192 protein-coding genes and 1 pseudogene (1 of these 193 cut by a window edge) are annotated in these 230,686 nt (G+C 73.8%); 85 read left to right on the top strand and 108 right to left on the bottom strand.

Annotation, left to right across the window (positions count from 1 at the left end; all coding sequences use genetic code 11):
* The 24 genes and pseudogenes from ACGFZ2_RS17790 to mraZ all read right to left on the bottom strand — a co-directional run.
* On the bottom strand, positions 1 to 1,100 hold the 5' portion of the coding sequence (locus ACGFZ2_RS17790) for an AAA family ATPase (RefSeq protein WP_393454757.1). 508 nt of this gene lie to the left of the window's left edge; only the first 1,100 of its 1,608 coding nucleotides appear in the window; it begins with the start codon at positions 1,098 to 1,100; its stop codon lies beyond the left edge, outside the window.
* A 77-nt stretch (positions 1,101 to 1,177) separates the two neighbouring features.
* Positions 1,178 to 2,191 (bottom strand): hypothetical protein, encoded by a 1,014-nt coding sequence (locus ACGFZ2_RS17785; RefSeq protein WP_393454755.1) that lies wholly within the window; start codon positions 2,189 to 2,191, stop codon positions 1,178 to 1,180.
* Between the two features lie 45 nt (positions 2,192 to 2,236).
* Entirely contained in the window at positions 2,237 to 3,181 is a 945-nt protein-coding gene (locus ACGFZ2_RS17780) for an RluA family pseudouridine synthase (RefSeq protein ID WP_393454753.1), read from the bottom strand.
* A complete protein-coding gene (lspA, locus tag ACGFZ2_RS17775; RefSeq protein ID WP_393454750.1) occupies positions 3,178 to 3,786 on the bottom strand; it encodes a signal peptidase II in 609 nt (202 codons plus the stop codon). The genes ACGFZ2_RS17780 and lspA overlap by 4 nt, the downstream gene beginning before the upstream one ends.
* A gap of 66 nt (positions 3,787 to 3,852) precedes the next feature.
* Positions 3,853 to 4,272 carry a TraR/DksA C4-type zinc finger protein gene (locus ACGFZ2_RS17770; RefSeq protein ID WP_088992775.1) on the bottom strand — a complete coding sequence of 140 codons (420 nt, stop codon included), beginning with the start codon at positions 4,270 to 4,272 and terminating at the stop codon, positions 3,853 to 3,855.
* 221 nt (positions 4,273 to 4,493) lie between these two features.
* The gene (locus ACGFZ2_RS17765) at positions 4,494 to 5,993 is read right to left on the bottom strand and encodes a potassium/proton antiporter (RefSeq protein ID WP_393454747.1); all 1,500 of its coding nucleotides are present in this window, start codon (positions 5,991 to 5,993) and stop codon (positions 4,494 to 4,496) included.
* 22 nt (positions 5,994 to 6,015) lie between these two features.
* A complete protein-coding gene (locus ACGFZ2_RS17760) occupies positions 6,016 to 6,315 on the bottom strand; it encodes a DUF167 domain-containing protein (protein WP_393454744.1) in 300 nt (99 codons plus the stop codon).
* Positions 6,316 to 6,329: 14 nt separating this feature from the next.
* A complete protein-coding gene (locus ACGFZ2_RS17755; protein ID WP_393454741.1) occupies positions 6,330 to 6,947 on the bottom strand; it encodes a hypothetical protein in 618 nt (205 codons plus the stop codon).
* A 75-nt stretch (positions 6,948 to 7,022) separates the two neighbouring features.
* Positions 7,023 to 7,823 (bottom strand): DivIVA domain-containing protein, encoded by an 801-nt coding sequence (locus ACGFZ2_RS17750; RefSeq protein WP_393262741.1) that lies wholly within the window; start codon positions 7,821 to 7,823, stop codon positions 7,023 to 7,025.
* 44 nt (positions 7,824 to 7,867) lie between these two features.
* Complete coding sequence (locus ACGFZ2_RS17745) at positions 7,868 to 8,173, bottom strand: YggT family protein (protein WP_393262742.1); 306 nt, start codon at positions 8,171 to 8,173, stop codon at positions 7,868 to 7,870.
* 30 nt (positions 8,174 to 8,203) lie between these two features.
* A complete protein-coding gene (locus tag ACGFZ2_RS17740; protein ID WP_393262744.1) occupies positions 8,204 to 8,899 on the bottom strand; it encodes a cell division protein SepF in 696 nt (231 codons plus the stop codon).
* Positions 8,900 to 9,095: 196 nt separating this feature from the next.
* A complete protein-coding gene (locus ACGFZ2_RS17735; RefSeq protein ID WP_393454738.1) occupies positions 9,096 to 9,842 on the bottom strand; it encodes a YggS family pyridoxal phosphate-dependent enzyme in 747 nt (248 codons plus the stop codon).
* A gap of 9 nt (positions 9,843 to 9,851) precedes the next feature.
* The gene (gene ftsZ, locus ACGFZ2_RS17730; protein WP_393454735.1) at positions 9,852 to 10,967 is read right to left on the bottom strand and encodes a cell division protein FtsZ; all 1,116 of its coding nucleotides are present in this window, start codon (positions 10,965 to 10,967) and stop codon (positions 9,852 to 9,854) included.
* A 252-nt stretch (positions 10,968 to 11,219) separates the two neighbouring features.
* A complete protein-coding gene (locus ACGFZ2_RS17725) occupies positions 11,220 to 12,035 on the bottom strand; it encodes an FtsQ-type POTRA domain-containing protein (RefSeq protein ID WP_357456600.1) in 816 nt (271 codons plus the stop codon).
* Complete coding sequence (murC, locus tag ACGFZ2_RS17720) at positions 12,032 to 13,576, bottom strand: UDP-N-acetylmuramate--L-alanine ligase (RefSeq protein WP_393262748.1); 1,545 nt, start codon at positions 13,574 to 13,576, stop codon at positions 12,032 to 12,034. The genes ACGFZ2_RS17725 and murC overlap by 4 nt, the downstream gene beginning before the upstream one ends.
* A gap of 55 nt (positions 13,577 to 13,631) precedes the next feature.
* Complete coding sequence (gene murG / locus ACGFZ2_RS17715) at positions 13,632 to 14,738, bottom strand: undecaprenyldiphospho-muramoylpentapeptide beta-N-acetylglucosaminyltransferase (protein ID WP_393262749.1); 1,107 nt, start codon at positions 14,736 to 14,738, stop codon at positions 13,632 to 13,634.
* Positions 14,738 to 16,150 (bottom strand): FtsW/RodA/SpoVE family cell cycle protein, encoded by a 1,413-nt coding sequence (locus tag ACGFZ2_RS17710; protein WP_393454978.1) that lies wholly within the window; start codon positions 16,148 to 16,150, stop codon positions 14,738 to 14,740. The genes murG and ACGFZ2_RS17710 overlap by 1 nt, the downstream gene beginning before the upstream one ends.
* Before the next feature lie 307 nt (positions 16,151 to 16,457).
* Positions 16,458 to 17,585 (bottom strand): phospho-N-acetylmuramoyl-pentapeptide-transferase, encoded by a 1,128-nt coding sequence (gene mraY / locus ACGFZ2_RS17705; RefSeq protein WP_393262752.1) that lies wholly within the window; start codon positions 17,583 to 17,585, stop codon positions 16,458 to 16,460.
* Complete coding sequence (murF, locus tag ACGFZ2_RS17700) at positions 17,582 to 18,997, bottom strand: UDP-N-acetylmuramoyl-tripeptide--D-alanyl-D-alanine ligase (RefSeq protein ID WP_393454732.1); 1,416 nt, start codon at positions 18,995 to 18,997, stop codon at positions 17,582 to 17,584. Before murF ends, mraY begins: the two co-directional genes overlap by 4 nt.
* Positions 18,994 to 20,556: a UDP-N-acetylmuramoyl-L-alanyl-D-glutamate--2,6-diaminopimelate ligase gene (locus tag ACGFZ2_RS17695; protein ID WP_393454729.1), complete on the bottom strand. Its 1,563-nt coding sequence runs from the start codon at positions 20,554 to 20,556 to the stop codon at positions 18,994 to 18,996. The genes murF and ACGFZ2_RS17695 overlap by 4 nt, the downstream gene beginning before the upstream one ends.
* A gap of 52 nt (positions 20,557 to 20,608) precedes the next feature.
* Positions 20,609 to 22,810, bottom strand: a complete 2,202-nt coding sequence (locus tag ACGFZ2_RS17690; protein WP_393454726.1) for a peptidoglycan D,D-transpeptidase FtsI family protein — start codon at positions 22,808 to 22,810, stop codon at positions 20,609 to 20,611.
* Positions 22,811 to 22,815: 5 nt separating this feature from the next.
* Complete coding sequence (locus ACGFZ2_RS17685) at positions 22,816 to 23,421, bottom strand: septum formation initiator family protein (RefSeq protein WP_350712098.1); 606 nt, start codon at positions 23,419 to 23,421, stop codon at positions 22,816 to 22,818.
* Positions 23,411 to 24,524, bottom strand: a pseudogene (gene rsmH, locus ACGFZ2_RS17680) (16S rRNA (cytosine(1402)-N(4))-methyltransferase RsmH). The gene ACGFZ2_RS17685 and the pseudogene rsmH overlap by 11 nt, the downstream one beginning before the upstream one ends.
* Before the next feature lie 202 nt (positions 24,525 to 24,726).
* Complete coding sequence (gene mraZ, locus ACGFZ2_RS17675; RefSeq protein WP_393262763.1) at positions 24,727 to 25,158, bottom strand: division/cell wall cluster transcriptional repressor MraZ; 432 nt, start codon at positions 25,156 to 25,158, stop codon at positions 24,727 to 24,729.
* Between the two features lie 356 nt (positions 25,159 to 25,514).
* Here mraZ and ACGFZ2_RS17670 point away from each other — a divergent pair, with 356 nt between their 5' ends.
* From ACGFZ2_RS17670 to ACGFZ2_RS17655, 4 genes are read left to right on the top strand one after another with little or no spacing between them, the layout of a single operon-like run.
* Positions 25,515 to 26,762 carry a MurT ligase domain-containing protein gene (locus tag ACGFZ2_RS17670; protein WP_350712137.1) on the top strand — a complete coding sequence of 416 codons (1,248 nt, stop codon included), beginning with the start codon at positions 25,515 to 25,517 and terminating at the stop codon, positions 26,760 to 26,762.
* Positions 26,752 to 27,474 (top strand): type 1 glutamine amidotransferase, encoded by a 723-nt coding sequence (locus tag ACGFZ2_RS17665; RefSeq protein WP_393262766.1) that lies wholly within the window; start codon positions 26,752 to 26,754, stop codon positions 27,472 to 27,474. The genes ACGFZ2_RS17670 and ACGFZ2_RS17665 overlap by 11 nt, the downstream gene beginning before the upstream one ends.
* A complete protein-coding gene (locus ACGFZ2_RS17660) occupies positions 27,471 to 28,154 on the top strand; it encodes a TVP38/TMEM64 family protein (RefSeq protein WP_393454723.1) in 684 nt (227 codons plus the stop codon). The genes ACGFZ2_RS17665 and ACGFZ2_RS17660 overlap by 4 nt, the downstream gene beginning before the upstream one ends.
* Positions 28,155 to 28,162: 8 nt before the next feature.
* On the top strand, positions 28,163 to 28,969 hold the full coding sequence (locus ACGFZ2_RS17655) for a phosphotransferase (RefSeq protein WP_393454720.1): 807 nt from the start codon (positions 28,163 to 28,165) through the stop codon (positions 28,967 to 28,969).
* Between the two features lie 141 nt (positions 28,970 to 29,110).
* Here ACGFZ2_RS17655 and leuS read toward each other — a convergent pair whose 3' ends face one another.
* A complete protein-coding gene (gene leuS, locus ACGFZ2_RS17650; RefSeq protein ID WP_393454717.1) occupies positions 29,111 to 31,948 on the bottom strand; it encodes a leucine--tRNA ligase in 2,838 nt (945 codons plus the stop codon).
* A 573-nt stretch (positions 31,949 to 32,521) separates the two neighbouring features.
* On the opposite strand from leuS, the gene ACGFZ2_RS17645 reads away from it, so the two are divergent.
* Genes ACGFZ2_RS17645 through ACGFZ2_RS17635 form a run of 3 tightly spaced genes read left to right on the top strand, consistent with a single transcriptional unit; the run spans position 32,522 to position 37,362 of the window.
* The gene (locus ACGFZ2_RS17645) at positions 32,522 to 33,577 is read left to right on the top strand and encodes a MoxR family ATPase (protein ID WP_350712104.1); all 1,056 of its coding nucleotides are present in this window, start codon (positions 32,522 to 32,524) and stop codon (positions 33,575 to 33,577) included.
* A gap of 1 nt (position 33,578) precedes the next feature.
* Positions 33,579 to 34,877 (top strand): DUF58 domain-containing protein, encoded by a 1,299-nt coding sequence (locus tag ACGFZ2_RS17640; protein ID WP_393454714.1) that lies wholly within the window; start codon positions 33,579 to 33,581, stop codon positions 34,875 to 34,877.
* Between the two features lie 16 nt (positions 34,878 to 34,893).
* Entirely contained in the window at positions 34,894 to 37,362 is a 2,469-nt protein-coding gene (locus ACGFZ2_RS17635) for a transglutaminaseTgpA domain-containing protein (RefSeq protein ID WP_393454711.1), read from the top strand.
* A 413-nt stretch (positions 37,363 to 37,775) separates the two neighbouring features.
* Here the strand turns inward: ACGFZ2_RS17635 and ACGFZ2_RS17630 are convergent, their stop codons facing one another.
* The 9 genes from ACGFZ2_RS17630 to ACGFZ2_RS17590 form a co-directional block, all read right to left on the bottom strand.
* Positions 37,776 to 38,171 (bottom strand): DUF3040 domain-containing protein, encoded by a 396-nt coding sequence (locus ACGFZ2_RS17630; RefSeq protein WP_350685819.1) that lies wholly within the window; start codon positions 38,169 to 38,171, stop codon positions 37,776 to 37,778.
* A 115-nt stretch (positions 38,172 to 38,286) separates the two neighbouring features.
* On the bottom strand, positions 38,287 to 39,546 hold the full coding sequence (locus ACGFZ2_RS17625; protein WP_393454708.1) for a DNA polymerase IV: 1,260 nt from the start codon (positions 39,544 to 39,546) through the stop codon (positions 38,287 to 38,289).
* Between the two features lie 166 nt (positions 39,547 to 39,712).
* Complete coding sequence (locus ACGFZ2_RS17620; protein ID WP_393263302.1) at positions 39,713 to 40,909, bottom strand: alkaline phosphatase family protein; 1,197 nt, start codon at positions 40,907 to 40,909, stop codon at positions 39,713 to 39,715.
* On the bottom strand, positions 40,861 to 41,625 hold the full coding sequence (locus tag ACGFZ2_RS17615; RefSeq protein WP_393262785.1) for a methyltransferase domain-containing protein: 765 nt from the start codon (positions 41,623 to 41,625) through the stop codon (positions 40,861 to 40,863). Before ACGFZ2_RS17615 ends, ACGFZ2_RS17620 begins: the two co-directional genes overlap by 49 nt.
* A 37-nt stretch (positions 41,626 to 41,662) precedes the next feature.
* Positions 41,663 to 41,839 (bottom strand): hypothetical protein, encoded by a 177-nt coding sequence (locus ACGFZ2_RS17610; protein ID WP_350712112.1) that lies wholly within the window; start codon positions 41,837 to 41,839, stop codon positions 41,663 to 41,665.
* A 97-nt stretch (positions 41,840 to 41,936) separates the two neighbouring features.
* A complete protein-coding gene (locus tag ACGFZ2_RS17605; protein WP_393454705.1) occupies positions 41,937 to 45,326 on the bottom strand; it encodes an error-prone DNA polymerase in 3,390 nt (1,129 codons plus the stop codon).
* Between the two features lie 69 nt (positions 45,327 to 45,395).
* Entirely contained in the window at positions 45,396 to 47,081 is a 1,686-nt protein-coding gene (locus ACGFZ2_RS17600) for a DNA polymerase Y family protein (RefSeq protein WP_393454702.1), read from the bottom strand.
* Positions 47,078 to 47,917: a hypothetical protein gene (locus tag ACGFZ2_RS17595; RefSeq protein WP_393454699.1), complete on the bottom strand. Its 840-nt coding sequence runs from the start codon at positions 47,915 to 47,917 to the stop codon at positions 47,078 to 47,080. The genes ACGFZ2_RS17600 and ACGFZ2_RS17595 overlap by 4 nt, the downstream gene beginning before the upstream one ends.
* 93 nt (positions 47,918 to 48,010) lie before the next feature.
* Positions 48,011 to 48,460 carry an SAV_6107 family HEPN domain-containing protein gene (locus tag ACGFZ2_RS17590; protein ID WP_393454696.1) on the bottom strand — a complete coding sequence of 150 codons (450 nt, stop codon included), beginning with the start codon at positions 48,458 to 48,460 and terminating at the stop codon, positions 48,011 to 48,013.
* A gap of 637 nt (positions 48,461 to 49,097) precedes the next feature.
* Here ACGFZ2_RS17590 and ACGFZ2_RS17585 point away from each other — a divergent pair.
* The 7 genes from ACGFZ2_RS17585 to ACGFZ2_RS17555 all read left to right on the top strand — a co-directional run bounded on the left by ACGFZ2_RS17585 (position 49,098) and on the right by ACGFZ2_RS17555 (position 55,595).
* The gene (locus ACGFZ2_RS17585; RefSeq protein ID WP_393454693.1) at positions 49,098 to 50,066 is read left to right on the top strand and encodes a DMT family transporter; all 969 of its coding nucleotides are present in this window, start codon (positions 49,098 to 49,100) and stop codon (positions 50,064 to 50,066) included.
* Positions 50,067 to 50,242: 176 nt separating this feature from the next.
* Positions 50,243 to 50,731 carry a YbaK/EbsC family protein gene (locus ACGFZ2_RS17580; protein WP_363705767.1) on the top strand — a complete coding sequence of 163 codons (489 nt, stop codon included), beginning with the start codon at positions 50,243 to 50,245 and terminating at the stop codon, positions 50,729 to 50,731.
* A gap of 20 nt (positions 50,732 to 50,751) precedes the next feature.
* Positions 50,752 to 51,516: a monooxygenase gene (locus ACGFZ2_RS17575; RefSeq protein ID WP_393454975.1), complete on the top strand. Its 765-nt coding sequence runs from the start codon at positions 50,752 to 50,754 to the stop codon at positions 51,514 to 51,516.
* Positions 51,513 to 52,097: a GNAT family N-acetyltransferase gene (locus tag ACGFZ2_RS17570; RefSeq protein WP_393262796.1), complete on the top strand. Its 585-nt coding sequence runs from the start codon at positions 51,513 to 51,515 to the stop codon at positions 52,095 to 52,097. Before ACGFZ2_RS17575 ends, ACGFZ2_RS17570 begins: the two co-directional genes overlap by 4 nt.
* Entirely contained in the window at positions 52,094 to 52,972 is an 879-nt protein-coding gene (locus ACGFZ2_RS17565) for a carotenoid biosynthesis protein (RefSeq protein ID WP_393454690.1), read from the top strand. The genes ACGFZ2_RS17570 and ACGFZ2_RS17565 overlap by 4 nt, the downstream gene beginning before the upstream one ends.
* A complete protein-coding gene (locus tag ACGFZ2_RS17560; RefSeq protein WP_393454687.1) occupies positions 52,969 to 54,096 on the top strand; it encodes a glycosyltransferase in 1,128 nt (375 codons plus the stop codon). Before ACGFZ2_RS17565 ends, ACGFZ2_RS17560 begins: the two co-directional genes overlap by 4 nt.
* Positions 54,097 to 54,107: 11 nt before the next feature.
* A complete protein-coding gene (locus ACGFZ2_RS17555; RefSeq protein ID WP_393454684.1) occupies positions 54,108 to 55,595 on the top strand; it encodes a phytoene desaturase family protein in 1,488 nt (495 codons plus the stop codon).
* An 80-nt stretch (positions 55,596 to 55,675) separates the two neighbouring features.
* Here the strand turns inward: ACGFZ2_RS17555 and ACGFZ2_RS17550 are convergent, their stop codons facing one another.
* Both ACGFZ2_RS17550 and metF read right to left on the bottom strand, forming a co-directional pair.
* Positions 55,676 to 56,365 (bottom strand): CDP-alcohol phosphatidyltransferase family protein, encoded by a 690-nt coding sequence (locus ACGFZ2_RS17550; protein ID WP_393454681.1) that lies wholly within the window; start codon positions 56,363 to 56,365, stop codon positions 55,676 to 55,678.
* A 44-nt stretch (positions 56,366 to 56,409) separates the two neighbouring features.
* On the bottom strand, positions 56,410 to 57,327 hold the full coding sequence (metF, locus tag ACGFZ2_RS17545) for a methylenetetrahydrofolate reductase [NAD(P)H] (RefSeq protein WP_393262809.1): 918 nt from the start codon (positions 57,325 to 57,327) through the stop codon (positions 56,410 to 56,412).
* 422 nt (positions 57,328 to 57,749) lie between these two features.
* Here metF and ACGFZ2_RS17540 point away from each other — a divergent pair, with 422 nt between their 5' ends.
* The gene (locus ACGFZ2_RS17540) at positions 57,750 to 59,252 is read left to right on the top strand and encodes a transcriptional regulator (RefSeq protein WP_393454678.1); all 1,503 of its coding nucleotides are present in this window, start codon (positions 57,750 to 57,752) and stop codon (positions 59,250 to 59,252) included.
* 9 nt (positions 59,253 to 59,261) lie between these two features.
* Positions 59,262 to 60,344: a polyprenyl synthetase family protein gene (locus tag ACGFZ2_RS17535; RefSeq protein WP_393454675.1), complete on the top strand. Its 1,083-nt coding sequence runs from the start codon at positions 59,262 to 59,264 to the stop codon at positions 60,342 to 60,344.
* A gap of 190 nt (positions 60,345 to 60,534) precedes the next feature.
* On the opposite strand, the gene ACGFZ2_RS17530 is transcribed toward ACGFZ2_RS17535, so the two are convergent.
* Positions 60,535 to 60,927, bottom strand: coding sequence for an Rv2175c family DNA-binding protein (locus ACGFZ2_RS17530; RefSeq protein ID WP_393262817.1), 393 nt, complete (start codon positions 60,925 to 60,927; stop codon positions 60,535 to 60,537).
* A gap of 164 nt (positions 60,928 to 61,091) precedes the next feature.
* Here ACGFZ2_RS17530 and pknB point away from each other — a divergent pair, with 164 nt between their 5' ends.
* Both pknB and ACGFZ2_RS17520 read left to right on the top strand, forming a co-directional pair.
* Complete coding sequence (gene pknB / locus ACGFZ2_RS17525; RefSeq protein ID WP_393262819.1) at positions 61,092 to 63,086, top strand: Stk1 family PASTA domain-containing Ser/Thr kinase; 1,995 nt, start codon at positions 61,092 to 61,094, stop codon at positions 63,084 to 63,086.
* 19 nt (positions 63,087 to 63,105) lie between these two features.
* Positions 63,106 to 63,984 (top strand): deoxyribonuclease IV, encoded by an 879-nt coding sequence (locus tag ACGFZ2_RS17520; RefSeq protein ID WP_393454672.1) that lies wholly within the window; start codon positions 63,106 to 63,108, stop codon positions 63,982 to 63,984.
* Between the two features lie 157 nt (positions 63,985 to 64,141).
* On the opposite strand, the gene ACGFZ2_RS17515 is transcribed toward ACGFZ2_RS17520, so the two are convergent.
* From ACGFZ2_RS17515 to ACGFZ2_RS17500, 4 genes are all read right to left on the bottom strand, one after another.
* Positions 64,142 to 65,173, bottom strand: coding sequence for a threonine aldolase family protein (locus ACGFZ2_RS17515; RefSeq protein WP_393454669.1), 1,032 nt, complete (start codon positions 65,171 to 65,173; stop codon positions 64,142 to 64,144).
* The gene (locus ACGFZ2_RS17510; RefSeq protein ID WP_393454666.1) at positions 65,166 to 66,572 is read right to left on the bottom strand and encodes a class II 3-deoxy-7-phosphoheptulonate synthase; all 1,407 of its coding nucleotides are present in this window, start codon (positions 66,570 to 66,572) and stop codon (positions 65,166 to 65,168) included. The genes ACGFZ2_RS17515 and ACGFZ2_RS17510 overlap by 8 nt, the downstream gene beginning before the upstream one ends.
* 87 nt (positions 66,573 to 66,659) lie before the next feature.
* Complete coding sequence (locus ACGFZ2_RS17505; RefSeq protein WP_393454663.1) at positions 66,660 to 67,142, bottom strand: hypothetical protein; 483 nt, start codon at positions 67,140 to 67,142, stop codon at positions 66,660 to 66,662.
* A gap of 235 nt (positions 67,143 to 67,377) precedes the next feature.
* On the bottom strand, positions 67,378 to 68,964 hold the full coding sequence (locus ACGFZ2_RS17500; protein ID WP_393454660.1) for a glycosyl hydrolase family 18 protein: 1,587 nt from the start codon (positions 68,962 to 68,964) through the stop codon (positions 67,378 to 67,380).
* A 165-nt stretch (positions 68,965 to 69,129) separates the two neighbouring features.
* Here ACGFZ2_RS17500 and ACGFZ2_RS17495 point away from each other — a divergent pair, with 165 nt between their 5' ends.
* On the top strand, positions 69,130 to 69,624 hold the full coding sequence (locus ACGFZ2_RS17495; RefSeq protein WP_393454657.1) for a glutathione peroxidase: 495 nt from the start codon (positions 69,130 to 69,132) through the stop codon (positions 69,622 to 69,624).
* A 203-nt stretch (positions 69,625 to 69,827) separates the two neighbouring features.
* On the top strand, positions 69,828 to 70,502 hold the full coding sequence (locus ACGFZ2_RS17490; protein ID WP_393262834.1) for an NADPH-dependent F420 reductase: 675 nt from the start codon (positions 69,828 to 69,830) through the stop codon (positions 70,500 to 70,502).
* Between the two features lie 92 nt (positions 70,503 to 70,594).
* On the opposite strand, the gene ACGFZ2_RS17485 is transcribed toward ACGFZ2_RS17490, so the two are convergent.
* Positions 70,595 to 71,185: a TetR/AcrR family transcriptional regulator gene (locus ACGFZ2_RS17485; protein WP_393454654.1), complete on the bottom strand. Its 591-nt coding sequence runs from the start codon at positions 71,183 to 71,185 to the stop codon at positions 70,595 to 70,597.
* Positions 71,186 to 71,267: 82 nt separating this feature from the next.
* On the opposite strand from ACGFZ2_RS17485, the gene ACGFZ2_RS17480 reads away from it, so the two are divergent.
* A complete protein-coding gene (locus tag ACGFZ2_RS17480) occupies positions 71,268 to 71,717 on the top strand; it encodes a nuclear transport factor 2 family protein (protein ID WP_393262839.1) in 450 nt (149 codons plus the stop codon).
* Positions 71,714 to 71,932: a heavy-metal-associated domain-containing protein gene (locus ACGFZ2_RS17475; RefSeq protein WP_357693223.1), complete on the top strand. Its 219-nt coding sequence runs from the start codon at positions 71,714 to 71,716 to the stop codon at positions 71,930 to 71,932. Before ACGFZ2_RS17480 ends, ACGFZ2_RS17475 begins: the two co-directional genes overlap by 4 nt.
* A gap of 98 nt (positions 71,933 to 72,030) precedes the next feature.
* Here the strand turns inward: ACGFZ2_RS17475 and ACGFZ2_RS17470 are convergent, their stop codons facing one another.
* On the bottom strand, positions 72,031 to 72,381 hold the full coding sequence (locus ACGFZ2_RS17470; protein ID WP_393262842.1) for a DUF2203 domain-containing protein: 351 nt from the start codon (positions 72,379 to 72,381) through the stop codon (positions 72,031 to 72,033).
* A gap of 157 nt (positions 72,382 to 72,538) precedes the next feature.
* Here ACGFZ2_RS17470 and ACGFZ2_RS17465 point away from each other — a divergent pair, with 157 nt between their 5' ends.
* Both ACGFZ2_RS17465 and ACGFZ2_RS17460 read left to right on the top strand, forming a co-directional pair.
* Entirely contained in the window at positions 72,539 to 73,831 is a 1,293-nt protein-coding gene (locus tag ACGFZ2_RS17465; RefSeq protein WP_393454651.1) for an exo-beta-N-acetylmuramidase NamZ domain-containing protein, read from the top strand.
* A gap of 243 nt (positions 73,832 to 74,074) precedes the next feature.
* Complete coding sequence (locus ACGFZ2_RS17460; RefSeq protein ID WP_393454648.1) at positions 74,075 to 74,671, top strand: flavoprotein; 597 nt, start codon at positions 74,075 to 74,077, stop codon at positions 74,669 to 74,671.
* A 67-nt stretch (positions 74,672 to 74,738) separates the two neighbouring features.
* On the opposite strand, the gene ACGFZ2_RS17455 is transcribed toward ACGFZ2_RS17460, so the two are convergent.
* Positions 74,739 to 75,695 carry a helix-turn-helix transcriptional regulator gene (locus ACGFZ2_RS17455; RefSeq protein ID WP_393454646.1) on the bottom strand — a complete coding sequence of 319 codons (957 nt, stop codon included), beginning with the start codon at positions 75,693 to 75,695 and terminating at the stop codon, positions 74,739 to 74,741.
* A gap of 61 nt (positions 75,696 to 75,756) precedes the next feature.
* Between ACGFZ2_RS17455 and ACGFZ2_RS17450 the strand changes: the two genes are divergently transcribed.
* The 3 genes from ACGFZ2_RS17450 (at position 75,757) to ACGFZ2_RS17440 (ending at position 79,348) form a co-directional block, all read left to right on the top strand.
* Positions 75,757 to 76,341: a DinB family protein gene (locus ACGFZ2_RS17450; RefSeq protein WP_393454643.1), complete on the top strand. Its 585-nt coding sequence runs from the start codon at positions 75,757 to 75,759 to the stop codon at positions 76,339 to 76,341.
* 1 nt (position 76,342) lies between these two features.
* Entirely contained in the window at positions 76,343 to 76,780 is a 438-nt protein-coding gene (locus tag ACGFZ2_RS17445; RefSeq protein WP_393454640.1) for a VOC family protein, read from the top strand.
* A 414-nt stretch (positions 76,781 to 77,194) separates the two neighbouring features.
* Positions 77,195 to 79,348, top strand: coding sequence for a UvrD-helicase domain-containing protein (locus ACGFZ2_RS17440; RefSeq protein ID WP_393454637.1), 2,154 nt, complete (start codon positions 77,195 to 77,197; stop codon positions 79,346 to 79,348).
* Here the strand turns inward: ACGFZ2_RS17440 and ACGFZ2_RS17435 are convergent.
* Genes ACGFZ2_RS17435 through ACGFZ2_RS17420 form a run of 4 tightly spaced genes read right to left on the bottom strand, consistent with a single transcriptional unit; the run spans position 79,287 to position 84,845 of the window.
* Positions 79,287 to 79,793, bottom strand: a complete 507-nt coding sequence (locus ACGFZ2_RS17435; RefSeq protein WP_393454634.1) for a hypothetical protein — start codon at positions 79,791 to 79,793, stop codon at positions 79,287 to 79,289. The two genes, ACGFZ2_RS17440 and ACGFZ2_RS17435, sit on opposite strands and share 62 nt — an antisense overlap.
* A gap of 9 nt (positions 79,794 to 79,802) precedes the next feature.
* On the bottom strand, positions 79,803 to 81,530 hold the full coding sequence (locus ACGFZ2_RS17430) for an AIPR family protein (protein WP_393454631.1): 1,728 nt from the start codon (positions 81,528 to 81,530) through the stop codon (positions 79,803 to 79,805).
* A 40-nt stretch (positions 81,531 to 81,570) separates the two neighbouring features.
* Positions 81,571 to 82,764: an McrC family protein gene (locus ACGFZ2_RS17425; protein ID WP_393454628.1), complete on the bottom strand. Its 1,194-nt coding sequence runs from the start codon at positions 82,762 to 82,764 to the stop codon at positions 81,571 to 81,573.
* The gene (locus ACGFZ2_RS17420) at positions 82,761 to 84,845 is read right to left on the bottom strand and encodes an McrB family protein (RefSeq protein ID WP_393454625.1); all 2,085 of its coding nucleotides are present in this window, start codon (positions 84,843 to 84,845) and stop codon (positions 82,761 to 82,763) included. Before ACGFZ2_RS17420 ends, ACGFZ2_RS17425 begins: the two co-directional genes overlap by 4 nt.
* A 57-nt stretch (positions 84,846 to 84,902) precedes the next feature.
* On the opposite strand from ACGFZ2_RS17420, the gene ACGFZ2_RS17415 reads away from it, so the two are divergent.
* Positions 84,903 to 85,586: a DUF429 domain-containing protein gene (locus tag ACGFZ2_RS17415; RefSeq protein WP_393454622.1), complete on the top strand. Its 684-nt coding sequence runs from the start codon at positions 84,903 to 84,905 to the stop codon at positions 85,584 to 85,586.
* A gap of 156 nt (positions 85,587 to 85,742) precedes the next feature.
* The gene (locus ACGFZ2_RS17410) at positions 85,743 to 89,543 is read left to right on the top strand and encodes an AAA family ATPase (RefSeq protein WP_393454619.1); all 3,801 of its coding nucleotides are present in this window, start codon (positions 85,743 to 85,745) and stop codon (positions 89,541 to 89,543) included.
* Between the two features lie 106 nt (positions 89,544 to 89,649).
* Here the strand turns inward: ACGFZ2_RS17410 and ACGFZ2_RS17405 are convergent, their stop codons facing one another.
* The 8 genes from ACGFZ2_RS17405 to ACGFZ2_RS17370 form a co-directional block, all read right to left on the bottom strand.
* Positions 89,650 to 93,648, bottom strand: a complete 3,999-nt coding sequence (locus ACGFZ2_RS17405; RefSeq protein WP_393454616.1) for an Eco57I restriction-modification methylase domain-containing protein — start codon at positions 93,646 to 93,648, stop codon at positions 89,650 to 89,652.
* 169 nt (positions 93,649 to 93,817) lie between these two features.
* Positions 93,818 to 94,303, bottom strand: coding sequence for an NUDIX domain-containing protein (locus tag ACGFZ2_RS17400; RefSeq protein WP_393454613.1), 486 nt, complete (start codon positions 94,301 to 94,303; stop codon positions 93,818 to 93,820).
* Positions 94,293 to 95,462 (bottom strand): hypothetical protein, encoded by a 1,170-nt coding sequence (locus ACGFZ2_RS17395; RefSeq protein WP_393454610.1) that lies wholly within the window; start codon positions 95,460 to 95,462, stop codon positions 94,293 to 94,295. The genes ACGFZ2_RS17400 and ACGFZ2_RS17395 overlap by 11 nt, the downstream gene beginning before the upstream one ends.
* Positions 95,459 to 96,196, bottom strand: a complete 738-nt coding sequence (locus ACGFZ2_RS17390; RefSeq protein WP_393454607.1) for a hypothetical protein — start codon at positions 96,194 to 96,196, stop codon at positions 95,459 to 95,461. The genes ACGFZ2_RS17395 and ACGFZ2_RS17390 overlap by 4 nt, the downstream gene beginning before the upstream one ends.
* 108 nt (positions 96,197 to 96,304) lie before the next feature.
* On the bottom strand, positions 96,305 to 96,559 hold the full coding sequence (locus ACGFZ2_RS17385) for a DivIVA domain-containing protein (protein WP_393454604.1): 255 nt from the start codon (positions 96,557 to 96,559) through the stop codon (positions 96,305 to 96,307).
* Positions 96,559 to 97,641, bottom strand: coding sequence for an FAD-binding oxidoreductase (locus ACGFZ2_RS17380; protein WP_393454601.1), 1,083 nt, complete (start codon positions 97,639 to 97,641; stop codon positions 96,559 to 96,561). The genes ACGFZ2_RS17385 and ACGFZ2_RS17380 overlap by 1 nt, the downstream gene beginning before the upstream one ends.
* Positions 97,638 to 97,994 carry a hypothetical protein gene (locus tag ACGFZ2_RS17375; protein ID WP_393454598.1) on the bottom strand — a complete coding sequence of 119 codons (357 nt, stop codon included), beginning with the start codon at positions 97,992 to 97,994 and terminating at the stop codon, positions 97,638 to 97,640. Before ACGFZ2_RS17375 ends, ACGFZ2_RS17380 begins: the two co-directional genes overlap by 4 nt.
* On the bottom strand, positions 97,991 to 98,260 hold the full coding sequence (locus ACGFZ2_RS17370; RefSeq protein WP_393454595.1) for a hypothetical protein: 270 nt from the start codon (positions 98,258 to 98,260) through the stop codon (positions 97,991 to 97,993). The genes ACGFZ2_RS17375 and ACGFZ2_RS17370 overlap by 4 nt, the downstream gene beginning before the upstream one ends.
* Positions 98,261 to 98,525: 265 nt before the next feature.
* On the opposite strand from ACGFZ2_RS17370, the gene ACGFZ2_RS17365 reads away from it, so the two are divergent.
* Positions 98,526 to 100,013, top strand: a complete 1,488-nt coding sequence (locus tag ACGFZ2_RS17365; protein ID WP_393454592.1) for a helix-turn-helix domain-containing protein — start codon at positions 98,526 to 98,528, stop codon at positions 100,011 to 100,013.
* Positions 99,988 to 100,530 carry an NUDIX domain-containing protein gene (locus tag ACGFZ2_RS17360; protein WP_393454589.1) on the top strand — a complete coding sequence of 181 codons (543 nt, stop codon included), beginning with the start codon at positions 99,988 to 99,990 and terminating at the stop codon, positions 100,528 to 100,530. The genes ACGFZ2_RS17365 and ACGFZ2_RS17360 overlap by 26 nt, the downstream gene beginning before the upstream one ends.
* Positions 100,531 to 100,640: 110 nt before the next feature.
* On the opposite strand, the gene ACGFZ2_RS17355 is transcribed toward ACGFZ2_RS17360, so the two are convergent.
* The 8 genes from ACGFZ2_RS17355 to ACGFZ2_RS17320 form a co-directional block, all read right to left on the bottom strand.
* Positions 100,641 to 101,147: a hypothetical protein gene (locus ACGFZ2_RS17355; RefSeq protein WP_393454586.1), complete on the bottom strand. Its 507-nt coding sequence runs from the start codon at positions 101,145 to 101,147 to the stop codon at positions 100,641 to 100,643.
* A gap of 300 nt (positions 101,148 to 101,447) precedes the next feature.
* Complete coding sequence (locus tag ACGFZ2_RS17350; protein ID WP_393454583.1) at positions 101,448 to 105,449, bottom strand: Eco57I restriction-modification methylase domain-containing protein; 4,002 nt, start codon at positions 105,447 to 105,449, stop codon at positions 101,448 to 101,450.
* Entirely contained in the window at positions 105,446 to 108,292 is a 2,847-nt protein-coding gene (locus tag ACGFZ2_RS17345) for a helicase-related protein (RefSeq protein ID WP_393454580.1), read from the bottom strand. The genes ACGFZ2_RS17350 and ACGFZ2_RS17345 overlap by 4 nt, the downstream gene beginning before the upstream one ends.
* Positions 108,292 to 113,466 (bottom strand): DEAD/DEAH box helicase, encoded by a 5,175-nt coding sequence (locus tag ACGFZ2_RS17340; RefSeq protein WP_393454577.1) that lies wholly within the window; start codon positions 113,464 to 113,466, stop codon positions 108,292 to 108,294. The genes ACGFZ2_RS17345 and ACGFZ2_RS17340 overlap by 1 nt, the downstream gene beginning before the upstream one ends.
* A 207-nt stretch (positions 113,467 to 113,673) precedes the next feature.
* A complete protein-coding gene (gene proC, locus ACGFZ2_RS17335; protein WP_393454574.1) occupies positions 113,674 to 114,492 on the bottom strand; it encodes a pyrroline-5-carboxylate reductase in 819 nt (272 codons plus the stop codon).
* A gap of 73 nt (positions 114,493 to 114,565) precedes the next feature.
* Positions 114,566 to 115,594 (bottom strand): 6-phosphofructokinase, encoded by a 1,029-nt coding sequence (locus ACGFZ2_RS17330; RefSeq protein ID WP_393263305.1) that lies wholly within the window; start codon positions 115,592 to 115,594, stop codon positions 114,566 to 114,568.
* A 177-nt stretch (positions 115,595 to 115,771) separates the two neighbouring features.
* Positions 115,772 to 116,275, bottom strand: coding sequence for a pyridoxamine 5'-phosphate oxidase family protein (locus ACGFZ2_RS17325; protein WP_393454571.1), 504 nt, complete (start codon positions 116,273 to 116,275; stop codon positions 115,772 to 115,774).
* A 64-nt stretch (positions 116,276 to 116,339) separates the two neighbouring features.
* On the bottom strand, positions 116,340 to 116,834 hold the full coding sequence (locus ACGFZ2_RS17320; protein ID WP_393301698.1) for a polyadenylate-specific 3'-exoribonuclease AS: 495 nt from the start codon (positions 116,832 to 116,834) through the stop codon (positions 116,340 to 116,342).
* 384 nt (positions 116,835 to 117,218) lie between these two features.
* Here ACGFZ2_RS17320 and ACGFZ2_RS17315 point away from each other — a divergent pair, with 384 nt between their 5' ends.
* A complete protein-coding gene (locus tag ACGFZ2_RS17315) occupies positions 117,219 to 117,911 on the top strand; it encodes a Crp/Fnr family transcriptional regulator (protein ID WP_350707996.1) in 693 nt (230 codons plus the stop codon).
* Positions 117,912 to 118,002: 91 nt separating this feature from the next.
* On the opposite strand, the gene ACGFZ2_RS17310 is transcribed toward ACGFZ2_RS17315, so the two are convergent.
* The gene (locus ACGFZ2_RS17310) at positions 118,003 to 118,218 is read right to left on the bottom strand and encodes a hypothetical protein (protein WP_357693205.1); all 216 of its coding nucleotides are present in this window, start codon (positions 118,216 to 118,218) and stop codon (positions 118,003 to 118,005) included.
* Positions 118,219 to 118,382: 164 nt separating this feature from the next.
* Between ACGFZ2_RS17310 and ACGFZ2_RS17305 the strand changes: the two genes are divergently transcribed.
* On the top strand, positions 118,383 to 121,934 hold the full coding sequence (locus tag ACGFZ2_RS17305) for an ATP-binding protein (RefSeq protein WP_393454568.1): 3,552 nt from the start codon (positions 118,383 to 118,385) through the stop codon (positions 121,932 to 121,934).
* Positions 121,935 to 121,959: 25 nt separating this feature from the next.
* On the opposite strand, the gene ACGFZ2_RS17300 is transcribed toward ACGFZ2_RS17305, so the two are convergent.
* Complete coding sequence (locus ACGFZ2_RS17300; RefSeq protein WP_393454565.1) at positions 121,960 to 122,667, bottom strand: lysophospholipid acyltransferase family protein; 708 nt, start codon at positions 122,665 to 122,667, stop codon at positions 121,960 to 121,962.
* A gap of 257 nt (positions 122,668 to 122,924) precedes the next feature.
* Here ACGFZ2_RS17300 and ACGFZ2_RS17295 point away from each other — a divergent pair, with 257 nt between their 5' ends.
* A complete protein-coding gene (locus ACGFZ2_RS17295) occupies positions 122,925 to 123,770 on the top strand; it encodes a DUF308 domain-containing protein (protein ID WP_393262861.1) in 846 nt (281 codons plus the stop codon).
* Positions 123,771 to 123,949: 179 nt separating this feature from the next.
* Entirely contained in the window at positions 123,950 to 125,368 is a 1,419-nt protein-coding gene (locus tag ACGFZ2_RS17290) for a trehalose-6-phosphate synthase (protein ID WP_393262862.1), read from the top strand.
* Positions 125,369 to 125,403: 35 nt separating this feature from the next.
* On the opposite strand, the gene ACGFZ2_RS17285 is transcribed toward ACGFZ2_RS17290, so the two are convergent.
* From ACGFZ2_RS17285 to ACGFZ2_RS17260, 6 genes are all read right to left on the bottom strand, one after another.
* Positions 125,404 to 126,228 carry an alpha/beta hydrolase gene (locus ACGFZ2_RS17285; RefSeq protein ID WP_393263307.1) on the bottom strand — a complete coding sequence of 275 codons (825 nt, stop codon included), beginning with the start codon at positions 126,226 to 126,228 and terminating at the stop codon, positions 125,404 to 125,406.
* An 8-nt stretch (positions 126,229 to 126,236) separates the two neighbouring features.
* Complete coding sequence (locus ACGFZ2_RS17280) at positions 126,237 to 127,646, bottom strand: flavin-containing monooxygenase (RefSeq protein ID WP_393454563.1); 1,410 nt, start codon at positions 127,644 to 127,646, stop codon at positions 126,237 to 126,239.
* Positions 127,647 to 127,738: 92 nt separating this feature from the next.
* Complete coding sequence (locus ACGFZ2_RS17275) at positions 127,739 to 128,446, bottom strand: endonuclease/exonuclease/phosphatase family protein (RefSeq protein ID WP_357693155.1); 708 nt, start codon at positions 128,444 to 128,446, stop codon at positions 127,739 to 127,741.
* Positions 128,447 to 128,454: 8 nt separating this feature from the next.
* Positions 128,455 to 129,402 carry an ROK family glucokinase gene (locus ACGFZ2_RS17270; protein WP_393262865.1) on the bottom strand — a complete coding sequence of 316 codons (948 nt, stop codon included), beginning with the start codon at positions 129,400 to 129,402 and terminating at the stop codon, positions 128,455 to 128,457.
* Positions 129,403 to 129,478: 76 nt separating this feature from the next.
* Positions 129,479 to 130,123 carry a hypothetical protein gene (locus tag ACGFZ2_RS17265; protein WP_393454560.1) on the bottom strand — a complete coding sequence of 215 codons (645 nt, stop codon included), beginning with the start codon at positions 130,121 to 130,123 and terminating at the stop codon, positions 129,479 to 129,481.
* A 31-nt stretch (positions 130,124 to 130,154) separates the two neighbouring features.
* The gene (locus tag ACGFZ2_RS17260) at positions 130,155 to 130,610 is read right to left on the bottom strand and encodes an SRPBCC family protein (RefSeq protein WP_393262871.1); all 456 of its coding nucleotides are present in this window, start codon (positions 130,608 to 130,610) and stop codon (positions 130,155 to 130,157) included.
* A 191-nt stretch (positions 130,611 to 130,801) separates the two neighbouring features.
* Here ACGFZ2_RS17260 and ACGFZ2_RS17255 point away from each other — a divergent pair, with 191 nt between their 5' ends.
* From ACGFZ2_RS17255 to ACGFZ2_RS17235, 5 genes are all read left to right on the top strand, one after another.
* Positions 130,802 to 132,613: an AMP-dependent synthetase/ligase gene (locus ACGFZ2_RS17255; protein WP_393454557.1), complete on the top strand. Its 1,812-nt coding sequence runs from the start codon at positions 130,802 to 130,804 to the stop codon at positions 132,611 to 132,613.
* Between the two features lie 14 nt (positions 132,614 to 132,627).
* Positions 132,628 to 134,322, top strand: a complete 1,695-nt coding sequence (locus ACGFZ2_RS17250; RefSeq protein ID WP_393454554.1) for a sensor histidine kinase — start codon at positions 132,628 to 132,630, stop codon at positions 134,320 to 134,322.
* A gap of 7 nt (positions 134,323 to 134,329) precedes the next feature.
* Entirely contained in the window at positions 134,330 to 134,998 is a 669-nt protein-coding gene (locus ACGFZ2_RS17245; RefSeq protein WP_007072219.1) for a response regulator transcription factor, read from the top strand.
* 186 nt (positions 134,999 to 135,184) lie between these two features.
* Positions 135,185 to 135,994 (top strand): SAM-dependent methyltransferase, encoded by an 810-nt coding sequence (locus ACGFZ2_RS17240; RefSeq protein ID WP_393262878.1) that lies wholly within the window; start codon positions 135,185 to 135,187, stop codon positions 135,992 to 135,994.
* Complete coding sequence (locus ACGFZ2_RS17235; protein WP_393262881.1) at positions 135,987 to 137,768, top strand: putative bifunctional diguanylate cyclase/phosphodiesterase; 1,782 nt, start codon at positions 135,987 to 135,989, stop codon at positions 137,766 to 137,768. Before ACGFZ2_RS17240 ends, ACGFZ2_RS17235 begins: the two co-directional genes overlap by 8 nt.
* Positions 137,769 to 138,209: 441 nt before the next feature.
* Here ACGFZ2_RS17235 and ACGFZ2_RS17230 read toward each other — a convergent pair whose 3' ends face one another.
* Both ACGFZ2_RS17230 and ACGFZ2_RS17225 read right to left on the bottom strand, forming a co-directional pair.
* Positions 138,210 to 139,334: a glycosyltransferase family 4 protein gene (locus tag ACGFZ2_RS17230; protein WP_393262883.1), complete on the bottom strand. Its 1,125-nt coding sequence runs from the start codon at positions 139,332 to 139,334 to the stop codon at positions 138,210 to 138,212.
* On the bottom strand, positions 139,331 to 140,590 hold the full coding sequence (locus ACGFZ2_RS17225) for a M48 family metallopeptidase (RefSeq protein WP_393454551.1): 1,260 nt from the start codon (positions 140,588 to 140,590) through the stop codon (positions 139,331 to 139,333). Before ACGFZ2_RS17225 ends, ACGFZ2_RS17230 begins: the two co-directional genes overlap by 4 nt.
* A 357-nt stretch (positions 140,591 to 140,947) precedes the next feature.
* Here ACGFZ2_RS17225 and ACGFZ2_RS17220 point away from each other — a divergent pair, with 357 nt between their 5' ends.
* The 4 genes from ACGFZ2_RS17220 (at position 140,948) to ACGFZ2_RS17205 (ending at position 144,221) form a co-directional block, all read left to right on the top strand.
* Entirely contained in the window at positions 140,948 to 141,466 is a 519-nt protein-coding gene (locus ACGFZ2_RS17220) for a hypothetical protein (RefSeq protein WP_357693139.1), read from the top strand.
* An 81-nt stretch (positions 141,467 to 141,547) separates the two neighbouring features.
* Positions 141,548 to 142,393, top strand: a complete 846-nt coding sequence (locus ACGFZ2_RS17215) for a DUF4097 domain-containing protein (protein WP_393454548.1) — start codon at positions 141,548 to 141,550, stop codon at positions 142,391 to 142,393.
* Between the two features lie 83 nt (positions 142,394 to 142,476).
* Entirely contained in the window at positions 142,477 to 143,433 is a 957-nt protein-coding gene (locus tag ACGFZ2_RS17210) for an ATP-binding cassette domain-containing protein (RefSeq protein ID WP_393454545.1), read from the top strand.
* Positions 143,430 to 144,221 carry an ABC transporter permease gene (locus ACGFZ2_RS17205; protein WP_393454542.1) on the top strand — a complete coding sequence of 264 codons (792 nt, stop codon included), beginning with the start codon at positions 143,430 to 143,432 and terminating at the stop codon, positions 144,219 to 144,221. The genes ACGFZ2_RS17210 and ACGFZ2_RS17205 overlap by 4 nt, the downstream gene beginning before the upstream one ends.
* Positions 144,222 to 144,354: 133 nt before the next feature.
* Here the strand turns inward: ACGFZ2_RS17205 and ACGFZ2_RS17200 are convergent, their stop codons facing one another.
* Positions 144,355 to 144,567, bottom strand: coding sequence for a hypothetical protein (locus ACGFZ2_RS17200; protein ID WP_393262893.1), 213 nt, complete (start codon positions 144,565 to 144,567; stop codon positions 144,355 to 144,357).
* A gap of 143 nt (positions 144,568 to 144,710) precedes the next feature.
* Positions 144,711 to 146,312 (bottom strand): NYN domain-containing protein, encoded by a 1,602-nt coding sequence (locus ACGFZ2_RS17195; protein ID WP_393454539.1) that lies wholly within the window; start codon positions 146,310 to 146,312, stop codon positions 144,711 to 144,713.
* Between the two features lie 127 nt (positions 146,313 to 146,439).
* Between ACGFZ2_RS17195 and ACGFZ2_RS17190 the strand changes: the two genes are divergently transcribed.
* The 5 genes from ACGFZ2_RS17190 (at position 146,440) to ACGFZ2_RS17170 (ending at position 152,057) form a co-directional block, all read left to right on the top strand.
* Positions 146,440 to 148,194, top strand: coding sequence for a DEDD exonuclease domain-containing protein (locus ACGFZ2_RS17190; RefSeq protein WP_393454536.1), 1,755 nt, complete (start codon positions 146,440 to 146,442; stop codon positions 148,192 to 148,194).
* Positions 148,195 to 148,323: 129 nt separating this feature from the next.
* Positions 148,324 to 150,111: a RelA/SpoT family protein gene (locus ACGFZ2_RS17185; RefSeq protein ID WP_393454972.1), complete on the top strand. Its 1,788-nt coding sequence runs from the start codon at positions 148,324 to 148,326 to the stop codon at positions 150,109 to 150,111.
* Between the two features lie 55 nt (positions 150,112 to 150,166).
* The gene (locus tag ACGFZ2_RS17180; RefSeq protein ID WP_393454533.1) at positions 150,167 to 150,709 is read left to right on the top strand and encodes an NUDIX domain-containing protein; all 543 of its coding nucleotides are present in this window, start codon (positions 150,167 to 150,169) and stop codon (positions 150,707 to 150,709) included.
* Positions 150,710 to 150,885: 176 nt separating this feature from the next.
* Positions 150,886 to 151,773 carry an NDP-sugar synthase gene (locus ACGFZ2_RS17175; RefSeq protein ID WP_393454969.1) on the top strand — a complete coding sequence of 296 codons (888 nt, stop codon included), beginning with the start codon at positions 150,886 to 150,888 and terminating at the stop codon, positions 151,771 to 151,773.
* Positions 151,770 to 152,057 (top strand): Lrp/AsnC ligand binding domain-containing protein, encoded by a 288-nt coding sequence (locus ACGFZ2_RS17170; RefSeq protein WP_350707952.1) that lies wholly within the window; start codon positions 151,770 to 151,772, stop codon positions 152,055 to 152,057. Before ACGFZ2_RS17175 ends, ACGFZ2_RS17170 begins: the two co-directional genes overlap by 4 nt.
* A gap of 81 nt (positions 152,058 to 152,138) precedes the next feature.
* Here ACGFZ2_RS17170 and ACGFZ2_RS17165 read toward each other — a convergent pair whose 3' ends face one another.
* From ACGFZ2_RS17165 to ACGFZ2_RS17145, 5 genes are all read right to left on the bottom strand, one after another.
* Positions 152,139 to 152,816: a DUF4142 domain-containing protein gene (locus ACGFZ2_RS17165; protein WP_393262904.1), complete on the bottom strand. Its 678-nt coding sequence runs from the start codon at positions 152,814 to 152,816 to the stop codon at positions 152,139 to 152,141.
* A 176-nt stretch (positions 152,817 to 152,992) separates the two neighbouring features.
* Positions 152,993 to 154,618 (bottom strand): cytochrome bc complex cytochrome b subunit, encoded by a 1,626-nt coding sequence (locus ACGFZ2_RS17160; RefSeq protein WP_393262906.1) that lies wholly within the window; start codon positions 154,616 to 154,618, stop codon positions 152,993 to 152,995.
* Complete coding sequence (locus ACGFZ2_RS17155; protein ID WP_393262908.1) at positions 154,615 to 155,703, bottom strand: ubiquinol-cytochrome c reductase iron-sulfur subunit; 1,089 nt, start codon at positions 155,701 to 155,703, stop codon at positions 154,615 to 154,617. The genes ACGFZ2_RS17160 and ACGFZ2_RS17155 overlap by 4 nt, the downstream gene beginning before the upstream one ends.
* Positions 155,704 to 155,770: 67 nt before the next feature.
* Entirely contained in the window at positions 155,771 to 156,604 is an 834-nt protein-coding gene (locus tag ACGFZ2_RS17150) for a cytochrome c (RefSeq protein ID WP_393262910.1), read from the bottom strand.
* Positions 156,605 to 156,676: 72 nt separating this feature from the next.
* Positions 156,677 to 157,276, bottom strand: a complete 600-nt coding sequence (locus tag ACGFZ2_RS17145; protein ID WP_393262911.1) for a heme-copper oxidase subunit III — start codon at positions 157,274 to 157,276, stop codon at positions 156,677 to 156,679.
* A gap of 108 nt (positions 157,277 to 157,384) precedes the next feature.
* Here ACGFZ2_RS17145 and ACGFZ2_RS17140 point away from each other — a divergent pair, with 108 nt between their 5' ends.
* The 4 genes from ACGFZ2_RS17140 to ACGFZ2_RS17125 all read left to right on the top strand — a co-directional run bounded on the left by ACGFZ2_RS17140 (position 157,385) and on the right by ACGFZ2_RS17125 (position 160,509).
* A complete protein-coding gene (locus ACGFZ2_RS17140) occupies positions 157,385 to 158,329 on the top strand; it encodes a cytochrome c oxidase assembly protein (RefSeq protein ID WP_393262913.1) in 945 nt (314 codons plus the stop codon).
* Between the two features lie 261 nt (positions 158,330 to 158,590).
* Entirely contained in the window at positions 158,591 to 158,986 is a 396-nt protein-coding gene (locus ACGFZ2_RS17135; RefSeq protein WP_350682093.1) for a hypothetical protein, read from the top strand.
* 84 nt (positions 158,987 to 159,070) lie between these two features.
* A complete protein-coding gene (trpD, locus tag ACGFZ2_RS17130) occupies positions 159,071 to 160,117 on the top strand; it encodes an anthranilate phosphoribosyltransferase (RefSeq protein ID WP_393454530.1) in 1,047 nt (348 codons plus the stop codon).
* A 185-nt stretch (positions 160,118 to 160,302) separates the two neighbouring features.
* A complete protein-coding gene (locus ACGFZ2_RS17125; RefSeq protein WP_393454527.1) occupies positions 160,303 to 160,509 on the top strand; it encodes a hypothetical protein in 207 nt (68 codons plus the stop codon).
* 304 nt (positions 160,510 to 160,813) lie between these two features.
* Here ACGFZ2_RS17125 and ACGFZ2_RS17120 read toward each other — a convergent pair whose 3' ends face one another.
* Both ACGFZ2_RS17120 and coxB read right to left on the bottom strand, forming a co-directional pair.
* Complete coding sequence (locus ACGFZ2_RS17120) at positions 160,814 to 161,242, bottom strand: cytochrome c oxidase subunit 4 (protein WP_357693104.1); 429 nt, start codon at positions 161,240 to 161,242, stop codon at positions 160,814 to 160,816.
* 10 nt (positions 161,243 to 161,252) lie between these two features.
* Complete coding sequence (coxB, locus tag ACGFZ2_RS17115) at positions 161,253 to 162,224, bottom strand: cytochrome c oxidase subunit II (protein ID WP_357693102.1); 972 nt, start codon at positions 162,222 to 162,224, stop codon at positions 161,253 to 161,255.
* Positions 162,225 to 162,423: 199 nt separating this feature from the next.
* Between coxB and ACGFZ2_RS17110 the strand changes: the two genes are divergently transcribed.
* Together ACGFZ2_RS17110 and ACGFZ2_RS17105 are read left to right on the top strand one after the other, a co-directional pair.
* Complete coding sequence (locus tag ACGFZ2_RS17110; protein ID WP_393454524.1) at positions 162,424 to 163,575, top strand: cysteine desulfurase family protein; 1,152 nt, start codon at positions 162,424 to 162,426, stop codon at positions 163,573 to 163,575.
* Positions 163,572 to 163,805: a sulfurtransferase TusA family protein gene (locus ACGFZ2_RS17105; RefSeq protein WP_350682105.1), complete on the top strand. Its 234-nt coding sequence runs from the start codon at positions 163,572 to 163,574 to the stop codon at positions 163,803 to 163,805. Before ACGFZ2_RS17110 ends, ACGFZ2_RS17105 begins: the two co-directional genes overlap by 4 nt.
* Before the next feature lie 60 nt (positions 163,806 to 163,865).
* Here ACGFZ2_RS17105 and ACGFZ2_RS17100 read toward each other — a convergent pair whose 3' ends face one another.
* The 3 genes from ACGFZ2_RS17100 to ACGFZ2_RS17090 form a co-directional block, all read right to left on the bottom strand.
* Positions 163,866 to 164,843 carry a carbohydrate kinase family protein gene (locus tag ACGFZ2_RS17100; RefSeq protein ID WP_393454521.1) on the bottom strand — a complete coding sequence of 326 codons (978 nt, stop codon included), beginning with the start codon at positions 164,841 to 164,843 and terminating at the stop codon, positions 163,866 to 163,868.
* Positions 164,844 to 165,013: 170 nt separating this feature from the next.
* Positions 165,014 to 165,382, bottom strand: a complete 369-nt coding sequence (erpA, locus tag ACGFZ2_RS17095; RefSeq protein WP_091104634.1) for an iron-sulfur cluster insertion protein ErpA — start codon at positions 165,380 to 165,382, stop codon at positions 165,014 to 165,016.
* A 236-nt stretch (positions 165,383 to 165,618) separates the two neighbouring features.
* Positions 165,619 to 166,761: a glycerate kinase gene (locus ACGFZ2_RS17090; RefSeq protein ID WP_393454966.1), complete on the bottom strand. Its 1,143-nt coding sequence runs from the start codon at positions 166,759 to 166,761 to the stop codon at positions 165,619 to 165,621.
* A gap of 68 nt (positions 166,762 to 166,829) precedes the next feature.
* Here ACGFZ2_RS17090 and nadA point away from each other — a divergent pair, with 68 nt between their 5' ends.
* The 3 genes from nadA to ACGFZ2_RS17075 all read left to right on the top strand — a co-directional run bounded on the left by nadA (position 166,830) and on the right by ACGFZ2_RS17075 (position 170,276).
* A complete protein-coding gene (nadA, locus tag ACGFZ2_RS17085; RefSeq protein WP_393263315.1) occupies positions 166,830 to 168,029 on the top strand; it encodes a quinolinate synthase NadA in 1,200 nt (399 codons plus the stop codon).
* A gap of 209 nt (positions 168,030 to 168,238) precedes the next feature.
* The gene (gene murA / locus ACGFZ2_RS17080) at positions 168,239 to 169,594 is read left to right on the top strand and encodes a UDP-N-acetylglucosamine 1-carboxyvinyltransferase (RefSeq protein WP_393262927.1); all 1,356 of its coding nucleotides are present in this window, start codon (positions 168,239 to 168,241) and stop codon (positions 169,592 to 169,594) included.
* 73 nt (positions 169,595 to 169,667) lie between these two features.
* Positions 169,668 to 170,276, top strand: coding sequence for a DUF3043 domain-containing protein (locus ACGFZ2_RS17075; RefSeq protein ID WP_393262929.1), 609 nt, complete (start codon positions 169,668 to 169,670; stop codon positions 170,274 to 170,276).
* A gap of 100 nt (positions 170,277 to 170,376) precedes the next feature.
* Here ACGFZ2_RS17075 and ACGFZ2_RS17070 read toward each other — a convergent pair whose 3' ends face one another.
* Together ACGFZ2_RS17070 and ACGFZ2_RS17065 are read right to left on the bottom strand one after the other, a co-directional pair.
* Positions 170,377 to 170,685 carry an AzlD domain-containing protein gene (locus tag ACGFZ2_RS17070; RefSeq protein ID WP_350707921.1) on the bottom strand — a complete coding sequence of 103 codons (309 nt, stop codon included), beginning with the start codon at positions 170,683 to 170,685 and terminating at the stop codon, positions 170,377 to 170,379.
* Positions 170,679 to 171,533: an AzlC family ABC transporter permease gene (locus tag ACGFZ2_RS17065; RefSeq protein ID WP_393454518.1), complete on the bottom strand. Its 855-nt coding sequence runs from the start codon at positions 171,531 to 171,533 to the stop codon at positions 170,679 to 170,681. The genes ACGFZ2_RS17070 and ACGFZ2_RS17065 overlap by 7 nt, the downstream gene beginning before the upstream one ends.
* A 66-nt stretch (positions 171,534 to 171,599) precedes the next feature.
* On the opposite strand from ACGFZ2_RS17065, the gene ACGFZ2_RS17060 reads away from it, so the two are divergent.
* Complete coding sequence (locus ACGFZ2_RS17060) at positions 171,600 to 172,160, top strand: helix-turn-helix domain-containing protein (protein ID WP_393454515.1); 561 nt, start codon at positions 171,600 to 171,602, stop codon at positions 172,158 to 172,160.
* A gap of 100 nt (positions 172,161 to 172,260) precedes the next feature.
* Here the strand turns inward: ACGFZ2_RS17060 and ACGFZ2_RS17055 are convergent, their stop codons facing one another.
* The 3 genes from ACGFZ2_RS17055 to ACGFZ2_RS17045 are packed head-to-tail and all read right to left on the bottom strand — an operon-like array spanning position 172,261 to position 174,906.
* On the bottom strand, positions 172,261 to 173,223 hold the full coding sequence (locus ACGFZ2_RS17055; protein WP_393454512.1) for an ATP-binding cassette domain-containing protein: 963 nt from the start codon (positions 173,221 to 173,223) through the stop codon (positions 172,261 to 172,263).
* Entirely contained in the window at positions 173,220 to 174,062 is an 843-nt protein-coding gene (locus tag ACGFZ2_RS17050; RefSeq protein ID WP_393262937.1) for an ABC transporter permease, read from the bottom strand. The genes ACGFZ2_RS17055 and ACGFZ2_RS17050 overlap by 4 nt, the downstream gene beginning before the upstream one ends.
* Positions 174,055 to 174,906, bottom strand: a complete 852-nt coding sequence (locus tag ACGFZ2_RS17045) for an ABC transporter permease (protein ID WP_393454509.1) — start codon at positions 174,904 to 174,906, stop codon at positions 174,055 to 174,057. The genes ACGFZ2_RS17050 and ACGFZ2_RS17045 overlap by 8 nt, the downstream gene beginning before the upstream one ends.
* 4,622 nt (positions 174,907 to 179,528) lie before the next feature.
* Between ACGFZ2_RS17045 and ACGFZ2_RS17040 the strand changes: the two genes are divergently transcribed.
* Both ACGFZ2_RS17040 and ACGFZ2_RS17035 read left to right on the top strand, forming a co-directional pair.
* Entirely contained in the window at positions 179,529 to 181,688 is a 2,160-nt protein-coding gene (locus ACGFZ2_RS17040; RefSeq protein ID WP_393454963.1) for a WG repeat-containing protein, read from the top strand.
* A 46-nt stretch (positions 181,689 to 181,734) separates the two neighbouring features.
* Positions 181,735 to 182,733: an aldo/keto reductase family protein gene (locus ACGFZ2_RS17035; protein ID WP_393262947.1), complete on the top strand. Its 999-nt coding sequence runs from the start codon at positions 181,735 to 181,737 to the stop codon at positions 182,731 to 182,733.
* A gap of 107 nt (positions 182,734 to 182,840) precedes the next feature.
* Here ACGFZ2_RS17035 and ACGFZ2_RS17030 read toward each other — a convergent pair whose 3' ends face one another.
* Together ACGFZ2_RS17030 and ACGFZ2_RS17025 are read right to left on the bottom strand one after the other, a co-directional pair.
* Complete coding sequence (locus ACGFZ2_RS17030; protein ID WP_350707907.1) at positions 182,841 to 183,638, bottom strand: site-2 protease family protein; 798 nt, start codon at positions 183,636 to 183,638, stop codon at positions 182,841 to 182,843.
* A complete protein-coding gene (locus ACGFZ2_RS17025; protein WP_393262949.1) occupies positions 183,638 to 183,838 on the bottom strand; it encodes a hypothetical protein in 201 nt (66 codons plus the stop codon). The genes ACGFZ2_RS17030 and ACGFZ2_RS17025 overlap by 1 nt, the downstream gene beginning before the upstream one ends.
* A 142-nt stretch (positions 183,839 to 183,980) precedes the next feature.
* On the opposite strand from ACGFZ2_RS17025, the gene ACGFZ2_RS17020 reads away from it, so the two are divergent.
* The 4 genes from ACGFZ2_RS17020 to ACGFZ2_RS17005 all read left to right on the top strand — a co-directional run bounded on the left by ACGFZ2_RS17020 (position 183,981) and on the right by ACGFZ2_RS17005 (position 190,171).
* Positions 183,981 to 185,924, top strand: coding sequence for a protein kinase (locus tag ACGFZ2_RS17020; RefSeq protein ID WP_393454506.1), 1,944 nt, complete (start codon positions 183,981 to 183,983; stop codon positions 185,922 to 185,924).
* A 193-nt stretch (positions 185,925 to 186,117) separates the two neighbouring features.
* Complete coding sequence (locus ACGFZ2_RS17015; RefSeq protein ID WP_393454503.1) at positions 186,118 to 188,046, top strand: bifunctional adenosylcobinamide kinase/adenosylcobinamide-phosphate guanylyltransferase; 1,929 nt, start codon at positions 186,118 to 186,120, stop codon at positions 188,044 to 188,046.
* The gene (cobS, locus tag ACGFZ2_RS17010; protein WP_393262955.1) at positions 188,036 to 188,809 is read left to right on the top strand and encodes an adenosylcobinamide-GDP ribazoletransferase; all 774 of its coding nucleotides are present in this window, start codon (positions 188,036 to 188,038) and stop codon (positions 188,807 to 188,809) included. Before ACGFZ2_RS17015 ends, cobS begins: the two co-directional genes overlap by 11 nt.
* 66 nt (positions 188,810 to 188,875) lie before the next feature.
* Entirely contained in the window at positions 188,876 to 190,171 is a 1,296-nt protein-coding gene (locus ACGFZ2_RS17005; RefSeq protein ID WP_393262956.1) for a DUF2314 domain-containing protein, read from the top strand.
* A 111-nt stretch (positions 190,172 to 190,282) separates the two neighbouring features.
* Here the strand turns inward: ACGFZ2_RS17005 and gcvT are convergent, their stop codons facing one another.
* Positions 190,283 to 191,425 carry a glycine cleavage system aminomethyltransferase GcvT gene (gcvT, locus tag ACGFZ2_RS17000; RefSeq protein ID WP_393454500.1) on the bottom strand — a complete coding sequence of 381 codons (1,143 nt, stop codon included), beginning with the start codon at positions 191,423 to 191,425 and terminating at the stop codon, positions 190,283 to 190,285.
* Positions 191,426 to 191,586: 161 nt separating this feature from the next.
* Here gcvT and ACGFZ2_RS16995 point away from each other — a divergent pair, with 161 nt between their 5' ends.
* Positions 191,587 to 193,158, top strand: coding sequence for a leucyl aminopeptidase (locus ACGFZ2_RS16995; protein WP_350707897.1), 1,572 nt, complete (start codon positions 191,587 to 191,589; stop codon positions 193,156 to 193,158).
* A 78-nt stretch (positions 193,159 to 193,236) separates the two neighbouring features.
* Here ACGFZ2_RS16995 and ACGFZ2_RS16990 read toward each other — a convergent pair whose 3' ends face one another.
* Complete coding sequence (locus tag ACGFZ2_RS16990) at positions 193,237 to 193,566, bottom strand: hypothetical protein (RefSeq protein WP_357702497.1); 330 nt, start codon at positions 193,564 to 193,566, stop codon at positions 193,237 to 193,239.
* A 140-nt stretch (positions 193,567 to 193,706) separates the two neighbouring features.
* On the opposite strand from ACGFZ2_RS16990, the gene lpdA reads away from it, so the two are divergent.
* The 7 genes from lpdA to ACGFZ2_RS16955 all read left to right on the top strand — a co-directional run bounded on the left by lpdA (position 193,707) and on the right by ACGFZ2_RS16955 (position 200,876).
* The gene (lpdA, locus tag ACGFZ2_RS16985; RefSeq protein ID WP_393262966.1) at positions 193,707 to 195,137 is read left to right on the top strand and encodes a dihydrolipoyl dehydrogenase; all 1,431 of its coding nucleotides are present in this window, start codon (positions 193,707 to 193,709) and stop codon (positions 195,135 to 195,137) included.
* A gap of 66 nt (positions 195,138 to 195,203) precedes the next feature.
* Complete coding sequence (gene sucB / locus ACGFZ2_RS16980; RefSeq protein WP_393454497.1) at positions 195,204 to 196,994, top strand: 2-oxoglutarate dehydrogenase, E2 component, dihydrolipoamide succinyltransferase; 1,791 nt, start codon at positions 195,204 to 195,206, stop codon at positions 196,992 to 196,994.
* 232 nt (positions 196,995 to 197,226) lie between these two features.
* The gene (locus tag ACGFZ2_RS16975; RefSeq protein ID WP_393262970.1) at positions 197,227 to 198,558 is read left to right on the top strand and encodes a low temperature requirement protein A; all 1,332 of its coding nucleotides are present in this window, start codon (positions 197,227 to 197,229) and stop codon (positions 198,556 to 198,558) included.
* A gap of 59 nt (positions 198,559 to 198,617) precedes the next feature.
* Positions 198,618 to 198,887, top strand: a complete 270-nt coding sequence (locus ACGFZ2_RS16970) for a type II toxin-antitoxin system prevent-host-death family antitoxin (RefSeq protein ID WP_357451152.1) — start codon at positions 198,618 to 198,620, stop codon at positions 198,885 to 198,887.
* Positions 198,877 to 199,293 carry a type II toxin-antitoxin system VapC family toxin gene (locus ACGFZ2_RS16965; RefSeq protein WP_393262973.1) on the top strand — a complete coding sequence of 139 codons (417 nt, stop codon included), beginning with the start codon at positions 198,877 to 198,879 and terminating at the stop codon, positions 199,291 to 199,293. The genes ACGFZ2_RS16970 and ACGFZ2_RS16965 overlap by 11 nt, the downstream gene beginning before the upstream one ends.
* A 109-nt stretch (positions 199,294 to 199,402) precedes the next feature.
* Complete coding sequence (locus tag ACGFZ2_RS16960; protein WP_393454494.1) at positions 199,403 to 199,897, top strand: hemerythrin domain-containing protein; 495 nt, start codon at positions 199,403 to 199,405, stop codon at positions 199,895 to 199,897.
* A gap of 55 nt (positions 199,898 to 199,952) precedes the next feature.
* Positions 199,953 to 200,876 (top strand): TIGR03621 family F420-dependent LLM class oxidoreductase, encoded by a 924-nt coding sequence (locus tag ACGFZ2_RS16955; RefSeq protein WP_393454491.1) that lies wholly within the window; start codon positions 199,953 to 199,955, stop codon positions 200,874 to 200,876.
* Positions 200,877 to 200,908: 32 nt separating this feature from the next.
* Here ACGFZ2_RS16955 and ACGFZ2_RS16950 read toward each other — a convergent pair whose 3' ends face one another.
* Positions 200,909 to 201,136 carry a GntR family transcriptional regulator gene (locus ACGFZ2_RS16950; protein ID WP_393262978.1) on the bottom strand — a complete coding sequence of 76 codons (228 nt, stop codon included), beginning with the start codon at positions 201,134 to 201,136 and terminating at the stop codon, positions 200,909 to 200,911.
* Positions 201,137 to 201,437: 301 nt separating this feature from the next.
* Here ACGFZ2_RS16950 and ACGFZ2_RS16945 point away from each other — a divergent pair, with 301 nt between their 5' ends.
* On the top strand, positions 201,438 to 202,337 hold the full coding sequence (locus tag ACGFZ2_RS16945) for a TIGR01777 family oxidoreductase (RefSeq protein WP_393454488.1): 900 nt from the start codon (positions 201,438 to 201,440) through the stop codon (positions 202,335 to 202,337).
* A gap of 109 nt (positions 202,338 to 202,446) precedes the next feature.
* On the opposite strand, the gene ACGFZ2_RS16940 is transcribed toward ACGFZ2_RS16945, so the two are convergent.
* The gene (locus ACGFZ2_RS16940; RefSeq protein WP_393454485.1) at positions 202,447 to 203,658 is read right to left on the bottom strand and encodes an alpha/beta hydrolase family esterase; all 1,212 of its coding nucleotides are present in this window, start codon (positions 203,656 to 203,658) and stop codon (positions 202,447 to 202,449) included.
* A gap of 162 nt (positions 203,659 to 203,820) precedes the next feature.
* Here ACGFZ2_RS16940 and ACGFZ2_RS16935 point away from each other — a divergent pair, with 162 nt between their 5' ends.
* From ACGFZ2_RS16935 to ACGFZ2_RS16925, 3 genes are all read left to right on the top strand, one after another.
* A complete protein-coding gene (locus ACGFZ2_RS16935) occupies positions 203,821 to 205,641 on the top strand; it encodes a DUF3488 domain-containing protein (RefSeq protein WP_393454482.1) in 1,821 nt (606 codons plus the stop codon).
* A gap of 67 nt (positions 205,642 to 205,708) precedes the next feature.
* Positions 205,709 to 206,350, top strand: coding sequence for a lipoyl(octanoyl) transferase LipB (gene lipB, locus ACGFZ2_RS16930; RefSeq protein WP_350707875.1), 642 nt, complete (start codon positions 205,709 to 205,711; stop codon positions 206,348 to 206,350).
* Between the two features lie 8 nt (positions 206,351 to 206,358).
* Entirely contained in the window at positions 206,359 to 206,751 is a 393-nt protein-coding gene (locus ACGFZ2_RS16925; RefSeq protein WP_393262987.1) for a VOC family protein, read from the top strand.
* An 86-nt stretch (positions 206,752 to 206,837) separates the two neighbouring features.
* On the opposite strand, the gene ACGFZ2_RS16920 is transcribed toward ACGFZ2_RS16925, so the two are convergent.
* Complete coding sequence (locus ACGFZ2_RS16920; RefSeq protein WP_393454479.1) at positions 206,838 to 207,893, bottom strand: FUSC family protein; 1,056 nt, start codon at positions 207,891 to 207,893, stop codon at positions 206,838 to 206,840.
* 20 nt (positions 207,894 to 207,913) lie between these two features.
* Positions 207,914 to 209,200, bottom strand: a complete 1,287-nt coding sequence (gene aspS, locus ACGFZ2_RS16915) for an aspartate--tRNA(Asn) ligase (protein WP_393262993.1) — start codon at positions 209,198 to 209,200, stop codon at positions 207,914 to 207,916.
* A 407-nt stretch (positions 209,201 to 209,607) separates the two neighbouring features.
* Between aspS and lipA the strand changes: the two genes are divergently transcribed.
* Positions 209,608 to 210,657, top strand: coding sequence for a lipoyl synthase (gene lipA, locus ACGFZ2_RS16910; RefSeq protein ID WP_393262996.1), 1,050 nt, complete (start codon positions 209,608 to 209,610; stop codon positions 210,655 to 210,657).
* Positions 210,658 to 210,732: 75 nt separating this feature from the next.
* Here lipA and ACGFZ2_RS16905 read toward each other — a convergent pair whose 3' ends face one another.
* Together ACGFZ2_RS16905 and ACGFZ2_RS16900 are read right to left on the bottom strand one after the other, a co-directional pair.
* On the bottom strand, positions 210,733 to 213,927 hold the full coding sequence (locus tag ACGFZ2_RS16905; protein ID WP_393454476.1) for an AAA family ATPase: 3,195 nt from the start codon (positions 213,925 to 213,927) through the stop codon (positions 210,733 to 210,735).
* Positions 213,924 to 214,094 carry a hypothetical protein gene (locus ACGFZ2_RS16900; protein WP_393263001.1) on the bottom strand — a complete coding sequence of 57 codons (171 nt, stop codon included), beginning with the start codon at positions 214,092 to 214,094 and terminating at the stop codon, positions 213,924 to 213,926. Before ACGFZ2_RS16900 ends, ACGFZ2_RS16905 begins: the two co-directional genes overlap by 4 nt.
* A 195-nt stretch (positions 214,095 to 214,289) precedes the next feature.
* Here ACGFZ2_RS16900 and ACGFZ2_RS16895 point away from each other — a divergent pair, with 195 nt between their 5' ends.
* Positions 214,290 to 214,979 carry a DUF4191 domain-containing protein gene (locus tag ACGFZ2_RS16895; RefSeq protein WP_350679779.1) on the top strand — a complete coding sequence of 230 codons (690 nt, stop codon included), beginning with the start codon at positions 214,290 to 214,292 and terminating at the stop codon, positions 214,977 to 214,979.
* Between the two features lie 192 nt (positions 214,980 to 215,171).
* On the opposite strand, the gene ACGFZ2_RS16890 is transcribed toward ACGFZ2_RS16895, so the two are convergent.
* A complete protein-coding gene (locus tag ACGFZ2_RS16890; protein WP_393454473.1) occupies positions 215,172 to 215,573 on the bottom strand; it encodes an RDD family protein in 402 nt (133 codons plus the stop codon).
* Between the two features lie 263 nt (positions 215,574 to 215,836).
* Between ACGFZ2_RS16890 and glnA the strand changes: the two genes are divergently transcribed.
* From glnA to ACGFZ2_RS16875, 3 genes are all read left to right on the top strand, one after another.
* The gene (gene glnA, locus ACGFZ2_RS16885) at positions 215,837 to 217,261 is read left to right on the top strand and encodes a type I glutamate--ammonia ligase (RefSeq protein ID WP_393454470.1); all 1,425 of its coding nucleotides are present in this window, start codon (positions 215,837 to 215,839) and stop codon (positions 217,259 to 217,261) included.
* Positions 217,262 to 217,488: 227 nt separating this feature from the next.
* A complete protein-coding gene (locus tag ACGFZ2_RS16880; protein WP_393454467.1) occupies positions 217,489 to 217,854 on the top strand; it encodes a PadR family transcriptional regulator in 366 nt (121 codons plus the stop codon).
* Entirely contained in the window at positions 217,851 to 218,861 is a 1,011-nt protein-coding gene (locus ACGFZ2_RS16875; protein WP_393454464.1) for a hypothetical protein, read from the top strand. Before ACGFZ2_RS16880 ends, ACGFZ2_RS16875 begins: the two co-directional genes overlap by 4 nt.
* Positions 218,862 to 219,023: 162 nt before the next feature.
* Here ACGFZ2_RS16875 and ACGFZ2_RS16870 read toward each other — a convergent pair whose 3' ends face one another.
* From ACGFZ2_RS16870 to mptB (ACGFZ2_RS16855), 4 genes are all read right to left on the bottom strand, one after another.
* Complete coding sequence (locus tag ACGFZ2_RS16870; RefSeq protein WP_393454461.1) at positions 219,024 to 219,404, bottom strand: hypothetical protein; 381 nt, start codon at positions 219,402 to 219,404, stop codon at positions 219,024 to 219,026.
* Positions 219,386 to 219,772, bottom strand: coding sequence for a hypothetical protein (locus tag ACGFZ2_RS16865; protein ID WP_393454458.1), 387 nt, complete (start codon positions 219,770 to 219,772; stop codon positions 219,386 to 219,388). The genes ACGFZ2_RS16870 and ACGFZ2_RS16865 overlap by 19 nt, the downstream gene beginning before the upstream one ends.
* A 121-nt stretch (positions 219,773 to 219,893) precedes the next feature.
* On the bottom strand, positions 219,894 to 221,339 hold the full coding sequence (gene mptB, locus ACGFZ2_RS16860) for a polyprenol phosphomannose-dependent alpha 1,6 mannosyltransferase MptB (protein ID WP_393454960.1): 1,446 nt from the start codon (positions 221,337 to 221,339) through the stop codon (positions 219,894 to 219,896).
* A gap of 103 nt (positions 221,340 to 221,442) precedes the next feature.
* Entirely contained in the window at positions 221,443 to 222,843 is a 1,401-nt protein-coding gene (gene mptB, locus ACGFZ2_RS16855) for a polyprenol phosphomannose-dependent alpha 1,6 mannosyltransferase MptB (RefSeq protein WP_393454455.1), read from the bottom strand.
* A 44-nt stretch (positions 222,844 to 222,887) separates the two neighbouring features.
* On the opposite strand from mptB (ACGFZ2_RS16855), the gene ACGFZ2_RS16850 reads away from it, so the two are divergent.
* Together ACGFZ2_RS16850 and ACGFZ2_RS16845 are read left to right on the top strand one after the other, a co-directional pair.
* Positions 222,888 to 224,609: a hypothetical protein gene (locus ACGFZ2_RS16850; protein ID WP_393454452.1), complete on the top strand. Its 1,722-nt coding sequence runs from the start codon at positions 222,888 to 222,890 to the stop codon at positions 224,607 to 224,609.
* Between the two features lie 200 nt (positions 224,610 to 224,809).
* Positions 224,810 to 225,460, top strand: coding sequence for an SAM-dependent methyltransferase (locus tag ACGFZ2_RS16845; protein ID WP_393454449.1), 651 nt, complete (start codon positions 224,810 to 224,812; stop codon positions 225,458 to 225,460).
* Positions 225,461 to 225,539: 79 nt separating this feature from the next.
* Here the strand turns inward: ACGFZ2_RS16845 and ACGFZ2_RS16840 are convergent, their stop codons facing one another.
* Together ACGFZ2_RS16840 and ACGFZ2_RS16835 are read right to left on the bottom strand one after the other, a co-directional pair.
* Positions 225,540 to 228,563, bottom strand: a complete 3,024-nt coding sequence (locus tag ACGFZ2_RS16840; protein ID WP_393454446.1) for a bifunctional [glutamine synthetase] adenylyltransferase/[glutamine synthetase]-adenylyl-L-tyrosine phosphorylase — start codon at positions 228,561 to 228,563, stop codon at positions 225,540 to 225,542.
* The gene (locus tag ACGFZ2_RS16835; RefSeq protein WP_393454443.1) at positions 228,563 to 229,330 is read right to left on the bottom strand and encodes a type 1 glutamine amidotransferase; all 768 of its coding nucleotides are present in this window, start codon (positions 229,328 to 229,330) and stop codon (positions 228,563 to 228,565) included. Before ACGFZ2_RS16835 ends, ACGFZ2_RS16840 begins: the two co-directional genes overlap by 1 nt.
* Positions 229,331 to 229,553: 223 nt before the next feature.
* Between ACGFZ2_RS16835 and ACGFZ2_RS16830 the strand changes: the two genes are divergently transcribed.
* The gene (locus ACGFZ2_RS16830; RefSeq protein WP_393263319.1) at positions 229,554 to 230,429 is read left to right on the top strand and encodes an LD-carboxypeptidase; all 876 of its coding nucleotides are present in this window, start codon (positions 229,554 to 229,556) and stop codon (positions 230,427 to 230,429) included.
* Positions 230,430 to 230,686 lie beyond the last annotated feature (257 nt).

Raw genomic sequence — 230,686 nt, 5'->3', positions numbered from 1 at the left:
AGGTAGTCGTCCAGGTGCGCCAGCAGCTCCGCGCCCTCCTTGATCTCGATGTGCGCGAGGTCGCCGACCAGGTGCCGGATGGTGCGGGCGTGCCGGGCGCTGCCGGCGCGCAGCCCGAGGGTGCCGCGCAGCTCGTTGTCGTCCCAGGCCAGCACGCCCCGGCCGCGTACGCTGCCGACGGTCGCCGCGGCCAGCACGGTGGCGGTGGTCTTGTGCACGCCGCCCTTGGGGTTGGCGAACGCGAGCACCCGCGGGGTGCCCAGGTCCCGGCGGAGCACCCCGGCGGCGCGCTCCAGCTCGCTCTCCGCCCCGCGCGGGCGCCACTCGACCCGGGCCGGGTAGCCCCGATCGGCGACCGGGGGCGGGGCGGGCGGCGCTGCCGGGGGCGGCGGCTGGTAGGTGGGCTCGGGGCGGTAGCCGCCGTCGAGCAGGGGGGCGTACCGGGACTCGGCCGGGGGCGGTTCGTGCCGGTAGCCGTTGTCCAGCAGCGCGTAGCGCGACTCGACCGGCTCGTGCCCGCGCCGCTGCGTCGGCACGACGTGGGAGGGCTCGGGCCGGTGGACCGGCGGCTCGCGGTGGTCCGGCTCGGCCGGATAGCCCGGGTCCACCCGGTAGGCCGGCTCGGCCGGGTCTACCCGGTAGGCCGGCTCGACCCGGTAGGTGGCCTCGGCCCGGTACCCCGCGTCGGCCGAGTGGCCGTACCCCGCGTCGGCGGGGCGGCCGTACCCCGCGTCGGCCGAGTGGCCGTACCCGGCGTCGGCCGGGTGGCCGTACCCCGCGTCGGCCGGGCGGCCGTATCCGGCGTCGGCCGGGCGGCCGTACTCCGTGCCGTACCCCGGCGGGCCGGGCTCCGCGCCGTGCGGCGGCTCGGGGGCCCGCCCGATGGCCGGCACCCGTGCGGCGTAGCCGTTCCCCGACGACCGGCGCGGCAGCGGCTCGGGCGGGGCCGGCGGCGCCTCGCGCCGGTCGGTCTCGGCCGGCTCGGCCGGTCGACCGCCGTGCCGGGCCCGGTCGAGCAGCGCCCGCCACCGCGGTGCTGGTTCGGCCGGCCGTGCCCAGCCGGTCTCGCTGCCCTCCACGGCTCGCCCTCCCAGCACCATCGACGTCCGCCTGACAGGCTACGAACGAAACCCTATTCGGACCACACCCGTCCGCGCACCTTCGGTCCTGCCCACCGTCACCCGGCCGGTGCCCCGGTGCCGCCGGCGGCGGCGTCTGCCGAGGTGGGCGGGGTCGGCGGTGGGATTCCGCCGGATGCCGGGCCGGTCCGGACCGGTGACGAATCCGTCACCTCGGGTGCGGGTTCCGACGTTTCGCCCACCGGCGGGGTCGGGGGCGTGCCCCGGTCGCCTTTCCCCGTGGCAGCTCGCGCGACGAGGCCGGCGTCGGCCGGCGGGTGCGCGACCTCCCGTTGCTCGGGCAGCGGCGGCGTGAAGACGGTCCGGTCGAGCCGGGTGACCTCGGGCGCCGGGTCGACCGCCCGCACCCCGGGCCGGGCGGCCAGGCGGCGCAGGGCCACCGGCTCGGCGCGGACCACCGCGGCGTAGAGGCAGGCGCAGCCGGAGCGGTACGCGGCCGCCTCCGCCGCCGACACCTCGGCGCCGCTGTCGTACACCTGCCGCAGCTCGCGCTCTGCCTGCCCGCCGTCGGTCAGCGCGCCGGACCGGGCGCGGTAGTCGGCGGCCTCCCGCTCCTTGCGGGCGGCGACGTCGGCCATCCCGGCGACCACGTCGTCGGGCACCCGCTGCGCGGGGATGCGGACGATCTCGGTCTGCCGGTCGGCGAGCGGCACCCGCCCGAGGACGGCGGCGACCGGCACGTCGCCGAGGACCGCCGCCGCCCCCTGCGGGGTCAGGTAGGACGAGAGGGAGACCAGGGCGTACGTCCCGTCGCCGGCCGCCGGGGCGGCGGGCGGCAGCGCGGCCAGGTCGGCGGCGGCGGCGCGGACGTAGCCGGGGATCGAGTCGCCGTGGGCCACCCCGACCCGGGTCACCTCGCCGCCGGTGCGGTCACCGGTCGGGCGGTCGTCGCCGGCCCACCCGGCGGCGAGCAGCACGGCGGCGCAGGAGAGCAGCGCGATCACGGTGAGCACCCGCGGCCGGGCCGGACCGTCGCCGGGCCGGGTCACGGCGCCGGCCAGCCGGGACAGCGGTGGCTGGTCCCATCGCCGCAGCGGGTCGCCGGCGCGCACGGGTGCGGATCCCCCTCGTCGGATCGTCTGGCGGTGGGGCGACGCTCAGTCGCGGAGGATCTCGAGCGCCCGGACCAGGTCGTCAGGGTAGTCGCTGACGAAGCGCACCTCGTCCCCCGTGCGGGGGTGCAGGAAGCTCAACGAGCGGGCGTGCAGCCACTGTCGGGCCAGACCCAACCGGGCGGAGAGGGTGGGGTCCGCCCCGTAGGTGAGGTCGCCCACGCACGGGTGCCGCAGGGTGGAGAAGTGCACCCGGATCTGGTGGGTGCGGCCGGTCTCCAGCCGGACGTCGACCAGGCTCGCCGCCGGGAACGCCTCCACCGTGTCGTAGTGGGTGATGCTCGGCTTGCCGCCGGAGACCACCGCCCAGCGGTAGTCGTGGGTGGGGTGCCGGTCGATCGGGGCGTCGATGGTGCCCCGCAGCGGGTCGAGGTGCCCCTGCACCACGGCGTGGTAGCGCTTCTCGACCTCGCGGTACTTGAACGCCCGCTTCAGCGCGGTGTACGCCTGCTCGCTCTTGGCCACCACCATGATCCCGGTGGTGCCCACGTCGAGCCGGTGCACCACGCCCTGCCGCTCGGCGGCGCCGCTGGTGGAGATGCGGTGCCCGATCGCGGCCAGCGCGCCGATCACCGTGGGGCCGGTCCAGCCGGGGCTCGGGTGCGCGGCGACGCCGACCGGCTTGTCCACCACCACGATGTCGTCGTCGGCGTGCACGACCCGCAGCCCGGGGACCGCCTGCGGCACCACGGTGGGCGGGGCGGCCGGGGCGGGCAGGGTCACCTCCAGCCAGGAGCCGGCCCTGACCTTGTACGAGTTGGCCCGGACCACCCCGTCGACCAGCGCGTCGCCGGCGTCGACCAGGGCCGCGGCGGCGGTGCGGGAGAGCCCGAAGAGCCGCGACACCGCCTGGTCGAGCCGGGTGCCGTCGAGACCGTCGGGCAGGGGCAGGGAGCGGTGGTCGCCGCCGGCGGCGAAGGCGGAGGTCATGCCCGCTCCCGCTGTCCCGCGTCGGCCGGCGTCGCCTCGGTGGCCCCGTCCTTGCCGACCCGGCTGCCGTCGCGCTGGCGGCCGGTCAGCTCCAGCACGACGGCGAGCACCACGCCGCAGACCAGGGCGCTGTCGGCCAGGTTGAACACCGGCCAGACCCGGCCGTACGGGTCGAAGAGGCTGACCATGTCCACCACGTGCCCGACGAACCAGCCCGGGGCGCGGAAGATCCGGTCGGTGAGGTTGCCCAGCGCCCCGCCGAGCACCAGGCCGAGCGAGATCGCCCAGGGCAGCGAACGCAGCCGCAGGGCCATCCAGAGGATCCAGCCGACCACGCCGAGGGTGATCAGCGGGAAGACCCAGGTGTGGTCCGAGCCGATGCTCCAGGCCGCGCCGCTGTTGCGGGTCAGGGTGAGGTAGACCGCGCCGCCGAGCAGCTTGACCGGCTCGCGGTCGGACAGCGTGAGCAGGGCGAGGTGCTTGGTGACCAGGTCGGCCACGAGGGCGGTCAGCGCGACGCCGAGCAGGATGGTGACGGCCCGGCGGCGGGGCGTGCCGCCTCCCGGCTCAGCGCTGCCGGACCCGGCGGGCGGTGCTTCGGACATCTGCTCCCCATCGACGCTCGCGGCGGCGCTCGCGCGCCGCCTCCCATGGCCGCCGGGGAGCGGGCCTCAGCGCCGCTCCTCCAGCTGCTTGCACGTCACGCAGAGGGTGGCCGACGGGAACGCGGCGAGCCGCTCCACCGGGATCGGGTTGCCGCACCGCTCGCACCAGCCGTAGCCACCCTCGTCGAGCCGCTCCAACGCCCGCTCGACCTGCGTGATCCGTTCCAGGATGCTGTTGGCGAGTGAGATCTCCTGCTCGCGTTCGAACGTCTTCGTCCCGGTGTCGGCCTGGTCGTCCCCGGCCGAGTCGGTCAGCCGGTCGCGCTGCAGCTCGGTGATCTCGCTCAGCGTCTGATCGTACTCGGCACGCAACTCGTCACGCCGCGCCGCCAGGGCCGCCCGGATCTTCTCGGTCTCCGCCGCGCTGCGGGTGGCCTTCGCCACCGGCTTGCGGCCGGCGGTCCTGGTCTCGGCTGGCTTCGCCATCGTCGCTCCCTCGGCCGCGGAACCGCGGCGGACCGCGGCGCCTGGACAGGGGCCGCCGACATCGGCGCCCCCAGTACAAAAGGGGCGCGCGGCGACGTGGCCGCGCACTCCGGAGATTCGCAAGAATACGGAACGTACAGGCGTCCGACAACGTGCCGCTCCGACGCACCGCCGCTCGACCCCGAGTCGCACCTTATCGGGGCAAAAGGAACGCTAGCAGATCAACCGTCGCGATCCTCGCCGTACTCGCCAAACCAGCGGGCCAGCCGGCCCCTCCGGCTGACCGCCCGCAGCCGGCGCTCCGCCTCGTCGCGCACCCCGGCGGTCGCCACGATCAGCAGGCTGTCGCCGGTCTTCAGCCGGAAGTCCGGGCCCGGCACGACACCCGCCCCGTCCCGCAGCACCAGCGTCACCGAGGCGCCCAGCGGCAGCCGCAGCTCGTCGACGTGCACCCCGGCCAGCCGGGAACCCGGCGGCACCTCCACCTGGAGCAGGTCGGCGCGCATCCGTTCCAGCGGGGCGGTCTCCACCCGGATCTCCGCCGCCTCGGCCGGGGCGGTCACCCGCAGCCGGCGGGCCACCGGGGCGAGGGTCCCGGTCTGCAGCAGCGTGAAGATCACCACCAGCACGAAGACCGAGTCGAAGAGCCGGTCGGCGCCGGGCACCCGCTCCGACAGCGGAATCGTGGCGAGCACGATCGGCACCGCGCCGCGCAGCCCCGCCCAGGACAGGAACGCCTGCTCGCGCAGGCCGAACCGGAACGGCAGCGCGGACGCCGCCACCGACAGCGGCCGGGCGAGCAGCACCAGCGCCAGCCCGGCGACCACCGCCGGCAGCACCGCCGAGCCCAGCCGGCTCGGCGTGACGAGCAACCCGAGCAGCACGAACAGCCCGATCTGCGCCAGCCAGGCCAACCCGTCGGCGAAACCGAGGATGGCCTGCCGGTGCGGCAGCCGGGCGTTGCCGAGGATCACCCCCGCCACGTAGACGGCGAGAAAGCCCGAGGCGTGCAGCACCGCGCCGGCGGCGTAGGCGAACACGGTCAGCCCGACCGCCGCGATCGGGTAGAGCCCCGCCGACGGCAGGGCGGCGTGCCGCAGCGCCCACCGCCCGCCGACGCCGGCCGCGAAACCGACAGCCGCGCCGACGCCCAGCTCGTAGCTCACCAGGGCGGTCTCGTACCACCACGGATGGGTGATCCCCTCCCGGGACAGCAGCACCACCAGCAGCACGACCGGGGCGTCGTTCATCCCCGACTCGGCCTCGAGGGTCGCCACCAGGCGGGGCGGCAGGCGCAGTCGGCGCAGCGTGGCGAAGACCGCGGCCGCGTCGGTGGAGGAGAGCACCGCCCCGTAGAGCAGCGCCAACCGCCAGTCCAGCCCGAGCAGCAGGTGCACGGCGAGGCCGACGACCAGGATGCTGACCAGTACGCCGACGGTGGAGAGCAGGGCGGCGAGCCCGAGCACCGGGCGCAGCGTGCTCCACCGCGCGGTCAGCCCGCCCTCGGCGATGATCACGATGAGCGCGCAGAAGCCGAGGGTCCGGGTCAGCTCGGCGTCGTCGAAGCGGATGCCCAGCCCGGCCTCGCCGATGGCGACACCGAGGGCCAGGTAGACCAGGAGGCTCGGCACCCCGAGCCGGGTGGACAGCCGCACCGCCCCGACCGCCACCAGCAGCACCGCCGCGCCGAGCAGCAGCGCGAGATCCAGCCCCGGCGTCACGGGTGCCCGACCCGGGCGTACGTCACCCGGCGGCCCCGTCGCGCAGCCGGCGCAGCGCCTCGGTCAGCTCCGGTGCGGGACCCTCGACCAGGAAGAGCTTGTCGCGGCTGGCCGCGCCCGCCCGCAGGGACACCGCAGCCGGTCGGACGCCCAGCGCCCCGGCCAGCGCCCGCCGGGCCGCCTCGGTGGCCCGGCCGTCCACGGCCGGCGCGTTGACGGCGACCACCAGCGCGGGCCCGTGCGGGCCGTCGAAGCGGCCGCCGACGCGGGCGCGGGCGGAGCCGGGCTTCACCCGGACCGCCACGCTCAGCGTGTCGTCCACCGGAGCCGGGCCGCTCAGAGCCGGCCGGCGTCGGCGAGCAGGGCGGTGTCCGGCGCGCAGTCGGCACACGGGGTGAAGCCGAGCTCGACGGCCTCGCCGACCGGCAGCGACTCGTGCTCGCGGCCCACGAGGTGGGCGCACCCGGTGAGGTGGTAGCGCGGACGCCCGTCGACCACCCGGACCTCGGCATCGAGGCGGGCCACCCGGGCGGCGTCGGCCGGTGTGACGTCCTGCGCCGCCGGCTCGTCGTCGTACGCCCCGACCCCGCCAGGCGCGGCGCCCCGGGAGCCGACGTCGGCCACCGGTGGCTCGGGCGGTTGCCGCCACCCGGTGCCGCCGGCGTCGACCGTCGGAGGGACGTGCTGGACGGGGATCTCCGGCTCCACGGGCGGCCCGTACGCGAAGGCCGCGTCGGCCCGCCGGGTCGCCGTGCGCGACCGCCGGTCAGTGCGCGACGGCCGCTCCGCCGCCAGCCGGTCGCCGGCCGCCTGGCGGGCGCCCACGACCAGCGCGACGGCGGCCAGCAGGCTGGCCGCGATGGAGACGACGAGAAGGACACTGGAGCCACCGGCCAGGCCGGCCACCAGCAGCACCACCGCGACGAGGATGAGCAGGAGACTCGCGACTATCACGGCTCACCCCCGCCGGGTCGTGCCGATGAGGCGAGGTCGGCGACCGTCGCGGTGACGACGGCCGCCGACCGGTGATCAGCGACCGGATTCGAGGGCGCCGGAACGACCGCCGCCGTAGGAGCCGGCGAGACCGGCTGCGGCGAGCCCGTTGCCGCCGGCGGCCCGGGTGCCCTCGCCACGGGTCATCTCGGCCTCCAGGCCCTGGCCGCGGCCGTCCAGGTCGCGCAGCTGGCTCTCCAGGTAGGCCTTCAGGCGGGTGCGGTACTCGCGCTCGAACTGCTTGAGCTCCTCGATGTGCTTCTGCAGCGCGGTGCGCTTGGCGTCCAGGCCGCCCATGGCCTCCTGGTGCCGCTGGCGGGCGTCGCGCTCGAGGGCGTCGGCCTTGGAACGGGCCTCGCGGGTGACCTCCTCGGCCTTGGAACGGGCCTCGGAGAGCAGCTGGTCGGCCTCGCGACGGGCGTCCGAGACGTGGTCGTCGGCCGTCCGCTGGGCCATCATCAGCACCCGCAGCGCCTGCTGCTCGCCGTCACCGGTCACCGCCGGCCCACCGGCCGTACGGACCTGCTCCAGCTCCGCCTGCATCGCCCGGGCGGCCTGCTCGGCCGCCGCCTTGTCGCGCTGCACCCGGTCGAGCTGGGCCTTGACGTCGTTGAGCTCCGCCGCGAGACGGGCGTCGCCGCCGGGGCCGGCGGGGGCGCCGCCACGGCCGCCGCGCTCCACCTGGGCACGCAGCTCGTTGTTCTCCTCGATGAGACGGGCAAGCTCGCGCTCGACCTCGTCCAGGAAAGCGTCGACCTCCTCCTCGTCATACCCCCGCTTGCCGATCGGCGGCTTTTTGAAGGCGACGTTGTGGACGTCGGCCGGGGTCAGCGGCATCGAAACTCCTCGGGTCAGTTGCGGCCGCGAAAGCGCGTCGGTCATCAGACAAGGCTCATGATCGACCGCCTCAACACGAACTCCATCAGCACGAACAGGATAACCAGGAGCACAAGTGAGGCCAGGTCGATGCTCACGGTACCAATTCGCAACGGAGGGATCACACGCCTCAACGCGTTGAGGGGGGGATCAGTGACGCTCCACACGATTTCCAGACCCACCGATGCCCCGCGGCCCGGCTGCCAGCGCCGACCGTACTGCAGGACGGCGCTCAGGACGAACCGGGCGAGCAGGGTGATGAGGAAGATGTAGAGCACCAGATACAGCACTTGCAGCACGATCGACAACACGACAGGCGACGTCCCTCGGGTCGGGCGGGGCTAGCTCAGGCTGAAGAAGCCGCCCTCGGCGATCTTGGCCTTGTCCTCCGCGGTGACCTGGACGTTGGCCGGTGAGAGCAGGAACACCCGATTGGTCACGCGCTCGATCGTACCGCGCAGGCCGAACGCGAGCCCGGCGGCGAAGTCGACAAGTCGACGCGCGTCCGCCTCGTCCATCTCGGTGAGGTTGATGATCACCGGGACGCCGTCGCGGAAGTGCTCGCCGATGGTCCGCGCCTCGCGGTAGGTGGTGGGGTGCAGCGTGGTGATCTGGTAGCGCTGCTCCTCCTCGGCGACGACCGCCCGCTCACGCGGCTGCGCCTGCGGCGCCAGGGCCAGGTTGTCGCGGGTGTGGTAGGTCAGCGCCCCGGAGGTCTCGCCGGCGGTCGACCGGGTGATGGAGCGGACGCTGGACCGCTCGGCCCGCTCCGGGCGGTCGCCGTCGGCCCGCTCGGCCTCGGCCGCCCGGGAGGCGACCCGCTCGGAGAGCCGGCCGCGGTCGCCGAGGCGGGACCGGGGCGCCGGCGGCTCCTCGGCGTCGTCCTCCTCGTCGTCGGCGAACTCCTCCGAGTACCGGCTCTGCCGGTAGCGCGAATCGCGGTAGCCACCCTTTTCGTAGCCACCGTCGTCATAGGCCCGCTCGTCGTCCTCTTCGACCAGACCGAGCCAGACCCCCGCCTTGCGCAGTGCACCCATCCCGCGCCCTTCCCGTCCGCCGTGCGGCACGCGCCCCCGTGCCGTGTCGCCTTGTCGCGAGTGGAACACTTTCTGCCCACCGGACCGGGCCGGCAATCCCCTGGCGCGCGATTCGCGTCGCACGCCACGACCCCCGACAACGGGACGCCGCCCCTTCAAAACAACACGCATGTAATTTGCTTCTCTCGCGGTCAGGCTACCGCAGCGTGGGACGCATTCCGAGCAACGCGCTGCCCACGCGGACATGTGTCGCGCCGTACCGGATCGCTGTCTCCAGGTCCCCGCTCATGCCGGCGGAGAGGGCGGCGGCTCCCGGATGGAGCGTCCGGAACCCGGCGGCCACCTCGGCCAGCCGGGCGAACGCCCGCTCCGGCTCCCAGCCCAGCGGCGCCACCGCCATCAGGCCGGTCAGCCGCAGACCGTCCGCACCGGCCACCGCCTCGGCCACCGGACCGAGCCCGGCGTCCGGGTCGGCCGAGTCGGGCAGCGCCCCGCCCCGGCCGGTGGCCCCGTCGATGCTGACCTGGACCAGCACGTCCAGCGGCCGGTCCCGGCCCGCCGCCGAGGCCGCGTCCAGCGCCCGCGCCAGCCGGACGCTGTCGACGGAGTGGACCACGTCGGCGTAGCGAACCACCGACCGGGCCTTGTTGCGCTGCAACTGCCCGATGAAGTGCCACCGGGGCGTCACCCCGGCCGCGGCCACCTCGGCCGCCTTGGCGGACGCCTCCTGGTCCCGGTTCTCCCCGACGTCGGTGACGCCGAGCCCGGCCAGGGCCACCACGTCCCCGGCCGGGTAGGTCTTGGTCACCGCGATCATCGTGACCTCGGAGGTGTCGCGTCCCGCGTCGGCGCACGCCTGCGCGATCCGGGATCGTACGTCGGCCAGGCCGGCCGCGAGTTCGGCGCGCCGGTCCGGGCGCACCGTGGCTGGGCTGTCAGTCATCGGCGGGGCTCAGGAACCGTTCTTGAGGAAGTCGGGCACGTCCACGTCGTCGAAGAGCACCCGGCGCGGCGACTGGGTCGGCGCCGGCATGGTCGGCGGGGGCGTGACCGGCGTGCTGGGCTGGGTGGCTTGGTTCTGGTTGGGCTTGCGGCCCGACTCGGCGGCCTTGTACGCCGGCGCGCCGCCGTCGAAGCCCGCCGCGATGACGGTGACCCGCACCTCGTCGCCGAGGGCGTCGTCGATGACCGCACCGAAGATGATGTTGGCGTCCGGGTGGGCCGCGTCGGTGACGAGCTGGGCCGCGTCGTTGATCTCGAACAGGCCCAGGTCCGACCCGCCGGCGATGGAGAGCAGCACGCCGCGGGCGCCGTCCATGCTCTGCTCCAGCAGCGGGCTGGAGATGGCCGCCTCGGCCGCCTCGACGGCGCGGTTCTCGCCGCGGGCGCTGCCGATGCCCATCAGCGCGCTGCCCGCGCCGCTCATCACGCTCTTGACGTCGGCGAAGTCCAGGTTGATCAGGCCCGGCGTGGTGATCAGGTCGGTGATGCCCTGGACACCGGAGAGGAGCACCTGGTCGGCGGTGCGGAACGCGTCCATCATGCTGATGTTGCGGTCGCCGAGCGCCAGCAGCCGGTCGTTGGGGATGACGATCAGCGTGTCGCACTGGTTGCGCAGCTCGTCTATCCCGGACTCGGCCTGCACCTGGCGGCGCTTGCCCTCGAAGGAGAACGGCCGGGTCACCACGCCGATGGTCAGCGCGCCGAGCTTGCGCGCGATGTTCGCCACCACGGGCGCCCCGCCGGTGCCGGTGCCGCCGCCCTCGCCGCAGGTCACGAAGACCATGTCGGCGCCCTTGAGCACCTCCTCGATCTCGTCGCGGTGGTCCTCGGCGGCGTTCTTGCCGACGTCGGGGTTGGCGCCCGCGCCGAGCCCACGGGTCAGCTCGCGGCCGACGTCGAGCTTGACGTCGGCGTCGCTCATCAGCAGCGCCTGCGCGTCGGTGTTGATCGCGATGAACTCGACGCCCTTGAGCCCAACCTCGATCATCCGGTTGACGGCGTTGACGCCGCCGCCACCGATGCCGACGACCTTGATGACCGCCAGGTAGTTGTGCGGAGGTGTCATCTCCGGTCCTTTCCCTTCGAGATTGGCATGGGCCGACCGGGTACGGCTTGGCCAGACCAGCGGTCGACGACAGCTGTCACCAGCGAGGATCAGGATTAAACCCTCACCCTCTACTAGAGGCTTACAGTTATGTCAACCACTGATCCTCTTCGGGGCAACGTAAGCGCACCCACGCCGTGAGCCAAGGACCCGCTCGGCGTGTCGCCGTGGGAGCGGGACGGGTCACGTCGCCCGGCGGGACCGAGCTGCCGGTCACCGCAGGGTCACCACGTCCGGGGCGCTCACGTCGATGGTGTCTGCCTCGCGGTCGAGCAGGGCGGTGGCGACCCGCGCCTTGTCCGCGCCCCGGGTCGCGTCACCCCAGACCACCACCCGGTCGTCGCGCAGCCGGAGCTTGATCCGGGCCAGCCCCTCGACGGTCACGTCCACCAGCCCGGCCCGCAGCTCCGGGGTGAGCACGGCGAGCACCTCCAGGGCGGCCCGGGTCGCCCCGTCGTCCGGCCCCGGCTCGGCGAGCCGGACCACCGGCAGGCCGTCCGGCTGCCGGGGCAGGGTCCGGAACACCACGCCCGCCCCGTCGATCACCACGAACTGTTCGCCGCGCGGCACCGCCGCCACGCCCGTGCGCTCGGTCACCCGGACCACCAGCGCGTCCGGCCAGTCCCGGGTGACGACCGCCCGCTCCACCGCCGGCAGTCCCCCGACCCGCCGCGCGATGGCGGCCAGGTCCGCCCCGGCCAGCGGGGCCCCGTCGGGCACCGCCGCCGCGTCGCGCACCTGCACCGCGCTGACCAGCTCCGCGCCCTCGACGCGGACCTCGCGCACCCCGAACAGGCCGGTGCCGAGCAGCGCCCAGGCGACCAGCCCGGCCAGGCCGAGCACGCCGGCCGCGATCGCCCACGGCAGCGCGGCCCGCATCCGGCGCTGCCGGGCGCGGGCCATGAACCGCCGGGTCGAGGCGGGGACCGCGTCGCTGCCCGCCCGGACCAGCTGCCACCGGCGCACCGGTCCGCGCCGGCCACCGCCGTCCGCGCCGGTGGTGCGCCCGCGCGCCGGACCGGGGCTCATCCGGCCGCGGGTGCCGCGCCGTCCGGGACCGCGCCGCCGACGCCGGGAACGGTGCCGCCGATGGTCGTCGCCCCGCCGGCCTCGCCGCCGGGCGTCGTGCCCGCCGGCGCCGCCGGATCGGCGGCACGCGCTGACAGCGCGTCCAGCAGCTGGTCCCCCATCAGCGAGATCGGCGGGGCGCCCATGGTCACCACGACGTCGCCGGGGCGGGCCCGCCGGGCCACCTCGGCCGGCGCCGCCTCCCACGAGTCCACGAAGACCTTCCGCTCCGCCGGCAGCGGCACGGCCTCGACCAGCGCCGCCGAGCCCTCCCCCGGCTGGCGCAGCTCGCCCGGGCCGAAGACCTCCAGCAGCACCAACTCGTCGGCGATGGCCAGCGCCTCGGCGATCTCCGTCTGGAGGTCGCGGGTGCGGTAGAGCCGGTAGGGCTGGAACACCACGATCAGTCGGCCGTCCCCGGCCACCTCGCGCAACGTCTGCAGCGCCAGCGTCATCGAGGTCGGGTGGTAGGCGTACTCGTCGTAGACCAGCACGTCGTCCGCGACGCCCTTACGCTCGAAGCGCCGCCGCACGCCGGGGAACGCCGCGAGCGCGGCCTCGGCCGACTCCAGCGGCAGCCCCAGCAGGTACGCGGCCAGCACCGCCGAGGCGCTGTTGAGCCCCATGTGCCGCCCCGGCACCGGCAGCCGGAACTCGCCCAGCGACCGGCCGTCGATCTGCGCCAGGTAGCGGACTCCCCGGGCCGACGAGGCGATCCCGGTCAGCCGCAGGTCGGCGTCGGCCGCCTCGCCGTACGTGTGCACCCGCCGGCCCTCCGCGCGCAGCGTCTCGGCCAGCCGCCGCCCGCCCGGGTCGTCGGCGCAGGTGATGATGAAGCCGTCCGGGTCGGTGAGCCGGGCGAACTCGGCGAAGGCCGCCTCCAGGTTGGCCAGGTCGCCGTAGGTGTTCAGGTGGTCGGCCTCGACGTTGGTGATGATCGACACGTACGGGCGGTAGATCAGGAAGGAGCGGTCGCTCTCGTCCGCCTCGACCACGAAGTACTCGCCCGTGCCGTGGTGGGCGCCCGAGCCGACCTCGGAGATCTCCCCGCCGATCACGAAGGACGGGTCCTGCCCGGCCTGCTGGAGCACCATCGTGACCATCGAGGTGGTGGTGGTCTTGCCGTGCGTGCCGGCGACCGCCACCGTCCGGCGGCCGGTCATCGCGGCGGCCAGGGCCTCGGAGCGGTGCAGCACGCGCAGGCCGCGCCGGCGCGCCTCCACCATCTCGAGGTGGTCCTGCGGGATCGCCGAGGAGTAGACGACCGTGTCGACGCCGTCGAGGTTGGACGCCTCGTGGCTCATGTGGATGGTCGCGCCGAGAGCGCGCATGCCGGCCAGGGAGGGCCACTCCCGCAGCTCGCTGCCGGAGACCCGGATGCCCCGGGTGAGGAAGAGCCGGGCCAGGCCGCTCATGCCGACCCCGCCCACCCCGATCAGGTGGATCGTGCCCAGGTCCTCCGCGGTGAGCGTGCCGGCCGGGGTGAACTGTGCGGTGTTCATGACGAGAACCTTCCGGTCGCGGCGGCGCGGGCCTCGGGGCGGACGGGCCGCGCCCTCATCGGGCCACCGCCTCGTAGACGAAGTTGAGCAGCGCCTCGTCGCCGTCGCGGCGCCCGTACGCGGCCGCGGCGGCGCCCATGGCGGCGAGCCGGTGCGGGTCGCGGATCAGCGGGATGACGGTCCGCTCGACCCAGTCGGGGGTCAGCTCGGCGTCGTCGACGAGCAGCCCGCCGCCGGCCTCCACCACGGGCAGCGCGTTGCGCTTCTGCTCCTGGTTGCTGTGCGGGTAGGGCACGTAGATGGTGGGCAGCCCGATCGCGGCCACCTCGGCGCAGGTCATCGCCCCGCCCCGGCCCAGCATCAGGTCGGCGGCGGCGTAGCCGGCCTCCATCTCGGACAGGTACGGCAGCGTCACGTACGGGACCGGCAGGTCGGTGGGGACCGGCACCGGCTCGTTGCGGGCGCCGATCACGTGCAGCACCTGCACCCCGTTGCGGGCGAGTTCCTTGGCCGCCCCGGCGACCGCGAGGTTGATCGAGCGGGCGCCCTGCGAGCCGCCGGCGACGAAGAGCACCGGCAGGTCGGGACGGAGCCCGAAGTGGGCCCGCGCCGCGTTGCGCATGGCGACCCGGTCCAGGCCGGCGATGCCCCGGCGCAGCGGCACGCCGACGACTCGGGCGTCGCGCAGCGCCTCGGCCTGGGCGGGCTGGTGCGGGAAGCCGACGGCGACGTGCTTGGTGAACCTCATGCCGAGCCGGTTGGCCACGCCCGGCGGCACGTTCACCTCGTGGATGACGATCGGCAGCTCGCGCCGCCAGGCCGCGAGGTAGGCCGGCACGGAGACGTACCCGCCGAAGCCCACCACCACGTCGGCGCGCACCTCGTCGATCACCTTGCCCGCGGCGCGGGCCGCGGTCCACATCCGGCCCGGGGTCTTGACCAGGTTCATGTTGACCGACCGGGGCAGCTGGTAGGCCGGGATCTGCCGCAGGTCGTAGCCCTGCGGCGGGATCAGCTCGTTCTCCAGGCCCTTCGGGGTGCCCAGGCAGGTGATCCGGACGCCGGGGTCGTGTCGGCGCAGGCAGTCGGCGAAGGCGAGCAGCGGGTAGATGTGCCCCCCGGTGCCACCTCCCGCGAGCACCACCGAACGCAGCGGACCCATCAACGTCTCCTCTCGTCCGCCGACCCGCGCCGGGTCCGGGCGAGCCGGACGCCGCGCGGTGCGGCCTGGTCGTCGGGCCGCCGCTCCCGCGACCGGGGCACGGACCCTCGGGCAGCCGGGGGCGACGCCGGGCGGCGTCGCCGCCCGGGAAGCGGCGGCAACGGGGCCCAGAGTAGTCGGACCCATCGGGCCGGCGGACGGGCATGCAGCGCTCTGGCGGCGTCGGGTTCGGCGCGGGCGAAGGAGGCGAGCATCCCGATCGCGGCGAGCGTCACGACCAGGGCGCTTCCGCCGTCGGAGATGAACGGCAGCGGCAGGCCGGTGATCGGCAGCAGCCCGACCACCCCGCCGATGTTGATCACTGCCTGGCTGACCAGCCAGGTGGTCGCCGCGGCGGCGGCGAGCCGGCGGAACGGGTCCTCGACGCGCCGGGCGATGCGCAGCCCGGTGTAGGCCAGCACGGCGAACAGGCTGAGTACCACGACGCAGCCGATCACGCCCAGTTCCTCGGCGATGATCGCGAAGATGAAGTCGTTGTGCGCCTCCGGCAGCCAGCCGAACTTGAGGCTGGACTTGCCAAGCCCCACGCCGAACCAGCCGCCGTGCTCAATGGCCAGCCGCCCCTGGTAGATCTGGTAGCAGCCCTCGAGCTTGCAGTCGTCCGGGGAGGGCGGGTTGAAGAACGACATCAGCCGGGCGAAGCGGTAGTTCTCCTCGCCCCGCTCGCCGGAGCCGGCGCCCAGGGAGGCGACGGCGATCAGCAGGCCGACGCCGAGCAGCCCGAGCACGGACAGTGTGCCGAAGACGCGCATCCGCACCCCGGCCGCCCAGAGCAGCCCCACCACCACGGCGAGCAGGCAGAGCATCGTGCCGAGGTCGTTGTAGCCGACCAGGACGAAGAGCAGGCCGACGACCGGGAAGAGCGGGGTGGCCAGCTCGCGCCACCAGCCCAGCGCGGCGCCCTTGCGGGCGATCACGTGGGCCCCCCAGAGCACCAGGGCGAACTTCGCCAGCTCCGAGGGCTGCACCTGGATGCCGCCGACGAAGAGCCACAGCAGCCGGGCCTCGACCGGGCCGATCCGGGCGGAGTCCTGGCCGGTCAGGCGCGCGTACGCGAGCAGCAGGTTGAGCACCAGCAGCAGGCCGACGGCGGTGAACAGCAGCGGCCGGCCGAGCACCCGGTAGGTCTTCGCCGGCAGCCGCTGGCAGGCCCAGAAGGCGACGATGCCGATCACCGCGAAGATCGCCTGCTTGGTGAGGGCGGCGAAGGCGTTGCCGCCCTGGGCGTACTCGCGGACGCTGGTCGCGGAGAAGACCATCGTCAGGCCGATCAGCAGCAGCAGCCCGGCGCTGGACAGCAGCAGGTAGTAGGAGGCCAGCGGACGGTCGAGCAGGCCGCGCAGCGCGGCCAGCCCGCCCGCGGCGTCCACCCCGCGCAGCGCCCGGCCGCCGGCCTCGTCCGGCCCGCGCGTCGCGGCGGGCGCGTCGCGCGTACGGGTGGCTCCGGGTGACCGCCGGGGCGTCGTCTCTGTCGTGCCCTCGATGCCTCTGCCCTCCCCCACGCAGACCATCATCGCGGTTTCCCGGGGTCGCCACCGGCGCAACCGGCCGGTCGGCGTGTCGGGCTTGCGCGCGGCGGCGTGCGCCTCCCCAGGCCGGGCGCGGCGCGGGGCCCGGGCGACGCGCGCCCGGGCCCCGCGGCGGGACCGACCGGTCGGCTCAGGTCATGTTGGCGAGGAACTCGCTGTAGAAGAGCCCGAGCGCGATGGCCACGCCGATGCCGGCGATGATCCAGAACCGGACCACGATGTTGACCTCGCTCCAGCCGGCGAGCTCGAAGTGGTGCTGCAGCGGCGACATCCGGAACACCCGCTTGCCGGTGGTACGGAACGAGATGATCTGGATCACCACGGACATCGTGATGATCACGAAGAGGCCGCCGATGATCGGCAGCAGCAGGATCGTCCGGGTGGACATCGCCATGCCGGCGATCAGGCCGCCGAGGCCCAGGGCCCCGGTGTCGCCCATGAAGATCCGTGCCGGCGAGGTGTTCCACCACAGGAAGCCGACGCAGGCCCCGGCCGCCGCGCCGGCGATCAGCGCGATCTCCAGCGGGTCCCGGACCGTGTAGCAGTAGTCCTGGGTGTAGTTCGGGTCGGCGCACCAGTGCCGGTACTGCCAGAACGCGATCAACGCGTACGCCGCGAGGACCATCACCGAGGCGCCGGTGGCCAGGCCGTCGAGGCCGTCCGTGAGGTTGACGCCGTTGGTCGCGGCCATCACCACGAAGATGAAGATGACCACCGCGCCGATCTTGGAGACGTCCAGCGCCGGGATGTCCCGGATGAAGCTCAGCGTCGTGCTGCCCACGGTCTCGGTGTTGGTCACCGCGCCCGAGGCGTCGGTCATGGTGCTCGGGAAGTAGAGCGCCACCACCCCGAAGACCGCCCCGACCAGGATCTGGCCGAGCAGCTTGCCGCGCTTGTTGAGGCCACCGCTGTGCCGCTTGCGCACCTTGAGGAAGTCGTCGATGAAGCCGACGGCGCCGGAGAAGACCATCAGCCCCAGCAGCACCAGGGCGGTGATCGTCGGCTCGACCTGGGCGATCTGCGCGTCCGGCAGGGTGGTCAGAGCCAGGTGGCCGGCCACGTACGCGATGACCGTGGCGAGGATGAACACCACGCCGCCCATCGTCGGCGTGCCCTTCTTGCCCTCGTTGCTGGCGAGACCGAGGTTTGATCGGATCGGCTGGCCGGCCTTCAGCCGGGCGAACACCTTGATCGCGATCGGGGTGCAGAAGAGCGAGATCAGGAAGGCCACCCCGACGGCGACGATGACCGCCCTCATGCGGCGCCGCCCCCCGTCGCCTTCCCGTCGCCCGCGGCGTCGGCGCGCAGCGCGTCGGCCACCTCCCACGTGCGGTACCGGGAGCCCTTCACCAGCACGACGTCGCCCTGCCGTAACTCGCTCCGCAGCACCTCGACGGCCGCCGCCTGATCGGTGAGCAGCACCGACTCTCCTCCCCAGTCACCTACCGATGTCGCGCCTTCGTGGATCGGCGCGGCCGGCTCGCCCACCACGAGCAGCCGGTCTACGCCCAGCTCGGCCGCGAGCCGGCCGACCTCGGCGTGCCCGTCGCGTTCGAACGGCCCGAGTTCGGCCATGTAGCCGAGCACCGCGACGGTGCGCCGCTCCCGCCCGATGCCGGCCAGCGCGCGCAGCGCGACCGCCATGGAGGCGGGGTTGGCGTTGTACGAGTCGTCGATCACGGTCACCCCGTCGGCGCGTTCGAAGACGTCCATCCGACGGGTCGAGACCAACCCCAGCGCGCCCAGCGCGATCGCCGTCTCGGCCAGCGGCATGCCCAACTCGCGGGCCACCGCCGCGGCGGCGAGGGTGTTGGAGACCTGGTGCCGGCCGGTCAGCCCGAGCCGCACCGGCGCGGTCCCCTCCGGGGTGATGAGGGTGTACGCGGCGCGGCCCCGGTCGTCCAGCGTCACGTCCTCGGCCCGCACGTCGGCGTGCGCCGCCTCGCCGTAACGGATCACCCGGGCGACCGTACGCGAGGCCATCGCGTCGACCAGCGGGTCGTCGGCGTTCAGCACGGCCAGGCCCTCGGCGGGCAGCGCCTCGACCAGCTCCCCCTTGGCCAGCGCGATCGTCTCCACCGAGCCGAACTCGCCGATGTGCGCCACCCCGACGTTGAGCACCACGGAGATCCGCGGCGGCACCACGTCGCACAGGTAGCGCACGTGCCCCACCCCGCGGGCGCCCTTCTCCATCACCAGGTAGCGGGTCTCCGGCCCGGCCTGCAACGCCGTGTACGGATGCCCCAGCTCGTTGTTGAACGAGCCGGGCGGGGCGACCGTCGGGCCGAGCCGCGCGGCGAGCTGGGCGATCAGGTCCTTGGTGGTGGTCTTGCCGGAGGATCCGGTCAGCCCGATCACGGTGAGCCCCGGCAGCCGGTCGACCACCGCGCGGGCCAGCCGGCCCATCGCCGCCAGCGCGTCGTCGACCAGCACCATCGGCACGCCGGGCACCTCGCGGGTGCCGAGCACCGCGACCGCGCCGGCGGCCACCGCGGCGGCGGCGTAGTCGTGCCCGTCCACCTTCTCGCCGGGGAAGGCCACGAAGAGCGCGCCCTGGCGCACCTTGCGGGAGTCGAACTCGACCGGGCCGGTGACCGTGGCGTCCGGGTCGGCGGCGACGAGCCGCCCGTCGACCGCCGAGGCGACCTCGGCCAGGCTGAGCGCGATCACCGCTGACCCGCCGGGTCGGCGAACCGGGCGCGCAGCGCGTCGGCCAGCTCGGTGCGGTCGTCGAACGGGTGCACCTCGCCGCCGATCTCCTGCCCGCGTTCGTGGCCCTTGCCGAGCACCGCGATGACGTCGCCCGGCTCGGCCAGCCGGACCGCCGCGTCGATGGCGGCCCGGCGGTCGGGCACCTCCTCGACCCGGGCGGCCGTGCCGGCCCGGCGGGCGCCGTCGAGCACCTCGGCCCGGATGGCCGCCGGGTGCTCCGTGCGCGGGTTGTCGTCGGTCACCAGCACCACGTCCGCTCCCTCCGCCGCGGCGGCGCCCATCACCGGCCGCTTGCCCCGGTCGCGGTCGCCGCCGGCGCCGATGACGCAGATCAGCCGGCCGGCGCCGAACTCCCGCAGCGCGGCCAGCGCGGCGACGATCGCGTCCGCCTTGTGCGCGTAGTCGACCACTCCGCGCACCGGCCCGGGGGCGGCCACCAGCTCCAGCCGGCCGGGCACCCCGCCGCAGGCGGCCACCCCGGCGGCGGCGGTCTTCGCGTCCACCCCGGCGGCGACCAGGACGGCGATGGCCAGCAGGGCGTTGGCCACGTTGTGCCGCCCCGGCAGCGCCACCCCGGCCGGCAGGGTCAACCCGTCCGGGCCGTGCGCCGTGAAGCGCTGCGCGTACCCCTCGCCGCCGACCTCGTCGGCCCACCAGGTGGCGGTCGGGTCGCCGGCCGCCGAGTAGGTCACCGTCGCCGGCTTGTACAGGGGCTTCAGCGCCGGGTCGTCCTGGTTGAGCACCTCCACCGCGCAGCGCCCGTCGAACAGCTGCGCCTTCGCGGCGAAGTAGTCCGCCGAGTCGGCGTGGAAGTCCAGGTGGTCGGAGCCGAAGTTGGTGTAGCCACCGACGGTGAACCGGACGCCCCCGACCCGCCCCATCGCCAGGGCGTGGCTGGAGACCTCCATGACCACGGCGGTGACGCCGCGCTCGCGGGCGGCGGCCAGCATCGCGTGCAGGTCGGTCGCCTCGGGCGTCGTGCGCACGCTGTCGACGACCAGGTCGCCGAGGCGGGTCTCCACGGTGCCGATCAGGCCGGTGGTGTGGCCGGCGGCGCGCAGGCCCGACTCGACCAGGTAGGCGGTGGACGTCTTGCCGGCCGTGCCGGTCACCCCGATCACCGTCAGCCCCTCGGTCGGGTCGCCGTAGACGGCCGAGGCGAGGACGCCCAGCACCGCGCGCGGATCGGCGACCACCAGCGCCGGCAGGCCCGCCTCGGCCGCGGCCGGGGCGCCCGCCGGGTCGGTCAGCACCGCCACCGCGCCGGCCGCCGCCGCGCCGGCGGCGAACTCCGCGCCGTGCCGGCGGGCACCGGGCAGGGCGGCGTACAGGTCGCCGGGGCGGACCTCCTGGCTGGCGTGGGTCACCCCGGTCACCACCAGCTCGGCGGCCCCCTCCGGGGGGTCGACGGCGAGCCGGGCGGCGAGGTCGCCGAGCCGGGTGCCGATCACGGTACGGGGACGAGGATTGCCGGACACGGCGTCAGACCCTACCCGGTCGTCCGGTTCCGGCCGCACAGCCGCCCCGGTGGTTCGTCCGCACTCACCGATGATGTCCCGGCGTGACCGCTCAGCGCGGATAGACCGTGAACTTCGGGGCCTTCTCCCCGCTCGGCGGCACGCCGTAGTGACGCAGCGTGAACTGCATCATCTCCCGGAACGCCGGCGCGGCGATGTCCCCGCCGCCGCCGGCGGGCGTGTGCGCGAAGACCGCGATCACGTAGCGGGGGTTCTCGGCCGGGGCCATGCCGATGAACGAGGCCACCTCGCCGGGCTGCTTGCGCCCGTCGACCAGCCGCCAGCCGGTGCCGGTCTTGCCGGCGACCCGCCACTCCGGGATCGCGGCGGCCCGGCCGGTGCCGTCCTCGACGGTGGTCACCGCCTCCAGGATGGTCCGCAGGGCGGCGGCGTTCTCCGGGCTGAGCACCGACCGGGTGACCGGGGGCTCGGTCGGGGTGGACTTCCCGTCCGGCCCGATGACCGCCTTGACCAGGCGCGGCTGGACGTACGTGCCGTTGTTGGCGATCGTCGCGTAGACGGCGGCCATCTGCAGCGGCGTGGCGTCGACGCTGTGCCCGATCGGCACGGACCCGGCCGACGACCCGCTCCACTCGTCGGCCGGCAGCAGTCGCCCGCTGGCCTCGCCGGGCATGCCGACCCCGGTCGGCTCGCCGAGACCGAACCGCTTCTGGTAGTCGATCAGGCGTTCCGGGCCGAGCTTGTCGGCGATCTGGATGGTGCCGACGTTCGAGGAGTACGCCATCATGCCGGGCAGGCTCATCCGACGGCCGCCGGCCGGGTGGGTGTCGGCGAACCAGGTGTCGCCCTTGCGGATCGCGTTGGGGATCGGCAGCGTCGTGTCGGGGGTGATCTCCCGCTCCTGCAGGGCGGCGCCGAAGGTGACCGCCTTGTGCACCGAGCCGGGGTCGACCACGAAGCTGGTGGCCGCGTCCTCCCGGTCGGTCGGCTCGCTCTCCTCGGGCTTCGCCGCGTTGTAGGTGGGGTGGCTGGCCTGGGCCAGCACCTCGCCGGAGGGGATCTCGAGCACCACGGCCGCGCCGGTGCTGCCCTTGCTCTTGGCCATGTGCCGGGCCAGTATCCGCTGTGTCATGAACTGGAGGTCGCGGTTGACGGTGAGCTGTAGGGAGCTGCCCGGCTTGGCCTTCGTCGTCTCGCTGTAGCCGCCGGGGATAGGGGCGGCCAGGTCACCGAGGCCGACCTCGTAGACCCGCTTGCCGTCCTCGCCGCGCAGCACGTCGTCGTAGCGGGCCTCCAGCCCCTCCAGCCCGACCATGTCCTGGCTGGTGAAGCCGAGCAGGTTGGCGGCGAGGTCGCCGCCGGGCACCTCGCGCCGCTCGTCGCGGTGGGTGCCGATGCCGGGCAGCTCCAGCGCGGTGATCTGCCGGGCCCGGTCGATGTCCACCCCCCGGGCCAGGTACTCGAACTCGGAGTCGGCGCCGTTGATCCGCTTGCGCGGCTTCATCTTCTCGGCCAGCTCGGAGGCCGGGATGCCGAGCAGCGGGGAGAGCGCCTTCGCGGTGCCCTGGATGTCCTTGACCCGGGTCGGGTCGGCGTAGACGTACCGCGCCTCGACGCTGTGCGCCAGCGGGGCGCCGTCCCGGTCGTAGATCGCCCCCCGCGCCGCCGGCAGGGTGACGGTGCGCAGCCGGTCGGCCACGCCGCCGCCCGCGTACGCCGGGGTGTCCACGGCCTGGAGGACAACCAACCGGATGCCGATGACGGCGAACAACGCCAGGGTCAGCACGGTGCCCAGCCGCAGCCGGCGGCGGGGATCGGCCAGCCGCGGCGGCTTCGGCGGCTTGCGCGACGGTCGCCGGGCGGCCGGTCGCTCCGGCCGGCGCGGCGCGCGGCGGCGGGGTGCCGGCGGCTCGTCGTCGTGGCGCGGGCCGCGCGGGGTGACGGTGCGGACGACGCCGGAGCGGCCCGCCGTCTCCCGGCGGCCGGTCCGGCCGGCGCCCGCGCGCCCGCCGTCGAGCACCTGGAGGGCGGGGCGGAACGGGTCGCCGGAGCGGGTGCTGCGCGGGGTCCGCCGCTGCTCGGCGCGGCCGGCGGCGTCGTCGCGCTCGCCCCGGGCGCCGGCGCGCTGCTCCCGGACGGTGCGGCCCCGCGGGGTGTACGCCCGCGCGTCGGAGATGCCACCGGCCCCCGGCTCGCCGGAACGCCGCTCGGCGCCCCGGCCACCGACGTCGCGGGACGAACCGCGCCGGGAGCCCGTGGCGTCCCGGCGCGGTTCCTCCGATCTCGGTGGCACGGTCGTCAGCCTCCCGCGCCCTGCTGGCTGGTGATCGACGGCTGGCCGTCGGCCGGCTGCGGCACCCCGATCACCTTGCCGTCGGGCAGCCGGATGTAGGCCGGCTCACCCGCCTCCACCAGGCCGAGCCGGCGGGCCTGGGCCTCCAGGTTGCCCGGGGCCTCCGCGTCGGCGATCTGCTTGTTGAGCTGCTGCTGCTCCAGGTCGAGCTTGGCCTGCTGCTCCTGGAGCTTCTCCAGCCGGAAGGCGTTCTCGTTGATCTTCGTGTTGACCAGCAGGATGCCGAGCACCCCGCCGACCACCAGCACCAGCACCAGCGCCGCGAACGGCGCCCGCGGCACCTTCACCGGCGGCGGCGGTGCCACCCGCAGCCGGGGCGGGCGCGCCGCGGTGGCGCCACCCCGCTCGGCCGGCCGCAGCGCGGCACTGCCCTGCGTCGGGAACTCGCGCGCCCCCCGGGCGCGAGTCTCCCCCAGCCGGCTCGTCCGGTCCGCCTTCGGCGTGCCGGTCCCGGTGCGCGTGGCCCGCTCCGCCGCGATCCGGCCCCCCGACCGCGGTGCGCGCTGCCCGCCGCCGGTCACGTCCCGGCGGTCGCGCTTGTCATTCGTCATGTCCCTCCCCCTCTTCGTCCGTCCCTGTCCCGTCCCCCGGGATCCCTCGGATCCGTCTCGGACCCGGTGGACCCCGCCCCCGGTTGGTGCATCGCCTTGACCCGCCGGCGGTACCGTTCGCGGTCGGTACGCCCCTGCTGCGCCGCGTCCGGGTCGAGCCGCTCCGCGGCCCGCAGGCGCACCGAGGCGGCCCGCGGGTTCGCGGCGACCTCCCGCTCCCCGGGCAGTTCGGCGCCCCGGCTCAGCAGCCGGAACGTCGGACCCGACCCGGGCAGTTCGACCGGGAGGTCGATCGGGCCCTTGCTGCGGACCCGGTCGGCGAGCGCCGCCTTGGTCAGCCGGTCCTCCAGCGAGTGGTAGGACAGGACCACCATGCGGCCGCCCACGTTGAGCTTGTCGAGCGCGGCCGGCAGCGCCGTCTCCAGCGCTGCCAGCTCCTTGTTTACCTCGATCCGTAAAGCCTGAAACGTTCTCTTTGCCGGGTGTCCCCCGGTTCGTCTGGCTGGTGCCGGAATCGACTCCCGCACCAGCTCCGCCAGCCGCGCCGACGAGGTGATCCGGGCCCGCTCGCGCTCCCGGATGATCGCCGAGGCGATCCGGCCGGCGAACTTCTCCTCGCCGTAGACCCGCAGCACGCGGGCCAGGTCCGGGTGGGAGTAGGTGTTGACCACCTCCTCGGCGGTCACCCCCCGGGTCTGGTCCATCCGCATGTCCAGCGGGGCGTCCTGCGCGTACGCGAACCCGCGGTCGGGCGCGTCGAGTTGCAGCGACGAGACCCCCAGGTCGAACAGGATCCCGTCGATCCCCGGGTAGCCGAGCCGGTCGAGCACCTCGGGCAGCTCGTCGTAGACGGCGTGCTCCAGGTGGACGCGGTCGGCGAAGCGGGCCAGCCGGACGCGCGCGTGGGCGAGCGCCTCCGTGTCCCGGTCCAGCCCGATGAGCACCGTCTCCGGATGCGCCTCCAGCACCGCCTCGGCGTGCCCGGCCAGGCCCAGCGTCGCGTCGACATGGACCGTCCGCCCGCCCCGGCCCAGCGCGGGGGCCAGCAACTCGAGACACCGCTCGAGCAGCACCGGCACGTGCGTGCCGCGTAGCTCCCCCATGTCGACCCCCACTGGTTGAACCTCGTCCTTCATGTGCCTGTCGTCGGACGACGCCGTGCCGTCGTACCGCCAGATCCCCATCCGCTCCCGCCCGCCGGAGGCCGCGGCCCTCCCATCGGATCGTGCGCCTGGCACCGGGGAAGGGGTGCCAGGAACTCGAAAGCGGGTGGAGATCTCGCAGTACGTCGGGCGCCGTCACGCCCTACAGACCGCCGGGCAGCACCCCCTCCTCGATGTCGGCGAAGTCGTCTTCGCTCTCCGCGAGGTAGTTCTCCCAGGCGGCCTTGTCCCAGATCTCCACCCGGGTGCTCGCGCCGATCACGACCAGATCCCGGTCGAGGGCGGCGTACGACCTCAGGTGGGCCGGGATCGTCACCCGGCCCTGCTTGTCGGGCACCTCGTCGTGCGCGCTGGCGAAGAAGACCCGGCTGTAGGCCCGGGCCGCCTTGTGCGTCATCGGCTGCGCGCGCAACTGCTCCGCGATCCGCTGGAACTCGGGCATCGGGAAGACGTAGAGGCAGCGATCCTGCCCTTTGGTGATCACGACACCCCCCGCCAGCTCGTCCCGGAACTTCGCCGGAAGGATCAACCGGCCTTTGTCGTCCAGGCGCGGGGTGTGGGTGCCGAGAAACATCGGCCCAACCCCCTCGCCCTTGAGCGGCGTTCGCGGCGCCGCTGACCCCCCGGGCCGGTGGGCCCTCCCGGCCTCACCATCGCGCCCCACTCTACTCCACTTCCCTCCACCCGCAACCAGAAACGCCCGCGTGGCGCGCCCTTCCGCCGCGCGAAACCGCACGTCAGATGGGGTGGAGCGGAGTGGAGGGCCGGACGGCCCGCCGGAGCCGGTCCGCTTTCCGACATAGATCGACTCCGTCCGGCTGAGCGTGGTCCGGCCACCCCGCCGGACCGCCCCGGCCGAACGGTTCGCCCTCGGCGGCGATCTGGTGGGCCCGCCGGTCCGGTAACCTCGCTCGGGTGACGGACGCGAAGATGCCCCTGCGGGCGAAGGTGGCCAGCTCGGTGTCGCGGACCGCCGCGGCGCTGTCGCGGGCCGCGGGCCGCGGCGACGGCTCGGTGATCGGCGGCTGGATCGGCCTGAAGATCGATCCCGACCTGCTGGCCCACCTGTCGGCCGGGCGCGCCATCGCCCTGGTCTCCGGCACCAACGGCAAGACGACCACCACCCGGCTCACCGCCGCGGCGGTCGGGGTGCTCGGCCGGGTCGCCACCAACTCCTTCGGCGCCAACATGCCGACCGGGCACACCTCCGCGCTGGCCAAGGCCGGCAGCACCCCCTACGCCGTGCTGGAGGTCGACGAGCACTACCTGGCCCAGGTGCTGGAGGCCACCGAGCCGCACGTGGTGGCGCTGCTCAACCTCTCCCGCGACCAGCTCGACCGGGCCAAGGAGGTCGCCATGATGGCGCAGCTCTGGCGCGCCGCACTGGTCCGGCACACCGACGTCCGCATCGTCGCCAACGCCGACGACCCGATGGTGGTGTGGGCCGCGACGCCGCCGCCCAACCACGACCACCGCATCGCCCCGCCGCAGGTCACCTGGTTCAGCGCCGGGCAGCGCTGGCACGACGACTCGTGGGTCTGCCCCGAGTGCGGCTCGACCATCCAGCGCTCGGGCGAGCAGTGGTGGTGCAGCGGCTGCCCGCTGCGCCGGCCCCAGCCGCAGTGGACGGTGGAGGACGACGGCGTGCTCGACCCGACCGGCGCCTGGCACAAGGTCAAGCTCCAGCTCCCCGGCAAGGTCAACCTCGGCAACGCCGCCACCGCGCTGGCCGTCGCCGCCGAGTTCGGCGTCCGGCCCGTGGACGCGGTGCTCCAGCTCGGCACCGTCACCTCCGTCGCCGGGCGCTACGCCCAGGTCGACCGGGACGGGCGCAACATCCGGCTGCTGCTGGCGAAGAACCCGGCCAGCTGGCTGGAGGCGTTCGACATGGCCGACGAGGCGCCGACCCTGCTCTCCATCAACGCCCGCGACCCCGACGGGCTTGACACCTCCTGGCTGTTCGACGTCGACTTCGCCCCGCTGCGCGGCCGGCAGGTGCTGATCACCGGCGACCGCGCGTACGACCTGGCGGTCCGGCTGGAGGTCAACGACGTCCCGTTCCAGCACGTGCGGACGTTCCACGACGCCGTCCGGGCGGTGCCTCCGGGCCGCCTGGAGGTCATCGCGAACTACACCGCGTTCCAGGACATCCGAGCGGAGTTGGACCGTGTCAACTGAGAGCCTGCGTATCGTCTGGATCTACCCCGACCTGCTCTCCACCTACGGCGACCGGGGCAACGCCCTGATCCTCGCCCGCCGGGCGCGGCAGCGCGGGTTCCCGGTCGAGGTGCTGGAGGTCCGCTCCGACCAGCGCCTCCCCGCCACCGCCGACATCTACCTCATCGGCGGCGGTGAGGACGGCCCGCAGGCGCTCGGCGCGCAGCGGCTGCTCGCCGACGGCGGCCTGCACCGGGCCGTCGCCCAGGGCTCGGTCGTGTTCGGGGTCTGCGCCGGCTACCAGCTTCTCGGCACGTCCTTCTTCGCCAAGGGCACCCGGTGCGCCGGGCTGGAGCTGCTCGATTTCTCCTCGGACCGCGGGCCGACCCGGGCCGTCGGGGAGCTGGCCGGCGACGTCGACCCGCGGCTGGGCGTGCCGGCGCTGACCGGGTTCGAGAACCACGGCGGTCGCACCCACCTCGGCCCCGGGGTCTCCCCGCTGGCCCGGGTGACCGCCGGGGTCGGCAACGACGGCGCCACCGAGGGAGCGTGGCGGGGCAAGCTGCTCGGCACGTATTCGCACGGCCCGGCCCTGGCCCGCAACCCCGCCCTGGCGGACCTGCTGCTGCGCTGGGCCACCGGCGCGCACCAACTCCCGCCGCTCGACGACACCTGGTCGGACCGGCTCCGCGCCGAGCGCCGCGCCGCGGTGGCCGCCGCCGCCCGGGCATGAACCCGGCCGTCCGGCGGCTGCTGCGGCAGCGGTCGGCCGTCCGGTTCGCGCTGCTGCTGATCCTGCTCGCCACTTTCGGGGCGGCGCTGCTCGTCGTTCCCCTGCCGGAGGTCGGGGAGCTGCCCCGGCTGGCCGACCGGCTGGGCGACCTCGCCCCCGTGGCGGCGGTCGTCGGCGGGGCGCTGCTGCTGGTGGCGCTCGTCCCCCGGACCTTCATCACGCTCGCCTCGGGGGCGATGTTCGGCGCGCTGGAGGGTGCCGCGTACGCGCTGGGCGCGGCGCTGCTGGCGGCGGCGCTGGGCTTCACGGTCGGCCGCCTGCTCGGGCGGGAGTTCGTCGCCGAACGGGTGCGGGGCCGGCTGGCCCGGATGGACGGCTGGTTCGCCCGGCAGAGCGTCCTCGGCGTGGTCACCGTACGGCTGCTGCCGATCGCGGGCTTCGGCCTGGTCAGCTACGGCTACGGCACCACCGGCGCCCGGGTGCTGCCGTTCCTGGCGGGCAGCGTGATCGCCTCCGTTCCCACCGCCTTCGGCTACGCGGCGGTGGGCGCGGCGGCCGCCTCCCCGGGCGACGTCAACTGGTTCGCCGCCGCGCCCGCCGCGCTCGGCCTGGTCGCCAGCGCGGTGCTGGTCCGTCGCTGGTGGCGCGCCGAGCGGCAGCGCCGGCTCGCTCCGGGCTGAGGCCCGCCGTGTCGAGCCGACCCTCCCCCGACCCGGGCCGCCCCGACCGGCGCGGGGACCAGGGCGAGGAGCGGCTGTCCGGGGGCTTCATCGCCGAGGTCGTCCGCGTCGGCGACACCGTCCGGCGTACGCCGCCGCAGAACGCCGACTTCGTCGCCGCGCTGCTGCGGCACCTGGAGCGGGTGGGCGCGGACGTCGCGCCCCGCCACCTCGGCACGGACGAGCGGGGCCGGCAGGTGCTCAGCCACGTCGACGGTCGGGTGCCGTGGCGGGACCGGGAGGACCCGGCGTACTTCGCCGACCCGGCGTTGACCAGGCTGGCGGCGCTGGTCCGGCGGCTGCACGACGCGTGCGCCGGCAGTTCGCTCGCCGGGGACGCCGAGACGGTCTGCCACCGCGACCTGTCCCCGAAGAACACGGTGTACCGCGACTCTTCCGCCGGCCCGCTGCCGGTGACGCTGCTCGACTGGGACCTGGCCGGTCCCGGCCGGCGGATCGAGGACGTGGCCTTCGCCGCCTGGCACTGGGCGGAGCTGGGGCCGGGCGGCGACCCGGCGGAGCTGGGCCGGCGCGCCCGGCTGCTCTGCGACGCCTACGAGGCGGCCGGCCCGCGGCCGCTCGTGCTGCCCCGCGCCGACCTCGTGGACGTGATGCTCGACCAGCTCGACGGGACCTGGCGCGGCATCGCGGCCGGCGCGGACCGGGGCGAGGAGGCCATGCGCCGGCTCCGCGCGGCGGGCGCCGCCGACGCCGTACGCGGCTGGCACGACTGGCTGGCCGACCACCGCGACGCCGTGACGGCCGCCCTGCGCTGACCCGCCCCCGAGCCCGCACGCCGCGCACCCCGGAGCACACCCGCCGTCCCGCCCGGGCAGGCCCCGTCCGGACGCCAGGGCGCAAGGAAGGGACCCTTCCTATGCAAAAAGCGATAGGAGGGGGCCCTTCCTTGCACCGAGTCAGACGACGACGGAGACCGCGCGGCCCTTGACCACGATGACCTTGCGGGGCTCCCGGCCGGCCAGGGACGACGCGACCGCCTCCAGGGCCGCCGCGCGGACGGTCTCCTCGGCCGCGTCGGCGGCGACCTCGACCCGGCCCCGCACCTTGCCGTTGACCTGCACCGGGTAGGTCACCGTCTCGGCCACCAGCAGCGCCGGGTCGGCGGTCGGGAAGTCCGCGTACGTCAGGGAGGTGTCGTGCCCCAGCCGACGCCACAGCTCCTCGGCGATGTGCGGGGCGAACGGCGCCACCATCAGCACCAGCGGTTCGGCCACCTCGCGCGGGGTCTCCGCCAGTCGGGTCAGCCCGTTGGTCAGCTCGATCAGCTTGGCGATGGCGGTGTTGAACCGGATCGCCTCCATGTCGCCGCGGACCCCGTCGACCACCTTGTGCAGCAGCCGCCGGGTCGCGTCGTCGGCGGGCGCGTCGGTGACCCGCAGCGCGCCGGTCTGCTCGTCGACGACCGCCCGCCAGACCCGCTGCAGGAAGCGGTACGAGCCGACCACCGCCCGGGTCTCCCACGGGCGGGACACCTCCAGCGGGCCCATCGACATCTCGTAGACCCGGAAGGTGTCCGCGCCGTACGCGGCGCACATCTCGTCCGGGGTGACCACGTTTTTCAGGGACTTGCCCATCTTGCCGTACTCGCGCTTGACGGCCGTGTCGCCCAGGTAGAAGCCGCCGTCGCGCTCGGTCACGTCCTCGGCCGGCACGTAGGCGCCCCGGGCGTCGGTGTACGCGTACGCCTGGATGTAGCCCTGGTTGAACAGCTTGCGGAACGGCTCGAACGACGAGACGTGCCCCAGGTCGTACAGCACCTTGTGCCAGAACCGGGCGTACAGCAGGTGCAGCACGGCGTGCTCGGCGCCGCCGACGTACAGGTCGGTGCCCCCGCAGTCGCCCTCGCCGCGCGGCCCCATCCAGTACCGCTCGTTCTCCGCGTCGACGAACCGCTCCGAGTTGGTCGGGTCCAGGTAGCGCAGCTCGTACCAGCAGGAGCCGGCCCACTGCGGCATCACGTTGGTCTCGCGGGTGTAGCGCTTCGGACCGTCGCCCAGGTCCAGCTCCACCTCGACCCAGTCGCGCCGGCGCGACAGCGGGGTCTCCGGGTCGCTGTCGGCGTCCTCCGGATCGAAGGTGCGCGGCGAGAAGTCGTCCACCTCGGGCAGCTCGACCGGCAGCATCTCCTCCGGCAGCGCGATGGCGGCACCGGTCTCGTCGTACACGATCGGGAACGGCTCGCCCCAGTAGCGCTGCCGGGAGAACAGCCAGTCGCGCAGCCGGTAGGTCACCGCGCCGGCGCCGCGCCCGTTGGCCTCCAGCCACTCGATGATCCGGGCCTTGGCGTCGGCGACCCCCAGGCCGTCCAGGTCCAGGCCGCGGTCGGGCGCGGCGCTGTTGACCGCCGGCCCGTCCCCGGTGTACGCCTTGCCGTCGAAGCCCTCCGACGGCTGCACGGTGCGCACGATCGGCAGATCGAAGACCTCGGCGAACGCCCAGTCCCGCTCGTCCTGGGCGGGCACCGCCATGATCGCCCCGGTGCCGTAGCCGGCCAGCACGTAGTCCGCGATGAAGATCGGGATCTGCGCGCCGTTCGCCGGGTTGGTGGCGTACGCCCCGACGAAGACGCCGGTCTTCTCCTTCGTGTCGGCCTGCCGCTCGACGTCGGTCTTGGCCGCCGCCGCCTTGCGGTACGCCTCCACGGCCGCCCGCGGGTTGGCGTGCCCGCCGGTCCAGGCGTCCTTCGTCCCCTCCGGCCAGGCGGCCGGAACCAGCGCGTCGACCAGCCCGTGCTCGGGCGCCAGCACCATGTAGGTCGCGCCGAAGATCGTGTCCGGCCGGGTGGTGAACACCCGGATCGGCTCCAGCGTGGTGGGGAAGTCGATGTGCGCGCCGGTGGAGCGGCCGATCCAGTTGCGCTGCATCAGCTTGATCGGCTCGGGCCAGTCCAGCGTGTCCAGGTCGTCCAGCAGCCGGTCGCCGTACGCGGTGATCCGCATCATCCACTGCTTCAGGTTGCGCTTGAAGACCGGGAAGTTGCCCCGCTCGGAGCGGCCGTCGGCGGTGACCTCCTCGTTGGCCAGCACGGTGCCCAGCCCGGGGCACCAGTTGACCGGCGCCTGCGACACGTACGCCAGCCGGTGGTCGTCGATGACGGCCCGCCGCTCGGCGACGGACAGTTCCGCCCACGGCCGGCCGTCGGGCGTGGGCCGGTTGCCGCCCTCGAACTCGGCGATCAGCTCGGCGATCGGGCGCGCCCGCTTCGCCTCCGTGTCGTACCAGGAGTTGAAGACCTGCAGGAAGATCCACTGGGTCCAGCGGTAGAAGTCCACGTCGATGGTGGCCACCGAGCGGCGCTCGTCGTGGGCCAGGCCCAGCCGCCGCAGCTGCGCCTTGTAGCGCTCGATGTTGGCCACGGTGGTGGTCCGGGGATGGGTGCCGGTCTGCACCGCGTACTGCTCGGCGGGCAGGCCGAACGCGTCGAAGCCCATCGCGTGCAGCACGTTGCGCCCCGCCATCCGCTGGTAGCGGGCGAAGCAGTCGGTGCCGATGTAGCCCAGCGGGTGCCCGACGTGCAGGCCCGCGCCCGACGGGTACGGGAACATGTCCAGCACGTACAGCTTCTCCGCCCCGGCCCGGGGGTGGCCGGGGTCGGCCAGCGGGCCGGTCGGGTTCGGGGCGTGGAAGGTGCCCTCCCGCGCCCAGACGTCCTGCCAGCGGTGCTCGATCTCCTCGGCCAGGGCCGCGGTGTACCGGAACGGGGGGATGTCGCCCGCCGCTGCTGCCTCACTCATGGCGTCTCCTCGCTTCGCTCGTCGCCGCCGGCCACGCCACGGCCGGGCTGGATGCTGACCTCGCTCGGCGCGGTCATGTCGGTATGGATCGGGTCTGCTCCCCCGGCGCGCCGTGCCGTCGGGGCCGGCGCCGGGGCCGACCGCCGGGGCGCCCGGCGGAGGGCACAAAAAAGCCCCTCGCGCAGGAGGGGCCGCCGTGCTGTCGCGCGTCAGCGCATCAGCACGGCCCGGTAAGGAGCAGGAAGAATCCGGCCATGACCGGGAGTGTACCCGCCGTCCGGTCCCGCGCGTCGCCCGCTACCACCGGTCGGGACGCGGGCCCCGTCCGAAACGCCCCCGGGCGCGCCCTTCGTGATCATGGACGGCACCCCGAGCGACGCGCGGATCCCCCGACCCGGCGAATATTCGGGGCGTAACCGACGGTCCACCTGCGGGGGTCGGCGACAGCGACAAACATGGTTAGCCTGAGAGACCAATGAGATTCCTGCGGCAGACGAGGCTCGGCGTCGCGAACCCAACGGCGGGTCCAGCTGCTCTATACAGAGCTGCCGTCCGGCGACGAGGAGGAGGCCCGTGACACAACAGACCTGGGACGAGGTGGGCGGCCTGTTGCCGCACGACGAGTTCCGCGCCGCCAGCGAAGCCATCGTCTCGAACATCGAGCAGGTCATCGAGGGCAAGACCGCCACCGTGCGGCTCGCCCTGGCGGTGCTGCTCGCCGAGGGGCACCTGCTCATCGAGGACGTGCCGGGCGTCGGCAAGACGAAGCTCGCCAAGGCCATGGCCCGCTCGATCGACTGCTCGGTGCGCCGCATCCAGTTCACCCCGGACCTGCTGCCCAGCGACGTCACCGGCGTCAGCGTCTACAACCAGGAGACGCACGACTTCGAGTTCCGTCCCGGCGCGGTCTTCGCCAACCTGGTCGTCGGCGACGAGATCAACCGCGCCTCGCCGAAGACCCAGTCCGCGCTCCTGGAATGCATGGAGGAGCGGCAGGTCACCGTCGACGGCGTCACCTACCAGCTCCAGACGCCGTTCATGGTCGTCGCCACCCAGAACCCGATCGAGATGGAGGGCACCTACCCCCTCCCCGAGGCGCAGCGCGACCGGTTCACCGCCCGCATCGCCATGGGCTACCCCGACCCCAACGCGGAGCTGGCCATGCTCGACGGGCACGGCGCCACCGACCCGCTGGACGAGCTGCGGCCGGTCTCCGACGCCAACACGGTGCGGCAGCTCATCGCGCACGTCCGGCAGGTGCACGTCGCCGACGCCGTCAAGCAGTACGCGATCGACCTGGTCACCGCGACCCGGGAGGCCCCCGACCTGCGCCTCGGCGCCTCCCCGCGGGCCACCCTCCAGCTGCTGCGCACCGCCCGCGCGGTCGCCGCCCTGGAGGGGCGGGACTACGTCCTCCCCGACGACCTGCAGGCGCTGGCCGTGCCGGTGCTCGCGCACCGGATCATCCCGACCGCCGACGCCCAGCTGGCCCGGCGCACCACCGACGCGATCGTCTCCGAGCTGGTGCACCGGCTGCCGTTGCCGCACGACCGCAAGCGCTCCCCGTACGACACCCGACCCACGGGCGAGGGCAACGGCCGAGCCCCCTACGAGCCGCGGAGGCGGTGACGTGCGAGACGGGCTGCGAGGGCTGACGACCCGCGGCCGATCGTTCCTGGCGGCCGCGGTCGCGGCCGCGATCTCGGCCGGCATCCTCGGCGAGAAGGACCTGCTCCGGGTGGCCGTCCTGCTGGCCGTCCTGCCGCTGCTCGCCGCCGCCTACGTGGGGCGCAGCCGCTACAAGCTGGCCTGCAACCGGTCGCTGGACCCGCACCGCACGCCCGTCGGGGCGAGTTCCCGGGTGGTGCTGCGGTTGCAGAACCTGTCCCGGCTGCCCACCGGCACCCTGCTGCTGGAGGACCGGCTGCCCTACGCGCTGGGCAGCCGGCCGCGGGTGGTGCTGGAGCGGCTCGGCGCCCACCAGGCCAGCTCGGTGGCGTACACGGTGCGGGCCGACGTGCGCGGCCGCTACGAGGTGGGCCCGCTGGTGGTCCGGATGACCGACCCGTTCGGGCTGTGCGAGCTCAGCCGCGCCTTCCCGAGCACGGACCACCTGACCGTCATCCCGCAGGTCACCCCGCTGCCCTCGGTACGCCTGCCCGGCGAGTACGCCGGCAGCGGCGACAGCCGGGCCCGCTCGGTCGCCGTGCACGGCGAGGACGACGCCGCCACCCGGGAGTACCGGATGGGCGACGACCTGCGCCGGGTGCACTGGAAGTCGACCGCGCGCACCGGCGAGCTGATGGTGCGCCGGGAGGAGCAGCCGTGGGAGAGCCGGGCGACCGTCGTGCTGGACACCCGCGCGTACGGCCACCGGGGCGACGGGCCGACGGCGTCCTTCGAGTGGGCGGTCTCCGCCGCCGCGAGCATCGCGGTGCACCTGCGGCAGGCCGGCTACAAGCTGCGCCTGGTCACCGGCTCGGGGGCCGACGTCGACGCCTCCGAAGCCGCCGGCGACGGGCTGCTCCTCGACCAGCTCGCCGAGGTCGGGCTCGACAAGAACGTCGAGCTCTCCACGCTGGTGCAGCGGGTCCGGCAGCGGGCGGACGGCGGCCTGATCATCGGCCTGTTCGGCTCGCTGGGCACGGCCGAGGCCGAGCTGCTGGCCGGGCTGCGGGGCAACGGCGCGACCTGCGTCGGTTTCCTGCTCGACAGCTCCACCTGGCTCAACCTGCCCGCCAAGGCGCGGGCCGAGGCCGACCACGCGCACAGCGCCGCCGCGCTCGCCCTGCTGCAGAGCGGCTGGCGGGTGATCGGGGTCGACCACGGCGCCCGGTTGCCGGCGTTGTGGCCGCAGGCGGCCCGCGGTTCGCAGGGCTTCGCCCTGCGGGCGGCGATGGCCGAGACGGTGGCCGGCGGCGTGCGATGAACGGAAGGGTCCCCTCATGATCGCCCACCGGAACCTGGGCTTCGTGGCCGCCGCGGCGACGCTGCTCGCCGCGGCGCCGCTGTCGGCCATCTTCGAACGCTGGACGTGGCTGATCCAGGCCACCATCGCGGTGGCCGTGGTCGCGGCCACGGCCGCGCTCGCCCGGCTGGCACGGGTGCCGCTCTGGGGGCAGGTGCTCGCCATGCTGGCCGGCCTCACGCTGGCCCTGACCTGGCTCTTCCCCGGCGGCACCGAGTTGCTCGCCTTCCTGCCCACGCCGGCGACCTTCGCGCACTTCGGCGACCTGTTCAGCGGGTCGCTGGAGGACATGCGCTCCTACGGCGTCGAGGTGCCCGACACCGACCCGCTGCTGTTCATCACCGTGCTGGGGATCGGCGGCGTGGCGGTGGTGGTCGACGTGCTCGCCGTCGGGCTGCGCCGGCCGGCGCTGGCCGGCCTGCCCATGCTGGCCATCTACTCCGTGCCCGTCGCGGTCTACGTCGACAGCGTCCCGCCGGTGCCGTTCGTCGTCGGCGCCGCCGGCTACCTCTGGCTGCTGGTGACCGACAACGTCGACCGGGTCCGCCGGTTCGGCCGGCGGTTCACCGGCGACGGCCGCGACGTCGACGTCTGGGAGTCCTCGCCGCTGGCCGCCGCCGGCCGGCGACTCGCGGTGGTCGGCGTGGCGCTGGCCGTGGCGCTGCCGCTGGCCGTGCCGGGGATGACCGGTGGGCTGCTCGACACCCTGACCTCCGGCTCCGGCGACGGCAACGGCAACGGGCGTCCCGGGCAGGGCGGGGCTCCGGGCCGGATCGACCTGTTCGCGGCGCTGAGCGGGCAGCTCAACCAGTCCGAGGTGGCCGACCTGGTCAAGGTCAGCACCAACGAGCCCAGCCCGTTCTACCTGCGCTTCGGCGTCGCCGACGAGCTCAAGTCGAGCGGCTTCGACGTGGGCAACCCCAGGGGCCGCTCCGTCGAGAACCTGCCGACACCGTCCGGCGAGGGCGTCGAGCAGCGGACGTACCGGGCCACGGTCGAGGTCACGAAGAACCTCACCATGCCGCTGCTGCCGGTCTACACCGAGCCGGTGCGCACCGAGGACCTGAACGGCAACTGGTTGTACGACCCGAACCTGCAGGTGGTCTTCTCCAACCGCGACAACTCCCGCGGCAAGCGCTACGCGTTCGACTACGTGCGCTCGACGTACACCCCCGAGGCGCTGCAGCGGGCGCGACCGCTGCCGTCGGACCACCCGGTGCGGCGCGCGCACCCGGCGCCGCCGCCGATTCCCGAGGTGGAGAAGCTGGTCCGCACCCTGGTAGCGAACAAGGACACCGAGTACGACAAGGTCCGCGGGATCTACGACTACTTCTCCGCCGACAACGGCTTCACGTACTCGCTGAGCACCAAGGGCGGCATCAGCGGCCAGGAGATCGTCGACTTCCTCAACAACAAGGTCGGCTTCTGCCAGCAGTACGCCGCCGCGATGGCGTGGCTGGTCCGGGCCGCCGGGATCCCGGCCCGGGTGGCGTTCGGGTTCACCAACGGCAGCAACTCCAGCGGCGGCACGTACACGCTGACCAACCGGAACCTGCACGCCTGGACGGAGGTCTACTTCAACGGCGTCGGCTGGGTGCCGTTCGACGCGACCCCCGCGTACGGCGTGCAGGGCTCGACCCGGTCGGCCTGGGCCCCCGACATCGACGCCCCCGAGGACGACGCGCCGGCCCCGGGCCCGTCGGCCCCCGTCGGCGAGACCGACCCGTCGGCGGGCCCGCGGGGCCCCGAGGGCCCCGAGGAGGACCCCGACTCCGGCCTGGCCGTCGGCGCGGCGGCCCCGGCCGAGCAAGCCCCCGTCTGGCCCTGGTACGCGGCCGGCGCGGTGCTCCTCCTGCTGGCCCTGCTCGCCCTGCCGGCGCTGCGCCGGCTGGCCCTGCGGAGGCGGCGCAGCGGCCCGGCGACGCCGGCCCCGACCGCCGTCCGGGCAAGGGAGGCCGGCGACGCGCCCGCCGACGGGCAGCGAATGGTGGTCCTGGTGGACGCCGAGCGGGCCCGGGCGGACGCGCACGCCGCCTGGGACGAGCTGCTCGACACGCTGGTGGACTACCGGGTGCGGGTGGACCGGACGGAGACGCCGCGCGCCACGGCCGACCGGCTGTCCCGGGAGGCGCTGGCCGCCGACGCCGAGGCCACCACGGCGGTACGGCTGCTCGGCCGCGCCGAGGAGCGCGCCCGCTACGCGCGCGACCCGCTCACCGGCGAGCACCTCCCGCCGGCCCTGCGCACCATCCGCGGCGCGCTCGCCGCGCGGGCCGACCGGCGTACCCGCCTGGTGGCGGCGGTGCTGCCGCCCTCGGTGCTGCTGCGCTGGCGACTGGCCACGGCCGACGCGTCGTCCCGGCTGCTGGCGGCGGGCGCGCGCGCCCGCTCCCGACTGCTGCGCTGGAGCCCGCGCCGCCTGCTGGCCGACCGCATGGCCCGCTGACGCGCACGCCCACCGAACGGGCCGGGAGCGGCGACGCCGCCGTTCCCGGCCCGTTCCCGTCGCGGCGCGGGCTGCCGCCACCGAGGCAGGCGGGCGGAGGGCAGGACGGGGAAGCGCGGGCACCAAGGCCACGGTGCCTTGACGGCGCGGAGCGTCAGGGGCCGGCCGGTCTCGCTGTGGCGACTGACCACGGCGAACGGCGAGCCGGCGGGGTGCGCGAAGCGTCAGAGGCCGCTGAGGCGGGCCGTGGGCGCCCGACACGTCGGAGGCCGCCGGGGCGAGCGCAGGCGCGGAACGTCGGAGGGTGCCCGGGGCGGGCCCAGGGGCGCACGGAGACGCCTCAGGTCGCCGGGCGTGCCGGCGACGCGGTTCGTCGTCGCGGTGGTGCGACCCGCCTCAGCGGCGGGCCGGGCTCAGCGGTGCCCCTCCGGGCGCTGCCGCCACCGGTCCTCCATCCGGTCGAGGATCGAGGGCCGCCGACCCGTACGACCGCGGGGGCGGCGACGACTCGTCGTGCCTCCCACGACGTGCAGGTCAGGTGACTGCGCCCGACGATGCGACTGCACCGCGAACGCGGCCGAGGCCAGCATGACGACAAAACCCGCCACTGCCAGCGGCGGAGTCTTGATCACCGCGCCATAGACCAACAGGGCCAGCCCAGCGATGATCACGCCGGCAGCGACGAGCAGGCGACGCCGCGCGTGGAAACGCGGATCGCTGGCGCGCACGGCCGAGGCGAATTTGGGGTCCTCGGCAAGCGACCGCTCGATCTGCTCGAACAGCCGCTGCTCGTGCTCCGAGAGCGGCACGGCACTCCTCCCCGGTCACGTGGGTCGGCCCGGTCGGGCCGACAGACCGTGGCAGCCAACCGGCTGCTTACCCGCAAGTCTACGAGGGCCCTCGCGCGTCGGAAAGCGGGACGACCTACGGCCGGGGTGGATTTTCATTTCGTCGCCCGTCCCGGGCCCGGAGCAGACTGGCCGGACCTATGACGGACCGCCCGAAACGGGCAGCCGCGGCGTCGGCGGCAGCTTCCGCCTCCCGCCAGCCGCGCTCGGGCGCGCCGAGGGCGAGCTGCCTCGGGGTCTCCCGCGCCGGGGCGAGGCCCTCGACGCGGACGCCGACCAGGCGGATGCGCTCGCCCGGGTCGAGCGCGGTGTAGAGCGCCCAGACCGTGTCGAAGATCTCCCGGGCGACGTCGGTCGGCACGCCCGACGTGCGCGACCGGTTGACGGTGCGGAAGTCGGCCAGCCGGACCTTCAGCGACACCGTCCGCCCGACCTGCCCGGCCCGGCGCAGCCGGGCGCCCACCTTCTCGGCGAGGGCGAGCAGCGCCCGGCGGATCTCCAGGGGATCGGCCACGTCGGCGTCGAAGGTCACCTCCGCGCCGATCGACTTCTCGACCTGCTCGGGGCTGACCCGGCGCGGGTCCCGCCCCCAGGCCAACTCGTGCAGGTGGGTCGCGGACGCCTCGCCGAGCGCCTTGCGCAGCATGCCGACCGGCGCCTCGGCGAGGTCGCCGATGGTGGCCAGGCCGAGCCGACGCAGCGTCTCGGTGGAGCGCTCCCCCACCCCCCACAGCGCCGACACCGGCAGCGGGTGCAGGAAGTCGAGCACCCGGGCGGCCGGGACGACGAGCAGCCCGTCGGGCTTGGCGCGGGTCGAGCCGAGCTTGGCCACGAACTTGCTCGGCGCGACCCCGACCGAACAGGTCAGCCCCTGTTCCCCGGCGACGCGCTCGCGGATCCGCCGGGCGATGGCGGCCGGGGAGCCGAAGAGCCGCCGGGCCCCGGCCACGTCGAGGAACGCCTCGTCGAGTGAGAGCGGCTCCACCAGCGGGGTGACGTCCCGGAAGATCTGCATGACCGCCCGGGAGGCCGCCGAGTATTGCGCGAAGTCCGGCGGGAGGTAGACCGCGTGCGGGCAGAGCGCGCGGGCCCGCGCGGTGGGCATGGCGCTGCGGACGCCGTAGCGCCGGGCCTCGTAGCTGGCGGAGCTGACCACCCCGCGCGGGCCGACCCCGCCGACCACGACGGCCCGGCCGCGCAGTTCCGGCCGGCGGCGGACCTCGACCGAGGCGAAGAACGCGTCCATGTCGACGTGCAGGATCGGGCAGCCGGAGTCGTCGGCGTCCGGCCCGAACCGGGGATCGCCGCCCCGGGGCAACGACTGGCTGCGACCCATCCCCGCAGGTTAGCGGGCGCCCCCGACATGCCGCCCGGACGACCGGCGGCGTGCGCCTCGTGCGGGCGGTCGAGGGGTTCGCCCGGCAGGGGCGGGCGACGGCGGCATCGCCCGCCCGCGCCCGACCGGGCCGGGCGGGCGGGCCACTCCGCGGGGCGGCCGGCCGTCAGCCGCGTACGACCAGCAGCGGGATGGTCATCTCGGCCGCGGTGTCCGCCCCGTGGTACGCGACCAGCCGCGACACCATCGGCGGCTCCGACCGGGAGGCCGTCACCGCGTACGTGGCGTTGCAGACGACCACCACGTCGCCGATGCGGAGCAGGTGCTCCTCCGGCACCGGCCCGAACCAGCCGGAGGCCACCACCTCCTCGCGGGTGCGGACCCGGGCCGCGGGGCCGAGCACCGCCGTCCAGGCGGCCACGACGTCGTCCCGGGCCCCCGGCGTGACGTGCAGGTAGCGGACCCGGGGCTCGCCGGCGACCACCGCCACCCCGGCGCGCAGCCGGGGATCGGTGTCCAGGTCGACGCGGTGCCCGGCCGGCACGTCGAGCTGGCCGTGGTCGGCGGTGACCAGCAGCGCGGCGTCGGGCGGCAACCCGTCGACGAGCCGGGTGACCAGCCGGTCCACCTCCGCCGCGGCGATCCGCCAGGGCGCCGAGTCGACGCCGGTGAGGTGGCCGTGCCGGTCCAGGTCCGGGTGGTAGCCGGAGACCAGGGTGGGCCCCGGCCCGGTGGCCAGGGCGGTGAGCATCCGCGCGGCGAGCGCGTCGACGCCGGCCGCGCCGCGGTAGTCGCCGCCCCGGTTGGCGGCCACCGTCAGCCCGCTGCCGCCGAACTCCGGCCGGCTCACCACCGTCACCGCGACGCCGGCCGCCCGGGCCCGTTCGAGCTGGGTGCGGACGGGCTGCCAGCGCCGCGGCTCCGGGTCGGCCGCCCACTCGATGTGGTTGAGCACCCGGTCGGTGCCCGGCACCCGCAGGGTGAAGCCGAGCACGCCGTGCGCGCCGGGCGCGGCGCCGGTGCCCAGCGTCACCAGGCTGGTCGGCGTGGTGGACGGGAAGCCGGAGGTCAGCGGCCGGCCCACGGCCGCGGCGAGCCCGGCCAGGGCCGGCGCGTACGGCGCGGCGGTCGGGATCTGGTGCCAGCCGAGGCCGTCCACCAGCAGCACCGCCACCCGGCGCACTCCGGCCAGCGCGGCGCCCAGCCCGAGCGGGTCGGTGGCGCCGGGCACGCCGAGTACGGCGAGCGCGCTGGGCAGGACGTCGGCGAGGCTGCCGCCGCCGTAGCGCGGCCCGACGATCTCCAGCGGGTCGGTCACGGGCGCCGGGCGAACAGGTGCAACTGTGCGGCGAGGTCCCGCCAGGGGGGCCGCCCGGCGAGCGCCCGCTCCAGCTCCACCAGCGCGGCCGGCTGACCGTCCGCGACGGCGGCCGGGAGGAGGTCGGCGAGCACGCGTACGCCGTGGATCTCCTCGACCACGAGCCCGGCGGCGCCGAGCAGCGCGGCCGCGGTCTCGGCGTCGTAGCGCCGGCGCAGCGTGTCCCGGGCGCCCGCGGTGCCGGCCGGATCGGCGGCCAGCGCGGCGGCGACGTCCAGGTGCCCGTTCATCGCCCGGCCGAGCACCGCGGCGGCCCGGCCGGCGACCAGCACACTCGCGGCGCCGCCCGGGCGCAGCGCGGCGGCCAGCGCGGCCACCACCGGCGCCGGGTCGTCGACCACCTCCAGCACGGCGTGGCAGAGCACCAGGTCGGCGCTGCCCGGCTCGACCAGCCCGGCGAGCGCGTCGCCGTCGCCCTGCACGGCGCGGACCCGCTCGGCGACGCCGGCCTCGGCGGCCCGGCGGGTCAGCGCGGCGAGCGCGTCGGGACTGGCGTCGACCACGGTCACCCGGTGCCCGGCCTGGGCGAGCGGGACGGCGAAGCCGCCGGTGCCGCCGCCGACGTCGAGCACGGTCAGCGCGGTGTCGCCACGGCGCTCCAGCTCGGCGCGCAGCACCGACCAGATCACGGCGGTACGGGGGGTCAGCGGCGGCCCGGCGAGCCGGCCTGGGGTCTGCTCCACCCGGTCGAGCCTAGTCACCCGGTCCAGCCCCGACGGGGACCGCCCGGGGAGGCGGTCAGGACTCGCCGGTGGCGCCGTCCTCCTCGGCCCGCGACCGCAGGGCGTTGGCCACCGGACCCTCGGTGATCTCGTACTCGCGCGGTTCGGTGTGGTGCGCCGGGGTCCAGCCGGCGTTGAGCCGGGTCCGCCGGGAGTTGGCCACTCCGCCGCTGTATCCGTGATTCCCCGTCATCGGTTCATTCCCCCTCGTGCCACGCGGGCCGCTCTGCCCGCGCGAGCAGGAGTCTCCCGCCATCGGCGGCGAAAAACCGTAATGTGGATCACTGTCGTCAACGGAAATCGCGCGATGCCGGGCTGACCGGCGGCTCGATGGCGTCCAGCCGGTCGGCGGTGAGGTTGGTGACTCCCTCGTGCCGCTGCAACCGGCCGCGCACCACCAGCGCCGCGCTGGTGCGGGCGACTCGACGGTAACGCTGCCAGAGCCCCGGGGAGCAAGTGACATTGAGCATCCCCGTCTCGTCCTCCAGGTTGAGGAAGGTGACCCCGCCGGCGGTCGCGGGGCGCTGCCGGTGGGTGACGATCCCGCCGACCCGGATCCGCCGACCCGGATCCACCCGGCCGAGCCGGGCGATCGGCACCGCGCCGAGGGCGTCGAGCTGCGGGCGGATGAAGCGGGCCGGGTGGCTCTCCGGCGACAGCCCGGTGGCCCACACGTCGGCGACCAGCCGGTCCACCGCCTCCATACCGGGCAGGGTGGGCGCGGCCGCGCCGGTCACCGTGCCGGGCAGGCGGCCCGGCCGGTCCTGGGCCGCCGCGCCGGCCGCCCAGAGGGCCTCCCGCCGGGACAGCCCGAAACAGGCGAAGGCGTCCGCGGTGGCCAGCGCCTCCAGCTGCGCGGCGGTGAGACCCACGCGCCGGGCCAGGTCCGCCATGTCGCGGTACGGCCCGCGCGCCGTCCGCTCCGTCTCGATCCGCTCGGCCACCTCGTCGCCGAGGGTACGCACGGCGGAGAGCCCGAGCCGGACGGCCGGGCCGCCCAGCCCCCAGGCGTGCGGCGGCTCCCCCGGCGCGCTGCCCCAGCGGGTCTGCGGGAGGGACTCCAGCACCGCCTTGGCGCCGCTGGCGTTGATGTCGGGCCGGCGGACCTCGACGCCGTGCCGGCGGGCGTCGTCGACCAGGGTCTGCGGGGAGTAGAAGCCCATCGGCTGGGCGTTGAGCAGCGCGGCCAGGAACGGGCCCGGGTGGTAGCGCTTGAGCCAGGAGCTGGCGTAGACCAGGTAGGCGAAGCTCATCGCGTGGCTCTCCGGGAAGCCGTAGCTGGCGAACGCGGAGAGCTTGCGGTAGACGTCGTCGGCCAGCTCGCCGGTGATGCCCCGCTCCGCCATGCCCGCGTAGAGGCGGTCGGCGATGCGGGCCATCCGCTCGGCGGAGCGTTTGGCGCCCATCGCCCGGCGCAACTGGTCGGCCTCCGCGGCGTCGAAGCCGGCCAGGTCGATGGCGAGCTGCATGAGCTGCTCCTGGAACAGCGGCACGCCGAGGGTCTTCTCCAGCGCGTTGCGCATCAGCGGGTGCGGGTAGGTCACCGGCTCCTCGCCGTTCTTGCGCCGGATGTACGGGTGCACCGAGCCGCCCTGGATCGGGCCGGGCCGGATCAGCGCCACCTCGACCACCAGGTCGTAGAACTCGCGGGGCTTCAGCCGGGGCAGGGTGGCCATCTGGGCGCGGCTCTCCACCTGGAACACCCCGACCGAGTCGGCCCGGCAGAGCATGTCGTAGACCTCCGGGTCGTCCAGCGCCATGCCGCCGAGGTCCAGGCTCATCCCGATCATGTCGTAGCCGTAGTGCAGCGCGGAGAGCATGCCGAGCCCGAGCAGGTCGAACTTGACCAGGCCGACGGCGGCGCAGTCGTCCTTGTCCCACTGGAGCACGCTGCGGCCCGGCATCCGCCCCCACTCCACCGGGCAGACCTCGATCACCGGCCGGTCGCAGATCACCATGCCGCCGGAGTGGATGCCCAGGTGCCGGGGGAACGTCTGCAGCTCGTTGGCGTACGCGACCACCTGCTCGGGGATGTCCTCGACGTCCACCGTCGCGACCGCGCCCCACCGGTCGATCTGCTTGCTCCAGGCGTCCTGCTGGCCGGGCGAGAAGCCGAACGCCTTGGCCACGTCCCGCACCGCCGAGCGGGGCCGGTAGGAGATGACGTTGGCGACCTGGGCGGTGTGCTCCCGGCCGTACCGGGCGTAGACGTGCTGGATGACCTCCTCCCGGCGGTCGGACTCGATGTCCACGTCGATGTCGGGCGGGCCGTCGCGCTCCGGGGCGAGGAACCGCTCGAAGAGCAGCCGGTGCCGGACCGCGTCCACGTTGGTGATCCGCAGCGCGTAGCAGACCGCCGAGTTGGCCGCCGAGCCCCGGCCCTGGCAGTAGATGTCCTGCTCGCGGCAGAACGCGACGATGTCGAAGACCACCAGGAAGTAGCCGGGGAAGCCCAGCTCCTCGATCATGTTCAGCTCGTGGTCGAGCTGCGCGTACGCCCTCGGGTGCGCCTCCCGGGGGCCGTAGCGCTCCCGCGCTCCCCGCTCGGTCAGGTGGCGCAGCCAGCTCATCTCCGTGTGCCCCGGCGGCACCGGGTACGCCGGCAGCCGCGGCGCGACGAGCTGGAGGTCGAAGGCGAGCTCGGCCCCGAACTCGGCGGCCCGGGCCACCGACCCCGGGTACGCGGCGAACCGGGCCGCCATCTCGGCGCCGCTGCGCAGGTGGGCGGTGCCGGCCGCGGGCAGCCACCCGTCGATCTCGTCCAGGCTGCGCCGGGCCCGTACGGCGGCGACGGTGGTGGCCAGCCGGCGCCGGCCCGGGGTGGCGTAGTGCACGTTGTTGGTGGCCACCGTGGGCAGGCCGGCCGCCGCCGCCAGCTCGGCGAGCGCGTCGTTGCGGTCGGCGTCGACCGGGTGCCCGTGGTCGGTCAGCTCCACCGCCACCGTCTCCGCGCCGAAGAGGGCGGTCAGCCGGTCCAGCTCGCGGGCCGCCGCGTCCACCCCCTCGGTGAGCAGCGCCGCCGGCACGTGCCCCTTGCGGCAGCCGGTGAGCACCAGCACGTGGTCGCGCAACTCCGCGGCGACCTCCTCCAGCTCGCCGTAGACCGGGCGGCCCTTCTCGCCGCCGCGCAGCTGGGCGCGGGCGATGGTCGAGGCGAGCCGGGCGTACCCCTCGTGGCCGTGGGCCAGGAGCAGCAGGTGCCGCCCGAGCGGGTCGGGCTCGCCGTTCTGCGGGCCGGGCAGGTCCAGGGAGAGCTCGGCGCCGAAGATCGTCGGCAGGTGCAGCGCGCGGGCCGCCTCGGCGAAGCGCACCACCCCGTAGAAGCCGTCGTGGTCGGTGACGGCGAGCGCGGTGAGCCCCAGCCGGGCGGCCTCCTCGGCCAGTTCCTCGGGGTGGCTGGCGCCGTCGAGGAAGCTGAAGTTGGTGTGGGCGTGCAGTTCGGCGTACGGCACCACGCCGTCGGGGCGGGTCAGCTCCGGTGGCTGGTAGTGCTCCCGCTTGCGGCTCCAGGCGGGAGAGTCGCCGCCGTCGGCGTCCACGGCCAGCGGGTCGACCACGTGCAGGTGCCGCTCGTCACGCGACCGGCCGCCCTGCCCGTCGGCCCGCCCGGCCCGGGGTTTCCGGCCGGAGAGCACGCGTTCCAGCTCCGACCAGGGCAGCTTCGGGTTGTGGAAGCTCATCGGGGCCCCGCCGGGTTGACGTCCTGCCGCTGCCGCTCGGCGGCGACGCCCGCAGTCGGCCGGGCGCCCTCAGTCATAGATCGCCTCCACCAGCCAGTGCCCGGCCTCCACCGCGAGCAGCAGGGCCGTGCCGTCGGCCAGGCAGACCTGGAACCGGGCCCGGCGGCGGGCCTCGGCCGGCGCCCACCAGCGCTCGTCGACCGGCCACGGGCCGGCCCAGCCGACGATCTCGGCCGGCCGCGCGGTGCCCACGGTCAGCCGGGCCGGCGCGGCGCTGACCTGGAGCCGCGCGCTGACCACGACCGGCTCGCCGGCGGCGTCGTGCACGGCCGCGGCGAGCGGGTCGGGCAGCACCACCGCCGGCGCGGGCGGCGGCAGCCGGCCCGGCCACGGCGGCTCGCCCGACCGCGCCGACGGCCGGCCCGGCAGCGGCGGCCGGTCCGACAGCGGCGACTGACCCGGCCGATCCGGCAGGGACGACTGACCCGGCCGGTCCGACGGCCTGTCCGGCAGGGGCGGTGGGCCGGGGCGGGCCGGCAGGCGTTCGTCCCCCCACGGCACCAGGCGCACCTGGTCGCCGGGCGAACGGCCGCCGCCGAGCACCGCGGTGACCACGGCCTCGGGGCCGAGGATGCCCTGCACCCTGCTCAACGCCCGGTGTGCCCGCTCCCGCTCCTCGCCGGTCTCCCCCCACAGGCCGGGTTGCAGGCCGGCCTGGGCGATCACCCCGTCGGGGACCAACCGCAGCCGGATGATGCCCGCCGTCGGCCGGGCCGGGCGGGCGCCGCCCCGGCCGACGCCACCGGACAGCCAGCCGTCGAGCTGCCAGCGCACCCGGTCCGCGATGGCGGCCGAGGTGAGCAGCCCGTCGTGCCGCCAGACCCGGTGCAGCTCCTGGCCGTGCGCGGTGACTGCCTCGATGCCGAGGCGGGTGCAGGCCAGCCCGTGCGCGGCGAGCCGGTCGTGCAGCCGCTCGGCCAGCGCCCGGGCGGCGAAGGCCGCCGTGTCGACCCGGTCGAGCGGCTCGTCGTGGTCGGCGGTGACCGCGAGGTCGGCCGGGGGCTGCCGGACGGCGAGCGGACGGTGGTCCCGCCCGGCGGCCAGCCGGTGGGCGAGCGCGCCGTCGAAGCCGAACCGGGCCAGCACGTCGCCGGCGGGCAGCGCGGCGAAGTCACCCAGGGTGCGCACGCCGAGCCGGCGCAGCAGGTCGGTCAGGGCCGGCCGGCCGAGCGCCTCGACCGGCAGGTCGGCGAGGAACCGCGGTGTCGCGCCGGGTGGGACGACCTGCCCGGCGCGGGCGGCCAGCCCGGCGGCGAAGACCCCGTCGGCGATGCCGACCTGGCTCTCCACCGCGCACGCCTGGGCGACGTGCTCGACGATCCGCTCGGCGGCCGCCTCCTCTCCCCCCAGGTAGCGGCTCGGCCCCCGGGCCGCCACCGCACACGCGCCGGGACGCACCACCTCGACGCCCGCGACCAGTTCCTCGACCGCGGCGACCACCGGCTCGAACGCCCGGGCGTCCCGCCCCGGGTCGTACTCGACGACGGTGAGCTGCGGGCAGCGCCCCTGCGCCTCCCGTTTGCGCAGCCCCCGGCGCACCCCCTCGGCGCGCGCCCGCTCCGAGCAGGCGACCACCCGGTTGGCGTGCAGCACGGCGACCGGGCCGGTGGCGGGCACCCCGTCGACGATCTCGGCGGCGAGCACCGGCCAGTCCGGGCACCAGAGCAGCAGGGTCCGCACCGGCGCACCGGTCATGCCGGACCGACCAGGGTGAGCGGGCCGCGCCGGGAGGTGTCGGCGGACGCGACGGCCGGCGGGGCGGACACGGTGGCCGACGGGGCGGACGCGGTGGACGCGGCGACCGGGCGGAGCCGGCCGGCGGCCGACCGGCCGGTGACGGACCCGGCGGCAGGGCCGGGGGCGGAGCGGGGAATGACCCGGGTGAGCCCGTCCCCGGGCAGCCACATCTTGATCTCCTTGGGACGGGCGGCGGCCCCGCGCCCACGCGCCGAGACGGTGACCTCGCGGCGGCGCAGCCGGCCCCGGCCCGTCCCGAGCCCCTCCCAGGCTCCCCGGACCACCTGGAGGGTCACGTCCGCGCCGTCCCACCGCCCGTACGGGACGAGGACGCTGCCCCGTTGCCGGGCCCGGGCGACCAGCCGGTTGGCGACCGAGGCGGAGACCGTCGCCGGCACGGCGGTGACCACGACGTCCACCCCGTCGATCAGCGCGGCGATGACGGTGGCCCACTCCGGGCCCGGGTGGGGCACCAGGGCGAGCCGGTCCAGGGCGATGCCGAGCTCGGCGGCCGCGCCCGCCCCGAACGTCGGCACCCCCACCACGGCGCACCACGAACCGGCCCGGGACGCCTCGGCGAGCAGCGCCAGGACCAGCGAGGTGCCGCCGCTGCGCCGGGGTTGACCGGTGGCGACCGCGATCGTGCTGCCGCGCCGCAGCCCCCGGTTGGGCAGCAGCCCGGTCAGCTCCGGGGCCACCGGCAGCACCCGGTGACCGCCCGCCGGATCCGGCGCGCTCGCCGGACGCACCAGAGCGGCCAGTGCGGCGGAACCGACCACCATCCGGCCCGCCATCGGACCTACCCCCCGTCGTGCTGTCGATCGGATGTGCGCGTGGTGCCCGGAGCCGCCCGGCTCCCCCCGCCGGGCGGCCCCGGGCGCCACAGATCAGGCGGCGAGGCCGTCGAGCGCCGGTTGGTGGGCCACGCCGAGCGCGGCCTCCACCACCGCGACGAACTGTTCGGCGGCGCGCAGCAGGTCGTCGGCCTCCCGGGCGGTCACGACCCGCGGGATGCCGGCCTCGGCGGCGGCGCGCTTGCCGGCGCCGAGGGCGAAGAACCGGGCCCACTCGTCGAGCTCGGGGGCGACACCGGAGAGCAGGACCCAGACGCTGGTGATCCGGTTGCGCCGGGCCGGGGCGGGACGCGCCCGGGCGGCGAGCAGGGCCGCCGCCGCGCGCAGCGCGGCCAGGTGGGCGGCCGCGTAGCGGAGGCCGTCGGGGCGGGTCTGGGCGGCTTCGGCCAGCCCGTGGCGGGCCACCGCGAGAAGCTGGGTGGGGGTGCGGTGCGGCAGCACGTGCGCTGGCACCGTCGGTGCCTGAGCCGGGTTGGTCGGCATGGGACTGTCTCCTCCACGTGGCCGAGCCGCCCCTGACGGCGGAGCTGGTCCGCCGACGGGACGCCGGGTCGAGTGGTGCGGAGGAAGACGCACCGGATGGGGGCCGGCCGGGTGTGGACGCTTCCCCACACCACACCCGGCCGGCACAACCGGCGGGTTCGTCGCCCGCCGCCCGGGGGTCGTGGGCGGCGGGCGACGCTCCTGCCTGACGGGCCGGGCTCGCGACTGCCCGGGACCCAGGTGCGGCCCGCGGAGCCGCACCGCCCGGGACCGGCGCCGCGAAACACCACCCCGGGCTGTTTGGAACGGGCGTTCGAGGCAATCGAACACTCGTTCTAACTGCTGCTGACAGTACACCCTCCCTCCGACGAAAACGCAACGTGTGGCGCGCGGGAGTCGGCCGGCGTCCCCACACGCCACACCCTGTCGGCGGCAACTCCCGGCACCCGCCGGCGCGGCCACGGCGGCGTACCACGCCAAGCCGGGCAGGGCGACCGAGGATCCGGGCACGCCAAGCCGGGCGGGGCGACCGAGGATCCGGGCACGCCAGCCCGAGCGGCGCACCGGCGGGCGATGCGACCGACGTAACGACTGGTTGCCCTTACGGCCCTGACGAGGGCGGCGGTAGCCTCCGCTCGTGACAACCCCCCGCCCCGCCCTCGGGGTCGCCATGGTGCTCGGCTCGGGAGCGCTGTTCGCCGTCAACGGCACGGTCTCCAAGCTGGTGCTCCGCGCCGGCCTGGACGCACCGCAGCTCACCCTGCTACGCGCCGTCGGCGCCGTCACGGGGCTGCTGGCCCTGAGCCTGCTGCTGCGCCCGGGGGCGCGCCGGCTCCGGATCACCCCCCGCCAACTGCCGCTGCTGATCGGGTACGGGCTGACCGGCTTCTTCGCCGTGCCGATGCTCTACTTCGTCGCCATCTCCCGGCTGCCGGTCGGGATCGGGCTGCTGTTCGAGTACACCGCCCCACTGCTGGTCGCCCTCTGGGCCCGGTTCGGCCAGCGCCACCGCGTACGCCCACGGCTCTGGGCCGGCCTGGCGCTGAGCCTGCTCGGCCTCGGCTGCGTGGCCGAGGTGTGGGGCGAGCTGAAGCTGGACGGCCTCGGCGTGCTCGCCGGTCTCGGCGCCGCGGTCTTCCTCGCCGGCTACTACGTGCTCGGCTCGCACGGCGTGGCGCGACGGGACACGCTGTCGCTGTGCACCTGGGCCTTCGGCGCCTCCGCCGTGGCGGGCCTGCTCACCCGCGCTGTCACCGTGGGTGCCGGCGGCTGGGAGCCGCTGACCGCCGACACCGACCGGGGCGTGCCGGTGGCGCTGCTCTGCGGGTACGTGGTGGTGCTCGGCTCGATCGTGCCGTACCTGCTGGTCGCCGGGGCGATGCGGCACCTCCCGGCGACCAGCGTCGGGATCGTCGGCATGGTCGAGCCGGTGATCGCCTCGGCGGTCGCCTGGGTCGTCCTCGGCGCCGGCGAGGCGCTCAACACCGCCCAGCTCGCCGGCGGGCTCCTGGTGCTGGTCGGCGTCGCGCTGGCCGAGACGGCCCGGGTCGCCGCGCCCCGGGTCACCGCGCCGCCCGCGCCGGACGCCGTCGCCGTCCCCCACTGAGCCGACCGGCGCGGCCGGCCCGCGACGCCGTGCCGGCCGCGCCCCCGGCCAACATCGACCGGAGCGGCCGGCCCACGACCCCGGCCGGTCCGCGACGCCGTGCCGGCCGCGCCCCCGCGAAGGGAGTCGGCGTGGCCGGGTGAGCCGGCGGCGGGCGTACCGGGAAGAATGGCGGCATGCAGCCACACCCGAACGTACGGGCGGTGCAGGACGTGCTCGACGCCGCAGGCGCGCGGGACGGGTCCGGCGCGCCGAGCGCCGTCCGCCTGCTGCCCGACGCGGTCCACACCGCCGCGGCCGCTGCCGAGTCGCTCGGCGTCGGGGTCGGCCAGATCGCCAACTCGCTCGTCTTCGAGGCGGACGGCGCGCCGCTGCTGGTGCTCACCTCCGGCGCGCACCGGGTGGACACCGCCGGCCTGGCCGCCTCCATCGGGATCACCCGGCTGCGCCGGGCCACCCCGGACTTCGTCCGCGCGCACACCGGGCAGGTGATCGGCGGGGTCGCCCCGGTCGGCCACCCGCGCCCACTGCGCACCCTGGTCGACACCGCCCTCGAGCGGTACGACGAGGTCTGGGCGGCCGGTGGCGTCCCGCAGGCGGTCTTCCCCACCACGTACCGGGAACTGCTGCGGGTCACCGGCGGTACGCCGGCCGAGGTGGCGTGAGCGAGCGGAGCGAGCGAACCATCGGGCTCAGCAGCGGTACCGACGGCGTGGACGGCGTCCCGGGGCTGGTCACCCTGCACGTGTGGCGCACCTCCCGCACCGCGCTGCCCCGGGCGCTGACCCGGATGGCGGTCGACCCCCGCCGGCTGCGCGCGCTGCCCGGCGTGCGGTTCGGCAAGCTGCTCGGCACCGGGACCGGCACCGGCTTCGGGCCAGGCGACGCCGACCTGACCCGGTGGGCGGCGCTGACCGTGTGGGACTCCCCCGCCGCGTCCGCCCGCTTCGACGACTCGCCGGTGGGGCGCGCCTGGGCGCGTCTCTCCCGCGCGGCCGTCCGGGTCGACCTGCGCCCGCTGAGCAGCCGGGGCGAGTGGTCGGGCCGACGGCCGTTCGGGGAGCCGTCCGGCGGCCGGGTCACCGGCCCCGTGCTGGCGCTGACCCGGGCCCGGCTGCGCCCCCGGCGGGCGGTCACCTTCTGGCGGGCGATCCCCCCGGTGGCCGCCGCGTTGCACGCCGCGCCCGGCCTGCTGGCCCGGTTCGGCGTCGGCGAGGCCCCGCTGGGCTGGCAGGGCACGGTGAGCGTGTGGCGTGACCCGGCGGACCTCGTGGCGTTCGCGTACCGTCACCCGGAGCACCGCGCCGCGATCATGCGGACCCCCACCGAGGGGTGGTACGCGGAGGAGCTCTTCGCACGGTTCGAGGTGCGCGACGTGGTCGGTGACCGGGCGGTGCTGGGATGGGTCGCGGACGGCGGCCCGGGAGCGGTGGAGGGTGCACGGTCATGAGGTTGGTGCGGTGGACACCGGACGATCTCGTCCGACGGCTGGACGACGTGGTGGCCGTCTACGGCGAGGCCATGGGGTACCGCACCGACCTGCTGGAGGCGCGGCGCGGCTACATCGCCACCCACGTACGCCGGCCCGGCTTCCGCGCCGTCGCCAGCCTGACCAGCGAGGGTCACCTGGCCGGCTTCGGCTACGGCTACCTCGGCGCCCCCGGGCAGTGGTGGCACGACCAGGTGTGGCGGGCGCTGCACGCCCCGGCCCGGCAGCGCTGGCTGACCGACTGCTTCGAGGTGGTGGAGCTGCACGTCCGGCCGCCCGCGCAGGGGCACGGCCTGGGCGCGGGGCAACTGCGGGCCCTGCTCACCCTGGCGGAGGGGACGACCACCCTGCTCTCCACGCCGGAGGCCGACGAGCAGCGGTCCCGGGCCTGGCGGCTGTACCGCCGGTTCGGCTTCGTCGACGTCCTGCGCCACTTCCACTTCCCCGGCGACGAGCGCCCGTTCGGCGTGCTCGGCCGGGACCTGCCGCTGGAGCCGCCGACGCCCGCCCCGACCGGCCGGGCCGGTCGGGCCGCGCCGTGACCCGGCGGCTGTCCTGGGCGCTGCTGGCCGTACTGGTGCTGGCGCAGATCTGCTACCCGCTGACCACCGGGGAGACCCGGGCCCGGCTGACCGTCGCCACCGTCGTGCTCGGCTACCTGCTCTCGGTCGGCCACGCGCTGCTCAGCCGGGGCCCGCGTACGGCGGCGGCACTGGTCGCGGTGGCCACCGTCGGCGGATTCGCCATCGAGGCGCTCGGCGTGGCCACCGGCTTCCCGTTCGGCAGCTACGACTACTCCGGCGAGCTGGGGCCGAAGCTGGCCGGAGTGCCGCTGATCATCCCGCTGGCCTGGACGTGGATGGCCTGGCCGGCCTGGCTGGCCGCCACCCGGCTGACCGGCGGCGACGCCGGAGACCTGCCCGAGCGCCGGGGTGACGCCGGGGGCCGACCGGGACGCCGGGACGGCCGGTTCCCCGTCCGGCGGATCGCGCTGGCCGCCGTCGGGCTGGCCGCCTGGGACCTCTTCCTCGACCCGCAGATGGTGACCGAGGGCTACTGGGTCTGGCGGGACGCCACCCCCGCGCTGCCCGGCCTGCCCGGCATCCCGGTGAGCAACTACCTGGGCTGGCTGCTCTTCGCCGTGCTGATGATGGGCGCGCTGCGTCCGCTGGCCGGGCCCGCCGTCGCCGGCACCGACGGGCGGGACCACCCGATGTTCGCGCTCTGGCTGTGGACGTACTTCTCCAGCGTGCTGGCCCACGCGGTCTTCCTCGACCTGCCCGCCTCGGCGCTGTGGGGCGCGGCCGGCATGTCGGTGGCCGCCGTGCCGCTGGCGGTGACGCTGGTCCGCGCCCGCCGCGACGACCGGATCCAACCCCGTCAGCCGCAGCGCCCCGGCGTCGACGCGACGGCATGACCGCCGTCCTCGCGCTGCTGCTCGGCGTCGCCGCGTTGACCGCGCACACCCTGGTCAACGCCGGCCACTGGCTGCGCCGCCCGACCGACCGGCCGGCGCCGGTCACCGAGCCCGTGGCGGTGCTGCTGCCGCTGCGCGACGAGGCCGGGCGGGTCGCCCCCTGCCTGCGCGCGCTGCTCGCCCAGCGGGGCGTGCCGGCGCTGCGCGTCGTGGTGCTCGACGACGGGTCGACCGACGGCACGGCGGAGGTGGTCCGCGCGGTGGCCGGCGACGATCCCCGGGTCACCCTGTTCGACGGGGTCGCACCGCCGCCGGGCTGGCTGGGCAAGCCGCACGCCTGCTGGCAGCTGGCCGCCCGCGCCGATCCCACGGCGACCGTCCTGGTCTTCGTCGACGCCGACGTGGTGCTCGCCCCGGACGCGGTCGCGGCGGCGGTCACCGAGCTGCGCGCCGCGCGGGTGACGCTGTTGTCCCCGTACCCCCGGATCCTGGTGGCGACGGCGGCCGACCGGCTGGTCCAGCCGCTACTGCAGTGGCTGTGGCTGACCTTCCTGCCGCTGCGGGCGATGGAGCGCTCGCCGCGGCCGTCGCTGGCCGCCGCGGGCGGGCAGTTCCTGGTGGTGGACCGGGCGGGCTACGACGCGGCCGGCGGGCACGCCGCAGTCGCGGACCGGATCCTGGAGGACATCGAACTGGCCCGCGCGGTCAAGCGGGCCGGCGGCCGGATCGCCCTCGCCGACGGCTCCCGGCTGGCCGCCTGCCGCATGTACGAGGACTGGCCGCAGCTGCGCGACGGCTACACGAAGTCGCTCTGGGCGACCTTCGGCCACCCGGGGGCCGCCGCCGCGGTGGTGGCCCTGCTGCTCCTGCTCTACACCGCTCCCCCGCTGCTGGCGGCGGGCGCCCTGGCCGTCGGCGCGCCGGCGGTGGCCGCCGCGGCGCTGGTCGCCTACCTGCTCGGGGTGGCCGGACGGGTGGTCAGCGCCCGGGCGACCGGCGGGCGGTGGTGGCCCGACGCGCTGGCACACCCCGTGTCGGTCGTGGTCCTCGGCTGGCTGACCCTGCGGTCGTACCATCTGCGGAAGCGGCGACGCCTGTCCTGGCGCGGCCGCCCCGTCACCTAGGGAGGCGCGGCATGGCGCGGATCGTGGTCGTCGGCGCCGGGGTGGGCGGGCTGGCCACCGCCGCCCGGCTGGCCGCCACCGGGCACGAGGTCACCGTGCTCGAACGCGCGGACACGGTGGGCGGCAAGCTCGGCCGGTACGTCCACGACACCCCGGCCGGCCCGTTCCACTTCGACACGGGGCCGAGCCTGCTCACCCTGCCCGACGTCTTCCACGACCTGTTCGAGGCGACCGGCGCGAAGCTCGACGAGTACCTGGACCTGGTGCCGGTGGACCCGATCGTGCGGCACGTCTTCCCCGGCGGCGGCCCGGCCCTCGACTCGTGCGCCGACCCGGCCGAGTTCGCCGCCCGGATCGGCGCGGCCTTCGGCGACCGGGCCGCGGCGGACTGGCAGCGGCTGTGGCGCCGGGCCGCGCGGGTCTGGCAGGCGTCGCACCAGGACGTCCTGCGCCGCCCGATCGGCTCCCCGCTGGACCTGGCCGCGCTGGCCTGGCGGCTGGGCGACCTGGCCGCCATCGGGCCCGGCCGGACGCTGCGCGGGCTGGGCCGGCGACACCTGTCCGACCCCCGGCTGCGGATGCTGCTCGACCGGTACGCCACCTACACCGGCGCCGACCCGCGCCGCGCGCCGGCCGCGCTGGTCGCCGTGCCGTACGCCGAGCTGGCCTTCGGCGGCTGGTACCTGCGCGGCGGGCTGGGCACGCTCGCCGACGCGCTGCTGACCCGCTGCCTGGACCTCGGCGTGGTCGTGCAGACCGGCGCCACGGTCACCCGGATCGACGCCGCGGGCGGCCGGGTGCACGGCGTACGCCTGCGCGGCGTCACCGCGCCGGTCCCCGCCGACGTGGTGGTGGCCAACGTCGACGCGCTTACCCTCTACCGGGACCTGCTGCCCAGCCCGCGCCGGCTGGCCGGGCTGACCGACCGCAGCCTGGCCGGCTTCGTGCTGCTGCTCGGCGTCGCCGGGGGCTCGGGGCTGGCCCACCACACCGTGTTCTTCCCCCGCGACCACGACGCCGAGTTCGACGCGGTCTTCGGCCGGCCGGGGCGTGGCGTACGCGCCCGACCGGCGGCGGACCCTACCGTCTTCGTCACCGTGGCCGACGACCCGGTGGTCCGTCCGGCCGGCCACGAGGCGTGGTTCGTGCTGGTCAACGCGCCCCGGCACGGCACCGCCGCCGGCGCGGTCGACTGGCGCCGGCCCGGCCTCGCCGAGGCGTACGCCGACCGGCTCCTCGACGTGCTGGCCGAGCGCGGCGTCGACGTGCGGGACCGGCTGGTGTTCCGGGAGGTCCGCACCCCGGCCGACCTGGCCGACGCGACGGGCGCCCCGGGCGGGGCGATCTACGGCACCGCCGGCGGCCTGCTCCGCCCGGCCAACCGGGGTCCGGCGCACGGGCTGTGGCTGGTCGGCGGCTCCAGCCACCCCGGGGGCGGCCTGCCGATGGTGACGCTCTCCGCCCAGATCGTCGCCGACGAGATCGGCCCCGCCTGGTAGGGCCGGCTGATGTAAGGAAGGGCACCTTCTTAACGCCTGAGGTAGAGGAAGGGCCCCTTCCTCACACCTCGGCAGCCCGGTCAGCCGGCGTCGATCAGGGCGCGGCGGACGGCGGAGAGGAGCTGGCCCAGCCCGAAGCCGGCCAGCAGCACCCAGACGGCGGTCGCCATGGTGATGGTGCCGGCCGCCAGGTCCGGCTCGATCAGCCCGGTCAGCCCGGCCAGCAGGAGCCCGACCAGGGCGACCGAGACCCGGGTGGGGCGCTCCCCCACGGTCACCGCGCCGATCTCCCGCATGCCGGCGGAGACCGCGCGGGCGCGCACGTACTCGTGCAGCCAGGAGAGCGCGCCGGCGGTCGCGACGAGCGCCCCGGGCGCCCCGATCAGCCAGAACGCGGCCAGCCAGGCGACCTCGCCGAGCCGATCGGCCAGCGAGTCGTAGACGTAGCCGAGCCGGGTGGTGCGGTTCGTGGCCACCGCCACCGCGCCGTCGACGCTGTCCGCCACCGCGGCGAGCAACACGAACAGCGCCCCGAGGAAGGGGCCGTTCTGCGGCCGTACGGCGAGCAGCGGCACGCAGGCGCAGAGCAGCACGCCGACCACGGTGACCGGCGTCGGGCCGACCCGCAGCCGGCCCAGCACGAACCCGACGTGGTAGGCGAACCGCAGCCAGGCGCGGACGACCGGGGCCGCCGCCCGCGGGTCGAAGCCCCCGTGCAGCCGGGCCCAGGCCGTGGCGTACTCGTCCCAGTTCAGCTGTGTGCCCACCACCGATCAACCGTCGCAGCGGCGCTCAGGTGTCGCGGCGTGTGCGGTCACACCCGCGCGCCGACCTGGAGGTTGTGCCAGACCTCGCGGGTCGCGGTGGAGCGGTTGAGGGTGATGAAGTGGATCCCCGGCACGCCCTCGTCGAGCAGCCGCCGGCACATCTCGCTGGCCTGCTCGACGCCGAGCCGGCGCACCGCCTCCGGGTCGTCGGCGATCGCCGCGAACCGCTCGGCCAGGGCCGGTGGGAAGGGCGCCCCGGAGAGCTGCACGGAACGCTCGATCGTGCCGATCTGGGTCACCGGCATCACTCCGGCCAGGATCGGGGTGTCGCAGCCGGCCGCGGCGACCCGGTCGCGCAGCCGCAGGTAGTCGTCGGCGTCGAAGAACATCTGGGTGATCGCGAACTCGGCGCCGGCCCGGCACTTGCGGACGAAGTGCTCCGTGTCGCTGGCCACGTCGGGCGAGCGCGGGTGCTTGTACGGGAACGCCGCCACCCCCACGCTGAAGTCGCCGGCGTCACGCACCAGGCGGACCAGGTCCTCGGCGTAGAGCACGCCCTCGGGGTGGCGGACCCACTCGCCGCCCGGGTTGCCCGGCGGGTCGCCCCGCACGGCGAGCACGTTGCGCACCCCGACCCCGGCGAGCCGGCCGATGACGTGACGCAGCTCGGCGACGGAGTGGTCGACCGCGGTCAGGTGGGCCATCGGCAGCAGGGTGGTCTCGGTGGCGATCCGCTCGGTGACCGCGACCGTGGTGTCGCGGGTCGACCCGCCCGCGCCGTAGGTGATCGAGACGAACGAGGGACGCAGCGACTCCAGCTCCCGGATCGCCTGCCACAGCAGCCGCTCGCCCTGCTCGGTCTTGGGCGGGAAGAACTCGAACGAGAAGGTCGGCTGGTGGTCACGGATCAGCTCCCCGATCGCCGGCTGCGGATTGGGGAGGACCGAGGGAAGACCGAGCGCCACCCCACGACTCTAGCGGGCGGGGCACGCCGCGCCCGAGACCTTCCCACAGCGGGGGACGCCGGCCGCGCGGGTCGACGCGCCCCCACCGCACCGGGACCGGGCGGCCGGCGCCGGTCGACGCCCCGCCCTGCGGCTCGGGGGCCGAACGGTCCGCGCGGGGGCGGTGCCCGAGCCGCAGGGCGCCGACCACTTCCCGGCCCCGCCTGCCGGGAGACGGGTCGCCGGCGCGGAGCGGCCCCGGGTCCGCCCGGCCGGGGCCGGAAAGCGTCGTACCCCCGGAGTAGTCATGGTGCAGCGCGGGGCGGGCCGGCCGGAGGTCGACCTGTCGGGGGCACGCGCGGGGGTCAGCCTTCCACCGGTGACGCACGGGTCCCGTCCGGGCCTGCGCCGCCGCCCGCGCCGACGCCCCGCCCGGAGGACCGATGACGCCGCCCCCACCCGCTCCGCAGCTGCTCGGGCCGCTGTTAGCCCAGCTCCGGCTGGCCCGGGGCTGGAGCCAGTTGCGGCTCGCGGTCGAGCTCTGCGCCGCCTCCGGGGTGCCGACGCTCAGCCGGCACGAGGTCTCCCGGTGGGAACGGCAGCTGCGCGTCCCCGGCGAGTTCTGGCTCGGCTGGCTCGCCATCGTCCTCGCGGTGCCGCTCGACCTGCTGGCCGACGCCGCGGCCCGCACCCGGCGTCTCGGTCCGCCGCCGTCCTTCGGCGGGTCCCGGTCCCGGGCGGCGCTGCTCGCCCTGGCCGAGCGCTGGCTGGTCGACCCGCGCGCCGCGCTGCTGCCCGGCACGCCCGCCCGACCGACCGACGACCCGGGCGACGCCGAGACCTGCCCGGCCGGGTCCGGGCAACCGGCCGACGACCGGGACCGCCCGGTCGGGTCCGGCGCACCGCCTCGGGTCCCGGCCCGGCCGGCGGCTCCGGTGGTGGCCGAGGGCCCCGGGCCCCACCCGGCCCGGCCTTGTGCCCGGCCGGTGCGGCTGGCGGAGCTGCGCCGGCTCGACGACCTCGCCGGCGGGGCCGACCTGGCCGGGCTCGGGGCGTACCGGCTGGGGCGGGCGGTGCGGGCGTTGGCGGGGTGCGGGCCGGCCGCGCGCCGCCGGCTGCTGCCCGAGCTGGCCGAGTCGGCCCAGCTCGCCGGCTGGCTCGCCGCCGATGCCGGGGACGCGGCCGGCGCGCTGGACGCCTACCGGTTGGCGTTGCGCGCCGCCGCGACCGCCGGTGACCCGGCGTTCGCCGGGCACGTGCTCGGCTCGGCCAGCCACCTGCTCGCCGGCGTGGGCGACCCGGAGGGCGCGCTGGTGCTGGCCCGCACGGCGTACGCCGGGGCGCGGCCGTGGGCCACCCCCGGCCTGCGCGCCCTGCTGCTGCACCGGGTGGCGCTGGCGGCGGCGACCGGGGGTCGGGCCGGGGCGGCGCGGCAGGCGCTCGAGGCGGCCCGCCGCGTGACCGACGCGCCGGAGCCGGGCCGGGAGCCGCCGTGGCTCTACTGGCTCGACAGCCTGGAGCTGGCGGCGATGGCCGGGCGCGCGCTGGTCGCGCTGGGCCGGCCGCGCCCGGCCGAGGCGCCGCTGCACGCCGTCCGGCAGCCCGGTCGCCCGCGCACCTCGGCGATCTACGGCGGCTGGCTGGCCCGCGGCTACCTCCAGCTCGGCGAGGTGGAGCGGGCCTGCGCCGTGGCCGGCGAGGCGCTGCTCGACGCGGTCCGCGCCGGGTCGCCCCGGGCGCTGGGCCACCTGGCCGAGGTGCGGCGGCGGCTGGCCGGGCACAGCGACGAGCCGGCCGTCCGGCGCTACCGGGCGCTGGTCGCGACGGCCGGCCCATACCTGCCCCGCCCTGGGTCGCCGCCCGGACCGGGCGGCCGACGGGGTCCGGCGACGCGTTCGGCGCGTCGGGCCCCCGGCGGTGCGGCGGGGTCGAGCCCGACCGGCTAGCGTCGTGGGGTGACCCACGCTGCTCCCGTTTCCCCGGTCGACCGTGCCGGGCTGCGTCAACGGATCGACAAGGCCCTGGCCGAGTTCCTGGCCGGCCAGCGCACCTGGATGACCGGCGTCGACGACGCCCTGATGCCGGTCGCCGAGGCGATCGAGGCGTTCGTGCTGGGCGGCGGCAAGCGGCTGCGGCCGGCGTTCGCCTACTGGGGCTACCGGGGCGCCGGCGGGGTGGACTCCGACCAGGTCGTCACCGCTCTCGCGGCGCTGGAGTTCGTGCAGGCCAGCGCGCTGATCCACGACGACCTGATGGACCGCTCCGACACCCGGCGCGGGGAGCCAGCGGTGCACCGCCGGTTCGCGGCCCGGCACCAGGCGGCCGGCTGGGGCGGCGACGCGCACGGCTTCGGCGACGCCGCGGCCATCCTGCTGGGCGATCTCTGCCTGGTCTGGTCGGACGAGCTGCTGCACTCCTCCGGGCTGGACCCGCGCACGGTCGCCCGCGCCCGGCCCGTCTTCGACGAGATGCGCACGGAGGTCACCGTCGGCCAGTACCTCGACGTGCTGACCCAGGCCACGGGCGACACCTCGCTGGAGCGGGCCGGCAAGGTCGCCCGCTACAAGTCGGCGAAGTACACGGTCGAGCGGCCGGTGCTGCTCGGCGCCGCGCTGGCCGACGCGCCGGCCGAGGTCGTGGCAGCGTACTCCGGGTACGGGCTGCCGTTGGGCGAGGCGTTCCAGCTCCGCGACGACGTGCTGGGGGTGTTCGGCGACCCGGCCCAGACCGGCAAGCCCGCCGGCGACGACCTGCGCGAGGGCAAGCGGACCTATCTGGTGGCGGCGGCCCTGGAGGCGACGGACGAGGCGGGGCGCGAGCTGCTGCTCGGCGGGCTCGGCGATCCCGGGCTGGACGAGACCGGGGTCGCCCGGCTGCGAGAGATGATCAGTGACAGCGGCGCGCTGGCGCGTACCGAGCAGCGGATCGCCGCGCTGACCGACACCGCGCTGTCCGCGCTGGCTACCGTCGACCTGGAGACCGAGGCCCGGCAGTCCCTGGTCGACCTGGCCATCGCCGCCACCCGCCGCACGGACTGACCGCGCCCCACCCACGCCGCCCCGTCCCCAGCCCACCCACGCCGCCCTGCGGTCGACTTGCCCAGACCCGGCCGGCCGGCCGGCGATCTTGCACGTTCGGCCCGCGTTTTGTCCCGTGTGCCCGGAAATGCCGGGACACAAAGTGCAAGATCGCGGGGGTGGAGGGCGGGGAGGGGGCGGGAGGGGCGGGCTAGAAGCCGAGGGCTTGGGCGCGGCGTTTGATCTCGCGGGCCTGGTCGCCGGCGAGCGCCTTCGCCGGGGTGGCGCCGGGGAGGGTCTCGTCCGGCTCGTAGAGCCAGCGCAGCGCGGCCTCGTCGTCGTAGCCGGCGTCGGCCAGCAGGTTGAGCACGCCGGGCAGGTGCTTGAGCACGGTCTTGTTGGCCACCAGGTCGGTCGGGATCCGGCGGACGCCGTCGCGGCGCACCGCGATCAGCTCGCGGTCCCGGATCATCTGGTGGACCTTACTGATCGACACGTCGAGGCGCTCGGCCACGTCCGGCAGGGTCAGCCAGTCGGCGGCGTCGGCGGGGCCGGCGGTCTCGGGGGCGGGCACGGCCCGGTCGGCGGGTACGGAGTCGGTCACCCGACCACCCTGCCATGCCCCGGCCGGCCGAAACCAACGGCACCCCGATGAGGTGGCTGAGCAGGTCGGACAGGCGGCGCGAGCGCGACGGGAAGGCTCCCGTCGTAGCCCGGCTGTACCATCCTGTTCAACCTTCACCCTCCGGGCACATAGACTCCCTGCCGATGGACACACAGGTCGCCGACACGTTGCTGGGCTCGCTGATCGACGGGCGCTACCGCATCCGCGGTCGCGTGGCTCGTGGCGGCATGGCGACCGTGTACACCGCCACCGACGAGCGCCTCGAGCGCACCGTGGCGGTCAAGATCATTCATCCGTCCCAGGCGCCCGAGACCCAGGCCCAGGCGGCGGGCTTCGTGGCGCGGTTCACCGACGAGGCGAAGACGATCGCCCGGCTGACCCACCCGAACGTGGTCGCGGTCTACGACCAGGGCACCCATGCCGGCCTGCCCTACCTGGTGATGGAGTACGTCCGCGGCCGCACCCTGCGCGACGTGCTCGCCGAGCGGCGCCGGCTCGACCCCGACGAGGCGCTGGCCATCGCCGAGCAGATGCTCGCCGCGATCGCCGCCGCGCACCGGGCCGGGCTGGTGCACCGCGACGTGAAGCCGGAGAACGTGCTGGTCGCCGAGGCACCCACCGGCGGCACGGGCAACCTCGTCGACAGCGTGGTCAAGGTCGCCGACTTCGGGCTGGCCCGGGCCGTCGAGGCGAGCGCCGACGACGAGAACGGCAACCAGCTGATGGCCACGGTCGCGTACGTCGCCCCGGAGCTGGTCACCGAGGGGCACGCCGACCCCCGCACCGACGTCTACTCCGCCGGCATCGTGCTGTTCGAGATGCTCACCGGCCGGGTGCCCTACGACGGGGACCGGCCGGTCGACGTCGCCTGGCAGCACGTCGACCGGGACGTCCCGGCGCCGTCGACGCTGGTGCCCGGCCTGCCGAAGGTGCTGGACGACCTGGTCGCCCGGGCCACCCGGCGTGATCCGGGCGCCCGGCCGACCGACGCGGGCGCGCTGCTGGCCGAGGTGCAGGTGGCCCGGGACGACCTGGGCAACGCGAACACGCGTACCGCCGTGTTGCGCCGGGTGGCCGACGAACCGGCGGTGTCCCAGCCGACGATGGTGGTGGCGGCGGTCCAGCCGGTCGAGCGGCCGGCCTGGGCCCGGCTGCCCGACGGCGGCGCTCCGCGGGCGGGCCGTCGCCGGGCCGCCGCGGCCGAGGAGGACGAGAGCCTGGGGTCGCGGCTGTCCGCGCTGCGCGGCCGGGTGATGGGCGACCCACGGGGCCGGATGGCGGTCATCGCCGCCCTGGTGGTGTTGGGCCTGGTGGCCGCCGGGGGCGGCTGGTGGTTCGGGGTCGGCCGCTACACGGTGGCGCCGCAGTTGGTGACCCTGAGCAAGGCCGACGCGGAAGCGCAGGCCGCCCGCGCCGGCTTCACCCTCGCCTACGCCGAGCCGCGCTACGACGAGAAGGTCCCGAAGGACGCCGTCCTGGCGCAGGATCCTGTCTCCGCCACCCGCATCGTCAAGGGCGGCACGATCACGCTGACCCTTTCGCTGGGGCCGGAGCGTTTCCCGGTGCCCGACGTGGTCGGCAAGGAGTTCGAGCTGGCCGAGGCGGATCTGCTCGACGCGAAGCTGGTGGTGGCGAAGGGCACCGCCCGCTACGACGACAACCTGCCCGCGGGCGTCGTGGTGGACACCAACCCGAAGGTGGGCACCGAGGCCAAGCCGGGCGACAAGGTCACCGTGATCCTGAGCAAGGGCAAGGCCCCGATCTCGGTGCCGAACCTGGTCGGCAAGAGCCTGGCCGAGGCCCGGACGATCCTCGCCCAGCTGGGCCTGGTGCTGGTCGAGCCGCCCACCTACAAGGACTCCGACAAGCCCAGGGACGAGGTCCTCGGGCAGAGCCCGGCGGACGGCACCGGGGTGGAGCGGGGCGCCAAGGTCAAGCTGGAGATCAGCAAGGGCCCGCCGCTGGTCCCCGTGCCCCGGGTCATCGACCTGCCGTGCCAGCAGGCCAAGCAGGTACTGGAGAGCCAGCAGTTCCCGGTGGTGATCCAGTTCAACCCGAACGGCATCACCCGCTTCCAGAACCCGCCGGAGAACACGCAGGTGCCGCCGGGCACCCAGGTCACCATCGGATGCCTGTGACGATGCCGGACACCACGAGATGACGGCGCAGGACGGAACGGCGCAGCACCGGCCGGTCGGCTCGCACACGCCCACCTCCGGCGGCCTGGCGAAGGCGGCCCTGCCGTACGCCGACGCGGCCGGCTCGCAGGTCGTGCAGGTCTACGTCTCCAACTCGCGGGGCTGGGCGCTGCCGGCCGGCGACCCGGCCCAGGACACGCTGTTCCGCGACGGCTGCGGCGAGCGGGGCCTGCCGGTCTTCATCCACGCGTCGCTGCTGGTCAACCTCGGCTCCCCCACGGCCAACACGGTCGAGCGCTCGGCGGAGACGCTGGCCCACGCGCTGCGCCGGGGCCGGGCGATCGGCGCCGAGGGCGTGGTCTTCCACGCCGGCAGCGCGGTCGACGAGAGTCACGCCGACGCGGCGATGCGGCAGCTCCGCGAGACGCTGCTGCCGCTGCTCGACGAGGCGGAGGCGGCGGGCGGCCCGCGGCTGCTGGTCGAGCCGAGCGCGGGCGGCGGCCGGTCGCTGGCGTCCCGGGTGGAACAGCTCGGGCCCTACCTCGACGCGGTGGACGGCCATCCCTGGCTCGGGGTCTGCTTCGACACCTGCCACGCCTGGGCCGCAGGGCACGACCTGGCCGCCGAGGGCGGCATGACCGCGACGCTGGACACGCTGGTGGCGACGGTCGGGGCCGGGCGGCTGCGGCTGGTGCACGCGAACGACTCGAAGGACCTGTGCGGCTCGACCCGGGACCGGCACGAGAACATCGGCAAGGGCACCATCGGCGAGCCGGCGTTCGCCGAGCTGATGGCGCACCCGGCCACCGCCGGCGTCCCGATCGTGGTGGAGACCCCGACGGAGAAGCACGTCGGCCACGCCGCCGACATCGCCACCCTCAAACGCCTGCACCCCTGAGACGTCGCCCGTCCGCCCCGGTCCGGACGCCGGAGCTGGGCGGAGTTCGCCCACGGCGGCCCGGGCCCACGCGCCGCGATCCCCCCCAGGCGCCCGGGCATCCCGGACGCGCCGTGGCCTCCGTAACGGCTCGGCCCCCGCGTGCCCGCGCCGGGCGTCAGCCCCTGAGGATGCGGGTGACGACCTCGACGGCCCGGTCGATGCCGGCGTCGTCGACGTCCATGTGGGTGACCAGGCGGGCGACACGAGGGCCGAGGACCGACACGAGGACACCCTCGGCGCGGGCGGCGGCGGCCAGGGCGTGCGCGTCCAGCGGCGCCTTCGTCAGGTCCAGCGGCACCAGGTTGGTCCGGACCGCGCCGGCCAGCACCCCGAACGGGGCGATCGCCTCGGCGAGCCGGGCCGCCTTCGCGTGGTCGGCGGCGAGCCGGTCGACGTGGTGGGCCAGCGCGTACCGGCCGGCCGCGGCGAGGATGCCGGCCTGCCGCATCCCACCGCCCATCCGCTTACGGATGAACCGGGCCCGCTCGATCTGCTCGGCGCTGCCGACGACCAGCGAGCCGACCGGCGCGCCGAGCCCCTTGGAGAGGCAGACCGACAGGGTGTCGAAGAGGGCGCCGTACTCGGCCAGCGGCACGCCGTCGGCGACGTGCGCGTGCCAGATCCGGGCGCCGTCGCAGTGCAGCGCCACCTGCGCGTCGTCGGCGACCCGGCGCAGCTCGCGCAGGGTCGCCAGCGGGATCACCCCGCCGCCACCCCGGTTGTGGGTCTGCTCCACCGCGATCGCGCGGGTGGGCACCGCCCAGTAGCCGTCCGGGCGGATCATGGCGGCGACCGCGTCCGGGTCGATGTCCGCGCCGACCGCCGGCCACGTCCGGGAGGAGATGCCGCCGTACGCGGCCGCGGCCCCGATCTCGTACGTCACCACGTGGGCGTCGGCGTCGCAGAGCAGTTCGTTGCCGGGCGGCACCAGCAGTTGCAGGGCGATCTGGTTGGCCATCGACCCGGTCGGGGCGAACAGCGCCGCCTCGTGCCCGAAGAGCGCGGCGACCTCGGCCTCCAGCGCGTTGACCGCCGGGTCCTCGCCGTAGACGTCGTCGCCGACCTCGGCGGTGGCCATCGCCTCCCGCATCCCCGGCGTGGGCCGGGTCACGGTGTCGGAACGGAGGTCGACGATCTCGTCAGCCACGCAGCATCTCCGCCACCAGGAAGGCCAGCTCCAGCGACTGCTGGGTGTTCAGTCGCGGGTCGCAGGCGGTCTCGTACCGGTCGGGCAGGTCGAGGTCCTCGATGCCCTGGGCGCCGCCGAGGCACTCGGTGACGTCCTCACCGGTCAGCTCGACGTGCAGGCCGCCGGGGTGGGTCTCCAGGCCCCGGTGCACCTCGAAGTAGCCGAGCACCTCGTCGACGATGCGGTCGAAGTGCCGCGTCTTGTAGCCGTTGGACGACTCGTGCGTGTTGCCGTGCATCGGGTCGCACTGCCAGACCACCTTGGCGCCGGCGGCGGTCACCTTGGCGACGATCGGCGGCAGGGCGTCGCGGACCTTGTGGTTGCCCATCCGGCTGATCAGGGTGAGCCGGCCGGGGATGTTGTCCGGGTTGAGCTTCTCGCAGAGCTCGATCGCCTCGTCCGGGGTGGTGGTGGGGCCGAGCTTGACCCCGATCGGGTTGGCGATGCGGGAGATGAAGTCGATGTGCGCGCCGTCGATCTGCCGGGTGCGCTCGCCGATCCACAGGAAGTGCCCCGACAGGCCGTACGCCCGGCGGTCGGAGACCCGCGTGAGCGCCCGGTCGTACTCCAGGGCGAGGGCCTCGTGGGAGCAGTAGAGGGTGACGGTGCGCAGGGCCTCGTCGTCGGTCATCCCGCAGGCACGGATGAACGCCAGCGCCCGGTCGATCTCCCGAGCGATCGCCTCGTAGCGCTCGCCGGCCGGCGAGTTCTTCACGAAGCCCTTGTTCCAGTCGTGCACGGCGTGCAGGTCGGCCAGCCCGCCGGCCAGGTAGGCGCGGAGCATGTTCATCGCGGCGGCCGAGTTCGCGTACGCCCGGATCATGCGCTGCGGGTCGGCGGCCCGCGCCTCCGGCGTGGCCTCCAGCGAGTTGATCATGTCGCCGCGGTAGGCCGGCAGCCCGCGCGCGTCGGTCGGCAGCGACCGGGGCTTGGTGTACTGCCCGGCGACCCGGGCGACCTTGACCACGGGCAGCGAGGCGCCGTAGGTGAGCACGATCGCCATCTGGAGCAGGGTGCGGGCGTTGGCCAGCAGGTGGCTCTCGGTGTTGTCGGCGAAGGTCTCCGCGCAGTCACCGCCCTGGAGCAGGAACGCCTTGCCCTCGCAGACCAGCGCGAGCCGCTGGCGGAGCTGGTCGACCTCGTAGGGCGCCACCACCGAGGGCACGGTGTCGAGCACCTTGCAGACCTCGGCGACCCCGGCCGGGGCCGGCCACGGCGGGGTCTGCGCGCGGGGCAGCTCCCGCCAGCGGTCCAGGCCGAGGGCCGCGTCCTCGGCGGAGTCGATGGTCGGGCGGCTGGTCTGCAGCCCCGGGCTGCCCACCGCGGGATGGTTCAGCTGATGCCACTCATGGCGCATGACAGAAAGCGTACGGCGACCGACCGGGCGACCGACCGGCGGAGGGCAGGGTTCCGGCAGGTGAGAGATGACTCACCGGAGCGCAGGTCAGGGCGTCGCGGCCGGAGCCGGGGAGTGGCCGCCCGGCGCCTCGGCGGCGATGCACCAGTCGGCGCCGTCGCGGGTGACCGTGAACAGCAGTGGCCGGGCGACCGTGCGGGAGCCGGCCTTGACCGAGACCGTGGTGCTGACCTCCTGGCCCTGGGGGCCCGGGCGGATGTCGGTGATCTCGGCCTGGGGGACGGTGAAGTGGTCGGCGAAGTCGCCGTTCGGGCCGGTCGCGGCGGCGTCGAAGCCCTCCTGGAGGACGGCGCAGAGCTGGCTGCGGCCGGCCGCGACGTCCTTGGCGGTCATCGCGTCGAGGTACGCCTGCACCCGCTCCCGCGACTTGGCGGCGGCCTCCTCGGCCGGGGCCCGCCCGGGCTTGGTCGCCGGGTCCTCCTCGTTGCCGATGCCGCAGCCGAGCAGGGCGAAGGGCAGGGTTCCCAGCAGTACGGCGCCCGCCGCCAGCCTCCCGTGCGTCGCGCGCATCGCCACCTCCGTCGCCGTGGACATCGAGCCCGTTGAGCGGCGAGTCTGTCACATCGACCGACGTGCCTGGCGGTCCGCCGCGCCCGAACCGGTCCGGGGCCGCCGCTCCCCGTCCGGCGGCGGCGCCGGTCGCCGGCGGCCGAGGGCGCGGGGCGGGTGTCAGGGGCACGGCCGGGCGGGGAGGGACCGGTGCGTCGTCCCTCCCCGCCGTGTGGGTGGTGCGTCGGCCTGCGGCCTAGCCGAGACCGCCCTTGATGGCGCCGATCAGCTCACCGTTGCCGGTGTCACCGGAGAGCTCCCAGAAGAACGCGCCACCGAGGCCCTGGTTCTTCGCGTACGTCATCTTGCCGTTGATGGTCGACGGGGTGTCGTAGCTCCACCAGTTGCTGCCGCACTTGGCGTACGCGGTGCCGCCGACGGTGCCCGTCGCGGGGCAGCTGTTCTTGAGCACCTTGTAGTCCTCGATGCCCTGCTCGTAGGTGCCCGGTGCGGGCCCGGTGGCACTGCCGCCCGGAGCCGCCTGGGTCACCCCGGTCCAGCCCCGACCGTAGAAGCCGAGGCCGAGCAGCAGCTTGCTGGACGGGATGCCCTTGCTCTTGAGCTTCTGGACGGCCGCGTCGGACCAGAAGCCCTGCTGGGGGATGCCGGGGTAGGAGTAGAGCGGGGAGTGCGGGGCGGTGGGGCCCTGCGCGTTGAAGGCGCCGAAGTAGTCGTACGTCATCGGCATGATCCAGTTCAGGTGCGGTGCGGCGCCGGCGTAGTCGGTGGCGTCGATCTTGCCGCCGTTGCTGCCGTCCGCCGTGATCGCGGCGGTGACCAGCGCCGACGAGCCGAACTTCGCGCGCACCGCGCCGACCAGGTTCTTGAAGGCGTTTGGGCCGCTGGCGTCGCAGGTGAGGCCGCAGGCGTTCGGGTACTCCCAGTCGATGTCGATGCCGTCGAAGACGTCCGCCCAGCGCGGGTCCTCGACCAGGTTGTAGCAGGACTCCGCGAAGGCGGCCGGGTTCTGCGCGGCCTGGGTGAAGCCGCCGGACCAGGTCCAGCCGCCGAAGGACCAGAGCACCTTGAGGTTCGGGTACATCTTCTTGAGCTTGCGCAGCTGGTTGAAGCTGCCGCGCAGCGGCTGGTCCCAGGTGTCGGCGACGCCGTCGACGCTGTCCGCCGCGGTGTACGCCTTCTCGTAGTCCGCGTAGCTGTCGCCGATCGTGCAGCGGCCGCCGGTGGTGTTGCCGAAGGCGTACAGGATGTGGGTCAGCTTGGCGGCCGAGCCGCTGGTGTGGATGTTCTTGACGTGGTAGTTGCGGGCGTAGACGCCCCACTGCGCGAAGTAGCCGACGACCTTCTTGCCGCCCGGGTCCGGCGGCGGAGTGGTGGGCGGCGGCGTGGTGGTCGGCGGCGCGGTGGTGGTCGGCGGGGTGCTGCCGCCACCGCACGCCACGCCGTTGATCGTGCAGTTCAACGGCGCCTTGTACCCGCCGGTGCCGTTGTAGCCCCAGCTGAAGGTGGCACCGGGCGCGAGCGGGCCGGCCCAGCTCTTCTTGACCGCGACGTAGTGGTCGCCGGTGCGCGTGACGTCCGCGTCCCAGGAGCTGCTGATGCTGGTGCCCGACGGCAGGTCGAACTCGATGCGCCAGGTGCTCACCGAGGAACTCGACCCGTTGGTGACGGTCACCCGGGTCTCGTGACCGGTCCCCCAGTCCTGCACCTTGGTGAAGGCGGCGGTCACGCTGCCGGCGCCGAACGCACTGGCCATCGGGACCGTGGCGGCCGTCACCGCCACGACGGCGCCGATCCAGAGGGCCCGGCGGAGCGATCTCTTCATGTGGCGTCACCCCAAACAGTTAGGAAACTTTCCAAAATGATGCTGCGACGCTACTCACTTCGTCATCACTTCGTCAAGATGTACATGTATCGATTCCCGCTGGGAGCGCGGTCGGCTTCCACCCGGCCCCGCGGCGCGCCCGGCGGCGGCGCGTAACCTCGGCCCATGACCGTCTTCGACACCCACATCGACGCCCTGACCGGCGGCCCGGCGAACCTCGCGCAGCACCTCGGACGCGCGCTGCTGGTGGTCAACGTCGCCTCCCGCTGCGGCCTCACCCCGCAGTACGCCGGCCTCCAGGCGCTGCACGACGAGTACGCCGACCGCGGCCTGGTGGTGCTCGGCGTGCCCTGCAACCAGTTCGCCGGCCAGGAGCCGGGCACGGCCGAGGAGATCAGCGACTTCTGCCAGGTCAACTACGGAGTGACCTTCCCGCTGACCGAGAAGGTCGACGTCAACGGCCCCGACCGCCACCCCCTCTACGCCGCGCTGGTGGGCACCGCCGACGCCGAGGGGCACACGGGCGACGTGCGGTGGAACTTCGAGAAGTTCCTGGTCGCGCCGGACGGCACGGTCGCGGCCCGGTTCGCGCCGACCGTCCAGCCCGACGCGGCCGAACTGCGCGCCGCGATCGAGAAGGTGCTGCCCCCGGCGGCCTGACCACCACCCGGCGCCGGCTCGGCTCCTCCGTGGACGGAACGGTGCCGCTACGTGTCCGCCGGGCCACGGTCGGCGGTACGTTGGGCGTACGGGCCACCCGTCGCCGCCGCCGGTCGCGCCCCCGCCGCCAGCGCGGCGACGGCGGGAATTGTCGACCGCACCGATAGGGAATACGGCCGCAACGAACGGAGTTGGGGACCGACATGACAACTGTGGGACTGATCGGCAGTGGACACATCGGCGGGACGGTGGCGCGGTTGGCGGTGGCCGCCGGCTACGACGTGGTGCTGAGCAACTCGCGCGGCCCGGAGACCCTCAAGGACCTCGTCGACGAGCTGGGGGCGCGCGCCCGGGCGGCCACCCCGGCGGAGGCGGCGGAGGCCGGCGACCTGGTGGTCGTCACCATCCCGCTCAAGGCGTACCGGGACGTGCCGGTCGAGCCGCTGGTCGGCAAGGTCGTGCTGGACACCAACAACTACTACCCGGAGCGGGACGGCACCTTCCCCGAGCTCGACGCCGGCTCGGTCACCAGCAGCGAGCTGCTGCAGCGGCACCTGCCGCGGTCGCGGGTGGTCAAGGTCTTCAACAACATCTTCTTCAAGCACCTGCACGCGCTGGCCCGGCCCGCCGGCGCCGCCGACCGCAGCGCGTTGCCGGTCGGCGGCGACGACGCGGGCGCGAAGGCCGACGCCACGGCCTTCCTCGACCGGATCGGCTACGACGCCGTCGACGCCGGGACGCTCGCCGAGAGTTGGCGCTACCAGCCGGACACGCCGGCGTACGGGACCATCTACTCGGCCGACCCGGCGAACTGGGAGCGCGAGGCGCCGGCCGACGCCGCCACGGTGCGCGCCGCCCTGGCCGCCGCCACCCGCTGAGCACGCCGCGGCGGTGAACGGACGCCGACCGGCACCGACCAGCGGGGCGGTGCCGGCCGTCGTCCCCGGATGGCCACCGCCGGAAGTGCCGCTCACCCGGGTGGGGTGGGCGCGCCGAGCACGCGGAGCAGGCTGGTGCGGAGCGCCGCCGTCGCGTCCGCCTCGGACATCCGGCCGGCGTCGGCCTCCTCGCTCGCGGCGTGGCCCAGCTTGACGACCACGGCGACGAACCAGTCGGCCGGGAGCCGGTCGTCGAACTCGCCGGCCTCCTGGCCGCGCCGGACCACCCGCCCGAGCCGGTCGGCGACCGGCGCGTGACGCTCCTGGTCGGCCTGCGGGCTCACCGGCAGGGCGCTGATCGCCTGGAGCAGGCCGCGGTACTTCCCGGCCTCGCGGGCGCTGACGTCGAGCATGCGCAGCAACGCGTCGGCGGCCGGCCCGGTGTCGGTGTCGGCGGCGTCCATCGCGGCGACGACCTCCTCGGTGACCCGGTCGAGGACCGCCGCCAGCAACTGCTGCCGGGACGAGAAGTGGGCGTAGACGGTCTGCCGGGTCACTCCCGCGGCCGAGGCGACGGCCTCGACGCTCGCGTCGGGGTGGGTGCTGAGGAGCCGCACGGCCGCGTCCAGGACGGCGGCCCTGCTCCGCAGGGCGTCGGCGCGGCGCTTCGGGGACGAGGTCATCTCTTACATCTTGCCAAAGTTGCCGGGCGTCCATATCTTACAAGCTGTAAGAGTTATCCCCGCGCCACGAGACGGGAGCGCCATGCGTCCACGCCTTGACACCGACCCCGAGCAGTTCATCGCCGACTTCTTCACCTCCTTCACCGCCGACCTGTTGGGCAGCGACGAGGACGCCGGGCTGATCGTCGACCGCTACCACACGCCCGACATCGTCCAGGTCGCCGACGGGCACCGGATGGACCGCGACAAGCTGGTGGCGCACACCCGCCCGGTGCGCAGGAAGAGGCCCGACAGCCGCATCGAGGTGCACGAGGCACTGGCGCACGGGGACCGCGTCGCCGCGCGGTACACGCTGCACGTGGACAACCCGAAGCGGCCCCTCGCCATGGAGGTGCACTTCTTCGGACAGTTCACCCCCGACGGTCGGATGCGCCGGTCGCACATGCTCACCCGCACCGTGCCCGCCGATCCCGAACCCGCTCCGGGCCAGCCGGCACCGCGGGCACGCGACCTGCCGACGGAGTCGGCATGACCACCGCCTCCTGGGCCGTGAGTGGCATGGCCTGCGGGCACTGCGCGGCCTTCGTCACCGAGGAGATCGAGCGCCTGCGGGGCGTCACCGCCGTGGCGGTCGACGTCGAGGCCGGCACGGTCACGGTGACCAGCGACAGGGTTCTCGCCGTCGCCGAGGTGCGCGCCGCCGTCGAGGAAGCGGGCTACGAGCTCACCGACCCACTTCCGGAGTAGCCCGCGATCCCCGCGGGGCAGGCGGCCGGCGCGCCGCGCCCCGCGCCGGCCCGGAAGGCCGCCGACCGGGTGGTGGACCTGGCCGTTGCGCCGCCGGGTCAGACCGGGCGGCGGCCGGCGAAGCCGCACTCGACGCGGTGGTACCAGCGCACGTCGGTGTCTCCCTCCAGCCAGCACCAGAGCACCGGCCGGCCGGCCCGCTCGCCCGGGAAGTCGAGCAGTACCGGCGCGATGCCCTTGACCTGGATGTCGTGGGAGTGCAGCTCCTCGACGAGGGCGTGCAGCCGGGCCTCCAGCCCCTTGGCCTCGGCCCGTCCGCCGAGCGGGCTGGCGCCCCGGTCGGCCAGGTCGGCGCGCAGTTCGGCCAGGTCGGCCCGCAGCCGGATCAGCTCGTCGACGCGCGGGCGCAGCGTGGCGATCAGGTGACGGGCCTGGGCGAGGGTGAACACCGGGCCAGTATGGAGCACCACGTCCGGGCGGCCGGCCGGACGCCGCCGCGCCCGTGGCTTCGCGCGCGGTCCGCACCGCCTCCCGCCATGTAGCTAACCTTCCTTGACGGGGCATCAATGCGTAGCTAAGTTTCGACGCAACCGACGGGAGGTCGACATGGAGCGCAGGAAGTTCCTGGCCGGTGCGGGTGCGGTGACCGCGGGCGCGGTCGCGGCGGCGGCCCCTGGCACGCCCGGCAACGCGGCCCCGGGCATCCGCCGCGTGGAGACCGGCCTCGACGTCCTCGTCGGGTCCGACTTCGCGGACCTCGCCGGCCAGCGGGTCGGCGTGATCTCCAACCCCACCGGGGTGGACGCGTCCTACCGCCACCTGGTCGACCTGATGCACGCCTCGGGCGCGGTACGGCTGGCCGCGGCGTTCGGCCCCGAGCACGGCTTCCGTGGCTCGGCGCAGGCCGGCGGCAGCGAGGGCACCGGCGTCGACGCCCGCACCGGGATCACCGTCTACGACGCGTACGGGGCCTCCCAGGCCAAGTGGGAGACCATGTTCACCGAGGCCGGCGTCGACACCGTCGTCTTCGACATCCAGGACGTCGGCGTCCGCTTCTACACGTACATCTGGACGATGTACACCTCGATGGTGGCCGCCGCCCGCGTCGGCAAGCGGTACGTCGTGCTGGACCGGCCGAACCCGGTCGGCGGCCGGGCCTACGGGCCGATGATGACGCCCGCCTACACCTCCGGCGTGGGTCTGAAGGAGATCGTCCAGCAGCACGGGATGACCGTGGGCGAGCTGGCCGGGTTCTTCAACGCGGAGTTCCTGCCCGCCGCGGCGGGGTGGCCCGTCGACCTGCACGCGGTCCGGTGCCGGCACTGGAAGCGCGACAGGCTGGCCGCCGACACCGACCTGCCCTGGGTGATGCCCAGCCCGAACATGCCCACCCCGGACACCGCGCTGGTCTATCCCGGCACCGGCCTGTTCGAGGGCGTCGCCTCGCTCACCGAGGGCCGGGGCACCTGCAGGCCGTTCGAGCTGATCGGCGGCCTGGCCGGCGACTTCGACTACCACTGGTCCGACCGGCTCAACGCGCGCGACCTGCCCGGCGTCGAGTTCCGCGAGGCGTACTTCACGCCGACGGCGGCGGGGCAGAAGCCGGCACTGCTCAACAAGCTCTGCGCCGGGGTGGAGGTGAAGGTCGTCGACCGGGCGACGTACGACCCGATCCGGACGGCGGTCGCGATGCTGGTGGAGGCGCGCAAGTACCCGGCGTTCGCGTGGCGGAGCGACTCGTGGGACGCCGTGCGACCGTACTGGGTGGACAAGCTGACCGGATCGCCGCGGCTACGCACGATGATCGACGCGGGCGCCGACGTGGCCGACGTGGTCGGCGCCTGGGCCGACGAGCTGGCCGAGTTCGACCGGCGGCGGGCGCCCCACCTGCTCTACTAGGGACATCCGGCTGACCCGGCGCTCAGCTGTTCGGCGGCCCGCCGCCGCCGGTCCGGCCGGTTCACCGGAAACGGGCTCACGTCGGTGACCGGCTCGATACCCTCGGCTCTCGGGATCCCCACGGACATCCGGAGCCACTCGATCGGCGAGATCGCCGGTGACGCAGGCGATCGACGTCCCGCCGCACGTCCGGCGGCATCTCGCCACGACTGGCGCGGGACACGTCACGCCGATAGGAGCGTCATGCCCGGGAAGTCACGATCGCCTGTCCTGCACCTCGTGGTCTGCGGCGCCGAGCCCGTCGCCGGACTCACCCCGTTCGTCGCGGCCTGCCAGGAGCTGAGCTGGGAGGTTCACGTCATCGCCGCCCCGGACGCGACGGCCGCGATCGACCGGGCCGCGATCGCCGGCCTCACCCGCCACCCGGTCCACGAGGAGGAGCAGCCGGAGACGCTGTACCCGCTGCCGCCGGCCGACGCCTACGCGGTCGCGCCGGCCAGCTTCGACCTGGTCAACAAGTGGGCGTACGGCCTCAACGACAACCTGGCCCTGCGGCTGCTCAACGAGGCGACCGCCGTCGGCCTGCCGGTCCTCGTCGTGCCCGCCCCGGAGCCGGCGCTCGCCCGGCACCCCGCCTTCCTGGAGAGCCTGGCGCGGCTGCGGCACTGGGGCGTGACGGTCATCGGGGCCGCCGAGGCGGCGGACGAGGTCAGCGCCCCCTTCCCGTGGCACGCCGCCGAGCAGGTGGTCTCCGCCTGGACGCGGTTCGCCCGGGTCCCCGCGCAGGCCGGCGCGGGCCGGGCGCACCGCGCCGACGACCTGGCGCTCCGGTCCGGCTGATCCACCACGGACCCGTGCGGTGGGCGCCGGCGCCCTCCGCCCACGGGAAAGGCCGTCATGCCCGGCGTCAGCCGGTCCCGGCCATCGCCGAGAGGCGCCGGGCGAGCAGGGCGACGGCCTCCCGCAGCTCAGGAGGCTCCAGCACCTCCGCCTCGAAGCCCAGCCGGGCCACGTGCACGGCGAGCCAGTCCAGGTTCTCCCCGGCGACGACGAGCACGCACCCGTCGCGATCGTCCTCGACTCGCCCCACCTGGGGCGGCACCAGCTCCCGCACCCGGTCGGGCCGGGCGTGCACCCGCACCCGGGCGACATACCGGTACGGCGCCTCGGTCACGGACCGCTGCACGTAGGCGACCGGGTCCGGATGCTCCCTCGCCCGGAAGCGCCAGGTCGTCGCCGTCACCTCGCGCATCCGGTCCAGCCGGAAGGTGCGCCAGTCGTCGCGGTCGACGTCCCGGGCCATCAGGTACCAGCGGCGGCCGGTGGCGACCATCCGCACCGGCTCGACCGTGCGCTCGCGCTCCCCGCCGTCGCGGCCGGCGTAACGGAACCGCACCCGCACCGCGTCGCGGCAGGCCCGCGCGAGCGTCACCAGCAGCTCCGGGTCGATCTCGACCCCGGGGCCGACCAGGGTCTCGGTGGCGCCGTGCACCGCCCGCACCTCGGCGCGCAGCCGGGGCGGCATCACCTGGTCGAGCTTCGCGAGCGCCCGCAGCGCCGCCTCGCCCGCCCCGGCGACCGTGCCCCCCGACGCCAGCCGCAGGGACACCGCCGTCGCGATCGCCTCCTCGTCGTCGAGGAGCAGCGGCGGCAGCCGGGTGCCGGCGCCGAGCTGGTAGCCGCCGCCGACGCCCGCCGTCGCGTGCACGGGGTAGCCGATCGCCCGCAGCCGCTCCACGTCGCGGCGCACCGAGCGGTCGGTGACCCCCAGCTCGGCGGCCAGCTCGGCGGCGGTCCAGGACGGCCGGTGCTGCAGCAACGCCAGCAACCGCAGCACCCGCTCGGTCGTCGCCTCGACGGTCACGTGTTCATCGTTCCACAGATCGCGGAACGACTCTGTCCGCTATCTACGGGAGGCTGGAACCATGACCGACCAGACCTGGAATCTCCTGCTCCGAGATCAGCTCGCCTGGCACTGGACCCGCCAGCTGCGCGATCGTCTCGACGGACTCACCGACGACGAGTACTTCTGGGAGCCGTCGCCCGGCTGCTGGAGCGTGCGCCCGCGCGGCACCGGCGCCGCACCGGTGCGGGCCGGGTCCGGCGCGATGACCATCGACTTCGCGATGCCGGTGCCCGACCCGCCACCGGTCACGACGATCGCCTGGCGACTCGGGCACGTGATCGTCGGCGTGCTCGCGATGCGCAACGCCGCGCACTTCGGTCACGCGCCCACCGACTACCAGTCGTTCGGGTACGCCGCGACCGCGACCGCGGCGCTGGCCCAACTCGACGCGGAGTACGCCACGTGGCTGGCCGGGGTCGAGTCCCTCGGCGAAACCGGCCTCGCCCGCCCGTGCGGAGCGGCCGAGGGGCCGTACGCCGAGCGTCCGCTGGCAGCGCTGGTGCTGCACGTCAACCGCGAGCTGATCCACCATCTGGCCGAGGTGTGCCTGCTCCGCGACCTCTACCTGCACAATGGCCAGCAGACCCGACTGGAGGCGAGCTGAGATGGCCCGCGACGTACAGATCACGTTCGACTGCGCCGACCCGGCCGGGTTGGCGGCGTTCTGGGCCCAGGCCCTCGGCTACCAGTTGCAGGCCCCGCCCGGGGGCTTCGAGTCGTGGGAACAGGCACTGGAGGCGATGGGCGTGCCGCCCGAGAACCGCAACGACGCCTCCGGGCTGGTCGACCCCGAGGGCTCCCGGCCGCGGCTGTTCTTCCAACGGGTGCCGGAGGGGAAGCAGGCCAAGAACCGCGTGCACCTCGACGTGCGCGCCGCCCCCGGGCTCGTCGGCGACGCGCGGATGGCGGCCCTGGAGGCGGAGGCCGAGCGGCTCGTCTCCCGCGGCGCCACCCGGCTCAGGCGCCACGAGCCCGATCCCCCGCTCGGCAGCGGTCACATCGTGATGGCCGACCCCGAGGGCAACGAGTTCTGCCTCGACTGACCAGCAGCGCGGCGGGGCCGGCGACATCGGCGCGGTCCGGACCGCGTCGACCCGGCCGTGCCGGCCCTGCCGGTACCGCCGACAGACCTGGCCGAGCAGGTGGTTCCGCCTGGACGCGGTTCGCCCGGGTCCCTGCGCAGGCCGGTGTGGGCCGGCCGCACCGTGCCGACGACCTGGCGCTCCAGTCCGGCTGATTTCTACGGATCGTTGAGGTGAGTACTGACGCACCCCGCCAACAGGCTGGGTAACGCCATCGGACGCGCGGCCATCACTGCCTCGGGTGTCGGTAACATCCAGCAGCATCCACGCCCCAAGATCGATAGGACAGCAACGGGGCGTGTCCCGGCCTACGATCGACTCGGCGTCACCCTCTGGCATCGCTGGGATGCAAAGGCGCGAAAGGTGGAGAGCCGGATGTATGACCACCGCTTCACTCCGATCTTCAACGACTGCGTCCAGCGCTACCACTCCCGGCCGGAGGTTCTCGCCGCCCTCTCCCAGACGTTGACCGAGCTTGCGGTCAAGCCGTTCGGCAATCCCCGACTGCAGACGCACGCCGTGCGTAAGGCGCAGCCGGATACGTTCACCTCCTACGTCACCAACCAGGGGCACCGGCTGATTTGGCGACGGGTCGGAAACGTGATCGTGCTGCTGCTTTTCGGCGAACATGACGCGGTCTACCGGCGTGCCGAGCGGCTACGGCTGGAAGTCGACGACACGCAGAACGTGCTGCGGGTCATCGACGAGGATCCGGAAACCGGCCGTAGCGTGCCGTACACCAAACGTCGGGCAGAGGAGGGTCGCCTCTTCATGCCCTGGAACGACGCCGAACTCGCCGCCTTCGGCTTCGCCCCGCACGAGATCAGGGTCCTGCGCCGACTCAACAACGATGCCGACCTGACCTCGCTCGACGCGCACATGCGGCCAACCGCTTGGCAGATGGCGATGAACCTCGCAATGTACGGTGACCCGAACGGCGAGCCGACCGCGCCCGTGATCGAGGACGAGCCCGTGCTCGCGACAGAGCCGACAAGCGAGGTGGATGAGCGAATCTCCGAGGCGCTGAGCATCCCGCAGGCCAGCCCCGAGTTCGTCCCGGTACCCGCGGACCGGCTGGCCGACTGGCTCGCCAAGCCGATCGAAGACTGGATGGTCTACCTCGACCCAGCCCAGCAGGATCTGGTCAATCGGACATACAGCGGGCCGGCCCGGATCCGCGGTGGTGCGGGGACGGGGAAGACGGTTGTCGCTCTGCACCGGGCCCGGGCCCTGGCCCGATTGGGTCAGAAAGTCCTGCTGACCACGTACGTGCGTAACCTACCCGAGGTCTATCAGCAGATCTTCGCCCGGTTCGCACCGGCCGAGCGGGAACTGGTGGAGTTCGCCAACGTGCACCGCTGGGCATTGCAGTACCTGCACCGGCAGGGCGTGTCGGTCAGGGTGGATCCGCGCGAGGCCAACAAGGCATGGCGCGCCGCACACGCCCGTGTGGTAACACCGGCCAGCCCACTGAGGAAGGCTGGGCTCAGCCCCGCCTATCTGTGGGAGGAGGTGGACTGGGTCATCCGTGGTCGGGCCCTGCCCGACCTGGACGCGTATCTCGCCTTGGAGCGCAACGGACGCGGCACACGGCTGTCGGGCGAACTCCGCGCCGAGGCGTGGCGACTGGCAACGGAGTACACAGCGGAGTTGGCGAAGCGGGGCGTCGGCGACTTCACCGACGTGCTCATCCGGGCTCACGAATTCGCCCGGAACCGACCGCCGGAGTACGACGCGGTCATCGTTGACGAGGCGCAGGACCTGACCGACGCCGCGCTGCGCCTCCTCTACGCGCTGGTCGGAGACCGCCCCAACGGCCTCCTGCTGGTGGGTGACGGTCAACAGTCGATCTACCCCGGCGGATTCAACCTCGCGTCACTGGGCATCCAGGTCCGGGGCCGGTCCCACGTCTTGACCCACAACTACCGCAACACTCGGCAGGTGTACGACGTCGCCCAAGCGCTCGTCAACGCACACCAGTTCGACGACGGGGGCGACCGGCCGGAGTCCGGGCTCCGCGCAGTCGAACTGTCACGCACGGGCCCTTCCCCCATCTTCGCGGCGAACGAGAGCGAGGAGGACCACGATCTGGCGCTCGCCGCAGCGATCGATTCCACCATCGGAGACGGCACGGGGATCGGTGATCTGGTCGTACTCGTCCCCACCCACGCGCTCGCCCAGCACTACGCAGACCTGATCGATTCGATGGGACTGCCGACCCAGCGTCTGGAGGATTACGACGGCACCCCCACCACGCTCGTCAAGGTCGGCACCTACCAGCGGGCGAAGGGGCTGGAGTTCAAGCAGGTCTTCCTGCCGCGGCTCGACCCCGACGGGCTACCGGAACGTCGCAGTCGTGGCGAGGACGCCGACACGCACTCGGAACGACTCGCACTGCTCCGGCGTCAACTGTTCGTGGCGATGACCCGGGCACGCGACGGGCTCTGGCTCGGTTGGGTCGGTGAGCCTAGCTCGTTGCTACCGCCGTCGTTGACGGGTAAGTCGGCAGCGCCTGCTCCCGCGAGGTGAGCAGCGGCCGCAACGCTCGTTGTAGCAGCGTGGCGTCGGCCTCAGGCAGGGACAGCAACGCCCGCCGCAGGTAGACGCTCCATGCGTCGGGCTTGGGGAACACCGACAGCTGCTCGACCAACGGTTGCAGCTCCAGCCCGTATGGGTAGGGCACGATGCGGTTGATCTCCAAGTCACAGCCGGACACGAAGCGGCGCCCACCGATTTCGACTGGCTCGTCCAGCCTTCGGGCCGCGCCACAGGCGGTCGCCACCCCGATGATCCGGCCCCGGTCCCGGGTTGGGTTACGCCAGGCGCCACGAGTGGCGTAGAGGTAGAGCGAATCGCCAGCGGCGAGGGCCGCGACCTCCGCGCGGGGCGTGGCGGGAAAGGCCATCCGTTGCTCGCGGAGCACCCACCCAATGGCGTCGCGGTCGCCGAGGATCAGCAGGTACGGGCGAGACACCGCAACAGCTTACGACGGCAGCTCGACTGCCCCGCGCCGCACACGCTCGGCGAATCGCTCGGTGCGGACGAGGTCGCTCAACAGCGCACCCGGCCGCTCCGCCTCCGCCTCCTTCTGCGCCCCCACCACGACCGATAGCAGCTCAAGGAAGTGGTACTCGGAGTCCAGGGGGTTCCACACCACGTCGAGGATCTTGTCGCAAGCATTCTTCCCGGCGGACCCATGAGGCCAGAGCCCGGTGCCGACCAGTCGGGCTTTTAGCGCGGCCAACAGGTGATGGCGGGCTGCCCGGTAGCCCCAGAATGCCCGCTTGTTGCGGAAGAGCCATTCGAGTCGGTAGAAGGCCGCCGCAGCGGTGTAATAGACGCGAGGGTCGTGGTTTGGCTTGAAGAGCATCTTCTCGTACTTGCTCTTCAGCCTTGCGTAACGACCCGTGCCAGCGGGATCGTCAAGGACCATCGCCGCGTACGCCTTGGTCAGCTGTGGCCGGGTGATAACCCGGGTCCGCTCGACGCTGGCTTCGCCGCTGTACTGACGAGACCGCCGCTCGTAGTACAGCCGGCGGGGCTCGGATTGAGCGGCGAAGTAGTCCTCGAGCTTCTTGTGGAACGATTCGCGCGCCGCAAGGTCGTCCTCGCTGACAGCCGTCTGCCGGTTGGTCGCCGCGATGATCCCGCCAATAATGTCTTCGTCGTTGGACTGGATGAGCCGGACGTTGACATACACACCGTCTGTCAGGTTTTCCCGTTGGTCGAACAACACGTGACAAGTCTGACAGCCGTTGACGATCTGGAAATCGCGGATGTGGACCTCCTCACCGGCGGTCCTCATCTCTCGCGCAACGATCGTGATCCCGTTGTTCAGGACGGCGAAGCTGTCACGACGATCCGGATCTAGAAGACTGCGACGAATCTCGCCGTTGACCGAGTTGTAGCCTTGGAAGTCACGGACGTTCTCATAGAAGAGAACCTTGCGAATCCCCCCGTTGGGGTCGGTCAGAATTTTCTCGACGAGCTTCCGCGCGGGGAGCACACCGACAAACGCCTGCTCAACGCCGGAAATCTTCGGTAGTGGAAGTTGCTTGGGCATTGTGAAGCTCGCACCGACCGCCTCCGTAGCTTTCCGGTACAGGTCTCTCAGTTCGTCGGTGCCGACGGCGAGAACCTCCACATCCTCGAAAATGTTGAGGTCACGTAGACGCGCTGCCGCAGCGATCCGCTTTTCGTCAAGCAGGCTGTCGCCGGGCCGGCCAGTCGTTACGTAGTGCACGGAGAGCCTTGGCAGGGTCTTCTTGAACTTGCTCACGTCCTCGTACACGGCACCGATGCAGGCACGCAGGTTCGCGACGTCCTCCGACCGCTTATACGTCATCGACTCGCGCCGGAACACCTGGACGAGATTGTCTGCAAGATCAGTGAAGACCTTGGCTTCAAACTTTTCGCTGCGTTTGGCCTGAATGACGACGAAACGGACGTCCAGTTGCTTGGCCTTCTGCACCGCTTCGCGGACCTCGTCGGCATCGCTTAGGAGGTCACCGTTGACGACCACACCCGCGACGTCGATGCCGAGATCACCGCCGCCGCCCATCCGGAACTGGTCGGGGTTGAAGTCGTCCTCGTGGTAGCCGCTCAGCACGCAGTAACCAGCGAACGCCTCAAACGCCTCGGCCTCGTCAAGTGCGCTGAGCTCCTGGTCCTTCTGAAACTTCTTGGTCAATCCCTCGATGATGAGGTTCACTGACTCTCCCGGCATCGCAGTGACTGGCTGCGAGCCAACCTTAGCGGAGAGCGACCGTCCATGCAGGAGCCGAATGGGTGATCTCGTCGGACAGCCTGCAGACCCGCGCGAGGAGCCCCGCTGGATCGGCGTCGAGGTCGAGCGCGTGGCAGACGATCTCGATCCCGGCATTGCGGACGACATGCCGGACCGGCGGATGCTCACCGGAGGCGTAGACCAAGTGCCCACGCGTCAACTGGTAGGCGACGCAGTACGCGAGCATCTGGTAGGCGTCTTCACGCGCCGCGTCGGCTTTGTACTTGGCATCCACCACCGCACCGATGTCGCCGGCACCTGTGCGCCAAAGGATGTCCGGTCGCAGGTCCAGGCGGCGCTGACCGTCGAGGTAGTGATGCGCCTGGAGCACGACCGTTCCACCGTGCGCCGATTCGACAGCTGTGCGGAGTGCGACCGAGAGGAAATCCTCAAAGACTCGCCACATATCGAGCAGGAAAGCGTTAGTGAGCACGCCGCCCCGGCCTGCCTCGACGGAGGCGCCGACGAGCACCAAATCGGCCAGCCGGAGGGCGATACGCAGCCGCTCGTTGAGCCGGGTCGGCCGCCATGCCGGCACCGGCTCCCCCGGCCTCAGCCGGGTGACCTCGGCGAACCGCGCGGCGAGGTGCCGAAGCATCCGCCGGGATTCGGCATCAACCCCGGGTACGCGCAGCATGCGATCGACGGCGGTGGCGAGGATCCGGTTCTCCGGAATGTCGACCGTGTAGTCGTCGTGGCGGATTTCCAGGGGCAATGCCAGTCCCGCTCGTCGACTCAGTTGTGCCGCCTCACGGAGACGGCCGCGGAGCACCGGTGAGGTGTCGTCGACCGTCCGATAGCCCTGAAGCAAGCCCTGGCGCAGCGCGCGATCGGTCTGCCGCCACAAGGCGGCAGCGAGCGCCGGCACCAGGCCGGCATGCTCGGTGAGCGGGACGCTCTCGTCGCGCCACCCCTTCGGGTTGCGGGCGTACCCGAGGAGGAAGAGCAGCCGCGCAACCGGCACCTTCGGCTCGATGTGCAGTTCCACACCGCCGACCCGGGCCGCGCCGATCTTTCTGCCTGCGCGTACGCTCCAGACTCCGGCGGCGGGTCCGGGGCGCACGTCGACGATCTCGGACGCGGCGAGCCGGCGCGCATCGTCGGCGCCGAGATGCACCTGTACTGGAGGGCCGGCCTCGCGTACCCGGATCAGGCTCATGGTTGATGCGGCAGCGATTGACGCAGTACGTCGAGCCCGTATCGCTGCTCGACGTCGATGTCGTCTGCGTAGTGATGCTCGACGAGCATCGGCAGGATGTCGTGCCGCCACACCCGGTGGAGCCCTTCGGGCTTGGCGTGGACCGATTCGCGCATGAAATACGACGGTCCGATCGCGTAGTCGGAATCGGCGAGCCGCGCGTTGAGCGCATCGAGCAGCGCGGGCGCGTCCGAGCTCAGTCCCTCTCTGTCCAGCCAGCGGCGCAACAGCCCGGAAACGGGCGGCTTCGTCGGATGCAGCTCGACGAACGCGAAACGCCGCCGCATCGCCACGTCGACCAGAGCGATGGACCTGTCGGCGGTGTTCATGGTGCCGATGAGATACAGGTTCGCCGGCAGGGTGAAGTCCTCCGGCGAGTACTGCAGCCGGATGCGCTGGTCGCGGTATTCGAGCAGGAAGTACAGCTCACCAAAAATCTTGGCCAGGTTGCCCCGGTTGATCTCGTCGATGATCAGGATGTAGGCGGTAGAAGGGTGCTCCCGGGCGTCGTCGGCCAGCTGACGCAGCGGTCCGGAAGTGAGCTTGAACCGCAAAGTGCCGTCGTCGCCGCTCTCCGGCCGGAAGCCCTCGAAGAAGTCCTCGTAGGTGTAGGAGGGGTGGAACTGGATCAGCTTCACCGCGTGGGGCTCGGTCAGGCGGGCTGCCAGCTTCTGCGCCAGGAACGTCTTCCCTGTACCGGGTGGGCCGTACAGGATGACCTGCCGTCGCTCCGCGAGCAGATCGCGTAGATCGATCAGCCAGTCGGTATCGGTAAGTAGGTCGGTGGCTGTCTCGGGGGTCACGTCGGCCAACCGCGCCTCGGGCACCGGTTCGGTTACGGGCTGCTCGGGTACCAGGTCGGCGTAGAGCCGGTCGAGAGCGTCGAGCGCGTCGGTGAGGTCGATCAGGTCGTCCTGGCTCTGCACCAGGGTCGGCAGCGGGCCCGTCAGGTCGGTGAGATCACATGGCGATCCGGCGTTGAGCCAGCGCGCCGGGCGGCGCAGGTTGGACCGGCGGCCCGGCGACTCCACGAAGTAGGCGGCTCCGTCCACCTGGCCCAGATACATTTCGCCCCGATGCATGGTCATCAGGTAGTCGCCTGGGCGCATCTTGCGCAGGAAAGCGCTGAAGTAGCCGAGCAGCTTCTCCCGCACCGAGTAGCTCTTGTGCCGGTACTCCTCCTCGACGATCTGCTGAAGGCGCTGCGGCTCGATCTCGTCATCCAAATCGGGCAGCTGGGACGCCGCGAGCGAGACCCAGCCCTGTGTGAGCCACTCCGGCACGAGGTCGAGGCCGTCCACGTTTGATCCGCGCACCAGCCAGGCCCGCCGCGCCACGTGCTCGGGCGAGACCGACTCAGCCTCAGCCAGCCGCTCCCGCAGGAAATCGGCGGTGATCCGCTGCTCAGGGTTGGCCTGCCGCCCCTCGAACTCGACGCCTTCTTCTACCAACTGCGCGCGGATGTCACCGCCCCGGTACTTGAAGTGCTGGTGCATCGCGGTCGGCACCCGGCCGTCTGCTTGGAGCACTCGATGCGAGTTCTCGATAAAGGTCTCGGCCAGCAGATGAGCGATCTCGTCAGCGGTGCCTTCGAGTAGATCGGCGAGGTCTTCGTAGGAGGTCCACGAGCCGCCGGGTACGAGTTCGAGGACGCTCGCGATCGTGTTCAGCCTCGTCTCGTACTTCTTACGAGCCTCCTTGCGGCGCCGGTAGACCTCGCGGCATCGTATTCCGATGTAGGTGTACAGCCTCTCCGGAGTGTCGCCGAAGACATCGAAAGCCTTACGACCTTCGGGCGTAATCCACCAGAAGTTGTCGCGCTTCACCATCAGTCCCGCGGTCGCGGCGTCGCCGGTTTTGAACCGAATGCTGACCACCCAAGCCGGCACGCCACTCTTGTTGAGCTGAAGCTCCGCCTCGGTCAGGTCGATGCGGTGTGCGACCTCGTCGAGCACCTTCCTGCCGTGCATCCGCCCGCCGGCGTCGCGCAGCACCTCCAAGCAGGTGCGCACCAACAGCCCGTACCGGACACCCTGGGACATCACGCTGGCCTTTCGGACGTAGCGATCGGCGATCAGGACAGCCTACGGTCGGTGGACATGACGGAGCTACGGGTACTCGGCGTGGACGCCTGCAAGACCGGCTGGGTGGCCATCGAGCTGCATGCTGGCAGCTTTGCAGGAGCACACATAGCTCCGAGCCTGACAGCACTGCTGGCGCAGCACGCGGATGTCGATGTGGTGGGTGTCGACATGCCGTTGGGGCTGGCCGAGGTGGGATGGCGCGAGGCCGACGTCGCAGCGGCTGCCGTCCTTGGCGAAGCTCGAAGCACGGTGTTCCGGGTGCCACCACGATCCGTCTGGCTCGAAGAGGAGTACGAGTCGGCGGTCAAGCGCTGCCGGGAGATCACCGGACAGGGCTTCAGCCGGCAGGCATGGGCACTGCGCACCAAGCTGCTGGAGGCAAACGCCTACCGGGACGGCGGTCGACACCGGGTCTACGAGGTTCACCCCGAGGTGTCGTTCCGCGGCATCACCCATGGTCGCTCCCTGGCGCCGAAGAAGACGTGGCAGGGCCAGATGCAGCGACGGGGCCAGCTCGTGGAGGTCGGCATCGCGGTACCTGCGGAGCTGGGCGCAGCCGGGCGAGCCGGTCCGGACGATGTGTTGGATGCTGCTGCCGCCGCCTGGAGTGCTCACCGCATCGCAGCGGGACATGCCATCAGCTACCCCAACCCGCCGGAGGAGTGTGCAGCTGGAGGCACCATCGCCATCTGGTGCTGAGGATTCTGGCGGGTCGGCAGCCTCTGTCGACAAAAGTCTCAATTACACGTTGCCCGTCCAGTTGGGACATCGTCCACCGTCACCGTGCGATATACAGGGTGTTCGCCCAGGCTCGACAGAACCGTCGTCGGGTCTTCTCGCGAAGGGTTGATTGCGATGAGCGGTGGACTGCACCTCTCGGTACGGGTGCCGTGGCACGACAACGGTTGGGCAGGCACGGTCTGCAAACGACCGATGGACAATACGTCGTGTGTGCTGCTCAAGAACATCGGCGAGCACCGAGAAGACGAGTACGAAGCCACCCACGCCGACAAGCCGCTCGAGATGGTCAACCCCAATCGGGTTCCGTGTGTCAGTGAACGCGGCTCCTTCATGAGCCCGCACAGCTATCAACTGACCAAGGAGCACCCGTACCGGTTCTCGCCGGCACTGAAGGGCCGCCTCCAACCGACGCCGGTGACCGTACCCGCCTACGGCGTACATGCCACGCCGTACTTCTGGCTGCACCGAGACAATGTCGCGGAGGTGCTCCGCACCACTGACGTCGAATACCGCGAGGATCTCGAAGATCTCGTAAACGAGACGCTCAAGTTCCAACCCCAGTGGGTCATCCACGGCGGCAACCAACGGTCCCTGATCACCCGCTTCTTCGCGGATGTCGAGCCGGACAACGGCCTCGTCTTCTTCTACCTCAAGCACTCACCCTTCACTGCCGCCGGCACGAGCGGCGGACGCAGCCTCCTGGTCGGCGCTGCCCGGATCACCGACATCGACCTGCCCGGTGCCTGGAAGACGACCGGACCGACGCCCTTCCCCAACCACATGTGGGAAACCAACGTCCGGCACTCGCTTCGCCCGGACGGCAAGGGCGGCGTGCTGCTGCCGATGGCGGAACTGGCGGCCCGCGACCTGGCTCCGGAGGAGCTCGGCGACGCGCTGGCCTGGGCCCCGGAGTACGGCAGCCGTGAGTTCATGTACGTCACTGAGCACGTCTCGGACGACACCGCCATCGCGGCGCTCGAACGGCTCTACCGGGCAGCGGAGCGCTGCCTGGAACTCGGCCTGGACGTGCCGCGGGTATCGATGGACTGGCTCTCGGAGCGCATCGCCGAACTGTGGACGATGCGCGGCCCGGCTCCAGGCCTCGGTGCCGTCCTGGAGGCCCTGTCCGTGCCGCACGGTCCGGTGGTTGCCCGCGTGATCGCCCGGCAGACTCCTGAGAGTGTCGACCCCTGGGACTTCCTCGGTCAATCAATGGAAGAGCCGGCAAAGCTGGGCCCGGAGCTGGCCAAGAAGCTCAGCGGCACGCCACGCAAAGTGTGGCGCAAACTGTCCGACGAGAAACTACGGTTCCTGAAGCTGCTGACCCGCTTCAACCTCACCGTCGCACAGGCCGAGGCTCTGTTGACCGGCGGGACCGAGATCGACCTGAGCCACGAGGAGCTGCTGGAAGATCCCTACCACGCGTACACCTGCCTGCTCGGCGGCCCTGCCGAGGTCGCCTTCGATGTGATCGACCGGGGCTGTTTCCCCGAAGCGTCGATTCGCGCGGCGTTCCCCCTCGAGGAGCCGTCGGCGATGGTCGACGCCGCGGACGAACGCCGGGTGCAGGCGCTGCTCACAGCCGTGGCGGAAGAGGCCGCAGCCTACGGCGACACCGTGGTGCCACTGGGCCGGATGCTCGACGCCATCAAGGAGCGGCCGCTGGTAGAGCCCTGTCCGCTCAATGAGGATGTGCTGAAGGCTCATGAACTCCACCCGTCGGATCTCAGCTACGACGAGGAGTCGCCGTACTGGCCGCCAGTGTGCGGGACGACGCTGGCCGACGGATCGCCGGCGTTCAAGCTGAGCCGGCTGGAGACGACTAGTCGGATGATCCGCGCCACCGTCGACCAGCAGCTGAACAAACCGCGCCACCAGGCGCCGGCCGACGTGCGCGCGGTTCTGGAGGGTTCGCTGCCCAAGTACGAGTCCAAGGACCCAGAGGACATTACGGCCGAGGAGCGGGCGCGCGTAGAGAAGGCGGCCGCGCTCACCGAGTTGTTCGCTGCCCCCCTGAGCGTGCTCAACGGTCGCGCCGGCACTGGCAAGACCACACTGATTCATGCCCTCGCCAACCATCCCCAGGTGCACGGCGCGGGCGTACTACTGCTCGCCCCGACCGGCAAGGCGCGGGTGCAGCTCACCAAGAAGGTGAAATTGCCGGCCCAGACCCTTGCCCAGTTCCTCGGTAAGTACGGGCGGTACGACCGGGACACAGGCACCTACCTGATCGACAGCAGCCGGCCGAAGGCACCACGGTTCGGAACGGTGATCGTGGATGAGTCGTCCATGCTGACGGAGGAGCAACTGGCGGCGCTGCTCGACGCGCTACGGCCTCCGGACCGCCTCATACTGGTGGGCGATCCGCGTCAGCTGCCGCCGATCGGCGCTGGCCGCCCCTTCGTCGACCTCATCGCTCGGCTCACCCGTGAATCGGTGGTGCCTGCGTTCCCGCGGGTGGCTTCTGGATACGCGGAGCTGACCGTGCTGCGGCGGCAGTCCGGCCACGTCCGCGACGACCTGATGCTGGCCGGATGGTTCGCCGGTGATGAGATCCCCGAGGGATTCGAGGAGGTCTGGCATCGGCTCCGCAACGGGGCTGAGATGGCCACGCTGGCAGCCCGCCCGTGGCAGGCGGCGCGCCCAGAGCAGGCCATCGACGCGGCCCTCGCGGAGGAGCTGGACGTCTCCGGGCCGAATGCCTCGGCAAAGTTCGAGTTGTCCTACGGCGGGCGGAAGAACGGGCCGTGGGTCAACTTCCCCACGGGCAAGGATGGCGCCGGCGAACGCTCCGAGGGATGGCAGATCCTGTCCCCCACCCGGACCAGCCCGTGGGGCACCATTGAGGTGAACCGACGCCTGAAGCGCAAATATCGCGGCAAGGCGTTGAAGGACGCGCTGCGCCCGCCGTACGAACGCACCGTGCCGGCGCCGATCGGTGCGGAGCAGATCGTGCTCGGCGACAAGGTCCTCAACAATCTCAACCAGTCCAAGAAGGCGTGGCCTGTCGTACCCGACGCGCTGAACTACGTGGCGAACGGCGAGATCGGCGTCGTGGTTGGTCAGATCAGCAAGAAGGGGTCGCCGCCCAGGTACACCCATGTCGAGTTCTCGTCCCAGATTGGGTCACGCTACAGCTACAGCTCCAGCAACGAGGACGATCCGGCGCTCGAACTCGCCTGGGCGATCACCGTGCACAAGGCCCAGGGTTCGGAGTTCGGCAAGGTCTTCGTACTGCTGCCCGGGTCTTCGAGGCGTCTGTCCCGGGAGCTGCTCTACACCGCGCTCACTCGGCAGAGGGACAAGGTCATCCTTCTGCACGAGCGGCCGATCGACGAGCTGTTCGAGCTGACACGGTCAACGGGATCCGAGACGGCCCGCCGGCTCACGGACCTGTTCGCGACGCCGGCACCCCGCGAGGTGCTGCTGCCTGACGGCACCGCCGCCGGCGTACTTGACACCAATCTCATCCACGTCACCCCGAACGGCATCTTGGTACGGAGCAAGAACGAGGTGATCATCGCGGGCATCCTCGAGGACCTGGTCCCAGGGGGCTGGGAGTATGAGAAGCCCTTTGTCGCCGGCGAGGTCACCCGCTTCCCCGACTTCACGATCACCGGATCCGACGGTCGGCCGGTCTACTGGGAGCACCTCGGCATGTTGAACAACCCGCAGTACGAGGCAGCATGGGAACGCAAGCGGGCGTGGTACCGGGAGCAGGGCGTACTGCCACATGCGGAGGGTGGCGGCCCTAAGGGCACACTCTTCTGGACCGATGATCGGGATGGAGTCGACGTACCGGCGTGGGCCGAGCTGGCCAGATCAGTGCTCGGAACGGGCCCGAGTGGGGTGCGGCTGCCGGCCCGACGGGCGGCCAAGAAGGCAACCCCGGCAGGGGCCCGCAACCGGAACTGACGACAGTTTTGGGCCCACAAGCACTCCTCACCGGGACGGAGTTTCCTGCGTTCGCACGCCGCTACGATCTGCTGTAGGCGGCGTCGCCTCCTGCCGCTCCTGCCCGTCACGCTGGATAACGTCGTCCCTGCCCTGGCTCCGGCTGGAGGACAGGGTTGAGGGTCTGGTTCAGGTGAGTGGCGCGGGTCATCGCGTCGTACCGCTCCAGGATCAGACGCTTCATGCGGTACTCGCCGTACGTCCGTTCCTCCCGCTGCCGGAACACCGTGAAGGTGTCGAGCACGTAGTCGACTTCCTCCCGATCGAGGCCGTAGAGGTGGAAGTAGGCGGCGTCCAGCTCCGCCCGGATCAGCTCCCGCCGTTGCGGATCCCAGACGAACGGCGGTCCGTCGTCGCCCAGATCACGGGCGTACGGCGCGAGATCATGGGCGGTGTAGGTCAGCTCCAGCACCCGGGCGGTGATCCATGCCGCCAGGTCCGACGCTCCCGGATCCCACGGCACCGGCCGCTTGTAGCTCTCCGGCGGCACCACCGGCAACTGCTTGAGTACGAAGTACGCGAGCGATGTACCCGAAAGCTTCTGGCGCACCACGTAGTCGGCGACGATCACGCTGAGATTCGCTTGGAGGCAGGCAGCAGGTGGGCCTGGGAACATCACCGGGAACTTGTGGCCGATACCTGCCCTCGGCACAACCGCGGGAATCAGGGTGCGCTCGTCCGTGCTGCGGCAGATGTCACGCCAGCCGAGAAGCCAGCCGCGCGACCAGCGCTTCCCGAGCCGGGCGTCCACCTCCTGCTCAGCCACCCAGTAGCGAGGCATGACGGTTTCCGCAGGGTTACGGTGGGCCTCGTCGTCGAGCCTGGGCAGTGTGCCGACGTTGAGCTGCGCCTCGGTCGCACCCTCATACGTGCCTAGGCGATGGTCGAAGTGGTGCACCATCTTCGCCTCGTAGAGGGGCAGCATCCGCTCCCGGTCCCGGTCCCGGACGAAGTTGTTGTGTTCAAGCTTCCAGCCATCCTGGACCAGGCGATCGAAGGTCCAGAAGAGCCCCGAGTCGGTAGCCATGTTGAACAGGCCTTGGCGCAGCCACAGCCGCCACGGATTGCCGTCCGGGTCGTCCTCCTGCCAGAGCACCGGCACCCGACGGTAGATCCCCAGCGTGATCTCGGCGTCCCGTCGAGACAAGAAAACCGGGCAGGTACCGGTGTTGGGGTTGAGTAAGCCAATCTCATCCGGTGTCAGCCGGTAGGCCCGGGACGCGATGTCCGACACCTGCCGAGCCCTGAAGGCGAGAGAAACCTCGGGTGCCCGGCGCTTGGCGCCAGCAAGCGTCAGCAGCGCGAAGCGAACACGATGGTCCACTCCCTCGAAGAGCTTCTCCTCGTTCTCAAAATCGTGGAGCGACACCAGGCTCTCGCTGGTCACCACGTCCCTGAAGAAGGCCTGCGTGGTCGCGTCGGTCGCGATTCCGGTGGGCAGGATGAGCCCGAGCAGGCTCCTTTGGGCTGCGATGCCCCGCGCGGCCTCGGCGAAGACGGCGTAGGTGTTGAGGCGTCCGGACCCGGTGAGTGGGTACCTCTCCGAGGCACGCACCAGATGGCTCACGCCGCTCACCTCACGTTGCGCGGTGAGCAGCTCGCCGTGAAGGTCCTGCCCGCTCCGCTGCCCGCTGGTACGCAGGGCTTTGATGAGCTGTCGTCGCGCGGCGGCGTGCTCGGCACCGGCGATCGCCTGGTCGCGACTGGCGAAGAACTCCTCCTGCTTCAGTTCGATCTTCTCCCATGGGGGATTGGTGAGGACGCAGGAGAAGCCCCCCTTCCAGCCGGTCGCCGGGTCGACGCCAGCACCGTCCGGTGGGGCCGGGAAGATGTGCGGGAACTCGATTTGCCAGTGGAAGAAGCGGTACTGCCGGCTCATGGTCTCGACGACCTGGCGGGCCGCCTCCACCGTGCTGCTGCGCTTACCCTCAGCCAGTCGTGCCAGCATCCCGTGGGTGATGGCGTACTCGCGGGTGCGCTCGGTCTTCGGGCCGACGAACGCCGTGCACCAGGCATCGGCGATCAGCCGGGCGCGTCTGCGGTCCTCGTCCAGCAACTCCGCCCGCTTGGCCTGGACGTGCACGTCCGCCAGCGACTCGCAGGGTGCCAGGTGCGCGATCGCCCGCGCCTCCTCGGCGAGGTCGAGGTTGACGCCCACGACATCGCCGAGGGACCGCTGACCGCCTCGCTCTGCCGTGTTCTGCTTGCGCAACGCGTTGACCACCGCCCGGTCGTCGCCGTCGAGTGCGACGAAGGCCGCGTCGGGGATGCCACCGCGCAGCATCGCGGGCGTCACCCCGAGCAAGGAGTTGCCAACTCGGATGTTGGCGTCGAGATAGCCGAGCGGCTTGCCCGGTTCGAATGCCTCCAGCCAGAGCGAAACCTTCGCCAGCTCCGCTGCCATCTCGTTCAGGTCGACGCCGTAACAGCACCGACTCACGACGGTGCGTAGCGCGATCCGGACGGCATCGACGCTCGGCTCCAGTTCGTCGGTCTGCTCGGCGGCAAGGCGCTTGGCGATACGCCGGGCCGCGGCGATGAGGAAGTGCCCGGATCCCACCGCGGGGTCGCAGACGGTGATGTCGAGCAGTGCCGCTTCACGCTCGGCGCGGGTCGGCTTGTCGCATGCCTCATCAAGCAGCGGCTCGAGCGTCGAATCGAGAAGGCTGTCCACCAGCGTGGCGGGGGTGTAGTAGCTGCCGCTCTTCTTTCGGTCGTTGCCGTTGAGGCGGGAGAAGTGGAACCGCCTGCGCGTCGCATCCCAGTGGGGGTGCAGCTCCAGGAGCGCCTCGTAAACGCTGCCCAACTCCTCTGCGCCGAGATGCCGGAAATCGACCAGTTGCCGTCCGCCGTGGCGTTTGGCGAGGACGCTGAGCGCCTCGACCGCTTGAAGCAGGGCGGCGTTGGTCAACTCCGCGTTGCAGAGCGGCTCGTCGAGGACGCTGTGCTCGAAGATCCCGCCGATGCCGGGCAGGCCGACGGTACGGGAGCCGGTTTCCGAGCCGAGGATGCGGAAGACGAGCTGGACGCCCTGCCACAGGTCCCCGTGGCGGGAGTAGCGGCGGACGACCGCGAGCTTCCGCAGTCGCTGCGACGACAGGTACGCCTCGTAGTGCCGGCGCGCGATCTGGTCGGCAGCAGGGTCGAGCAGCAGGTCGCGATCTTCGACGACCATCCAGAAGAGGAGTTTGTAGACCAGCCTGAGAAGCGAGCGCTTGTAGTCGGCCAGCGACAGGCTCCTGCCGATGACCTCCCGGAGGTGCTGGTTGGCCGGATGGTCGAGGAAGCCCGTACCAAGAATCTCCAGTGCGACCTCGACCCCGCCGCGCAACCGGGTAAGTGCCCGCTCACCCTGCTTGGCACCGTACGCCCGCCACTGCTCCAGCAGGCAGGACGACGGGCCGATCTCCTCATCGCGGACCTTGAGCCGGCTGGCGTGCGCCATCCGGAAGAGCAGCACGAAATCCGCGAACAGCTCCCCCTCGAAGATCGACTGAAGGTCGAACTCGACATACGACGAGCCGACGAGGCTGGTCGAGTCGCGCAGCAGCCGCAGGCGCTGGCCGTTGGACAGCACCGCCCAGAGATGTTGGTCGCTCTGATTGAGCAGTTGCTGGACCATGGCGTGCGGGGCGGCACCGGCGGGTCCGCCGGCACGGTTCACCCGCCGGTCGAGGTCGGCGTGCCACGGCAGCAGGTGCAGCGGAACCGTCCGCCGCCACCGGTGGCTGACCGGAAAGGTGCGCTGGTCCACGGGGATGCCGCCGGGCAGGGGCTCGTACTCGCCATAGTGCAGCTCGCGCAGCAACGGGCCGAGCCACTCGTCCCGGGTCAGGCGCGCGATGGACACCGCGCCGCGCGCCCGTCGCTTCGCGAAGTCCACATATGCGTCACGCAGGTAGAGGTACTTCGTGTTGGCCAGGCGGCGCACCGATTCGCTGGCAGCCAGATCGTAGGAGACAGGGTCGATGCCGGGGACATCGGGATCGCCCTCGCCGATCCGCTGCACCACGCCCCCGGGCAAGAGGCCCCCGACCACCTGCACGGCTGGATACGACAACGCCACGTCCGCCCTCCCCAGGCCGGTGGAACCTAGAGCTGGCACCGAGTGAGGCATCGATCACTATCGGTGTTGATCGGAGCCTATAGATCCGTCATCGCGCCGGCAAGACCGCGCGAACAGGCCATGTGTCGCATAGCCGTCCAGTCCGGGGCCATCGCGAAGGGCAGGGGCGTCAGTAGGTATCACCCCAGTAGGTATCGGTGCTTCTGTTCAAGAGTTCCCCCAGCTGACGCAGGCCGGTGGGGAAGATGTTCAGCTCCCGCAGGTCCGCGAGACTGCACCAGCGCATCCCTTGCTGGCCTTCGTCTGAGACGTCGTCCGCAGCCATGAAGTCGGCGCGGAGGTCCGACTTGAGCTCGGCGAGGAAGTAGAACTCGACCTTGTGCTGGTCGCGCCCCTTGCCGGCGAGGGCATGTCGGCCATGTATGTACTCCCGGACGAAGAGGAGCCGCCCTGGCACGACCTCCACCCCGATCTCCTCCTGGCATTCCCGCACCAGGGTTTCTTCGAGCGTCTCGCCGAACTCCTGCCGCCCGCCGGGCAGCGAATACCAGACGCCGAGCCCCATCCTCCGGTCCACATACCTGAGCACTAGCACGTTGTCGCCATCCCGAATGATGGCCTTGGCAGAGTTTTCGAGCCGACCGTCAGCGCTCACCATGTCGTCCTTCCATTCCCGCCGCCTCGGCCATGTCCAAGAAGGTGTGCGGAGGCGGGTCGTCCTGCCAACCGTTGATTTCGAGGCGGTCGAGCAGGGCTCGCTTGAGGTCGATGACTGCCGTGAGCGGCTCACCGAACCGCGGGTCCATGGCGGCCAGGTCGAGCGCGATCTCGCTCCACAGCGCGTCCGCCTCCTGGCGGCATTCCCGCATGATGCCACTCGATACGAGCGTTTCCAACACGGCGCGGTGCACCTCGATCAACTCGGGGTCACCGACGAGTGCCCGGTTGAGCTCGGCGGCGTCCCTGCCTCGGCCGTCGATAACGTGCCGTGCGCGCCTCCAGAGCTGGCCGACCAGCATACGCAGGTCGAGCGATACCGCCAGGTCGGCGAGTCCTCTGGCGACCGGGTAACTGACCAACCCGGTCGCGGTGTCCTCGAACAGATCCGCCAACTCGTCCACCCGCTGCCGTAAACGGCGCATCTTCCGGAGCACCTCGGCCAGCCCCTCTGGCACAGGCTGTGCGACGTAGGCCAGCAAACCGAGCAGCCCGGATGTATAGAAGCCGGAGCCCAGATGTCGGGAGCGGTCGTTCGTCCGGTACCAGTCAACCAGCGTGTCCGGGTGGTCAAGCGCCGCCAGGTCGAATCTGCCGGCGTAGTTGTCGTGCATGGACTGGACGATTTCGGCGGTGACCCCCGCCATCACCGGAAGCGCTCGCCTGCCGGCCGGCGTCAACGACGCCTCCCGGACCATCGTCAGCACACTCGTGACCGCGAAGCACATCGTCGAGTTGACGTCGGCGAGGAGCAGCGCGGGGTCTCTCAGGGAGTAGGACGCCGACAGGTCGAGGTGGCGGTCCATGTTGTTGAGGACGAGCGTCTGGCCCAGGGCATAGATCTTCACGTACTCGGCCAGGGCCGAGGGTTCAACACCAAGCCGGGTCCCCACCGCCACCGACGGCAGCGTCTGCCGAAACAACAACTCCGGGTCTATGGCGTCCTGGTGCAGCAGCGCCATGCGCGGGAAGAGGAAGTCCACTTCGCGGAGCTGGCGACACGCGAGAAAGATCGGCTCGCCGTACCGAGCGAGAAGGTCGACCGTCGTACGGAAGTCGTAGTCGATCGGGTCGGTGCCCGGCAAGAAGCGCTTCACCTGGCCGCTCGTTTCGACCGAGCCCGCTGAGCCCTGCGCAGGAAGTCCCACGTGAACTCCATCTGAAACAGGAAATAGATCAGCCATATCGCCACCGACAGCAGCACCGGCCACGAGATGTCGGACCCGTACGTGACCAGGCGGTCGACGCCGACGGCGACGTACCCGGCATTGAGCAAGCCGATCACCACCGAGGTGAGAGCCGCCGCCTTCAGCTTGCGGCGGCTCTCCAGGTAGGGGTTGGTCGAACCCCACACCGGCTTCCAGCCCTTGGGGAACTCGGTGTCGAGCGCATGCAGATAAAGGCTGCGCAGCCGGTTGACCTGGTGCTTCGCTTCGGTCTGCACCCGGTCGGTGACCACGTACGCCCGCAGGACGATCGTGTTCAGCACGCCGGCGACCAACGCTGCGGCATAGATGATGGGCAGCCGCAACACGGTGCCCACCTGACCGACCGAGGAGATCAACTTCGCCGACACCAGGGCTCCCGCCACCAGAACGGGGAACGCCAGGATGCGGAGGCTCAGTTTGTAGAGGTCACGCTCCGCATCCTTGTAGTCGTTGTGCAGGATGAACGCCTGCTCGAAGTCGATCAGGAGCATCTTGCGAGCAGTCTCCACATCGATGCCCGACTGTTCCTGATCTACAGCAGTGGTGAGGTCACCGGTGCGGCCTGGTGTCAGCGCCCGCCTGATCACCTGGCGCAGGCGATCGCGACGCTCGTGAATCGCCACCGGTGACCGCCACCTTCCCGAAGGCATGTGCTGCGCATTATCGCGTCAGTCATGCCGCCGGGAGAACGGTCGCGTAGAGACGACAAATGCCGACAGGTAAGGCGTTCCCTATCGGGTCGCGCGCCTTCCCAGACGGCTCTGCCAGGTGCGCAGGGCCTGCTTGAGGCGCTGGTTCTCCTGTTCGACGAGGTCGAGTCGGCGACGCCGCTCCCCCACCTCGTAGGCGAGCCGGTGCAGCAGGGCGTCGACGTCCTCGGGCCGATAGCCGCGCCGGCCGAGCCGGGTGCGCGGGAGCGCCAGCTCGCTGATCCGACCGGGGGTCAGCGGGCCACCGAGCGCGTGGCGGCTGCGGTAGGTGGTCATCAGTCGGCGTACCGGTCGGGCAGGTGGATCCGCTCGGCGGGCACGCCCGCGGCGAGCAGCCGCAGCCGCGCCCCGGCGATCATCGCGGGCGGCCCGCAGACGTAGACGTCCTGGTCGGGCCGGTGATGGTCCAGCGCCATGGTGATCGCGTCGGCCTGCTCGGCCGGGGCGGCGGCAACGTCGTGCGAGAACGCCGGCACGACGGTCAGCCAGTCGTGGGCGCACTGCAACTTGTCCAGGTTGACGGAGTCGTAGAGGTCGGCAAAGGTGCGGGCACCGACGACCAGGGTGAGCCGCCGCCCGGCCGGCGAGGCGGCGACCTGCTCGACCAGGGCGCGCAGCGGCGCCAGTCCGGTGCCCCCGGCCGCGAGCAGCAGGTCGGCCCGCGACTCCGGGTCGAGGGTCAGCCCGGCGCCGCACGGTGGGCCGAGCCAGAGTTGGTTGCCGGGGCGTACCGCGTCAACGAGGGCGCGGGAGACGGTGCCGGCGGCGACGGCGCGGACGTGGAACTCCAGCGTGCCGTCGGGGCGCGGGGCGTTGGCCGGTGAATACCAACGCCATCGGCCGGGCCACCTCTCGGTGCACAGGGGCACCGCCTGGCCGGGCCGGAAGAGCAGGCGCCGCCAGGGGCGTACGGTCAGGATGGCGATGCCGTCAGCGGCCCGGTCGTGCTCGATGACCTGGGCCGGCCACCAGGCCGGGCCGTCGCCGGCCTGCTCGGCGCAGCCGGCCGCCGCAACCAACGCACGCTCTCCTGCCCGCTGCCACGCCGCCGCCAGTTCCGAGGTGCACGGCGCCGCATGGCGGGCGACGGTGGTGGCCAGCGTGACAGCGATGGCGCGCTGGTGCGGCGACAGGCGGTAGCGGCGGTGCGCCCGGCCGAGCACGGTCAGCAACGCGGCCCGCCCGGCCGCGTCGTCGCCGCCGCTGGCCAGCCGCCCCAGCGCGGCGAGGAACACGCCCGCCTCCCGTTCCGGCAGCAGCCCCGGGCAGCGGTCCTCGACCGCACACCAGAAGTCGTCGGCCGCCTGGCGGGCATACGGCATGGTGGCCGACCACGACGCGGCCAGGGCGGCGGTCACGAGCCGGCCTCGTCGGCGAAGGTCCGGCGGGCCGCAGCCACCGCGCCGGGCGGCACGTCGAGCGCCCGGAGCACCCCGGCCAGGTAGTCGACCACCCGGCGGTGCTGCGCCTCTGTCAGGCCGAGGCCACGCCACGCCCCGGCGGCCGGGCGGGCGAGGTCTCCGGCCGGCCCGCCGAGCGCCACGGTGAGGGTCAGCGCCAGGTGCCCGGCGAGCCGGGCCCGATCGACCCCGACGAGGTACGGCGTCAGCTCGGTGTCCGCCGCCACCAGCCGCGGCCACCGGGCCACCGCGTCCCGTACGCCCGCCGGCCCGAGCCAGCCCTCCATCGGGTACGCCCCGAGCCCGCTCACGCCCACAGCCAGGCGCCCGAGTCGCCGGCGGCGACCAGCTCGTCGACCCGCGCATCGGTGACCCCGGCCGCCCGCAGCGTGCCCCGGCCCCAGCGGGCCAGCCGGCACGGATACGGCACACGCTCGCTGCGGCACAGTGGACCCGCCGGCCACTGCTCCGGCGCATGCGCCAGCACCGCCCGCACGGCCAGCGCCACGTCGTCGTCGCTGACCGGCGCGAGCACCGGGAAGTCGTCCAGCACCGCCGTCATCGAGAAGCCCTCCATCAAGATCAAGAGTTGGAACGGCACCGGAGCGGGCGGGGACGGCGGATGCGCTCGGGTACGCCCCACCGGAGCCCAGCACCCGCCCCGGGCCATGCCGACACGTTCGCGGCGGTTCACGGCCAGCGGCATGACCGTCAACAAATGATCGATATGCATGCAAGGCAAGCAAGTCACTTCGATATACACACGACGTATATCGGCCACTCACGCAACGAGTTGAATGGGTAGGCTCAGCACAGACCACGACGGACGGAGCCGCCCGCTCATGGCGAGGACGCCGGAACTCGACGCAACCTGCCCGCGCTGCGGCGGGAGGCTTGCCCGCGACAACACCAGTGGACGCTGCGGGCCGTGCCAGGCCGCCGAACGCGACCGGCTCACCTCTCCGCCCGCAGTGCCCGCCACCTTCTGGGACCACGGGCCGATCCAGCAAGCGCTGACCGCGCGCCACCTGGGCCTGGCTATCCGGGCCTACCGATGCCACCCGTACCACGGCCGGCACCCGCTGCCGCAAGAAACCGTGGCACGCTGGGCCGGCATCTCCCAGGCCCAGCTCAGCCGGCTCGAGAACGGCCCGGCCATCGTTCACCTCGACCGCCTCACCCACTGGGCACAGCTCCTACGGATTCCCGCCGAATTGCTGTGGTTCAAGCTGCCGATGGACCAGGACGACGGAGGCAACACCAATTACATCGGGGTAGCGCGACCGAACACCAGGCCGGCCAAGCGTCGGTCCGCAACAGACGTCTGCGCGGCTTCCCCTGCCACCAAAGACAATGGACTACGGCGGACATCGCGGGATGCCCATCTGCACTTCGTACGGTCGCTACGGATGGCTGACCGTCGCGTCGGCGGTGGTCACCTGTACGCCACCGTCACTGCCTACCTCGCCGATAGCGCCGGCCCTCCCTTGGCTGGCCGAGCGGCGGGCCGCGCATCGAAAACGACCTTTGCTGCCGCCGCCTCGCTAAACGAGATAGCGGGGTGGATGGCGCATGACGCTGGTGCCGATGCTCCGGCTCGCCGTCATCTCGGCTTGGCGCTCACCTTGGCCAACAGAAGCGGCGACCACCAGCTCGTCGCACAGGTGTCCGCCGGTTTGAGCCACCTGGCCTGCCACCAAGGCGACGCACGCAATGCTATATCCCACGCCCGGAACGGGCTGAATCATCTCCAACAGGCGCCATCCCACGGCCGGCTCCAAGCCCGGCTCCTGGCAATCCAGGCACGCGGTCTCGCCATCGCCGGCCGACCGGTCGAAGCCACAAGAGCACTGTCCGACGCGGAGGCCACTCTGCAGGTGCCGATCACTCCAGCCTCCGAGTGGCTGAGCCCTTTCGATGCCACATCACTCGCCATCGAGGCTGCTCGCTGCTTCCTGTGCATCGGCGACCTGTCCGAGGCTCAACGCCGACTTCAGAACGTGCTGGTTGGCCGCCCCGCCGACAGGGTCAGGAGTATGGCCTTCGCCCAACTCATGCTCGTCACGGTGCTAATCGGCAAGGGCCGGATAGACGAAGCTTGCGCAGTCACCCACCGGACCCTTGACGAGATCGCCGGTCTCGGATCGGGCGTCATCATCGACCAATTGCAGCACGCTTCGGTACTCTTCACCTCTCACGCCAAGGCATGCACCGAGGTTCCGCCGCTCCTTGACCGCCTTCACGACGCGATCCGCGAGCGATCATGGATCGGTACGGTGGGTGCCTTACGGGTAGGAGCAGTCGGTGCCGGACAACTCGATGGCGGATGACCGCCCGCTCTACGAGCGGGATCCCGATGCGTGGCAGGCATACCTCGCCGAAGGCAACGCGAAGCAGGCCCGCAAGCGGGTCGGCGCAGACGTCCTGATCAGGAACGAGCAGGGCGAGGTGCTGCTCGTCAACCCCCGATACAAGCCGGATTGGGACCTGCCGGGCGGGATGGCAGAGGCAAACGAGCCTCCGCACCAGGCCGCCGAGCGCGAGCTGCGAGAAGAGCTGGGCATCCACCTGCAGGTCGGACGGCTCTTGGTTGTGGACTGGGTAGCCCCGCACGGCCCGTGGGACGACAGCCTCATGTTCATCTTCGACGGCGGCACCCTTGTCGGCGACGAAATGACGGCGCTGCGGTTAGCGGACGATGAGCTACTGGCGTACACATTCAGCCCGCTCGACGCTACCGAGACACTGCTTCGCCCCTACGTCTGGCAACGGCTCACATACGCCTTCGACGGAGCCGCCACCGGCAGATGCCGCTACCTCCTGAACGGGGTGCAGGCGACGCCATGACTGGCAGAGTCTGCCCATGAGCTATTGTCCAGACGCTACATCGGGCCGGGCAGCTCATCAGCGCGGATCAGGCCAGCATGCGCGTGATCACCTCTGGCAGCCCCGCTGCACTACCCGCCACAGTCGGCCTGGAAAGACCGATGCTCCCCGTTGATGACAAGGCCAGCCGTTACCATCGACTCCAGCGCGTGAAGAGCAGCCGGTTCGGTCATCGCCGACGCCACTGCCGCCCGGTATGACGTGATCGCAATGATCAATTGATCAGCCTTCGGGTCGGTCAATGGCGCAACAGCGAGGGTGTATGCCTCAGCCTCGCGCTTCAGCTTCCGAAGTTCCTCAGGATCAGGCAGCGTCAGTCCGCTCGTTATCGGATCAAGACCCTGATGCCAGGTGTCATAGGCTTCCTTTTCGATGCGGCAAGAAGCGCTCGCGGAGGCACTGGCAGGGGCATCAGCCCATCCGACAATAGGCCAAGGTGACGAAGATGGGGTCGAGCGAGACTGCTCTTCGAGAATCGCCAGAGCACGCTCCCGTCGCTCCTCTTTGGCAGCCGGCGCTTCATTGTCCGAAGATCCGCACCAACTCAAGCAACTTCCCAGCAGTACGGCCAGCGACAAAGACATCACTATTCGACCGCCCGACCGCTTCCGGCTGACTGCCGGGCCGTAGGGTAGCAGCTCCCCTGGCTGCAGAGTACGCCGAGCACGAGGCGGCGGCGCTGAGGGATGCTTCACACTCGCAGCGACCCTTGGCTTCCGCCGCCTGGGCGGCGGGAGCGGCCGCCGGGGCGGTGGAGGCGGCGGCAAGTCGCGGCCGGTCGATAACCTTGAATGATCACCGCGCCAGTGGCCTTCCACCCAGGAGCCATTTCGGAAATGGCCCTGGACATAATGTCCGCGAACCCAATGCCGTCGCATTTAGGTCCCCGCCTGTCGGACCCCAGGAGGGGGATTCAGCGGACTCTCGTAAGCCTCCCCGGTACGAGCAGCCAAACTCATGGCGTCGTAGCGGTCGAGGATGAGGCGCTTGGTTCGGTATTCGCCGTGGGCGGCTTCGTCTTTCTGGCGAACGACCTTGAAGGTGTCCATGATGTAGTCCACGTCGTCGCGATCGATGCCGTAGAGGTGGAAGTACGCCGCATCCAGCTCGGCGCGAAGCAGTTCGCGTCGCGGCGGGTTCCAGCGGAACGGCGGGCCATCGTAGCCGAGGTCGACGGCGTAGGGCTCAAGGTCGTGGGCAGTATATGCCAGCTCCAGCACCCGAGACTTGATCCAGTCATTCAAGGTCCCGCCGCCACGATCCCACGGCACTGGCTCGTCGTAACGCCTTGGCGGCAATACCGGGAATTGCTTCATATAGGTGTATGTCAAGTGAGTACCGGAAGCCTTCTGCCGCACCACATAATCCAAAATAAAGCTACCCAGATTGGCCGTAAAGGCTGCGGCTTGCGAGGGCTTCGATGCTGTCAATGCGAACGGGGTGGTATGACCCACAGCGGCGCGAGGGATGACGGTGGAGATAAGAGTCCGTTCGTTGACGGAGACGGAGATATCGCGCCAACCAAGGAGCCAGCCATGTTGCCACGAGCGGCCCACAAGCTGCTTCTCAACCTCCGCCTCTGCAACCCAATAGCGCGGGAGTGGCAAACGCCTTGGATCGGCGTGGGAAACATCTTCGAATCGCGGAAGGGTCCCCTTGTTGAGCTGCTCCCGCGTCGCTCCCTCGTACGTGGAATAGCGGTGGTCGAAATGGTGGAGCATTTTTGCCTCGTAGAGTGGCAGCATCCGGTCGCCGCCACGGACGAAGACGTTACCGTTGAGCCGCCACCCTTGGTCAGACAGGTCCTCGATGGTGTGGAAGAGACTGGAATCGTTGGCCATGTGGAACATCACCATGAAGGACAGCCCCCAGGGGTTGCCGTCACGCGCGCCTTCACGCCACAGCACCGGCACTCGGCGGTAGATACCGAGGGTGATTTCCGCATCCCAGCGCGACAAGAACGTCGGGCAGGTGCCCGTGTTCGGGTTGAGCAGAGTAATCTCATCGGGGGTTAGCGAGTAGGCCCGCGCTGCGATCTGGTTCGCCTGGCGCACACGGAACGCAAGCGATACACGTTTGGACTTTCGTTGCCGGCCGCCGATGGCGAACAGCGCGAAACGGAACTTGTTCGTTACTGTCGGGAAGACCTTATCTTCGTTCTCGAAGTCGTACAGCGACACAAGGCTCCTGGTGACCACCAGGTCCTTGAAGAAGTCCTGAGTGGTGGCGTCGGTAGCGATGCCGGTCGGGACGATGATGCCTAGCTGGCCTCGCGGGTGCAGCACCACTCGGGCCGTCTCGGTGAACACCGAGTACGTGTTGATGTCGCCCCTGCCCGTCAGCGGATAGCGCCCCGACGACCGCAGCAGGTGGCTGAAGCCGTCCGCTTCGTGCAGGGCGCCGGTCCACTCGGCGTACAGCATCTGCTTGGCCGGCTCGTCGCTGTCCGCGAGCATGGCGATGGCCTTCTTGCGGGCGGCGGCGTTCTTCGCTCCCGCGATCTCCGGGTCTCTGGCGGCGAAGAACTCCTGCTCCTGGAGCTTGACCCGCTCCCACGGCGGATTGCCCAGGACGCAGGAGAAGCCGCCCTGCCAGCCGGTCGCATCGTCGACCGGGTCGTACTCGGGGACACGGAAGATGTGCGGGAACTCGATGTGCCAGTGGAAGAAGCGGTACTGCCGCGTCAACTCCTCCACCATGGACTCGAGCCGGTGCATCTCCAGAGTTGCTTCACCCTTGGCCAGGCTCTCCAGGACGCCCTGAGTGACTGCGATCAGTCGGGTCGCCGGAGTCTTTGGCTGCACGAAAGCAGCGCACCAGGCGTCAGCTATCAGCTTGACGCGCTTGCGGTCCTGCTCCAACAACCGGGCACGCTGCCCCTGCACATGCACGTCTGCCAGCGAGCGGGGCTCGGCGTAGACGATCTTTTTGGCCTGCTCTGCGAGCCCGGTGTTGCCGACGTCAAAACCTGAAACGCGAAAGAGGGTGTCCTGCCCACCCAACTCCTTCGCGTTCTGCTTCTTCAATTCGGTGGCGACCTTCTTGTCGTCGCCGGTAAGGGCGGTGAAGGCGACGTCCGGGATGCCGTCCTTCAGCAGCTTGGGCGTAACGCCGAGCAGAGAGTTGCCGACCCGGATGTTGGCGTCGAGGTAGCCGAGCGGCCGGCCCGGCTCCATGGCCTCCAGCCACAGCGACACCTTCGCCAGTTCGGCGGCCATCTCATTGACGTCCACGCCGTAAATGCAGCGGGCGACTACCCGGCGCATCGCCGAGCGGACCGCGGCCGGCGCGGGCTCCAGCTCGTCGGTCTCCTCGGCCGCCACCCGCTTGGCGATCCGGCGGGCCGCCGCGATGAGGAAGTGTCCCGACCCACAGGCCGGGTCGCAGACCGTCAGCTCCAGCAGCGCCTTGACCCGCTCCTCTGGGGTGGGCAGCGCGGTCGCCTCGTTCAGCAGCGGGTCCAGCGCCGAGTCGAGCAGGCACTCCACCAGGGACGACGGGGTGTAGTAGGAGCCGGTGGTCTTGCGTTCGTTGCCGGCCAGGCGCTCGGCGTGGAAGCGGCGGGCGGGCGCGTCCCAACGGGGGCGCAACTCCAGCAGCGACTCGTAGACGCTACCCAACTCCTCCGCCCCCAGGTGCTGGAAGTCGACCCGCTGCCGGCCGGCGCCCTTGCGCGCCGGCAGCACCGCCAGGGCCTCGACCGCGCGCAGCAGCGCGGTGTTGCTCAGGCTGGCCTCGGCGATGGGGGTGTCCAGCGCCCCGGGCTCGTAGAGGCCGCCGATGCCGGGCAGGCCCAGCGCCGGATGGCCCGACTCCTTGCCGAGGATGTCGAAGACCAGCCGCACCGACTCCCACAGGTCGCCGTGACCGGAGTGCCGGCGGCGCAACGCCAGCTCCCGCAGCCGCCGGGCGGAGAAGTAGGTGTCGTAGCGCCGCCGCGCCACCAGGGCCGCCGCCGGGTCGAGCAGCGCGTCCCGGTCCTCGGCCACGAACCAGAACAGCAGCCGGTAGACCAGACGCAGCAGGGAGCGCTTGTAGTCCTCCAGCGACAGGCTGACCTCGATGCGCTCCCGCAGGGCCGCGTTGTCCGGGTGGTCGAGGAAGCCGGTGCCGAGCAGCTCCAGCGCCGCCTCCACCCCGTCGCGAAGCTGCTCCAGGGCCCGCTCGCCCTGCTTGGCTCCCTCCGTACGCCAGGCTTCCAGCAGGCACGACGACGGCCCGGCGGCCTCGTCGCGGACGGTGAGCCGGCTGGCGTGCGCCACCCGGTAGAGCAGCACGAAGTCGGGGAAGAGGTCGCCCTCGAAGATCGCCTCCAGGTCGAATTCGAGGTACGCGCTGCCGACCAGGCTGGTCGAGTCGCGCAGCAGCCGCAGCCGCTGCCCGTTGGAGACGATCCCCCACAGGTGTTTGTCGGCGCGGTTGAGCAACTGCTGCATCAGCGAGTGCGGGGCGGCGGCAGCAGCGCCTCGCATGCCCGCCGTCCGCCGGTCCAGGTCCGTGCCCCAGCCGAGCAGATGCACCGGTACAACACCGAAGCGGTGACTGATCGGGAATGGCTTCTCGTCCACGGTAACGCCGCCGGTCAGCGACTCGATGCCGTCGTAGCCCAGCTCACGCAGCAGGATCAACAGCCAGCGCTCCCGGGTCACCCGGGCACTGTCACCGGACCTCTCCCGGTGCCGCGCGAAGTCCCGCCACTGCTCCTGGAGGTAGGCGTAGGAGCGGTTGGCGTAGCGGCGCACCGACTCGCCGGACTGCAGGCCGTAGCTGGCGGCGTCGGCACCGGGCAGGTCGGCCGCGCCGTCGCCGATCCGCTGCACCAGCCCGGCGGGCAGCAGCCCGCCCTCGACCCGGGCGGCGGGATAGGTCACGGCCGTCATGAGGTGGCCTCCGGGAGGTAGACGTAGACGCCGAGCACGTCGGCAGGCTTCTGGGCGGTCACGGTGATCTGCCGGCGGACCCGCTGGCCGGCGGCCTCCCGCACCCGGATGTGCGAGGTACGCAGCGCCTCGGCGAGGCCGTCGGCGGTGGCGTCCAGGTGGGCGGTGAGCGCGCCGAGGTTGCCGATCACGCGCTCCAGCAGCGGGGCGGCGGCCTCGGGCAGCACGTTGCCGGTCGGCATGGCCTCCAGGAGCTTCGCCACCTCCTCGTCGGGCAGCCACTCGGCGGCGGTCGGGGCGCCCCGGAAGGCCAGCAGCCGGGCCTCCTCGGCGACCATCCGGCGCGGCTCGGTGTCCGCCGTCCGGGTGGGCAGGGTCAGGTGCAACCGGAACCGCACCAGCAGCAGCGTCGTCCGCTTGGTCACCGCCGAGGTGCGCATCACCCCGGCCCGGCGCGCGGGGCGCTGGTCGGCGGGCACCGTTCGGTCCAGCGCGCTCTCCAGGACGTAGCGGGCCAGCGCGGAGACGTACGGGTCGGTGCGGTCCAGGTGGGCGGCGCGGGCAGGGGTGGGCAGCTCACGGCGCAGGGCGAGAGTGGCCGGGTAGCCAGCCGGAAAGGCGTCCCGCAGCGGCAGCGGCAGGCCGCCCGTGGTGGCGTCGAAGCCGTCGCCGTTGGGCACCACGTCGGCGCCGAGCGCGGCAAAGCCGGCATGGGCGAAGCCCGCGACCTCGTCCGGAGCGCCGAGGCTGGCCCGGATCTCGGCCAACTCGGCGGCCACCTCGGCCGGCTGGATGCCCCGCTGGGCGTACTTGGTGCGCGACTCCTTCTCCTTCTTCGCCGCGCTGTCCCACTCCTCGTGCAGTTCCGCGCGCAGCTCGGTGCCGAAACCCTCGATGGTGAGCTGCTCCGGGGCGTCCGGGGCGATCAGCAACTCCTGCGCGATGGTCTGCAACACGTCGTCGCTGCGGTCCGGCACCGGGACGGACACGCCGAGCGCCTTGCGGATCTGCTCGTGCTTGCGCAGCAGCACCTTTAGCACGATCTCGTCGATCCGATTGTCGGTGCCGTAGATCATCACGGCGCGGACCTTCGGCGCCCGCTGGCCAAACCGGTCGACGCGCCCTTCGCGCTGCTCGTGCCGGGTCGGGTTCCAGGCCAGGTCGTAGTGCACCACCGCCTGGAAGTGCTCCTGGAGGTTGACCCCCTCGGAGAGGCAGTCGGTCGCCACCAGCACCGGCCGACGCTTCGGGTCGGCGGTCAGCTCCTTGATCCGCTCGCTGCGCTCCTCGGGAGGCAGCGCGCCGGTCACGCAGCCGACCGCGAAGGCCTTGCCGAGCGCGGCGGTCAGCCGGTCCGCAACATACTCGGCGGTGTCGATGTAACGGCAGAAGACGACCGGGTTGAAGCCGTCACCAAGGAGGGTCTTGACCTCCTTGACCAGCAGGTCGAGCTTGTTGTCGCCCTTCGCGGCCAAGGCCTCGGCGCGGCGGGCGAAGGCCATCAGCCTGCGCCGTTCCGGGCTGCCCGAATCCGCCTCGGTCTCCGCGCCTGGCACCAGGTCCACCGACTCCTGGGTCTCGTCGTCGGGCAGGTCCAGCACGGCGGCCCGGCCCAGCGCGTCGGCCTCGTCGGCGTCGGCGGCGTCGGCGTTCGCCGCCCGGGTGCGCAGCGTGGCGGCGGCGGCCTGCGGCGACGAGGCCAACGCCCGCAGCAGCGCCAGCGCCGACCAGTAGCGCACCCGCTGGCGCACCTGCCCGCCGATCGGGTCCCGCACGGTCTGCCGGGCGTAGGCGACCACGTCGTCGAAGAGGCTGCGGTAGTCGCCGGTCAGCCGGTAGGCGCGCTCGGTCGACTCGCGGTCCTCGGGGAACGGGGTGTCCTCCAGGAACCGGCGGATGTCGACCCTCCGGCGCTGCACGAAGTGCCGGGCCAGCAGTTCCCGGCCCTCGACCCGGTCCAGGTCGACCGTCTCCAGCCGCTCGTCGAGCAGGCCGACCAGGTTGCGGAAGCCCGCGTCCTTGCCGCTGTGCGGGGTGGCGGTGACCAGGATCAGATGCCGGTCGTCGCGGGCGGCGAGCTTGCCGACCAGCTCGTGGCGGAGCATCCGGGACCGGCCGCCACGGTTGCTGTCGTCCAGCACGCAGGAGTGCGCCTCGTCGACGATGACCAGGTTGGGGGCGCCGCGCAGGAACTGGTCGCGCAGTTCCGGCCGCTTGATGTAGTCGGTTGAGACCACCACGTGCCGGTACCGGTCGAAGATTGATTGCGCGCCGACCAGGTCGCGCTCCAGCCGGCGTACGGTGCCGGGCAGCACCAGCTCGGCGGCGATGCCGAACTTCTCGGCCAGCTCCCGCTGCCACTGCTCCGCCAGGGCCGGGCTGCACAGCACCGCCAGCCCGTCCGCGTCGCCCTGCGCCAGCAGCTCGGCGGCGATCAGGCCGCTCTCGACGGTCTTGCCGATACCGACGTCGTCGGCGATCAACAGCCGGACGGTGTCCTGCCGCAGCGCCATCAGCAGCGGCACCAACTGGTAGGGCCGGGGCTCGACGGCGAGCCCACCAAGCGAGCGGAACGGCCCGCCGGTGGACCGGAAGCCGATCCGCAGCGCCGTACGCAGCAGGCCGGCCCGGCTGGCGTTGCCGGCGTCGGCGGGATCGGGGTAGGCGAAGGTCGCCGAGGTGACCTCTTCCAGATCGGGCAGGACGGCCGCGCGCTCCTCGTCCGAGCCGCCGAGCGGGCGCAACACCAGCAGTTCCGGCTCCGACTCGGGCAGCACCACCCACTCCCGGCCCCGCGCCCTGACCAGCGTGCCCGGCTCGAACCGCTCCGCGGTCACCGTCATCAGTTGCTCCCCGTCCTATGCTGCCCGAACACGCTCGGATACCGGTCCACGGCCTGCTGCCACTCGCCCGCTGTTACGCGAATTGGCGTCCATCCGTCGTCGTAGAGACTGTCTTCGGCGTCGCCGTCCCGGCCCTCGCCGTAGGGCTCGCCAGGGACGTCGACGAACACTGCAGCCTTGTGCTCCCGGTAGACGAGGTCGGCGAGCGCACCCGCCACCCGCTCCGCCGCCGCGTCCGGCGCGCGGTAGCCGGTCTGCGCCAGCCATGCCACGAACTCCGCCGCAGGCCCGGTCGCGGCCAGCGCACCGATGGCTCGCCTGGCACCGCCGGCCTTGGCGGTCGTCGCGTGGGCCAGCTCCAGCAGCAGGTCCACGATCAGGTGCCGATCGATCAGCTTGTGGTAAGGCTGGTTCGAATACGACAGCAGGCAGTCGTAACAGCCCTGCACGCAGCGGTCCTCGTCCTCGGCGACCGGCTGGTCGGCCTCGTCGCCGGTTTCCGGGTCGAAGTGCGCGATCTCCAACGCCTTCACGGCCACCCTGCTGAGCGCTCCGGGCTCCTCGATAAGCCGGCGCAGCACGCCAGCGCCGCCCTCGGCGCTCTCGATGAACAGCATCCGGCCCTGGTCGTCGGCGTCCGGCAGCAGTTCGCCGGTCAGCTCCGAGTCCTCCAGCTGGAAGGTCGCCTCGATGCCCCGCTCCACCGCGTAGAGCAGCGACACCGCCTCCTCCCGCTTGGCCTTGCGCGTCAACCGCAGCACCAGGATGTTGCGCCGGTCCTCGACGTACGGGATCACCCGCTGCTTGCGCTTGGTGTCATCGGCGCTGCCGAGATCCTCCTCGTCCGAGGTCTTCTCGGCGGCCTTCGACTCCGACAGCCACTCCCCGCTGGTGGTGTCCAGCCAGAAGCCGCGGATGTTCTCGTCCTTGCGCCGACTCAGGCCCAGGTTCGCCCGGCGTACCGTGGCCGCGTCCCCGTAGACGAGAGTGGCGACGGCCGGCCCGCCGCCGGTCGGGGCGACGGTGGCCGTGAGCTTGCCGGGCCGCCCGCCGTGGTGGTGGAAGCGGTACGACGTCTCGATCTGGAAGCCCGAGCGGCGTCGCTCCTCCTCGTCCGAGGAGATCCGCTCCCGCCGCTGCGTGCGGACGGTGTAGAGGCGCAGCAGGTTGCTGTCCGCAGCGCCGAGCTGCTCGCCGCAGCTTTCGCAGAGGTCCGTCCCGACGGTGTCTTCGTGCAGGTGCCCGCAAGCTCGGCACCGCCGCGCCGAGGTGGTCAGCACACCCTCCTGTCCGGGCGTCGCCGCCTGCTGCAACTGGACGCTGCGCACCATGTACCGGGCGCCTTCGTGGTAGATCAGCGCCCCCGGTCCGAACTCGCTGATGCCGATGAACCGCGGCCGGTGGATGTAGTCGCCCTGCCGCTGCCCGTTGAGCCCCGGAATGTACGCGGCCAGCGGCAGCCGCGGGAACGAGTAGCCGGGCAGGAAGCCCTCCGAGGCCAGGTAGCGGTACGTGTAGAAGTCGGTCTGTGGCTCGTCCGAATCCTCGTTGCGCAACAGGTTGAGCTGTACCCGGGCGTCGTCCGCGCGGCGACGCGCCTCGTCGCGGGCCTTGTGCGAGACGTTCGTGTCGACCGCCCGCCGGCCCTGCACCTCGTATTCGGTCAGGGCCGCCCGGTAGAGCTTGCGCCAACGTCCGAGGGCGCCTTCGAAGCTCTGCGGCGCCCGCTCGACGACCTCGGTCACCCACGGGTCGCGCCACCAGGGCGCGTCCCGCAACTCGCCGGCCACGTCGCCGGCGAGCATCGCCTGCGCCCGCGCCAGCGCCCGACGGCGAGGCTCCGGGTCGCTGATCGACTTCTTCAGTTTCGGCAACAGATCCAGCGACGGGCGCTCCCCGCCGGTCTCCATCACCGCCGCCAATGAGCTGGGCAGTTCCTCACCCGTCTCCGCCAGCCAGATCGCCTGCAGGTGGGAGCGGACGAGGTCCTCGTTGGCGAGGTCGAGCCGGGGCGGTTGCACGGAACCACCGACCATCAGGGTCGGGTGTTTGAAGTAGTACTGGTCGTGGGCGCTGCCCGTGGAGCAGTAGGTGACCACCAGCGCCGGCTGCCCGGACCGGCCGGCCCGGCCGGCACGCTGGGCGTAGTTCGCCGGTGTCGGTGGCACGTTGCGCAGGGCCACGGCGTTCAGCGCGTTGATGTCGACGCCCAACTCCATCGTCGGCGAGCAGAACAGCAGCGGCAGGTCGCCCTCCCGGAACTCCGTCTCCCGCTGCTGCCGCTCGGCCGGCGTGACCTGCGCCGTGTGCTCCTTCGCCTGCAGTCCGGCCAGCAGGTGGGACGTGTCCCGGTAGAGATCGCGGAAGAACGTGTTGACCCTCGCCCCCGCCTCGCCCGAGAGTTGCTTGCGAACCCGGTCCTCCGCGCCCACCTCACCGTCGCCGGGCTGCCAGAGCAGGGCGTCGGAGCGGAGCCGGTAGCCGCCGATCAGGTCGTCCCCGTCGCTCGGCATCGCCTCGATGACCAGGCCGGCCTCGGCCAGCACGGACAGCAGGTCACGGATGATGTCCTGCGCGTCGGCGACGCCGCACGGCTGGCCGGGCTGGTCGTACTGCCGCTTCAGGTACTTCCCGAGGGCGCCACGCCCGGACAGGTGCAGGTAGGAGCGGGGGCGGCCCTTGCTACTCGGCTTGGGAAAGGCGACGGCCGCGACCGTGGCACGCTCCCGCACGCCCAAGGCCCACGGCTCCGCCAAGTGCTGCGCGGACAGCCGACGGATCTCGTCGAAGCCCTCCTCGGTCAGGCACCGCACGTCGATGGCCAGGTTGCGGCGCAACTCGTCGAGCAGGGTGGCCGCGATCTCGTAGCGGTGCTCCGGGTTGTCGTCGCGCAGCAGGTGGTGACTGCGGTCCCAGATCTCCTGGTCGGCGGCGACCTCGTGCAGGTAGCGGTAGCCGATGCGCAGTAGGCCCGTCTGCTCAAGGTTGGGCATGGTCACCCGCCAGCCCCGCTCCAGGTCGAGGTAGAGGCGGTAGTTGACCACCTCGCGCAGCGCTCGCCAGATCTCATCCTTGCCGTAGCGCACCTCGGGCCGACGGGCGAACTCGGTCAGTTCGAGGCCGAGCGCCTCGGTGACCCGCTGGGCGACCCGCTCGTGGGTCAGGCCCTCCGCTTCCTTCTCCGCCGCGCGATAGAGCGCGCCGCGCAACTGAACCACCTGGACGAAGTCGTTGAAGTGGCCGGCCTGGAGCGAGGCGTCCTGCCGGTTGTCGACGAAGGAGAGCAGCTTGCGCGCCGGCTTGTCGAGACTCGGGGCGGCCCGCAGGGCACGTACGACACTGGCGCCGATGACCGACAGCGCCGAGCTGCGCCCCTCGGCAGAGAGCTTCGCCAGCTGCGCGAAGTCCTTGCCTCTGCTGCGCTCGTAGGACACCCGGCAGCGCAGGCAGAACCGGAACGGCGTGGTGACCCAGGCGGCGGAGACTCCCTTGCCCGCCGGGACCTCGGCGCCGCCGGCATCCACGTGCACGACCTCGGGCAGGTACTTGAGTTTGTCCTGCGCCGGCACAGTCGTGCCGTCATCGGCCAGCACCGTCCAGGAGTACGGCAGTCTTCCGTCCTGCACGGCGATGTCCAGGCTCTCCGGCCACGGCTGGTCGTCGCTGAGGTAGAGGTAGCCGCCGTCCTCGCCGGTGTCCGAGTCCTGCCGGGCCTCGAAGCCGTTCACCGACCGCCGCACGCTCAGGTATTCCTGGCCGCACTCGCGGCAGAACGCCAACGGCACGAGGATCTTCCGCTCGGTGTCGTCGCTCACCGGGGAGACGGTCTGGTAGCGGCTGGTGATGTGCCGGTCGGCGGGCGACTCGATGGTGACGTAGACGTTGTCACCCTTGGAGAGGAACTGGTGGAGCCGGAAGGCGAAGACCGGCCGGTCCGTCTCCGGGTCGACGACCTGGGCACCCGCCTGGAGCACCGCCTGGATGGCAGCCTGACACACGTCGGCCGGTTCCCCGGTGAGCTGCGCCAGGTCGTCGGCCGCCCTTGGCACGGTCAGCGGAACCCGCTTGCGCACCAACCGCCCGCTGCCTTCTTCAGGCTCGACGCCGAACGCGCTCTCCACCCAGTGCGCCAGCGGATCCCGGCGGAACTCGTCGAGACCGGGCGTCTGGCCGCTCTGGTGCCAGTGGCGTACCTGCTTGGCAAGCATGTCCCCGGCTGCGCCGCTGCCGGTGGTGGCCCGGCGCAGGGACTCCCCGATGACGTGCTCGGCCGCAACCGGCTGGCCGAACAGCCGGCTCGCCACCTCTGCGACCGCCGCCCGTTGCCGGCCGGCGTCATCCTCGGTCGTCATCGTTGCCGAGGTGCCGATGCACTGGAGTTGGGGTGCGTCGCAGGCGTCCTTGGTCCGGCGGACGAGGAACGCCACATCGGCGCCCTGCCGCCCCCGGTAGGTGTGCAACTCGTCGAGCACGAGGAACCACAGCCCGCGGGCCGCTCGGATCAGCCGGTCCCGCTCCCGACGCCGGGTCAGCACGAGTTCGAGCATCACGTAGTTGGTGAGCAGGATGTCCGGCGGGTCGGCCAGAATCCGGCGACGGGCCTCGGCGTTCTCCTGGCCGGTGTACCGGTCGAAGGTGACCAGCGGCTTGTTGCCCGGGAGGCCCCAGCAGAGGAACTTCTCCAACTCGTGCAACTGGCTGTTCGCCAGCGCGTTCATGGGATAGACGATGATCGCCTTGACGCCGGGGCGGTACGTCCCGTCTGCCCTTGCCCGCAACACGCGGTCGACGATCGGCACGATGTAGGAGAGGCTCTTGCCGGAACCGGTGCCGGTGGTCAGTACGTAGCTGTGGCCGCCGCGAGCAGTCTCGATGGCATCCCGCTGGTGCTGGTGCAACCGCAGCGGCTGGTCGCCGGCATCCGTCTTGTCCCGCTTGATACGGAAGAGTCGCGTGTTGTCCGGGTGTAGCAGGCCAGCATCGACCAGACTGTCAACGGTGCCGCCCGAAGCGAAGTTCGGGTTGAGCGACAGATAGGGTGCCGGCCACTGGTAGCCAGAGGTCGCGAGCCGCTCGACGTAACTCCTGATTTTCGGATCACGAGGGTCGACGAAGCTTGACGTGAACTCCCGGTAGTCCCCGATGAGTCGGTTTCGCACATCGAAGACATCCATTTGTTCTCCCCGAGCCCCGCTGTACCAAGCCCCGATTCAACCACCTGGTGAACGAAGTGGGACCCCCTGGTGCCGCACTTGCCGCACCTCGACCGCTCCAGCCGAGTCGCATCGATCCGTCCGTGCGCTGTCCACCAACTACCGGTCAGACAAACTGTCGGGTTACCGACATACATCGACAAAGTGCGAAGGTCGGACCACGACGGGTCAGTCGGCCTGGGCGGCCAGCTCCCGGGCCCGGTCCCGGGCGGCCTCCAGCGCGGCGAGCAGCGCCGCGCGTACGCCGTGCTTCTCCAGCTCGCGTACGGCGGAGATGGTGGTGCCGGCCGGCGAGGTGACCGCCTCGCGCAGCTTCACCGGGTGCTCGCCGGAGTCACGCAGCATCACCGCGGAGCCGATCGCGGTCTGCACGATCAACTCGTGCGCGACCTGCCGGGGCAGGCCGAGCAGGATGCCCGCGTCGATCATCGCCTCGACCAGGAGGTAGAAGTACGCCGGCCCGGAGCCGGACAGCGCGGTCACCGCGTCCTGCTGCGACTCGGGCACCCGGATGGTCGAGCCGAGCGGCTTGAACATCTCCTCGGCCAGCGCGAGGTGCGCCCCGGTGGCGTGCGCGCCGGCGGAGATGGCGGTCATCGCTTGGTCGACCAGGGCGGGGGTGTTGGTCATCACCCGCACCACGGGGGTGCCGTCGGGCAGCCGCCGGTTGAAGAAGCTGGTGGGCAGGCCGGCGCAGAGCGAGATCACGAGCTTGTCGGCGGGCACCTTCGGCCCGATCTCCTCCAGCAGCGCCGCCGCGTCCTGCGGTTTGACCGAGACGGCGAGCACCTCGGCCTCGTCCACCGCGGCCAGGTTGTCGACCACCCGTACGCCGTAGCGGGCGGTCAGCTCCTCGGCGCGGGTGGGCCGGCGGGCGGTGGCCAGCAGCCGGTCCACCGGCCATCCGGAGCGCAGCAGCCCGGAGAGCATCAGCTCACCGATCTTGCCCGCCCCGATCACCGCGACCGTGTGCACCCCGGACGACATCGCGGGCGTACCCCCTCCTGTCGTGGTCGACGGCGCGGCGGCCCTGCGGCCCGCCGCGCCGTCGACACCTCGATCAGCTGCCGAAGAAGACCTCGGCCTCGGCGTACCGCTCCAGCGGCACGGTCTTCAGCTCGCGGGTGGCCTCGGCGAGCGGAACGCGGACGATGTCCGTGCTCTGCATGGCGACCATCTTGCCCCAGTCGCCCTCGTGCGCGGCGTCGATCGCGTGCAGGCCGAGCCGGGTGGCGAGCACCCGGTCGAAGGCGGTCGGGGTGCCGCCGCGCTGGATGTGCCCGAGCACGACCGTGCGGGCCTCCTTGCCGGTCTTGGCCTCCAGCTGCTCGGCGAGCCACTGGCCGATGCCGCCGAGGCGGACGTGACCGAACGCGTCGAGCTCCTGGTTGTGCAGCACCATCTGGCCGTCGAGCGGCTGGGCGCCCTCGGCGACCACGACGATCGGGGCGTACTGGTGCTGGAAGCGCTTCTCGACGTAGCCGGCGACCTGCTCGACGTCGAACTGCCGCTCCGGCAGCAGGATCACGTTGGCGCCGCCGGCCAGGCCGGCGTGCAGGGCGATCCAGCCGGCGTGCCGGCCCATCACCTCGACGACGAGGGTGCGGTGGTGGCTCTCGGCGGTGGTGTGCAGCCGGTCGATGGCCTCCATCGCGATGTTGACCGCGGTGTCGAAGCCGAAGGTGTAGTCGGTGGCGCCGAGGTCGTTGTCGATCGTCTTCGGCACGCCGATCACGTGGACGCCGAGGTCGTGCAGCTTGGTGGCCACGCCGAGGGTGTCCTCGCCGCCGATCGCGATGAGCGCGTCGACGCCCTGAGCGGCGAGGTTGTCCTTGATCCGCTCGACGCCGTTCTCGATCTTGAAGGGGTTGGTCCGAGAGGAACCGAGGATGGTGCCGCCGCGCGGCAGGATGCCGCGGACCTCCGCGATGCCCAGCGGGCGGGACAGGCCCTCCAGGGGGCCCTTCCAGCCGTCCCGGAAACCCACGAACTCGTGGCCGTAGCTGGCGACGCCCTTGCGGACCACCGCCCGGATGACCGCGTTGAGACCTGGGCAGTCGCCGCCGCCGGTGAGCACGCCGATACGCATGATCTGCTCATCCTCCTGGAGCATCAGGTGAAGCCCGATTTGCCCCAGGATATGTGTCGGATCAGACCATCGGCGCCGTTGCCGGCCCGGGGCGGGCCGTCAGTGCGCACTGTAGTCGGCGCGGGTGCACGCCGGCACCGCGCCCCGGGCCGTCCCACCGGCCGGTCGACCTACCGGTCAGTAGCTGACCTCGCGGTTCTCCCCCGCCCTCGGCGGCTTCCCGGTCACCGCCGCCCTGGCGTGGCCGAACAGGTTGACCACCGTGCCGGACGGCGAGTCCCAGTACTCCGCGGAGCCGGCGTGCACCGTGATCAGCGTGAGCCCGGGGGTGTCCAGCCCGTCCGGGAACCAGGCCCTGAGCACCGGGTTCCACAACTGCTCCGCCCTGGCCCGGTCGTAGCCCTCCCGCGCGGTGCCGGAGATCGAGACCCAGGCGTCGCGCTTCGAGTCGGAAAACGCGACGTTGACCTCCGGGTTGACCCGGATCTGCCGCACCTTGGCGGAGTCGGCGTACGCGAAGAACCACAGGTCCCCGTCGAACTCCGCCTCCTGCAGGCCCATCGGCCGGCTCACCATGCGGCCGTCCACGGCGATCGTCGTCAGCATGCAGATCCGGGCCTCCCGGGCCAGCTCGGTGACCCGTCGCCGGGCGTCGGCGGCGCTGCTCGGTTCGTTGCTCACGGGACCACTCCCTCGCATCGGCTCGACGTCGCACCGGTGCCCGGGACAGAACCGACCAAACCTACTAACCGGTCATCGCACGCCAGCGCGCCAGGTTGTGCCGGGCGTCGACCAGCGCGTCGTGCCGGGCCGACGCGGCGTCCGGCAGCGGCGGCCTGCCCCGGTCGTCCCAGAGCTGGCGCAGCTCCTTGGTGAACCGGGGGATCTCCCGGGGCAGCGCCGGCATCGCCCCCCACAGCTGCGCGAGGACCACGTGGTCGTACGCCGCGTACCAGGCCCAGAGCTCCAGCTGCTCGCCCGGCCGGTCCCTGACCGGCTCGACGAGGAAGTCGTAGAGCTCGTCGCGGATGCGCTCCCGGGAGCGCCAGGCGCGGTCCGCCGGGGACGGCAGCTTGTCGAGCACGTTGCGGCGCACCCAGGGCACGGCCCGCGAGTCGTCGAACTCGGTCGACACGGCGTAGAACTCGCGGCCGTACTCGTCGACGACGCCGATCGACACCAGGTCGACGATGCGGCCGTCCTCGATGAACTCGCAGTCGTAGAAGTAGCGGTAGACCATCACCGCCATCCTCACCCACGCCGGCCGCGTGCCGGCGACCGGGGTTGCCGCGCCCGGCCGCCGGCGGCACCGGGGCCCGCCGGCCGGCGGGCGCGAGGGTGGTCCCGCCCCCCGCGTCCGCCGACCGTGGTCACCGGTGCGACCGGATCCGCCCCCGCCCCCCGGCGGTCCGCCCGGGAACCGGATCCGGCTCCCACGATGCCGGTCGTCGCAGCTCGGGAGTGTCACGGAAGTGATTTGAGGGGTGTACAGCAAGCGACAGGACAGTCATGATCTGATGTGTACCGCTACCGGACGCCGAACCGGTGTCAGTTCACCTCGTCGAGGGCCTTCAGGTTCACCCGGTGAGCGAGTTGTGGTCCTGGACCGGGGAGGGGTTGGGCCGTGGAGATGCGCCTGCCGGAGCCGGGTGACGCGCTCACGGGTGTGGAGATGTTCGCCGGGCTCGAGCCGGAGGTCCGGCAACGGGTCATCGCGGCGGCGGTCCCCCGGACGTACCGCAAGGGTCAGCTGCTGTTCGTGGAGAACGACCCCGGCGAGTCGCTGATCGTGCTGCGCCGGGGCGCGGTGGCGGTCTTCCGCACCGCGCCGACCGGCGAGCGCGCGGTGCTGTCGGTCATCCGCCCGCCCGACGTGCTGGGCGAGGTCTCCCTGCTCGACGCGTCCACCCGCTCGGCCTCGGCCGAGGCGATCGAGGACTGCGCGGCGCTCGCGCTGTCCCGGGGCGCGTTCATGGAGCTGGTGCACTCCAACCCGCGCATCCTCGACGCGGTGATGCGCTCGCTGGGCGGGCTGATCCGCCGGCTCACCGAGCAGAACGCCGACCACGTCTTCCTGGACCTGCCCGGCCGGGTGGCCAAGACCCTGGTTCGGCTGGCCGGCGAGAGCCAGGCCCCGATGATCACGATCGAGCTCAACCAGAGCCAGCTCGCCGAGATGGCCGGCGGCTCGCGGCAGAGCGTCAACCAGGCGATCGGGTCGTTCGCCAACCGCGGCTGGCTGCGCACCGAGGGCCGCCGGATCGTGGTCACCGACGTCGCGGCACTGCGCCGCCGCGCCGGCATGAACGACCGCTGAGGCGTACGCGCCCAGCTCGCCTCACCGCCCCGCCAACCGCACGGAAAGGGGCCGGAGCGGTTACTCCGGCCCCTTTCGTTGGTGCGGGATGTCAGGGCGTGGCGCTGCCCGGCCCGGCCCAGTTGGTGGTGCTGCCCGGACCGGCCCACTCGGTGCCGTCCTTGCTGCCGCCGCCGGACTGCTCGCTGACGATCCCCTGCGCCTGGAGCGTCGCCAGCGTGGCGGCGTCCACGTCGACGGAGTCGCCCGCGAAGTGGCTCACCCCGTTGCTGTCGGTCCAGTCGCTCTGCAGCATCACGTACACCATCGGGCGTCCCCCTGTGGTCGTTGTTCGACAAATCAGCCGCCTGACTGTAGCCGCAGGACCGGCCGGTGGACTGTCCACAAGCCAACAGCCCGGTACCCGACAGCTGAGGCGGCGGCGATACTGGCACCGGGACGGCGCCGACCCCGGCGCCGGCGGGACCGCCAGTGGAGGGTGTCATCGCCACGCAGTGTGACCGCTGTGGACGCACGGCCGCCGCCGGCGACCGCTTCTGCGGCGGCTGCGGCAACGAGCTCGGCGCGGTGTGTCCGCACTGCCTGCGCCCGCTCGCCCGGGACGTGGCGTTCTGCACCTCCTGCGGCGCGCCCCGGCCGGGCGCCGACCGGCGGGCGGCGCCCCCGCAGGAGGACCGCCGCCGGGTCAGCGTGCTCTTCGTCGACCTGATCGACTTCACCCCGTACGTCGAACGGGCCGACCCGGAGCTGGTCCGCGGCATGCAGACGGGGTTCTTCTCGGCCGCCCGCCGGGTCGTCGGGCAGTACGGCGGCGTGGTGGAGAAGTACATCGGGGACGCGGTGATGGCCCTGTTCGGGGCGCCGGTGGCGACCGAGACCGACGCGCTGCGCTGCGTCCGGGCCGGCCTGGAGCTGCAACGGGTGCTGACCCGGTTCACCCCCACCGGCGCGGACGCGCTGCGCTTCCGGGTCGGCGTGGCCACCGGCGAGGCGCTGGTGGACGTGGCCGCCGCCCGCGACGGCGGCCAGGCGATCGTCGCCGGCGACGTGGTCAACACGGCCTCCCGGATGCAGTCCGTCGCGCCGCCCGGCGGGGTGCTGGTCTGCGGCACCACCTACGCGCTCACCCGGGACACCATCCGCTACTCCGAGCAGCCGCCGGTCATGCTGCGCGGGCGGTCCACGACGACCGAGGTGTGGCTGGCCCTCTCCCCCGTGCGCCGGCAGCCGACCGACCGGCAGCCGGACACGACGCCGCTCATCGACCGGGAACACGAGCTGGGGATGCTGGTCAACGCCCTGCACCGGTCGCTGCGCGACCGGCGCCCCCAGGTGGTGACCGTCTTCGGCCGGGCCGGGCTCGGCAAGAGCCGGCTGGTGCGCGAGCTGTACCGGCACGTGGACCGGCTGGTCGACGAGCCGCTGACCTGGCGTACCGGGCGGTGCCCGCCGTTCGGCGAGAACGTGACGTTCGCGGCGCTGGCCGACATCGTCAAGGCCGAGGCCGGCATCCTGGACACCGACCCCGCGTCGACGGCCGCCCAGCGGCTCGCCTCGGCCGTCGGCGAGCTGGTCGGCCCGGGTGAGCGGGAACGCCTCGTGGACGCGCTGCGACCGCTGGTCGGCCTGCCGGGCACCCCGCTGCCGGCCGAGGAGACCGAGTCGGCGTGGCGGCGCTTCCTGCTGGCGCTGGCCGCGCGCCGGCCGACCGTGCTGGTCTTCGAGGACCTGCACTGGGCCGACGACGCGATGCTGCGCTTCGTGGAGCTGCTCGGCGCCGCCGCCCGGGACGTGCCGCTGCTGCTGCTCTGCACCGCCCGGCCGGAGCTGGTCGACCGGGACCCGAGCTGGGCAGGGACGATCACGGGCTCGGTGACCATCACCCTGCCACCGCTGCGGGACACCGGCATCGCCTCGCTGTACGCCCACATGTTCGGCCAGGCGGCGTTCTCCGCCGACATGCTGACGCCGCTGGTGGAGGTGGCCGGCGGCAACCCCCTCTACGCCCACGAGTACGTGCGGATGCTCATCGAGCAGGGCGCGCTGCGCCAGTCCGGGCGGGGCTGGTCGCTGGAGAAGCACCTCGACCTGCCCATGCCGGAGAGCGTGCACGCCGTCATCGCCAACCGGATCGACCTGCTCGACACCAAGGAGCGCACGGTGCTGCTGGCCGCCGCCGTGGTGGGCGTGCAGTTCTGGCCGGGCGCGGTGGCCGCCGCCCTCGGGCAGCCCGTCGAGTCGGTGGAACGCGCGCTGCGCCGGCTGGAGCAGCGCGACTTCGTGCACGAACAGGCCGCCTCGACCATGGCGGGGCAGCCGGAGTACCGGTTCCGGCACGTGCTGGTGCGCGACGTGTGCTATCAGCGGCTGCCCCGCACCGAACGGGTGGCGCGGCACGAGCGCACAGCGGAGTGGCTGGACACGCTGTCGCAGAGCCGGGACACCGACCTGGCGGAGGTGCTCGCCCACCACCGCTGGGCGGCGCACGAGATCGCCCGGACGCTGGGCATGGACACCGCCCGCTACGCCGGCACCGCCCGCGCGGCGCTGCACCGGGCGGCCCGGCGGGCGTACGCGCTGCACAGCCTCGACGTGGCGGCGAGCCACGCGGGCCGAGCGCTCGGGCTGGCCGACGAGTCCGACCCGGTCGGCCGCCTCCAGTTGGAGCTGCTCAGCACGGAGATCTCCTTCTACCGGGACGGCAACGCCTTCCTCTCCGGCGGCGGCTCGGAGCAGATGCAGGCGCTCGCCGACCGGCTGCTGTCGCACGGCGACGACGCCTGCGCGGCGCGCGCCTGGACGCTGCTCGGCCAGGCCGCGTGGCTGCGCGCCGACCGGGCCGCCGCGCTGGCCTGCCTGGACCGGGCCGTGCAGCTCTTCGCCCCGCTGCCCGACAGCCCGCAGAAGGCGGACGCCTACGCCGAGCTGGGCCGACTGCACATGCTCAACTACGAGCGGGACCCGGCCGTCGCCGCGGCGGACCGGGCGGCGGAGATCGGCGAGCGGCTGGGGCTGACGGAGACCCGCACCAACGCCCGGATCACCTCCGCCACCGCCCGCTACCAGGCGGGCGACCGGTCGGGCCTGGACGAGCTGCACTCCATCGTCGAGGTCAGCCGCGCCGGTCAGCTGATCGCCCTGCCCCGCGCCATCCAGAACCTGGCGTACGCAGTCCGGGAGGAGGGCGACTGGCTCCGCTCGGACGCGCTGCTCTCGTCGTCGCCGGCGCGTACGGCCAGCGGGCAGACGCTGACCACCAGCTACTCGGCGGAGGCGATGCGGGCCTGGTTCGACGGCGACTTCGGCCGGCTGCTCACCGCGGCCGAGGCGTTCGTGGACACCCCCACGGGAAGCTGGGACATGCAGGTCCGGGGCCTGCGCTCCTGCCTGCTGGTCCTGCGGGGCGAGCCGGTGCCGCCGGCCCGGTCCCCGGCCGACCCCGCCGCCGACGACGTCGCTGCCGCGCTCGACGCCGCCCGGCGCAGCGGCTTCCACCGGCTGCACTGGACGATGCTGGCGATGGGCGCGCTCTGCCGGGCGTTGCAGGGGCGCCGCGACGAGGCGGCGGCGCTGATCGACGAGCTGGCCACCTCCTGGTCGGCGGTGCCCGCCCTGGCCAGCGGCGAGTGGATCGCGGCGGCCGCCTACGCGGCCAGCCTCGCCGGGCGGGACACGGCCGCCCGGGTGCGCGCGATGCTGGACCGGGTGGGCCACCGTACGCCCTGGTCGGAGGCGGCGCTGCGGACGGTGACCGGGGCGCTGGCCGCCGCGGACGGAGACCACCGGCGGGCCGCCGAGCTGCACCTGGCGGGCGCCGAGATCTACGCCGGCATCCCGGACGTGACCGACCGGATGCTGGCCCTCACCTTCGCGGCCGTGGAGCTGGAGCGGGCCGGCGAGCCGACGGCGAGCCGCCCGGAGCTGGCCGAGCTGCGCGCCTTCGCGCTGCGCAACGGCGCGCCCGGGCTGCTGGACCTGACCCGCCCACCGGCTGCCCCCGCCGATCCCGCCCTGGCCTGCTGACCCGCCGCCGCGCGGCGCGTGCGCGTCAGGCGGCGACCGGTTCCCGGGGGGTGGGGTCGGCCGGCTGGGTCTTCAGCTTCTGGGCGTACATGTCGACGTACTCGCGGCCGGAGAGCTCCATCAGCTCGTACATGATCTCGTCGGTGACCGCGCGCTCGACGAACCGGTCACCGGTCATGCCCGCGTAGCGCGAGAAGTCGAGCGGCGCGCCGAACCGGATCCGCACCCGGGCGATCTTGGGGATCAGCTTGCCGGGCGGCTGGATCTCGTCGGCGTTGAGCATCGCCATCGGGATCACCGGGGCGCCGCTCTCCAGGGCCAACCGGGCCACCCCGGTCTTGCCGCGGTAGAGCCGCCCGTCGGGCGAGCGGGTGCCCTCGGGGTAGATGCCGGCGATGCCGCCGGCGCGCAGCACCTGCAGCTGGGTGTCCAGCGCCGCCCTGGCCGCCCGGCCGCCGGAGCGGTCGACGGGGATGGTGCCGGAGCCGACGAAGAACATCTTCGTCAGCCAGCCCTTGATGCCCTTGCCGGTGAAGTATTCGGCTTTGGCGATGAATGTCACTTTTCGCTTGACGATCAACGGCGTGAAGATCGAGTCGGAGAACGACAGGTGGTTGCTGGCGAGGATCACCGGACCCGTGTCGGGCACGTGGTGCAGCCCCTCGACCTGTGGGCGGAAGATCAGCCTCAGCCACGGGCCGAGGATGATGTACTTCATCAGCCAGTACAGCACCGGTGTCCTTCTTCCGGAGGGGTCGCGACACCCGCGCCGCCGGGGCGGACCGGGTCGCCGGGCGGGCCCGACGACCCACGCGGGCGCTCCCGGCGGGCAGGCGACGTCAGGGATGAGCCTACGAACCGGGAGCGGCACGCCACAACGCACTCCCGGAACCGGGTCCCGACGTGTCACGATTCAAGGCACGGCGCCCGGGGCGGCGCCGAGGGGGCTCAGGCGACCGCGCCGCGGGCGCGTGATGAGGAGGATGTCCGGTGTCAGCGGGTGGGGCCCGCCGGGGACGGCGGGACAACGGGCTCGACGCGAGCGAGTACGCCGTCGCCGGCGACGTGGATCCGCGCGTCGGCGAGCACCTGCTCGACGTCCTCGCCGCCGGCGGGATCGCGGCCTACCTCCAACCCTCGGCCGACCTGAACCCGGTCACCCGCACCACCACCGTCCCCGCCCGCCCCGTCGACCGGCTCTACGTCGACCGGTCGCACCTGACCACCGCGCGGGACTACCTGACCCAGCTCGCCGACGAGACGGCCACCGACCGGTCCCGCGACGCGGAGCCGGACATCGACGCCGAGTGGGCCCGGATCGTCGCCGGTTTCCACACCACCCCCGCACCGGGCGACAACCCGTGGCCCGCCGCGGAGGACGTGGACGACCCGCCGGGGCCCGCCACGGGCCCGGTGACCCTCGCCGCGCCGGACGAGCCCGCGGGGCCGACCGCCACCGACGTGCGCCGGCTGCCGTACGCCGCGGACGTCTCGGGGATCTCCGTCGGCCGGGGCCGCCAGGACGAGCCCTCGCTGCTGGACGGGCTGGACACCTTCGGCGCGGACCTGCCCGACGACGAGGCGGACGACGAGCGCTACACCCCGCCGCCGCCCCCGCCCCTGCCGCGCTTCTCCAAGTACACGGTGGTCGGCGTCCTGGCGATCGTGGTCGGCTTCGTGCTGTTCCTGTTCCCGTCGATCTTCCCGGTGGCCGACCCCTCGGTCGTCAACCTGTTCGGCTTCACCGGCATCCTCGCCGGCTTCGTCGCGTTGATCTGGCGGCTGCGCCCCGGCGGCGACGAGGACCACGACCCGGACGACGGCGCGGTCGTCTGACCGCCCCGGCCGGGCGGGACTCGCGCCCGCATGCCGGGACGACCGCCGCCCACGCCACGGTCGTGACAGTGGTGTAACTTACTGTCAGCAGGAATACCGCTGTCCGTCACTTCCCTCACTGACTGCCCGGTTGTTCCTCCCTTGCGGCGGTCACTCCTCTGCGGATCGGAATGCCCGATATGCGACAGAGTTCCCTCGTGGTGGTCGCCAACCGCCTACCCATCGACGACGGCGCGGCCCCGGACGGCGCGTGCGAGTGGCGCCGCAGCCCCGGCGGCCTGGTCAGCGCCCTGCACCCCCTGCTGCGGCACACCCCGGCGACCTGGGTGGGCTGGGCCGGCGGCACGGGGCCGGCACCCGCCGTGCCCGACGTGGACGGCGTGCGGATGCACGCCGTGCCACTCAGCGGCGACGAGCTACGCGACCACTACGAGGGCTTCGCCAACGCCACCCTGTGGCCGCTCTACCACGACTCCGTGGAGCAACCGGAGCACCACCGGCGCTGGTGGGAGGCGTACCAGCGGGTCAACCAGCGGTTCGCCGAGTCGACCGCCCAGGTGGCCGAGCCCGGCGCGATGGTCTGGGTGCAGGACTACCACCTCCAGCTGGTGCCCGGCCTGCTCCGGGCGCTCCGGCCGGACCTGCGGATCGGCTTCTTCCTGCACGTGCCGTTCCCGCCGCCCGAGCTGTTCATGCAGCTCCCCCGCCGCGCCGAGCTGCTGCGCGGCATGCTCGGCGCCGACCTGGTCGGCTTCCAGCGGGCCCAGGCCGCGCACAACTTCGCCCAACTGGTGGCCAAGGTGCTCCAGGTCCCCGCCACCGACCGGCGGATCGCCGTCGACGACCGGGTGGTCCGGATCGGCGCGTTCCCCGTCTCCATCGACACCGTCGAGATGGCCGCGCTCGCCGCCCGGCCCGACGTGGCCGACCGGGCCCGCCGGCTGCGCCACGATCTCGGCAGCCCCGAGCAGGTGATCCTCAGCGTCGACCGGATGGACTACACCAAGGGCATCGAGCAGCGGCTCAAGGCGTACAGCGAGCTGCTCGCCGCCGGGCACGTCAAGGTGCGCGACACCGTGCTGGTGCAGGTGGCGGTGCCGAGCCGGGAACGGGTCGGGCAGTACCAGATCCTCCGCGAGCGGGTGGAACGCGAGGTCGGGCGGATCAACGGCGAGTTCGGCCGGGTCGGCGAGCCGGCGATCCACTACCTGACCCAGCCGTTCGACCGCGCCGAGCTGGCCGCCCTCTACCGGGTCGCCGACGTGATGGCGGTGACCCCGCTGCGGGACGGGATGAACCTCGTCGCCAAGGAGTACGTGGCCGCCCGGGTCGACGACGCGGGCGCCCTGCTGCTCAGCGAGTTCGCCGGCGCCGCCGCCGAGCTGCCGCAGGCGTACCTGGTCAACCCGCACGACCTGGAGGGGCTCAAGCAGGGGCTGCTCTCGGCGCTGCGGGCGAGCCCCGACGACGTCGGCGCGCGGATGCGGGCCATGCGGGCGCACCTGCACCGGCACGACATCCGGGCCTGGGCCCGCTCCTACCTCTCGGCGCTGGACGAGAGCGGCTCGCTGCTCACCCGGCTGGGCGCCGCCGACTGACGCCGGAAGCCGGGGCCGGGAGTCAGGGCCCGGAGTCAGGGCCGGCTGTCCGGGGCCGGGTCCTTCGCCAGCCAGTCCAGGATCGCGTCGACCGGCTCCCGCCACCGGGCGTCGAGCATCATGTCGTGCCCCATGCCGGGGAAGAGCAGCGGCGCCGAGCCGTACCGCCGGGCCGCCCGGGTCAGCGCCGCCGCCGGAACCACCCGGTCGTCCGGGCTGCCGAGCACCAGCACCGGCGGGTCGCCCACCGCGGGCTCCGCGTTCCGCCCGGTCAGCAGCTGCCACTGGGCCCGTCGGCTCGCCCGCCCCAGCCGGGCCGCGTACCGCCGGGCCTCGGCCTCGGGCAGTTCCCGGCTGAACAGCTGGCGGCGGTGCAGGCGCAGCGGCCCGCCGAACACCGCCGGCAGCGTGCCGAGCGGATTGCGGCGCAGCGCGGCGCCGAACGTCGCCCAGCCGCCAAGCACCGGCGCGACCAGCACGCCCGCCCGGGCCGGGTAGCGGGCCAGCGCGTGCGCGACCACCAGGGCCCCGGCGCCGTGCCCCACCAGCACCGCCTGGCGCGGCAGGCCCGCCGCCGCCTGCGCCACGTCGTGGGCGTACGCCCGCAGCGTCGCCTCCGGCGCCGGGCCGCTGCCGCCGTGCCCACGCAGGCTCAGCGCGTACGCCGGGAAGCCCCGGGACGCGGCGTGGCCCAGCCAGTGCTCGGCGAACGCCCACGCGCCGTGCCCGAAGCCCGGCACGAACAGCAGCGGCGGTCGCCCCTCCTCCAGCTCGGGCGCCACGCCGAGCACCTCACGCCGGACCGGGCGGACCGGGCGCGCCCACTCCCGCCCCCGCATGACCCGCACCTGCTGACTCACTGCTGCACTCATCGGGCACCCTCCAGGTCGCGCAGGGCGCGCTGGACGGCGCGCAGGTAGTCGGCGTGACCGACCTCGAACCAGTGCCGGCTGCTGTCCTTGACGGGGCCCGCGTAGCGCTCCCCCGCCTTCGCCGTCACCCGGGCGGCGAAGGCCGCCGCCCGGTCGGGACGGGTCAGGCGCATCCGCAGCAGCCGGGCGAAGAGCACCGTCTGCCAGTGCGACAGCGGGAAGACACCCGAGTCCGGCTGCACCAGCCCGGCGACGGCGAGCGTCGGATGGCCGGGGGCGAAGGCGTTGAGCCAGAGCCTGGGCCGGCCCGTCCCCGCGTCGTCGCCGAGCACCTTGGGGTCGAGGAACTCGAAGCGCGGCAGGTAGCCGGTGGCGAAGACGACCAGCTCCGGGTCGATCTCCCGGCCGTCGGACAGCTCCACGGCGTACGGGTGGAAGCGGGCGACGTCCGGCACCGGGGAGATCCCGCCGTGGCCCACGTAGTAGACGAGCTGGCTGTTGGCGATCGGGTGCGTCTCGTACACCCGGTGGTCGGGCTTCGGCAGGCCGAACCGGGTCAGGTCGCCCACGGTCAGCCGCAGCGTCCAGTGGTAGAGCCACTGCCGCACCCGCAGCGGCACCCGCAGCGCCAGCAGCGCGTCGTTGACCTGGTCCGCCGGGCGGCCGAGGACGTACTTCGGGGCGTACCAGTAGCCTCGGCGGGTGGAGTGCCAGCAGCGCGACGCCTGCTGGGCGGCCTCGACGGCGATGTCGCAGCCGGTGTTGCCGGCGCCGACCACGAGCACCCGCTTGCCCCGTAGCTGCGCCGGGTCCTTGTAGGACGAGGCGTGCACGACCTCGCCCCGGAACTCCTCCAACCCCTCGTAGCGGGGCAGCTTCGGCGACCAGTTGTGCCCGTTGGCGACCACCACCGCCGCGTAGCGGGAGGTGCGCTCCGGGCCGTAGCCGCCCGTGCTGCGGGTGGTCACGTCCCAGCGGTCGCCCTCGGCCGGCTCCACCCGGACGACCTCCGTGCCGAACCAGACGTGCGCCCGCAGGTCGAAGTGGTCGGCGTACCGCTCCAGATACGACAGGAGCTGGCTGTGGTGCGGGTAGTCGGGCCAGTCGTCGGGCATCGGGAAGTCGGGGAACTGGGTGAACGGCCGGGACGAGATCAGGTGTGTGCTCGCGTACACCGGGCTGCGGTCGTGCCGCCAGTTCCAGGCCCCGCCGACGCCGGTCTCCCGCTCGTAGCAGTCGACGCCGAACCCGTGTTCCTTCAGGTTCTTGACGGCGACGAGCCCGCTGGCCCCCGCGCCGATGACGCAGACGGTGTCGCCCCGGTCGGAGACCGGCCGGCCGTCGCGGGTCAGGGCGAGCGTGCTCGCCTCCGGGTCGGGCCGGCCGTGATCGGTGGAGGTGGACACCGGGATCTCCTTTTGTGCGGCACGAGGGCCGGGGTCGCGCAGCATCCTCTCCACAACGGAGCGGGATGTCCAGCCCCGGGGCGCGGACGCGGTCAGCCGGCCCCGGGCAGCAGCAGGTCGACGAGGACCGGGAAGTGGTCGCTGGCCCGGCGGGTCTGCGGGGTGTCGACCACGTCGTAGTCGACCACCGTGACGCGCGGGTCGACGAAGAGGGCGTCGATCCGCCGCCGGGGGCTCGCGCACGAGTAGGTGAGCCGGTCGGCCCGGTCCATCGCCACGGCGGCGTCGGTCAGCCCGCCCGCCACGGTGGCCCACGCCGGGCCGTCCGGCCCCTCGTTCAGGTCGGCCGCGGCGATCACCGGCGTGGTGGCGGCGTCGAGGTCGCGTTTGAACAGCGCGGCCTGCCCGGGCCGCTCGGCCGGGTCGGTGGACAGGTGCGAGCCGGCCACGGTGAACCGGGCGCCACCGGCGACCACGCACTCGGCGTACGCGGCGCCGCGCAGGTGCCGGCCGGGGGTGAGCGGGAAGCGTCGGCACCGGGTGTCCAGCACCCGCACCCGCAGGCTGGTCAGCAGCAGGTTGCCCAGCGCGGGCAGCCCGCCGGCGGCCACCACCAGGCCGAACGACTCGGCCAGCGCGGCCGACTTCTGCCGCCACCGGAACCGGCGCGGCCCCTCCTGCACGACCACCACGTCCGGCCGGGCGGCGCGGACCACCGCCGCCAGCGCGGCCGTGTCGTCCCGCTGACCGTGGATGTTGTACGACACGACGCGCAGCGGCACGCCCGGGCTCTGCGTCACGGCCCGCCTCAGATCCGGCGGGCCAGGTCGGCCGCGCCGATGACGCCGGCGGTGTTGCCCAGCTCGGCCGGGCGGATCTCGGCCACCGGAAGCCGGCTGCGCTGGGCGAGCGCGTCGGTGAACGACCGGCGGGTCGGGCCGAGCAGCAGGTCACCGGCGTCGATCACGCCGCCGCCGACGACGAGGACCTGCGGGTCGAGGATCTGCGCCATGTCGGCGAGGCTGGTGCCGAGCCAGCGCCCGACCTGCGCGAACGACTCGGTGGCGACCGGGTCGCCGCCCTGCGCCGCGGCGGTCACCATGCGCCCGGTGATCGCCTCGGCGTCGCCGCCGGACAGCTCCAGCAGGGCCACGGCGCGGTGCGGCTCCTGCCGGGCGGCCGCGCGGGCGAACCGCACCAGGGCGCTGCCGCTCGCGTACTGCTCGATGCAGCCGAGCCGGCCGCAGCCGCACTGGTGGCCGTCGGGCACGGTGAGCATGTGGCCCAGCTCGGCGGCGATGCCGTTGGCGCCGCGCAGCAGTTCCCCGCCGAGCACGATGCCGCCGCCGACGCCGGTGCCGATGGTGAACATGACCATCGAGTCGTCGGCGTCCCGGGCCGCGCCGTGGCGGAACTCCGCCCAGGCCGCGACGTTGGCGTCGTTCTCCACGATCACCGGCAGGCCGGTCGCGGCGCTGACGTAGTCCCGCAGCGGCTCGTCTCGCCAGGCGAGGTTCGGGGCGAACAGTACGGTGGAACGGCCGGCGTCGATCCAGCCTGCCGCGCCGATGCCGACCGCCTCGATCGACCGCCCGACGGCCAACTCGGTGACCAGTTCGATGATGACGTCCCGGGTCTTGGCGACGTCGTCGGCGGGGGTGTCCCGTCGGGCCTGCACGAGGACCGTGCCGGCGGCGTCCACGACACCACCGGCCACCTTCGTGCCACCGACGTCGACTCCGATGGTCAGCGTCACCGCTGCCACTCCCCTCTGCTGTGCTGCCCGCGCCCGCGCCGCCGGACGACCGGCGCGTGATCGGGATGTGCGATGGTCAGGCCGCGTCGCCTGGTGGGTGCTCGCCTGCGTCGCCGGGTGCCCGCGTCGCGGGCACCACGGGACGGTCGGCGGACGTCCGCACGGTCGCCGCGACGGCCGGCCCGGCGGCGTCGACGGGCGGTGCGGCGGCCGGGACGGCCACGTCCTCCGCCCGGGTGGCGGCGGACCAGACGTCCCGCTCCGCTGCCGGCTGAGAATCATGCCCGCTACGGGTGGCCTCGCGCCAGACGTGGTCGTCCGCGCCATCCGGTTCGGCGGTCGACGCCGCTGCGGCGGTCGGGTCGGCGGGGGGTTCCGGCGGGGCGAACGCGCGCAGCAGGCTGGCCACACCGGCGGCCAGGTCGCCGGCGCCCGTGGCGAGGCGCTCGGCGAACTCCGGACTCGGATCGCGCAACGCGGCGATGCCCCGACAGACCGGGCAGACGCAGCATTCCGGCCCGCCGGTGGCGAAGCCGCCCCCGGGGCCCCCGGTCGACCCATCCGGGGCGGCGCTGTGACCGAGGACACCCGACACGATCCCACCGAGCGGACCCCACGGGCCCGTCCCGGAGCCGGACGTCGCGAGGCGCGCGCCGGCCAGCAGCGTGGCGACCAGCCGTTCCGCCTCTTCCCGGGCCGAACCCGGATCCGTTGCACCCATGGTCGGCTCCTCTACCCTGCCGCCGGACGCGTCACTGCGCCGCACCGCGTGCTTCTACCCGGCGCTTGAGCTGCTTCAACGCGGTATCCATGATCATTTTCTCCGCCTTGCGGCGGAACATGCCGAGCATCCCGACCGATAGCTCGACCTCAAGGGTGTAGGTCACCGTCGTCGTGCCGTCCTGGTTCCCCACCAGGTCGTACGAGCCGCGCTGGGACTTCTGCATCTTCGAGGGCGCCACCAGGTGCCACTCGATCCGGGAGAGGTCCTCGGCGTACTCGTAGGCCAGCACGTACTCGTCGGCCATCACCCCGGCGTCGATGACGAACCGGACCTGGCTGGCGTAGCCGTCCTCGTACTCCTCGATCACCTCCGCCCGCCGCACCGCTTCGGTCCACTCGGGGTAGCTCGGGAAGTCGCAGACGACCGCCGCCACCCGTTCCGGTGGCGCGCCGACGACGATCGACTGGGTGGAGGAGTCCGCCATGGGGGGAGGCTACCCGGCGCCGGGCGCGCGTACGCCGCGCCGCCCCCCGCCCGCACCGGGGGCGTGTCCCGCGCGGACGCGGGGAGCACCGGGGCTACCTGCCTATTCTGCCCGCCCGCCGAGGCGGGTAGGTTTCGACAGAGCCGCCCTGTGGTGGTGGCCGGCACGGCCAGTGAGCACGAGGAGTGCAGGTGCGCGAGTTCTCCGTCCCGCCGATCGTCACCGTCGGCGACGCGGCCAACCTCACCGATCCGGTCTGGGACAACGCCGAGGTCGCCCCGGACGCGGTCCAGTTCGTCCGCCCGAGCGGGGCGGCGGACGGCGGGACGGCCTGGGCCGACGTCACCTGCCGGCAGTTCCGCGACGAGGTCGTCGCGGCGGCCCGGGGCCTGGTCGCCGCCGGCGTCCGGCCCGGCGACCGGGTCGGCCTGATGAGCCGCACCCGCTACGAGTGGACCCTGCTGGACTACGCGATCTGGGCGGCCGGCGCGGTCACCGTGCCGATCTACGAGACCTCCAGCGCCGAGCAGGCCGCGTGGATCCTCGCCGACTCCGGCGCGGTGGCCTGCGTGGTGGAGAGCAACGCCCACGCCACCCTGGTCGCGGGCCTGCGGGACCGGCTGCCCGAGCTGCGGCACGTCTGGCAGATCGACCTCGGCGCGGTGGACGACCTGGTCCGTTCCGGCGCGTCGGTCGACCCGGCCGAGATCGACCGGCGGCGCGCCGCCGTGCGCGCCGACGACCTCGCCACCGTCATCTACACCAGCGGCACCACCGGCCGCCCCAAGGGCTGCGTCCTCACCCACCGGAACATGTACGCCGACATCGCCAACGCGGTGCCGGTGCTGCCGAACCTCTTCCGGCCCGGCGCGTCGACCCTGCTCTTCCTCCCGCTGGCGCACGCCTTCGCCCGGCTGATCCAGATCGGCGTGGTCCAGGCGCGGGCCACCATGCGGCACTGCGCGGACACCAGGAACCTGGTCGCCGAGCTGCAGGACTTCCGCCCCACCTTCGTGCTCTCGGTGCCCCGGGTGTTCGAGAAGGTCTACAACGGGGCCAAGCAGAAGGCCGAGGCGGACGGCAAGGGCAGGATCTTCGCCCGTGCCGAGCAGGTCGCCATCGCGTACAGCGAGGCCCTGGAGACCGCCGGCGGCCCCGGCCTGGCGCTGCGCGTGCAGCACGCGCTCTTCGACCGGCTGGTCTACCGCAAGCTGCGGGCGGCGCTCGGCGGCCGGTGCCGCGACGCCATCTCCGGCGGCGCCCCGCTCGGCGCCCGGCTGGGCCACTTCTTCCGCGGCATCGGCGTCAGCGTCTGCGAGGGGTACGGCCTGACCGAGACCTCCCCCGCCGCCGCCGCGAACCTGCCCGACGCCACCCGGATCGGCTCGGTCGGCCGGCCGCTGCCGGGCGTGACGATCCGGATCGACGGCGACGGGGAGATCCTGATCTCCGGCGACCTGGTCTTCCGCGGCTACTGGGGCAACGAGGAGGCGACCGCCGAGGTGCTCAGCCCGGACGGCTGGTTCCGCACCGGCGACCTGGGCCACCTCGACGCCGACGGCTTCCTGAGCATCACCGGCCGGAAGAAGGAGATCATCGTGACGGCCGGCGGCAAGAACGTCGCCCCGGCCGTGCTGGAGGACCAGGTGCGGGCGCACCCGCTGGTCAGCCAGTGCCTGGTCGTCGGCGACCGGCAGCCGTTCATCGCCGCGCTGGTCACCCTCGACGAGGAGGCGCTGCCGCGGTGGCTGTCCGCCGCGGGGCTGCCGGCGGACACCCCGGTCGAGAAGCTACGCGAGCACGAGGGGCTGCGGGCGGAGATCCAGAGCGCGATCGACACCGCCAACCAGGCGGTCTCCAAGGCCGAGGCGATCAAGGTGTTCCGGATCCTGCCCCGCGACTTCACCGAGGCGACCGGCGAGCTGACGCCGTCGCTGAAGGTCAAGCGCCAGGTCGTGCACAAGTCGTACGCGGCGGAGATCGCCGACATCTACCGGCGCTGACTACCATCCGTCACGTGCCCGCCTCGACGCCCACCCGGCCCCAGCCGCATCCCCTCGCCGCCGCGGCGCGCGTGGTCATGCTGGCGCTCGTCGCCGTCCTGACCCTGTTCGCCACGCGCGACGTCACCCAGCTCTGGTGGGTGGCGCTGCTCGCCGCCGCCGGGCTGCCCGCGCTGCTGGCGCCCGAGCACCGGCTGGTCGGCCCGCTCAGCCGGGTGGCCGAGGTGGTGGTGCTGGGGCTGGCCGCGAGCCAGGTCGCCGCCGTCGCGACCATCGGGGGGGACGTCGGCGGGCTGGGCGCCTCCGCGGTGCTGCCCTACCTGGCGGTCCCGGTGACCGTCACCGCGCTGCGCCGCCGGTTCGCCGAGGGCGCCGCCCTGCTGGCGGTCACCGCGGCGACCCTGCTGGTGGCCGGCGCGCTCACCGGGGTCGACGGCGGCCGGCAGATCGGCCAGCTCGGCTACCTCGCGGTCTGCGCCCAGTGGCTGATCCTGGCCGGGCTCGGCCTCTACGCGGCCGGCACCCTGCACCGGCTGATGCAGGTCCGCAACGATGGCAAACCCCAGCCGTACGCCGAGGCGACCCGGCTGCTCACCCAGCTGCGCACGGTGGCGCGGCAGCTGCCCGGGGCCACCCTCGACCCGGGCGGCATCTCCGAGCACCTGCTCGAGGAGCTGCGCGCGGTGGCGCGGGCGGACCGGGCGGCGGTGCTGTCGGCCAGCGGCGGCGGCCGGCTCGTGGTGCTTGCCCAGGTGGGCGTGGACCGGGTGGACTGGGAGACGACGCTGGACGCGGATTCGGCGATCGCCGACGCGTGGGCCAGCCAGCAGCCGCACACCGCCGCCCGCTCGCAGGCCCGGTCGCACCGGGGCGGCGAGGTCTCCGCGCTGATCGTGCCGCTGGTGGCCGGGGTGCGCACGGTCGGCCTGGTGGTGCTGGAGGCGGACACGGCGCAGGCGTACCCGGCCGGGGTGGTGTCCCGGGTGACCGGGCTGACCCGCCCGGCCGCGCTCCGGCTGGAGGCGGCGCTGCTCTTCGACGAGGTCCGCTCGCTGGCCACCAACGAGGAGCGGCAGCGGCTGGCCCGGGAGATCCACGACGGGGTGGCACAGGAACTGGTGATGGTCGGCTACGGCATCGACAACGCCCTCGCCACCGTGCACGACGACACCGAGGAGACCGCCGAGAGCCTGCGCGCGCTGCGCCACGAGGTGACCCGGGTGATCACCGAGCTGCGGCTGAGCCTGTTCGAGCTGCGCAGCGAGGTCGACCGGCACGGCGGGCTGGCCGCCGCGATCGCCGAGTACGCCCGCACCGTCGGCGCCTCCGGCGGACTGCGGGTCCACCTGTCCCTGGACGAGTCCACCGCCCGGCTGCCGGCCGCCACCGAGGCCGAGTTGCTGCGCATCGCCCAGGAGGCGGTCACCAACGCGCGCAAGCACGCCGGAGCCGCGAATCTGTGGGTCACCTGCGAGGTCGACCCCCCGTACGCCCAGATCGAAGTGTCGGATGACGGTCAGGGGATTGCTGACCAGCGCTCGGACGGGCACTACGGTCTTGCGATCATGGCCGAGAGGGCGGAACGTATCCGGGGCCGGTTGGAGATCAGGCCGCGGCAACCGAGCGGCACGACCGTCGCGGTGGTGCTCGGCTCGTCGCCCCGGCGCGATAACGTGCGCGGTAGCGTAGCGGCAGCAGAAGGGGAGTAACCCGAGGATGACCACAAGTCCGACACCGGCGACCCGTACCAAGGTCCTCCTTGTCGACGATCACGACCTGATCCGCAAGGGCCTGCGGCACGCGTTCGAGCGTGACCGGCAGTTCGAGGTCGTCGGCGAGGCCGCCACGGCGGCGGAGGGCGTACGCCAGGCCGGTGCGCTGCAGCCGGATGTGGTGATCATGGACCTGCGGCTGCCCGACGGCAGCGGCCTGGAGGCCACCCGGGCGCTGCGCAAGTCGAGCGCCTCGATGGGCATCGTCGTGCTCACCATGTACGCCGGCGACGACCAGCTCTTCGGTGCCCTGGAGGCCGGGGCGAGCGCCTTCGTGCCCAAGACCGCGCCGGCCGACGAGGTCGTCGCCGCCGCCCGGCACGCCGCCTCCTCCCCCAGCGCCTTCACCGCCGCCGACCTGGCCGAGGCGATGAAGCGCCGGCTGGCCCCGTCCGGGCCGCAGTTGTCCCCCCGCGAGGGCCAGGTGCTGCGGCTGCTCGCCGACGGGATGAGCGTGGCGGGCATCGCCAAGCAGCTCTTCGTCAGCGAGTCCACCGCCAAGACCCACATCTCGAAGCTCTACGAGAAGCTGGGCGCGGCCAACCGGGCGCAGGCGCTGATGACCGCGCTGCGGCTGGGCCTGCTCGAGGCTCCGGACGCCCCGAAGTTCTGAACGGTTCCCTCCGGGGAGCCCGGTGACGCACCACCGACAGGCCCGCGCCCGCCGGCGCGGGCCTGTCGGCGCATCGACCGACGTCGTCACCTTGCGGGGCGGCGCGCTATGGTCTCCCCGCCGGGCAACCGGCAGAATACCGGCGCGGGCAACGGCGTCCGCACCGCCGACACGAGGGGTGAGCGCATGCAGCGGCCGGACTGGGCACCCGACGAGATCGACATCGAGCGCCCCAGCGTGGCCCGCATGTACGACTACTACCTCGGCGGCTCGCACAACTTCGCGGTGGACCGGGCGGCGGCCCAGGCGATGGTGGCCGCCGTGCCGGAGGCGCCGCTGATGGCACAGGCCAACCGGGCCTTTCTGCGCCGGGCGGTGCAGTTCCTCCTCGACGCCGGCGTCCGGCAGTTCCTGGACATCGGCTCGGGCATCCCCACCGTCGGCAACGTGCACGAGATCGCCCAGCGCGAGGCCCCCGACGCCCGGGTCGTCTACGTCGACGTGGACCCGGTGGCGGTGGCCCACAGCCGGGAGATCCTCGACGGCAACGACCGCGCCGCGGTGGTGCAGGAGGACCTGCGTCATGCCGAGCGCATCGTCGCCCACCCCGAGGTCCGCCGGCTGCTCGACTTCGACCGGCCGATCGCGGTGATGATCGTGGCGGTGCTGCACTTCGTCTCCGACGACGACCGGCCGGCCGAGCTGCTGCGGACGCTGCGCCAGGCGCTGGCGCCGGGCAGCTACCTGGTGCTCTCGCAGGCCAGCGCCGACGGCCGCGGCGACGAGGAGCGGGCCGACGCCGAGCGCGTCTACCGGCGCACCGACAATCCTCTGTGGATCCGCGGCCGGGGCGAGCTGACCGCGTTCTTCGACGGCTTCGAGCTGGTCGAGCCCGGCGTGGTCTGGGTGCCGCAGTGGCGCCCGGAGTCCGCCGACAGCGCCGAGGACGCCGAGCGGGCGGCCTTCATCGGCGGCGTCGGGCGGCTCGATGGGTGAGCCGCCGGGGGCCGCGGCCCTCGCCGTGCCGCCCGGGACGACCGTGCGGCACCCGTCGCGCCCGGGAGCGTTCGCCCGGGCGTGGGCCAAGGCCGTCTCCGGCACCAGTTACCTGCCGATGACCCAGGCACAGCTGGAGGCGCTGCTGCAACGCCTCACCGACCAGCTCGCGGCGGCACTGCTGTCCGACCCGTTCGACCTGCGGGTCGGGCACCGCGTCGGCACGGAACTGGTGGCCGCGCACATCGCGTCGCCCGAGGCGCTGGGGCGTACGGTCGAGGTCGTCCAGCTCCGGCTGGCCCGCGACCTCGGGCTGGTCGGCGAGGAGGTCGGGGACCGGCTGGCCCGGCTGCTGGCCGCGGTGTCCATCGGGTACTCCCGGGCGTTGCGGGACCGGACGCTGGACGAGCAGGAGTCGATCCGGCGGGCCGCGATGACCGCCCGGGCGCAGGCGGAGCGGGCGCTGCGCGCCAGCGAAGCCCGCTTCCGCCACCAGGCGACCCATGATCCGCTGACCGACCTGCCCAACCGCGCGCTGTTCACCGAGCGCCTGAGCGCCGCGATCGACTCCCCCGGCCAGGGCGGGGAGCGCGTCGGGGTCTGCTTCCTGGACCTGGACCGGTTCAAGGTGGTCAACGACTCGCACGGGCACCAGGTCGGCGACGGGCTGCTGGCCACCGTTGCCGACCGGCTCCGCCGGGCCGTCGACGGGCACCTGGTGGCCCGGCTCGGCGGCGACGAGTTCGTCGTCCTGGTCGAGCGCACCACCGGCACCGGCGACGTCGTCGCCGTGGCGGAGGCGGCGCTGGCCGCGGTGCGGGAGCCGGTGCTGGTGGACGGGCACGAGCTGTGCGTGTCGGCGAGCATCGGCATCGTGGAGCGGCAGGTCGCCGGCACCTCCCCCGGTGACCTCATGCGGGCGGCCGACAGCACCCTGCACTGGGCGAAGGCCGCCGGCGGCGCCCGCTGGGCGCTCTACGACGCCGACCGCGACCGCCGGGAGCTGGCCCGGTACGCGCTCTCCGCGGCCATCCCGGCCGCCCTGGAGCGGGGCGAGTTCTACCTCGACTACCAGCCGCTGACCTCGCTGCGCGACGGCCGGGTGGTCGGCGTGGAGGCGCTGGTGCGCTGGCGTCACCCGGAGCTGGGCGTCCTGCGACCGGACAGCTTCATCGGCCTGGCCGAGGAGACGGGGCTCATCGTCCCGCTCGGCGGGTGGGTGCTGGCCGAGGCCTGCCGGCAGGCGGGTAGCTGGTCCGCCGGAGTCGCGACGGCGCCGTTCGTCAGCGTCAACCTCGCGGTACGGCAGGTCCGCCGCCCCGGCCTGGTCCAGGAGGTCCGCGGACTGCTGCGGCGCACCGGCCTGCCGCCGGAGCGGCTTCAGCTGGAGATCACCGAGAGCACCATGATGAGCACCGCCGAGGAGCCCGTCCGGGCGCTGCGGGTGCTGGCCGACCTCGGCGTCCGGATCGCCATCGACGACTTCGGCACCGGCTACTGCAACCTGGCGTACCTGCGGGACCTGCCGGTAACCGAGCTGAAGGTGGCCGGCCAGTTCGTGGCCGGGCTGCGCGCGCCGGAGAGCCGGGCCGACGAGCGGATCCTCGCCTCGCTCGTGTCCCTGGCACACGCGCTGGACCTGACCGTCACCGCCGAGGGCGTGGAGACCGCCGGGCAGGCGGAGCGGCTGCGGGCGATCGGCTGCGACGCCGCGCAGGGCTGGCACTTCGGCCGCCCGGACTCGGCCGAGCGCCTCCTCGAACGCCTCCGCTGACCGCCGGCCACCCCACCGGCGACGCCCCTTCCGGCCGCTGTCGACCTGCCCCACCGGGCGGGACACCCGGGCAGCGCACCGCACCCACCCCGACCACTGTCGCCCTGCTCGACCGCGTGCGGCAGGGGGCACCGTCCTGGCCGCTGTCGACCTGCCCCACCGGGCGGGGCACCCGGCAGGGTTCCGTTCCATCACTGTCGACCTGCCCCACGGGGTGGGGCAGCAGAGGGGGGCAGGGCGCCCGTAGGCGTGCGACGGTGGCACCGACCGGTCCTGGGACGGGACGGCAAAACCCTTGGTCTCACAGACGGGGCAGCTCGACAGCGTGCAGCCGGGCACACCCGGCGCCCCGCCAGGCGGGCACCATACCGGCCAGCAGACGGCACCAGCCGGCCAGTAGACGGCACCAGCCGGGCTGACGCACGCCCGGTCGAGAGGGCGTCAGCCGGCCAGCAGGGCGGCCATCCGCCGCGCCTGGGTCTCCCAGCGCCACTCCCGCTCCACCCATGCGCGACCGGCCGCGCCGAACTGGCGGGCCAGGTCCCGGTCGGCGAGCAGCGTGGCCACCCGGTCGGCGAGCTGGGCGACGTCCCGGCCGCGCACCACAAACCCGGTCTCGCCCTCGCGTACGGCGTCCGGCGCGCCGCCGGAGTCGCCGGCCACCACCGGCAGGCCGGTCGCGGAGGCCTCCAGGTAGACGATCCCGAGCCCCTCGACGTCCAGCCCCCGGTTGCGGGTGCGGCACGGCATCGCGTAGACGTCGCCGGCGGCGTAGTGGGCGGGCAGTTCGGCGGACGGCACCGAGCCGGTGAATACCACGTCCCGCTCGACCCCCGCCTGGCGTGCCAGCTTCTCCAGCGTGGCCCGGTAGGGCCCGCCGCCGACCACCAGCAGCGCGGCGTCCGGCACCCGCCGGCGGATCTCGGGCATCGCCCGGATCAGCACGTCCTGGCCCTTGCGCGGCACCAGCCGGGAGACGCAGACCACCACCGGGCGGTCGGCCAGGCCGAGCCGACGCCGCACCGGTTCGCCGTCGATGGAAGGGTGGTAGGTGTCCACGTCCACCCCGGGCGCGAGCCGGTGCAGCTCGGTCACCCCGTGCAACGCCCGCTCCAGCCGCACCCTGGTGTACTCGCCCAGGTAGGTGGTCACATCCACGCCGCGACCGATCCGGCGCAGCGCGGCCCGGGCACCCGGCAGCGCGGCCCAGCCGACCTCGTGGCCGTGGGTCTGCGCCACCGCCCGGCGGATGCCCGCCCGGCGCCGCAGGCCGGCGGCGAGCAGCCCGAGGGGGGCCGCCGCGCCGAACCACACGGTGTCGCAGTCGTACGCCCGGGCCAGCCGGGCGGCCCGGCGGGCCACCAGCGGGGTGGGCAGCAGCACGCCGGTGCGCTCCCGGACCACCTCGAAGGGCTGGTCGGCGTCGAACTTCTCCGCGCCGCGCCAGGTCGAGGCGTAGACGACCACCGAGCCGGCGGGCTGGCGCACCGCGAGGTTGTGCACGAAGGACTGGATGCCGCCCGGGCGGGGCGGGAAGTCGTTGGTGATCAGCAGCGTACGGCTCATCGGCCGGCCTCCCTGGCGTGGGCGCGGGCGGCGGCCATCCGCTCGACGGTGGACGGGTGCGTGGCGGAGTAGAGGTATTCCCAGCGCGGCGGATCGGGGTCGGCCAGGTTGATCCCGGCGAGCCGGCGCTGCATCGCCTCGAAGGCGGCCGGGTCGCCGGTCAGGGCCAGCGCGTGCGCGTCGGCGCGTGCCTCCACCCGCCGCGACATCAGCGCCTGCACCGGGGTGGCGACCAGCCCGGCGACCGTCACCAGGGCGATCAGCAGGGGGAACGCGCGCGGTTGGGCGACCGAGTCGACGCCGGCCAGCCGCAGCAGCGGGCCGGAGGACCCGACCAGGTAGAGCGCGACCACCGCGGCGGCGGCGCCCAGCGCCCCGGTCAGCGTGCCGACCGCCACGTCGCGGTCCTTGGCGTGCCCCAGCTCGTGCGCCACGACGGCGGTCACCTCGGCCGGGGTCGCCTCGCGCAGCAGCGTGTCGTAGACGACCACCCGCCGGGTCGGCCCGAGGCCCGAGACGTACGCGTTCACCGCCCGGGTGCGCCGTGAGGCGTCGGCGACCAGCACGTCGCGCACGGGGACGCCGTCGCGGGCCGCCATCGTCATCAGCTCGGTGCGCAGCGGGCCCTGCTCCATCGGGGTGAACCTGTTGAACACCGGTTCCACCAGCACCGGCAGCACGAAGGAGAGCAGCGCCACCAGGGTCGCCGCGCCGGCCGCGCCGAACGCCCACCACCAGCGCGGCGACAGCCGGATGACGGTGTAGAAGCCGAGCAGCGCCACCGCGCCGATGACGGCGCTGACCGCGTACGACTTGAGCAGGTCGACGGTCCAGCCGCTCCAGCCGTTGGTGGCGAGCCCGTAGCGGGTGAGCACGCTCTGGCGCCAGGCGGCGAACGGGAGGGTGACCAGGTCGGCGACGAGCACCACGGCGAGCCCGCCGAGCACGGCCTGGGCGATCCAGTGGCCGCCGAAGGGACGGCCGGCCAACTCGACCAGCCGGCTGCCCAGCGGGGTGAGGCCGAACGCCAGGGCGACCAGCAGGCCGACGGCCAACGCGGCCCAGCCGGCGGGGCGCAGCGCGGAGCGGAACTCCCGGCTGCGGGCGACCTGGTCGGCGGGGAGGTCACTCAGCGCGGCCAACTGGTCGGCCCGCGGCGCGGGCGGGCGCTGCCACGGGATCAGCACCGCGGCGGTCACCACCAGGGCCACGGTCAGGCCGACCAGGGTCAGCACCGCCCAGCCGCGCGGGCTCACCGGGGCCCACCCGGCACCGCGCGGCGGCCCGCCGGCGGCACTGCCCGCGACCGTCGAAAGCCCGCGGCGCCGCCGATCGCGGCGGGGCTGCCGCCACCGCGCCGTACCCGCGTCATGCGCCGCTCCCTCCCGCCGTGAGCGCCCATCCTATTGCCCGCGTCGGCGGCGTTTGCCCCGACCGGACTCGCACCCCGCCGCCGGCTGCCCTCTCTGGCGGCTCGCCGAGGTCGGCGTGGCCGTCGCAGCCCCGGCGTCGGCCGCCGTCGTGCGCCGCCGACGCCATCGCACACCACCATGACGCCACATGACGCCAAAACCTGTCTTGTGATGACGCCACGATGATGTCATAGTGGCGTCATGGACCTGACGTCGTATGTCGACAACCTCCGGCAGGAGCTGGCCGGCGTCGCCGAACTCGGCGGCGAGGAGGCCCGGGCGCTGGCCGAGCGACTGGCCGGGCCGCTCGAGTCGGCGCTCCGGCTGGCGCTGCTGGACGCGCTGACCGCCGCGGCGGCGGAGATCACCCGCGACCTGGCACCCGGTTCGGTCGAGCTGCGCCTGCGCGGGCGCGAGCCGAGCTTCGTCGTGACGCCACCGCCGACCGGCCCGGAGTTCCAGGGCGAGCCCGAGGCTCCCGAGCCGGCCACCCCGCCACCGGCGGACACCGAGGAGGGCGCCACCTCGCGGATCAGCTTCCGCCTCTCGGAGCACCTCAAGAACCGCATCGAGGAGGCGGCCGCCCGCGACGGCCTCTCCGTCAACGCCTGGCTCGTCCGGGCGGCGACGGCCGCCGTGGCGCCGACCGGAGCGGCGGGCCGGCACGCGCCGCGACGCGCCCCCCGGGGCGGGGAGCGCTACACCGGCTGGGCTCGCTGAGCGCCCGCCACCGGTTCGCGTCACCTCCTCCGACCATCCGTCCCGTTCCCGGGACATCCACTCCGTCCAGAAGGGACCGTCATGCCCACATTCGACACCCCGGCGCCGATCTCGGCCACCGTCGACCTGGTCGTCGGTGACGCTCGGATCACCGCGACCGACCGCACGGACACGGTCGTCGACGTCCGGCCGAGCAACGCCGCCGCCGACGCCGACGTCCGGGCCGCCGAACAGACCCGAGTGGAGTACGCCGACGGCCGGCTCCTGGTCAGGGCGCCCCGGCAGCGCGGATTCGGCCTGGTCGGCAAGCCCGGCTCGATCGACGTGACGATCACGCTGCCCGCCGGCTCACACCTGCACGGCAATGCCTCGGCGGGGGCGTTCCACGGCACCGGTCGGCTCGGCAACTGCCGGATCCGGATCGCGGCCGGCGACATCGAGCTGGACCGCACGGCCGACGCCGATCTCGACACCTCCGCCGGCGGCGTCCGGGTGGAGCACGTCGCGGGCCAGGCCCGGATCAGCACCGGGTCCGGCCGGATCCGGGTGCAGGAGGTCGAGGGTGACGCGGTGGTCAAGAACTCCAACGGCGAGAGCTGGCTGGGCACCGTCACCGGCGAGGCGCGCGTGAAGGCGGCCAACGGCGACATCGCCGTCGACCGCGCGCACGCCTCGGTCACCGCCACCACCGCCAATGGCGACGTCCGGATCGGCGAGGTCTCGGCGGGCACGGTGTCGGTCAGGGCCGCGAGCGGCGGGCTCGACATCGGCGTGCGCTCCGGCACCGCCGCCCTGCTCGACCTGCACACCCAGTTCGGCCGGGTGGACAACCACCTCGAGGCGTACGAACCGCCTGGCGAGCCCGAGAGCGCCGTGCGCGTGACCGCCCGGACCTCCTTCGGCGACATCGTGATCCACCGCCGCTGATCCCCCACGCCACCACTTCCCAGCCGGCTCGGCGGCCGGCCCAGCCCCCGACCGGCCCGACGGCCGGCGTGGAAGGAGAAGACGTGCCACCCCACTCGACCCCGGCGGCCATCACGGTCGCCGGCCTCCGGAAGTCCTTCGGCGACCACGTGGTGCTCGACGGGATCGACCTCACCGTCGCCGCAGGGACGATCTTCGCGCTGCTCGGCCCCAACGGCGCCGGCAAGACCACCACCGTGCAGATCCTGTCCACCCTGATCGGCGCCGACTCCGGCGAGGCGCGGGTCGCCGGTCACGACGTCGCCCGGGAGCCCGACGCGGTACGCGCCGCGATCGGCGTGACCGGCCAGTTCTCCGCCGTCGACGGCCTGCTCACCGGCGAGGAGAACCTGCGGCTCATGGCCGACCTGCACCACCTGTCCCGAGCCGAGGGGCGGCAGCGCGCGCGGAGCCTGCTCAGGATGTTCGACCTGGTCGAGGCGGCCGGCAAGCCCGCCGCCAGCTACTCCGGCGGAATGCGCCGGCGGCTCGACCTGGCGATGGGGCTGGTGGGCCGCCCCCGCGTGGTGTTCCTCGACGAGCCGACCACCGGGCTCGACCCGCGCAGCCGGCAGGCCATGTGGCAGATCGTACGGGACCTGGTGGCGGACGGCGTCACCATCTTCCTCACCACCCAGTACCTGGAGGAGGCGGACCAGCTCGCCGACCGGATCGCCGTGCTCGACCACGGCCGGCTGGTGGCGGAGGGCAGCGCGGCGGAACTCAAGCGGCTCGTCCCCGGCGGGCACATCAGCCTGCGCTTCGCCGACCGGGCCGGGTTCGACTCGGCCGTGGTCGCTCTCGGCGACTCGTCCCGCGACGCCGCCGAACTCACCCTGCACGTGCCCAGCGACGGCGGTGTCCGGTCGCTGCGGAACCTGCTCGACCTGCTGGACCGCCAGTCGATCGCCGTGGAGTCGCTGTCGGTGCACACGCCCGATCTCGACGACGTCTTCCTGGCCCTCACCGGCCAGCCCGAGAAGGTGGGAACCCCCCGATGAGCACCCTGACCTACGCCGTACGCGACTCCGGCACGATGCTGCGCCGCAACCTGCGACGCGGGCTGCGCTACCCGTCGATGACGGTGCTGCTCGCCGGCATGCCCATCCTGCTCCTGCTGCTGTTCGTCTACGTCTTCGGCGCGACCCTCGGCGCCGGGCTGGGCGGCGGTTCGGGCGACCGGGGCGACTACGTCGACTACGTCACCCCGGGGATCCTGCTGATAACCACCGGCCTGGCGGCCACCGGGACGGCGGTGTCGGTCGCCATGGACATGACCGAGGGCATCATCGCCCGGTTCCGGACCATGGCGATCGCCCGGGTGTCGGTGCTGACCGGCCACGTCCTGGCCAGCATGGTGCAGACCATGCTCAGCCTGGCGGTGGTCACCGGCGTCGCGCTGCTCATCGGGTTCCGGCCCAGCACGGGTGTCACGGCCTGGATCGCGGCGGTCGGGGTGCTGGCCATGACCACCTTCGCGTTCACCTGGCTCTCGGTCGCGATGGGTCTGGTCTCCAAGAGCGTCGAGACGGCGAGCAACCTCCCCATGCCGCTGACCTACCTGCCCTTCATCGGCAGCGGATTCGTGCCCACCGACTCGATGCCGGACGGGCTGCGGCAGTTCGCCGAGCACCAACCCTTCACCCCCATCATCGAGACCCTGCGCGGGCTGTTGACCGGCGGGCCGGTGGGGACGAACGCCGCTCTCGCGGCGGCCTGGTGCGCCGCCATCGCGCTGGTCGGCTATCTCTGGGCGAAGAAGCTGTTCAACCGGGACCCGTCCCGCTGACCCGCACCGGCCACGGGTGCCCGGCCGACCGGACGGGGCACCCGTGGTCGCGGTCGCGGATCGGAGTCCCGGCGCGGAACTCCGACCGTGGAGGCCAGCAACGCCGGCCGTGCGGCGCCCGCGGCCGGCCCGGTCACGCGACCTGGTGCCGTCCGGCGGGCCGGCGGGCCGCCCGGGGTGCGGACAGCACCTCCACCTCGAACCCGGCCCGGGCGAACACCTCGACCGCCCGGGCCTCGGCGCCGCCCAGCCCGGCGGCCGGGGACGAATCGTCGAACAGGGCGGTGACCAGGCAGTCGGAGCAGCCGCTCCCCCGGATCCCGCACCCCGCACAGTCGATGAGCATCACGCCTCCTGGTGCGCTGCGGCGACCGGGCGCGGCGTCACCGTCGCCACCCGAACACCGTCGGTCACCACGACGCTAGGCGCGGGGTACGACAGAAAGGGACAACGGGGTCGCGGACGCCGGAATGCGATCAAGCACCCCGATCAGGACCGGGCGAGCCGGCGCAGCAGCGAGTCGGCCCCGAGCGGGTACGCGCCGTGCCGGCGTACGCCGTCGGCGACCTCGCGGTCGGAGGAGACCACCACCACCGGCCGGCCCGGCGGCTCGGCGCGGACCAGGCGCCGGATCAGCTCGTCGGCGGTCTCGCCCTTGTGGGAGAAGAGCACCCGGACCCCGCGCGGCGACGGGGGCAGCCCGTGCATCCGTTCCGCGCCGTCGAAGACCACGGTGACCTCGTCGCCGGTCTGCGCGGCGATCCCGCCCAGGCCGGTGATCAGCCGCTTGCGCTGCTGCTCCAGCGACATCTCGCCGAAGCCGCGCTTGGTGACGTTGTAGCCGTCGACGACGAGGTGCGCCCGGGGCAGCGCCAGCAACTGGTCGAGGCGGGCCGGGTCGTCGGTGTCGCGGGCGCGGGTGGCGGCGCCGGCCGCCGGGGCGGCGGTCTGGTCGGCGAAGGCGTCGGCGACGAAGTCGGCGGGCAGCTTGTCGACCGGGTCCAGCGCCAGCTCGCGACGCAGCCCGACGGCCGCCTGCCCGATGGTCTCCAGCAGCAGCCACAGTCGGGCGTCGTCCACCGACCGGGCCTCCTTGGCGCTGGCCCGGGCGATCCCGGCCGCCGCCTCCGCCTCGGCCAGCCGGGCCCGGACCCGGCGCAGCTCGGCGTCGGCGTCCGCCGCCGCCCGGGCGGCCCGGCCCCGCTCGGTGGCCAGCAACTCGTTGGCCTTGCGCTCGCGGGCCTGCGTCTCGCGCAGCGACCGGCCCAGCTGCCGGCTCTCCTCGCGCAGCTGCCCGAGTTCCTCGCGCACCCGGGCCAGCTCGTCGCGGAGCTTCTCCGCCTCCACCCGGGCCACCGCCCGGTCGTGCTCGGCGCGGGTGGCCCGCTGCTCGGCCTCGCGGACCAACTCGGCGACGACCGCGCTGTCGGCCTCCGCGCGCACCGCCGCGCCGCTGGCCTCGATCAGCTCCCGCCACCCCCGGGGCCGGGCCAGGTAGGCCAGCGCGGCCACCTCGACCGGGTCGGCGGCGGCGGGCGCGGTGCCCTCGAGTACCGCCGCACCCAGGTCGCCGGTGTCGGCGAGCACCCGGGCCGTAATCCGCTGCCGGAACAGCGGATCCCCGGTGAGCTGGGCGGCGATCGCCGGGGCGCCGAGCCGGGCCCGGCGGTTGGGGGCGAACTTGGCGACCCGGCGCAGCGGCACCGGCACCTCGTCGGCGGGCAGCCCGGGCAGCACGGCGGCGGTGAGCGCCACGATCCGCTGGCGGACCGGCTCGGGCAGCACGGGTTCCGGCTCGGGCGTGGACCCGTCGTCCGCCGATCCCTCGGGCGCGGATCCCTCGGGCGCGAGGCCGTCGCCCGCCGGCCCCTCGGGCGCGGATCCCTCAAGCGTGGACCCGTCGCCCGCCGGGACGTCGGCGACGCCCCCCTCGGCCGCCGCGTGGCCGGGCTCGACACCGGCCGCCTCAGGCCCCGGCTCGATCGCCGCGGGCAGACCGCTCCCGTCGGAGCCGAGCCCACCGGCGTCGCGCACGGCGTCGACCGGCTCCTCCTGCGGGAGGCGGTCGTCGTGCGGCTCGGTGAGGGGCATGTGGCAAGTCTCCCACCGCGACCGGGCCCACCGCCCGGTGAGTGAGCCGATCTCTCATCCTAGACCGGTGGTGGCGGCTGGTGCCGGTGGGACGGGAGTGTCGGATCGGGACGCTAGCGTGCCGCCGATGGCAGAGACGGAGTACGTCCAGGAGCCGCTGGCCGGCTTCGACCCGGGCGCGGGCGGGATCGATCCCGCGCTGCCGCTGTACGCGACGACGTTCGTGGTGGTCGACCTGGAGACCACCGGCGGCGCGCCGGACGGCGGCGGGATCACCGAGATCGGCGCGGTGAAGGTGCGCGGCGGCGAGGAGCTGGGCGTGCTGGCCACCCTGGTCAACCCGGGCGTGCCCATCCCACCGTTCATCACGGTGCTCACCGGGATCACGCAGGCCATGCTGGTCCCGGCCCCGCCGATCGAGCAGGTGCTGCCGAGCTTCCTCGAGTTCGTCTCCGACGCCGTGCTGGTCGCCCACAACGCCCCCTACGACGTCGGCTTCCTGAAGGCCGCGTGTGCGAAGCACGGCTACCGCTGGCCCAATCCCCGGGTGCTCGACACCGCCGCGCTGGCCCGCCGGGTGCTCACCCGCGACGAGGTGCCCAACCGCAAGCTCGGCACGCTCGCGGCCTACTTCCGCACCACCACCCAGCCGACCCACCGGGCGCTCGACGACGCCAAGGCCACCGTCGACGTGCTGCACGGGTTGATCGCCCGGCTCGGCGGGCACCGGGTCGACACGATCGGCGACGCCATCGAGTTCGCCCGGGCGGTCACCCCGACCCAGCGGCGCAAACGGCACCTGGCGGAGGGGCTGCCCAAGGCACCCGGGGTCTACATCTTCCGGGCCGCCGACGACCGGCCGCTCTACGTCGGCACCTCCGGCGACATCGCCACCCGGGTGCGCAGCTACTTCACCGCCGCCGAGAAGCGGGCCCGGATCTCCGAGATGCTCGCCGCGGCCGAGCGGGTGGAGGCGGTCGAGTGCGCCCACTCGCTGGAGGCGGAGGTCCGCGAGCTGCGGCTGATCGGGGCGCACGCGCCGCCGTACAACCGGCGGTCGAAGTTTCCGGAGCGGGCGGTCTGGCTGAAGCTGACCGACGGTCCCTACCCCCGGCTCTCGGTGGTCCGGGGCATCGCCCCCGGCGACACCGGCTACCTCGGCCCGTTCAGCTCCCGCCGGGCGGCGGAGCTGGCCGCCGCCGGCTTCCACGACGCCGTGCCGCTGCGGCAGTGCACCCACCGACTCTCGCTGCGCACGGTCACGCCGGCCTGCGCGCTGGCCGAGCTGGGCCGCTGCCCGGCGCCCTGCGAGCACCGGATCACCCCGGAGGAGTACGACGTCCGCGCCGTCGCGCCGTTCCGCACCGCGGCCGCCAGCGACCCGCAGCCGGTGGTCGACGCGCTGTTGACCCGGATCGAGGTGCTCTCCCGCGACCAGCGCTACGAGGAGGCGGCGGTGGTGCGTTCGCGGCTGGCCGCGGTGCTGCGGGCGACGGTGCGGATGCAGCGGCTGGCCGCGCTGACCGGGATCGCCGAGCTGGCCGCGGCCCGCCCGGCGGCCCGGGGCGGCTGGGAGCTGGCCCTCGTGCGGCACGGCCGGCTGGCCGGGGCGGGGGTGTCGCCGCCCGGCGTCCACCCTCGACCGACGATCGCCGCGATCCGGGCGACCGCCGAGACGGTGCCGCCCGGCCACGGCCCGGTCCCGCACGCCTCGGCGGAGGAGACCGAACGCATCCTGTCCTGGTTGGAACGACCCGAGACCCGGCTGGTCGAGATGTCCTCCGGATGGGCTTCTCCGGTGGCTGGCGCGGCGCGCTTCCGCGACCTGTTGAGCAAGGCCGAGAGCGCCGCGTCCCACCAACTCTCGACCGAACGCTCATGACCAAGTGTCCGATCGGACGACGTCGACTCGCTTAGGCTGTTAGAGAAGTGCAGTCCTGCCCGTTTCGTGGGCCTGCTCCCGGTTGCCGGGTCCCGGCGGCCGTGGGGCCGGGGTGAGGAGGTGTCCCACGTGGACGTCGACGCCGGACGCGGCGCCGCCCTGGGGGGCGCCCTTCCGACCCAACCGGGCGAGCTGCCGCTGGCCCGCCGGCTCCGGTCGCTGCTGAGCTGGCCCACCGCCGACGCCGACCCGGTCAACCACCTCGTCCGGACCCATCGGACGATCCACCCGGGCACCGAGCCCTCCGTGCTGCGTCGGGCCTACACCATCGCGGAGAACATGCACCGCGGGCAGTTCCGCAAGAGCGGCGAGCCCTACATCACCCACCCGCTGGCGGTGGCCCAGATCTGCGCCGAGATCGGCATGGACGCCACCACCCTCGTCGCCGCGCTGCTGCACGACACCGTGGAGGACACGCGCTACACGCTCCAGGCTCTCGCGGAGGACTTCGGGCGGGAGGTGGCGCACCTGGTCGACGGGGTCACCAAGTTCGACAAGGCGTTCTACGGCAAGGCCGCCGAGGCCGAGACGATCCGCAAGATGATCATCGCGGCCGGCAAGGACGTCCGGGTCCTGATCATCAAGCTGGCCGACCGGCTGCACAACATGCGCACCCTGGGCGTCCGGTCCGCCGCGTCCCGGGAGCGGATCGCCCGCAAGACGCAGGAGGTGCTGGTCCCGCTCTGCGACCGGCTGGGCATCCAGTTGCTCAAGCGGGAGCTCGACGACGTGGTGCTGCTGCACCTGGAGCCGGAGGAGCACGCCCGCATCGCCCGGCACGTGCACGACCGGCCGGGCTGGGACGCGTACCTCGACGAGGTGGTCGCCCGGGCGAAGTCGGCGCTGCGCCGCAACCGGGTCGACGCCGAGGTGACCCCCCGCCCCCGGCACCTCTACTCGATCTGGAAGGACACGGTGGCCGGCGGTCACGCCGCCCCCTACGACCTGCCCCGCATCGCGATCGTGGTGGACGGCCCGGCCACCGACTGCTACGCGGCGCTGGGCGCGGTCCACGGCCTGTGGCGACCGGTCCCCGGCCGGTTCAAGGACTTCATCGCCTCCCCGAAGAACAATCTCTACCGCTCCCTGCACACCAGCGTCTGCGGGCCGAAGGACCGCACCGTGGAGGTGCTGATCCGCACCCAGGAGATGCACCGCTCGGCCGAGTACGGCGTCGCCGCCGACTTCCGCTTCCCCCGGCCGGGCGGCACCGCCGCCTGCGCGGAGCAGCTCGACTGGCTGCGCCGGGTGCTCGACTGGGAGCAGGACGCGGCCGACCCGGCACAGTTCCTCGAGTCGCTGCGCTGCGACCTCGCCGAGACCCAGATCCAGGTCTTCGCCGACGGGCGGCAGGTCGTGCTGCCGGCCGGGGCGACCCCGGTCGACCTCGCGTACGAGCTGGACACCGAGCGTGGCGACCACTGCCTGGCGGCGCGGATCAATGGCCGGCTGGCACCGCTCTCCTCCGCGCTGGAGGAGGGCGACGTGGTGGAGATCTTCACCGAGACCGACGCGGCGAACGGCTTCGACGCCGACGCCGCCCCCCGCGGCCCGCGCCGGGAGTGGCTCGGCTTCGTCAAGTCGCCGCACGCGCAGATGCAGATCAGCCGGTGGTTCGCCGAGCACACCGAGCCCGGCATCTCCATCCCCGACAAGGTCCGCCTCGGCCGGGCCACCATCGGGCTGGCGCTGCGCAAGCACGACCGCGGGCTGGCCAGCGACCTGCCGCTGCTGCGGCTGTCGGAGGAGCTGGGCTACCCCGACCTGGAGACGCTGCTGGTCGCGGTCTTCGACCGGGTCATCGAGCCGGACACGGTCGTACGCCAACTCATCGACCTGGTGGACCACAGGCAGTGACCGCCCGTCGGGCCCGGGTCGTCCGAACGTTCCTCGGGGCCACTAGCCTGGAGTCATGATCCCCCGCTCGCGCGCCACCGGCCGGGCCGTCGCCTACCAGGTCTTCTATCGGCTGCCGCTGCCGGTGCGCCGCCGCCTGGTCCGGCTGGCCGTGCCGAAGTACATCGTCGGCGCGGTCACCCTCGTCCGCGACGCCGAGGCCGAGGGGGCGGGGCGGCTGCTGCTGCTGCGCCAGCCGCCCGGCCGGGGCTGGGGGCTGCCCGCCGGCCTGTTGGAGAAGGGCGAGGCGCCGGTGGTGGGAGCCGCCCGGGAGTTGTACGAGGAGTCCGGCATCCGGCTCTCCCCCCGCCAGCTGAGCCCCGCCGTCCCCAACGCGATCGTGCACGCCAAGGGCTGGGTGGACGTGGTGTTCACCGCCGAGGTGCCGGCATCGACCACCGAGCTGAAGGTCGACGGCGCCGAGGTCTTCGAGGCCGCCTGGCACCCGCTGGACGACCTGCCCGAGCTGACCTGGCCGACCGCCCGGCTGCTCGCGTACTACGACATCGGGCCGTTGGCCGGACAGTTCCCGCCCCCGGTGCCCGACACGCGGCCGTGAACGCCGACCGGGACGACCGAGCGGCCGCCACCACCGCTCCGGCCGACCGCGGCGCGGCCACCACCGCCGGCCGGGCCGACCGAGCGGGCGCCACCACCGCTCCGGCCAACCGCGGCGCGGCCACCACCGCCGGCCGGGCCTACGCCCCCGCCACCGTCCCGGTCGACGTCTGCGCGGTGGTGCTCGCCGCCGGCGAGGGCACCCGGCTGCGGCCGCTGACCGAGCGGCTGCCGAAGGCGCTCTGCCCGGTGGGCAACGTGCCGCTGCTGGACCGGGCGCTGGACCGGCTGGCCGGGCTCGGCCTGGTCGGGCCGGCCCGGGTCGCGGTCAACGCCTGCTATCTCGGCGCGCAGGTCGTCGCGCACGTCGGGGACCGCGCCCACCTGTCGGTCGAGCCGGGCGCGCCGCTGGGCACCGCCGGCGGGGTGGCCAACCTGCGGGACTGGATCGCCGGGCGCGGGGTGCTGGTCGGCAACGCCGACGCCTACCTCGCCGACCCCGAGCGACCCCCGGGGCCGGACATCGCCGCGCTGCTGCGCGACTGGGACGGCGACTCCGTACGCCTGCTCGGCCAGCCCGCCGCCGATCCGCGGGCCCCGGGCACCTTCGACGGCCACGTGTTCACCGGCTTCTCGCTGCTGCCGTGGCGGCTGGTGCGGGAGCTGCCGGTCGGGTTCGGCGACCTCGTCCGGGCGGTCTGGCGCCCGGCGGAGGCGGCCGGCGCGCTGACCGTCGTGCCCTATTCCGGCACGTTCTACGACACCGGCACCCCGGCCGACTACCTGGCGGCCAACCTGCACGCGGCCGGCGGCGGCAGCCTGGTGGCGCCCACGGCCACGGTGACCGGCCGCTGCCGGGCGGCGGTGGTCGGCGCCGACGCGGTCGTCCAGGGCGACGTGGAGCGTGCCGTCGTCTGGCCGGGCGCCACCGTCGGCCCCGGCGAGCGCCTGCGCGACGCGATCCGCGCGGGCGCCACCCTCACCGTCCCCGCCACACCCCCGTCCCGGGGCCCGGGAACATCTAGCATGGGCGACGACGCCGACGAACGGAGAAATGTCCCGTGATCACCGCGATCGTGCTGATCGACTGCGCCACCGACTCCATCCCCGAGGTGGCCGAGGCCCTGGCCGCCCTCCCCGGCGTCAGCGAGGTCTACTCGGTGGCCGGCCACGTCGACCTGATCGCCGTGGTCCGGGTCCGGGAGTTCGACCAGATCGCCAAGGTGATCGCCGGCAGCATCTCCAAGGTGCCGGGGGTGCTGAACACCGAGTCGCACATCGCGTTCCGGGCGTACTCCCAGCACGACCTGGAGGAGGCGTTCGCGATCGGGCTCGCGAACGCCGACTGACCACGGACGCCGGCCGGGCAGGCGCGGGCGCGTGACGGCCGGTCCACCCACTGGTGGACCGGCCGTCACGGTACGGCGACGTCAGCTCTGCGTGGGAGCCGGCGTCTCGGTGGTGGTGCCGCCCGGAGCCGGCGACTCGGTGGTGCCGCCCGGAGCCGGGGTGCCGGTGGTGCCGCCCGGAGCCGGGGTCGTGCCGCCCGGGCTCGGCGTGGCGGTGCCGCTGGCCTGCGGAACCGGGATGCCCAGCTGCTCGGCGAGCTGGACCAGCGCGTCGTAGTGCGCCTGCAGGGTCGGCAGTGCGGTCTGGGCCAGCTGGACCACCGTCTGGTCGGAGCCCTGCGAGATCTCCGTCTGGGTGGCCTGGATGGCCTGGACGTGGCCGGCCAGCTCGCTGGTCACCCAGAGCCGGTCGAACTCCTCGCCGCTGGCGTTGTTGAGCTGGTCGAGGACGGACTGCTGGTCCGCGGTGGGCTCGGCCGGCAACTGCACCCCGAGCTGGGACGCGGTCTGCTGCACCGTCTGGTCGAGCTGCGTGTGGTCCGTCTTGAACCGGGCACCCAGGTCCTTGACCCCCTGGTTCTGGCCCTTCTGCTGGGCCAGGTCACCCGCGGTGATCTCGAACAGGTTCACCTGGTGCATGGCCTGCAGGTACTGGGTGTCCTGCTGCGACGGCTGCACCGCGGCCTGCGCCGCCGCTGCCGGCGCGATTCCCACCAGCACCAGCGCGGCCAGCAGGCCGAGGCGTTTGATACCCAACATGCTTCCTCCCCCTCGAGACGTTGGATCGCACGGATACCCGGCTGACCGGCGTTATTCCTGCGATCCCCGCCCAGGGGGCGACGGACGACACGCCACGCGCGGACCGTGGGAGGGGCGGAAACGGACGTGGCGCCCACCGGAGGACTCCGGTGGGCGCCGCGTCGGGTGTCGCGAGGTCAGCGACGGCTCTCGCCGCTGCCGATCTGCTCCCGGTCGGGCCGCGGCTCGACCGGCGGGTGGCCCGGCGAGACCGGCGCCTCGGCCGGCTTCTCGATCGGGTAGAAGAAGCCCCGGATGGCCGGGCCGAGGGCCCCGAGCCGGTTCATCTTCTTCGGCACGACCCAGCCGGCGTACTCGAGCCCGCCGTGGCCGTCGTGGTCCCCCGCGCTGAGCGGCTGGTGCACCTCTTCGAACCGGCCGTCGGGCAGTCGCCGGATGATGCCGGTCTCGACACCGTGGGCGAGCACCTCACGGTCGTGCTGCTGGAGACCGAGGCAGATCCGGTAGGTGAAGTAGTACGCCAGCGGCGGGAGCACCAGCAGGCCGATCCGGCCGGCCCAGGTCATCGCGTTCAGGCTGATCATGAACTTGTCGGCGATGACGTCGTTGGCGCCGGACAGGGTCAGCACGATGAAGAACGAGACGGCCATGGCGCCCGCCGCGGTGCGCGCCGGCACGTCCCGGGGCCGCTGGAGCAGGTTGTGGCTGCGGGTGTCCTTGAGGCGCCGGGCCTCCAGGAACGGGTAGAGCGTGGAGAGCCCCACCAGGATGCCCGGCAGCACCACCGTCGGCCAGAACAGCGGCGGGATCACGTACCCGTCGCCGATCGGGATGTTGATCTCCCAGGCCGGCATCAGGCGGGTCGAGCCGTCGAGGAACATGACGTACCAGTCGGGCTGGCTGGCGGCCGAGACCACCCACGCCTCGTACGGGCCGAACAGCCAGATCGGGTTGATCTGGAACAGACCGCCCATCAGCGCGATCACGCCGAAGACGACCATGAAGAAGCCGCCCTGCTTGATCGCGTAGCGGGGGAACATCCGCTCGCCGACCACGTTGCCGTTGGTCCGGCCGGGGCCGGGCCACTGGGTGTGCTTCTGCTTGAAGACCAGGCCCAGGTGGACGCTGATCAGCGCGACCAGCAGACCCGGGATGAGCAGCACGTGGGCGATGTAGAACCGGCTGATGATGATGGTGCCGGGGAACTCCCCGCCGAAGATCGACGAGGTGACCCAGGAGCCGATCACCGGGATGGAGAGCATGATCGCCGAGGCGATCCGCAGGCCGGTGCCGGAGAGGCCGTCGTCCGGCAGCGAGTAGCCGGTGAAGCCGGCCAGGAAGCCGACCCAGAACAGCAGCGAGCCGATGATCCAGTTCGTCTCGCGCGGCTTGCGGAACGCGCCGGTGAAGAAGACCCGGAGCATGTGCACCACGATCGCGGCCATGAACAGCAGCGCCGACCAGTGGTGCATCTGCCGCATGATCAGGCCGCCGCGGACGTCGAACGAGATGTCCAGGCTGGAGGCGTACGCGGCCGACATCGGCGTGCCCCGCAGCGGGGCGTAGCTGCCGTTGTAGACCACCTCGGTCATCGCCGGCTCGAAGAAGAAGGTCAGGAAGACACCGGTCAACAGCAGGACGATGAACGAGAAGAGCGCGATCTCGCCGAGCAGGAAGGACCAGTGGTCCGGGAAGACCTTGTTCAGCAGCCGGCGCAGCGGGGTGGCCACCTGGAAGCGGTCGTCCACTCCCCGGGCGGCGTTGCCCGGCACAGCTGCCATGTCAAACTTGCGCCGCTTCACGGCCGCTCCCAGAAGTCGGGCCCGACGGTCTCGGTGTAGTCGGACTTGGCCACGAAGTAGCCCTCGGAGTCCACCTCGATCGGCAACTGCGGCAGTCGCCGGCTGGCCGGACCGAAGATGGGCCGGGCGTTGTCGGTGATCAGGAACTGCGACTGGTGGCACGGGCAGAGCAGACGGTTGGTCTGCTGCTCGTACAGGCTCGCCGGGCAGCCGGCGTGCGTGCAGATCTTCGAGTAGGCGGCGTAGTTGCCCCACATGTAGTCGCCGTGCCCGACCCGCTCGTTGGCCCGGCGCGACTCCCGCGCGTCGCTGTCCCGCAGGTGGATCAGCAGGGTCGGCGAGTCGGCGTGCAGGTTGCTCACGCCGTGGTCGATGCCGGGGAAGACCGTGATCTGGCCGCCGGTGCTGACGTCCGCCGGGCGGACCGGACGGCCGTCCTCGCGGACCAGCCGGACCTTGCCGCCGCCCTCGGTCGGGGCGAACCCGGTGGTGAACATCTGGTTGTTCTTGTGCGGCTGGGAGATCAGGCCACCGACCAGGGGTGCGGCGACCACCGCGCCGACCGGCGCGAGACCGGCCAGCAGCGAGATGCCGAGCAGCGGCCGGCGCTTCACGCCCAGCTCGTCGGCCATGTAGAGCATGGTCTGGCCGGTGATGATCCGGTCGTCCTCGCTGACGGCGCCCTCGTGCCGGTCCTGGATCGAGACCTCCTTGGGCAGCAGCTTCTTGCCCCAGGTCAGGATGCCGAAGCCGATGCCGAGCAGGGCCACGCCGAGGGTGACGCCGAGCAGCGGGGTGTACCACGTGTCGCCGCCGCGGCCGGGAGCGTACTCCCACGGCCACCAGATGTAGACCACCAGGAAGGCGGTCGCCGCCAGCCCGGTCAGCAGGAAGAACGACGCGACGGTGCGGGTCAGCCGGCGCTCGGCCTTGCTGCCCGGGGCGACCTGCGGCTCGTAGTGGACGATCTCGATGTCGTCCCGGCGCGCGCCCTCGCGGACGATGTCGAACTGGCTGAGCCCGGGGGTCGTCACGTCGAGCGGTTCCCGGCCCTGCTGGGCCTGGTGCTCGGTGTGCGTGGTCATGCCGTCACCTCGCTACGGGCGGTGCCGGACCCCGGCACCACAGCACTGAATCGGATGATCCGCCCGGTCACGACTTGCCCGCGATCCACAGGCTCGCGAAGACGAGCGCGACGATGCCGACCAGGAAGATCGCCAAGCCCTCGGTGGACGGCCCGTACCGACCGAGGTTGAAGCCACCCGGGTCCTGGTCGTGCTTCAGGGTCTCCTGGATGTAGGCGATGATGTCCGCCTTCTGCTCCGGGGTGATCTGGTTGTCGCCGAAGACCGGCATGTTCTGCGGGCCGCTCAGCATCGCGGCGTAGATCTGCCGGTCGCTGGCCGGACGCAGGCTCGGGGCGTACTTGCCGGAGGAGAGGGCGCCGCCGCCACCGCCGAAGGCGTGGCACTGCGAGCAGTTGATCCGGAACAGCTCGCCGCCGGCGGCGATGTTGCCGTCGGAGTGGAGGTCCTCGCCGTCGGGCAGGACGGGACCGCCGCCGAGCTCCTGGATGAACTGCGCGAGCTGGCGGGTCTCCTCGTCGGTGAACAGCTCCGGCTTGCGCTCCGCCTGGGCCTCCTGGCGGGCCATCGGCATCCGGCCGGAGCTGACCTGGAACTCGACCGAGGCCGCGCCGACGCCGATCAGGCTCGGCCCACGGCCCTCGACGCCCTGGGCGTTGCGACCGTGACAGGTCACACAGCTCACGTCGAACAGCGCCTTGCCTTCCGCGGCGGCGCCGGTGAGCGGGGCGTCCTGCGCCTGCACGCCGGGGGCGAAGACGGTGTAGGCGCCGCCGGCCAGCATCAGCGCGGCGAACAGCCGGACCGCGGCACCCAGCCGGCGGCGGCCCCTGCTGCGCGCCGCGGGCCGCTCGCGCAGCCGCGCGAGCAGACCGCGTCGGCGGTCGTTGTCAGAAGTCATGACCTGTGTCCTTAACCGGTTGGACCTTGTCTCAGGGGACGGAGCAGCGGCGCGGTTCGTGACGCGCCAAGATCACTGAAGCCAGTAGATCATGGCGTAGAGCCCGATCCACACGACGTCGACGAAGTGCCAGTAGTAGGACACGACGATCGCCGACGTGGCCTGCGCCGGCGTGAACCGGCCCATGGTCGTGCGGATCATGAAGATGATGAAGGCGATCAGACCGCCGGTCACGTGCAGACCGTGGAACCCGGTGGTCAGGTAGAACATCGACCCGTACCCGTCCGAGTTGATCTTGATGCCCTCGTGCACCAGCTCGCGGTACTCGTTGACCTGACCGAGCACGAAGATCAGGCCCATCACGAAGGTGATCGTGAACCAGCGCCGCAGGGCGTGGACGTCACCCTTCTCGGCGGCGAAGACACCGAGCTGGCAGGTCACCGACGACATCACCAGGATCACCGTGAAGGTGGTCGCGTACGGGATGTTGAGTACCTCGGTGTGCTTCGCCCACTGCTCCGGCGCCGCCGCGCGGATGGAGAAGTACATCGCGAACAGCGCCGCGAAGAACATGAGTTCACTGGAGAGCCACACGATCGTCCCGACGCTGACCATGTTGGGTCGGGTCAGGGAGTGGATCCGGCTCTTGTCAATGGCTGGGGCCGCAGTCACGCGGTCATTATTGCCCTTGACCGGGGCCGGCGATCAGCGGGGTGGCAAACCGGTGGCGTCGGCAGCCCGATCGGGGTCGTCCGGTTCGCCTGACCTAGGCTGAAAAGCGTGCTGCACGTCGATCCGATCTTCACCGCAACCTCGGCCGCCGCGCCCACGGTGACCGCGGCCACCCCGCCGCCGTTCACCGTCACCTCCGTGTTCACCGAGACCCGGCTGGACAGTTGGCTGGCCGTCGGCCTGGTGCTGGCCGCCGGCATCTACCTCTACGGGGTGCACCGGCTCCGGCTCCGGGGCGACCGGTGGCCGGTGGCCCGGACGGTGTTCTTCCTCGGCCCCGGCCTCGGCGGGATCGCGGCGGTCACCGTCAGCGGCCTGCACGCGTACGACACGGCGCTGCTGTCGGTGCACATGGTCCAGCACATGGTGCTCTCCATGATCTCGCCGATCTTCCTCGCGCTGGGCGCGCCGGTGACGCTGGCCCTGCGTACCCTGCCGCTGCGGCCGCGCAAGCGGCTGTTGGCGATCGTGCACAGCCGGGTCGCGCGGATCTACAGCTACCCGCTGGTGGCGTTCGCCATCTTCGTGGTCAACCCGTTCGCGCTCTACTTCACCGACCTGTACCGCTACACGCTCGAGCACGCGTGGGCGCACGAGGTCGTGCACGCGCACTTCATCATGACCGGCTGCGTGTTCTTCTGGCCGCTGCTCGGCCTCGACCCGCTGCCGGGGCGCTGGCCGTACCCGGGCCGGGCGCTGCTGATGCTGCTCTCCGTGCCGTTCCACACGGTGCTCGGGCTCACCATCATGCAGAGCACCACGCTCTTCGGCGGCGACTGGTACCCGTCGCTCGGGCTGACCTGGTCCGACCCCTGGGAGGACCAGGTGGTCGCCGGCGGCATCCTCTGGGCCGGCGGCGAGTTCGTCAGCGTCACGATGCTGGCCGTGCTGGTCGTGCAGTGGATGCGCCACGCCGAGCGGGAGGCCCGCCGGATCGACCGCGACCTGGACCGCCAGGAGGCCCGTCAGCGCGCCGCGGAGTCCGCCGCCTGACCTGCGCCGACGGTATGCCCCGGCGCCGCCGACGGGCGGACGTCACGCACCTCACACCGACGGGTAGGATCAGCCGGCAGCTACGAGGTGGGAGCCTGTCCAGCCAATGAGTGAGCGCAGCGAGCGAATCACCAAGCGCAGTGCGACGGTGCCTCATGACGGCACCGCTCACAGCCCGATCCCCGGCCGAGGCCGTGGTGACGCTGTGGGATCCACCGGCGCGGCGTGGACTCGGACCGTTCGGCGAAGCGGAGTGTCGGCATGAGTGATCGTCTTTGCACCGTCCTGCTCTACAGCGACGACCCGCAGGTCCGTGACCGGATGCGGCTCGCCGTCGGCACGCGCCCCGCGCCCGGTCTGCGGATCGAGTTCGTCGACGCGTCCACCTACGCGGAGTGCGTCCGGCTCGTCGACGACTACGAGATCGACCTGCTGCTGCTCGACGGCGAGGCGACCCCGGGCGGCGGCATCGGCATCGCCCGGCAGATCAAGGACGACCGGGACGACGCTCCCCCGACCTGCGTGGTGATCGCCCGCGCCGCCGACCGATGGCTCGCGGCCTACGCCGAGGTCGACGCCACCCTGGTGCACCCGCTCGACCCGGTGACCACCGGCACCACGGTGGCCGAGCTGCTGCGGACGCACGCCCCCGCCTGACGTCCCCCGCTCCGGCCCGTCTCGGCGCCGGACCACCCGGCGCCGGTTCCATCCCACCCGCTTCGCACGCTCGGGAGGCCCGCCATGGGCGATCGGACCTGGCCGCACCTGCTCGCCGCGCTGCTGCGCGGGGAGGAGCTCTCCACCGCCGACACCGCTTGGGCGATGGGCGAGATCATGTCCGGCGCGGCCGCCCCGGCGCAGATCGCGGGCTTCGCCGTCGCGCTGCGCGCCAAGGGCGAGACCTCGGCCGAGCTGGCCGGCCTGGTGGAGGCGATGCTCGGCCGGGCGGTCGCGGTCGAGCTGCCCGAGGCGCTGCGGGACACCGCCCTCGACGTGGTCGGCACCGGCGGTGATCTCGCGCACACGGTCAACATCTCCACCATGGCCTCCCTGGTGGTGGCCGGCGCCGGGGTCCGGGTGGTCAAGCACGGCAACCGGGCGGCGTCCTCCTCCTGCGGCACGGCGGACGTGCTGGAGTTCCTCGGCGTGCCGCTGGACCTGGGGCCGGAGGGGGTGGCCCGGTGCGTCGCGGAGGCCGGCATCGGCTTCTGCTTCGCGGCCCGGTACCACCCCGGCATGCGCCACGCCGGCCCGGTACGCCGGGAGATGGGCGTGCCCACCTTCTTCAACTTCCTCGGCCCGCTGACCAACCCGGCCCGGCCGCGGGCCGCCGCGGTCGGCTGCTTCGACCTCCGGATGGCCCCGGTGATGGCGGGCGTCTTCGCCGCCCGGGGCGACTCGGCTCTGGTGATGCGCGGCGAGGACGGGCTGGACGAGTTCACCACCGCCGCGCCGACCCGCGTCTGGGCCATCCAGGCAGGCAGCGTCAGGGAGGCGCTGCTGGACGCCACCGACCTCGGGGTGCCCAGGGCCACCCTGGCCGACCTGCGGGGCGGAGACGCCGCCTACAACGCCGACGTGGTGCGCCGGCTGCTGGCCGGCGAGACCGGCCCGGTGCGCGACGCCGTCCTGGTCAACGCGGCGGCGGCGCTGGCCACCCAGGGGCCCCTCGACGGCGACCTCACCGAGGCGTTGCGCGTCGGGATGGACCGGGCCGCCGAGTCCGTCGACTCCGGTGCCGCCGCCCGCGTCCTGGACCGCTGGATCGAGGCCGCCCGCGCCGACTGACCGCCGGCGGCCACCCCAGCGGGCCGGGTGGCGTGCGGAAGTTGTCGGACCCCCGTGGGAAACTACAAATGAGTAGTTTTCCACTTCCATCATGCGCTGTTCACCACAGCACATCCGTCGTGCGCCGTGCGGCGCGGCAGTTCCGCCGTGCGCCCCCGACGGGACCCGAGCGAGAGGAGACGCCCGTGTCGGAGCGCGAGCTCTACTGCGCCACCTGCGAGGGCGTTCAGCCGTTCGAGGCGCCGCCGTGCGTCGACGGCCACGGCGTCGACTGCCCCGAGCTGGCCTGCACGGGCTGCGGCGAGGCGGTGCTCGTCGCCACGTTCACCTTCCGGGCCCCGCGCCTGGCGCGGCGGCACCGCCGGCCGTCGCCCCACCGCCGCGCCGCCTGACCCCTCCGCGTCGTCTGCACGATCGCCACCCGACCCGGTCCGCGCCGCCTGGACCATCGCCACCGCGCCGCCTGAGCCCCGCCGCGCCGCCTGAGCCCGGCCGCGCCGCCTGACGCGGCCCGCGCCGGCCCCACCGCCCCGCCCGGCGGCGCGGCGCACCCCCCGGCCCGGCACACGCCCGGCGCGGCACGCCCCCGGCCGGTCCTCGGCTGCCCCGCACGTCGGCGATCACGTGACGAAGGCCCGCCTCCCCGAGGGGAGGCGGGCCTTCGTCACGTGCAGGGGGCCGTCGTCGGCCGCCGGCTCAGTGCTCGGCGGTGCGCCGGGTGCCGCTGTAGTACTCGAACAGCAGGCCGCAGGCCGCGAAGATGACCGCCACCGCACCGACGCCCAGCAGCCAGAACTGCCAGAAGACGAGGCCGAAGCCGGTCAGCGCGGCGGCCAGCGCCAGGCCGAACGGCCAGTAGCTGCCCGGGCTGAAGAAGCCGACCTCGCCCGCGCCGTCGGCGATCTCACCGTCCGGCCGGTCCTCCGGCCGCAGGTCGATCCGGCGCGAGACGAACCAGAAGAAGCCGCCGCACATCGCGCAGAGCAGGAAGCTCAGCAGCAGTGCGATCGTGCCGACCCACTCGACGTGGCCACCGGAGTCGGCGGCGGTCCAGCCCCCGTAGAGGGCGGTGGCGAAGAGCAGGAACCCGGCGATGACCAGGAAGATACGCCACTCGGTCTTCATGCCAGCCCCCTCAGCTTCCCGTACCGGCCGGCGCGCTGTCCGGGTTGAAGTTGGCCTCGGTGCGACGGGTCTCGAACGGCCGCGTCTTCTGCGCGTACGGCTCCTCGCCGATGGCCGTCAGGGCCTCCTGCGTGGACTTGCCGTCCCGCTTGGCCGCCAGGAACTGGTCGTACTTCTCCGGCGAGACGACCCGCAGCTCGAAGTTCATGAAGGCGTGGTAGCTGCCGCACAGCTCGGCGCAGCGGCCGACGAAGGCGCCCTCGGTGTCGAGCTTGGAGACCTCGAACACGTTGCGGATCTTGCCCGGCATGACGTCCCGCTTAAACAGCAGCTCCGGCACCCAGAAGGAGTGGATGACGTCGCGGCTGGTCTCCTCGAACCGGATGGACCGGTCGGTCGGGAGCACCAGGATCGGGATGACCTCGCTGGTGCCGAGCACCGAGGCGACGGTGTTGGCGTCCTTGCCCTGGCCGTCGCGGTAGTTGAACTGCCAGTTCCACTTGAACGCGACCACCTCGACCGTGACGTCGGGGTTCTTGGTCGTCCGCACCACGTCGGTCTGCACGACCGCCGTGTAGTAGAAGAGCACGGAGACGATCAGGATCGGCGCGATGGTGTAGAGGAACTCCATCGGCATGTTGTAACGGGTCTGCACCGGCAGCTCGTTGCCCCGCTTGCGGTAGCGCACGATGCACCAGAAGATCAGGCCCCACACGAACACGCCGACCGCGAGCGCCGCGACGCACGAGGCGATCCACAGGTCGTACATCCGGTGGGACTCGGGCGAGATGCCGCCCTGCGGCCAGCCGAAGCCGCCGAACGCGGCGCCGACGTCGCAGCCCGTGAGCAGGACCAGCAGCGCCGCCCCGCCGAGACCGAGCCCGGCGATCCGACCAGCACCACGCCCCCGGCGCCCACCGGCTCCTGGGGAAGCGCTGTGCCGTACGGCCGACGGCCGTACCTCCGAACTCCTTGCGACCACCTGGTCCTGCCTCCCTAGCGCGCCGCGGTGTCTGTTCTGTTCTGCCGGTCTCCGCCGGGGGCGGAGCGACAACACCGGCGGCAAAGGCGTCACCGACGGTCGCAGATTACTCGACCATGACGGGCTCGACCGTCTTGGGGTCACTCTCCGCCCCCATCGGGGGGATCTTGGGCGTGCCGGCGCGATAGCGTTGGCTTCCGTGAGCGCTTCCCCGGTCTACCTGGACGCGGCCACCGCCGCGCCGCTGCACCCGGTCGCCCGACAGGCGCTGCTGGCCGCCCTCGACGACGGATGGGCCGACCCCGGCAGGCTCTACACCCAGGCCCGCCGCGCCCGCCAACTGCTCGACGCCGCCCGCGAGGCCACCGCGCAGACGCTCGGCGTGCGCGCCGACGAGATCTCCTTCACCCCCAGCGGTACGACGGCCGCGCACGCCGCCGTGCTCGGCGGCCTGGCCGGCCGGCGGCGGGTCGGCCCGGCCCTGGTGCACTCCGCGATCGAGCACTCGGCGGTGCTGCACGCCGCCGAGCGGCACGTCGCCGCGGGCGGCACGGCGACGTCGGTGCCGGTGGACCGGCGGGGCCGGCTGGACCTGGACGGCTGGTCGGCGGCGGTGCGGGCACCGGGCGTGGCGCTGGCCGCGCTGATCGCCGCCAGCCACGAGGTCGGCACGCGCCAACCGGTCGCCGAGGCCGCGCGGGAGTGCGCCGAGGCCGGGGTGCCGCTGTTCGTGGACGCCGCCCAGGTGGTCGGCCGGGCGCCCGTGCCGGCGGGCTGGTCGGTGCTGACCGCCAGCGCGCACAAGTGGGGCGGCCCGCCCGGGGTGGGGCTGCTGGTGGTGCGCAAGGGCACCCGGTGGGAGTCGCCCTGGCCGGCCGACGAGCGGGAGTCCGGGCGTACGCCGGGAACGCTCAACCTGCCGGCGGTGGTCGCGGCGGCGGCGAGCCTGCGCGCGGCGGCGGCCGACGCGGCGGCCGAGGCGGCCCGACTGGCGCCGCTGGTGGACCGGATCCGGGCCCGGGTGGCGGCGGAGGTGCCCGACGTGGAGGTGGTGGGTGATCCCGACGACCGCCTCCCGCACCTGGTGACGTTCTCCTGCCTGTACGTCGACGGGGAGGCCCTGCTGCACGCGCTGGACCGGCGCGGGTTCGCGGTCTCCTCCGGCTCCTCCTGCACCTCCTCCACGCTGCGCCCGTCGCACGTGCTGGAGGCGATGGGGGTGCTCTCGCACGGCAACGTGCGGGTCTCGCTGCACCGGGAGACGACGGAGGCGGACGTGGAACGGTTCCTCGCCGAGTTGCCCGAGGTCGTGGCGCGGCTGCGCGCCGAGGCGGGGGTGGTGGGGCTGTGACGGCGCCGGCGGAGATCCTCGACTGTCGTGGTCAGCGCTGCCCGCTGCCCGTGATCGCGGTGGCCCGGCGGCTGCCCGAGCTGCCCGTCGGCACGGTGGTGCGGGTGCTGGCCGACGACCCGGCGGCGGCGGTGGACATCCCGGCCTGGTGCCGGATGCGCGGCCACGAGTTCCTCGGCACGGTCACCGGCCCCGACGGCCCGGCCTTCGACGTCCGCCGCCTCCACTGAGAGGTGTCGGGAAGGGCACCCGGTCGACACGGAGGGCCCTTCCCGACACCGAGGTCGGGGTTACGGCAACAGGTGCGGCCGGACGTCCTCGGCGGCCACGTCGCCGTACGACTCGGCCATCCGCTTGACGAACAGGTCACGGCGGACCTCGTACTCCTGCGTGCCCACGGTCTCCAGCACCAGCGTGGCGAGCAGGGAGCCCACCTGGGCGGCCCGCTCCAGCCCGAGGCCCCAGGACAGCGCGGTGAAGAAGCCGGCCCGGAAGCCGTCGCCGACCCCGGTGGGGTCGACCGCCCGGATCTCCCGCGCGATCGGCACGTGGATCGGGTCGATGTCGCGCCCGGCGATCTCCACGCCGTGCTTGCCCAGCGTGGTGACCCGGACCTTGACCCGGTCGAGCAGCTGCGCGTCGCTCAGCCCGGCCTTGCTCTGCAGCAGCGACTTCTCGTAGTCGTTGGTCATCAGGTAGTCGGCGCCCTCGATCAGCGCGACGACGTCCTCGCCGTCCATCCGGGCGAGCTGCTGGGACGGGTCGGCGGCGAAGGGGTATCCCCGCTCCCGGCACTCGGCGGAGTGCCGCAGCATCGCCGCCGGGTCGTTCGCGCCGACCAGGACCAGGTCCAGCCCGTCGAGGCGGCGGGCCACCGGCTCCAGCTCGATGTTGCGGGCCTCGCTCATCGCGCCGGCGTAGAACGAGGCGATCTGGCACATGTCGGTGTCCGTGGTGCAGACGAACCGGGCGGTGTGCGCCACCTCGCTGACGTGCACCGAGCCGCAGTCGACCCCGTGCCGCTCCAGCCAGGAGCGGTAGTCGGCGAAGTCCGCGCCGACCGCGCCGACCAGCACCGGGCGCAGGCCGAGCTGCCCCATGCCGAAGGCGATGTTCGCCGCCACGCCGCCGCGACGCAGCACCAGGTCGTCCACCAGGAAGGAGAGCGACACCTTGTGCAGCTGGTCGGCGATGAACTGGTCGGCGAAGCGGCCGGGGAAGCTCATCAGGTGGTCGGTGGCGATCGAGCCGGTCACGGCGATCTTCATGTCAACCCTCGGGGTCGGGAGCAGGGCGCCGGTCAGCCTACCGGTCCGGCCCCCTCAGGATGACCCGTCGGTCCGGCCTCGGTCATCTTCTCGGCTGCGCTACCGGGCCCGAACGCGGCAGCGGGGCCGCCCCGAGGGGACGGCCCCGCTGGTCGCGAGCGGAGGTGGGCTCAGCTGAACGAGTCGCCGCAGGCGCAGGAGTTGCCCGCGTTGGGGTTGTCGATCGTGAAGCCCTGGGCGTCGATGCGGTCGGCGAAGTCGATGGTGGCGCCGGCCAGGTAGGGGGCGCTCATCCGGTCGACGACGACCTCGACGCCGTCGAAGTCGGTGACGACGTCACCGTCGAGCGAGCGCTCGTCGAAGAAGAGCTGGTACCGCAGGCCGGAGCAGCCACCCGGCTGCACGGCGACCCGGAGCCGCAGGTCGTCGCGGCCCTCCTGCTCGATCAGGGCCTTGACCTTCTGCGCCGCGACGTCGGTGAGGACGACGGACGTGGGGGCCTTGGCCTCGGTCGACTCGGTCTGCGCTGGCGTGGTCACGTGAAATCTCCCTGCGCGGTTGGGTCCGGACGGACTGGCCAACATCTCACGTCGCCCAGCCATTCCCGGTGTGGTCCAGATCCGATGGTACGCCGCTGCGACCGGCCTCACCCGGCCGCCGTGACGCGGGCCGCCGCAGCCGGGCGCCGGCGGACCCGACCGGGCGGCGGGCGAGCGGCTCCCGGCCGCGCGGCGCCGTCGGCGAGCGCGCCGGCCAGGTCACGCCCGCGGGCCGGTCAGCGGCTCCACTGCCGGGCCAGCCGGGCGCCGAACGCCCGCAGCCCCTCGGCCGGGCGCTCCAGCGCGGCGGCCAGCCCGCCGCGCTCCTCGCCCCCGAAGTGCTCCACCAGGCTGTACGCGTCGGTCACCCCGGCCGCGCCCGCCTCCCGCCGGCCGGCGCTCACCTGGCCGGCCAGCACCACGCAGGGCAGGCCCCGGTCCCGGGCGGCGCCGGCCACCCCGGCCACCACCTTGCCGCGCAGCGACTGGTGGTCGAACGAGCCCTCCCCGGTGACCACCAGGTCGACGGCGTCCAGGGCGGCGTCCAGCCCGATCGCCCGGGTGACCAGGCCGATGCCCGACTCGCAGTGCCCGCCCAGCGCCAGGACGGCCGCGCCGAGGCCCCCGGCCGCGCCGCCGCCGGGCAGGGCGCCCAGCCGGTCGGGGCAGCCGGGCAGGTCCCGCTCCAGCACGGCGGCGAAGCGCTCCAGCGCGGCGTCGAGCAGCAGCACGTCCGCCCGGTCGGCGCCCTTCTGCGGGCCGAACACGTTGCTCGCCCCGTGCAGGCCGAGCAGCGGATTGTCCACGTCGGTGGCGGCCACCAGCCGGGCGTCGCGCAGCCGGGGCGCCCCGTCGAGCGCGACCGCGGCGGCCAGCGCCGCGCCGCCGTACGGCAGCGCCCGGCCCCCGTCGTCCAGCGGGGTCACGCCGAGCGCGGTGAGCATCCCCGCGCCGCCGTCGTTGGTGCCGGAGCCACCCAGGCCGATCACCACCGTGCGGGCGCCGGCCTCCACGGCGGCGGCGACCAGCACCCCCAGGCCGTACGAGGTGGTGGTCTTCGGGTCGCGCTCGCCCGCGTCGAGCAGGTGCAGCCCGCACGCCTGGGCGCTCTCCAGCCAGGCGGTCGTCCCGCCGTCGGTGGTGAGCAGGATCTCACCGGCGACTGGGCGGCCCAGCGGGTCGACGGTCGGCACCGGGATTCGGCGCCCGCCGAGCGCGTCGCCGAGCACGTCGAGGAAGCCCGGCCCGCCGTCGGACAGCGGCCGGACGAGCAGGTCGTCGCCGGGAGCCACCTCGCGCCAGCCGGCGACCACGGCGTCGGCGACCTCCGGGGCCGACAGGGTGCCGGCGAACTTGTCCGGGCAGAGCAGCACGCGCATGCCGAGCAGTGTGGCAGCCCACACCGGTGGAGGCTGCGCTCAGGCCACCCTGTGGGACCATGGGATACGTGACTTCGACCTGGGTGGAACCCTCCAACACCGCAACGGCACTGCTGCTGCTCGGCCGGGGCAGCGACCCCGCCACCGAGCGTGGCGTCGAGTGTCCGGGTGACCTTCCGGCGCCCAGCGACCCGGACCTGGTGGCCCGGGCGGCGGCGGCGAAAGCGAAGCTGGGCAGCAAGGTCTTCGTGCTGGGGCACCACTACCAGCGCGACGAGGTGATCCAGTTCGCCGACGTCACCGGCGACTCGTTCAAGCTGGCCCGCGAGGCGGCGGCCCGCCCCGACGCGGAACACATCGTCTTCTGCGGCGTGCACTTCATGGCCGAGAGCGCCGACATCCTCACCTCGGACGCGCAGAAGGTCGTCCTGCCGGACCTGGCCGCCGGCTGCTCGATGGCGGACATGGCGGTGCTGTCGCAGGTCGAGACGGCCTGGGACGTGCTGACCGACCTGGGCATCGCGGAGCAGACCGTCCCGGTCACGTACATGAACTCCTCGGCGGACATCAAGGGCTTCGTCGGCCGTAACGGCGGCGTGGTCTGCACCTCGTCGAACGCGAAGCGGGCGCTGGACTGGGCGTACCAGCAGGGGTCGAAGGTGCTCTTCCTGCCCGACCAGCACCTGGGCCGCAACACGGCCGTGCTGGAGATGGGCCTCTCGCTGGACGACTGCGTGCTCTACGACCCGCACAAGCCGAACGGCGGGCTCACCCCGGAGCAGCTGCGCGACGCGAAGATGATCCTCTGGCGGGGGCACTGCTCGGTGCACGGCCGGTTCACCCTCGACAGCGTGAACGACGTGCGGGAGCGGGTGCCGGGGGTGAACGTGCTGGTCCACCCGGAGTGCCGGCACGAGGTGGTCACCGCCGCCGACTTCGTCGGCTCGACGGAATACATCATCAAGGCCATCGAGGCGGCCCCGGCCGGCTCGGCGTGGGCGGTCGGCACCGAGCTGAACCTGGTCCGCCGGCTCGCGCTGGCCCACCCCGACAAGCAGATCATGTTCCTGGACAAGGCGGTCTGCTACTGCTCGACCATGAACCGGATCGACCTGCCCCACCTGGTCTGGGCGCTGGAGGAGCTGGTGGCCGGCCGGGTGGTCAACCAGATCACGGTCGACCCGGACACCGCGCACCACGCCCGGGTGGCGCTGGACCAGATGCTCGCCCTGCCCGGGGCCGACACCCCGCCGCCCGCGGCAAGCTGATCACGCTCGGTAGCACCACTGGTACGTAAATGGGCCCGATCACCGATTAGTGCCCTGAGGGGCGATCTGACCGGGTCCATTTACGTCACGGAGGGCTATGCTGCCGGGGCGACGAATCACGCGGCCGTTTCGACATGACCGCATTCCGGGTAGCGAAGACATCGCGGGCCCACCATCAACACGGCAGCACCGACGCGCTGGAGGTTGCGTTGACCGACGACGTCCTGGTCGTACACGGAGGTACTCCGCTGGAAGGGCGGATCCGCGTGCGCGGCGCGAAGAACCTGGTCTCGAAGGCGATGGTCGCCGCTCTGCTGGGCGACAGCCCGAGCCGGCTGTTCGACGTGCCGAAGATCCGTGACGTCGAGGTGGTCCGGGGCCTGCTCGGCCTGCACGGCGTGAAGGTCACCGACGGCGAGGAGGACGGCGAGCTCGTCTTCGACCCCGCGAACGTGGAGAGCGCGAGCACGGACCAGATCAACGTGCACGCGGGCTCCAGCCGGATCCCGATCCTGTTCTGCGGGCCGCTGCTGCACCGCCTCGGCCACGCCTTCATCCCGGACCTGGGCGGCTGCCACATCGGGCCGCGCCCGATCGACTTCCACCTCCAGGCGCTGCGCGAGTTCGGGGCGACGGTCGAGAAGACCCCGGAGGGCCTGCACCTGTCGGCACCGAACGGGCTGCACGGCACCAAGTTCTCGCTGCCGTACCCGAGCGTCGGGGCGACCGAGCAGGTGCTGTTGACGGCGGTGATGGCCGAGGGGGTCACCGAGCTGCGCAACGCGGCGGTGGAGCCGGAGATCATCGACCTGATCTGCGTCCTGCAGAAGATGGGCGCGATCATCAAGGTGCACACCGACCGGGTGATCGAGATCCAGGGCGTGCCGAGGCTGCACGGCTACACGCACCGGCCGATCCCGGACCGGATCGAGGCGGCGAGCTGGGCCGCGGCGGCGCTGGCGACCCGCGGCCACGTCGAGGTCCTCGGCGCACAGCAGGCCGACATGATGACGTTCCTGAACATCTTCCGCTCGGTCGGCGGCGAGTACGAGGTCACCGACGCCCGGCCGCCGAAACTGGGCGACCCCGGCCAGGAGGGCGGCATCCGGTTCTGGCACCCGGGCGGCGAGCTGAGGTCGGTGGCCCTGGAGACCGACGTGCACCCGGGCTTCATGACCGACTGGCAGCAGCCCCTGGTGGTGGCGCTCACCCAGGCCCGGGGCCTGTCCATCGTCCACGAGACGGTCTACGAGCAGCGGCTGGGCTACACCGAGGCGCTGAACTCGATGGGCGCGAACATCCAGGTCTACCGGGACTGCCTGGGCGGCACCCCGTGCCGCTTCGGCCGGCGCAACTTCAAGCACTCCGCGGTGATCGCGGGGCCGAGCAAGCTGCACGCCGCCGACCTGGTTATCCCCGACCTGCGGGCCGGTTTCAGCCACCTGATCGCCGCGCTGGCGGCCGAGGGCACCTCCCGGGTCTACGGCGTCGACCTGATCAACCGGGGCTACGAGGACTTCGAGGCGAAGCTCGCCGACCTCGGCGCGCACGCCGAGCGTCCGTAACGTCGACCACTCCCGACCGCGCCCGGTGCACCGCGATGTGCACCGGGCGCCGTCGTTTGGCTACCCTTTCCGCGTGCCGTCGCTGTTTCGCCGCAAGTCCACCGACCTCGTCGACGAGGCCGTCACCCCGGTGACGCCCGACGAGGAGTCCTCGTCCGCCCAGCCCCGGGGCTACACCCCGAGCAAGAAGGAGCTGGGCAAGGTCACGCCGAAGCGGCCCAGCGCCGGCCGCCGGCCGGCCGCGGCCACCAAGCCGCTGACCAAGGAGGAGGCGCGGGAGCGCCGGCGCCAACTGCGCGCGGAGTCGGCGGCGGAGTTCCGCCGCGAGGGTGGGCCCCGTGACCGCGGCCCCGAGCGGCTGCTGGCCCGCAACGTGGTCGACTCCCGGCGTACGGTCGGCACCTGGTTCTTCGGCGGCGCGCTGATCGTGCTGATCGGTTCCAACGCGGCGATGCCCCCGATCGTCCGCCTGGTCTCCAATCTCCTCTGGGGCGCGCTCGCGCTGGGTGTGGTGGTCGACTCGTTCCTGATCTCCCGCAAGATCCGCAAGCTGGTCCGGGAGCGTTTCCCGAACACCGGGCAGCGGATGGGCTCGCTCTACCTCTACGCCATCATGCGGTCGATCACCTTCCGCCGGATGCGCGCGCCCGAGCCCCGGGTCAACATCGGCGACCCGGTCTGACCCCGCCGCACCGGCGGCGGAGGCGACCGTGTTCGGGGCCTGACGGCCCCTCCCGCACCGCGGCGAGGGGCCGTTCGTCGTCGGTGGACCGGGGTGGGGCCTACGGCACGCCGAGCAGGCGGAGCAGCGCGGTGGTGCCGGCGGCGGCGAGCACCACCAGCACGAACGGCGCCCGCCGCCAGGCCAGCAACACGCCGACCAGCACGCCCAGCGGCCGGGCCCAGCCGGCGAACCGGCCCGCCTCGGTCAGCGCGGCGGTGGCGCCCAGCGCGGCCAGCAGGGCGGCGGCGCCGACCGGCAGCAGCCGCCGGGACCACTCCGGCAGGTCGAGCCGGTCGCGCAGCAGCACCCCGGCGACCCGGAAGCCGTACGTCCCGGCGGCCAGCGCCACGATCACGGCGATCAGCACGACCCCTCCCCAGTTTGGCCGACCGGCACGGACCCGCCCCGCGGCGGCGTCCTCTCCCCCGCACGCACCGGCTCCCCCACCCCGCCCGGCGGTTCGGCGGCGGTTCCCGCGACCGTTCCGCCACCCGCGACCGGCGCGTTCGGCGTCCGGCTGCCGCCTTTCGCGGCCCGCCGACCACGGCGTACGGCGGCGACGGCCAGCACGGCCGGGCCAGCGAGCGCCAGCAGCACCGGCAGCCCGGCCGGCAGCAGCGGGGTGGCCAGCACCGCCAGCACCGCGCCGGCCAGCGCCACCCGCCGGGTGTCGCGGTCGCGCAGCGCCGGCAGCAACAGCGCGATCAGGCCGGCCGGGAACGCGGCGTCCAAGCCGAACGCGGCGGGGTCGCCGACCACGCCGCCGGCGAGCACCCCGAGCACGGTCCCCACGTTCCAGGCCAGGAAGAGCAGGGTGCCGGCGAGCCAGAACGCCCGCCGGCGCGCGCCCCCGGCGGGGCGGGCCAGCGCGAAGGCGGTCGCCTCGTCGGTCATCAGGTGGCTACCGAGCAGCCGACGCCACAGCGGGCGGCCGATGCTGTCGGCGAGCGCCAGCCCGAACGGCAGGTGCCGGGCGTTGAGCAGCAGGCCGGCGAGGACCGCCGCGAGCGGACTCCCGGTGGCCACCAGCCCGACCGCCATGAACTGCGCGCCGCCGGCGTAGACCAGCACGGACATGACGACGGCCGCCCAGCCCGGCAGGCCGGCGGCCACCGCCACCGCGCCGAACGAGGCACCGACCGCGACCATCGCCGCCCCGATGGCGGCGACGTCGCGGACTGCCGTGCCCTCGACCGTTCGCTGTACCGTACGCATGGTCCATCATGATGAACGCGCCACACCTGTTCGTCAAACCGAACAAACGGAACATTGGAGCGAACGATGTCCGCCGAACCGACTCCACCGCTGGCCACCATCGCCGTCGCGCTCCGCCGCGAGCGCGAACGCGTCGGCATCTCGCTCACCGAGCTGGCCCGCCGGGCCGGCATCGCCAAGTCCACCCTGTCCCAGTTGGAGTCCGGGGTCGGCAACCCCAGCGTGGAGACCCTCTGGGCGCTCGGGGTGGCGCTCGGCGTGCCGTTCAGCCGGCTGGTCGAGCCGCCGGCGGCCACCGTCCGGGTCGTACGCGCCGGCGACGGCCCCCGGATCCGCTCCGAGCACGCCGACCTCACCGCGACGCTGCTCGCCGCCGGCGCCGCCCACATCCGCCGGGACGTCTACCTGCTCGAGCTGGAGCCCGGGACGGTACGCACCGCCGAGTCGCACACCCCCCGCAGCGTCGAACACATCGTGGTGGGCGCCGGGCGGCTGCGCGTCGGGCCGGAGGGCGACCTGGTGGAGCTCGGCCCGGGCGACTACGCGACCTTCCCCGGCGACGCGCCGCACCGCTACGAAGCGCTGGCCCCCGGCACCTTCGCCGTCCTGGTGATGGAACACCCCTGACCGTCCGTTCCGGCCTCGCCTCCCGCGGCAGGAGCGGGCGCGGGCTCCCCGGAGTCGGGCCCAGCTCGCCCGGCGGCAGGCTCCACTCGCGCGGAGGGGCTCAGCCACCCCGGTAGAGCCGGGCCACCACGTCCTCGATGTCCGGCTCGACGATCGAGACGTCCCGCAGTGAGCCCAGGGCGGCCAGGGCGGCCACCACCTCGGCCACGCCCGCCGACTCCAGCGCGAAGGCCAGCCGGTGCCCGTCGGCCTCCACCCGGTGCAGCGGCGCGCCGGGCAGCGCCGGCGGCTCGGGCAGCGGGGCCTCCAGGTCGGCGACGAGCAGCCGACGGGAGCCGTACCGCTCGTGCAACGCGGCGATCGACCCGTCGTGCACCACCCGACCGTGGTCGACCACCACCAGGCGACGGCAGAGCCGCTCGATGTCGGCCAGGTCGTGGGTGGTGAGCACCAACGTGGTGTCCCCGGCCCGGCCCAGCTCGCCGAGGAAGCCACGGACCGCCTGCTTGCTCACCACGTCCAGGCCGATCGTCGGCTCGTCGAGGAAGAGCACCTCGGGGCCGTGCAGCAGGGCGGCCGTCAGCTCGCCGCGCATCCGCTGCCCCAGGGACAGTTGCCGGACCGGGGTGTCCAGGAAGGCGTCCAGGTCGAGCAGGCTCCGACAGCGGCGCAGCCGGGCGGCGTGCGCGGCGGCCGGCACCCGGTAGACGTGCCGCAACAGTGCGAACGACTCCCGCAGCGGCAGGTCCCACCAGAGCTGCGAGCGCTGGCCGAAGACGACGCCGATGCGCAGCGCGAGCCGGGTGCGCTGGGCGACCGGGCGCAGGCCGCAGACGCGCACCTCGCCGGCGGAGGGCGTCAGCACCCCGGTGAGCATCTTGAGCGTGGTGGACTTGCCCGCGCCGTTGGGCCCGATGTAGCCGAGCGTCTCGCCCCGGGGGACCCGCAGGTCGACCCCGTCCACGGCGGTGACCCGGCGCTTCTCCCGGCGCAGCCGGCCGGCCCGCACCCGGACCGTGAACTCCTTGCGCAGCCCGTCGGCCACGATGACGTCGTCGCTCACGACCCCGTACTCCGGTAGTGGCGCACGCCGGTACGCCAGGCCGCCGCGGCCCCGGCGGCGGCGACCAGCGCGACGGCCGGCGCGGCCCAGCCGACCCAGCCCGGCAGGCCGAGCGGGTCGGCGCGGCCGAGCAGCGCCAGCGCCGGGTGGTAGCTGACGAAGGCGAAGCCCAGGCCGTACGCGAACACGGCGCGGAACCAGCCGCCGAACACGGTGACCGGGTACGAGGTGAAGTCCCGGCCGCCGTAGGTGACCGAGTTGGCCAGCTCGCCCGAGTCGACCCACCAGAAGGAGACGGTGGCGGTGGCGACGAAGACCGCCCCGAAGAAGACCACGCCGGCCAGCGGGGCGACGACCACCAGCAGCGCCCGCGCCGGGGTCCACTGGACGCCGGCCGAGCCGACCGCGACGACCAGTACGGCGAGCCCGAAGACCGCCCGGGACACCTTGCGCAGCGGCAGGTCCATGAGCAGCAGCTGCGGCAGCGCGCCGAGCGGGCGGACCAGCACGGCGTCGAACAGCCCTGTGCGCACGTAGCGGGGCAGCCGCTCGATGTTGCCCACCAGCAGATCGGCGGTGGCGAACGCGCAGGTCGAGAGGCCGACGATCACCAGCGTCTCGCGGAGCGTGAAGCCGCCCAGCTCCCGCGTGACGCCGAAGATCACCAGCACGGTCAGCACGTCGAAGACGGTGGACCCGACGTTGCCGAGCACGTCGACCACGAACGACGTCCGGTACGCCGTCTGCGACCGCGCCTGCGCCCCCAGCAGCGCCCGGTACGCGGCCAGCGCCCCGCCGCCGCGGCGCCGGGCGGCCGACGCCACCGCCCCGTCAGCCACCCTGCACCACCAGGCGGCGTTCCGCGCGGCGCTGCACGAGCCGGCAGGCGGCCAGGACCAGCACCGCCCAGGCGAGCTGGAGGCCGACCAGCCCGACCTGGGTGCCGGTCGGGTCCCGCTCGACGAGCACGTCGAGCGGGGTCTGGAGCAGGCTCGGGAAGGGGGTGCCCAGCCAGAGGACGTGCTGGAGCCACTCCGGCAGGAAGCGCAGCGGGAAGTAGAGCCCGGCGAGCACCCCCGAGGCGAGGGTCCAGAGGATCATCGGCCCCCGGACGTCCTGCAACCAGTACGCGGTCGCGTTGACCAGGAACCGGCAGCCGAAGCAGAGCACCACGGCGGCGACGGCGGAGAGCACGAAGAGTGGCAGGGTGGACAGGCGTCGGGGCACGTACACCTCGAAGAAGAGCGGCCCGACCAGCACCGGCGGGAGCAGCCGGACCAGGGCGGCGTGGCCGGCGCGGCCCAGGTCGGTGGCAAGGTGGCTGGTCACCGGGTGCACCGGCCGGAGCAGGTCGCTGGCGACGTCGCCGGTGCGGATCCGGTCCGCCAGGTCCGTCCACCCCCAGAGCAGGACCACGGCGAGCAGGCCCTGACCCACCCAGACGAAACTGGCGAGCTGGGTGCGGTCGTACCCGGCCACCGTGCCGGCGGCACCGGCCGCGGCGAGGAGGACGTAGCAGCGCAGGAAGCCGAAGACCGTGTTGGTGACGACGCCCGCCACGGTCGCCTGCCGATACGTGGCGTAACGCCGGAAGCCTGATCCGGTTATAGCACCAAATGTCCGGAACCATAGGATAACGTTTGGGGCGGTTGGCGGTGCCACAGTGGCGGTGAGCGAGCCCACGCCGCTACCCTCCTTCCGCAGCCACGCCATGCCGGGACGGGCGACTCTACCGGCACGTGGGGCGCCCAGCGCGACAATTTGCAACGAGGTGACATCGCCGTGAGCGAGCGGACGCGAGCCGGCCACCGGGGCGCCGCCGTGAGCGAGCGGACGCGAGCCGGCCACCCCGACGCGCCCGTTCACCGACGGCGCGCTACGGCCGTTCCGCTCACCCGCCGTGGCGACAGGTCCCCCGGATGAGCCGCTACGCCGACCGGTGGCACGACACCGGCGAACCGTCCTGGATGGTCGAGCCGACCACCGAGTGGCACCCGCAGTTCCCGGGCCAGCGCTACCCCGGCGACATCGGCATCCAGCACGCCCCGCCCACGCCCCGGGGCCGGGCGACCGCCGTCGGCCGCGCCGAGGTGCCCCCGCTCGCACCGACCCGGCCCGACGGGACCTACCTCGGCCGGTCCTGGGACGACGACCCCGACGGCTGGACCGGTCGACAGGAAGGGTGGAACGGCCGGCAGGAAGGCTGGAGCGGCCCGCTTGGCGGCCCCGACGGGCGGCGGCGCGACGACGAGCCGTACCGCCGGCCGCACGCGGAGCCGACCTGGCCGGACGACCGGCAGCCGCCGCACCGGCAGGAGCCGCCGCACCGCAACGCCCGGGACGGCTTCGACGGCCCCGGCCGCTCCGGCGCGGGCCGGCCGGTCGACTCCCCCCGGCCGCGCGACCACGCCGGCCACGACCGCTACGACGCCCGCCCGCCACGGCACGAGCCGGCCGGACGGGACCGCCCCGTCTCGCCCGCCGGCCGCCCGGAGCCGGGCTGGCTGCCCGAGCCGGGCGAGGACCCGCGCCGGTCGCCGGCGTACCAGCGGCCGGACCCGGGCTACGACCGCCGGCCGGAGCCAGGTCACGACCGCCGGCCGGGCCCGGGCCACGACCGCCGGCCGGAACCCGGCCACGACGACCGGAGCGAGCGCGGCCACGACGACCGGACACAGCGCGACCACGACGGCCGCTCCGAGCGCGGTCACGATCCGCGGGTCGGAGCAGGGCACGACCGCCGGCCGGAGACCGACGACGACCGCCGCACGGGCGAGGGGGCCCGCCGGCCCCGGTACGAGTGGGGTGCCCCCACCGAGCACCGCCCCTCGGACGCGTCGCGGGACCGTTCCTCGGACGGGAGGCGGGACGGTTCCTCGGACGAGCGGCGGGGGCGCGTCGGGGACGGGCCGTGGGAGCACGCCGCGTCGGGGCAGTGGGAACGGCGCTCCGACGGGCGGGAGGAACGCGCCCCGGGCGGACGGGGCCGCGAGCCGGGCGTACCCGCCGACGGGTGGCAGCGCCCCGACCGGGCCGCGAGCGGGCAGCCGTACCGTGCCGGGGAACGGCGCCAGCCGGAGCCGGACGAACGGTGGCAGGCACGCGAGGCGGCGGCGCGCGCTGAGGCGTACCCGGATCGGCGTCCGCGCGAGGCCGCCCGGCCCGAGGCGTACCGGGAGCACGACGCGTACCGGGAGCCGCGTAGGCACCCGCAGCAGGACGGCTTGCCCTGGCCGTCGTCCGGCCCGGCGCAGCCCGGTTTCGACCGGGACACGCGCCACACCGCACCGCACCCGGAACACCGGCGGTCGGCCGAGCCGGCCGACCGTCCCCACCACCACGGGGGCCCGCACGAGGTTGCCGCACCACCGGCCCAGCCCCGGTACGACGAACCACGCCCGTACCCGCCGTCGCGGGGTCCCGCTGGCGGCGACCGCCCGGTGTCCGGCGCGCCGGTCTCCGGCGTGTCGGTCTCGGTACCGCCGATCTCCGGCCCGCCGATCTCGGTGCCGCCTGCCGCCGGCCCGCCCGCCCCGGTACCGCCCGGCTCCGGCCCTCGGGGCTTCCTGACCCCGCGTAACGAGGTTGCGGTCCCTGGCCGGCCGGTCTCCCCCGCGCCGTCCCGCGACGTGCCGCCCACGGACCGAACCGGCCCGGTCGCACCGTCCCGCGACCTGCCCGTGTCGCCCGCTGGTCCCGCCCCGCGCCCGACCCCCGCTGCGGGTCCCCCCGCCGGCCCGCCGTCACCGGCCGGGCCGGCCGCCGCCCGGGCGACGGCGGCAGCCCCGGTGTCGCCGGCAGCCCCGGTCAGGGGTGACGCGGTACCGCCAGCAGGCCCGGCCGCCGGCCGCCCGGTGTCGCCCGCAGCCCCCGTGCCGTCGGCAGGCCCGGTGTCGCCAGCAGGCCCGGTGTCGCCAGCAGGCCCGGTCAACAGCCGACCGGTGTCGCCAGCCGGTTCGGTCCGGGGTGACGCGGTTGCGCCGGCAAGTCCGGGCGCCGGCCGCCCGGTGTCACCCGCATCTCCGGTCCCGAGCCGGCCGGTGTCGCCGGGAGGTCCGACCACCAGCCGACCGATCTCCCCGGCAGGCCCGACCGCCGGCCGACCGGTGTCGCCGGGGGGTCCGACCAGCGAGCCACCGGCTGCTGGTTCTCAGCCCCCGCTGCCCTCCGCCGAGGAGCAGTTCCAGGCGGCCGGCCACGTGCCGCGACCTGCTCCCGCGGACGACGTCACGCCGGTCCCGGCGCCGCCCGCCGCCCGACTGCGGCTGGAGTTCCTGCCGGCACCGAGGGTCACGTCCAGCACCGGATCCTCCGGCCCGGCCCCGGCACACCCCGAGCCGGTCCCGCCGACCCACCCGTACGGGCCCACACCGCAGCAGGGCCTCGGTGCCGAACCTCGCGGCGCCGAGCCCGTGATCGGACCACCGGCCACCACGCCGCCGACCGACCGTCCGGCGAGCGTCCAGCCGGCCGGTCCGCGCCCCGCTCCCGAGGACAGGGGTGCGGCGACCACCCCAGCGGTACCGTCGGAGACGCCAGCGGCCACGATGCCGCTCACAGCGGGCATGCCCAGGGTGTACGTTCCGCCGGCACCGGCGGCCCCGGCCCGGCCCCAGCCGGCCGCGCCGAGCGGCGCGGACGCCTGGTTCCGGCCCTCCAAGCCCATGACGCCTTCCGCAGAGACGGACGACGCTCGTCCCGCGGAGGCGGACAGCCCCCGCCCCGCTGCCCCGGCCGACGCGTCCCCGAGCGCTGTGTCGACACCCCCGGCGGCGACCCCGAAACCCGTCCAGGACGACCTCCTATCGCCCGAGCCCACCCACGACCGCCTCGACAGGGCGGCTGGGACCGATCCGGTGACACCCGCACCGGCCTCGCCGGGGACCTCGTCGACGGCCGCCTCGTCGGTTACCTCGCCCGTGTCTTCGCCGCCTGCCTCCGGTCCCCCTGCCGGACCGGTATCCGGGCCGCCCAGGGCACCCGCCCCGACGACCCCTGCGGCGGGCGACCCGGTTCCCCCGAGTCACTCGGCCGCCACACGATCGGAGCCGACGGAGCTCCACCTCGCCTCCGCACCGGCACGCCCTGTCTCCGGACCACCTGTCCCCCGCCCTGTCTCCATGCCCCCTGCCCCGCACGTGTCGGCATCACCCGCCGGGCCAGAGTCGGCACCCCCGGTCCCGTCGGAGTCGGCACCGCCCGCCCGGTCAGAGGCGACACCGCCCGCCCGGTCAGAGGCGACACCGCCCGCCCGGTCAGAGGCGCTGCCCGCAGTGCCGCCGGAATCGGCACCACCAACCCGGACGGAGGCCGTGCCCCCGGCCCCGCCGGAGTCGACACCGCCAGCCCAGACGGAGTCAGCACCCCCGGCCCCGCCGGAGTCGACACCGCCAGCCCAGACGGAGTCAGTACCCCCGGCCCCGCCGCAATCGACACCGCCAGCCGCGTCGGATCCGGTGCCAAGGGAGCACGCCGCTCCTGCCTTAGTCACGCTTGACGGTCCTCAGACCGGCCAGTCCAGGCCCGAGGACCTGGCACAGACCGTAACGGCGCCTGCCCCGGGCGCTTCTGCCCCGCCGCCCGCAACGGCCGCTGCGCCCCTGCGCACCCCTGGCACCGACGCCGCGACCACGGCTGGACCCACCGGTGGAACACCATGGCTGTCACCGAGGGGTTTTGACACCCATGGCGTTCCACTCGACGCGACCGATCCGCGCTCAGCGTCCGCGCACGCAGACCCGGCAGTGCGGGCAACCGCACCGCTGAGCGGCGCAACCGGAACGGTTCCCCCCGCGCGACCGGTCGACGCATCCCCGAGCGACTTCGTCCCTGGACCGGCGACTGTGAGCAGCGCACCCGACGCCGTTCCATCGGCGGCGGCGCCGGCCCCGGCCACGCCGGTTTCCGGACCGCCTGCCCAGCCCGTGTCCGCACCCCCGGCGGGCCCCGCTGCCTCACCCACGGCGCGGCCCGTGTCCGCGCCGCCCGTTGCGACCCCGGCACAGGCCGCACCCGTACCGCCCGTTGCGACCCCGGCACAGGCCGCACCCGTACCGCCCGTTGCGACCCCGGCACAGGCCGCACCCGTACCGCCCGTCACGGGTGCGGCGGCCGGGGGTGTCTTGCCGGCTCCGGCGCCCTTCCCCGCCCTGTCGGTGGACGGGCCCTTGCCCGCCCCACCCGAAGGGCACACCCCGGTGCCCGAAGACCGTCCGGAGGACGGTCCCGCGCCCGGTGCCGCGCCGGCCCGCGCACCAGTCACCGCGCCGCTGGCACAGGCCCTGCCCACTCCGCCCGTCGCGCCCGTGTCGGCCCCGCCGACCCGGCCCTCCGCCGCAACCACCGACAGCACGCCGTCGATGCCGGCTCAGCCGGTCACCACGCCACCCTCCGAAAAGCCGGCAGTGCCACCCGGCGTCCCCGACGTCGCGCCGGGACAGGGGGTGCCCACGCCGCCAGCACCGCCTGTCGACGCGCGGCCGGCGTCGCCCCTCACCATGTCACCGGCGCAACCACCATTCGCGCTGCCCGTCTCCGAGGCAGCCGCGCCGCCTGTCTCCGCGCCGCCGGCGCAACCAGTGCCAACAGCGCCCACACCGCCGGCGCGACCGGTGCCAGCGTCACCCGCGCCGCCCGTTGCCGAGCCGCTGACTCCTTCCGCCACCGGGCCGGTACCGCCCGTTCCGGCAGCGCCGGCACAAGCGGGACCGCTGGCACCGGCCGTCACCGCGCCGGCACCGCCCGTCCCAGCACCGCCCGTCTCGGCACCGCCCGTCTCGGCACCGCCCGTCCCAGCACCGCCCGTCTCGACACCGCCCGTCCCAGCACCGCCCGTCCCAGCACCGCCCGTCTCGACACCGCCCGCCCCAGCACCGCCCGCCCCGGCACCGCCCATCTCGGCGCCGCCAGGGCGGCCGGCGCCAGCGCCGCCCGTCTCGGCGCAGCCGGCGTCCGCAGCGTCCGCGCCGGCCGTGTCGACGCCGGTCGGGCAGGGCCCGTCGTCTACCGGCGAACGGCGCGAGCCGCACGCCCCGGAGCAGCGCGGCCAGGAGCAGCACACCCCGGAGCAGCGCGGCCCCGAGCAGCACACCCCCGAGCAGCACGGCCCAGGGCAGCACGGCCCAGGGCAGCGCGGCCCGGAATCGCGGGACGTCGACCGGACGAGTGCCGCGCAGGGCGACCCGGAGCAGGTGCTGGCGGCCTACCGCTGGCGGCTCGACCCGGAGACCCTGCGCGAGGTGGTGGAGGTGCCGGAGGAGTTCCGGACGATCCGCCGACGTCTCACCGAGAAGCTGGGCGCCGCCGTGGACAACCGGTCGCGCGCCCGGCTGCTGAGCCTGCGGGCGGTGGTCTCGCGGCTGCTCGGCGAACTGGACGACGCGCTCGCCGACGGTCGGCTCGCACTCACGTACGCGGAGGCGACCGGGGAGTTGCGGCGCACGGCGGTCGCGCAGGCACGACTGGCGCACGTGCTGCGCTGGCGCGGCGAGTTCGTGGAGGCCGACCGGCTCTTCGCCGAGGCCAACTCGACGGAGCTGCCCGACCGGCTGCGCGCGGCGCTGCACGAGCACGCGGGGCGGTCGTGCTACGACCAGGGCCGGTTGATGGAGGCGTGCCACCACTTCGAGCGGGCCCTCGACCTGCGCGGCGACGGGGACGCCGAACTCCAGGCACGGATCCGGCTCAGCCTGGACTCGGTGGCGCAGCGGGTGGCGGAGACGGGCTTCGGGCCGTACCCCCGGAGTCGGGACGAGGTGCTGGAGCGTGACCGGCCCCCGGTGCCGGCGCGCGACGGCGACCTGTGGGGTTTCGCCGACCCGGACGGCGACATGGCCGTCGCGGCCGAGTACGCCGAGGCGCAGGCGTTCCGCGAGGGGCTAGCCTGGGTGCGGCGGCCGGAGACGGAGCGGTGGTCGCTGGTCGACCTCGCCGGCGCCACCGTGCTCGGGCCGTCCTACCCGGTGGTCCGTCCGTTCAGCGACGGGCTGGCCTGGGTGTCGGACGGCGCCTCCGGGTGGGTGGCGATCGACGCCGGCGGCGAGGTGGTCGTGGCGCACGGCTTCGCGGACGTACGCCCGTTCCACCGCGGCGTGGCGGTGGTCCGCCGGGAGGGCTGGGGGGCGGTCGACCGCAACGGCCGCATCGTGGTGCCCACCCGGTACCACGGGTTCGCCACGGTGCTGGCCGACGGCCGGTACGTCGACGGTTTCACCGACGAGGGGCTGGCCGTGGTGGACGTGGCCGGCCAGCGGGGCGTGGTGGACCGCACTGGGAAGGTGCTGGTCCCGCCCGCCCATCCGGCGCTGGTCATCCACCCCGTCGCGTTCCTGGTCGACGACGGCACCGGGCACTGGGGTGCGCTCGACCGGCGGGGCGAGCCGCTGATCGAGCCGGTGCACCGCGACCGCGACGAGGTCGTCGCCGAGATCGAGCGGCTGCTCGTCGACACCCACCCGGTGCTCTGAGCCGCGTCCCCGGCCGGTCATGATCGGCAGGAGTAGGGTCGTGAGCATGGAATTCCGTCACCTGGGCCGTTCCGGCCTGATGGTCAGCGAAATCTCGTACGGCAACTGGATCACCCACGGCTCGCAGGTCGAGGAGGACGCGGCGTTCGCCTGCGTCCGGGCCGCCCTGGACGCCGGCATCACCACTTTCGACACGGCCGACGTGTACGCGGCCACCCGCGCCGAGGACGTGCTGGGCCGCGCGCTGGAGAACGAGCGGCGCGAGGGCCTGGAGATCTTCACGAAGGTGTTCTGGCCCACGGGGCCGGGCCGCAACGACCGGGGCCTGTCCCGCAAGCACATCATGGAGTCGATCGACGGCTCGCTGCGCCGGCTCCGCACCGACTACGTGGACCTCTACCAGGCCCACCGGTACGACTACAGCACCCCGCTGGAGGAGACGATGGAGGCCTTCGCCGACGTCGTGCACTCCGGCAAGGCGCTCTACATCGGCGTCTCGGAGTGGAAGGCGTCGCAGATCCGCGAGGCCCACCAGCTCGCCCGGGAGCTGCGCATCCCGCTGGTCTCCAACCAGCCGCAGTACTCGATGCTCTGGCGGGTCATCGAGTCCGAGGTCGTCCCCACCAGCGAGGAGCTGGGCGTCGGGCAGATCGTCTGGTCGCCGATGGCGCAGGGCGTGCTCTCCGGCAAGTACCTGCCGGGTCAGCCGCCGCCGGCCGGCTCCCGCGCGACCGACGAGAAGTCGGGCGCGGGCTTCATCGCCAGGTTCCTGGCCGACGACGTGCTGACGCGGGTGCAGCGGCTCAAGCCGCTGGCCGAGCAGGCGGGCCTGAGCATGGCGCAGCTCGCCATCGCCTGGGTGCTGCAGAACCCGAACGTCTCCTCGGCGATCGTGGGCGCGTCCCGCCCCGAGCAGGTGCACGACAACGTCAAGGCCGCCGGCGTGCAGCTCGACGCCGGCCTGCTCAAGGCGATCGACGAGATCATCGACCCGATCGTCGAGCGCGACCCGGCCCGGACCGAGTCCCCCGCCGAGCGTCCGTGACACCCCCGGCCCGGCCGGCCCCCACGAAGGGGACCGGCCGGGCCGGGCAGCGCCGGGCCGACGAACGGGCCGGGCCGGGCGACGACGGGCCGGGTGCGACCCGCCGGTCAGCTCTGCCAGAAGCGGATCAGGTCCAGGCCGAGCGCGTAGAGCCACGGCGGCAGGCCGAGGACGTCCCCCACGGCGAAGACCGCCCCGAAGAACCAGCCGCTGATCCGCGGGTTCCACAGCAGCGCGAACAGCAGGATGAAGCCGAACGGGGCGAACAGGTCGTACATCTTGCGCCACTGCGCGTTCAGCCACGGCTGGATCATGTTGCCGCCGTCGAGGCCGGGCACCGGGAGCAGGTTGAGCACGCTCGCGGTGAGCTGGAGGAACGCCAGCAGCGCCACGCCCGCCCAGAACTCGACCGGGCCGCCGCCGGCCGCGCCGAGGCGTACGGCGGCCACCAGGACCAGCGTGAACAGCACGTTGGTGGCCGGGCCCGCGAGGCTGACCAGCGTGTGCCGAAGCCGTCCCGGGATGGCGTGCCGGTCCACCCAGACCGCCCCGCCGGGCAGGCCGATGCCGCCGAGCAGCACCACCAGCACCGGCAGCCCGATCGACAGCAGCGGGTGGCTGTACTTCAGCGGGTTCAGCGTCAGGTAGCCCCGGTGGGCCACGCTGCGGTCGCCGGCCCGGAACGCGACGATCGCGTGGGCGTACTCGTGCAGGCAGAGCGACACCAACCAGCCGGACACGACGAAGAGGAACACGTCGAGCCGCACGTTGCCGAACCCGTGCCAGGTCAGCACGCCGCTCGTGGCGAAGAGCGCGACCAGGGCGAGGAAGACCGGGCTGGGCCGGAACGCCGCCCGGGGCACGCCGAGCACCAGCGGCTCGCCCCCCGGGCGGTCGCCGGCCATCACTCCGTCGGGGGCAGCAGGCTCATCCGGTATTCCACCCGGTCGTCCTCGACGAGCGCGACCGAGGTGACGCCGGACGCCGCGAGCTCGCGCCAGGTCTGGCCGATCCAGGACTCGGCGTCCGCCTGACTGCCGAACGACTCCGCCGGCCCCTCGACCGACTCGCCGTTCGTGCCCTCGTACCGCCAGCTCCACGCCATGCCGCGTCTCCCCTCGCCGCTGATGTCCCGTGGGACGAACCCCCGCCAGCGTAGTCGGCCGCGCCCCTACGGGCGCGACGCTCGGCGGCCGGGGCTCCGACGGGCTGATCAACCGGGGGCGACGGGCCGGTACCGTGGCCCGGTGCTGACTCAAGGAGTGGTGCTCAGCGAGCGGTACCGGCTGGGCGAACGGGTGGCGACCGGTGGCATGGGCGCGGTCTGGCGGTGCACCGACATCATGCTGGAGCGCGAGGTCGCGGTGAAGGTGCTGCTGCCGGCGCTGACCGCCGATCCCGAGTTCACCGCCCGGTTCCGGGCCGAGGCCCGGATGCTGGCGGCGCTGCGTCACCCGGGCGTGGTCGCCGTGCACGACGTCGGCCGGTCCACCCTCGCCGACGGCAGCCAGGCCGACTACCTGGTGATGGAGTACGTCGACGGCCAGCCGCTGAGTTCCTGGCTGCGGCGGGCGGGGCGGCTCGACCCGGCGTCCACGATGTCGGTGGTGGCGCAGGCCGCCGACGCGCTGCACACGGCCCATCTCGCCGGCATCGTGCACCGGGACGTGAAGCCCGGCAACCTGCTGGTGAAGTCCGACGGCCGGGTGGTGCTGGTGGACTTCGGCATCGCCCGTTCGGGCACCACGGCGGGCATCACCGCCGCCAACGTGATGCTCGGCACCGCCTCGTACATGTCCCCCGAGCAGGCCGCGAACCAGCCGGTCTCCCCGGCGACGGACATCTACGCGCTCGGCGCGGTGGCGTACGTCTGCCTGGCGGGGCAGCCGCCGTTCGACGGCGACAACCCGCTCCAGGTGGCGCTGCGCCACGTCCAGGAGGAGCCGCCGCCGCTGCCGCCCGGCACCCCGCCGCCGGTGGTCGCGCTGGTGGAGCGGGCGATGGCCAAGCGCCCCGCCGACCGGTACCCGGACGCGGCGGCGCTCGCCGACGCGGCGGCCGAGGCGCGGGACGCGACGCTGGCCGTTGTCCCGGCCTCCGCCCGCCCGCCGTGGGCCGTCGCCGGGCCGGCCCCCGCCCCGCTCGCGTCCCTGGCCAGCGGGGGCACCGACCCGGGCGGCAGCTCTCTGCCCGGCGCGGGAACCGGTCCAGGCGGCAGGTCCCTCGCTGGCGCGGGAACCGGCCCGGGCGTCAGCTTCCAGCCCGGCGCCGGGCCGGGTGGCCTCGCCGCGCCCGCGCCGTCCGCCGCCGGGGCAGACGCGGGCCGCATGCTTCCCATCGACCCGTTCGGCGCGCTGCCGCCCGCTCCAGCCGGGCACCGGCCGGTCGCGCCGGCTGCGGAGGCGGCCCCGTTCGGGCGCCCGGGTCATCCGGCGGCCGGAAGCGACACGTGGGGCGGGCTGCCGCCGACCCGGGAGGACCCGGTCGAGGCGCGGCCGTCGCGACGGCGCCGGGGGGCGCTGGTCGGCGCGGCGGCCACCGTGTTCGTGGTGCTGGCCGGGGTGGTGGGGGCGACGACCCTCTTCTCGGGTGGAGACCCGGCCGGCGGGGACACGCCTACGGCGCTGACCGGCAGGTCCGTGGCGGCGGGGACTTCGGAGCCGGAGGGCGGCGACGGCACGGGGCAGCTCCAGGTCGACCCGTCGTCGGGCGTGACCCGGTCGGCGGCCCCGTCGTCCGGGGCGCCCTCGTCGACGCCCGGCCGCTCCTCGGCCCCCACGACCGGTGGCGAGCCGACCGTCACCTCGTCGGGGCGGCCCAGCTCCGCCCCGACGACCAGCCAGCCGGCGAAGCCGAACCCGTACACGCCGGTCGAGGCGTGCGGCAGCGGGTACAAGGTGATCGACTCGGCCGCGCTGACCGCCTCGGGCGTCCGCAAGGGCCGGGTCTACCTGCTCTACCACGCGGGCACCGGCACCAACTGTGTGGTGACGATGAAGGAGTCGGCGGTGGGCACGGCCACGTCCGCCTCGGCGTGGCTGGAGGTGCAGGGGCGGGCACGCAGCACCGACAGCGGGTCGTTCTCCTACTACGCCGGGCCGGTGCGGGCGAAGGCCGCCGGGGTCTGCGTGAGGTGGGGCGGGTCGACCGGCGGGGCCAGCTACGGCAGCGGCTTCGAGCACTGCGACTGAGCGGAGCCCGCGGCGCCTCACCCGCCGTGGGCGGGCCTGCGGCGGCTGACCGCACCCGCCCGCCCACCGCCGGCCGGACCCGCCAGCCGCCGCCGGACCCGCCGGCTGGGCCGCTGGCCGCCCGCCCGCTGGGACCGCCGGCTCCTCGTACCTCCGGGGGCCACGCCCCGGGGGCTGGCTCTAAAGTACGGGCATGTCGGTTGACGGGTGGAACACGGTCCTGGTGCTCGGCGGCATCCGGTCCGGGAAGTCGGAGTTCGCCGAGTCCCTGGTCGCCGAGGCGCCGACGGTCCGCTACGTGGCCACCGCCGCCGACGCGCCCGCCGACGACGCGGAGTGGGCGGCCCGGCTGGCGGCGCACCGCGCCCGTCGACCGGAGAGCTGGACCACCGAGGAGACCGCGGACGACCCGCGCCGCCTGGCGGACGTGATCGCCTCCGCCGGCCCGAACGAGACGCTGCTCGTCGACGACCTCGGCGGCTGGGTGACGGTGCTGCTCGATCCGGCCCACCAACCGGCCGACGACACCGCCACCGTCGCCGAACTGGCGGCGGCGGTGCGCGGCTGCGCGGCCCGGCTGGTGCTGGTCAGCCCCGAGGTCGGGCTCTCGCTGGTGCCGACCACCCCGCTCGGCCGGGCGTTCACCGACGCGCTCGGCGCGGCCAACCGGGCGGTCGCCGACGCCTGCGACGCGGTCGTGCTGGTGGTCGCGGGGCAGGCGGCCTGGCTGAAGCCCGGCGCCCCGCAGCCGGGCGTCGTGCCGGCCCAGGCCGGCCCGGCCCCGCTCACCGCGACGGGTGTGCCGGCCGCCACCGGCGCGACGACTGAGCCGGCCGCCGCCACGACCGCCACCGGCGCGGCCGGCGGGCCGGTGGGCGCCGCGGAACGCGCCGCGGGCGGGCCCGCCCCCGCGTCGGCCGAGCCCGACGGCGCCGCCTGGGCCGCACCGACCATGGCGTTGCCGGTGGTCGCCACCGGCCTGGTCATCCAGCCCGGGATGGAACTGCCCATGCCCGACGAGTACGCCGGCCCGCAGGCGATCGAGCGGCTCGCCACGCTGGACGTGCCCGGGGCGGGGCTGGGCGCCCTGGAGCGGGTGGTCGGGTTCGCCGCCGCCACCCAGGGCACCGCCACGCCGGCCCCGTGGGGCTCGGTACGGGTGCTGCTGCTGCACGGCGACCACCTCGGCGGCGCCGCCGCCGGCAGCGTGGACGGCGAGTCGGCGCGCCGGGCCCGGCAGGCCCGCGCCGGCAGGGGGGTGCTGGCCCGGTTGGCCGCCGAGAGCGGTGCCGACGTCCAGGTCGTGGAGACCCCTGTCTCGGCACCGATGGAGGACGAGCCGGCGCTGACCGGCGAGCAGGTCGAGGCGGCCCTGCGGGACGGCTGGCGGCTCGCCGAGGAGGCCGCCGACGCGGGCGTACACCTGCTGGTGCTGGGGGCGTGCGGTGCCGGCACCGAGGCCGCCGCGGCGGCGGTGCTGGCCGCGACGGCCGGCGCCGAGACGCCCGCGGTGCTCGGCCGCGTGGTCATCGCCTCCGGCGAGATCGACGACGCGGCCTGGATGCGGCGGTGCGCCGCCGTGCGGGACGCGCTGCACCGGACCCGGCGCTCGCCGCGCGGCGCCAAGGACGTGCTGGCCGAACTGGGCGGCGGGGACGTCGCCGTGGCCACCGGCGTCCTGCTCGGCGCGACCGCCCGCCGGCTGCCGGTCATGCTCGACGGGCCGGTCGGCGTGGCCGCCGCCATGGTCAGCCGTGACCTGGCCGGGCAGGCCCGGCACTGGTGCCTGCTGGCCGACCACCGCGGGGATCCCGCCGTCCGGCTCGCCGCCGACGTGCTGGGCCTGACCCCGCTGCTCGACGTGCACCTCGACCTCGGCGAGGGCGCCAACGCGCTGGCCGCGCTGCCGCTGCTGCGATCGGTGCTGGCGCTGGCCGCGGCGCTGCCGGCCCGCCCGTCGCCCGGCGGCGGCGGGGAGGACGGCGACGACGACGGCGAGCGGGAGCCCGGTGTCGACACCGACGAGCCCGACTTCCGCGAGCCGGAGCCGGCTGGCCCCGGGCCGACCAGCACGGAACCGGAGACGGAGCCGGTGGACCCGTCCGGCCGGCGTGCCGGCTGAGTCGCGGCTCGCCGACGGGGCGCGGCTGGCGCTGACCACCTTCACCACCCTGCCGGTGCGCGCCGGGCGCATCGACCGGCCGGCGGCGGGGACGGCGATGGCGCTCGCCCCGGCGGTCGGCGCGCTGCTCGGCGCCGTCCTGGCCGCGATCCTGCTGCTCCCGGGCGCGCTCGCGCCCCCGCTGGTCGCGGCGGCCGTGACCGTCGGTGCCGGCGCGCTGCTCACCCGCGGACTGCACCTGGACGGGCTGGCCGACACCGTGGACGCCCTGGGGTCGTACCGGCGGGGGGCGGCCGCGCTGGAGATCATGAAGAAGCCGGACGTGGGCCCGTTCGGGGTGGTCGCGCTGGTGGTCGTACTCCTGGTGCAGACGGCGGCCCTCGCGGAGCTGGCCGGCCGGTCGTGGCCGGCGGCGCTCGCGGCGGTGGTGGCGGCGACCGCCGCGGGCCGGCTCGGGGTGGCGGTGGCCTGCCGGCGCGGGGTGCCGGCGGCCCGCCCGGAGGGGCTCGGCGCGCTGGTCGCCGGCACCGTCGGGCCCGTCGCGCTGGTAGGCGGGACGGTCGCCGTCGCGCTGCCGGCCCTCGCGGCCGTGCCGGGCCGCCCGTGGCAGGGGCCGCTCGCCGTCGCCGCCGCCCTCGCCGTCGCGGTGGGGCTGCTGCGGCACGTGGTACGCCGACTCGGCGGCGTCACGGGCGACGTGCTCGGCGCGACCGTGGAGGTGGTCACCACGCTGGTCTACCTGGGACTGGTGCTGTCCGGCTGAACGGGGCACGCCGCGGCGGGTAGCGTTCTCCCACGACAGCACCGGCGCGGCCATCCGGGGGACGACATGCTCATCACGGACGACTTCCTGCCCGTACCGGTCCCGGAGTCGCTGAGCGCGACCTATCTGGTGCCCATGACGGGGCTGCCGAAGGTGAGCACGAAGACGGCCGTGCAGCGGCTCAGCGGCCGGCTGGCCGAGCCGGTGCACGGGCTGGCCCGGCAGATGCTGGACAGCCCGCTGATGACCGTGGACACCCGCCCGATCGGCGAGTTCCCCGCGCTGCCGCCGGACCTGCTCACCGCGTTCGGCGCCACGGAGGCGCAGCTGGCCCGGCTGGCCGCCGCGAGCCACCTGGTGGTGGTGCAGGCCGAGTACCGGCCCGGCTGGCCGCCGGCCCACGAGTGGGCGGCGCGGGCGGTGGCCGCGGCCGTCGCCGAGACCGTTGACGGCGACGTGGTGGACGTCTTCGGCCTGCAGTTCCTCGACCCGGCGACGGCGTTGCGCTCGCTCCCCGACGAGCAGGGGCGCATCCGGCTGGTCGACTGGGTGCTGGTGCCCTACTCCTCGGACGCCGAGGGCCTCTGGTTCACCACGAAGGGGCTGCGTCGCTTCGGGCTGCTGGAGTTGCAGACCCAGGGCGTGCCGGACCACCTGACCCGGGCGTGGGGCGCGGTGATGACCGGCGCGGCACGGCGGCTGCTGCGGGACTGGACCGACGGGCTCTCCGGCGAGGAGGTGCCCGCGTTCGTGCAGCTGCCGGTGCTGGCCACCGTGACGGGGCACGACATCGCGGTGGCGTACGGCAATCCGGAGCAGCACGGGGCGACGGCGCCGGTGCTGCTGCGGCTGGAGCTGGACCCGGCCACCGATCCGGACGCCGACTCGTTCCTCAGCCTGCGTCCGCCGGCCGGGCACCCGGGGCCGGACGGCCGCTACTTCGCCGCCGCCTGCGCGACCCTCTTCGCCGGCATCCAGCCGGACGTGCGCTACGCCCGCCCGGGCGACGCGATGAGCAGGGCGATCGCCACCGCGCGCGCCGGGCTGGGCGACATCCGGGCCCGGTTCCTCGCCGGCCGGCTCCCGCCGGAGACGCAGCTCGTGGTGAAGTACGGGCTGCCGGGCGACGACGGCCCGGAGTACGTCTGGGCCGGGGTTACGTCGTGGGAAGCGCCGGAACGGATCGTCGGCGCGAGCGCCAGCGACGCCAACACCGACCCCACCGTGCGCATCGGCTCCCCTGTCGTGGTGGAGGCGGCGGACGTGGTCGACTGGGCGGTGCTCGACGGCACCGGCGTCATCGAGGGCGGCTGGACCCAGGCCGTCCTGGACGCCGGCGAACGCCCCCCGCCCCCGGTCTGACCACGCCAGCCACCCAGCCACCCCCGTTCCCAGCCAACCCCGTTGATCATGAAGTTATTGCCGGGACACGCCGATCCGGACGGCTACAACTTCATGATCAACGGGTCGTGGTCACTTCACCGAAGGGGTGACGAACGGGGGGCGGGTGACGCGCATCTGGGCGCGGCGGCCGCGGATGTCGACCTCGACCAGGTCGCCGTCGGCGAGGTTCGCGGCGGTGTCCAGCAGCGCCAGGGCGATGCCCTGCTTCTTTGTCGGGGAGAACGTGCCGCTGGTGACCGCGCCGACCTGCCCGTCGCCGACGAACACCGCCATGCCGGGGCGCGGGATCGCCCGGTCGACGGCCGCCAGGCCGCGCAGCGTACGCCTCGGGCCGGCGGCCTTCTCGGCGAGCAGCGCGTCGCGACCCCAGAAGGCCGCCTTGTCCCAGCCGACCGCCCAGCCGGAGCGGGCCTGCACCGGGGTGATCTCCAGCGACAGGTCCTGCCCGTGCAGCGGGTACCCCATCTCGGTGCGCAGGGTGTCCCGGGCGGCCAGCCCGCAGGCGCGCAGCTCGAAGGGCTCCCCGGCGGCGAAGAGCGCGTCCCAGACCGCGACGGCGTGCTCCGCCGGCACCACCAGCTCGAAGCCCAGCTCGCCGGTGTAGCCGGTGCGGCACACGGTCAGCTCGACCGGCCCGGACGCCACGTCCAGGGTCGCGGTGGAGAAGCTCATGTAGCCGTGGTCGGTCGGCAGACCCAGCGCGCCGAGCAGCTCCGCCGAGCGCGGCCCCTGCACGGCGAGGACGGCGTACGCCTCGTGCTCGTCGGTGACCGTGACCGACGCGGGCACGGCGGCGCGGAGCCGGCGCACCACCTCGGCGGTGTTCGCCGCGTTCGGGATGAGGAAGACGTGGTCGTCGGCGTGCAGGTAGGCGATGATGTCGTCCACCACGCCGCCGGTGGCGTCGTCGCAGCACAGCGTGTACTGCGCCTGGCCCGGCCCGATGCGGCGGAGGTCGTTGCTCAGGCAGGCGTTGACGAACTCCGCCGCGCCCGGCCCGGTCACCCGCGCCTTGCCGAGGTGGGAGACGTCGAAGACGCCGACTCCGGTCCGCACCGCGGTGTGCTCCTTGAGCACGCCGCCTCCGGCGTACTCCAGCGGCATCTCCCAGCCGCCGAACGGGGCGAACTTCGCGCCCGCAGCGGTGTGCCGCTCGTGCAGGGGGGAACGGCGCAGCCGGGTCGCGGCGGCGTCGGAGGTCACGTCGGTCATGGGTGGGAACTTACCGGGGCCTGAACGGCTGGTTAGCATCGGCGGGACCCGCCGGAGCCGTCGGCGGGACAGCCCCGACCTCCGACGGGTACGTTCCGCCGGAGACCTTCATCGCCGGTACGCCACGACGCGACCGGCCCGGCCCGCCCGGAGTAGCTTCAGTGACATCGCCCAGCACCACCCTGAGCCTGGTCGACACCGACCCCGCCGAGCTCGCCGTCGACGCGATCGTGATCGGCGTGCACAGCCAGACCGGAGAGCAGGACGCCACCAGCGGCCCCGCCGGGACCCTGCTGCTGGCCAGCGGCGCGGAGAGCATCGCCGCCGCCTTCGACGGCAAGCTGACCGAGACGCTGGCCCTGTTGGGCGCGACCGGCGGCCCCGGCGAGGTGATCAAGCTGGCCACGCTGGGCACCGTGACGGCCCCGGTGGTCGCGGCCGTCGGGCTCGGCCCGGAGCCCACCGGCGCCGCCCCGGCCCCGGAGACCCTGCGCCGGGCGGCCGGCGCGGCCGTCCGGGCGCTCGCCGGCGCGCCGCGGGTGGCGCTGGCCCTGCCGCTGCCGGACGACGCCGACGCGCCGGCCGCGCTGCGCGCCGTGGCGGAGGGGGCGCTGCTCGGCGGGTACCGGTTCGCCGGCTACAAGACCCGGCCGCAGCCGGCCCGGCGGGAGCCGGTGGCCGAGGTGCTGGTGGCCGTCCCGGACGCCGGTGACGCCGGCGCCCAGGCCGAGATCGCCCGGGCCCAGGCGGTCGGCGGCGCGGTCCGGCGCAGCCGGGACTGGGTCAACACCGCCCCCAACGAGCTCCGCCCGCCGTCCTTCGCCGACTCGGTGGCGGACGCCGCCCGCGAGGCCGGCCTCGAGGTCGAGGTCCTCGACGAGGCCGCGCTGGCGGCCGGCGGCTACGGCGGCATCATCGCCGTCGGGCAGGGCTCGGAGGCCCCGCCGCGCCTGGTGAAGCTGAGCTACACCCCGGCCGGCGGCGGCAACGGCAAGCGGGTCGCGCTGGTCGGCAAGGGCATCACCTTCGACACCGGCGGCATCTCGATCAAGCCGGCGCAGGGCATGTGGGAGATGAAGTCCGACATGGCGGGCGCCGCCGCGGTGGGCGCCACCATGCTGGCGATCGCCGCGCTCAAGCCGTCGGTGGCGGTGACCGCGTACCTGCCGATGGCGGAGAACATGCCGTCCGGGCGGTCGTACCGGCCGGGTGACGTGATCAGCATGTACAACGGCAAGAAGGTCGAGGTGCTCAACACCGACGCCGAGGGCCGGATGATCCTGGCCGACGCCATGGCGCGGGCCTGCGAGGACGGCTGCGACTACCTCTTCGAGACCTCCACCCTGACCGGCGGGCAGGTCATCGCGCTGGGCAAGAAGATCGCCGGCGTGATGGGCAGCCCGGAGCTGTGCGAGCGGGTCAGGGTCGCCGGCGACGCCGTCGGCGAGCCGGCCTGGCCGATGCCGCTGCCGGACGACGTGCGCAAGGGCATGGACTCCGACGTGGCCGACATCTCGCAGGTCAACGCCGGCATGGACCGGGCCGGTCACATGCTCCAGGGCGGGGTGTTCCTGCGCGAGTTCGTCACCGAGGACGTGGCCTGGGCGCACATCGACATCGCCGGGCCGGGCTACCACTCGGGCGAGCCGACCGGCTACTGGACCAAGGGCGGCACCGGCGTCCCGGTCCGTACGCTCGTCCAGCTCGTCGAGGACGTCGCCGCCAACGGCTGACGTGTAAGGAAGGGCCCCTTGTTAACGCATTGCGTTAACAAGGGGCCCTTCCTTACACGTGGTGGCGGGGCCGCCGGGTCAGAACAGCTCGGGGCGGCGCTTGCGGCGCTCGTTGTAGTCCCGCATCCGCTGCGGGTAGCCCATCAGCCGGACGTCGTAGACGGGGATGCCCATCCGGTACGCGAAGCGGCGGGCGCCGTCCGGGCCGTCGATGCGGCGGCGGGTCCACTCGCCGTCGTCGGCGATCAGCATGACGGTGGTCTCGGTCACGGTCGTGCGGGGCTCGATGTACGCCTCGACCCCGCGCCGGCTCCGGACGAAGTTCTCCAGATGGTCCAGATCGGCGCGGTCGGCGGCGCGGTCCAGGCTCACGGCGCGGGCCTTCTTGCGTCGTCGGAACAGTCCCACCGGCCGTCTCCCCCAAGCTCCGTCATCGAAGGCAGTGCCCAGCGTACGTGTCTCGGACGTGTCGTTGGGCACCTCACTACGCGGCCTGTGCCCGGTGGTGACAAGATGACCGAGGTGGGGTGTGTCCGTGGCCCCCCGCCGTGACCCCCCGAAGCAGTGACGCGACCTGGGAGTTGGACGTGAGCGAGCCGAATGACGCAACCTTCGACATCGTCATCCTCGGAGGTGGCAGCGGCGGCTACGCGACCGCCCTGCGCGCCGTCCAGCTGGGCCTGACGGTCGCGCTGGTCGAGAAGGGCAAGCTCGGCGGGACCTGCCTGCACAACGGCTGCATCCCGACCAAGGCGCTGCTGCACGCCGCCGAGATCGCCGACCAGACCCGCGAGTCGGAGCAGTTCGGCGTGAAGGCCGAGCTGGTCGGGATCGACATGGCCGCGGTCAACTCGTACAAGGACGGCGTGGTCTCCCGCCTGTACAAGGGCCTGCAGGGCATGCTCAAGGGCAACAAGGCGATCACCATCGTCGAGGGTCACGGCAAGCTGGTCGGCAGCAACGTCGTCGAGGTCGACGGCAAGCGCTACACCGGCCGCAACGTCGTGCTGGCCTCCGGCTCGTACGCGAAGAGCCTGCCGGGCCTGGAGGTCGACGGCGAGCGGGTCATCACGAGCGACCACGCGCTGGTCCTGGACCGGGTGCCGTCCTCCGCGATCGTGCTCGGCGGCGGCGTGATCGGCGTCGAGTTCGCCAGCGTCTGGAAGTCCTTCGGGGTCGACGTCACGATCATCGAGGCGCTCCCCCGGCTGGTCGCCGCCGAGGACGAGGAGTCGTCGAAGGCGCTGGAGCGGGCCTTCCGCAAGCGGAAGATCAACTTCAAGGTCGGCAAGCCGTTCGAGAAGGTCGAGAAGACCGACAGCGGCGTCAGGGTGACCATCGCCGGCGGCGAGACCGTCGAGGCGGAGCTGCTGCTGGTCGCCGTCGGCCGTGGCCCGAACACGGCCGGCCTCGGCTACGAGGAGCAGGGCGTCAAGATGGACCGCGGCTACGTGCTGACCGACGAGCGGCTGCGCACGAGCGTGCCGAACGTCTACGCGGTCGGCGACATCGTGCCCGGCCTCCAGCTCGCCCACCGCGGCTTCCAGCAGGGCATCTTCGTCGCCGAGGAGATCGCCGGCCAGAACCCGGCCGTGATCGACGAGGCCGGCATCCCGCGGGTCACCTACTCCGACCCGGAGCTGGCGTCGGTCGGCCTGACCGAGGCGAAGGCCAAGGAGCAGTACGGCGCCGACAAGGTGAAGAGCTACAACTACAACCTGGGCGGCAACGGCAAGAGCCAGATCCTCAAGACGGCCGGCTTCGTCAAGCTCGTCCGGGTGGAGGACGGCCCCGTCGTCGGCGTGCACATGGTCGGCGCCCGGGTCGGTGAGATGGTCGGCGAGGCGCAGCTCATCTACAACTGGGAGGCGTACCCGGCCGAGGTGGCGCAGCTCGTGCACGCCCACCCGACGCAGAACGAGGCCCTGGGCGAGGCGCACCTGGCGCTCGCCGGCAAGCCGCTGCACGCACACGCCTGACCACGACAACCGCGGCGTCCGGCGACGGGCGATGATCCCACCAGGGGAATGAAGGAGTCTTAGAAGATGCCGGTATCGGTCACCATGCCCCGGCTCGGCGAGAGCGTCACCGAGGGCACCGTCACGCGCTGGCTCAAGCAGGAGGGCGACACCGTCGAGGTCGACGAGCCCCTGCTCGAGGTGTCGACCGACAAGGTCGACACCGAGATCCCGTCCCCGGCGGCGGGCGTGCTGAGCCGGATCGTGGTCGGCGAGGACGAGACCGCCGAGGTCGGCAGCGAGCTGGCCGTGATCGCCGGTGAGGGCGAGGCCGCCCCGCAGCAGGAGGAGCCGGCCGAGGAGGCCGCCGAGGCCGCCGCGGAGCCGCAGGCCGAGGCGGAGCAGCCGGCCGTCGAGGAGCCGCGGGCGCAGGCCGCCCCGGCACCGTCGGGCGAGGGCACCCCGGTCAAGATGCCGGCCCTCGGCGAGAGCGTCACCGAGGGTACGGTCACCCGCTGGCTCAAGCAGGTCGGCGAGACCGTCGAGGTGGACGAGCCGCTGCTGGAGGTCTCCACCGACAAGGTCGACACCGAGATCCCGTCGCCGGTCGCCGGCACCGTCCTGGAGATCAAGGTCGCCGAGGACGAGACCGCCGCGGTCGGCGCGGACCTGGCCGTGATCGGTGCCGCCGGCGCGGCCCCGGCCCCGGCCAAGCCCGAGCCGAAGCCGGCGCCCAAGGCCGAGCCGAAGCCCGAGCCGAAGGCCGAGGCCAAGCCGGAGCCCAAGGTCGAGGAGCCGACCCCGGGCCTGTCGTACAACGAGCCGGCGGCGGAGGCCGAGATCTCGGCGCGGCCGGCGCAGGCCGAGCAGAAGGCGATGCCGGCGGCCCCGGCCCCGCAGCGCCCGGCGGCGCCCGTCCAGGGCGGCGAGGAGGCGGCCGGCTACGTGACCCCGCTGGTGCGCAAGCTCGCCAGCGAGCACGGCGTCGACCTGGCCTCGGTCAACGGCACCGGCGTCGGCGGTCGCATCCGCAAGCAGGACGTGCTGGACGCGGCGGAGAAGGCCAAGGCGGCCAAGGCCGCGCCGGCCCCGGCGCAGCAGCCCGCCGCCGCGGCGGCCCCGGCCAAGCCGGCCGCCAGGCCGCAGCCGAGCGCGAAGCGCGGCACCACCGAGAAGCTGCCCCGGATCCGCGCCACCATTGCCAAGCGGATGCAGCAGTCGCTGCACGAGATGGCGCAGCTCACCACCGTGGTCGAGGTGGACGTCACCAGGATCGCCAAGCTGCGGGCCCGCGCCAAGGACGCGTTCCAGCAGCGGCACGGCGTGAAGCTGTCGTTCCTGCCGTTCTTCGCCCTGGCGGCCGTGGAGGCGTTGCAGACCTACCCGATCGTCAACGCCAGCATGGACCTGGAGGCGGGCACGATCACCTACCCCGACGCCGAGCACCTCGGCATCGCGGTGGACACGGAGCGCGGCCTGATGGTCCCGGTCATCCACGGCGCCGGCGACCTGAACCTGGGTGGCATCGCCAAGCGGATCGCCGACCTGGCCGAGCGCACCCGCACCAACAAGATCAGCCCGGACGAGATCGCGGGCGCGACCTTCACGCTGACCAACACCGGCAGCCGGGGCGCGCTGTTCGACACCCCGATCGTGCCGTCGCCGCAGTCGGCGATGCTCGGCACGGGTGCCGTGGTCAAGCGCCCGGTCGTGGTCAACGACCCGGAGCTGGGCGAGGTGGTCGCCGTCCGGTCGATGGTCTACCTGGCCCTGTCGTACGACCACCGACTGATCGACGGCGCGGACGCCGCCCGCTTCCTGGTCGCGGTCAAGGAGCGGCTGGAGGCCGGCAACTTCGAGGCCGAGCTGGGTCTGTAGTCCCGCACGACGCACAGCGGGCGCCCCGGTCACGGACCGGGGCGCCCTCGTCGTTCCCGACGTGGCTCGGACCTGCACGCCGCCGCCCCGCCAGCCCCGCCCACGCCCGACGCGCCCCGGCCCTGCCGGTACGGGAGCCGCCCTGCCGATGCGTCGCCCGCCCTGCCGACGCCGGGGCCGGCCGTGGCCCGAATCCGGCGCGGCGCGGCCGGGGCGCTGCGAGAGTGGGTTGGTGGGTGGCTTCCGGTGGCACGAGCGGTTGGGGCCTGCCGTCTCGATCGCCCCCGGCGCCCGGGTCGACCGGTTCGAGGTCTTCTTCGACCTGGTCTTCGTCTACTCGTTCTTCATCATCACCCGGGCGACCGCCGCCAACATCTCCGGCCGTCAGCTGCTGCACGCCCTGCTGGTGCTCGCCGTGCTCTGGTGGTGCTGGGTGGTGCACTGCGTGGTGGCCACCCGGGTCCGGCTGGGCGAGGGCTTCGTGCCGGTGCTGATGGTCGTCGGCATGGCCGCGCTGTTCTGCTTCGCGCTGTCCCTGCCGCAGGCGTTCGGCGACACGGAGGACGTGGCCGCCGGGCCGATGGTGGTCGCGTTGAGCTACGTGGTGATCCGCGGCGTACACCTGTTGCTGTACTGGCACATCGCGCGGGAGAAGCCCGGCGAGCGCCGGCTGCTGGCGAAGTACTCCCCCGAGCTGACGGTCAGCACCCTGCTGCTCACGGCCGCCGCGCTGATCCCGCCGCAGATCGACGACCCGGGCCGGGCCGTACTGGTGCGGGACGGGCTCTGGATCAGCGTCGTCCTGCTCCAGTACGGCATGGGCCTGGTGGCCGGCGCCTGGGGCTGGACGGTGACCTCCGCCGAGCACTGGACCGAACGGTACGACCTCATCCTGATCATCGCGCTGGGCGAGTCGGTCATCTCGGTCGGCGTCGGCAGCAACCTGCTCGGTCAGCCCCCGACCTGGCCCGCGGTGGCGGCGGCGGTGCTCGGCATATTCTTCACCGCCGCGCTGTGGTGGGCGCACTACGACGTGGTCGGCCCGGCCGCCCGGATCGCCCTGCACACGGCCGAGGGCCGGACCCGGGTGGCGATGGCCCGGGACGCGTACGCCTATCTCCACCTGCCGATGATCGCCGGGATCATCCTGTTCGCCCTCGGCGCGGAGGAGGTCGTGCGCGACATCGCCGACCCCGAGGTGCCGTACGCCGAGCCGACGCACGGGCCGGGCGTCCCGCTGCTGTTCGGCGGGGTGATCTGCTACCTCTCCTCGAACATGCTGTTCCAGGCGCGCACCCTGCACACCGTCTACTGGACCAGGGTCGGCGCGGTGCTGCTGCTCGCCGCCGCCATCCCGGTGGGCCTGGTGCTGCCGGGGCTGGCCACCCTCGCCCTGCTCACCGCCATCTGCGTCGGGCTGGTGGGGGTGGAGGTGGTGGTCAAGGCGAAGGAACGCCGCGCGCTGCGCGAGCGGGTCTTCGAGGAGAAGACCAGCCACGAGGCGTACGAGGCCGCCTGGCGGGCCCGCTGGCGCGAGCCCACCCCCGAGGAGCCGTCGACCTGACACCGCAAGGAATCCCGTCGGTCGTAGCACTTCGTAGCACGCCGACCTAGAATTGCTCCGTGGCAGAGCACGCTCATCGGGAGATCACGCAACGGGAGCTGCGCAACGAATCGGGCGCGATCATGCGTAACGTCGAGCGTGGCGAATCCTTCGTCATCACACGGAACGGCACGCCGATCGGAAAGCTCATCCCGCTGCGCCGGCGCACCTTCGTGCCGCGGGCCGAGGTGCTCGCCGCCTTCGCCACGGCCCCTGTGCTCGACGCCGAGGCATTCCGCGCAGACATCGACTCGTCGGTGGAGCAGGACCCGTTCAGCCGTGAGTGGTGAGCCGCCGGTTCGTGGCCTGATCGACACGAACATCGTGATCCACCTCAGCGCCCTGGGTCCCGAGGAACTGCCGGACGAGATGGTCATCAGTGCGGTGACACTTGCGGAACTGTCCGCAGGCCCGCACCACACCGACGACCGCGCCGAGCGGGCCCGACGGACCAGCGTTCTGCAACACGCCGAGGCCATGTTCGAGCCGCTACCCTTCGACGCCGAGGCGGCGCGGGCCTTCGGCATGATCACCAGTGCGGTGCTGGCCACCGGGCGCACCACCCGCCGTCGGCTGGCGGACCTGATGATCGCTTCCATCGCGTACGCGAACGGCCTGTCGCTCTACACCACCAACCCGAGCGACTTCCTGGGGCTGGAGGAGCTGGTCAGGATCATGCCCGTCCGGCGTCCCTGAACGGTTTCGTCGCACCCGCCCTCGCTGTATAGGCTGGCCGGCAGCGTCGCGGTGCACCCGGCAAGGAGACCGCCGAGGGCATGGAGGCGCGGGACAGCATGGGACACACGTGCATCCATCCACGCCGGACGTGCGCCTGCGGGCCTTCGGCAACCAACTGATCGAGATCCACCTCTGGCTCCGCGAGGAGCTCACCCTCATCCGCGACGGGCTGGGCGAGCCCGGCGTACGCCCCCGGGACCTGCGGACCCACTGCCTGGCCTTCTGCGCGGCGCTGACCCGGCACCACACCGGCGAGGACGCCGGGGCGTTCCGGGTGCTGGCCGACCGCGTCCCCGAGCTGGCCCCGGTGCTGCGCGAGCTGGAAGCCGACCACCACGTGGTGGCCGGAATCCTGCGCCGGGTCGAGGAGCTGGCCGACGCCGCCGCGCCGCCGGCCGAGGTGCGGGCCGAGCTGGACACGCTCGCCGCGCTGCTCGAATCGCACTTCGTCTACGAGGAGAAGAAGCTGGTCGACGCGCTCAACGCGCTGACCGACGGCACCACCGAAGGGCTCCTCGGGGTCCCCGTCCCGCCGCTCGACCCCGAGCAGGTCTGCCGGTAGCAGAATTGCCGGCGTCGGGTTGGCCGGGCGGCCCCGGGCCCGGCAGGGTGGGCGTATGGCGATCTTCTCCCTCCAGGCAACCCCGTCCGACGGCCCGGGCTGGCTGGACCTGGCCCGGCGGGCCGAGGCGGCCGGTTTCGACACCCTGTCCACCGCCGACCACCCCGGCAGGACGACGTCGCCGTTCGTCGCCCTGGCCGCCGCGGCGGCGGTGACGTCGACGATCAAGCTGGGCTCGTACGTCTCCAACGCCGGGATCCGGGAGCCCATGCTGCTCGCGTCGGACGTGGCCACCCTCGACCTGCTCTCCGGCGGCCGGGCCCGGCTCGGCCTCGGCGCCGGCCACACCCCGGCCGAGTGGCACGCGGTCGGGCGGGAGCGCCCCGACGTCGCCGGTCGGGTGCGCCGCTGCCTGGCCGTCGCCGAGGCCGTCCGCGCGCTGCTCGACGGCGAGGAGGTCACCGTCGACTCCCCCGACCTGGTCGTGCGGGCCGCGCGGCTGGAGACGCCGCGACCGGTGCAGCGGCGTGTCCCGCTCACCCTCGGCACGGCGAACTCGGCGATGCTGCGCTGGGCCGGCGCGCACGCCGACATCGTCGGGCTGGCCGGCCTGGGGCGCACCCTGCCCGACGGCTACATGCACGAGGTGCGCTGGCGCGAGGCGGACATCGAGGCACAGCTGGCCTGCGTCGCGGCCGGGGCGGCCGGTCGGGCCGAGCCGCCGGCGCTGGAGGCGCTCGTGCAGCTGGTCGCCGTCACCGACGACGCCGAGGCCGCCACCGCCCAGTTCGCCCGGGACACCGGCCTGACCGCCGCCGAGCTGCTGGCCACGCCGTTCGTGCTGGCCGGCACCGAGGACGAGATCGTCGCGGCGGTCGCCGCGCACCGGCGCCGCTGGGGCGTCACCCGGTTCGTCGTCCGCGTCGACGCCCTCGACCCGCTCACCCCCGTAATGGCCCGCCTGGCCGCCGCCGGCTGAGCCACCGACTTTCGGATACGGGTGCGGCGAGGTCAGGCCGTCGGCTGCTCGGCAACGAACACGCCGACGCCGTGCACGCCCTCCACGAGCCCCTGCGTCTGGAGCACCAGGATCGCCTGACGCACGACCGTCTGCGACACACCGTGCTCTTCCTTGAGCTGCGCGGTGGACGGCAGCTTGTCTCCCGGCGCCCACTCTCCTGACTCGATCCGGGCACGGATGTGGTCGGCGAGCTGCGCCCATTTCGGCTTGGCGGGCATTCACACTCCCAGGTCTGCACCGCCATTCGACCATGAACAACTTGGCACGACAAGTAAGGACAAGTTGAGCCTTTCTTTGTACAACATGTCGTGCAAAGCTCTCGTTGACTGGTTCCCAGGTCTGCAAACCGGAGCTGGTCGTCCCGTGAAACGCGCCCGGCCGGCCCGATCCCCCGAGGTCGGCCGGGTGCCACGCAGCCGGTGCGAGGGGTGGCGACCCCCGTGACCTCTTGGCCCGCAGCCCCCGGACGGTGACCGGCTCTACACGTCCGGCTCGGCGTCCGTACCCGAAGATATGAGCATGCGGATCCTCATGGCCGGTGCGTCCGGCTTCCTCGGCACCCGGCTGGTCGACCGGCTCACGGCGGACGGGCACCAGGTCACCCGACTGGTCCGCCGGCCACCGCGCGCCCCCGACGAGCGGCAGTGGGACCCGGCCGCCGCGCAGCTCGACCCGGCGACGGTGGCGGAGGCGGACGCGGTGGTCAACCTGGCCGGCGCGGGCGTCGGCGACCGTCGGTGGAACGACGGGTACCGGCAGGTGATCCGGTCGAGCCGGGTCGACACGACCACCGCCCTGGCGATCACCATCGCCGGGCTGCCCGACGGCGACCGGCCGAGGGTGTTGCTCAACTCCTCGGCGGTCGGCTGGTACGGCAACACCGGCGACCGGACGGTCGAGGAGGACGCCCCGGCCGGCGAGGGCTTCCTGGCCGACGTCTGCCGGGTCTGGGAGGCCGCGACGCGCCCGGCCGAGGACGCGGGCGTACGCGTGGTGCGGCTGCGCACCGGGCTGCCGCTGCACCGCGACGGCGGGCTGCTGAAGCCGCAGTTGCTGCCGTTCCGGCTGGGGATCGCCGGCCGGCTCGGCAGCGGCCGGCAGTGGCTGCCGTGGATCTCGCTGGTCGACTGGCTGGACGCCGTGGTGTTCCTGCTGGCCCGTGACGACGTCGCCGGGCCGGTCAACGTGGTCGGGCCGGCCCCGGTGACCAACGCCGACTTCACCCGCGAGCTGGCCCGGCAGTTGCGTCGGCCGGCGATCATCCCGATCCCGGCGCTGGCGTTGAAGGTGGCGCTCGGCGGCTTCGCCCACGAGGCGCTGACCAGCACCCGGGTCCTCCCCGGCGTGCTCACCGAGGCCGGCTTCACGTTCCGCCACCCCGACCTGGCCGCCGCCCTGCACGCCGCACTACACAACTGACAATCCCCACTCCCCGACCCTCCCCCAACCCGGTTGATCATGAAGTTGTTGCCACGACACGTCGGGCGGGGTGGCAACAACTTCATGATCAACGCGCGGTGAGGGAGGATCAGCAGCCGACGACCCAGTGGTTGGGGCCGGTCTGACTGAGGGTGCTGGTGTAGAAGGTGTTGTAGAGGCCCATCCGCTGGTTCGAGCCGTTGGCGTAGGCGTAGCCGCCGGACTGGTAGGCGCGGCCGGCGCCGACGTGCGCGTAGTTGCTGGCGGTCACGCAGGTCGGCGCGGTGGTCGGGCTCGCCGTCGGGGAGGCCGTGGGGCTCGCCGTCGCCGTCGGGCTGGGCTGGGTCCCGCCGTCCAGGCCGAAGAAGACCGCGTCGTGGTACGCGGAGCAGATGGTGTCCAGGATGTACGGGGCGGTGGTGCCGCACTGGTCGGGGGCCGAGCCGGGGTCGACCGGGGTGCCGTGGCCCATGCCGGAGATCCGGTAGACCCGCACGTCGTTGTTGCCGTACACCTCGAGGCTGGTGTTGGCCGGCAGCGACGCGGTGCTGGTCGGGGTCTGCGAGACGCCCCGGACGTTGGTCCACTGGTCGCGCAGCTCGGTGGCGTTGGCCGGCACGACGGTGAAGTCCGAGGTGCCGTGCCAGATGGCGACCCGGGGGCGCGGGCCGGTGTGCCCGGGGTGGGCGGCCCGGACCAGGTTGCCCCACTCCTGCGGGGTCTTGTTCACCCCCTGGAACTGGCAGGCGTTGGTGGTGGCGGGCGGCGAGCAGCGGTACGGCAGGCCGGCGATGACGGAGCCGGCGGAGAAGACGTCCGGGTAGGTGGCGAGCATGACCGCGCTCATCCCCCCGCCGGCGGAGAGCCCGCTGACGAAGACCCGGCCCGGGTCGGTGCCGTAGTTGTTCCTGGCGTAGTCGACCATCTGCTTGATCGACAGCGCCTCGCCGGAGCCCCGCGTGATGTCCTGCTCCACGAACCAGTTAAAGCAGCTCAGCTGCTGGTTGGCGCTGGACTGCTGCGGCACGATCAGGGCGAACCTCCACTGGTCGGCGTACTTGCGCCAGCCGGAGTTGGCGAAGTAGCCGGAGGCGTCCTGGGTGCAGCCGTGCAGCAGCACGACCGCCGGCGCTCCGGCCGGGAGGTTGTCCGGCCGGTATGCGTACATGGCGAGGTTGCCGGGGTTGGAGCCGAAGCCGGTGACCTGGGTGAGGGTGGCGGCCTGGGCGGGGGCGGCGAGGGTCACGACCGCGGTGGCGGCGAGGACCAGCCCGGCGACCGCACCGGTCAGCCGGGTGAGCAGGGACGAGGAGCGGCGCACGGGGGCCTCCTGGGGACGGGTTGTGAACTGGGTCACCCGCGAATTGCCGCGACGTTACGTCGATGTGTCGATGGTGTGACATGGGCCACGGTCACACATTCGCTGTCGGGAGGATGTGCGTCCTGACCGGCGTGTCCAGGTCCGGTTGGTAACGTCCGCTGCGTGCCGACCTCCCCGTCCCTGGCGCCCTCGCCGGCCTCGCCGCCCCGTGTCGTCCGCGACCGCCGGGCCGACCTGATCGTGGCGCTGGTCGCGCTGGCGCTCGCCGTCTGGGTGACCAGCGGGCTGTGGCGGGACCCGAACGTCCGCGCCATCACGGTCAACTCCAGCGACCAGGCGCTCTTCGAGTGGCTGCTGGCCTTCGGCGGCCACACGGTGACCCACGGCGACGACCCGCTCTTCACCCACCTGGTCAACGTCCCGGACGGGGTGAACCTCGCGGTCAACACCTCGATCACCGTGTACGCGGTGGTCTTCGCCCCCCTGACGTACCTGATCGGGCCGCCGGCCACGTTCCTGGTGATCCTCACCCTCAACCTGGCCGCCACCGCGCTCGCCTGGTACTGGCTGTTCTCCCGGCACCTGGCCCGCAGCCCGCTCGCCGCCGCGGTCGGCGGGTTGTTCATCGGCTTCTCCCCCGGCATGGTGTCGCACGCCAACGCCCACCTGAACTGGACCGCCGGCTGGTTGGTGCCGCTGCTGGTCTGGCGGACGTTCGCCCTGCGCCGCTCCCGGCGCCCGCTGCGCGACGGCGCGATCCTCGGCGCGCTCGTCGCCGTCGCCTTCTCCATCGCCGCCGAGGGGCTCTTCTTCACCGCGCTGGCGCTCGGCGTCTTCGTGGCCGTCTGGGCGCTGCACCCGGCCCACCGCGCCGAGGCCCGGGCGGTGCTGCCGACCTTCCTGCGCGGGCTCGGGGTGACCGCCGTGGTCGCCGGGGTGCTGCTGGCGTACCCGCTCTGGCTGCACTTCGCCGGCCCGCAGCGCTTCCACGGCACCGGCTTCGACGCGGTCATCCACTCCGAGGACGTCGTCGCGTTCGGGGCGTACCCGCGCCGCTCGCTGGCCGGGGAGGTGGGGCTGGGCACCCGGCTGGCGCCGAACCCGACGGAGGAGAACTCGTTCTTCGGGATCCCGCTGCTGCTGCTCGCCGTCGCCTGCCTCGTGGCGCTGTGGCGCCGGGCCGACGCGGGCCGGCGGGCGACGCTGTGGGCGCTGGGCGTGACCGCCGTGGTCTTCACCGTGCTCTCCTTCGGCCCCGAGGCCAAGGTCGACGGGCACCGCGCCGACCTGCCGATGCCGTTCGACCTGCTCGGGCACCTGCCGGTGATGAACGCCGCCCTGCCCGCCCGGCTGGCGCTGGTGGTGGCGCCGGTGATCGGGGTGCTGCTCGCGTACACCGTCGACCGGCTGCGGGCCGAGCCGCCCCGGCGCCGCCCGGCGCGGCTGGCCTGGTGGGCCGGGTTCGCGGTGGCGCTGGTGCCGCTGCTGCCGACCCCGCTGCTGACCATCGAACGCGAGCCGATCCCGCGCTTCATCACCGCCGGCACCTGGCGCGAGTACGTCTCCCCGGGCGGGGTGCTGACCCCCGTGCCGCTGACCCTCGACGTCTATCCCGACGGGCAGCGCTGGCAGGCGTACGCGCTGGCGCACCGGCAGGGCGAGTTCGCCATCCCCTCCGGCTTCTTCCTCGGCCCGGGCGGCCCGGACGGCCGGGGCCGGATCGGTCCGCCGCCGCGCCCGTTCAGCGCGATGGTCGACGAGGCCGGTCGGAGCGGGCTGGTGCCGATCATCACCGAGGGCAGCATCCAGGAGGCCCGCGCCGACCTGCGGCACTGGCGGATCGAGACGGTGGTGCTGGCCGACGAGGTGCACGGGGCGAAGTGGCCGGTCGACGAGGAGGCGGTCCGCCGCACCGTGACCGCGTTGCTCGGCCCGCCCGAGCGGGTGGACGACGTCTGGCTGTGGCGGGTCCCGCAGGGATGAGCGCCGTGGTGCCGTGGTGAGCCGCGTCACCGCAGGTGACCGGCCGGTACGGGGCTAGGCTTGGCGCGTGAGCACGACGACTTCCGGCCTCACGGCCGTCCGCGCCGGTCTCCTCGACTACCAGGCCGCCTGGGACGAGCAGCGCCGGCTGCACGAATCGGTGGTGGCCGGCGAGCGGGGCGACACGGTGCTGCTGCTGGAGCACCCGAGCGTCTACACCGCCGGCAAGCGCACCGAGCCGTGGGACCGGCCCATGGACGGCACGCCGGTCGTCGACGTCGACCGGGGCGGCAAGATCACCTGGCACGGCCCGGGGCAGCTCGTGGGCTACCCGATCGTGCGGCTGCCCGACCCGGTGGACGTGGTCGCCTACGTGCGCCGCACCGAGCAACTGCTGATCGACGTCTGCGCCGAGTTCGGGCTGGCCGCCGGCCGGGTCGACGGGCGCAGCGGGGTCTGGGTGCCGGAGGACGACCGGGGCCCGGCCCGCAAGGTCGCCGCCATCGGCATCCGGGTCGCCCGCGGGGTCACCCTGCACGGCTTCTCGATCAACTGCGACTGCGACCTGGGCCACTTCGACCGGATCGTGCCCTGCGGCATCCGCGACGCCGGCGTCACCTCGCTTACCGCCGAGCTGGGCCGCCCGGTCACCGTGGCCGACGTGCTGCCGGTGGTCGAGCGCCACCTGCCGGCCCTCGTCGCGGCCTGACGCCGCCCGTGCGGATCGATCTCGTCACCGTCGTCGTCGCCGAGTACGACCCGGCCATCGACTTCTTCACCGAGGTGCTCGGCTTCGACCTGGTCGAGGACTCGCCGTCGCTGACCAACGACGGCCGCCCGAAGCGCTGGGTCGTCGTCCGACCGCCCGGCGCGCAGACCGGGCTGCTGCTGGCCCGCGCCGACGGCGAGCGGCAGGCGCAGGCCGTCGGCGAACAGGTCGCCGGCCGGGTCGGCTTCTTCCTCCAGGTCGACGACTTCGACGCCACCCACCGCCGGATGGTCGAGGCGCGCGTCGAGTTCGTGCGGCCGCCGCGCACCGAGCCGTACGGCCGGGTGGCGGTCTTCCGCGACATCGCCGGCAACCTCTGGGACCTCCTCGGCCCGGCCTGACCGGCAGCGGGACGCGCCGCCACTCACGCTGCCCCGGCCCGGCCTGACCGCCGACGGGCACCGGGCACCCGCCCACGCCCCGGCGGTCAGACCTGATCGGCCGGTTCGGGCGGGTGCTCCGGCGCACCGCCGCGGCGCCGGAGCCAGGGCTGGCACAGGACGACGGCCCCGCCGATGGCGGCGCCGATCACCGTCTCGACGCCCCGGTCGACGAGTAGCGACCCCACCGGGCGGGCCGCCGCGAGCTGACCCATCAGCAGGGCCATCGGCGTGATGAACAGCAGCGCCAGCCCGTAGTTGCGCCCCACCAGCAGCTCGGTGACGATCTGGAGCGCCGCCACCACCAGGACGGTGGCGACCGGCGAGAACCCCGGCGCGAGCAGGGCCGCGCTGGTCAGCAGCCCGAGCAGGGTGCCGACGATCCGGTGCCCGGCGCGCACCAGCTGGGCGGTGACGCCCCGGGCGCTGAGCGGCACCACCGCCGCCACCATCGCCCAGTACGGGTGCCCGATCCCGATGGCCGTCGCCGCGCCGCCGGCCAGCACCACGGCGACGGCGTAGCGGACCGGCTCCCAGGTCCACACGTGGCGTAGCCGCGCGGGCCGGCTCCGCTGCCGCCGCAGGACGCTGCCGACGGCACCGATGAGCAGCGCGAACAGGCTGCTGAGCCCGGCCACGGCCGCCGCGGTCGGCACGTCGGAGACCGCGTGCGGCACCGACGCCGCGGCGCCGAACCCGAAGACGAGGAAGAGCGGTCCCGGCGGGTGCCAGTCCTGCGCGGCGGCGAGCACGGCACCCGCCGCCGCGACGGCCGCCGCGGTCGGCACCGCGACCCACGCGCGCGCCTCCAGGGAGCCGACCAGCACCCCGAGCACCACCGACGCGGTGAGGGCCGCCCCGGCGCTCGCCTGCATCGCCGCCCGGGACAGGTGCACGTGGTTGCGCCCGTAGAGCGAGGTGAACGCGCCGAACGCGGCGTACAGGGACCAGTCCGGGTGGCCGGCCGCCAGCACCGCGAGCAGCGGCACGAGGACGCTGACGCCGGCCCGCAACGCGACCCGGTGGGCACCGTGTGCCTCGCGGAGGTGCAGCAGGTCGCGCAGCGTCGCCCGGAACCGCTCGCCCATCACCTTCCACCGCACCCCCACTCCTTCATATACGGCTACGGGGTGAGCCGGTGCAGGTCGCGTGGGAAGGCGGTCACCTCCCGGACGTTGGCCGCGCCGGTCAGCCGCGCCACGAAGCGCTCCAGCCCGATGGCGAAACCGCCGTGCGGCGGCATCCCGTGCCGGAACGCGTCGACGTAGCCGGCGTACGGCTCGACGGGCTCGCCGCGCGCCGCGAGCGCCGCCAGGTAGTCGGCGTGCCGGTGCAGCCGCTGCCCGCCCGTCACCAGCTCCAACCCCCGGAACAGCAGGTCGAACCCGTTGGAGTACGCGGGCCGCGCCGGGTCGGGATGGGTGTAGAAGGGCCGCTTCGCCATCGGGTAGCCGGTGACGAAGAGGAACTCGGAGCCGTGCTCCCGCCGCGCCCACTCCCCCAGCGCCCGCTCGTGCGCCGGGGCGAGGTCCGGCTCGTCGGCCGGCGCGCCGGCGATCTCCAGGGCCTCGGTGAAGTGCACGGCGGGGATCTCCGCCGGCACCTCGGGGGCCTCGACGCCGAGCGTGGCGAGCGCGGAGCCGGCCCGCCCGCGTACCGCGTCGAGCATGCCGGCCACCGTATGCCGCAGCACGGCCATCACGTCCCGGTGGTCGGTGACGAAGCCGAGTTCGGCGTCGAGCGAGGTGTACTGCGCCAGGTGCCGCACCGTGTCGTGCGGCTCCGCCCGGAACACCGGCCCGACCTCGTAGACCCGCTCGAAGACGCCAACCATGAGCTGCTTGTAGAACTGCGGCGACTGGGCCAGGTACGCGGGCCGTCCGAACCAGTCCAGCGCGAACACGTTCGCCCCGCTCTCGGTGGACGAGCCGACCACCTTCGGCGTGTGGATCTCCACGAAGTCGCGGGCGTCGAGCGCGGCGCGGAAGCCGGCCACCGCCGCCGCCGAGACGCGCAGCGCCGCCGAACGGGTCGGGTGGCGCAGCGCCACGGGCGCGTGGTCGAGCTGGGTGGGCAGGCTCGCGGTCAGGGCCGGCCGGTAGAGGTCGAACGGCGGCGGCACGGCGGGCGGGCCGAGTGGTCGTACGGTCGGCTCGGCGACCTCGACCCCGGCGGGGGCGGTCGGGTTCGCGACCACCGTGCCGGTGACCTCGACGACCGTCTCCTCGGTCAGTTTCTCCAGGTCGGCGCGGACGGCCGGGTCGGCGACCACCACCTGGGCGAGGCCGGCGGCGTCCCGGACGATCAGGAACGCCACCGACTTGAGCAGCCGGCGGCGGTGCACCCAGCCGGCGATCCGGACGGTTGCGCCGACATGGGCGGAGAGCTGGTGGGAAAGGATGCGTTGCACGGCGGTTACCTCCTCGATCAATCGCAACGCGATCCCCGGGAGGTGTGGGCGAGCGGGAGCCTCGCGGTGCCACCACACCTTCGCCCCCGCTGACGGGGGCCTCGTTTCGTCGCCTTTTCACCGGGGCCAGCCGGGCGGGCTCTACTTGGCGTGGTTAGGAAGGGCCCCCTCCTCTACCGGAGGCGTTAGAAAGGTGCCCTTCCTTACACGCCGTTCTTCCCGCAGCTCGGGAGGGTCTTCGCGGTCCGGCGCCAGACCGCCTCACAGCAACCGGCGGCTCTCTCGGCTGGCGGATCGGGCCGCTACTCGGCTCCGTCACAGCTCTGCCGGGAACCGTAGCACCCCGCCGGCGCGTACTGTGACGCGATTTTCCCGCCTCCGGTGTCCGGCGTCACAAGGCTTCCGGCGTGACGCCGGTCGCCCGCGGTACATCGACGGCGGCCGTCGGGCGTAGGCTCGGTTTTGTGACGATCGAGCACTCCGCGCCGACGACCGGCCAGGTAGCGCGCACCGCGACGCCCGCCCCCGAGGGGCGGCGTCTGCTCCGCATCGAGGCGCGCAACGCCGAGACGCCGATCGAGCGCAAACCACCGTGGATCAAGGTCAAGGCCAAGATGGGGCCGGAGTACACCCAGCTGCGCGGGCTCGTCTCGCGCGAGGGGCTGCACACCGTCTGCCAGGAGGCCGGCTGCCCCAACATCTACGAGTGCTGGGAGGACCGGGAGGCCACCTTCCTCATCGGTGGCGACCAGTGCACCCGGCGCTGCGACTTCTGCCAGATCGACACCGGCAAGCCGGCCGAGTTCGACGCCGACGAGCCGCGCCGGGTGGCCGAGTCGGTGGTCTCGATGGGCCTGCGCTACGCGACCATCACGGGCGTGGCCCGGGACGACCTGCCCGACGGCGGCGCCTGGCTCTACGCCGAGACCGTCCGGCAGATCCACGCCCTCCAGCCCGGCTGCGGCGTGGAGCTGCTGATCCCCGACTTCAACGCGGTGCCCGAGCAGCTCGCCGAGGTCTTCGGCGCCCGGCCGGAGGTGCTCGCGCACAACGTGGAGACCGTGCCGCGCATCTTCAAGCGGATCCGGCCGGCGTTCCGCTACGAGCGCTCGCTGGACGTGATCCGGCAGGCCCGCGCCGACGGGCTGGTCACCAAGTCCAACCTGATCCTGGGCATGGGCGAGGAACGCGCCGAGGTCTCCCAGGCGCTGCGTGACCTGCACGACGCCGGCTGCGAGCTGATCACCATCACGCAGTACCTGCGCCCCTCCCCGCGGCACCACCCGGTCACCCGCTGGGTGAAGCCGGAGGAGTTCGTCGAGCTGCGCGAGGAGGCCGAGGAGATCGGCTTCGCGGGCGTGATGAGCGGGCCGCTGGTGCGCTCGTCGTACCGGGCCGGCCGGCTCTACCGGCAGGCGCTGGAGGCCCGCGAGGGCACCCAGGTCACCGCGGGCTGACCCACCCCGGCCGGCGCGCCGGCACCGCCGCACGTCGCGACGAGCCTCCGCCCCCGGGCGACCCTCGATCGAGGGTCAGCGGGGGGCGGTGGGCTCGCCGAGCAGGCCGAGGCGGTGGGCCAGCGCGGCGGCCTCCACGCGGTTGCTCACGTCGAGCTTGGCGATGATCCGGGAGACGTGCACGCTGGCCGTCTTCGGCGAGATGAAGAGCTGCTCGGCGATCCGGCTGTTGCTGTGCCCCTCCGCGACCAGGCGCAGCACCTCCCGCTCGCGCAGGGTGAGCAGGTCCGCGCCGGGGCGGCCCCGGGTGGCCCCGCGCAGGCCGACCCGGCGGGCCAGCGTGGCGGCCTGCTCCGCGAGCGGCGCCGCGCCGAGCCGATCGGCGATCGCGGCGGCCTCGCCCACCGCCGCCGCCACCTCGTCCCGCTCCCCCGCCGCGGCCGCCGCCTCGGCGAGCGCCAGCAGCGCGCGTCCGAGCGGGTACGGCTGCCCGTCCGCCCGCCACGCCGCGACCGCCGCCCGCCACGCCGCAAGCGCCTGATCACCAGCCGTCAGGAGGGCGCCCACCTGGGCGGCGTGCGCCCGCTCGGCCGGGCAGCGGGCCGGCAGGCCGGCGGCGAGCGCGGACACCGCGGCGGCCAGCTCGGGGTCGCCGGCCCGGGCGGCCGTGCGGGCGACGGCGCTGAGCACCGGCCAGCCCTCGCGGGGTAGCTGCGGCAGGCGCTCGTCGGCCAGCGCCGCGTGGGCCGCGCGTACGGCCTCGGCGGGGTCGTCGGCCGCCAGCGCCGCCTCGATCCGCAGCTCCCGCAGCGGCAGCCGGTGGTTCGGCCACAGGTAGGGCCGGGCCAGGAAGCCGAGGGCGCGGCCCACCAGTTCGTCCGCGGCGGGGTGGCCCCGGGCCAGCCGCAGGCCGGCGCGGAGCTGGAGCCAGTGCAGCCCCGACACGCCCGGCAGGTCGATCCGGGCGGCGTCCGCGCAGGCGGCGTCGGCCTCGTCCCAGCGGCCCAGGGCGATCAGCGCCTCGGCCTGGTTCGACAGCAGGTAGGCGCCGGTGGAGCGGCTGATGCCGACCCGCCGCGCCTCGGTCACCCCGGCGGCGGCCGCGTCGGCCGACTCGGCGTACCGGCCCAGCTCGAAGAGCACGTCGGAGAGGTGGACCAGGGCGCTCACCAGCGCCGGCGCGTTCCCGGCCGCGCGGGCCCGTTCCGCCACCCGGCGCAGCTCGGCCAGGCCGAGGTCGACCGAGGCCGCGGTGCGGCAAAGCAGCACGATCCGGGCCGGCAGCAGCTCCAGGTCCTCGCCGAGCGCCTCGGCCGCCGCCGTCGCCTCGGCCGCGAGCGCGCCGGCCTGCTCGGGGTCGATCCTGATCAGGTGCGCCGCGATGTCGGCGAGGAGCCGGACCCGCTCCGGCCCGTCCGGCACCCCCGAGGCCAGCCGGTACGCCTCCCGCAGCTCCGTCGTGCCGTCGCTCTTGCCGAGCATGGCCAGCATCCGGCCGCGCCGGTCCAGCAGCCGCGCGGCGCGCAGCGGCTCGGCGTCGGTGTCCACCTCGGCCAGGGCGGCCCGGGTGAGGGTGAGCGCGCGCTGGTAGTCGCCGGCGGTGGTGGCCGCCGCGATGGTCTCCTCCAGCACCGCGAGGTGGTCCATGTCGAGCCGGTCGGCCGCGTCGGGCACCAACTCCCACAGCTCCAGCACCCGCTCCAACAGCCGGCTCTGCTCCGCGTACGCGTACCGGTCGGCGGCGGCGCGGGCGGCGGTGCGGGCGGTCACCAGGGCGCGGGGGTGGTCGTGGGCGGCGTACCAGTGGTGGGCGATCTCGGCCGGGGCGCGGCCGGCGACGACCAGGTGCGGCTGCGCCTCGATGGCCGCCGCGAAGCGGGCGTGCAGCCGGGCGTGCTCACCGGGCAGCAGCTCGTCGTGCACCGCCTCGCGGACCAGGGCGTGCCGGAACTCGTAGTCGCCCTCCGGGTCGGCCACGACGAGCTGGGCGGCGACGGTGGCGCGCAGCGCGTCCTCCAGCTCGGGCTCGGGCAGCCCGGCCACCTCGGCGATGAGCTGGTGGGCGAAGCGGGTGCCGCCGGCGGCCGCGATGCGCAGCACCCGCTGGGCCGGGTCGGGCAGCCGGTCCACCCGGGCCAGCAGCAGGTCGCGCAGCGTCTCGGGCAGCGCGGCGCAGCCGACCGGGCCGCCGGCCGCGGCCAGTTCCTCGATGAAGAACGGGTTGCCCTGGGTGCGGTCGTGGATGTGGTCGACCGCCCGGGCGAGCGGCTCGGTGCCGAGCAGGTCGGCCAGGATCGCGCCGGTGCCGTCCCGGTCGAGGCGGCCCAGCTCGATCCGTTCGACGCCGCGGGCCCGGTCCAGCTCGGCGAGGAAGGGCCGCAGCGGGTGCCCGCGGTGCAGCTCGTCGGTGCGGTAGGTGCAGACCAGCAGCAGCCGGGCGGTGCGGGCGGCCCGCACCAGGAAGGCGATGAGGTCGCGGGTGGACCGGTCGGCCCAGTGCAGGTCCTCGATCACCAGCACCAGGGGCTGCCCGGCGGCGAGCCGCTCGAACAGCTCGGCGACCAGGTCGAACAGGTAGCCGCGCGGGGCGTCCGAGACCGGCGCCGGGGCGGGCGCGGCGACACCGACCGGCCCCCGGGCCAGCTCCGGCAGGAGGCGGGCGAACTCCGCCTCGTACCCGTCGAAGACGCCGGGGCCGTCGCGGCGCAGCACCGCGCGCAGCGCCGCCGCGAACGGCGCGAAGGGCAGGCCGGCCTCGCCGAGTTCGAGGCACTGGCCGACCAGCAGGCGGGCCCCGGCGTCGGTGGCCGACCGGCCGAACTCCTCCGTCAGCCGGGTCTTGCCCACCCCGGCCTCGCCGCCGACCAGCACGGTGGTCGGCTCGCCGGCGCGGGCCCGGGCGAGGGCGTCGCGCAGGGCCGCGAGTTCCGGCTGTCGGCCCACGAGGACGGTGCTGGCGGCGCGTGCGGTCACGGCACCGAGCATGCCACGCCCCTCGCCGCCCTCGATTCCGCTGACCGGCCGGCCGGCGACCGACGGCCCGGCCGTCGCCTGGGCAGGCTGCCCGCCGGACGGCGGAGCGGGCCCGCTGGACGGCGCGGGCCGCGGCGGGGCGCCGGCCCCCGCCGGGACGGTGACGGTCCCCTGCGGGAGGGTGACGGCCCTCGACGGGTCGGTGGCGGCCCCCGGCGGGTCGGTGGCGACCCTCGACAGCACGGCGACGGCCCCCGCCGGCACGATGGCGGCCGCCGGGGGCGCGGGGGCGCTCACCGGCGGACGGCGCCGGCGCGGCCCGGGTGCTGCCACCGGCTGAGCCAGCCGCGCGTGGAGCGGCGTGGCAGGGCACGGGCGAGCCGGTCGGCCGCGGCATCGGCGCGCAGCTCGGCGGCGTGCGTACGGTGGATGGAGAGGATGAAGTCCGCGTCGGTGCCGAACATCTCGGGCTCCCTGAGGTCGTCGTCGCTGTCGACTCTGACTCTCCGCGCGAAGGTGCCCACGGGGCATGGGTAAGCCGCCTGATCTTCGCCCGCTCCCCCGCCTTACTCCCCACCGCTGGGGGTGGTACGGCGGCGTAAGGTACTCAGCCCGGCCGCGGGTGATCGCGGCGTGCGGCGACCACTAGACTCAGCGGCATGGCAAAGCCCCAGGAGAAGGTCTCGTTCGGCCAACGGCTGAAGCAGATCGGGATGGTGTTCAAGTTCACCGCCAAGCAGGACAGGTGGTTCGCCCCGCTGGCCGCCGGCGCGGTGCTGATCCCGCTCGCGCTCACCGTGGTCGCGGTCCTGCTCTGGGGCTGGATCTGGCTGCCGCTGGGCATCCTGCTCGCCCTGCTCTGCCTGCTGATCGTGCTCAACCTGCGGTCCAACCGGGCGATGATGAACGCGGCCGAGGGGCAGCCGGGCGCGGCGGCCCAGATCATGGAGAGCATGCGCGGCGACTGGCGGGTCACCCCGGCCGTCAGCTCCACCACCCAGATGGACATGGTCCACCTGGTCATCGGCCGGCCCGGCGTGATCCTGCTGGCGGAGGGCAACCCGCAGCGGGTGCGCGGCCTGCTCGGCCAGGAGAAGCGACGGCTTGCCAAGGTCATCGGCAACGCACCGCTGCACGACTACGTGATCGGGCAGGAGGAGGGCCAGCTGCCGGTCCGCAAGTTGCGGATGACCCTGATGCGGCTGCCGCGCACGCTCAGCGGCAAGGACGTCAACTCCCTCGACAAGCGGCTCAAGGCGCTCACCGCCCGCCCGCAGATGCCCAAGGGCGCGATCCCGAAGAACATGCGGCCCCCGCGCGGCGCGTTCCGCCAGTCGCGCGGCCGCTGACCCACGGGACGTACGCAACGAGAGCCGGGCCCTGTCGGGCCCGGCTCTCGCGTCTCTCCCTCCCCACCCCCGCGCGTCTCGGTCCTCGGCGATCCGGCAGTTTCGGCCCTATCTCTGCCGCTCATGCCCCGTTCGTCCGGGCAGGAAGTACAAGATCGCGGGAGGAGGGACGGACGGGGAGGGGCTGGGGGGTCAGGGGCGGGAGGCGTCGGTGACGACCGATCCCGCGAGGCGGTCGTGCAGGCCGCGGCGGTGGTTGTCCATCAGCAGGGCCGGCACGACGAGGGCGAGCAGCACGCCGCGCAGCAGCGCCCGGACGAGGCCGATGCGCCCGCCGTCGGCCCAGGCGACGCAGCGGATCTTCGTGATGAACATGCCCGGCGTCTGGGCGAACAGCCCGAGGAAGAAGCCGTACTCCAGGATCAGCACCAGCACGGGCGCCCACCCGTCGCGGACCGGGTCTGCGAAGCCCCGGGCGGCGAGGAGGCAGAGCACCCAGTCGATCACCAGCGCGCCGAACCGGCGGCCCAGGCTGGGCGGAGTGAAGGCGGGATCGGACGCGGGCGGCACGGGGCGGTCAGGCGGGTTGCTCACAACGGTCAAGGGTATCCAGGGCGTACGGGCGGCTCGGGGACGGCCGCGAGCACCCCGAGCGCAAAAAGGGACCAAAGCGAGCAAGTGTCAATACACTGGCACAGCCGGTGGTGTTCCGTCACCCGCTCGCCCCCGCCGGAGCAGCGCGGATGACGCTCCGCGAGGGACGTAACACGGCAGAAACACTCAAGACACGGCCGGGCAACCGCGCGGCCATAGCGTCGCCAAGAGCCCAGCCACCCGTGGACGTGCCAGGAGGACGTGTGTTCGCCAATCCCGAGGAACTCCTGCGATACCTCAAGAACGAGGACGTGAAGTTCGTCGACGTACGTTTCTGTGACCTGCCCGGCGTGATGCAGCACTTCAACCTGCCGGTCGAGTCCGTCGACGACGAATTCTTCACCGAGGGCCTGGCCTTCGACGGTTCGTCGATCCGCGGTTTCCAGGCGATCCACGAGTCGGACATGCTCCTGCTCCCGGACGTCGCCACCGCCTTCATCGACCCCTTCCGGGCGCAGAAGACCCTCGCGCTCAACTTCTTCATCCACGACCCGTTCACCCGCGAGGCCTACAGCCGGGACCCGCGCAACGTGGCGAAGAAGGCCGAGGCGTACCTGGCGGCCAGCGGCATCGCCGACACCGCCTACTTCGGCGCGGAGGCGGAGTTCTACATCTTCGACTCCATCCGCCACGAGACCTCGGCGCACCAGTCGTTCTACTACATCGACTCGGTCGAGGGCGCCTGGAACACCGGCCGCGAGGAGCCGGGCGGCAACCGCGGCTACAAGACCCCGTACAAGGGCGGCTACTTCCCGGTGCCGCCGGTGGACCACTACGCCGACCTGCGCGACAGCATCGTGCGCCGGCTGGTCGACACCGGGTTCACCGTGGAGCGCTCGCACCACGAGGTGGGCACCGCCGGCCAGTCCGAGATCAACTACCGGTTCTCGACCCTGCTGCACGCGGCCGACCAGCTCCAGCTCTTCAAGTACATCGTGAAGAACGAGGCGTGGGCCAACGGCAAGACCGCCACCTTCATGCCGAAGCCGCTCTTCGGCGACAACGGCTCCGGCATGCACACCCACCAGAGCCTGTGGCTGAACGGCGAGCCGCTGTTCTACGACGAGACCGGCTACGCCGGCCTGTCGGACATGGCCCGCTGGTACATCGGTGGCCTGCTGCACCACGCCCCGTCGCTGCTGGCCTTCACCAACCCGACGGTCAACTCGTACCGCCGGCTGGTGCCGGGCTTCGAGGCGCCGGTCAACCTGGTCTACTCGCAGCGCAACCGCTCCGCCTGCACCCGCATCCCGGTGACCGGCAGCAACCGGAAGGCCAAGCGCGTCGAGTTCCGCGTGCCGGACCCGTCGGCCAACGTCTACCTGGCCTTCTCGGCGATGATGATGGCCGGCCTGGACGGCATCAAGAGCAAGATCGAGCCGCCGGCGCCGATCGACAAGGACCTGTACGACCTGCCGCCGGAGGAGTGGGGCGACGTCAAGCAGGTGCCGGGCTCGCTGCCCGAGGTGCTCGACGCGCTGGAGGCCGACCACGACTACCTGCTCGACGGCGGCGTCTTCACGCCCGACCTGATCTCCACCTGGGTCGAGTGGAAGCGGACCAACGAGGTCGACCCGGTGCGCCTGCGCCCGACCCCGCACGAGTTCGCCATGTACTTCGACTGCTGACCCACGCGCTCCATCAGCACCGGCCGGGGGGGGGCCCCCCCCCCCCCCGCGCCCGCGCCGCCCGGGCCCCCCCGGCCCCCCCCCCCCCGGGCGGGGGGGGGGGGGGGGGGGGGCCCCCCCCCCCCCCCCCCCCCCCCCCGGGGGGGGCCCCCCCCCCCCGCGGGGGGGCCCCCCCCCGGCCGGGTAACAGCCACCGGCATACCTTCGCGTCCGTTATATTGCGGGGCGTGGACACTCCGCTGCGCGAACCCACCTTCCTGATCCTCACCGCGCTGGCCGGCGAGCCGATGCACGGCTACGGCCTGATCGGCGAGGTCGCCGCCCTCTCCGACGGGCGCGTGGCGCTGCGGCCGGGCACCCTCTACGGCGCGCTCGACCGGCTGGTCGACGCCGGCCTGGTGGAGGTCGACCGGGAGGAGGTGGTGGACGGGCGGCTGCGCCGCTACTACCGCCTCTCCCCCACCGGCGACGCCACCCTCACCGCCGAGACCGAGCGCCTGCGCCGCAACGTCGAGGCGGCCACCGCCCGGCTGCGCACCCGCGCGGCGAAGGCCCGGCCGACGGCGCCGCGCGTCGCGGGAGGGCTGGCATGACGGACCTGGAACGCCGCTACCTGCGCCTGCTGCTCGCCTATCCCGCCGACTACCGGCGGGCGCGCGGCGCCGAGATCGTCGGCACGTACCTCGACCTGGCCGGGCCGGAGCGGCGCTGGCCCTCCCCGGCGGACGCCGCGGACCTGCTGCGCGGCGGCCTCCGCCAGCGGCTGCGGGCCGCCGGGGCCGCCGACCTGATCCCGGGCGTACGCCTCGCCGCCGTCCTCGCCTTCCTCACCGCGACCGCGCTGGCGGCGGCCTGGTCGGTGCTGGAACTGCACCCGCCACCGGCGCGGTGGGGCGTGCCGAGCGCCGGGCCGTTCGTCTCGCTCGGGATCGGCGTGTGGGCCGCCTGGCTGCTCGCCGCGGCGGTGCACGCGGTGGCACCGGGCCGCTGGACCCGCCGCGCCGTGGCCCTCGCCCTGCTACTCACGGCGGCGGTCGTGCCGGTCGCGGCCCTCGCCGGCCTGCCCCGCCCGCCGCTGTACGTGCTGCTGCCGCAGGTCGGGCTGGGGCTGCTGGCGCTCGGCCTACCCGAGCGGCTTCCGGTGGCGGTTCGGGCAATGCCCCTGCTCGCCGTCGTCGCCGCCGGTGTCGCGCAGGTCAACCTGCTGCCCCGCAACGACTTGTTCGTCAACACATACGGTTGGACGGCGAGTCGGATCCTGCCCGGCGCCGCCGTGGTGCTGCTCGTGGTGGTGCTTCTGCTCGGCACGGGTCTGGCGCTACGCGCCGACCCCCGTGGCGGCTGGGCGCTGCTGACGCTGCTCACCCCGCTGGGCCTGCTCTCGCTGCACACCCTGGCCGGCATAGTGGACGGCCTGCTGAATGGCGCGCCCGAACCGGACTGGTCCGCGCTCGCCGCGACGGCCGTCGTGGTCGGCCTGGCCGGCCCCGTGCTGCTACCGCTGGCGATCGCCCTGCGCCAGCGCGTGCGCCGGCCCGGCCCGGTCGGATCCGGCGACCGCTGCCCGACCTGCGGGCACACCGCCGAGCGGATGCCGTAGGCCAGCGGCACAGCACCCGCGCGGTCGGTGGAACGCCATGGCTGTCACAGGAGGGTTTTGACAGCCATGGCGTTCCACTCGACGCGGCCGATCCGCGGCGGCGAGTGGCGGCGCGGATGGGCACTCGCCGCGGGGTCGGCTCGCGCGGTGACGGGAGAGCGGTCAGCGCAGGGCGTTCTCCCATGCCTCGGTGTGGGCGTCGAGGTGTTCGGCGGTGGCCAGCCAGTACGGGCCGTCCTCGGTCCAGATCCGGGCCCACGGCTCACGCTGCTGTTCCGCGCCCTCGCGCAGCAGGTCGTACATGGCCCGGGCGCGGCGACCCAGCATGGCGGCCAGGGCCGGGCGGGACGCCTCGTCCAGGCGATAGCCGTCGGCGAAGGCGCGCAGCCGGGCCGCCGACTCGGCCACCGGCCGGTCCGGGCGCAGGCCGGCCGTGCTCTGCGCGGCGTACGCGAGGTCCCACAGCCGCGAACCCGGCGCGGCAGCGTCCCAGTCGATCAGCACCCAGCCCCGGTCCGCCCTGATCAGGTTCCACGGGGCCACGTCGTTGTGGCAGGCGAGTTCCTCCCGGTCCGGAGGGATGAGCCGCTGCCACGCCGCGCGGCCGGCGGGGTGAACCCGGCCAGCGCCTCGTGCAGCTCGGCCAGCATCCGGCCGATCGCGAACAGGTCCACCACCGGGTACGTGCCCGACGCCGCGCCGACCTCGCCGGGGACGTACTCCAACACCTGCCGGCCCTGCGCGTCCCGACCCAAAGGTCGGGGCGCGCCGGAGAATCCCACCTCGTGCAGGTGTTCCAGCAGGGCGTCCACCGCGTCGCTCCAGGGGCCGGCCGGACGGCGCACGGTGTCGCCGACGCGCACCACGCCGGCGGTGGCGTTGCCCGACAACGGTTCCTCGGCTGCGCTCATCCCACGATCATGGACCCGTGCGCCGGGACGCGGCACCGGCCCGGAGGCCGAGACGCGCCGCACGGACCCTCAGCCGAGACGCGCCGCACGGCCCCTCAGCCGAGACGCGCCGCACGGACCCTCAGCCGAGACGCGCGGCACGGGACCGGCGCAGCCGGAGCAGGCCCCACACCGCCAGCCCGACGACCAACGCGGTCATCGCCAGCGCGCCCGGGGCCTTGCTGAACCGGGCCAGGCTGGCGCCGTCGGGCAGGGTGAGGAAGGCCGCCGCCGCGCAGGGCAGCACGAACCAGGTGGTCCGGGTCGCGGCGACCGCGAGCAGGGCCAGCGGCCAGGTGGCGTACCAGGGGTGGAAGACCGGCGCGAGGAGGACCGTGGCGGCCAGCGCCAGCCCCGCGCCGAGCAGGGCCACCCGGGGGCGGGCGGCGTCCAGGCGGGCCACCCGCTGCCGGACGTCGTTCAGCCCGCGCAGCTCCGACCAGGCCCGCCACCACAGCGCCGCCACGAGCACGGCGAGCAGCAGCAGCGCCGCCGCGCGGGTAACCGGCACCGCGGCCGGGTCCCGGCCGACGAGCCCGCCCGTGTAGTCGACGACGAAGCCCACCGCCGTCGGCGGGGACGTCCACTGCTCGGAGTCGCCGCTGCGGCTCAGCCCGCCCACCCAGCCGAGCCCGAGCCCGGACAGCAGCGAGGCGACCGCCACCGCGCCGAGCGCCCCGCCGGCCAACCACCCGGCGTCGCGCAACAGCGCCCGGACGGTGTAGCGGCCCAGCACCGCGGCCAGCGCCGCGAAGGGGAGCACCACCACGGCGGTGGCCTTCACCGTCACCGCCAGCCCGAGTAGCGCCCCGGCCACCAGCAGCGGCTTCGGCTTGCCGGGCCGGCGGACCAGCACCAGCAGGCCCAGCAGCAGCAGGCCGAGCATCACCGCGTCGTTGTGCGCGCCAGCCACCAGGTGCACCCCGACCAGCGGGCAGGCCAGCACCAGCCAGGCCGCCCGGCGGGTGGGCACGCCGGCCGCCCGGGCCAGCCCCGGCAGGCAGAGGGCGGCCAGCAGCAGCCCGGCGACGGAGACCAGCCGGAGCGCCACGACCGTACCCACCAGGCCGCCGCCGAGGGTCACGGCGAGCGCGGCGAGCAGCACGAAGAACGGCCCGTACGGCGCGGGCGTGTCCCGCCAGAGCGGCGCGACCGACTCCACCCAGGGGCAGCCGGCCTCGGCCACCCCGGTCGCGTACGGGTCGACACCGTGCGCATACGCCCAGCCCTGGCAGGCGTAGGAGTAGACGTCCCGGCTGCCCAGCGGCGGGGTGACCAGCAGCGGCAGCGCCCACAGTCCGGCGGTCAGGTACGCCCACCGCGTCGACGGCGCGCCCCGGCGCAGCGCCCACCAGGCGCCGACCAGCAGGGCCGTGCCGACCAGCCAGGCGCCCAACACCGGCGGCCCGGTGTCCGACCGCCAGCGGTCCGCCGGGGTGGCGTCCAGCGGGATCGACGGCAGCGCCCCACCCAGCCAGCCGGCGACGGCCAGCAGCACCGCCCCGGCCAGGCCGGCGTACCGGGCCAGGCGGGCGGCGCCGGGCGTCGGCGGGGTGTCGGGCGAGGTGGGCCGCGAGGTGACGGGCGGGGTCGGCGGCGGGGAGCCGGGAGTGGTCACCGGCGTCCTCTCCTCAGTCCACGGCGGCCGGCCGGCGGGCCACCCGAGCCGACCGTACCAAGCGGACGGCCACCACGATCACCAACAGCGTCATCAGCGGGGCGCCGACCGTCTTGCTGTACCGGGCCAGCCCGGTGCCGTCCGCGAGGACCAGGAACGCCGAGACCACCGCGACGACCGCGAACCAGCCGGTGCGCCGCGACGTGGCCGCGAGCACGGCCAGCGGCCACGTCCAGTACCAGGGGTGGAACAGCGGGGCGAGCGCGACGGTGGCGGCCAGCGCCAGGCCGGCGTGCCACAGCGGCTCCCGGGTGCGGGCCCGCCACCACAGCCAGATCAGCACCAGCGCGAGCACGGCCATCCCGATCCCCCGGGTGACCGGCAGCGGGTCGCCGTGCCAGCCGAACGGCGCGGCGAGGTAGGCGACGGTCTGCCCCACCGCCGTCGACGGCGAGGTCCACGCGATCACCAGGCCGCCCTGCTCCAGCCCGGTGACCCAGCCGAAGCCGAGGCCGGTGGCGAGGGTCGCGCCGACGACCGCCGCGAGCGCCCCGCCGACCACCCACCCGCCGTCGCGGAGCAGCGCCCTGATCGAGTACGCCCCGACGATCGCGGCGAGCGCCGCGAACGGCACCACCACCAGCGCGGTGATCTTGACGGCGGCGGCGAGGCCGAGCAGCGCTCCCCCGGCGAGCAGCGGACCGGGGCGGCCCGGCCGGGCCGCCACCACCGCCAGCCCGCCCACGAGCAGCCCCACCATCAGGGCGTCGTTGTGCGCCCCCGAGACCAGGTGCACCCCGATCAGCGGCGAGCCCAGCGCCAGCCAGACCGCCCGGCCGGCCGGCACGCCGCAGCGCCGGGCCAGCACCGGCAGGCCGGCCGCGGTCAGCCCCACCCCGGCCACCGCGAGCAGCCGGAACAGCACGATGCTGCCGTACAGCGACCCGGTCGCCTCCACCACCGCCCCGGCGAGCAGCACGAACAGCGGCCCGTACGGCGCCGACGTGTCCCGCCAGATGTAGGAGATGGTGTCCAGCCACGGGCACGGTAGCGCCGAGACGCCCTGCTCGTACGGGTTGATGCCGGCGGAGTAGCTGGCGCCCTGGCAGGCGTACGCGTAGACGTCCCGGCTGCCCAGCGGCGGCGCGACCAGCAGCGGCAGCAGCCAGAGCCCGACGGTGACCAGGGCCCACCGGGTCGACGGCACCCGGCCGCGCAGCGCCCACCAGGCGTACGCCATCAGGCCGGTGCCGACCGCCCAGGCGGCGATGATCAGCGGGCCGTGCGGGCCCTGCCAGATGCTGACCGGGGTGGGGCGCAGGTCGCCGTCGGGCAGCGCTCCGCCGAGGAACGCGGCCACGGCGAGCAGCGTCGAGCCGGCCAGGCCGATCCAGCGCGCGAGGTGGTGAGGCACGCCGGACATGCTGCCAGTACGGTGGTCGCGGTACGGAGGTGGGCATGCGGCGCAGTCGGGTGGTGGCGGTGGCCGCCGCGTCCGCCGTGCTCCTCGGCGTGACGTGTCTCGCCCTCCCGCCGACCGGTTCCGACCTCGCCGCGCAGGTCGCCCGGGCCGACTTCTTCGCCGCCCACGGCCTCGCCCCGGTCGACCTGCGGTGGTACGGCGGGGTCCAGCAGTTCGGCTACAGCCTGCTCTCCCAGCCGGTGATGGCGCTGCTCGGGGTGCGGGTCACCGGCGCGCTGGCGCTGGTGGCGGCGGCGACCGCGTTCGCGGCGCTGCTGGTGCGCACCGGGGTGCCGCGGCCGCTGCTCGGCAGCCTGGTCGGGGTCGTCACCATCGCCGGCAACCTGGTCTCGGGCCGGGTGACGTACGGCCTCGGGGTGGCCTTCGGCCTCGGCGCGCTGCTCGCCCTCACCCTCCCCCGCGGCCCGGCCGCACCAACCGACGCCCGGCGGCTGCTGGTGACCACCGGCCTGGTCGACTCCGGCCCGGACCGGCGGGCGCGGCGACGGCAGCTCGCGCGGCTCGGGCTGGCGGTCGCCGGGGCGCTGCTGGCCTCGGCGACGAGCCCGGTGGCGGGCCTCTTCGTCGGCCTGGCCGGCGCGGCGCTGCTGCTCACCCGCCGGTACGCCGACGGCCTGGCGCTCGGCGTCGCCGCCGCGCTGCCGCTCGGGGCGACCGCGCTGCTCTTCGGCGACGGCGGCTGGATGAACATCAGCCGCACCGACACGCTGCGCGCCGTGCTGACCAGCCTGCTGGTCGCCGCGCTGGTGGCGTACCGGCCGGTGCGCGTGGGTGCGCTGCTCTCGGCGGCCGGGGTGCTGGCGGCGGCGCTGGCGCACACCCCGGTCGGGCTGAACGCCACCCGGCTGGCCGTCATGTTCGCCCTTCCGCTGCTGGCTGCCGCCGCCCGCCCCCCGGCCCGGCTGACGCGGTGGTGGGCCCGACGCGGCCGGGGTGCGGCGGGCTCGGCCCGGCCGTCACCCGGGGGCTCCTCGGCCCGCTCGCCGTCGCAGGGGCGGGGCACGGTCCGGGGCCGCGTCGCGCTGGCCGCGCTGCTGGTGGCGGTGTGCTGGTGGCAGCCGCCGGTGCCCCCCGCCGACCTGCGCAGCGTCGACGACCCGACCGGCCGGGCCGCGTACTTCGCGCCGCTGCGGGAGTTCCTCGACGGGCAGCGGCTCACCGGCCGGGTCGAGGTGCCGCCGACCCGCAACTACTGGGAGGCGGCGAGGCTGGGCGAGGTGCCGCTGGCCCGGGGCTGGCTGCGGCAGGCCGACATCGACCGGAACCCCCTCTTCTTCACCACCGTCCCGGGCGCGGCCGGCACCGGGGTGCCGCTGACCGCCGCGAGCTACCGGGACTGGCTGGCCGAGAACGCGGTGCAGTTCGTCGCGGTGCCGGACGCCCCGCTGTCGTGGGTGGGGCGGGCCGAGGCCGAGCTGGTCACGGGCGGCCTGCCGTATCTCACGCCCGTCTGGTCCGGCCCGCACTGGCGGGTCTGGGCGGTCGCCGAGCCGACCCCGATCGTCGGCGCGCCGGCCGACCTCGTCGCGCGGGACGGCGCCTCGGTGACCTTCCAGGCGCCGGCCGCCGGCACGGTGCCGGTCCGGGTGCGGCACAGCCGCTGGCTGACCGCCTCCGGCGGCGCCACCGTCGCCGCCGACGGCGACTGGACCGCGGTGACCGTGCCACGCGCCGGAACGTACCGCCTCGGCAGCTGACCAGGGCGTCTCCCGTCTTTTTGCCACCTCGGCAACGTTTCTTGCTCCCTCCGCCGGCGGCGCGCACGATCGACGCGACAGGTCACCGAGGGCAGCGCACAGGAGGACGAGACGTGCACCACGAGGCGACGGCCGGAGACCCCCGGCAGGGCCACCATCATCATCACCACCACCAACACCATGACGCTCCGGCGGCGCCGGTGGTCGCCCCACGGCCGCACCCGGACGTGGACGACGAGACCGCGCGGTTCTGGGAGGAGCTCTACCAGCGGCGCGACCGGGTCTGGAGCGGCCGGGCGAACCCGGTCCTGGTCGAGGTCGCCGGGGCGCTGCCGGCCGGCGCCGTGCTGGACCTCGGCTGCGGTGAGGGCGGCGACGCGATCTGGCTGGCCGGGCAGGGCTGGCGGGTGACCGCGGTCGACGTCGCCGAGACCGCCCTCGCCCGGGCTTCCGAGGAGGCGTCCGCCGCCGGGGTCGCCTCCCGCATCGAGTTCCGCCGGCACGACCTCACCCGGACCTTTCCGCCGGGCTCGTTCGACCTGGTCTCCGCCCAGTTCCTCCAGTCGCCGCTGGAGTTTCCCCGGGCACGGCTGCTCCAGTCGGCGGCCCGGGCCGTGGCCCCCGGCGGCCGGCTGCTCGTCGTCGAGCACGGCGAGGTCCCGCCGTGGGGGCGCGCCAACCACCCGGACGTGCGCTTCCCCACCCCGCAGGAGACCTTCGCGTCGCTCGACCTCGACCCCGACCGGTGGCACACCGAACGGCTCGACGCGTCCCGCCGCCAGGCCACCGGCCCGGACGGCGAGACCGGGACTCTGGTCGACAACGTGGTGCTGGTCCGCCGCACGCGGTAGCTTCGGCGGCGGCCGGAGCACCCCGGCCGGGCCGCTGCCGGCCGGCACGGACTCGATCAGCCTGCCGGGCCCGGCCGGCTCAGGCGTCGAGGACCCGTTCCATCGCCGCGCGGGAACGGCGGCCGGTGCGCAGGTACTCGTCGAGGAACTCGCCGGGATCGTCCCGGCCGAGTAGCCGGACCACCCCGGCCAGCTCGACGCCGTGCCGGGGCAGCTGGTCACCGGCCCGGCCGCGCACCAGCATCAGCGCGTTGCGGACCTGCGCGGCCAGGGTCCAGCCGGCCGCCATCTCGGTGGCGTCCGTCGGGTCGACCAGGCCCGCGTCCCGGGCCGCCGCGAGGGCGTCGAGCGTACGCGTGCCGCGCAGCTCCGGGACCGTCCCGGCGTGCCGGAGCTGGAGCAGCTGCACCGCCCACTCGACGTCGGCGAGGCCGCCCCGCCCGAGCTTGGTGTGGGTGGCCGGGTCGGCGCCCCGGGGCAGCCGCTCGTGCTCCACCCGCGCCTTGATCCGCCGGATCTCCACCACCTGCTCGCGGGTCAGCCCGTCGGCCGGGTAGCGGACCGGGTCGACCATCGCCTCGAACTCCGCGCCGAGGTCGGCGTCGCCGCAGACGAACCGGGCGCGCAGCAGCGCCTGCGCCTCCCACACCTTCGACCAGCGGGCGTAGTACTGCGCGTACGCGGCGAGGCTGCGCACCAGCGGGCCCTGCCGGCCCTCCGGGCGCAGGTCGGCGTCCACGCCCAGCGGCGGGTCGGGCGCGGGCATGCCGAGCAGCCGGCGCAGTTCCTCGGCGATCGCGTGGGCGGCGGCGCTCGCCGTGCCGGCCGCGTTCCCGCCGGCCGGGGGATCGTAGACGAAGAGCACGTCGGCGTCGGAGAGGTAGTTCGACTCGTACCCGCCCAGGCGGCCCATGCCGATCACGGCGAAACGCAGCCCCGGCATGGGCGGCTGGGCCGCCCGGGCGGCCCGCAGCGCCGCGGCCAGGGTGGCGTCGGTGACGTCGGCGAGCGCGGTACCCACGGCGGTGACGTCGGCGAGGCCGAGCGCGGCCCGCCCGCCGTCGGGCCGGGGCGGCGACGGGGCCAACGAGCCGGCCCGGCTCAACAGGTCGGCGCAAGCGACGCGGACCAGCTCCCGGCGGCGCAGCGCGCGGATGGCCCGGGTGGCCTCGACGGGGTCGGCGTGCCGGGCCGCCGCGGCGGCGAAGCCCTCGCAGAGCACCCCCCTCGGCCGGGGGGTCAGCTCGCTCTCCTCGGCCAGCATCCGCAGCGCCTCCGGCTCGCGGGCCAGCAGGTCGGCGGCGTACCGGGAGGAGGAGAGCACCCGGGCCAGCCGGCGGGCCACCGGCCCGGAGTCGCGCAGCAGGCGCAGGTACCAGGGCGTGCTGCCGAGCTTGTCGGAGACCTGCCGGTAGTTGAGCAGGCCGCGGTCCGGCTCGGGGGCGTCAGCGAACTCGCTGAGCAGCACCGGCAGCAGGGTGCGCTGGATGGCCGCCGTGCGGCTCACCCCGCCGGTGAGCGCCTGGAGGTGCCGCAGCGCCCCGGCCGGGTCGGCGAAGCCGAGGATCTCCAGCCGGTGCCGGGCAGCCTCCGGGGTCAGCCGCAGCCCGTCGGCCGGCACCCGGGCCACCGACTCCAGCAGCGGCCGGTAGAGCAGCTTGGCGTGCAGCCGGCGTACCTCGGTGGCGTGGGTGACCCACTCGGCGCGGAACTCCTCGACGGCGCTGCGGCCCGGCGTGGCCGCGTAGCCCAGCGCGGCGGCCAGCCAGCGCAGCGCGGCCGGCTCCGTCGGCACGGTGTGGGTGCGGCGCAGCCCCTGGAGCTGAAGGCGGTGCTCGACGCCGCGCAGGAAGCGGTAGCCGCCCAGCAGCGCCTCCCCGTCGGCCCGGCCGACGTAGCCGCCGGCGACGAGCGCGCGCAGCGCCGGGACGGTGCCGGGCACCCGCAGCGACTCGTCGCCCCGGCCGTGCACCAGTTGCAGCAACTGGACGGCGAACTCGATGTCGCGCAGCCCGCCGGGGCCGCGCTTGATCTCGCGCTCCAGTTCCTTCGGCGGGATGTTGTCGATGATCTTCCGCCGCATGGCGCGGACGTCCTCGACCGCCTCGGGGCGCTCGGCGGCGCGCCACACCAGCGGGGCGAGCTGGTCGATCCACTCCCGGCCCAGCGTCAGGTCGCCGGCCGCCGGCCGGGCCTTGAGCAGCGCCTGGAACTCCCACGTCCGCGCCCAGCGCCGGTAGTAGGCGAGGTGGCTGGCCAGGGTCCGCACGAGCGGGCCACGGTTGCCCTCCGGCCGCAGGGCGGCGTCGACCGGCCAGGCGACCAGCCCGCAGACGTGGATCAGCCGGGTGGCGACCGTGGTGGCCGCGGCAAGGTCGTCGTCCTGCGCGGCCACGAAGATCACGTCGACGTCGGAGACGTAGTTCAGCTCGTCGCCGCCGCACTTGCCCATCGCCACGACGGCGAGCCGGGGCCGGGGGGTGCCCTCCGGCAGCTCGCCGACGGCGATCTCGTACGCCGCCGCGAGGGTCGCGTCGGCCAGCGCGGAGAGCGCGGCCATGGTCTGCTCCAGGCCCCGGCCGTCGGTCAGGTCGGCCGCCGCGATCCGCAGCAGCGCCAGCCGGTACGCCCTGCGCAGCACCGCGACCGGCTGCCCGACGCCGGACAGGTCGAGCCGGCCCTCGGCGGTCGGCGCGAGCCCGTCCGGGGCGGTGCGCAGGGCCGCCCACTGGTCGGGGTTGGCGACCAGGTGGTCGCCCAGCGCCGAGGAGGCACCGAGGACGGCGATCAGCCGGTGGCGCAGCCCCGGGTCGTGCGCGAGCGCCTCCAGCAGCGCCGAACCGGCGGCTGCCGGACTGGCGGCCCGGCGCTCGGCCTCGACGATGCGGTGCAGCTGGCGCAGCGCCAGGTCCGGGTCGGCGGCCCGGGAGAGCGCGGCGAGCAACTCCGCCGCACGGTCGTCGGTCGGCTCCTGCACGTCCGGCCGCCACAGGCCCAGCCCGTCGGGGCCGAGCAGGTCGGCGGCGCGGGTGGCGCCGTCGCCGCCGACGATGCCGAACCCGTAGCGGGCGAGCCGTCCCGCGGCGCTGGTCGGCCGGCTCATCACTGCCCGAGCAGCGGCAGGCTGCGGCGGGACGGGTCGTCGCCCAGCTCGCCGAGGGCCAGCGCGGCGAACCGGGCGGCGAACGGCTGCCAGACCTCCTCGACGTCGACCATCACCGCGTGGCAGGCCGCCACCACCAGGTCCGGGTCGTAGCCCAGCTCGGCCAGCAGCGTCGAGTCGGCGGCCCAGTCGGCGATCATCGCGGTGTCGCACTCGATGTGGAACTGCAACCCCCAGGCCCGGTCACCGAGGCGGAACGCCTGGTGCGGGTAGCGGGTGGAGGCGGCCAGCAGGGTGGCGCCCCGGGGCAGCTCGGTGATCTCGTCGGAGTGCCACTGGAGCACGTCGGGGATCAGCGGGACGTAGCGGAACAGCGGGTCGGCGTCGGCGGCGTCCCGCTTGCCGACCACGCCGGGCCCGACCTCCGGCCCGGACGCGCTGCGCGCGACCTCGCCGGCGTGGGCGGTGGCCAGCAGCTGCGCGCCCAGGCAGATACCGAGGGTGGGCACCCGGTGCCGGACGGCCTTGCGGAGCAGCCCCTCGACGGCGGGGAACCAGGGCGCGCCGGGTGCGCCATCGGGCAGCGGATACGCCTGCTGCTCGCCGCCCAACACCACCAGCGCGGAGTATCCCTCCAGGTCGGCGGGGAGCTGGTCGCCGGCGTGCGCGCGTACCACCCACAGGTCGAGACCCGCCTCGGTCAGCCACTCGCCGAGCCGGCGGACGTCGTCGGTCGGGTCGTTCTCGATCACCAAAGCGGTAGCCACGACGTCGAGGCTAGCCGGTGACTCGGGCGGGCCCCGAACGCCTCCGCCGGCGCGGCGGCGGCCCCGACGGCCGACCGGACCAGCCGTCCCACGCTCGGCGGAGTGAGCCGACCCGTACGTGGACCGTGCCCCGCCGCGACTAGGCTCTGCCGCTGTGGCCGACCATGCCAGCACGACTCCCACCGCCGTACGACCGCCGGTGCTGCGCCCCGGCGACACGGTGATGCTGGTGTCGCCGTCGGGGCCGACCCGGCCCGAGCGGGTGGCCCGGGGCATCGAGCTGCTCACCGGCTGGGGGCTGCGGCCGGTGCTGGCGCCGAACGCGTACGCCCGGCAGGGTTACCTGGCCGGCGCGGACGAGCTGCGCGCCGCCGACCTGAACGCGGCGTTCGCCGACCCCGAGGTGCGCGGGGTGATCTGCACGCGGGGCGGGTACGGCGCGCAGCGGATCGTCGACGCGATCGACATGGCCGCCGTACGTCGGGACCCGAAGGTGGTCGCCGGGTTCTCGGACATCACCGCGCTGCAGCTCGCGCTGTGGCGGGGCGCCCGGCTGGCCGGCGTGCACGGCCCCGGGGCGGCCTGGCTGGACGAGCGCACCCCGCTGCGTTCGGCCGAGTCGCTGCACGCCGCCCTGATGACCACCGAGCCGGTGACGGTGCCGGCCGTCGCCGAGGAGGAGACGTTCCCGGTGCGGGTGCCCGGGCGGGCCAGGGGCCCGCTGCTGGGCGGCAACCTCTGCCTGATTGTGGCGTCGCTGGGCACCCCGGACATGCCGGACCTGACCGGGGCGGTCCTGTTGGTCGAGGACGTGCAGGAGCCGCCGTACAAGGTGGACCGGATGCTCACCCAGCTCCGCCGGGCCGGCGCGCTGGACGGGCTGGCCGGGGTGGCGGTCGGTCAGTTCACCGGCTGCGCGGACGGCTGGTCGACCAGCGTCGCCGACGTGCTCTCCGAGCGCCTCGGCGACCTCGGCGTCCCGGTCCTCGGCGGCCTGCCCGTCGGCCACGGCGTCGGCCAGCTCACCGTCCCGGTCGGCACCGACGCCACCCTCGACACGACGACGGCCACCCTCACAATCACCCCCGCCGTCCACTAACCCCCCCACCCCCACCCCCACCCCCGGCCCCCCACCCCCCGGCCCAGCGTGGTTGATCATGAAGTTATTGGTGCGAAATGCCGGAATCGGCGCCAATAACTTCATGATCAACGGGGAGATTCCCGGGGGTGGGCGGGAGGGTGGGAGGGAGGGGGGTGGGGTTAAGGGACGTCTCGTAACTGGGTCTCGCGTCCATCGTGGATCATGGTGGGGTGCAGGTGATCTCGGCAGCCCGCCCGGAGTGGATCTTCCCGTTC

Origin of the sequence: Micromonospora sp. NPDC048063 (assembly GCF_043202855.1) — a bacterium.
Classification (GTDB): domain Bacteria; phylum Actinomycetota; class Actinomycetes; order Mycobacteriales; family Micromonosporaceae; genus Micromonospora.
Note: the sequence above shows the minus strand (reverse complement) of the source record. Positions and strands in the feature narration are given on the sequence as shown.

Coding starts and splice junctions, on each gene's coding strand:
- ACGFZ2_RS17505 (WP_393454663.1), bottom strand. CDS start 67,142: ATGCGCGCGACGCACGGGAGGCTGGCGGCGGGCGCCGTACTGCTGGGA.
- ACGFZ2_RS17410 (WP_393454619.1), top strand. CDS start 85,743: ATGAGCGGTGGACTGCACCTCTCGGTACGGGTGCCGTGGCACGACAAC.
- ACGFZ2_RS17370 (WP_393454595.1), bottom strand. CDS start 98,260: ATGGAGGGCTTCTCGATGACGGCGGTGCTGGACGACTTCCCGGTGCTC.
- ACGFZ2_RS17350 (WP_393454583.1), bottom strand. CDS start 105,449: ATGACGGCCGTGACCTATCCCGCCGCCCGGGTCGAGGGCGGGCTGCTG.
- ACGFZ2_RS17445 (WP_393454640.1), top strand. CDS start 76,343: ATGGCCCGCGACGTACAGATCACGTTCGACTGCGCCGACCCGGCCGGG.
- ACGFZ2_RS17035 (WP_393262947.1), top strand. CDS start 181,735: ATGGAATTCCGTCACCTGGGCCGTTCCGGCCTGATGGTCAGCGAAATC.
- ACGFZ2_RS17570 (WP_393262796.1), top strand. CDS start 51,513: ATGAGGTTGGTGCGGTGGACACCGGACGATCTCGTCCGACGGCTGGAC.
- ACGFZ2_RS17220 (WP_357693139.1), top strand. CDS start 140,948: ATGGACCTGACGTCGTATGTCGACAACCTCCGGCAGGAGCTGGCCGGC.
- ACGFZ2_RS17500 (WP_393454660.1), bottom strand. CDS start 68,964: ATGAAGAGATCGCTCCGCCGGGCCCTCTGGATCGGCGCCGTCGTGGCG.
- ACGFZ2_RS17190 (WP_393454536.1), top strand. CDS start 146,440: ATGGCAGAGACGGAGTACGTCCAGGAGCCGCTGGCCGGCTTCGACCCG.
- ACGFZ2_RS17090 (WP_393454966.1), bottom strand. CDS start 166,761: ATGCGCGTGCTGCTCTGCCCGGACAAGTTCGCCGGCACCCTGTCGGCC.
- ACGFZ2_RS17200 (WP_393262893.1), bottom strand. CDS start 144,567: ATGCTCATCGACTGTGCGGGGTGCGGGATCCGGGGGAGCGGCTGCTCC.
- ACGFZ2_RS17120 (WP_357693104.1), bottom strand. CDS start 161,242: ATGAAGACCGAGTGGCGTATCTTCCTGGTCATCGCCGGGTTCCTGCTC.
- ACGFZ2_RS17450 (WP_393454643.1), top strand. CDS start 75,757: ATGACCGACCAGACCTGGAATCTCCTGCTCCGAGATCAGCTCGCCTGG.
- sucB (WP_393454497.1), top strand. CDS start 195,204: ATGCCGGTATCGGTCACCATGCCCCGGCTCGGCGAGAGCGTCACCGAG.
- ACGFZ2_RS17625 (WP_393454708.1), bottom strand. CDS start 39,546: ATGGGTCGCAGCCAGTCGTTGCCCCGGGGCGGCGATCCCCGGTTCGGG.
- ACGFZ2_RS17320 (WP_393301698.1), bottom strand. CDS start 116,834: ATGGTCTACCGCTACTTCTACGACTGCGAGTTCATCGAGGACGGCCGC.
- ACGFZ2_RS17025 (WP_393262949.1), bottom strand. CDS start 183,838: ATGGCGTGGAGCTGGCGGTACGAGGGCACGAACGGCGAGTCGGTCGAG.
- ACGFZ2_RS17555 (WP_393454684.1), top strand. CDS start 54,108: ATGGCGCGGATCGTGGTCGTCGGCGCCGGGGTGGGCGGGCTGGCCACC.
- ACGFZ2_RS17245 (WP_007072219.1), top strand. CDS start 134,330: ATGACCACAAGTCCGACACCGGCGACCCGTACCAAGGTCCTCCTTGTC.
- ACGFZ2_RS17520 (WP_393454672.1), top strand. CDS start 63,106: ATGACGGCGCAGGACGGAACGGCGCAGCACCGGCCGGTCGGCTCGCAC.
- ACGFZ2_RS17780 (WP_393454753.1), bottom strand. CDS start 3,181: ATGACCTCCGCCTTCGCCGCCGGCGGCGACCACCGCTCCCTGCCCCTG.
- ACGFZ2_RS17155 (WP_393262908.1), bottom strand. CDS start 155,703: ATGACCACGCACACCGAGCACCAGGCCCAGCAGGGCCGGGAACCGCTC.
- ACGFZ2_RS17725 (WP_357456600.1), bottom strand. CDS start 12,035: ATGAGCCCCGGTCCGGCGCGCGGGCGCACCACCGGCGCGGACGGCGGT.
- ACGFZ2_RS17365 (WP_393454592.1), top strand. CDS start 98,526: ATGGCGAGGACGCCGGAACTCGACGCAACCTGCCCGCGCTGCGGCGGG.
- ACGFZ2_RS17205 (WP_393454542.1), top strand. CDS start 143,430: ATGAGCACCCTGACCTACGCCGTACGCGACTCCGGCACGATGCTGCGC.
- murG (WP_393262749.1), bottom strand. CDS start 14,738: ATGGGTCCGCTGCGTTCGGTGGTGCTCGCGGGAGGTGGCACCGGGGGG.
- ACGFZ2_RS17005 (WP_393262956.1), top strand. CDS start 188,876: ATGCTCATCACGGACGACTTCCTGCCCGTACCGGTCCCGGAGTCGCTG.
- ACGFZ2_RS16865 (WP_393454458.1), bottom strand. CDS start 219,772: ATGAGCGCAGCCGAGGAACCGTTGTCGGGCAACGCCACCGCCGGCGTG.
- ACGFZ2_RS16895 (WP_350679779.1), top strand. CDS start 214,290: ATGGCAAAGCCCCAGGAGAAGGTCTCGTTCGGCCAACGGCTGAAGCAG.
- ACGFZ2_RS16950 (WP_393262978.1), bottom strand. CDS start 201,136: ATGCCCGCCAAGCCGAAATGGGCGCAGCTCGCCGACCACATCCGTGCC.
- ACGFZ2_RS16875 (WP_393454464.1), top strand. CDS start 217,851: ATGACGGACCTGGAACGCCGCTACCTGCGCCTGCTGCTCGCCTATCCC.
- ACGFZ2_RS17480 (WP_393262839.1), top strand. CDS start 71,268: ATGCGTCCACGCCTTGACACCGACCCCGAGCAGTTCATCGCCGACTTC.
- ACGFZ2_RS17150 (WP_393262910.1), bottom strand. CDS start 156,604: ATGACTTCTGACAACGACCGCCGACGCGGTCTGCTCGCGCGGCTGCGC.
- ACGFZ2_RS17735 (WP_393454738.1), bottom strand. CDS start 9,842: ATGACTGACAGCCCAGCCACGGTGCGCCCGGACCGGCGCGCCGAACTC.
- ACGFZ2_RS17635 (WP_393454711.1), top strand. CDS start 34,894: ATGATCGCCCACCGGAACCTGGGCTTCGTGGCCGCCGCGGCGACGCTG.
- trpD (WP_393454530.1), top strand. CDS start 159,071: ATGGGCGATCGGACCTGGCCGCACCTGCTCGCCGCGCTGCTGCGCGGG.
- ACGFZ2_RS17510 (WP_393454666.1), bottom strand. CDS start 66,572: ATGCGCCATGAGTGGCATCAGCTGAACCATCCCGCGGTGGGCAGCCCG.
- ACGFZ2_RS17415 (WP_393454622.1), top strand. CDS start 84,903: ATGACGGAGCTACGGGTACTCGGCGTGGACGCCTGCAAGACCGGCTGG.
- ACGFZ2_RS16900 (WP_393263001.1), bottom strand. CDS start 214,094: ATGTTCGGCACCGACGCGGACTTCATCCTCTCCATCCACCGTACGCAC.
- ACGFZ2_RS17180 (WP_393454533.1), top strand. CDS start 150,167: ATGATCCCCCGCTCGCGCGCCACCGGCCGGGCCGTCGCCTACCAGGTC.
- ACGFZ2_RS17195 (WP_393454539.1), bottom strand. CDS start 146,312: ATGCCCCTCACCGAGCCGCACGACGACCGCCTCCCGCAGGAGGAGCCG.
- ACGFZ2_RS17750 (WP_393262741.1), bottom strand. CDS start 7,823: ATGCCGCTGACCCCGGCCGACGTCCACAACGTCGCCTTCAAAAAGCCG.
- ACGFZ2_RS17420 (WP_393454625.1), bottom strand. CDS start 84,845: ATGTCCCAGGGTGTCCGGTACGGGCTGTTGGTGCGCACCTGCTTGGAG.
- ACGFZ2_RS16945 (WP_393454488.1), top strand. CDS start 201,438: ATGCGGATCCTCATGGCCGGTGCGTCCGGCTTCCTCGGCACCCGGCTG.
- proC (WP_393454574.1), bottom strand. CDS start 114,492: ATGTCGTCCGGGGTGCACACGGTCGCGGTGATCGGGGCGGGCAAGATC.
- ACGFZ2_RS17265 (WP_393454560.1), bottom strand. CDS start 130,123: ATGGGTGCAACGGATCCGGGTTCGGCCCGGGAAGAGGCGGAACGGCTG.
- ACGFZ2_RS17030 (WP_350707907.1), bottom strand. CDS start 183,638: ATGGCCGGCGACCGCCCGGGGGGCGAGCCGCTGGTGCTCGGCGTGCCC.
- ACGFZ2_RS16830 (WP_393263319.1), top strand. CDS start 229,554: ATGCTGGTGTCGCCGTCGGGGCCGACCCGGCCCGAGCGGGTGGCCCGG.
- ACGFZ2_RS17560 (WP_393454687.1), top strand. CDS start 52,969: ATGACCGCCGTCCTCGCGCTGCTGCTCGGCGTCGCCGCGTTGACCGCG.
- leuS (WP_393454717.1), bottom strand. CDS start 31,948: ATGAGTGAGGCAGCAGCGGCGGGCGACATCCCCCCGTTCCGGTACACC.
- ACGFZ2_RS17605 (WP_393454705.1), bottom strand. CDS start 45,326: ATGAGCTTCCACAACCCGAAGCTGCCCTGGTCGGAGCTGGAACGCGTG.
- ACGFZ2_RS17065 (WP_393454518.1), bottom strand. CDS start 171,533: ATGCGTACGGTACAGCGAACGGTCGAGGGCACGGCAGTCCGCGACGTC.
- ACGFZ2_RS17135 (WP_350682093.1), top strand. CDS start 158,591: ATGAGTGATCGTCTTTGCACCGTCCTGCTCTACAGCGACGACCCGCAG.
- pknB (WP_393262819.1), top strand. CDS start 61,092: ATGGACACACAGGTCGCCGACACGTTGCTGGGCTCGCTGATCGACGGG.
- ACGFZ2_RS17015 (WP_393454503.1), top strand. CDS start 186,118: ATGTCGGTTGACGGGTGGAACACGGTCCTGGTGCTCGGCGGCATCCGG.
- ACGFZ2_RS17660 (WP_393454723.1), top strand. CDS start 27,471: ATGAACCCGGCCGTCCGGCGGCTGCTGCGGCAGCGGTCGGCCGTCCGG.
- ACGFZ2_RS17600 (WP_393454702.1), bottom strand. CDS start 47,081: ATGACCGGTGCGCCGGTGCGGACCCTGCTGCTCTGGTGCCCGGACTGG.
- ACGFZ2_RS16955 (WP_393454491.1), top strand. CDS start 199,953: ATGGCGATCTTCTCCCTCCAGGCAACCCCGTCCGACGGCCCGGGCTGG.
- ACGFZ2_RS17610 (WP_350712112.1), bottom strand. CDS start 41,839: ATGACGGGGAATCACGGATACAGCGGCGGAGTGGCCAACTCCCGGCGG.
- ACGFZ2_RS17345 (WP_393454580.1), bottom strand. CDS start 108,292: ATGACGGTGACCGCGGAGCGGTTCGAGCCGGGCACGCTGGTCAGGGCG.
- ACGFZ2_RS16840 (WP_393454446.1), bottom strand. CDS start 228,563: ATGAGCCGGCCGACCAGCGCCGCGGGACGGCTCGCCCGCTACGGGTTC.
- ACGFZ2_RS17595 (WP_393454699.1), bottom strand. CDS start 47,917: ATGGCGGGCCGGATGGTGGTCGGTTCCGCCGCACTGGCCGCTCTGGTG.
- ACGFZ2_RS17060 (WP_393454515.1), top strand. CDS start 171,600: ATGTCCGCCGAACCGACTCCACCGCTGGCCACCATCGCCGTCGCGCTC.
- mraY (WP_393262752.1), bottom strand. CDS start 17,585: ATGAGGGCGGTCATCGTCGCCGTCGGGGTGGCCTTCCTGATCTCGCTC.
- mraZ (WP_393262763.1), bottom strand. CDS start 25,158: ATGTTTCTCGGCACCCACACCCCGCGCCTGGACGACAAAGGCCGGTTG.
- ACGFZ2_RS17440 (WP_393454637.1), top strand. CDS start 77,195: ATGTATGACCACCGCTTCACTCCGATCTTCAACGACTGCGTCCAGCGC.
- ACGFZ2_RS17165 (WP_393262904.1), bottom strand. CDS start 152,816: ATGTTGGGTATCAAACGCCTCGGCCTGCTGGCCGCGCTGGTGCTGGTG.
- ACGFZ2_RS17230 (WP_393262883.1), bottom strand. CDS start 139,334: ATGAGCCGTACGCTGCTGATCACCAACGACTTCCCGCCCCGCCCGGGC.
- lspA (WP_393454750.1), bottom strand. CDS start 3,786: ATGTCCGAAGCACCGCCCGCCGGGTCCGGCAGCGCTGAGCCGGGAGGC.
- ACGFZ2_RS17460 (WP_393454648.1), top strand. CDS start 74,075: ATGCCCGGGAAGTCACGATCGCCTGTCCTGCACCTCGTGGTCTGCGGC.
- ACGFZ2_RS17670 (WP_350712137.1), top strand. CDS start 25,515: ATGCCCCTGCGGGCGAAGGTGGCCAGCTCGGTGTCGCGGACCGCCGCG.
- ACGFZ2_RS17100 (WP_393454521.1), bottom strand. CDS start 164,843: ATGAAGATCGCCGTGACCGGCTCGATCGCCACCGACCACCTGATGAGC.
- ACGFZ2_RS17260 (WP_393262871.1), bottom strand. CDS start 130,610: ATGGCGGACTCCTCCACCCAGTCGATCGTCGTCGGCGCGCCACCGGAA.
- gcvT (WP_393454500.1), bottom strand. CDS start 191,425: ATGACCGACGTGACCTCCGACGCCGCCGCGACCCGGCTGCGCCGTTCC.
- ACGFZ2_RS17495 (WP_393454657.1), top strand. CDS start 69,130: ATGACCGTCTTCGACACCCACATCGACGCCCTGACCGGCGGCCCGGCG.
- ACGFZ2_RS17465 (WP_393454651.1), top strand. CDS start 72,539: ATGGAGCGCAGGAAGTTCCTGGCCGGTGCGGGTGCGGTGACCGCGGGC.
- ftsZ (WP_393454735.1), bottom strand. CDS start 10,967: ATGACACCTCCGCACAACTACCTGGCGGTCATCAAGGTCGTCGGCATC.
- ACGFZ2_RS17385 (WP_393454604.1), bottom strand. CDS start 96,559: ATGACCACCTACCGCAGCCGCCACGCGCTCGGTGGCCCGCTGACCCCC.
- ACGFZ2_RS17580 (WP_363705767.1), top strand. CDS start 50,243: ATGCAGCCACACCCGAACGTACGGGCGGTGCAGGACGTGCTCGACGCC.
- ACGFZ2_RS16850 (WP_393454452.1), top strand. CDS start 222,888: ATGCGGCGCAGTCGGGTGGTGGCGGTGGCCGCCGCGTCCGCCGTGCTC.
- ACGFZ2_RS17330 (WP_393263305.1), bottom strand. CDS start 115,594: ATGCGTATCGGCGTGCTCACCGGCGGCGGCGACTGCCCAGGTCTCAAC.
- ACGFZ2_RS17685 (WP_350712098.1), bottom strand. CDS start 23,421: ATGACGAATGACAAGCGCGACCGCCGGGACGTGACCGGCGGCGGGCAG.
- ACGFZ2_RS17235 (WP_393262881.1), top strand. CDS start 135,987: ATGGGTGAGCCGCCGGGGGCCGCGGCCCTCGCCGTGCCGCCCGGGACG.
- ACGFZ2_RS17485 (WP_393454654.1), bottom strand. CDS start 71,185: ATGACCTCGTCCCCGAAGCGCCGCGCCGACGCCCTGCGGAGCAGGGCC.
- ACGFZ2_RS17590 (WP_393454696.1), bottom strand. CDS start 48,460: ATGCCGACCAACCCGGCTCAGGCACCGACGGTGCCAGCGCACGTGCTG.
- ACGFZ2_RS17540 (WP_393454678.1), top strand. CDS start 57,750: ATGACGCCGCCCCCACCCGCTCCGCAGCTGCTCGGGCCGCTGTTAGCC.
- ACGFZ2_RS17290 (WP_393262862.1), top strand. CDS start 123,950: ATGCGACAGAGTTCCCTCGTGGTGGTCGCCAACCGCCTACCCATCGAC.
- ACGFZ2_RS17215 (WP_393454548.1), top strand. CDS start 141,548: ATGCCCACATTCGACACCCCGGCGCCGATCTCGGCCACCGTCGACCTG.
- ACGFZ2_RS17340 (WP_393454577.1), bottom strand. CDS start 113,466: ATGGATGTCTTCGATGTGCGAAACCGACTCATCGGGGACTACCGGGAG.
- ACGFZ2_RS17310 (WP_357693205.1), bottom strand. CDS start 118,218: ATGGTGTACGTGATGCTGCAGAGCGACTGGACCGACAGCAACGGGGTG.
- ACGFZ2_RS17240 (WP_393262878.1), top strand. CDS start 135,185: ATGCAGCGGCCGGACTGGGCACCCGACGAGATCGACATCGAGCGCCCC.
- murC (WP_393262748.1), bottom strand. CDS start 13,576: ATGAACACCGCACAGTTCACCCCGGCCGGCACGCTCACCGCGGAGGAC.
- ACGFZ2_RS17490 (WP_393262834.1), top strand. CDS start 69,828: ATGACAACTGTGGGACTGATCGGCAGTGGACACATCGGCGGGACGGTG.
- ACGFZ2_RS17425 (WP_393454628.1), bottom strand. CDS start 82,764: ATGAGCCTGATCCGGGTACGCGAGGCCGGCCCTCCAGTACAGGTGCAT.
- ACGFZ2_RS17770 (WP_088992775.1), bottom strand. CDS start 4,272: ATGGCGAAGCCAGCCGAGACCAGGACCGCCGGCCGCAAGCCGGTGGCG.
- ACGFZ2_RS17475 (WP_357693223.1), top strand. CDS start 71,714: ATGACCACCGCCTCCTGGGCCGTGAGTGGCATGGCCTGCGGGCACTGC.
- ACGFZ2_RS17740 (WP_393262744.1), bottom strand. CDS start 8,899: ATGGGTGCACTGCGCAAGGCGGGGGTCTGGCTCGGTCTGGTCGAAGAG.